General features: G+C 73.0%; 152 protein-coding genes, 1 tRNA gene and 1 pseudogene (1 of these 154 running past the window's edge). 81 read left to right on the forward strand and 73 right to left on the reverse strand.

Annotated elements, in window-relative coordinates; all coding sequences use genetic code 11:
• On the forward strand, positions 1-1,184 hold the 3' portion of the coding sequence (locus tag ABD976_RS26920) for an MFS transporter (RefSeq protein WP_345367882.1). The gene continues 1 nt to the left of window position 1, outside the view; the window shows 1,184 of its 1,185 coding nt (coding positions 2-1,185); the start codon is cut by the window's left edge — 2 of its three bases fall inside, at positions 1-2; it ends in the stop codon at positions 1,182-1,184.
• A 98-nt stretch (positions 1,185-1,282) separates the two neighbouring features.
• Here ABD976_RS26920 and ABD976_RS26925 read toward each other — a convergent pair whose 3' ends face one another.
• Complete coding sequence (locus ABD976_RS26925) at positions 1,283-2,146, reverse strand: SAM-dependent methyltransferase (protein WP_345367883.1); 864 nt, start codon at positions 2,144-2,146, stop codon at positions 1,283-1,285.
• 148 nt (positions 2,147-2,294) lie between these two features.
• On the opposite strand from ABD976_RS26925, the gene ABD976_RS26930 reads away from it, so the two are divergent.
• The 7 genes from ABD976_RS26930 (at position 2,295) to ABD976_RS26960 (ending at position 10,797) form a co-directional block, all read left to right on the forward strand.
• Positions 2,295-3,377, forward strand: coding sequence for an S-(hydroxymethyl)mycothiol dehydrogenase (locus tag ABD976_RS26930; protein WP_345367884.1), 1,083 nt, complete (start codon positions 2,295-2,297; stop codon positions 3,375-3,377).
• Entirely contained in the window at positions 3,377-4,006 is a 630-nt protein-coding gene (locus tag ABD976_RS26935; protein WP_345367885.1) for an MBL fold metallo-hydrolase, read from the forward strand. Before ABD976_RS26930 ends, ABD976_RS26935 begins: the two co-directional genes overlap by 1 nt.
• A gap of 174 nt (positions 4,007-4,180) precedes the next feature.
• The gene (locus ABD976_RS26940; RefSeq protein ID WP_345367886.1) at positions 4,181-5,386 is read left to right on the forward strand and encodes a sensor histidine kinase; all 1,206 of its coding nucleotides are present in this window, start codon (positions 4,181-4,183) and stop codon (positions 5,384-5,386) included.
• Positions 5,387-5,460: 74 nt separating this feature from the next.
• Positions 5,461-6,168 (forward strand): response regulator, encoded by a 708-nt coding sequence (locus ABD976_RS26945; protein WP_369774573.1) that lies wholly within the window; start codon positions 5,461-5,463, stop codon positions 6,166-6,168.
• 20 nt (positions 6,169-6,188) lie between these two features.
• Complete coding sequence (locus ABD976_RS26950) at positions 6,189-7,232, forward strand: Gfo/Idh/MocA family oxidoreductase (RefSeq protein WP_345367887.1); 1,044 nt, start codon at positions 6,189-6,191, stop codon at positions 7,230-7,232.
• A gap of 107 nt (positions 7,233-7,339) precedes the next feature.
• A complete protein-coding gene (locus ABD976_RS26955; RefSeq protein WP_345367888.1) occupies positions 7,340-9,712 on the forward strand; it encodes a phosphoketolase family protein in 2,373 nt (790 codons plus the stop codon).
• Entirely contained in the window at positions 9,700-10,797 is a 1,098-nt protein-coding gene (locus ABD976_RS26960) for an acetate/propionate family kinase (protein ID WP_345367889.1), read from the forward strand. Before ABD976_RS26955 ends, ABD976_RS26960 begins: the two co-directional genes overlap by 13 nt.
• Here ABD976_RS26960 and ABD976_RS26965 read toward each other — a convergent pair.
• The 7 genes from ABD976_RS26965 to ABD976_RS26995 all read right to left on the reverse strand — a co-directional run bounded on the left by ABD976_RS26965 (position 10,788) and on the right by ABD976_RS26995 (position 17,143).
• A complete protein-coding gene (locus ABD976_RS26965; RefSeq protein WP_345367890.1) occupies positions 10,788-11,504 on the reverse strand; it encodes a hypothetical protein in 717 nt (238 codons plus the stop codon). The genes ABD976_RS26960 and ABD976_RS26965 overlap by 10 nt on opposite strands.
• A 76-nt stretch (positions 11,505-11,580) precedes the next feature.
• A complete protein-coding gene (locus ABD976_RS26970; protein ID WP_345367891.1) occupies positions 11,581-13,203 on the reverse strand; it encodes an ABC-F family ATP-binding cassette domain-containing protein in 1,623 nt (540 codons plus the stop codon).
• Between the two features lie 43 nt (positions 13,204-13,246).
• Positions 13,247-14,233, reverse strand: coding sequence for an LLM class flavin-dependent oxidoreductase (locus tag ABD976_RS26975; protein WP_345367892.1), 987 nt, complete (start codon positions 14,231-14,233; stop codon positions 13,247-13,249).
• A gap of 46 nt (positions 14,234-14,279) precedes the next feature.
• The gene (locus ABD976_RS26980; RefSeq protein ID WP_345367893.1) at positions 14,280-14,852 is read right to left on the reverse strand and encodes a phosphatase PAP2 family protein; all 573 of its coding nucleotides are present in this window, start codon (positions 14,850-14,852) and stop codon (positions 14,280-14,282) included.
• The gene (locus ABD976_RS26985; protein ID WP_345367894.1) at positions 14,849-15,988 is read right to left on the reverse strand and encodes an MAB_1171c family putative transporter; all 1,140 of its coding nucleotides are present in this window, start codon (positions 15,986-15,988) and stop codon (positions 14,849-14,851) included. Before ABD976_RS26985 ends, ABD976_RS26980 begins: the two co-directional genes overlap by 4 nt.
• Before the next feature lie 98 nt (positions 15,989-16,086).
• The gene (locus ABD976_RS26990) at positions 16,087-16,689 is read right to left on the reverse strand and encodes a hypothetical protein (RefSeq protein ID WP_345367895.1); all 603 of its coding nucleotides are present in this window, start codon (positions 16,687-16,689) and stop codon (positions 16,087-16,089) included.
• 13 nt (positions 16,690-16,702) lie between these two features.
• A complete protein-coding gene (locus tag ABD976_RS26995) occupies positions 16,703-17,143 on the reverse strand; it encodes an XRE family transcriptional regulator (protein WP_345367896.1) in 441 nt (146 codons plus the stop codon).
• A 249-nt stretch (positions 17,144-17,392) separates the two neighbouring features.
• Here ABD976_RS26995 and ABD976_RS27000 point away from each other — a divergent pair, with 249 nt between their 5' ends.
• The 5 genes from ABD976_RS27000 (at position 17,393) to ABD976_RS27020 (ending at position 23,669) form a co-directional block, all read left to right on the forward strand.
• Positions 17,393-18,241, forward strand: coding sequence for a hypothetical protein (locus ABD976_RS27000; RefSeq protein ID WP_345367897.1), 849 nt, complete (start codon positions 17,393-17,395; stop codon positions 18,239-18,241).
• A gap of 163 nt (positions 18,242-18,404) precedes the next feature.
• Complete coding sequence (locus ABD976_RS27005; RefSeq protein ID WP_345367898.1) at positions 18,405-19,658, forward strand: MFS transporter; 1,254 nt, start codon at positions 18,405-18,407, stop codon at positions 19,656-19,658.
• A 176-nt stretch (positions 19,659-19,834) separates the two neighbouring features.
• Positions 19,835-21,277, forward strand: a complete 1,443-nt coding sequence (locus tag ABD976_RS27010; protein ID WP_345367899.1) for an Nramp family divalent metal transporter — start codon at positions 19,835-19,837, stop codon at positions 21,275-21,277.
• A 105-nt stretch (positions 21,278-21,382) separates the two neighbouring features.
• On the forward strand, positions 21,383-22,339 hold the full coding sequence (locus ABD976_RS27015; RefSeq protein WP_345367900.1) for a LysR family transcriptional regulator: 957 nt from the start codon (positions 21,383-21,385) through the stop codon (positions 22,337-22,339).
• Positions 22,340-22,433: 94 nt separating this feature from the next.
• The gene (locus tag ABD976_RS27020) at positions 22,434-23,669 is read left to right on the forward strand and encodes an FAD-binding protein (protein WP_345367901.1); all 1,236 of its coding nucleotides are present in this window, start codon (positions 22,434-22,436) and stop codon (positions 23,667-23,669) included.
• 65 nt (positions 23,670-23,734) lie between these two features.
• Here the strand turns inward: ABD976_RS27020 and ABD976_RS27025 are convergent, their stop codons facing one another.
• The 4 genes and pseudogenes from ABD976_RS27025 to ABD976_RS27040 all read right to left on the reverse strand — a co-directional run bounded on the left by ABD976_RS27025 (position 23,735) and on the right by ABD976_RS27040 (position 25,454).
• Entirely contained in the window at positions 23,735-23,911 is a 177-nt protein-coding gene (locus tag ABD976_RS27025) for a hypothetical protein (RefSeq protein ID WP_345368040.1), read from the reverse strand.
• Positions 23,912-23,928: 17 nt separating this feature from the next.
• A pseudogene (locus tag ABD976_RS27030) lies at positions 23,929-24,195 on the reverse strand (MFS transporter); the annotation flags it as partial.
• 232 nt (positions 24,196-24,427) lie between these two features.
• Entirely contained in the window at positions 24,428-24,700 is a 273-nt protein-coding gene (locus tag ABD976_RS27035) for a GlsB/YeaQ/YmgE family stress response membrane protein (protein WP_345367902.1), read from the reverse strand.
• Between the two features lie 124 nt (positions 24,701-24,824).
• Complete coding sequence (locus ABD976_RS27040) at positions 24,825-25,454, reverse strand: GntR family transcriptional regulator (protein WP_345367903.1); 630 nt, start codon at positions 25,452-25,454, stop codon at positions 24,825-24,827.
• 73 nt (positions 25,455-25,527) lie between these two features.
• On the opposite strand from ABD976_RS27040, the gene lhgO reads away from it, so the two are divergent.
• Positions 25,528-26,733 (forward strand): L-2-hydroxyglutarate oxidase, encoded by a 1,206-nt coding sequence (lhgO, locus tag ABD976_RS27045; RefSeq protein ID WP_345367904.1) that lies wholly within the window; start codon positions 25,528-25,530, stop codon positions 26,731-26,733.
• 64 nt (positions 26,734-26,797) lie between these two features.
• Positions 26,798-27,511, forward strand: a complete 714-nt coding sequence (locus tag ABD976_RS27050) for a polyamine aminopropyltransferase (RefSeq protein WP_345367905.1) — start codon at positions 26,798-26,800, stop codon at positions 27,509-27,511.
• Here ABD976_RS27050 and ABD976_RS27055 read toward each other — a convergent pair.
• Together ABD976_RS27055 and ABD976_RS27060 are read right to left on the reverse strand one after the other, a co-directional pair.
• Complete coding sequence (locus tag ABD976_RS27055) at positions 27,493-28,191, reverse strand: pentapeptide repeat-containing protein (protein WP_345367906.1); 699 nt, start codon at positions 28,189-28,191, stop codon at positions 27,493-27,495. The two genes, ABD976_RS27050 and ABD976_RS27055, sit on opposite strands and share 19 nt — an antisense overlap.
• A gap of 516 nt (positions 28,192-28,707) precedes the next feature.
• Positions 28,708-29,097: a hypothetical protein gene (locus tag ABD976_RS27060; RefSeq protein ID WP_345367907.1), complete on the reverse strand. Its 390-nt coding sequence runs from the start codon at positions 29,095-29,097 to the stop codon at positions 28,708-28,710.
• Between the two features lie 194 nt (positions 29,098-29,291).
• On the opposite strand from ABD976_RS27060, the gene ABD976_RS27065 reads away from it, so the two are divergent.
• Positions 29,292-29,723 (forward strand): hypothetical protein, encoded by a 432-nt coding sequence (locus ABD976_RS27065; protein ID WP_345367908.1) that lies wholly within the window; start codon positions 29,292-29,294, stop codon positions 29,721-29,723.
• Positions 29,724-29,796: 73 nt separating this feature from the next.
• Here ABD976_RS27065 and ABD976_RS27070 read toward each other — a convergent pair whose 3' ends face one another.
• The gene (locus ABD976_RS27070) at positions 29,797-30,558 is read right to left on the reverse strand and encodes a VOC family protein (protein WP_345367909.1); all 762 of its coding nucleotides are present in this window, start codon (positions 30,556-30,558) and stop codon (positions 29,797-29,799) included.
• Between the two features lie 645 nt (positions 30,559-31,203).
• Between ABD976_RS27070 and ABD976_RS27075 the strand changes: the two genes are divergently transcribed.
• Positions 31,204-32,331, forward strand: coding sequence for an NDMA-dependent alcohol dehydrogenase (locus tag ABD976_RS27075; RefSeq protein WP_345367910.1), 1,128 nt, complete (start codon positions 31,204-31,206; stop codon positions 32,329-32,331).
• Positions 32,332-32,966: 635 nt separating this feature from the next.
• Here the strand turns inward: ABD976_RS27075 and ABD976_RS27080 are convergent.
• From ABD976_RS27080 to ABD976_RS27105, 6 genes are all read right to left on the reverse strand, one after another.
• Entirely contained in the window at positions 32,967-34,085 is a 1,119-nt protein-coding gene (locus ABD976_RS27080) for a tetratricopeptide repeat protein (protein WP_345367911.1), read from the reverse strand.
• Positions 34,086-35,018: 933 nt separating this feature from the next.
• On the reverse strand, positions 35,019-35,660 hold the full coding sequence (locus ABD976_RS27085) for an NUDIX hydrolase (RefSeq protein WP_345367912.1): 642 nt from the start codon (positions 35,658-35,660) through the stop codon (positions 35,019-35,021).
• 285 nt (positions 35,661-35,945) lie between these two features.
• Positions 35,946-37,175, reverse strand: a complete 1,230-nt coding sequence (locus ABD976_RS27090; RefSeq protein ID WP_345367913.1) for a cytochrome P450 family protein — start codon at positions 37,173-37,175, stop codon at positions 35,946-35,948.
• 255 nt (positions 37,176-37,430) lie between these two features.
• A complete protein-coding gene (locus ABD976_RS27095) occupies positions 37,431-37,781 on the reverse strand; it encodes a DUF742 domain-containing protein (protein WP_345367914.1) in 351 nt (116 codons plus the stop codon).
• Positions 37,781-38,188: a roadblock/LC7 domain-containing protein gene (locus tag ABD976_RS27100; protein WP_345367915.1), complete on the reverse strand. Its 408-nt coding sequence runs from the start codon at positions 38,186-38,188 to the stop codon at positions 37,781-37,783. Before ABD976_RS27100 ends, ABD976_RS27095 begins: the two co-directional genes overlap by 1 nt.
• Before the next feature lie 52 nt (positions 38,189-38,240).
• Complete coding sequence (locus ABD976_RS27105) at positions 38,241-39,587, reverse strand: sensor histidine kinase (protein ID WP_345367916.1); 1,347 nt, start codon at positions 39,585-39,587, stop codon at positions 38,241-38,243.
• Positions 39,588-39,837: 250 nt separating this feature from the next.
• On the opposite strand from ABD976_RS27105, the gene ABD976_RS27110 reads away from it, so the two are divergent.
• The 4 genes from ABD976_RS27110 (at position 39,838) to ABD976_RS27125 (ending at position 44,383) form a co-directional block, all read left to right on the forward strand.
• Complete coding sequence (locus tag ABD976_RS27110) at positions 39,838-40,020, forward strand: hypothetical protein (RefSeq protein ID WP_345367917.1); 183 nt, start codon at positions 39,838-39,840, stop codon at positions 40,018-40,020.
• A gap of 155 nt (positions 40,021-40,175) precedes the next feature.
• Positions 40,176-41,324, forward strand: coding sequence for a cysteine desulfurase family protein (locus ABD976_RS27115; protein WP_345367918.1), 1,149 nt, complete (start codon positions 40,176-40,178; stop codon positions 41,322-41,324).
• 31 nt (positions 41,325-41,355) lie between these two features.
• Complete coding sequence (locus tag ABD976_RS27120; RefSeq protein WP_345367919.1) at positions 41,356-42,258, forward strand: SMP-30/gluconolactonase/LRE family protein; 903 nt, start codon at positions 41,356-41,358, stop codon at positions 42,256-42,258.
• Positions 42,259-42,694: 436 nt separating this feature from the next.
• Positions 42,695-44,383 (forward strand): AfsR/SARP family transcriptional regulator, encoded by a 1,689-nt coding sequence (locus tag ABD976_RS27125; protein ID WP_345367920.1) that lies wholly within the window; start codon positions 42,695-42,697, stop codon positions 44,381-44,383.
• A 4-nt stretch (positions 44,384-44,387) separates the two neighbouring features.
• On the opposite strand, the gene ABD976_RS27130 is transcribed toward ABD976_RS27125, so the two are convergent.
• From ABD976_RS27130 to ABD976_RS27165, 8 genes are all read right to left on the reverse strand, one after another.
• The gene (locus ABD976_RS27130) at positions 44,388-46,103 is read right to left on the reverse strand and encodes an ABC transporter ATP-binding protein (RefSeq protein WP_345367921.1); all 1,716 of its coding nucleotides are present in this window, start codon (positions 46,101-46,103) and stop codon (positions 44,388-44,390) included.
• A complete protein-coding gene (locus tag ABD976_RS27135; protein ID WP_345367922.1) occupies positions 46,103-46,531 on the reverse strand; it encodes a lasso peptide biosynthesis B2 protein in 429 nt (142 codons plus the stop codon). The genes ABD976_RS27130 and ABD976_RS27135 overlap by 1 nt, the downstream gene beginning before the upstream one ends.
• A 16-nt stretch (positions 46,532-46,547) precedes the next feature.
• Positions 46,548-46,796, reverse strand: coding sequence for a lasso peptide biosynthesis PqqD family chaperone (locus tag ABD976_RS27140; protein WP_345367923.1), 249 nt, complete (start codon positions 46,794-46,796; stop codon positions 46,548-46,550).
• Entirely contained in the window at positions 46,793-48,622 is a 1,830-nt protein-coding gene (locus tag ABD976_RS27145) for an asparagine synthase-related protein (protein WP_345367924.1), read from the reverse strand. Before ABD976_RS27145 ends, ABD976_RS27140 begins: the two co-directional genes overlap by 4 nt.
• Positions 48,623-48,686: 64 nt before the next feature.
• A complete protein-coding gene (locus ABD976_RS27150; protein WP_345367925.1) occupies positions 48,687-48,803 on the reverse strand; it encodes a keywimysin-related RiPP in 117 nt (38 codons plus the stop codon).
• Between the two features lie 50 nt (positions 48,804-48,853).
• The gene (locus ABD976_RS27155) at positions 48,854-49,657 is read right to left on the reverse strand and encodes an AfsR/SARP family transcriptional regulator (RefSeq protein WP_345367926.1); all 804 of its coding nucleotides are present in this window, start codon (positions 49,655-49,657) and stop codon (positions 48,854-48,856) included.
• 96 nt (positions 49,658-49,753) lie between these two features.
• Complete coding sequence (locus ABD976_RS27160; protein WP_345367927.1) at positions 49,754-50,206, reverse strand: DUF6508 domain-containing protein; 453 nt, start codon at positions 50,204-50,206, stop codon at positions 49,754-49,756.
• A gap of 194 nt (positions 50,207-50,400) precedes the next feature.
• Positions 50,401-50,474: transfer RNA gene (locus ABD976_RS27165), tRNA-Leu, on the reverse strand.
• Between the two features lie 131 nt (positions 50,475-50,605).
• Between ABD976_RS27165 and ABD976_RS27170 the strand changes: the two genes are divergently transcribed.
• Together ABD976_RS27170 and ABD976_RS27175 are read left to right on the forward strand one after the other, a co-directional pair.
• Positions 50,606-51,997 (forward strand): amino acid permease, encoded by a 1,392-nt coding sequence (locus ABD976_RS27170; RefSeq protein ID WP_345367928.1) that lies wholly within the window; start codon positions 50,606-50,608, stop codon positions 51,995-51,997.
• Positions 51,998-52,193: 196 nt separating this feature from the next.
• Entirely contained in the window at positions 52,194-52,799 is a 606-nt protein-coding gene (locus tag ABD976_RS27175; RefSeq protein WP_345367929.1) for an ANTAR domain-containing response regulator, read from the forward strand.
• A 49-nt stretch (positions 52,800-52,848) separates the two neighbouring features.
• On the opposite strand, the gene ABD976_RS27180 is transcribed toward ABD976_RS27175, so the two are convergent.
• Complete coding sequence (locus ABD976_RS27180) at positions 52,849-53,268, reverse strand: PaaI family thioesterase (RefSeq protein WP_345367930.1); 420 nt, start codon at positions 53,266-53,268, stop codon at positions 52,849-52,851.
• Between the two features lie 87 nt (positions 53,269-53,355).
• Here ABD976_RS27180 and polA point away from each other — a divergent pair, with 87 nt between their 5' ends.
• Positions 53,356-56,049 (forward strand): DNA polymerase I, encoded by a 2,694-nt coding sequence (gene polA / locus ABD976_RS27185; RefSeq protein ID WP_345367931.1) that lies wholly within the window; start codon positions 53,356-53,358, stop codon positions 56,047-56,049.
• Between the two features lie 192 nt (positions 56,050-56,241).
• The gene (locus tag ABD976_RS27190) at positions 56,242-56,640 is read left to right on the forward strand and encodes a VOC family protein (RefSeq protein ID WP_345367932.1); all 399 of its coding nucleotides are present in this window, start codon (positions 56,242-56,244) and stop codon (positions 56,638-56,640) included.
• 42 nt (positions 56,641-56,682) lie between these two features.
• Here ABD976_RS27190 and ABD976_RS27195 read toward each other — a convergent pair whose 3' ends face one another.
• From ABD976_RS27195 to ABD976_RS27210, 4 genes are read right to left on the reverse strand one after another with little or no spacing between them, the layout of a single operon-like run.
• A complete protein-coding gene (locus ABD976_RS27195) occupies positions 56,683-58,746 on the reverse strand; it encodes a YhgE/Pip family protein (protein ID WP_345367933.1) in 2,064 nt (687 codons plus the stop codon).
• Positions 58,743-59,390: a P-loop NTPase family protein gene (locus ABD976_RS27200; protein ID WP_345367934.1), complete on the reverse strand. Its 648-nt coding sequence runs from the start codon at positions 59,388-59,390 to the stop codon at positions 58,743-58,745. The genes ABD976_RS27195 and ABD976_RS27200 overlap by 4 nt, the downstream gene beginning before the upstream one ends.
• Positions 59,391-59,427: 37 nt before the next feature.
• Complete coding sequence (locus ABD976_RS27205) at positions 59,428-60,357, reverse strand: GNAT family N-acetyltransferase (RefSeq protein WP_345367935.1); 930 nt, start codon at positions 60,355-60,357, stop codon at positions 59,428-59,430.
• Between the two features lie 28 nt (positions 60,358-60,385).
• A complete protein-coding gene (locus ABD976_RS27210; protein ID WP_369774570.1) occupies positions 60,386-61,255 on the reverse strand; it encodes a class I SAM-dependent methyltransferase in 870 nt (289 codons plus the stop codon).
• A gap of 289 nt (positions 61,256-61,544) precedes the next feature.
• Between ABD976_RS27210 and rpsA the strand changes: the two genes are divergently transcribed.
• Complete coding sequence (gene rpsA, locus ABD976_RS27215; RefSeq protein WP_345367937.1) at positions 61,545-63,053, forward strand: 30S ribosomal protein S1; 1,509 nt, start codon at positions 61,545-61,547, stop codon at positions 63,051-63,053.
• A 113-nt stretch (positions 63,054-63,166) separates the two neighbouring features.
• The gene (coaE, locus tag ABD976_RS27220) at positions 63,167-64,258 is read left to right on the forward strand and encodes a dephospho-CoA kinase (RefSeq protein WP_345367938.1); all 1,092 of its coding nucleotides are present in this window, start codon (positions 63,167-63,169) and stop codon (positions 64,256-64,258) included.
• A 46-nt stretch (positions 64,259-64,304) separates the two neighbouring features.
• On the opposite strand, the gene ABD976_RS27225 is transcribed toward coaE, so the two are convergent.
• From ABD976_RS27225 to ABD976_RS27235, 3 genes are all read right to left on the reverse strand, one after another.
• The gene (locus ABD976_RS27225; RefSeq protein ID WP_345367939.1) at positions 64,305-64,811 is read right to left on the reverse strand and encodes a hypothetical protein; all 507 of its coding nucleotides are present in this window, start codon (positions 64,809-64,811) and stop codon (positions 64,305-64,307) included.
• A 197-nt stretch (positions 64,812-65,008) separates the two neighbouring features.
• Positions 65,009-65,521 (reverse strand): hypothetical protein, encoded by a 513-nt coding sequence (locus tag ABD976_RS27230; protein ID WP_345367940.1) that lies wholly within the window; start codon positions 65,519-65,521, stop codon positions 65,009-65,011.
• Positions 65,522-65,608: 87 nt separating this feature from the next.
• Complete coding sequence (locus tag ABD976_RS27235) at positions 65,609-66,172, reverse strand: DUF402 domain-containing protein (protein ID WP_345367941.1); 564 nt, start codon at positions 66,170-66,172, stop codon at positions 65,609-65,611.
• 274 nt (positions 66,173-66,446) lie between these two features.
• On the opposite strand from ABD976_RS27235, the gene uvrB reads away from it, so the two are divergent.
• Positions 66,447-68,603 (forward strand): excinuclease ABC subunit UvrB, encoded by a 2,157-nt coding sequence (uvrB, locus tag ABD976_RS27240; protein WP_345367942.1) that lies wholly within the window; start codon positions 66,447-66,449, stop codon positions 68,601-68,603.
• Positions 68,604-68,615: 12 nt separating this feature from the next.
• On the opposite strand, the gene ABD976_RS27245 is transcribed toward uvrB, so the two are convergent.
• A complete protein-coding gene (locus tag ABD976_RS27245; RefSeq protein ID WP_345367943.1) occupies positions 68,616-69,518 on the reverse strand; it encodes an ABC transporter permease in 903 nt (300 codons plus the stop codon).
• Positions 69,515-72,328, reverse strand: coding sequence for an alpha/beta fold hydrolase (locus ABD976_RS27250; RefSeq protein WP_345367945.1), 2,814 nt, complete (start codon positions 72,326-72,328; stop codon positions 69,515-69,517). The genes ABD976_RS27245 and ABD976_RS27250 overlap by 4 nt, the downstream gene beginning before the upstream one ends.
• A gap of 441 nt (positions 72,329-72,769) precedes the next feature.
• On the opposite strand from ABD976_RS27250, the gene ABD976_RS27255 reads away from it, so the two are divergent.
• The gene (locus ABD976_RS27255; protein WP_345367946.1) at positions 72,770-73,795 is read left to right on the forward strand and encodes a TerC family protein; all 1,026 of its coding nucleotides are present in this window, start codon (positions 72,770-72,772) and stop codon (positions 73,793-73,795) included.
• A gap of 141 nt (positions 73,796-73,936) precedes the next feature.
• Here ABD976_RS27255 and ABD976_RS27260 read toward each other — a convergent pair whose 3' ends face one another.
• Both ABD976_RS27260 and ABD976_RS27265 read right to left on the reverse strand, forming a co-directional pair.
• Positions 73,937-74,593, reverse strand: coding sequence for an RES family NAD+ phosphorylase (locus ABD976_RS27260; protein WP_345367947.1), 657 nt, complete (start codon positions 74,591-74,593; stop codon positions 73,937-73,939).
• Between the two features lie 40 nt (positions 74,594-74,633).
• Complete coding sequence (locus tag ABD976_RS27265) at positions 74,634-75,218, reverse strand: DNA-binding protein (RefSeq protein WP_345367948.1); 585 nt, start codon at positions 75,216-75,218, stop codon at positions 74,634-74,636.
• Positions 75,219-75,681: 463 nt separating this feature from the next.
• On the opposite strand from ABD976_RS27265, the gene ABD976_RS27270 reads away from it, so the two are divergent.
• The 5 genes from ABD976_RS27270 to ABD976_RS27290 all read left to right on the forward strand — a co-directional run bounded on the left by ABD976_RS27270 (position 75,682) and on the right by ABD976_RS27290 (position 81,308).
• Positions 75,682-77,367 (forward strand): class I adenylate-forming enzyme family protein, encoded by a 1,686-nt coding sequence (locus tag ABD976_RS27270; protein WP_345367949.1) that lies wholly within the window; start codon positions 75,682-75,684, stop codon positions 77,365-77,367.
• Positions 77,364-78,119 (forward strand): SDR family oxidoreductase, encoded by a 756-nt coding sequence (locus ABD976_RS27275; protein WP_345367950.1) that lies wholly within the window; start codon positions 77,364-77,366, stop codon positions 78,117-78,119. The genes ABD976_RS27270 and ABD976_RS27275 overlap by 4 nt, the downstream gene beginning before the upstream one ends.
• Positions 78,116-78,889: an SDR family oxidoreductase gene (locus ABD976_RS27280; RefSeq protein ID WP_345367951.1), complete on the forward strand. Its 774-nt coding sequence runs from the start codon at positions 78,116-78,118 to the stop codon at positions 78,887-78,889. Before ABD976_RS27275 ends, ABD976_RS27280 begins: the two co-directional genes overlap by 4 nt.
• Before the next feature lie 145 nt (positions 78,890-79,034).
• Complete coding sequence (locus ABD976_RS27285) at positions 79,035-79,637, forward strand: TetR/AcrR family transcriptional regulator (protein ID WP_345367952.1); 603 nt, start codon at positions 79,035-79,037, stop codon at positions 79,635-79,637.
• A 108-nt stretch (positions 79,638-79,745) separates the two neighbouring features.
• Complete coding sequence (locus ABD976_RS27290) at positions 79,746-81,308, forward strand: AbgT family transporter (RefSeq protein ID WP_345367953.1); 1,563 nt, start codon at positions 79,746-79,748, stop codon at positions 81,306-81,308.
• 58 nt (positions 81,309-81,366) lie between these two features.
• Here ABD976_RS27290 and ABD976_RS27295 read toward each other — a convergent pair whose 3' ends face one another.
• From ABD976_RS27295 to ABD976_RS27325, 7 genes are read right to left on the reverse strand one after another with little or no spacing between them, the layout of a single operon-like run.
• Positions 81,367-81,822, reverse strand: a complete 456-nt coding sequence (locus ABD976_RS27295) for a MaoC family dehydratase (RefSeq protein ID WP_345367954.1) — start codon at positions 81,820-81,822, stop codon at positions 81,367-81,369.
• 51 nt (positions 81,823-81,873) lie between these two features.
• The gene (locus tag ABD976_RS27300) at positions 81,874-82,992 is read right to left on the reverse strand and encodes an acyl-CoA dehydrogenase family protein (RefSeq protein WP_345367955.1); all 1,119 of its coding nucleotides are present in this window, start codon (positions 82,990-82,992) and stop codon (positions 81,874-81,876) included.
• Positions 82,989-84,179, reverse strand: coding sequence for an acyl-CoA dehydrogenase family protein (locus tag ABD976_RS27305; RefSeq protein ID WP_345367956.1), 1,191 nt, complete (start codon positions 84,177-84,179; stop codon positions 82,989-82,991). Before ABD976_RS27305 ends, ABD976_RS27300 begins: the two co-directional genes overlap by 4 nt.
• A complete protein-coding gene (gene fabG, locus ABD976_RS27310; protein ID WP_345367957.1) occupies positions 84,176-84,928 on the reverse strand; it encodes a 3-oxoacyl-ACP reductase FabG in 753 nt (250 codons plus the stop codon). The genes ABD976_RS27305 and fabG overlap by 4 nt, the downstream gene beginning before the upstream one ends.
• A gap of 26 nt (positions 84,929-84,954) precedes the next feature.
• Positions 84,955-86,169, reverse strand: a complete 1,215-nt coding sequence (locus ABD976_RS27315) for an acyl-CoA dehydrogenase family protein (RefSeq protein WP_345367958.1) — start codon at positions 86,167-86,169, stop codon at positions 84,955-84,957.
• Position 86,170: 1 nt separating this feature from the next.
• A complete protein-coding gene (locus ABD976_RS27320) occupies positions 86,171-87,208 on the reverse strand; it encodes a phosphotransferase family protein (protein ID WP_345367959.1) in 1,038 nt (345 codons plus the stop codon).
• Positions 87,205-87,879, reverse strand: coding sequence for an HAD family hydrolase (locus ABD976_RS27325; RefSeq protein WP_345367960.1), 675 nt, complete (start codon positions 87,877-87,879; stop codon positions 87,205-87,207). Before ABD976_RS27325 ends, ABD976_RS27320 begins: the two co-directional genes overlap by 4 nt.
• A 63-nt stretch (positions 87,880-87,942) precedes the next feature.
• Between ABD976_RS27325 and ABD976_RS27330 the strand changes: the two genes are divergently transcribed.
• Positions 87,943-88,464, forward strand: a complete 522-nt coding sequence (locus ABD976_RS27330; RefSeq protein ID WP_345367961.1) for a DinB family protein — start codon at positions 87,943-87,945, stop codon at positions 88,462-88,464.
• Positions 88,465-88,548: 84 nt separating this feature from the next.
• On the opposite strand, the gene ABD976_RS27335 is transcribed toward ABD976_RS27330, so the two are convergent.
• Complete coding sequence (locus tag ABD976_RS27335; protein ID WP_345367962.1) at positions 88,549-89,436, reverse strand: TIGR03619 family F420-dependent LLM class oxidoreductase; 888 nt, start codon at positions 89,434-89,436, stop codon at positions 88,549-88,551.
• A gap of 352 nt (positions 89,437-89,788) precedes the next feature.
• Here ABD976_RS27335 and ABD976_RS27340 point away from each other — a divergent pair, with 352 nt between their 5' ends.
• The 5 genes from ABD976_RS27340 to ABD976_RS27360 all read left to right on the forward strand — a co-directional run bounded on the left by ABD976_RS27340 (position 89,789) and on the right by ABD976_RS27360 (position 92,788).
• Positions 89,789-90,418: a cyclase gene (locus tag ABD976_RS27340; protein ID WP_345367963.1), complete on the forward strand. Its 630-nt coding sequence runs from the start codon at positions 89,789-89,791 to the stop codon at positions 90,416-90,418.
• Between the two features lie 278 nt (positions 90,419-90,696).
• A complete protein-coding gene (locus ABD976_RS27345) occupies positions 90,697-91,041 on the forward strand; it encodes a type VII secretion target (protein WP_345367964.1) in 345 nt (114 codons plus the stop codon).
• Complete coding sequence (locus tag ABD976_RS27350) at positions 91,038-91,877, forward strand: WXG100 family type VII secretion target (protein ID WP_345367965.1); 840 nt, start codon at positions 91,038-91,040, stop codon at positions 91,875-91,877. Before ABD976_RS27345 ends, ABD976_RS27350 begins: the two co-directional genes overlap by 4 nt.
• 33 nt (positions 91,878-91,910) lie before the next feature.
• The gene (locus ABD976_RS27355; protein ID WP_345367966.1) at positions 91,911-92,363 is read left to right on the forward strand and encodes a hypothetical protein; all 453 of its coding nucleotides are present in this window, start codon (positions 91,911-91,913) and stop codon (positions 92,361-92,363) included.
• Positions 92,360-92,788: a hypothetical protein gene (locus ABD976_RS27360; RefSeq protein ID WP_345367967.1), complete on the forward strand. Its 429-nt coding sequence runs from the start codon at positions 92,360-92,362 to the stop codon at positions 92,786-92,788. Before ABD976_RS27355 ends, ABD976_RS27360 begins: the two co-directional genes overlap by 4 nt.
• Positions 92,789-92,872: 84 nt before the next feature.
• Here ABD976_RS27360 and ABD976_RS27365 read toward each other — a convergent pair whose 3' ends face one another.
• The 3 genes from ABD976_RS27365 to ABD976_RS27375 form a co-directional block, all read right to left on the reverse strand.
• A complete protein-coding gene (locus tag ABD976_RS27365; protein WP_345367968.1) occupies positions 92,873-94,420 on the reverse strand; it encodes a GMC family oxidoreductase in 1,548 nt (515 codons plus the stop codon).
• Positions 94,421-94,482: 62 nt separating this feature from the next.
• Complete coding sequence (locus ABD976_RS27370; protein ID WP_345367969.1) at positions 94,483-96,024, reverse strand: APC family permease; 1,542 nt, start codon at positions 96,022-96,024, stop codon at positions 94,483-94,485.
• Positions 96,025-96,196: 172 nt separating this feature from the next.
• Positions 96,197-97,699: an aldehyde dehydrogenase family protein gene (locus ABD976_RS27375; protein WP_345367970.1), complete on the reverse strand. Its 1,503-nt coding sequence runs from the start codon at positions 97,697-97,699 to the stop codon at positions 96,197-96,199.
• Between the two features lie 312 nt (positions 97,700-98,011).
• On the opposite strand from ABD976_RS27375, the gene ABD976_RS27380 reads away from it, so the two are divergent.
• Positions 98,012-98,743: a TetR/AcrR family transcriptional regulator gene (locus ABD976_RS27380; protein ID WP_345367971.1), complete on the forward strand. Its 732-nt coding sequence runs from the start codon at positions 98,012-98,014 to the stop codon at positions 98,741-98,743.
• 412 nt (positions 98,744-99,155) lie between these two features.
• A complete protein-coding gene (locus ABD976_RS27385; protein WP_345367972.1) occupies positions 99,156-100,109 on the forward strand; it encodes a coiled-coil domain-containing protein in 954 nt (317 codons plus the stop codon).
• Positions 100,110-100,207: 98 nt separating this feature from the next.
• On the opposite strand, the gene ABD976_RS27390 is transcribed toward ABD976_RS27385, so the two are convergent.
• The 3 genes from ABD976_RS27390 to ABD976_RS27400 form a co-directional block, all read right to left on the reverse strand.
• On the reverse strand, positions 100,208-101,317 hold the full coding sequence (locus ABD976_RS27390) for an acyltransferase family protein (protein WP_345367973.1): 1,110 nt from the start codon (positions 101,315-101,317) through the stop codon (positions 100,208-100,210).
• Positions 101,318-101,414: 97 nt separating this feature from the next.
• On the reverse strand, positions 101,415-102,113 hold the full coding sequence (locus ABD976_RS27395) for a response regulator (protein ID WP_345367974.1): 699 nt from the start codon (positions 102,111-102,113) through the stop codon (positions 101,415-101,417).
• Positions 102,110-103,699, reverse strand: a complete 1,590-nt coding sequence (locus ABD976_RS27400) for a sensor histidine kinase (protein WP_345367975.1) — start codon at positions 103,697-103,699, stop codon at positions 102,110-102,112. The genes ABD976_RS27395 and ABD976_RS27400 overlap by 4 nt, the downstream gene beginning before the upstream one ends.
• Positions 103,700-103,901: 202 nt before the next feature.
• On the opposite strand from ABD976_RS27400, the gene ABD976_RS27405 reads away from it, so the two are divergent.
• From ABD976_RS27405 to ABD976_RS27415, 3 genes are read left to right on the forward strand one after another with little or no spacing between them, the layout of a single operon-like run.
• Positions 103,902-104,888 carry a Bug family tripartite tricarboxylate transporter substrate binding protein gene (locus ABD976_RS27405; protein WP_345368033.1) on the forward strand — a complete coding sequence of 329 codons (987 nt, stop codon included), beginning with the start codon at positions 103,902-103,904 and terminating at the stop codon, positions 104,886-104,888.
• The gene (locus ABD976_RS27410) at positions 104,885-105,421 is read left to right on the forward strand and encodes a tripartite tricarboxylate transporter TctB family protein (protein ID WP_345367976.1); all 537 of its coding nucleotides are present in this window, start codon (positions 104,885-104,887) and stop codon (positions 105,419-105,421) included. The genes ABD976_RS27405 and ABD976_RS27410 overlap by 4 nt, the downstream gene beginning before the upstream one ends.
• Positions 105,422-105,473: 52 nt before the next feature.
• Entirely contained in the window at positions 105,474-106,934 is a 1,461-nt protein-coding gene (locus tag ABD976_RS27415) for a tripartite tricarboxylate transporter permease (protein ID WP_345368034.1), read from the forward strand.
• A gap of 95 nt (positions 106,935-107,029) precedes the next feature.
• On the opposite strand, the gene ABD976_RS27420 is transcribed toward ABD976_RS27415, so the two are convergent.
• A complete protein-coding gene (locus tag ABD976_RS27420; protein WP_345367978.1) occupies positions 107,030-107,395 on the reverse strand; it encodes a VOC family protein in 366 nt (121 codons plus the stop codon).
• 92 nt (positions 107,396-107,487) lie between these two features.
• On the opposite strand from ABD976_RS27420, the gene ABD976_RS27425 reads away from it, so the two are divergent.
• Positions 107,488-108,429 (forward strand): helix-turn-helix transcriptional regulator, encoded by a 942-nt coding sequence (locus ABD976_RS27425; protein WP_345368035.1) that lies wholly within the window; start codon positions 107,488-107,490, stop codon positions 108,427-108,429.
• Here the strand turns inward: ABD976_RS27425 and ABD976_RS27430 are convergent.
• On the reverse strand, positions 108,426-109,238 hold the full coding sequence (locus tag ABD976_RS27430; RefSeq protein ID WP_345367979.1) for an SAM-dependent methyltransferase: 813 nt from the start codon (positions 109,236-109,238) through the stop codon (positions 108,426-108,428). The two genes, ABD976_RS27425 and ABD976_RS27430, sit on opposite strands and share 4 nt — an antisense overlap.
• A 200-nt stretch (positions 109,239-109,438) precedes the next feature.
• On the opposite strand from ABD976_RS27430, the gene ABD976_RS27435 reads away from it, so the two are divergent.
• The gene (locus tag ABD976_RS27435; protein ID WP_345367980.1) at positions 109,439-110,182 is read left to right on the forward strand and encodes a MerR family transcriptional regulator; all 744 of its coding nucleotides are present in this window, start codon (positions 109,439-109,441) and stop codon (positions 110,180-110,182) included.
• Between the two features lie 46 nt (positions 110,183-110,228).
• Here ABD976_RS27435 and ABD976_RS27440 read toward each other — a convergent pair whose 3' ends face one another.
• Positions 110,229-112,622: a Tex family protein gene (locus ABD976_RS27440; RefSeq protein ID WP_345367981.1), complete on the reverse strand. Its 2,394-nt coding sequence runs from the start codon at positions 112,620-112,622 to the stop codon at positions 110,229-110,231.
• 197 nt (positions 112,623-112,819) lie between these two features.
• Between ABD976_RS27440 and ABD976_RS27445 the strand changes: the two genes are divergently transcribed.
• The 5 genes from ABD976_RS27445 (at position 112,820) to ABD976_RS27465 (ending at position 117,753) form a co-directional block, all read left to right on the forward strand.
• A complete protein-coding gene (locus tag ABD976_RS27445) occupies positions 112,820-113,848 on the forward strand; it encodes a tripartite tricarboxylate transporter substrate binding protein (protein ID WP_345367982.1) in 1,029 nt (342 codons plus the stop codon).
• Positions 113,849-113,853: 5 nt separating this feature from the next.
• Complete coding sequence (locus ABD976_RS27450; RefSeq protein WP_345367983.1) at positions 113,854-114,321, forward strand: tripartite tricarboxylate transporter TctB family protein; 468 nt, start codon at positions 113,854-113,856, stop codon at positions 114,319-114,321.
• 19 nt (positions 114,322-114,340) lie between these two features.
• Positions 114,341-115,831, forward strand: coding sequence for a tripartite tricarboxylate transporter permease (locus ABD976_RS27455; protein ID WP_345367984.1), 1,491 nt, complete (start codon positions 114,341-114,343; stop codon positions 115,829-115,831).
• A 359-nt stretch (positions 115,832-116,190) separates the two neighbouring features.
• Positions 116,191-117,342: a lysozyme gene (locus tag ABD976_RS27460; RefSeq protein WP_345367985.1), complete on the forward strand. Its 1,152-nt coding sequence runs from the start codon at positions 116,191-116,193 to the stop codon at positions 117,340-117,342.
• A 171-nt stretch (positions 117,343-117,513) separates the two neighbouring features.
• Positions 117,514-117,753 (forward strand): hypothetical protein, encoded by a 240-nt coding sequence (locus ABD976_RS27465; protein ID WP_345367986.1) that lies wholly within the window; start codon positions 117,514-117,516, stop codon positions 117,751-117,753.
• Positions 117,754-118,092: 339 nt separating this feature from the next.
• Here the strand turns inward: ABD976_RS27465 and ABD976_RS27470 are convergent, their stop codons facing one another.
• Positions 118,093-118,941: an alpha/beta fold hydrolase gene (locus ABD976_RS27470; RefSeq protein ID WP_345367987.1), complete on the reverse strand. Its 849-nt coding sequence runs from the start codon at positions 118,939-118,941 to the stop codon at positions 118,093-118,095.
• Between the two features lie 111 nt (positions 118,942-119,052).
• Between ABD976_RS27470 and ABD976_RS27475 the strand changes: the two genes are divergently transcribed.
• The gene (locus ABD976_RS27475; RefSeq protein ID WP_345368036.1) at positions 119,053-120,087 is read left to right on the forward strand and encodes an FAD-dependent oxidoreductase; all 1,035 of its coding nucleotides are present in this window, start codon (positions 119,053-119,055) and stop codon (positions 120,085-120,087) included.
• On the opposite strand, the gene kstR is transcribed toward ABD976_RS27475, so the two are convergent.
• Positions 120,084-120,719, reverse strand: a complete 636-nt coding sequence (kstR, locus tag ABD976_RS27480) for a cholesterol catabolism transcriptional regulator KstR (RefSeq protein WP_345367988.1) — start codon at positions 120,717-120,719, stop codon at positions 120,084-120,086. The genes ABD976_RS27475 and kstR overlap by 4 nt on opposite strands.
• Before the next feature lie 142 nt (positions 120,720-120,861).
• Between kstR and ABD976_RS27485 the strand changes: the two genes are divergently transcribed.
• Genes ABD976_RS27485 through ABD976_RS27495 form a run of 3 tightly spaced genes read left to right on the forward strand, consistent with a single transcriptional unit; the run spans position 120,862 to position 123,903 of the window.
• A complete protein-coding gene (locus ABD976_RS27485; RefSeq protein ID WP_345367989.1) occupies positions 120,862-122,091 on the forward strand; it encodes a glycosyltransferase family 4 protein in 1,230 nt (409 codons plus the stop codon).
• Positions 122,085-122,816 (forward strand): methyltransferase domain-containing protein, encoded by a 732-nt coding sequence (locus tag ABD976_RS27490; RefSeq protein ID WP_345367990.1) that lies wholly within the window; start codon positions 122,085-122,087, stop codon positions 122,814-122,816. Before ABD976_RS27485 ends, ABD976_RS27490 begins: the two co-directional genes overlap by 7 nt.
• The gene (locus tag ABD976_RS27495) at positions 122,803-123,903 is read left to right on the forward strand and encodes a prenyltransferase (protein ID WP_345367991.1); all 1,101 of its coding nucleotides are present in this window, start codon (positions 122,803-122,805) and stop codon (positions 123,901-123,903) included. The genes ABD976_RS27490 and ABD976_RS27495 overlap by 14 nt, the downstream gene beginning before the upstream one ends.
• 52 nt (positions 123,904-123,955) lie before the next feature.
• Here the strand turns inward: ABD976_RS27495 and ABD976_RS27500 are convergent, their stop codons facing one another.
• Complete coding sequence (locus ABD976_RS27500; protein ID WP_345367992.1) at positions 123,956-124,618, reverse strand: class I SAM-dependent methyltransferase; 663 nt, start codon at positions 124,616-124,618, stop codon at positions 123,956-123,958.
• 258 nt (positions 124,619-124,876) lie between these two features.
• Between ABD976_RS27500 and ABD976_RS27505 the strand changes: the two genes are divergently transcribed.
• Positions 124,877-126,097, forward strand: a complete 1,221-nt coding sequence (locus ABD976_RS27505; protein WP_345367993.1) for a cytochrome P450 — start codon at positions 124,877-124,879, stop codon at positions 126,095-126,097.
• Positions 126,098-126,107: 10 nt separating this feature from the next.
• Here the strand turns inward: ABD976_RS27505 and thiI are convergent, their stop codons facing one another.
• From thiI to ABD976_RS27530, 5 genes are all read right to left on the reverse strand, one after another.
• On the reverse strand, positions 126,108-127,319 hold the full coding sequence (gene thiI / locus ABD976_RS27510; protein WP_345367994.1) for a tRNA uracil 4-sulfurtransferase ThiI: 1,212 nt from the start codon (positions 127,317-127,319) through the stop codon (positions 126,108-126,110).
• A gap of 115 nt (positions 127,320-127,434) precedes the next feature.
• Positions 127,435-128,433 (reverse strand): non-homologous end-joining DNA ligase, encoded by a 999-nt coding sequence (ligD, locus tag ABD976_RS27515; RefSeq protein ID WP_345367995.1) that lies wholly within the window; start codon positions 128,431-128,433, stop codon positions 127,435-127,437.
• On the reverse strand, positions 128,430-129,503 hold the full coding sequence (locus ABD976_RS27520; protein ID WP_345367996.1) for an ATP-dependent DNA ligase: 1,074 nt from the start codon (positions 129,501-129,503) through the stop codon (positions 128,430-128,432). Before ABD976_RS27520 ends, ligD begins: the two co-directional genes overlap by 4 nt.
• Positions 129,504-129,684: 181 nt before the next feature.
• Entirely contained in the window at positions 129,685-130,443 is a 759-nt protein-coding gene (locus tag ABD976_RS27525; protein ID WP_345367997.1) for an AfsR/SARP family transcriptional regulator, read from the reverse strand.
• Positions 130,444-130,756: 313 nt separating this feature from the next.
• Positions 130,757-131,434, reverse strand: a complete 678-nt coding sequence (locus ABD976_RS27530; RefSeq protein WP_345367998.1) for an MBL fold metallo-hydrolase — start codon at positions 131,432-131,434, stop codon at positions 130,757-130,759.
• A gap of 361 nt (positions 131,435-131,795) precedes the next feature.
• On the opposite strand from ABD976_RS27530, the gene uvrA reads away from it, so the two are divergent.
• From uvrA to ABD976_RS27560, 6 genes are all read left to right on the forward strand, one after another.
• Entirely contained in the window at positions 131,796-134,657 is a 2,862-nt protein-coding gene (uvrA, locus tag ABD976_RS27535; protein WP_345367999.1) for an excinuclease ABC subunit UvrA, read from the forward strand.
• A gap of 130 nt (positions 134,658-134,787) precedes the next feature.
• A complete protein-coding gene (locus tag ABD976_RS27540) occupies positions 134,788-136,308 on the forward strand; it encodes an ABC transporter substrate-binding protein (RefSeq protein ID WP_345368000.1) in 1,521 nt (506 codons plus the stop codon).
• On the forward strand, positions 136,305-136,982 hold the full coding sequence (locus tag ABD976_RS27545; RefSeq protein ID WP_345368001.1) for a class I SAM-dependent methyltransferase: 678 nt from the start codon (positions 136,305-136,307) through the stop codon (positions 136,980-136,982). The genes ABD976_RS27540 and ABD976_RS27545 overlap by 4 nt, the downstream gene beginning before the upstream one ends.
• On the forward strand, positions 136,979-137,920 hold the full coding sequence (locus tag ABD976_RS27550; protein WP_345368002.1) for an ABC transporter permease: 942 nt from the start codon (positions 136,979-136,981) through the stop codon (positions 137,918-137,920). Before ABD976_RS27545 ends, ABD976_RS27550 begins: the two co-directional genes overlap by 4 nt.
• Positions 137,917-138,684: an ABC transporter permease gene (locus ABD976_RS27555; protein WP_345368003.1), complete on the forward strand. Its 768-nt coding sequence runs from the start codon at positions 137,917-137,919 to the stop codon at positions 138,682-138,684. The genes ABD976_RS27550 and ABD976_RS27555 overlap by 4 nt, the downstream gene beginning before the upstream one ends.
• A 137-nt stretch (positions 138,685-138,821) precedes the next feature.
• Positions 138,822-140,276 carry an alanine/glycine:cation symporter family protein gene (locus ABD976_RS27560; protein WP_345368004.1) on the forward strand — a complete coding sequence of 485 codons (1,455 nt, stop codon included), beginning with the start codon at positions 138,822-138,824 and terminating at the stop codon, positions 140,274-140,276.
• A 187-nt stretch (positions 140,277-140,463) separates the two neighbouring features.
• Here ABD976_RS27560 and ABD976_RS27565 read toward each other — a convergent pair whose 3' ends face one another.
• Genes ABD976_RS27565 through ABD976_RS27585 form a run of 5 tightly spaced genes read right to left on the reverse strand, consistent with a single transcriptional unit; the run spans position 140,464 to position 146,121 of the window.
• Positions 140,464-141,960: a beta-N-acetylhexosaminidase gene (locus tag ABD976_RS27565; protein ID WP_345368005.1), complete on the reverse strand. Its 1,497-nt coding sequence runs from the start codon at positions 141,958-141,960 to the stop codon at positions 140,464-140,466.
• Positions 141,957-142,793: a carbohydrate ABC transporter permease gene (locus tag ABD976_RS27570; protein WP_345368006.1), complete on the reverse strand. Its 837-nt coding sequence runs from the start codon at positions 142,791-142,793 to the stop codon at positions 141,957-141,959. Before ABD976_RS27570 ends, ABD976_RS27565 begins: the two co-directional genes overlap by 4 nt.
• Positions 142,790-143,671: a carbohydrate ABC transporter permease gene (locus tag ABD976_RS27575; RefSeq protein ID WP_345368007.1), complete on the reverse strand. Its 882-nt coding sequence runs from the start codon at positions 143,669-143,671 to the stop codon at positions 142,790-142,792. The genes ABD976_RS27570 and ABD976_RS27575 overlap by 4 nt, the downstream gene beginning before the upstream one ends.
• Complete coding sequence (locus tag ABD976_RS27580; RefSeq protein ID WP_345368008.1) at positions 143,671-144,957, reverse strand: extracellular solute-binding protein; 1,287 nt, start codon at positions 144,955-144,957, stop codon at positions 143,671-143,673. Before ABD976_RS27580 ends, ABD976_RS27575 begins: the two co-directional genes overlap by 1 nt.
• 42 nt (positions 144,958-144,999) lie before the next feature.
• Positions 145,000-146,121 carry a lactonase family protein gene (locus ABD976_RS27585; RefSeq protein ID WP_345368009.1) on the reverse strand — a complete coding sequence of 374 codons (1,122 nt, stop codon included), beginning with the start codon at positions 146,119-146,121 and terminating at the stop codon, positions 145,000-145,002.
• A 121-nt stretch (positions 146,122-146,242) separates the two neighbouring features.
• On the opposite strand from ABD976_RS27585, the gene ABD976_RS27590 reads away from it, so the two are divergent.
• On the forward strand, positions 146,243-146,692 hold the full coding sequence (locus tag ABD976_RS27590; protein WP_345368010.1) for an SRPBCC family protein: 450 nt from the start codon (positions 146,243-146,245) through the stop codon (positions 146,690-146,692).
• A 248-nt stretch (positions 146,693-146,940) separates the two neighbouring features.
• On the opposite strand, the gene ABD976_RS27595 is transcribed toward ABD976_RS27590, so the two are convergent.
• Complete coding sequence (locus ABD976_RS27595; protein ID WP_345368037.1) at positions 146,941-147,291, reverse strand: DUF1844 domain-containing protein; 351 nt, start codon at positions 147,289-147,291, stop codon at positions 146,941-146,943.
• A gap of 322 nt (positions 147,292-147,613) precedes the next feature.
• Here ABD976_RS27595 and infC point away from each other — a divergent pair, with 322 nt between their 5' ends.
• The 7 genes from infC to ABD976_RS27630 all read left to right on the forward strand — a co-directional run bounded on the left by infC (position 147,614) and on the right by ABD976_RS27630 (position 155,348).
• Positions 147,614-148,153 carry a translation initiation factor IF-3 gene (gene infC / locus ABD976_RS27600; protein WP_345368038.1) on the forward strand — a complete coding sequence of 180 codons (540 nt, stop codon included), beginning with the start codon at positions 147,614-147,616 and terminating at the stop codon, positions 148,151-148,153.
• 110 nt (positions 148,154-148,263) lie between these two features.
• Positions 148,264-148,458: a 50S ribosomal protein L35 gene (gene rpmI / locus ABD976_RS27605; protein WP_150070635.1), complete on the forward strand. Its 195-nt coding sequence runs from the start codon at positions 148,264-148,266 to the stop codon at positions 148,456-148,458.
• An 87-nt stretch (positions 148,459-148,545) separates the two neighbouring features.
• Positions 148,546-148,914 carry a 50S ribosomal protein L20 gene (gene rplT, locus ABD976_RS27610; RefSeq protein ID WP_345368011.1) on the forward strand — a complete coding sequence of 123 codons (369 nt, stop codon included), beginning with the start codon at positions 148,546-148,548 and terminating at the stop codon, positions 148,912-148,914.
• Positions 148,914-149,753, forward strand: coding sequence for a TrmH family RNA methyltransferase (locus ABD976_RS27615; protein ID WP_425570128.1), 840 nt, complete (start codon positions 148,914-148,916; stop codon positions 149,751-149,753). The genes rplT and ABD976_RS27615 overlap by 1 nt, the downstream gene beginning before the upstream one ends.
• Positions 149,754-149,873: 120 nt before the next feature.
• Entirely contained in the window at positions 149,874-150,941 is a 1,068-nt protein-coding gene (pheS, locus tag ABD976_RS27620; protein ID WP_345368012.1) for a phenylalanine--tRNA ligase subunit alpha, read from the forward strand.
• A 48-nt stretch (positions 150,942-150,989) separates the two neighbouring features.
• Entirely contained in the window at positions 150,990-153,482 is a 2,493-nt protein-coding gene (gene pheT, locus ABD976_RS27625; protein WP_345368013.1) for a phenylalanine--tRNA ligase subunit beta, read from the forward strand.
• A gap of 99 nt (positions 153,483-153,581) precedes the next feature.
• Positions 153,582-155,348 carry an ATP-binding protein gene (locus tag ABD976_RS27630; RefSeq protein ID WP_345368014.1) on the forward strand — a complete coding sequence of 589 codons (1,767 nt, stop codon included), beginning with the start codon at positions 153,582-153,584 and terminating at the stop codon, positions 155,346-155,348.
• Positions 155,349-155,364: 16 nt separating this feature from the next.
• On the opposite strand, the gene ABD976_RS27635 is transcribed toward ABD976_RS27630, so the two are convergent.
• Positions 155,365-155,961, reverse strand: coding sequence for a GNAT family N-acetyltransferase (locus ABD976_RS27635; RefSeq protein ID WP_345368015.1), 597 nt, complete (start codon positions 155,959-155,961; stop codon positions 155,365-155,367).
• 190 nt (positions 155,962-156,151) lie between these two features.
• On the opposite strand from ABD976_RS27635, the gene argC reads away from it, so the two are divergent.
• The 10 genes from argC (at position 156,152) to tyrS (ending at position 166,657) form a co-directional block, all read left to right on the forward strand.
• Positions 156,152-157,180, forward strand: a complete 1,029-nt coding sequence (gene argC / locus ABD976_RS27640; RefSeq protein ID WP_345368016.1) for an N-acetyl-gamma-glutamyl-phosphate reductase — start codon at positions 156,152-156,154, stop codon at positions 157,178-157,180.
• 85 nt (positions 157,181-157,265) lie between these two features.
• Positions 157,266-158,441, forward strand: coding sequence for a bifunctional glutamate N-acetyltransferase/amino-acid acetyltransferase ArgJ (gene argJ / locus ABD976_RS27645; RefSeq protein WP_345368017.1), 1,176 nt, complete (start codon positions 157,266-157,268; stop codon positions 158,439-158,441).
• The gene (gene argB / locus ABD976_RS27650) at positions 158,438-159,355 is read left to right on the forward strand and encodes an acetylglutamate kinase (protein ID WP_345368018.1); all 918 of its coding nucleotides are present in this window, start codon (positions 158,438-158,440) and stop codon (positions 159,353-159,355) included. Before argJ ends, argB begins: the two co-directional genes overlap by 4 nt.
• The gene (locus ABD976_RS27655; RefSeq protein WP_345368019.1) at positions 159,352-160,542 is read left to right on the forward strand and encodes an acetylornithine transaminase; all 1,191 of its coding nucleotides are present in this window, start codon (positions 159,352-159,354) and stop codon (positions 160,540-160,542) included. Before argB ends, ABD976_RS27655 begins: the two co-directional genes overlap by 4 nt.
• A complete protein-coding gene (gene argF, locus ABD976_RS27660; protein WP_345368020.1) occupies positions 160,542-161,468 on the forward strand; it encodes an ornithine carbamoyltransferase in 927 nt (308 codons plus the stop codon). The genes ABD976_RS27655 and argF overlap by 1 nt, the downstream gene beginning before the upstream one ends.
• Positions 161,465-161,998: an arginine repressor gene (locus ABD976_RS27665; RefSeq protein ID WP_345368021.1), complete on the forward strand. Its 534-nt coding sequence runs from the start codon at positions 161,465-161,467 to the stop codon at positions 161,996-161,998. The genes argF and ABD976_RS27665 overlap by 4 nt, the downstream gene beginning before the upstream one ends.
• Positions 161,991-163,184 (forward strand): argininosuccinate synthase, encoded by a 1,194-nt coding sequence (locus tag ABD976_RS27670; RefSeq protein ID WP_345368022.1) that lies wholly within the window; start codon positions 161,991-161,993, stop codon positions 163,182-163,184. Before ABD976_RS27665 ends, ABD976_RS27670 begins: the two co-directional genes overlap by 8 nt.
• A gap of 73 nt (positions 163,185-163,257) precedes the next feature.
• Entirely contained in the window at positions 163,258-164,679 is a 1,422-nt protein-coding gene (gene argH, locus ABD976_RS27675) for an argininosuccinate lyase (RefSeq protein ID WP_345368023.1), read from the forward strand.
• 34 nt (positions 164,680-164,713) lie between these two features.
• Positions 164,714-165,337, forward strand: a complete 624-nt coding sequence (locus tag ABD976_RS27680) for a DNA-3-methyladenine glycosylase (protein ID WP_345368024.1) — start codon at positions 164,714-164,716, stop codon at positions 165,335-165,337.
• 45 nt (positions 165,338-165,382) lie between these two features.
• Positions 165,383-166,657 (forward strand): tyrosine--tRNA ligase, encoded by a 1,275-nt coding sequence (tyrS, locus tag ABD976_RS27685; RefSeq protein ID WP_345368025.1) that lies wholly within the window; start codon positions 165,383-165,385, stop codon positions 166,655-166,657.
• Positions 166,658-167,161: the final 504 nt, after the last annotated feature.

Here is a 167,161-nt window from a genome sequence, read left to right on the forward strand (position 1 = left end):
TGCCCGCAGCGGGGATCGCCGCTCCTCCGGCCGCCGTCGGCGTGCCCCGGGTGCTCGCCTCGGTCGCCGCCGTGGTCACGGTCGGCGTCTTCCCGGTCTTCCTGGTGGGCGGGCTCGGCGTGCAGCTCCAGCGCGACATGGGCTTCAGCGCGGCGCTGCTCGGGCTCGCCGCCGCCGGGTTCTTCGGCGTCGCCGCCATCGCCTCCCGGATGATGGGCTGGGTGGTCGAGCGCATCGGCGCCCGGCTCGGGATGCGGCTGGCCGCCTCCGGCAGCGCGCTCTGCCTGTTCGGCATGGCCGCGGCCGGGGACGCCGCCTGGCTGCTCGGCCTGCTGTGGCTGGCCGGACTGCCGAACTCGTTGGGGCAGCCCGCGTCGAACCTGCTCATCGCGCAGGGCGTTCCGGTGCACCGCCGGGGCATGGGCTTCGGGGTGAAGCAGTCCGCGATCCCGGTGGCCACGCTGCTGGCCGGGGTCGCCGTGCCCGCCGTCGCGCTGACCATCGGCTGGCGGTGGGTCTTCGTCTTCGCCGGGATCATCGGGCTGGGCGCCGCCTTCGCGGTCCCGCTGCTGCCCACCGCCGAGCGTTCCCGGCCGGGTGCGGCCGCCTCGGGCCGGGGCAGCGCGCCGCGCGGCGCGCTGCTGCTGCTGGCCATCTCCGGCGGGCTCGGGTCCGCCGCGGCCAACGCGCTGGGCGCGTTCGTCACCACCACGGCGGTGGAGGTCGGGTTCAGCCCGTCGGCGGCCGGGCTGGTGCTCTCGGTCGGGTCGGCCGCCGGGCTGCTGGTCCGGTTGTCGGCCGGCGTGCTGGCCGATCGACGGAACCCGAACCTCGTCCGCGTCATCACCGGGATGCTGCTCGTCGGGGCGGTGGGCTACGGGCTGATGGCGGTGCCCGCGCCCGCGGCCTTCCTGATCGGCGTGGCCGTCGCGTTCGGCGCCGGCTGGGCCTGGCCCGGGCTGCTCAACTTCGCCGTCGCCAAGATCGCCCCGGACCGGGTCGCCAGCGCCACGTCGTTCACCCAGACCGGGATCTACTTCGGCGGCAGCTCCGGGCCGCTGCTGTTCGGGCTGCTCGCCGAGCACGCCGGGCTGGCCGGGGCCTGGCTGGCCGCCGGGAGCGCCGCGGTCGTCGCCGGGGTGCTCCTGCTGTTCATCCGGAGCCCCCGCTCGGCCGACGCGTGAGGACCGCTCCCGCCGACGATCCGCGCGGCGGAGCCGGTCGCGTGCCACCGCGCTGCGGCCGGGGCCCCTGAGCGGATTCCGGCCCGGTGAGCCAGAGCTCACGGCTTGCGGGCCACCCCGCCGTGCATCAGGCGGTAGCGCCGGGCCAGCCCGACCTGCTCGGGGTCCGGTCGCCAGTCGGCCAGCGGTACCGCCCCCGGCGCCAGCACCTCGAAGTCGCCGAACAGCTCCTCGATCCAGCCGGTGCCGCGCGGGTGCAGCGGGTCCGCGGTGCCGGCGTACTCGCGCCGCAGCACCGCCGCGACCTCGGGCTGGACGTCGTCGGCCAGGTGGGCGAGCACCAGGTGGCTGCCGGGGGCGAGGGCGTCCCGGTACTCGGCGGCCAGCCCGCGCGGATCGTCGGCGTCGGGCACGAAGTGCAGCACCGAGGTCATCAGCAGGCCCAGCGGCCGGTCCAGGTCCAGCAGCTCCTCCGCCGCGGGGGAGCACAGGACCGACTTGGGGGCGCGGCAGTCGGCTTCGATGATCGCCGCGTGCGGCTCGTCGGCCAGCAGCGCGCTGCTGTGCGCGACGGTCAGCGGCTCGTTGTCGACGTAGAGCACCCGGAGGTCGGCGGTCCGCCGCCGGGCGACCTCGTGCACGTGGCCGATGGTCGGGATGCCCGAGCCCAGGTCCAGGAACTGGCGGATGCCCAGGGCCAGCAGGTGCTCCACGGCGCGGCGCAGGAAACCGCGGTCGACCTGGAACAGCTCGCCGATCCCGGGCAGGTCGCCCGCCAGCCGCTCGGCGAACTCCCGGTCGACGCCGAGGTTGTGGCTGCCGCCGAGGAAGGCGTCGTGGAGCCGGGCCGCGGCAGGCCGCTCGATGTCCATCGGCCGGGGCGGCGGGCCGTCGGCGGGGGCCGTCGCGGGTGCGCGCTCGGCGCACCACGGGCTGGTGGTCGGATCCTGCGCGTTGACCATGGCCCCTCCTCGTCCTGCGGAAATCGTACAGTAGTCGTCGGATGACTCTTCGTGTCCGATCCGCCCGATCGGGCCGCCCCTTGCTGATGCGGTGCCGCGCATACGACGATGGGGGAGGCTGATCCCCCGGAAGGCCTAGGAGGTGCTCGTGTCCGACGTTCGCGCGGTGGTCGCGACCGGTCGTGGTGAACCGGTCAAGGTGGTCACGATCCGGGTTCCGGATCCCGGTCCCGGTGAGGCCGTCGTCCGGGTGCAGGCGTGCGGTGTCTGCCACACCGACCTGCACTACCGGGAGGGCGGGATCAGCGACGACTACCCGTTCCTGCTCGGGCACGAGGCGGCGGGCGTGGTGGAGCAGGTCGGCGACGGGGTCGTCGACGTCGCGCCCGGCGATTTCGTGGTCCTCAACTGGCGCGCGGTGTGCGGGGTCTGCCGGGCCTGCAAGCGCGGCCGGCCGCAGTACTGCTTCGACACCCACAACGCGGCGCAGCCGATGACGCTCACCGACGGCACGCCGCTGTCGCCGGCGCTGGGCATCGGCGCCTTCGCGGAGAAGACCCTGGTGCACGCCGGGCAGTGCACCAAGGTCGACCCGGCCGCGCGCCCCGCGGTGGCCGGTCTGCTCGGCTGCGGGGTGATGGCCGGTATCGGCGCCGCGGTGAACACCGGTGGTGCCGGCCCGGGCGACACCGTGGCGGTGATCGGCTGCGGCGGGGTCGGCGACGGTGCGATCGCCGGGGCGGCCATGGCCGGGGCGCGCCGGATCATCGCGGTGGACACCGACCCGGTGAAGCTGGACTGGGCGCGCCGGTTCGGCGCCACCCACACCCTCAACGCCGCCGAGTCCGACACGGTGGAGGGGATCCGGGAGCTCACCGGCGGTGTCGGCGCCGACCTGGTGGTCGAGGCGGTCGGCCGACCGGAGACCTTCACCCAGGCCTTCTACGCCCGGGACCTGGCGGGCACCGTGGTGCTGGTCGGGGTGCCGACCCCGGAGATGGAGCTGGAGCTGCCGCTGCTCGACGTCTTCAGCCGGGGCGGGGCGATCAAGTCGAGCTGGTACGGCGACTGCCTGCCCGAGCGGGACTTCCCGATGCTGGTGGAGCTGTACCAGCAGGGCCGGTTGCCGCTGGAGGAGTTCGTCACCGAGGAGATCGCGCTGGACCAGGTCGAGGAGGCGTTCGCGAAGATGCACCGCGGCGAGGTGCTGCGTTCGGTGGTGGTGTTCTGATGACCGCGCGCATCGATCACACCACGACGTCCGGGACCTTCTCGCTCGACGGCCAGACCTTCGAGGTCGACAACAACGCCTGGGTCTTCGGCGACGACCAGGAGTGCGTCGTCATCGACGTGCCGCACGACGCCGAGGCGATCCGCGCGCTGGTCGGCAACCGCGCGGTCAAGGCGGTGCTGGCCACCCACGCCCACGACGACCACGTCCGGGCGGCGGTCGCGCTGGCCGACGCGGTCCACGCCCCGCTGCTGCTGCACCCCGACGACCGGGTGCTGTGGGACCTGGTGCACCCGGACCGCGCGCCGGACGGCGAGCTCGCCGACGGTCAGCTCGTGGTGGTGGGCGACGCCGAGCTGGAGATCCTGCACACCCCGGGCCACGCGCCGGGGGCGGTGTGCTTCTACTCGCCGCAGCGCGGCGTGGTGTTCACCGGCGACACCCTGTTCGCGGGCGGGCCCGGGGCCACCGGTCGGTCCTATTCGGACTTCTCCGTGCTGGTGGCGTCCATCCGGGACCGCCTGCTGCCGCTGCCCGACGCGACCACCGTCCACACCGGACACGGGGAGAGCACCACGATCGGCGCGGTGCGCCCGCAGTTCGACGAGTGGGTCGCCCGCGGCTACTGAACCGGCCGGGTGCGTCCCACTTTCGACTGATGCACCGGCGGCCGCGCGGGTCCAGGATCGTGCCGCCTCCGGTCGTCCGCGCCGACGGCGGCGGAGGTTCGAGTGCTGCGGGGAACGGTGATCCCCCCGAAGTCAGTCCACCGGGCCCCGCAGCACCCGGCACGGGAAGGGTCGATGGTCGATCGCGCGACGCCGTTTCGGTGGTTCCTAGCGCGCCGCGCCGTGCTCGGCGACGCGGCGTTCGTGCTGGCGTTCTCGGCGCTGCACGTGGTCGATCTGGCGCTGCTCGCCCCGCCCGGGCCGAGCAAGTGGTGGCCGCTGCTGGTCAGCGTGCCCGCCACCGGGCTGCTCCTGGTGCGCAGGCGGGCACCGTGGGTCCCGCTGTTCGGGCTGCTCGCCGTGGCGACCGCGCTGACCCTGCTGCGGTTGCCGATCGGGGCGCTGAACCTGGCGATCCTGGTCGCCGTCTACTCGGTCGCGGTGCGCGGTTCGCTGCGGCAGGCGGTCGCGGCCTCGGTCGTGGCGATGGTGTACCCGGTGGCCGAGGTGCCGGTCTACGCCGAATCCACCGGGATCGGGGCGCTGCGGATCGTGGGCGCGGTGGTCAACCTGGTGATGGTCGCCGGGTGGGGCCGCGCGATGCGGCTGGGGCGCAAGCGCACCGCCCAGCTCGAACGCACGATGGCGCTGCTGGACACCGCGCGGGACCGGCTCGCCGCGGACGCGGCGGTGGTCGAACGCGCCCGGATCGCCCGCGAGTTCCACGACATCGTCTCGCACAACCTGTCGGTGGTGGCGCTGCGCGCCGGGGTCGCCCGGGCGCTGGTGGACCGCGATCCCGAGCACGCGCGGGAGACGATGGCCGAGCTGGAACGCACCTCGCGAGCGGCGCTGACCGAGATGCGCACCCTGCTCACCGTGCTGCGCGGCGACGAGAACACCGGTGCGGAGGGGGCGGAGCTGCACCCCGCGCCCGGCTTGGCCGAGCTCGACGAGCTGGTCGACTCGGTGCGCGGCGGCGCGGTGAGCTGGCGGCTGGAACGGCGCGGCACGCCGCGGGAGTGCGGCACCGGCGTGGAGCTGACCGCCTACCGCGTGGTGCAGGAGGCGATCACCAACGTGCTCAAGCACGCCCGCGCCGGCCGGGCCAGGGTGCTGGTCGAGTACGGCGGCACCGCGCTGCGGATCGAGGTCAGCGACGAGGTCGACCCGTCCCGCCGTCCGGAGGCCCCCGCCGACGCCCCGCGCTCCGGGCACGGCCTCATCGGCCTGCGGGAACGGGTCGCGCTGCTCGGCGGTAGCTTCACGGCGCATCCGGTGGAGGGCGGATTCCGCTTGGAAGCCGTGCTACCGTGCGCGGAAAATCCAGACCTGGCCTGATCCGCACGCTCCCTCGGTTCGGGCCCCGGGACGGCGCCGCCGCGCGTCGGTCGGGTGCGGACGCCCGCACGGACATGAGGAGGCCGGTGTTGCACTCCGCGGAGACCACCGTCGTCGTCGCCGATGACCAGGCGACGATCCGCGCCGGACTGGTGGCGCTGCTGTCCGCCGAACCCGATCTGCGCGTGCTCGCCGAAGCCGACGACGGCGATGCCGCCGTGGCCGCGGTGCGCCGCCGCCCGCCGGACGTCGTGCTGATGGACGTGCGGATGCCGCGCAAGGACGGCATCGCCGCCGCCCGCGAGATCGTCGCCGAGACCGACGGCGCCACCGCCGTCGTCATGCTGACCGTGCACGACCTCGACGAGTACGTCTACGCCGGGCTGCGCGCCGGGGCCAGCGGCTTCCTGCTCAAGGACGCCGCCCCGGAGGAGCTGCTCAAGGCGGTGCGCACGGTCGCCGCCGGGGACGCGCTGCTGGCGCCCCGCATCACCAAGCGGTTGCTTCGGCGCTTCGCCTCGCTCGGGGTGCGCGACGCCCGCAGCGAACTCGCGGCGCTGACCGACCGCGAGCTCGACGTGCTGCTGGAGGTGGCCCGCGGCGGCTCCAACGCCGAGATCGCCCGCAACCTGGGGTTGGCCGAGCTGACCGTGAAATCGCACCTCTACCACGTGATGCAGAAGCTGCACCTGAACTCCCGGACCCAGTTGGTCGTGCTGGCCTACGAGACCGGACTGGTGTGCCCGGGGCAGGTCGACCGGCGGCCCCGCGCGTCGGCGTAGCCGGCTGCTGTAATGGACCGATGGAGCTTCGCGTCGGACTCATCGGCTACGGCGTGGCCGGTGCCCACTTCCACGCGCCGCTGATCGCGGCGGACCCCGACCTGCGGCTGGACGTCGTGGTGACCCGCGGTCGCCGCGAGCAGGCCCGGGCCGCGCACCCGGACGCCACCGTCGTCGACGACCTGGGCGGACTGCTGGAGCGGGCCGGGGACCTGGACCTCGCCGTGGTCGCCAGCCCCAACCGGATGCATCACGAGCACACCGCGGCGCTGCTCGACGCCGGGCTGCCGGTCGTGGTGGACAAGCCGTTCACGCCCACCGCCGCGGCGGGCCGGGCGCTGATCGACCGGGCGGCGGCGGCCGGGCTGATGCTCACCGTGTACCAGAACCGCCGCTGGGACAGCGATCTGCGCACCCTCGAAGCGCTGCTGCGCGACGGCGCGCTGGGCCGGGTGCACCGCTTCGAGTCGCGCTTCGAGCGGTGGGTGCCGAGCCCGAAGCCGGGCTGGCGGGAATCCGGCGGCCCGGAGGAGGCCGGTGGCGTCCTCTACGACCTCGGCAGCCACCTGGTCGACCAGGCGCTGCACCTGTTCGGCCCGGTCGCCGCCGTCTACGCCGAGATCGACTGCCTGCGGCCGGGAGCCGAGGTGGACGACGACGCGTTCCTGGCCCTGTCGCACCGCAGCGGGGTGCGCTCGCACCTGTGGATGGGCAAGTTCGCCGCCCAGCACGGTCCCCGGCTGCGGGTGCTGGGCGACCGCGCGGGTTTCACCAAGCACGGGTTCGACCCGCAGGAGGCCGCGCTGCGCGCCGGTGACGTGCCGGGCGGCCCGGAGTGGGGTGCGGAACCGGAGGAGCGCCGCGGCCTGCTCGGCACCCCGGACGACAGCCGACCGGTGCCGGGCCTGCCGGGCGACTACCCGGCCTTCTACCGCGGTGTGGTCGCCGCGCTGCGCGACGGGGCCGCACCGCCGGTCGATCCGGCCGACGCCGTCGCCGGGCTGGACGTGATCGAGGCGGCCCGCCGCTCGGCCGCCGGGAGCACCGTCGAACGACTCGACTGATCGAGTGATACCGGTCGGGTGAAGCAGGCCCCGGCGGCTGCCGAGTTGCGATCCGGCGGTCACCCACCACGCTGGAACGGGTGACGTCGAGCTGAGGAGCCAGCCGGATGGCCGAGACGACCGAGTACCTGGACGCGCAGGAGGCCGACGGGCTCGACCTCTGGTGGCGGGCCGCCAACTACCTGTCGGTCGGCCAGATCTACCTGATGGACAACCCGCTGCTGCGCGAACCGCTCCGGGCCGAGCACGTCAAGCCGAGGCTGCTCGGGCACTGGGGCACCACGCCGGGGATCAACTTCGTCTACGCCCACCTCAACCGGGCGATCCGGACCCGCGACCTGGACATGATGTACCTGATCGGGCCGGGGCACGGCGGCCCGGGCGTGGTCGCCGCGACCTGGCTGGAAGGCACCTACAGCGAGATCTACCCGGACGTGGCCCAGGACGAGGAGGGGCTGCGCAGGCTGTTCACCCAGTTCTCCTTCCCCGGCGGGATCCCCAGCCACGTCGCGCCCGAGACGCCCGGCTCGATCCACGAGGGCGGCGAGCTCGGCTACTCCCTGTCGCACGCCTTCGGCGCGGTCTTCGACAACCCGGACCTGGTCGTGCCGTGCGTGGTCGGCGACGGGGAGGCCGAGACGGGCCCGCTGGCGGCGAGCTGGCACTCCACCAAGTTCCTCGACCCGGTCACCGACGGCGCGGTGCTGCCGATCCTGCACCTCAACGGCTTCAAGATCGCCAGTCCCACGGTCTTCGACCGGATCCCGGAGGACGAGCTGCTGTCGATGCTGCGCGGTTTCGGCTACGAGCCGCACGTGGTCGCCGGTTCGGCGCCGGTGCCGATGCACCACCTGTTCGCCGCGACCCTGGATCGCTGCCTGGACGAGATCGCCTCGATCCAGCGCCGCGCCCGCCGGGACGGCCGCACCGATCGGCCGCGCTGGCCGATGATCGTGCTGCGGACCCCGAAGGGCTGGACCGGACCGGACACCGTGGACGGCAAGCGGGTGGCCGGTTCCTGGCGTTCGCACCAGGTGCCGATCAGCGATCCGCGCGGGGATCCCGGGCACCTCGCGGAGCTGGAGGAGTGGCTGCGCGGCTACGGACCGGAGGCGCTGTTCGAGTCCGGTGGTGCACCGGCGCAGCGCATCCGGGAGCAGAACCCGGTGGGGCAGCGGCGGATGGGCGCCAACCCGCACTCCAACGGCGGGACGCTGCTGCGCGGCCTGCGGCTGCCGGACTTCCGGGATTACGCGGTGCCGGTGCCGCAGCCGGCCACCACCCAGGGCGAGGCGACCAAGGTGCTCGGCGGCTACCTCCGCGACGTGATGCGGCGCAGCGCCGAGGAGCGCAACTTCCGGGTGTTCGCGCCGGACGAGAACAACTCCAACCGGCTCGGCGCGATCCTGGAGGCCACCGGGCGCACCTGGGTCGCCGAGACCGCCGAGGGCGACGACGCGGCGCTGGCACCCGACGGGCGGGTGATGGAGATCCTGTCCGAGCACACCTGCCAGGGCTGGCTGGAGGGCTACCTGCTCACCGGCAGGCACGGCTTCTTCTCCAGCTACGAGGCGTTCGCGCACCTGGTGGACTCGATGGTCAACCAGCACGTCAAGTGGCTGAAGGTGACCAACCGGCTGGACTGGCGACCGCCCATCGCGTCGCTGAACTACCTGCTGACCTCGCACGTGTGGCGCCAGGACCACAACGGCTTCTCGCACCAGGACCCGGGTTTCATCGACCACGTGGTGAACAAGAAGGCCGAGATGGTGCGCGTGTACCTGCCGCCGGACACCAACACGCTGCTCGCGGTGACCGACCACTGCCTGCGCAGCCGCCAGTACGTCAACGTCGTGGTGGCGGGCAAGAACCTCGCGCCGCAGTACCTCGACGTGGACGCCGCCGTCGTGCACTGCACCAAGGGGATCGGGATCTGGGACTGGGCCAGCAACGACCAGGACGGCGAGCCGGACGTGGTGATGGCCTGCGCGGGCGACGTGCCGACGATGGAGACGCTGGCGGCGGTGCAGCGGTTGCGCGCGGAGTTCCCGGACCTGCGGATCAGGGTCGTCAACGTGGTCGACCTGATGCGGTTGCAGGACGAGCGGGAGCACCCGCACGGGCTCTCCGACGCGGAGTTCGACAGCCTGTTCACCCTCGACCGGCCGGTGATCTTCGCCTACCACGGGTATCCGTGGCTGATCCACCGGTTGACCTACCGGCGGCGCAACCACGGCAACATCCACGTGCGCGGCTACAAGGAGGAGGGCACCACCACGACGCCGTTCGACATGTGCGTGCTCAACCAGCTCGACCGCTTCCACCTGGCCATCGACGTGATCGACCGGGTGCCCCGGCTGGGTTCGCGCGCCGCCTACGCCCGGGAGGCGCTGAAGTCGCGGCTGATCGAGCACCGGCACTACGTCACCACGCACGGCGAGGACCTGCCCGAGGTGCGCGACTGGGTGTGGCGGTCCTGATGCGGGTGCTCGCGGTCAACGCCGGGTCGAGCAGCCTCAAGCTCGCCCTGCTCGACGGTGACGACCTGGTCGCGGAGCGGACCGAGCAGCGGTGGGACGGCAGCGCGGCGCCGATCGGCCGGTTCCTCGACGAGCACGGCGCGGACGCGGTGGGCCACCGCGTCGTGCACGGCGGCCGGATCACCCGGGCGACCGTCGTCGACGACGACCTGGTGGACTACCTCTCCTCGCTGACCGACCTCGCCCCGCTGCACCAGCCGCGCGCGCTGGCCGGGTTGCGCGCGGTGCGGGAGGCGGTGCCGGAGCTGCCCTCGGTGGTGTGCGTGGACACCGCGTTCCACAGCGGACTCCCGCCGGCCGCCGCGACCTACGCGGTCCCGCGGGAGTGGAACGAGCGGTGGTCGCTGCGCCGCTACGGATTCCACGGCTTGTCGCACGGGCACGCGGTGGCGCGCGGCTGCGAGCTCACCGGCAGGCGCGCGGCGGAGTCCCGGGTGCTGAGCTGCCACCTCGGTGCCGGGGCGTCGATGGCCGCGGTGCGGGCGGGCGGGTGCGTGGACACCACGATGGGCTTCACGCCGGAGGAGGGCCTGGTGATGAACAGCCGCAGCGGTTCGGTCGACCCGGGCCTGCTCGGCTGGCTGATCACCTCGCGCGGCCAGAACCCGGGCGAGGTGTTCGAGGCGCTGGCCACCCGGGGCGGGCTGGCCGGGCTCTCCGGCACCTCCGGTGACCTGCGCGACGTGCTCGCCGCCCGCGGCGCCGGGGACGCCGACGCCGCGCTGGCCTACGGCGTCTACCTGCACGCCCTGATCCGGCACGCCGGGGCGATGGTCGCGGTGCTCGGCGGGCTGGACGTGCTGGTGCTCACCGGTGGCGTCGGCGAGCACACCCCGCAGGTCCGCGCGGCGGTCGCCGACGCCCTGGCGTTCCTCGACGTGCGGGTGGACCGCACCGCGAACGAGGACGCCGACGGCGACGCCGACCTCACCGGCGCGGGATCGGCGGTCGGCATCGCCGTGGTGCGGGCCCGCGAGGACCTGGAGATCGCCCGGCAGACCCGGGCCGCGCTGGCTCAGCGCTGACGGGCCGCCGAATCCCACAGCACGCACTCCGCGCACCAGCCGCCGCCTTCCCGCCGCCACCACTGGCAGCAGGTGCGGCGGCGCACCCACGGCTCCCGGTCCGCGTCGAGGTCGAGCAGCTCGGCCCGCCCGGTCGCCGCGCGCAGCGCGCGGGCGGTGGCCTGCGCATCGCCCGGCATCCCGGCCCGCTGCAACCGCCACAGCACGGTCCCCAGCCCGCCGACCGGGTTCCCCCAGTACTCGTGGCTGCCCGGTCGCGGTCCGCCGAGGGCGTGCAGCGCCCCGGCCAGCGGCCGGAACGCCGCCGCGACGCTCCGCCACCACGACGCCGGTTCCGGTGCCGCGACGTGTTCGTCGCCGGGCACCAGCGCCGAGAGCCGACCGTCGGGGCCGACCACGACCCGCAGCCCGCTCAGCGCGGGCACCGGCGCGCCCAAGTGGTACTCCGGGACCGTGGCGCAGCAGGCCAGCCAGCCGAACCGGAACGCGACGAGCACCAACCCGGCGCGGTGGTGCCGGAAGCCGCCGCGCCGCTGCCACTCCTCGGCGCAGCCGCGCAACCACGGGCCCGCCGGGTCGCAGAACTCCGCCCACGGCACGACGGGGCGGTCACCCGGCGGCACCGAGCCCGGACGCGGGAGCAGCCGGTCGCATTCGCGCAGCCGACCGCGCAACACCGCGGCGGACACCTCCGGCACCTCGTCCACCCCGATCTCCGCTCCGACCCCGTCCCGGCCACCAGATCACGCTCGCGAGGGCCGCGGCAACCGCCCGCGGCCGTGGTCAGCGGGCGCGCTGCACCCGCCGCTCGTCCCAGACCGGTTCGTCGGCCTCGACGACCGAGCCGTCCGAGCGGAAAACCAGGTAGCGGTCGAAGGACCGCGCGAACCAGCGGTCGTGGGTGACGGCCACGACCGTGCCGGTGAACTCGGCGAGCGCTTCCTGCAACGCCTCGGCGGAGGCGAGGTCGAGGTTGTCGGTCGGCTCGTCGAGCAGCAGCAGCGTCGCGCCGGAGAGCTCCAGCAGCAGCACCTGGAACCGGGCCTGCTGACCGCCGGAGAGGGTGTCGAAGCGCTGCTCGGCCGAGGCGGCCAGCCCGTAGCGGCTCAGCGCGCTCGTCGCCGCGCCGCGGTCCTTCCCCTCGCGGGTGCCCGAGCCGCGGCCCAGCACGTCGAGCAGGGTGCGCCCGGCGAACTCCGGGTGGTCGTGGGTCTGCGCGAACAGGCCGGGCACGATCCGGGCGCCGAGCTTGCAGCGACCGGTGTGGGCCACCGAGTCCGCGTCGTCGAGCAGCCGCAGGAAGTGGCTCTTGCCGGAGCCGTTGGAGCCCAGCGCGCAGACCCGGTCGCCGAAGAACACCTCCAGGTCGAACGGGCGCATCAGGCCGCTGAGCTCGAGGTCCTCGCAGGTGATGGCGCGGACCCCGGTCCGGCCGCCGCGCAGCCGGGGGGAGAGCCGCTGCTCCTTGGGCGGTGGCGGGGGAGCCCCGGCCTCCTCGAACTTGCGCAGCCGGGTCTGCGCCGCGCGGTACCGGGAGGCCATCTCGTCGCTCATCGTCGCGGCCCGCTGCAAGGACCGGACGAGCTCCTTGAGCTGCTGGTGCTTGTCGTCCCAGCGGCGCCGCAGTTCGGCCAGCCGCTCCCGACGGGCCTGCCGCGCCTCGTGCCAGGTGCCGAACCCGCCGCCGTGCACCCACGCGGTGCCGCCCTCCAACGTCACCAGGTGCGTCGCGGCGGTGGCCAGCAGCTCGCGGTCGTGGCTGATCAGCAGCACCGCCTTGCCGGTCTCGGCGAGCCGCTCCTCCAGCCACCGCTTGCCGGGCACGTCGAGGTAGTTGTCCGGCTCGTCCAGCAGCAGGACGCCCGCGGTGCCCCGGAACAGCGCTTCGAGCACCAGGCGCTTCTGCTCGCCCCCGGACAGGGTGGTGACGTCGCGGAACTTCGCCCGGTCGTAGGGCACGCCGAGCGCCTCGGTGGTCACCGCGTCCCACAGCACCTCGGCCTCGTAACCGCCGTGCTCGCCCCAGTCCGCCAGCGCCTGCGCGTAGCGGAGCTGGGTGGCCTCGTCGTCGGTGTCCATCAACCGCAGCTCGACGTCGTCGAGCTCGGCGGCCGTCCGGCGCAGCGCCGGCGACGCGGTGGTCAGCAGCAGGTCGCGCACCGTGCTGCCGTCCCGCACCGAGCCGATGAACTGCGGCATCACCGCGATCCCGCCCTGCCCGGTGGCCGCGCCGGATTCCGGGCGCAGCTCGCCTGCGGCGATCCGCAGCAGGGTCGTCTTCCCCGCGCCGTTGTCGCCGACCAGCGCCACGACGTGCCCCGCGCCGACGCGGAACGACACGTCGCGGAACAACTCCCGCCCGTCGCCGAGCCGGTACGACAGCGCTGATGCCTCGAGGAACCCCACGCGCTGATCCTGCCAGGCGGCCGCAACGGGTTTTTCCGGCGACTTACCCCACCAGCGCCGCCAGCCTGCGGTAGGAGTCGCGGCGCTGCCGCTGGTCGTACCCGCTGGTGGTGACCAGCACCTCGTCGGCCCCGGTGCGCTCCACCAGTTCCTCCAGCCCGAGGGCGACCTCGCGTTCGGTGCCGAACAGGTGGCCCCGCAGGGCCCGCTCGAACTGGTGCCGTTCGCGGTCGGTCATCGAGAGCGAACGGATCGCCTCCGGCGGCTCCAGCGGGGGGAACTCCCCGTGCCTGCGGGAGTGCACCCCGGCCCAGGCTTCGGGCACCAGCAGGTCCTCGGCGAGCTCGGCGGTGTCGGCCACCGCGATCGAGCGCGCCAGCACCACGTGCGGGGAATCCGCCCACGGCGACGGGCGGAACCGGGCGCGGTAGCGGCGGATCGTCTCCAGCAGGCGCTCCTCGCCGTGGGCCGCGACGACCACCACCGGCAGGCCGAGATCGGCGGCGTGATCCGCGCCCGAGCCGGTGGCCAGCAGGAACGGCTCCGGGCGCTGCCCCTGCGCCGCGACGGCGCGCACCCCGGGGTGCACCCGCTGCGCACCGGTGAAGTAGCCGAGCAGCTCGGCCACCTGCGCCGGGTAGTCCTCGGCGGCGTCGGTGCCCCGGCCGAGCGCGCGGCGGATACCGCTGGTGAAGCCGACCGAACGGCCCAGGCCCAGGTCGATCCGGCCCGGGAACAGCGAGCCGAGCACGCCGAACTGCTCGGCCACCACCAGCGGTGCGTGGTTGGGCAGCATCACCCCGCCGGTGCCCACCCGGATCCGCGAGGTCGCGCCCGCCACCGCGGTGGCCAGCACGGCGGGGGCCGCCCCGGCGATGCCGGGGACGCTGTGGTGCTCGGCCACCCAGAACCGGTGGTAACCGGCCTCCTCGGCCGCGCGGGCGAACTCCACGGTCTCCCGCAGCGCTTCCGGCGCCGGTACCCCGCGCCGGGTGTGCGAGCGGTCGAGCACCGACAGCCGGATCGTCATACCGGGAGCAACGCCGGTCCCCGGGACGGGATTCCGCGCGCGGCGTTCAGAACAGGGCGAAGACCCCGCCGCCGACCGCCGCTCCGGTCAGCGCCCCGACCGCCACCTGCGCCGGGGTGTGGTCGCCGAGCCGGACCCGGGACCAACCGATCGCCGCCACCAGCGGGGCGAGCCACCACAGGACCGGCCCCACGGCGATCGCCAGGATCACCACCGCACCGCCGGCGACGGCGGTGTGCATCGACACCTTCCAGCGGGTCGTGATCAGGCCGGTCACCACCAGGCAGGCGATCATCGCGACGTCCAGCGCGATCAGCGCGGCGGGCGCGCTCGCCAGCACCAGCACCGCCAACCCGGTGGTGCTGGAGACCAGCAGCACCAGGAACGGGATCAGCCTGCCCTCCCGGTTGCGCACGTGGTGGCCGTCCCACCGGCCCCGCCGGGCGCCCCGGACGATCACCGCCATCGGCAGCAGGCTGCTGGTCAGCGCCACCCACAGGCCCCAGCCGAGGGCGAGCGGCGCGGAGCGGGTCGCCTGCCAGGCCACCGCCGAGGGCAGCAGCAGCACGATCACCCAGGGCGCCAGCACCTCGCTGAGCACCCGCGCGGTGCGGATCATCGGGACTCCTCCACGGGTCGGTAGGGACGCACCACCGGTGAGGTCCGATAGGCGCGGGACACCCGGCGCAGCCACGCCATCTCGGCCGCCGCGCCGCCGTCCTGCCCGGTCGGCGGCAGCGGCGGGTCGGGACGCGGGTCGGCGCCGCCGGTCAGCGCCGCCAGCGCGGCGGCGATCCGGGCGGCCTCGCGCACCGCGGGGTCGGGGCAGTCCCGCAGCTCGGCGTCGAGGTCGGCGCGGTAGGGCGCGAGCAGCAGCAGGCCGTCCCGGACCTCCACCAGGCGCCGGGTCAGGCGCCACTCCAGCGGCCCGCCCTCGTCACCGCCGCCGAGCTGCGGCATCGCCGCGCGCAGCGCGCTCCACAACGGGGCCAGGTCGCGGTGGGCGCGGTAGCGGCCCGCCCAGCGCAGCGGTGCGGTCAGCGGGGGCAGCCAGGTCGGCAGGGTCACCCCGACGGCGATCAGCGCCACGCACCCGGCCGACAGCGCCGCCGAGACCGGTCCTTCCAGCACCAGCCGCGTCCCGGTCGCGAACACCACGACGGCCGCGGAGCTCTTCCACACCGCCCACGCCACCCCGACGCCGGTGCCGACCTGCGCGATCACCAGGCCCCACCGCAGCCGGGGCCGGTCGCTGAAGCGGCGGTAGTGCTGGATGAGCCGGAGGAAGTTCCCCAGGCTCCAGGCGATGTAGCCGCTGAACAGCAGCACGTAGCCGACCACCTGGGGTTCACCGGCGAACTCCGCGACGAAGTCGGGGCCGGACTCGATCGGCGCCGAGGCCAGCAGCGCGGTCATCGCGAGCAGCCACGCCACCAGCAGCAGGAGCTGGCGGCGCACCGCCCGCCGTGCCGCCGCGGGTTCGGCGACCAGGTTGACCAGCAGGCCGTGCACGCACCACGCCGAGGCCATCGCCAGGCCGTTGGCCAACAACCGGGCCGCGCCGGGGAACGGCTCGACGCGGATCGTGACGGCCAGCGCCGCCGGGGACGCCAAGGCCGCGGACAGGCCCACGAAGGCCACCGCGGCGCACAGGTACCGGGTGCCGGGCGTCAGGTGCGCGCGGGCGCGGTACCACCGCAGCGCCGCGAGCACGACGGCGAGGAACCCGGCGGTCAGCAGGAAGAGGCTGGCCATTCGTCCACCAGTTCGCAGAGCTCGATCGTCGGCTCCACTCTCGCGGGTGGCCCGGAGGTGCTCGCGCCCGGGTCGGCTCAGCGCCCGCGGGCCGGCGCTCAGGGCTCGTCGAAGGTGGACGTCAACCTGCCGAGCGCCGCCGCCGTGGGCGCGTCCGGCGGCGCCGGGCGGTGGTCCCGCCGGAGCTGGCGGCCGATCCGGGCGAGCAGCATGGTCGCGATCGTCTCGGCCTCGTGCTCCTCGGCTTCCAACGTGAGCCGGTCCAGCAGGTGCGCGAACGCGGCCGGGTGCAGGCTCGGGGCCCGGCGCTGCGCCTCCCGCAGCGAGAGCACGCAGCGCCCGGCGTGCTGGGAGACCAGGTGCCCGACCTCGTGCAGGATGATGTGGTCCTGGTGCAGCGAGGTGGTGTTGTCCGGGTAGACGATGATGTCGTGGTCGGCGCGCCGCTGCCACCCGCCGGTGCTCTCGCCGACGGTCCACGCCATCGCGCACAGGTCGATCTGCCTGCCGCGAGCCCGCTCCAGCCGGTCGAGGAACGCGTCGACGTCCCACGGGTCGGGCAGCCCGACGGTGCGCAGCAGCTCGTCCACCCGCGGTCGGCAGCGGGCCCGCAGCTCGGTCCACTCCACCGGTGCGCTCGCCTCCTGGTGCCGGGCCGGAACGGGGACCAGCCGGACGCACCACGGGGCCGGCGCGGTCACGGCCCCCATCCTCTCACCCCGCTCCGTCGGCCTTCCGCCGCCGTCGCTGGTCGCGGGGCTGCGCCTCGTACTCGGCGAGGTGGTCGATCATCGCCGAGACGGCGTTGCGGTGCGCCGGGCTCAGCGCGTTGAGCCGCTGCGCCAGGGCGCCCTCCTCGGTGTTGCGCCAGTCGATGATGCTGCTGATCTCGGCGTCGACCTCGCGGGCGATCCCGGCGTCGAAGAAGTACCCGACCGGCACGCCGAAGAACGCCGCGAGCGCCTCGATGTTGTGCTTGCGCGGGTTGGGCTGCTTGCCGGTGGCGAGCTGCTGGACGTGGGCGGCCGTCATCGCGCCCGGGTGGTCCTTGATGCCCGCCTCGATCTCGCGGTAGCTGTAGGGGCCGCGATCGGGCGGGTGCACCGAGTCGATGAGCCGTTTGAGCCGTTCCGCGAACGTTCCGGTGGTCGCCATGTCCTCTACCGCCCCCCGCGCGACTGTCAACGAATGCCGCCTCATAGTGATACCACGTGTAATCGCCCGTTGACAGTGCAGGTCACCGGCTGTTTAGATGAGAACCGCGCCCGAGAGGCACGACGAGGGGCGGGCGCCGGTTCGGTGCACCGGCACGTGGGGGTGTGCCGGATGCCCGGACCGTACGACGCACGCCCCAGGTGGCCGCACGACCGGGCGGGGGCGCTCGGGCCGTGGCACCGTGGCGCGGTGGAGTTGGGGGACGTGGCGCGCGACCTGTACCGCGCCGACCCGGGCGAGTTCGTCCGGCGCCGGGACGCCCGCGCCGCCGAGGCGAAGGAGCGCGGCGAGGACCGGTTGGCCCGGGCGATCCGCAAGCTGCGCAAGCCCACCACCGCGGCGTGGGCGGTCGACCTGCTCGCCACCGACCGGGACAGCCCGCTGGAGCGGCTCTCCGAGCTCGGCGACCGGATGCGCGGCGCGCAGCGCGAGCTGGACGCCGAGCGGCTGCGCGCCCTGACCGACGAGCGCTCCCGGCTGCTCGCCGAGCTCACCGAGGCCGCGGCCCGCCGTGCGGCCGACGCGGGACATCCGCTCGGCGACGCCGCCCGGGAGCAGGTCGAGAACACCTTCACCGCGGCGCTGTCGGATCCCGACTCGGCGCGCTCGGTGCTGGCGGGCACGCTCGACAAGCCGCTGGAGTACAGCGGTTTCGGGATCGACGAGCTCGCCGCGGAAGCGATCCGGCGCGGCGAGTCCGAGCGCTCCGAGCGCCCCGTGCGGCGCCGCGGGAAGCGGCGGGCCCGCGGCGGCACCGAGGCCACCGGCTCACCGCCCCGGCGATCGACGCCCGCGCCTTCCTCGACCGGGCGGGACGAGGCGGCGGGACGCCGGGACCGGGAGGCCGCCGACCGGCTGGAGGCCGCCGAGCAGGAGGTGCGGCGGATCGACGACGAGCGCGGCGAGGCGCGGCGGCGTCGCGACGAGCTGCGGGCGGAGCTGGCCGAGGTCGAGCAGCGGCTGGCCGAGCTCGACGAGGACGCCACCGCGGCCGAGCGGTTGCGGGATCGTGCCCGGCGGGCCGTCGACCGGGGCTGATCCGCGCGGCGGATGCCCGCCATGCGAAACCGGGGCTTCACCGGGGCGAAACCCGCTGCCTATCGTCGACGCCCGTGATCGACGGGGGCGCGGGGCCGCCGCTGGGCGGCGGAACCGCCCGTCCGCGAGGATCCGGCGACCACCGCCCCGGGCGGAGGACGAGATGACCAGACCGCCTCGCGGTGTCCGGCGGATGCGCACCACGCTGCTGGTCCTGCTGGTGCTCATCGGCATCGTCAACTACATCGACCGCAGCACGCTGGCCATCGCCAACAGCAGCGTGCAGGAGGAGTTCGGCATCGGGCCCGCCGAGATGGGGCTCCTGCTCTCGGTGTTCTCCTGGGCCTACGCGTTCGGCCAGCTCCCGGCGGGCGGGCTGCTGGACCGCTTCGGCCCGCGCCGGGTGCTCGGCGGGGGTCTGCTGCTGTGGTCGATCGCCCAGGCGGCGGCCGGTCTGGCCGCCAACGTCAAGCAGATGCTGGTGGCGCGGGTGTTCCTCGGCCTCGGCGAGGCGCCCGCGTTCCCGGGCGGTGCCAAGGTCGTCGCCACCTGGTACCCGAAGGAATCGCGCGGCACCCCGATCGGCATCTTCAACACCGCCTCCACGCTGGCCCCGGCGATCGGGCCGCCGCTGCTGACCTGGTTGATGCTGAGCTACGGCTGGCGCGCCATGTTCGTCATCGCCGGGGTGGCGGGCATCGTGCTGGCGCTGGTGTGGTTCGCCGTCTACCGCGATCGCCCCCGGTCCGACGAGGAGGGCGTCGATGCGGCCCCGGAGCCGGTGTCGCTGCGGGAGTGGGCCGGGCTGCTGCGGCACCGCTCCACCTGGGGCATGATCCTGGGCTTCTCCGGGGTGATCTACTCCGTCTACCTCTACCTCACCTGGTTGCCCGCCTACCTCGAGGGCGAGCGCGGGCTCAGCCTGGCGCAGACCGGTGTCGCGCTGATCGTGCCGTACCTGGCGGGCACCCTCGGGATGCTGGCCGGGGGCGGGGTGGGCGATCTGCTGATGCGCCGGGGAGTGCCGACGATGCTGGCCCGCAAGATCCCGATCTGCACCGGGCTGCTGGTCGGCGGCCTGTGCACGGTGCCGGTCGCGCTGGTCCCGAGCACGGCGCTGGCGCTGCTGTGCCTCTCGCTGGCCCAGTTCTTCATCAACTCCGCGAGCTCGGGCGCCTGGTCGCTGGCCAGCACGGTGGGCACCGAGCGGATCACCGCGTCGCTGGGCAGCCTGCAGAACTTCGGCGGCTACTTCGGCGGCGCGTTCGCCCCGCTGATCACCGGGATCATCGTGGAGCGCACGGGATCGTTCGTGCTGGCGCTGCTGAGCGCCGGTGCCATCGCGATCCTCGCCGCGCTCAGCTACGCCTTCCTGGTCCGCGATCCGATCGGTGCGGACGACGCTCCGGTCCATTAAGGACTGTTCAGCCAGCATGACGAGATGGTCACGTTTTCCGCCGCCACCGACCTCATGACTTACCTTGGCCGGACCGGTCCGCCGACCGGTCCACCAGCACGATCGAGCTGTGCCGGGCGCACGACGGCGGTCCCGCCGCCACCGGCCCCGCGCACCAGAGCAGAAGAGGCACGTGGATGGTCCCGAACAACCGCGATGGCGCGGACGTCGCCGACCCGTCGAAAGCGTTCCCCAGCAAGCACATCCCGAGCCCGCAGGTCTGCGACCTGCCCGCGCCGCCGGTCAAGCAGTGGCGCTACATCGGCCCGGGGATCGTCGCGGCCGGCGTCGGCATGGCCAGCGGCGAGTTCATCCTGTTCCCCTACATCACCTCGCAGGTGGGGCTGACCTTCGTGTGGGCCGCCCTCCTGGGGCTGGTCACGCAGTACTTCCTCAACATGGAGATCGAGCGGTACACGCTGGCCACCGGCGAGACCGCGGTCACCGGCTTCTCCCGGCTGTGGAAGCACTGGGGCCTGGTCTTCGCGATCATGGCCTACTTCGCCAACATCTGGCCGGCGTGGGCGACCAGTTCGGCCACCTTGATCACCTACGTGGTGGGCGGCAGCGCCGCGATCACCGCGGTGGTGATCCTGCTGCTCGTCGGGCTGATCCTCACCCTCGCGCCCGCGGTCTACACGGCGCTGGAGCGGGCCGAGATGCTCAAGGTGGCGGCGCTGCTGCTGCTGATCCTGATCGGCGCGTTGTTCGTGCTCGGCGCCCGGACCTGGGCGGCCGTGCCGACGATCGTGACCGACGCGGGGTTCCCGGCAGCCGAGCTGGGCTTCGCGGTGCTGCTGGGCGCGCTGGCCTTCGCCGGTGCCGGTGGCGGGCAGAACCTGGTGCAGAGCAACTGGATCCGGGACAAGGGCTTCGGCATGGGCAAGCACGTGCCCAAGATCGTCTCGCCGCTGACCGGTGAGCTGGAGTCCCGCGGCCAGGCCGGGTTCATCTTCCCGCCCACCGAGGAGAACCTGTCCCGCTGGAAGGGCTGGTGGCGCTTCGCCAACCGCGAGCAACTGCTGACCTTCGTCGGGATCTCGTTCCTGTCCATCATGTTCATGTCGCTGCTGGCCTACGCCACGGTGTACGGCACGCCCGGGCTCTCCGAGGACGTGTCGTTCCTCCGGGTCGAGGGCGAGCGGCTGATGGAGATGGCCGGCGGGTGGTTCGGCTACTTCTTCTGGATCATCGGGGCGGTGTCGCTGTTCGCCGCCGCGCTGGGCATCGTCGACTACACCAGCAGGCTCGCCGCCGACGTGCTCAAGACGACGTACTTCCCCGACGCCTCGGAAAGCAAGATCTACGCGGGCCTGGTGTGGGGCCTGGTGCTGATCGGTGCGGTGGTCATCCTCGTCGGGCTCGACCAGCCCATCGTGCTGGCCACCATCGCGGCCTGCACCGGCGGGGTGATGATGTTCATCTACTCCGGCCTGCTCATCGCGATCAACCGCAGGATGCTGCCCGCGCCGATCCGGATCCGCGGCGTCCGGCTGGTCGCGCTGATCTGGTCGATCGTGCTGTTCGGCACGCTGGCGGTGCTCACCGTCCAGCAGCAGATCGGCAACCTGTTCGGCTGATGCGCTCGGCCGTCGCCCCCTGGTGTCATCATCGTGCGCGATGCGGGAACCGACCGGGCGGGTGAGGCGGATGCGCTCAGGAACGTGCCGTTCGGGGTGGTGGCGGTGAGGGCCAACGACGCCTACCGCTACCGCCTCGACTGGTTCATCAGCTTCGTCTCGGTCGTCGAGCACGGCGGGTTCTCCGCCGCGGCGCAGGCGCTGTACCGGTCCCAGTCGCGGATCAGCACCCACGTCGCGGAGCTGGAACGGGCGCTGGGGGTGCGGTTGTTCGACCGCTCCCAGCACCCGGTGGCGCTCACCGCCGAGGGCCGGGCGCTGCTGCCGCACGCGCGCGGCATCCTGCGGCACCTGCGGGCGGCCACCGAGGAGGCCGGTCAGGCCAGCAGGCGGTTGCGCGGCCGGGTCCGGCTCGGCGCCTACCCGAGCGCCGCCGCGCACCTGCTCCCACTGCTGCTGCCGCGCATCGCCGAGCGGTTCCCCGGCGTGGAGGTCGTCCCGTGGGAGGGCAGCACGCTGGAGCTGGAGGCCGCGCTGATCGCGGGCGAGGTGGACTTCGCGGTCCGGCCGGTGCTGCCGGTGGCGCCCACCGGCGTGCTGACCTGCGATCCGCTGTGGCGGGAACCGCTGGTCGCGGTGGTCAGCGCCGAACGCGCGCCGCGGGTGCGCTCGATGAGCCTGGCGGAGCTGGCCGCCGAGCAGTTGATCACCATCGGCGACAACTCGGGCCGCCCCGGGCACTACGAGGCCCACCTGGTGTTCGAGCAGGCGGGCCTGGTCCCCGAGGTGGTGTTCCGGACCAACCAGCCGCAAACGCTGATCGCCCTGGTGCGCACCGGCATGGCCATCGGGGTCACCAACGCGCTGGCGATGACCACCGCGAACACCGGCGGGGTCCGGCTCATCCCGATCGACGACGTCCCCCGCGGCCGGGAGGTGGCGCTGTGGTGGCGCACCGACCGGACGCTCACCGCCGCCCAGCAGGCGGTGCGATCGCTGGTCGCGGACTGCCCGGACCCCGACTTCGGCCTGCTCGCGCACCCCGCGCCGCCGACGGCCTGAGCGCTGTCGCGCGGCGGTCCGTCCCGGGGATCTTGAAATCCGCTCGCCCGGGCGCCAGGCTGATCGGCGGAACCGCTCGCACCGGAGGTCGCCGATGTCGCGCAACTGGGCCGGGAACGTCACCTTCAAGGCCGAGGGCTCGGTGCGGCCCACCTCGGTGGAGCAGGTGCAGGAGCTCGTGTCGGCCGCCGGACGGGTCCGGGCGGTGGGCGGCGGGCACTCGTTCAACACCATCGCCGACACGCCCGGCCTGCACCTGTCGGTGGCCGACCTGCCGGACCGGATCCGGATCGACGGCACGACCGCCGCGGTGCCCGCCGGGATGCGCTACGGCGAGCTCGCCGAGGCGCTGCACGCCGAGGGGCTCGCCCTGCACAACCTCGCCTCGCTGCCGCACATCACCGTCGCGGGCGCCTGCGCCACCGGCACCCACGGCTCCGGGGACCGGAACCGGACGCTGGCCGGGGTGGTGGCCGGGGTCGACCTGGTGCGCGCCGACGGCGAATTCGTCGCGCTGCGGCGGGGCGATCCCGGTTTCGACGGGGCCGTGGTATCGCTCGGCGCGCTCGGCGTGGTGACCGCGCTGTTGCTGGACGTGGTCCCCGCCTTCGAGGTCCGCCAGCACGTCTACACCGGCTTCCCGCTGCGCCGCCTCGGCGAGGACTTCGACGCGGTCTTCGGCCTCGCCTACAGCGTCAGCGCCTTCACCGACTGGCGCGGTCCGGACGCGGCGATCTGGGTCAAGGCGCACGCCACCGACGATCCCGCCGCGCAGCGGGAATGGCTCGGCGCGACCCTGGCCGACGCGCCGCGGCACCCGGTGCCCGGCGGGCTCGCGGACGGCTGCACCGAGCAGCTCGGGGTGGTGGGCGCCTGGCACGCGCGGCTCCCGCACTTCCGCGGCGAGGCGGTCCCGAGCACCGGCGCCGAGCTGCAGTCCGAGTACTTCGTGCCGCGCGCGGCGGCCCCGGAGGCGTGCGCGCGGCTGCTCGCGCTGGGCGAGCGGATCGCCCCGGTGGTCCAGATCTCCGAGGTGCGCACGGTCGCCGCCGAGGAGCTCTGGTTGAGCCCGAGCCGCGGGCAGGACGTGGTGGGCCTGCACTTCACCTGGCATCCCGACCCGGCGGCGGTGCGGGCGGTGCTGCCGGAGATCGAGGCGGCGCTGCTGCCGCTGGGCGCCCGCCCGCACTGGGGCAAGGTCTCGTCGATCCCGCCCGACGTGGTGCGCGAGCGCTACCCGCGCTGGTCGGATTTCGCCGCGCTGGTCGCCGAGTTCGACCCGGAGGGCAAGTTCCGCAACGACCTGCTGGACGCCCACCTCGGGACCTGAGCACCGCCGACGGGAGCGGGCCGACCGGGCGCCGTCGCCCGACCGGCCCGCCGCACCTCGGCGGATCAGCCCTCGTCGTCCTGGCGCAGGCGCGTGACGAACGGCGCGCAGAGCACCGCGACGAGCGCCACGCAGCCGCCGAGGACGAACGCGTCCCGGGTGCCCGCGGTCTGCGCGAGCGCCGCCGCCCTCGGCCGCGCCCAGCGACATGGCCGCGACGAGCAGCGCGGTACCGGCGGCACCGGCGAGCTGCTGCAAGCGGCAGGCTGATCGCGGTGCCGCAGGCCTGGATCACCCGGGCCAGCAGCATGACGGCGAAGCCGGGCGCCACGGCGGCCTGCGCCGTGCCCGCGGCGAACAGGGCGCGGGTGGTGAACCGCTGCAGCAGGAAGCCGGTGGTCGGGATGACCACCGCCATGGTCAGCATGAATCCGGTGGTCAGCCACTGGGCCGTGGTGGCGGAGACGTCGAAGTCCGCCATCAGCCCGGGCAGGGCCACGCTGAGCACCGCCTCGTTGCGGATCATCAGCAGCGCGGAGACCGCGAGCACGGCGATCACCGGCGAAACCCCTGGGGAGAGGTCTCCCGACCAGGACCCGGGGATGCTGGTGGCGGAGGTGGCCGTGGCGGTCTGGCGCACCTGCTGGGACCGCTGGGGAGAGCTCGCGGCCGAGGGCGAGGCGGGGGCCCGGTGGAGTTCTACCGCCGCTGCCGGGAGGAGTTGCGCCGGGTCATCGCCTGACGCCCGCCGCGGTACCTCAGCGGCTGGCCCGCCCCTTGCGCCCGGTGAACTTGTTGTACGCCACGAGCACGATCACCGCGCCGATCACCGAGCCGATCCACCCCGCCGGTTCGAAGCCCCGCACGCCCACCGTGAGCAGGCCGAACAGCAGGCCGCCGACGACCGAGCCGAGCACCCCGAGCAGGATCGTCATGGGCAGTCCGATGTTGTCCTTGCCGGGGACCACCGCGCGGGCGATGAAGCCCGCGACCAGGCCGAACACCAACCAGCCGAGAATCGTCCAGAGCACCGCAGCCACCTCGTCCCACCCGGATCACCTGCTGGTCAGGCTACGCACCGCGGCCCCCGACCGCGACGACCCGGCCGGGGGATCGCCGCCGGTGTCCGGGTGAAGCGCCCCGCCGCGGATCCGCTCAGCCGTGCGCGGCGAGCACGTGGTCGCGGGCGCCCTCGACGTGCGCGACGATCGCCGCGCGCAGCGCCCCGGCGTCCCCGGCCGCCAGCGCCGCCACCATCGCGTCGTGCTCGGCGTCGATGCGGGCCAGGTCGTGCCCGGAGCGGACCCAGCGCCTGCTGTAGGGCTCGACGAGGTGCAGGAGCTGGTCGATGAACCGCAGCGAGAGCGGCTGCTCGGCGAGTTCGTAGATCCGGCGGTGGAACCGGTAGTTCTCGACGGCCCGCCCCTCGGCGTCGGCACCCTGCTCCCGCATCCGCTCGGCCGCCGCGCGCAGCGCCTCCACGTCGCGCGCCCGGCAGCCGCGCACCGCCTCCTCGGCCAGCGCCGGCTCCAGGCGCAGCCGCAGTTCGAACAGCTCCGCCAGTTCGGCGCGGCCCAGTTCGGCGACCACCATGCCCCGGTGCGGCTGCACCGCGATCAGCCCCTCGGCGGCCAGCCCGTGCAGCGCTTCCCGCAGCGGGATGCGGCTCACCCCCAGCTCACCGGCGAGTTCTTCCTGGACCAGGTGCTGCCCGGGGCGCAGCACTCCGCGCCGGATCCACTCCCGCAGGCGTTCGGCGATCGGTCCGGCGCTGGCTCGTGTCACGTCCGGAAGCGTATCCACTTCTCATCTCCGCTGCGTTTGTATACAGTCGCAGCGTCGAGCAGCGGGAGGGGCGATGGTGGACGCGGACGTCGTGGTGATCGGTGGCGGGATCGTCGGACTGGCCACCGCGCGGGCGGTGCTGCGCTCGGCGCCGGGCACGTCGGTGCTGGTCCTGGAGGCCGAACGGCGTTGGGGCGCGCACCAGTCCGGGCACAACAGCAACGTGATCCACAGCGGTCTGTACTACGCCCCGGGCAGCCACAAGGCCCGGATGGCGCGGGCCGGTGCGGAGGAGATGATCCGGTTCTGCGCCGAGCACGACGTACCGGTGCGGCGCACCGGCAAGCTGGTGGTCGCCACCCGCCCCGCCGAGGTGCCCCGGCTCGACGCCCTGGTCGAGCGCGGCACCGCCAACGGGGTCACGGTGCGCCGGATCAGCAAGGTCGAGCTCGCCGAACGGGAGCCGCACGTCGCCGCGGTGGCCGCCGCGCACGTCGCCGAGACCGCCGTGACGGACTTCTCCCAGGTGTGCGCCGCGATGGCGGCCGAGATCGCGGAACTGGGCGGTGAGCTCCGCACCGGCGCGCCGGTGGAGCGGATCCGCAGCCGCGGCGACGGCGTGGTGCTCACCGCCGGGGACGCGACGGTGCGGGCGCGGGCCCTGGTGAACTGCGCCGGTCTGCACAGCGATCGGGTGGCGCGGCTGAGCGGGATCACGCCGCCGGTGCGGATCGTCCCGTTCCGCGGCGAGTACTTCGCGCTGCGCCCGGAGCGGCAGCACCTCGTCGGCGGACCGGTCTACCCGGTCCCGGATCCGGCGCTGCCGTTCCTCGGCATCCACCTGACCCCGATGCTCGACGGCACGGTGCACATCGGTCCCAACGCCGTGCCCGCCTTCGCCCGACACGGCTACCGCTGGCGCGACGTGGACGGCCGGATGCTCGGCGATCTGCTGCGCGATCCGGCCAGCCGGGGACTGGCCCGCCGGTACTGGCGCTACGGCATCGGCGAGTTCGCGCGCTCCGCGCTCCGGCCGCTGTTCGTGCGCAGCGTCCGCGCGATGCTGCCCGAGGTGACCGCGCGGGACGTGCTGCGCCACGGCGCCGGGGTGCGGGCGCAGGCGGTGGACGACGACGGCAAGCTCGTCGACGACTTCGTGATCAGCCGCGCGCCCCGCGCGGTGCACGTGCTCAACGCGCCGTCACCGGCGGCGACCGCGAGCCTGCTGATCGGCGAGCGGGTGGCCGCCGACGTCCTCGACGAGCTCGTGGCGGAGTGACCCGGGTCGGCCCCGGCGCGGCGGTCGTCGACAATGGAGCGATCGCGGCGGAGGAGGTGTGGCGATGAGCGCCCGGTTCGAGGAGCTCGACTGGCAGGAGACGCCGATCGGTGCGATCAGCCTGCGCCGCAGGCGCGACCCGGTGCTGGACGTGGACGTCTACGAGGTCAAGCTCGACGACGAGTACCTGATGTCCAGCCTGTTCACCACCGCCGAGGTGGAGCTGGCCCGGCTCGGGCTCGCCGAGCTGACCGGGGGATCGGCGGACGTGCTGGTCGGCGGACTCGGTCTCGGCTGCACCGCGGCCGCCGCGCTGGACGACGACCGGGTCCGGTCGCTGACCGTCGTGGAAGGGCTGGCCGAGGTCGTGGACTGGCACCACCGGGGGCTGCTGCCGCTGTCCGGGCGGTTGACCGGCGACCCGAGGACGGCGCTGGTGCACGGCGACTTCTTCGCGCTGGCGGCCGCCGGTGACGGGCTCGACCCCGCGGCACCGGGCCGCCGGTTCGACGTGATCATGGTCGACATCGACCATTCGCCCCGGCACGTCCTGGCGCCGTCCCACGAGCCGTTCTACACCGTCGACGGGCTCCGCCGGCTCGCCGCCGAGCTGCGGCCGGGCGGGGTGTTCGCGCTGTGGTCCGACGACCCGCCGGACGAGGAGTTCCGCGCCGCGCTCGGCGCGGTCTTCACCCGCACCGAGGCCCACACCGTCGCCTTCGACAACCCCTACGGCGGTCCGCGCTCGGCCAACACCGTCTACGTCGCCGCGCTCTGACCTCGATCGGTGACCGCGATGCCCGCGGCGTCGAACAACGCGGTGGCCACGTCGAGCACCTGGTCGGGACCGATCACCGCACCTCGCAGCGCCTCAGCGCCGACGAGTCCGCGCAGCCCGGAACCGTGCAGCCGCAGGCCGGGCAGCGAGCCACCGGTGAAGTCGGCCCCGCCCAGTTCGCTGTCCTCGATCCGGCCGCCGCTCAACCGCGCCTCGTGGAAGTCGGCCTCGGGCAGCGCGCAGTCGGTGAACTCGACCCGCCGCCCCTCGACCATCCGCAGGTTGGCCAGATCGAGCTTGCACCCGCTGAACAGCACGTCGGTCAGCTTCGCCCCGGCCAGCACCACGCCGCTCATCCGGCAGTCCCGGAACTCCACGCGGTCGAGCGCACCGTCCTCCACGATCACCCCGGACAGGTCGCAGCCCTCGAAGACCACGTCCCGGCACCGCCACCGCCGCCACCGGAGCCCGGTCAGCCGCCCGCGCCGCCACCGGCTGCCGGACAGCACCACGTCCGGCACCGTCCCGGCGTCGCGCCCGGACACCAGCGGCTCGGGCACGTGCTCGGCGCCCAGCACCACCTCGTCCACGTGCTCCCCCGCGACCGGGGCGGCGAGCGCCTCGCCGAGTTCGCCGGAGATCCCCACCGGCCGCCGACGCGACCCACGAGCACGAGACATGCCCGGCAGGGTAGGCGCCACCTCCGACACCCACCGCCCCGTCCCCGAACCTCGACGCGGAGGGGAGGCATCCACGACCGGCTGGCGTCCCGACGCCTCGCGACGACGAAGGACGACCGCCCTCGCGGAGCACCCGCCGCCACGAGCGAGGTGACCTGCGGCGGCGGCAACGGCCGGGATCAGCACGACACGCGGCGAACCCCCGGTCCGCACGGCACCCACCCGGAAGGCCTCACGACCGGGGCACGGCCGGATCGCACACCTCCGACGGCGAGCACCCCATCCCCCGGGCCACGTCACCCGAACCGGTCTTCGTCGCCAGGTGAGGGGCACCTTCATCCGGCTAACCCCGGATGAAGGTGCCCCTCACTCACCACCCTTGCGAGTGATTCTCGGGCTGAGCGCGGTCCTCGGGCAGGACCACCGTCCTCTTCGGATCGCAGGCGTGGAAGGGGCCGGTCCCGCGCAGGGGAGACGGGACCGGCCCGGGACGGCGGCGGGAGCGCTCGCCGTCGGTCACGGTTCGTCGATCGGTCCGGCAGCCTTCTGCGTCTGCACCGCGATCTCCTCCTGGATGCGCTGCTGGCGCTGCTTCCGCCGGATGCGGGTGAGCACCAGGATGGTGATGCCGTGCGCGAGGGCGGTGACGAGCAGGACCACGCCGATGCGCAGGACCACGCTCTCCACGGTGTTGGCGGAGGAGGTCACCGAGATCATCGCCAGCAGTCCGAGCACCACCAGGTGGAAGAGCACCGCGACGAGCCGGTTGACGGAATCGGCTACCTTGGAATCGGAGTAGACCTCCTCCAAATAGGTGGCGCCGCTGCGCCAGATGAGGCGGCCATCGATGAAAACGACCGCCGCGCCTACCAGGACTACGACCAGAGACGCCATGTCGGCCTGCACCCCAAACCTCCTCCGTCGTTACGGATCTGGTAGTGGTGGTTACCCGACGTCGATCACCGTGAAACGGTCCGTCGTGCCGACTCGCGGGTGAACGTCGGTCTCGCCGACGTGCCGACGAGGGGGCTTTCTTGACAGCCGGTCGATGCGGGCGACACGCTGCGTTGATATCGCACGACGTAGCGTGAGGAGACGTGGTGGTCTGGTCCGCGGTGGTGTTGCTCGCTCTGGCCGCACCGGTGGCGTTCTGGTACGTGATCGGCGACCAGTCCAGCGTCTCGCCGGATCACGCCGATTACCTGGTGGAGCCGCTGCGCTTGCCGTCGTGGGTCAACGGGGCGGTGGTCGCGGTCACCGCGCTCATCGTCCTCGGCTGCGCGCTGGTGCTGCTGCGCGAATCCCGTCGGGGTCGGCTCGGCCGCCGTCACGGCGTGGTGCTCGGGCTGCTGCTCGTCGCCGGGCTGCTCGTCGGGGTGTCCGCGCGCATGATCACCGCCGGGGTGATCGGCGCGAACATCGGTGGCGGAATCATGCTGATGGTCGCGCTGCCGCTGGCCGGCGCCCTGGTCCTGGTGGCGCTCGGGTACGGCATCGTCTCGACGGTCCGCCGGCGTTCGTCGGAGGGGTGACGGGCCGCGCCGCCGGGGCAGGCGGCCGGCCCGTCGCGGTCGGCGCAGCGCTTCCCCTCGCGCGCCGACCCGTTCACCTTAGAACGAGTTTTCGAGTGATCGCCAGTCGGTTCCCGTCCTGATCAGCGGCTCCGGCCGAGATCGTGGGCGACGGCGAGGGCATCGCCGAGCCGTTCCCGGTCCGCCGCCGTGAGTCCGGTCGCCTCGATCCGGGCCAGCGCCGCGTCGACCCCGAGGTGTCGTCGAGCCGCACCGCGAGTTCGGCGCGGTAGGCGAGCGCCTCGACGAGCTCGACCGGTGACGCGGACTCCTGCTCGCGGCGCAACGCCCCGTCGAGGATCTTGGCCGCCTGCCGCTCGTCGCCCTTGGAGTCGCCGAGCACGATCGCGTTCTCCAAGGCGGTGCCGAGCCGGCCCGCCGGAGCCGTTCCGGTCGTCGTCCGCTGGCGCGTCGGGAAGAACCGGATGGTGTTCCCGGCCGGGTCGACCACGCTGAACCCCGTCCGGCCCCCGCTGTTCTTCCGCTTGCGCGGTCGCGTCATCCGGGGGATCCCCGTGACCAGGAGCTTGCCGTGCGCGGCGCGCATTCCGGCGGCGAAGGAGTCGAACAGCGCGACGATGTCGGGCACCGAGACCAGGCAACTGCCGTGGGAGCCCGCGGGGTCGAAGTCCGGCAGGCCGTAGAAGTGCAGGTCCACGTCCTCCAAGCGCACGACGAGGTACGGGTTCGGGCGCACCTGGCGGTAGGTCCGCGAGAAGCCGAGCATCGAGTAGAAGTCCTCGATCTCGTCGATCGAGCCGCACGGCAGCATCGGGGTGGTCACTTCTCCGGCCACGCCGCCTCCTGGTCCTCGAGCGCGCGTTGCGGCGCGCACCGCGTTCGGGTCATGAGCGGCGTCCGGTGCGCGGGAGTTCGGTGCCGATCCGGCCTGCCCCGCGCCACGTCGCGCGGGACGGTGCGGCTGATCCCGCAGCAGCGCGGAAAGCCGGTGCCGTGGTCGTCCTGGGGCGTCGCCCGACCGGTACGTCGTGCTGGTCGCTCTGCCACTTCGCCCGATGATGGCTGATGGTCACCCGGCCGATGGCCGTCGATCGAGCAGGTGGGCGCACCGCCCACCACCAGCAGCCAGGTGAGGCGGAGGGTCCCGACGGCGGCAGCCGGAGAACCGCGACCCCACGAGCGCGGATTCGTTGCCGAGCACCTGCCGACTATGGCAGGTCGGCACCGATGGTGGGAAGAAGAATGTCCACAGCGGACGCCAAGTGCGTCCGAGCGGTCCGCGCGGGTGCTCCGTTCGGGCGGCAGTCCGGTGGCCGTCGACGCCCCCGTGGCGCCCGTTCCGGCCGCGATGACGACGGCTTTTCGCGCCGTCGGTGCCATCGCCGGGTGAGGCGGGTGCGAAACCCGTCCTTGACGGGGTTCTGCGGGTTTTCCATGCTCGGGAAGGCGCGTGTCTGATCCCATTCGACGAGGAGTGGTCATGAAGACGAAGGCTGCGGTGCTGCGCGGACCCGGCAAGGACTGGGAAATCGAAGAGATCGACCTGGGTGATCCGATCGCCGGCGAAGTGCAGGTGAGGCTCGCGGCCTCCGGCCTCTGCCACTCCGACGAGCACGTGCGGACCGGTGCCAGTCCGGTCGCGTTCTACCCGGTCATCGGTGGTCACGAAGGCGCCGGAGTGGTGACCAAGGTGGGGCCCGAGGTCTCGGGACTCCAGGAGGGCGACCACGTGGTGCTCGCCTTCATCCCCGGCTGCGGGCGCTGCCGCCCGTGCTCGCGCGGGTTGCAGAACCTCTGCGATGAAGGTGCGCTGCTGCTCAGCGGGCAATCCATCTCCGACCGTTCGTACCGCGCCCAGCTCAACGGCGAACCGCTGGTGCCGATGTGCTTGCTCGGGACCTTCGCGCCGTACGTGACGGTCAACGAGGCGTCCGTGATCAAGATCGAGGACGACATCCCGCTGGACAAGGCGGCGCTGCTGGGCTGCGGGGTGTCCACCGGCTGGGGTTCGGCGACCGAGATCGGCGACACCCGGGTCGGGGACACGGTCGTCGTCGTGGGCGTCGGCGGGGTCGGGATCAACGCGGTCCAAGGGGCGGCCGCATCGGGCGCGCGCTACGTCGTCGCGGTCGATCCCGTGGAGTTCAAGCGGCAGAAGGCCATCGAACTCGGCGCGACCCACGCCTTCGCCTCGATGGAGGAGGCCACCGGGCCGGTCGCCGAGCTGACCTGGGGTCAGAACGCCAACACCACCATCCTCACCATGGGCGAGGTGCACGGCGACGAGCTCCAACCCGCGTTGGCCATGACCGCCAAGGGCGGGCAGGTCGTCGTCACCGGAATGGGAGACGCGACCCAGCTCGAGGCCTCCATCGGCCTGTTCGAGCTGACCTTGCTGCAGAAGCGGGTGCAAGGCGCGATCTTCGGCGGTGTCAGTCCCCGGACCCAGATCCCCCGCCTGCTGGAGCTCTACCGGCACGGCACGCTGAAGCTCGACGAGCTGGTCACCACGACTTACAAGCTGGAGGACATCAACATCGGGTACCGCGACATGCAGGAAGGGCGGAACCTGCGCGGCATGGTCGTGTACGGCGACGACGACTACTGAGTGCCGGGGGAAGCCGGTCGTAGTCGGTCGGCTTCCCGATCCGCCCGCGTCGACGGCACGCGTGCGCCCGCCGCAGCGCTCCCGTACCCGACGTGCACATCAGCCGCCTCGCACGGCTCATGCCCCGTTGTGCGGAGTCCGGCACGGCATCGCTTCGAGCGGTGGCGGCGGCGAGTCCCCGCGCATCCGGGATGCACCGGCACCGCGACCGCATGCTCGTCGCCCCGCCGCGCGCTCCCCGCTGCGGCGCATTTCCGGTCATGAGGGGGAATGGTGCCTTTCACTGCCCACGTACACGTGTCCAGGCACAACAGCCCCGCTGTGGAGACCGCGCTGTGAAGCGACTGCGCCGTCGAGGGACCGCGCCGTCGAGGGACCGCGCCGTCGAGCAGCTGCGCCGTCGGGCAACCGCGCGGTGGGCGGTTCCAGGCAGGCATCCACTTGCCCATTCGTGCGAAGCTCAGGCCCGAACGGCATCACGGCTCCGCTCTGCGGCGGAGGTGCGATGATCGCCAAGTCAGCCCTCCGATCGCCGTACTCGTCGACTCCTCTCTCCGCTCAAGGCGGCAACCCGAGCAATACCTGGAACCCCGCGGTCGGCCAAGGGCTGCGAGGCCGGCTCATGAGCTCCGTGATCATCCACAAAGGCCTCCGGACAAGGCCGTTTCCCGCGTTCCCGTCGTAGTGTCGTCAGGCGTCTGCGTACGAGCGGCTGTTGGGTCCGGTTCTTCGGCCAGCTCGGCGATCGCCTGCTCCACCATCCGTTCGGTCTGCCGCAATCCGTAGCCGGACAGCGACCGCAGGAGGGAACGCAGCTCCCGTTCCGTGCGCGAACGATCGGGCTGCAGCTTGTTCCGGCACTTGATCGAGCCGAGACTGGCCAGCGCGGTGCCACGGGGTTCGCCTATGGCGTCGAACTGCTCCCGTGCGTCCTGGTAGGTCTCCGCCGCGTCCGCATAGCGCCCCGCCCGGAAGAGCACGTTGCCGCGCATCTTGCGGTTGTAGGCCAACGCGCTGGCCAGGTCCATCTCCCGGCAGGTCCGCTCCGCCTCGGACAGCAGTTCCAAGGCAGCCTCGGGCCGTCCCCGCAGCGAGAGCACGTCGGCTTGTCCTCGCAGCGCCCATGCGTGACCGCGGTGGTCACCACCGTCGGAGGCCACCTGCGCCGCCTCCGCGAATCGCTCCCACGCCGAGCTGAGGTCGCCGGTGTTGCGGTCGAGCTGCGCGACGCCCTCGAGCGCCCAGACGATGTGCCGGCACTCGCCGCGCTCCCGCGCCTCGGCGAGGAGGTCGAGGTGCAGTTCCCGCGCTTCATGGTGGTCACCTCGGATGCGCAGCGTCTCGGCGATGCCCGCCGAGGCGTAGCCGTAGGGGAGGTGCTCGCCGGCGCGACGCCCGAGCTCACGTGCCCACCCGAGCCAGCGCAGCGCCAGGTCGAGGCGGCCGCGCTGCCTCGCGAGCGTTCCACCGCTCCACAGTGCCCACGACATCGCGGCGAGAGCGGCGCAGTCCTTCGCGGATCGGTAGCTGTCGCGCCAAGCGGATTCCGCCTCGTCGAGCCGACCCAGTCGGCGGCATGCTTCGGCGACCGCGAGCTTGGCCTGCGCCAGTTCGAGCTTCCGGCCGCTGCGCAGCGCAGATCCTTCCCGTTGTCGTGCGGCCAGCAGAACGTCCTCGTAGGAAGTGTTGACCGAAAGGCCGTTCAACGACCCTTGGTACTCCGGTGCGAAAGCCTTGCCGTGCACGTCGTCCATCCCTTCGTCGGTCTCCGGAGATCCGGAGAAGCCCTGCTTCGACCGCGCCGTTGTGCAGCCTCGGTGCGATCGTCCGCAATGGACCGGATCGCTGGCTCCGATGTGGTCCACGCTAGGAACGGGGAAGAACGTTGAGATCGGCCGAAGTGTCAGGCTGGATCGGCCGATCGGCCATTGCTCGGCAGAACCGTCTAGTCCTTTCGGTCAGCGGCTGGTCTGAACGGACCCGTGCCACCGCTCCACGGGGCGCGCTGAACAGCGACAACGCGCCCGAGGGGGAGTTCTGGCCGTTCGGCCGGTGCGCCGAGCACGGCGGGTGCGGCACCGTAGTGCTGTGCGATCGAGCCGGCCACCGGCCGATCCGCTTCCGCGGTCGGCGAGAGCCCGGCGGACACGGGTCGGGCTGCCGGAGGTCGACGCACCGGACTTCGCGTTGCGAGCGGAACGAGCAGTGCTACCCCATCGAGCCGGGTGCCGAAGCGTACGCGTTCGCCGCGGGAAAGCGGCGAACGCAGACCGACGAGCGGGAGGCTCCTCCGGGCGCCGTCCGGAGAAGACCAGGAGGAAGCGATGTGCCAGGACCGGACCCGTCAGCGGGCGGACCTCGTCGGTACGGGGGTCGCCCTGGGCACGCGGTGGTACCTGCACCCAGCGATCCGCCGGGCCGCGCGGTGGGTGCTGCGCGCGGTGCGCCGGTCCACCCGCGTGCGGTTTCCGCTCGTGGTCCCCGCCCGGTGGGCGACTCGGCGTGAACGTCCGTGCTCAGGGCTGGCCGGGGAGGCGTTCCCCGCGACCCGTCGGCAGCAGCACGGCCCCGCAGTGGACTGCCACCCGGCTCGAACCGGGGCGGTCGGTTCCGCGCCGGGGCGCCTGCCGCGACCGCAGGCGTTGAACCCGACGCGCGGCCGGCCCCGAGCGGTCGACCGAGCCGGTTCAGTCGAAGACGGCGGGGCGGGACGGGTCCCGGTGGGCATCGCGGAGCAGGTGCAGCTCCTCCTCGGTGATGCGGCTCGTCGACAGCTCGGGAAGCGCTTCCAAGGCGAACCACCCGACATCGAGCGTTTCCAGCGGCTCGGCGTTCCGGTCCGGGGCCCCGGTGCGCTCGCAGAGGAAGAACAACTTGTACACGTGCGCGGCCATCGGCGGCCAGTGACCACGGCTCTCGCGGTCGAGGACCGCGGCCAGCCTCGTGGCCCGGACCGCGACCCCGGCTTCCTCCAGCACTTCGCGGCACGCCGCCTGACCGGGGGACTCGCCGACATCGCACCATCCGCCGGGCAACGACCAGCGCTGGTCCGAACGCTCCTGCATCAGCAGAACGCGCTCGTCTTCGTCGAAGACGGCCGCCCGTACGTCCACCTTCGGAGTGGCGTAGCCGGCATCGGCGACCGTGGTGCGGTCGAGCTCGGCGGGCAGCGGTTCGGCGGTCACCAGTTCCATCAATGCGTCCGCAGCGGTCCGGATCGCGCGGTACCGCTCGTGGTCGGACTCGTCACCGCTGTAGGCGAGGCCGGTCTGCGCGATCGCCCGGAGGCTCGCCGCCTGCCGACGGATGACCTGCTCTGGTGGCTCCACGAATACCTCTTCGACGTCGCTGTGGGAATTCCATGGTCCGGTACCGCAACTCGAGGGCACAACCAGCCACGCCGCCTGAGGCGTGAGGCCCCGGTTCCGGTGTCGGTGCCCGAATGCACCGCCGGATCAGGGCGGGGCAGCAGACCTGCGGGCGTTGCCCCACCCGTTGACCGCCGGGGAGGCGACGTCCTCCGGTGGAGGCGGCGACGTGCACGCCGTCGGGACGCGAACAACCGCGGTCCTGCCGGGAGCGAGCGCGGCACGCCATGGGCGACCTCGGTGCGTTCAGCCGGGGATCGGCGTGAAGCGCACCGGGAGCGAACTCACGCTCCGGGTCCACACCGACGGTTCCCAGGTCAGCTCGTCCGCGGGTACCGCGAGGGTCAGGTCGGGAATCCGGTCGAGGAGGACTTCGACGGCGCTCCGCGCCATGCACCGTCCCAGCTCGACGGCGGCGTGCGGACAACCGTGCTCGCCGCGGCCGAAGGCCAGGTGGGCTTCGTTGCCGACCGCATCGGAGCACCGGCCCGGTCGCAGGCGCGGAGAGTTGTTCGCGGCCGCCACGCCGAGGACCAGCAGGTCGCCGGCCCGGATGCGCTGTCCGCCGAGGTCGGTGTCCCGGGTCGCGACGCGTCCGAGGACGTTCTGGATCGGGGCGTCCTCCCACAGCACCTCGGTCAGCACCCGGTCGACGCTGCGGGGACCACCGGTCGAGGTCGTCGCGAACCGCGGCTCGGTGAGGATCAGCCGGAGCGCGGTGCCGACCCAGTCCGCCACCGACCGGTGCGCCGTGGTGAACATCAGCAGCAGCTCGCTCGGCAACTCCTCCTCGCCGAGCGCGACCGGGTGCGCGAGCAGGCGCGATGGCAGATCCGGTCCCGGGTGTTCCCGCTTGCGCTCGGCCAGCTCCCGCATCCGGGTGAGGAGCCGCTCGTGCCCCTCGAACCCCTCGGCAAGTCCTTCCCGAAGCGCGGCGGTTTCGCCGTCGTCCATCCCGTAGAGGCGGGCCAGCACGCGCAGCGGCAGTTCGCGGGCGAACCGCGGGATCAGATCGGTGTGCCCGTCCCCGGCGAAGCCGTCCACCAACTCGTCGGCGATCTGCTCGCACCCGGTGCGCGTTTCGAAGGGGTCGATGCCGTCGAGCACCTCTTCGACGGCTTCGACGCGGCGCTGGTGTTCCGCTCCCTCGGTGAACAGCAGGTTGAGCGCATCGCCTGCGGACGGCGGGATCGGCGAGCCGCTCGGCACCTGCTCCCAGGAGCACCACCGTCGAAGATCGCGGGCGAACAGCGCCGGATTCGCGGTGACCTGGCAGATCTCCGGATACCCGAGCACGAACCACGCGGGCAGGCCACCGTCGAGCTCGATCGGGGCGACCGGGCCGTGCGCGACGCGGATCTGGCGGTACAGCTCGGCGGGACGGCGTTGGAACTCCGGGCCATGCAGCATGACCCGCGGTCGTTCGGGCGGAGGGGGGCCGGTGGTGGTCCTGGTGTCGTCGCGCAGGTCGTTCATGGCAGGAGCTCTCCCGGTGCTGGGTTCGGGGTGGTCGGCGCGCGGAACACCGCCGCGGGACTACGGGGCTGGGTCGAACGACGGCGGAACGCCGGTCCGGCCCGGCTCGCCGGGGTTCCGAAGGGCGTGCCGAGGTGCGGTGGTGGTGCCGGTCGGTGCGCCGGGCACCCAGCGCTCCTCCTCGGGCGCGGGAGCGCGTCGGCGGGTGCGCTGCCCGCGGTGTTCCGCTCCCGCGCGGAGTCCGGCACCGGGCGGTCAGAGCCTGCGGAGACCACTGAGCACCTTCCGGAGCAGTTCGGGGTCCGGGATCGCGTCGTCGGGCGGACCGGTGGTGGGGCGTCGTGCGGTGATCCGGTGCGCGTCGAGCAGGTCCGACAGCAGGATCTTCACCACGGCGACCGGCAGCCGGAGGCGTGCGGCGATCTCCGCGACGGCGAGCGGCCTCCGGCACAACCGGAGGATGTGCGCCCACTCCGACGGCATCCCGGGCGCGGGATCCGTCACCGACGTGATCATCGTGGCCAGGTCCAGCGCGTTCTCCCGCACCCGGCTGCGCCCGCCGGTGACGGTGTAGAAGCGACCGGGGTCGTGGTCGTGCCCGGGCATCACGTGCCGTCCGCGGTGCTGGAACACCGTGGTGGTGCGCTGAGGTGGCAACCCGCACGCTCGGCCCGAGCGGCCATGGCGCGGCCGCGTTGCCCCGGATCGACGTCGTCGTGGGCGCGCCGGGCGCCCTCACCGGCATCGACGACGACCAGCATCCCGCCGTCGAACTCGCTCCTCGACTGGTGGACCAGCCCGGGACCAATGCCCGGAGACGCCGAGGCGCTGGCGGACGGCGGCTGGAGCCCGCTCGCCACGGCGGCGAACACCTCGGCGCGGTCCCGGCCGAGACCACTCGTGCCGGGCAGCGCGAGACCATTCCGGGACGGCACCACGGCGCGGTGGGCGGCGGGCCGGCGGCCGTCGAGCAAGCAGCGGAGCAGCGAGCTGGGGTCGGTGTCTGCGGTCATGGTGCTGCGGGCGCCCGGAAGCACGCCTGCCTCCAATCTGGTGTCGTGCCCGTCAGCCGCGCTCGGTCGAGGGCCGGACGAGGGCGTCGAGGAACGCGTCGAACCGGGCCGGCGCGGGCTGCTCGGCGCCCCCGTCCGGGGCGGGATCGGTCGCGGGCTCGTCGCGGAGACGTCGGGGCAACTCGTCCGGCTCCCCCGACCGCGGTCGCTCCGCGGGGACCTCCCGCGACGGTGGTTCCGCCAGCAGGGCGCGCGGGACCAGCACCACCACACCGGTCCCACCGCGCGAGGACGGGCGGAACGACACCGTCAGGCCGAGCTCGCGGGCCACGCAGCCCACCACCGCGAGGCCCAGCCGGGTGCCCGCCGACGTCTCGGTGAGGTCCAACGGTTCCGGGCCGACCGCGCGGAGCGCCCGTTCCCGAGCCCGCCGCGGCATGCCGGGACCGCCGTCCTCGACGGTGATCACCACGCCCCGGTGGTTCTCCTCCGCGTAGACGTGCGCGGCCTCGTCGGGCGGCGAGAAGCGGGTGGCGTTGTCCATCAGCTCGGCCAGCGCACGCATCACGCCTTCCGCGGCATGGCTGGTGATCGCGATGTCGCAGGCCGAATGCAGGACGACCCGCCGGTAGGCATCGATCCGGCCCACGGCACCGCGCAGGATGCCTTCCATGGCGACCGGTCGCGGCCACGAGCGTCCCGTCCGCGCCCCGGACAGCACCGCTGCGGTATCGGCGACGCGGCTGATCTGCGAGGTGCGGTGGTCGAGTTCGAACAGATCGCCGAGCACCTCGTCGGATTCGCCGTGCCGGCGCTGCATGTCGCGCAGGTCGGCGAGCATCCCGGTCGCCAGCGCTTGCACCCGTCCGGCCGCGGTCGCGCAGGTGGCGAGCCGGGCGGCCCGGCCTCGCTCGCTGGTGCCGAGCTCGGTCACCACGGCTTCGAGCAGTTCCCCGTGGTGCGGATAACCGGTGAGGTCCGCTTTCCCGCGCACGGTTTCGGCCGATGCGCCACCGCGGAGCCGGCGTGCGAGATCCGGTACCGCTTTCGCGACGACCTCGTCGTACTCGGCGCGGACGGCATCGGCCTGGGTCCGGTGCTGCTGCGCGGCATTGTCGGCGGCGGCCCGGACCTGGACGCGGTAGTGCCGTTCGACGGCTTCGGCCCGCTGCTGGTGGCAGCGGGCGGCCGCTTTCCCGTGCACGGCCAGCGGTACGCACGTGCAGACGAGCGCGGCGCTGGTGGCCACGATCCAGGCCACCACCAGGCGCGCCTCCCCGGGTGCGCTCAGCAGCGCGGCAGCGGCGCCCCCGCTCGTCAGGAGCATCGTGATCAGGAAGGCGTTGCGGGCCGGCGCGCCGGAGGGACGGACCGCGGGAGCGGGAGCGTGGTCGGACATCGGCGAGCGGGATCCTCAGGTCGGTCGGTGGTGCTGGGTGGCGTGTCGCACCGCGTCCCCGGGGAGACCGCTCCGAGGTCGGCGACGCTGCGCGACGGTGCGAGCACCCTCGGCGACAGGATGCTACCGAATGTGAGTGCGGTGCTGACGCGGAGTACCGCAGCGCGGGGTTCGCCGCATCGTCCTCCGCCTGGCTGGAAAACCCGCGCGGTCCTGTGCCGGGACGCCGAACCGGCGGAGAATCGTTGCCATGACGTCGAAGGAGAACCCCTGGGAGATCGCCCTGCGCCAGCTCGAGGTCCTCGCGGCGAGCCAAGAGGAGTTGACCGCCGAGCAGTGCCTGCAGTTGGGCCAGCTCGCCGCGCAGATCGAGATCGCGGACCGGCTGCGGCGCATCGAGAGCTCGCTCGACCCGGGTGTCGCCAGGAGCTGAGGCCGACCGGCCGGGGCCCGCGCCGGGTCCCGCGTCTCGTGCCGAGACCGCCGCTGCCGCCCCGCCGAGGTGCGCTGCGAGAACCTCTGAGGCCGGGGCAGGCGGCGAGCGTTGCGCTACCGTGCGCACGTCCCCGACATCGCAGGAGGTCCGGCGTGGCCGAACTCCCAGCCGCTCTCGCGGCGGGGCCGATCTACCTGGATTACAACGCCACCACACCGGTCGACCCCCGGGTCGCGGAGGTGATGTGGCCGCACCTCGCGCACTGGTTCGGCAATCCCGGCAGCGCGCACCGCTACGCGGAGGAGCCGAAGCGGGCGCTGGCCGAGGCGCGGGGACAGGTGGCCGACTGGATCGGCGCGGCGCCGGACGAGGTGGTGTTCACCGGAACGGGTTCGGAAGCCGACCAGCTCGCGATCCGGGGTGCGGTGCTCGCGGCTCGCTCGCCACGTCCGCGCGTGATCACGCAGGCCACCGAGCACCCCGCGGTGCTCGCGACGTGCGAGGCGCTGCGGCGCTTGCACGGAGCGCGCGTCACCGTCCTGCCCGTGGACGGCGAGGGCGTGGTCGACCCCGACGCCTTGTCCGAGTGCTTGGACGACGACGTGGTGCTGGTGTCGGTGATGGCCGCCAACAACGAGACGGGGACCTTGCAGCCGGTCGGCGAACTCGCCCGCCGGTCCCGGGCGGCCGGAGCGCTGTTCCACTGCGACGCCGCTCAGGCGGCGGGCAAGATCCGGCTGGACGTCGGGGCGCTGGGCGTCGATCTGCTGACGCTGGTCGGGCACAAGGTGTACGCCCCCAAGGGCATCGCCGCGCTCTACGTCCGGGACGGCGTCGCGCTGGAGCCCGTCGGCTACGGCGGTGGTCAGGAACGCGGGCGGCGCGCGGGGACGGAGAACGTCGCGTCGGCCGTCGCGTTCGGTGCGGCCGCCGGGATCGCCGACCCCGAACGGGAACGCATCACCGCGCTGCGCGACGAACTGCACGAACGGCTGGTGGCCGCCTTGCCCGGACGGGTCCGGCTCAACGGACCGGTGGCGGAGCGGTTGCCCAACACCCTGAACGTCAGCATCGACGGCGTGGCGGGCCACGCACTGCTGGCCGCGGTCCCCGGCGTGGCCGCATCGACCGGTTCGGCCTGCCACAGCGGCCTGCGCACCCCGTCGCCGGTGCTGACGGCGATGGGCTTGTCCCGCGAGCGGGCGTTGGGCGCGCTGCGGTTGTCGCTGGGACGCTGGAGCACACCGCAAGACGTCCGGGCGGCGGCCGACCTGCTGGTCGAGGCCGTGACGACGCTCTGAATCCGGCGGAACGACGCGGAAGAGGTGGATCGTGGACACGATCAGGACCGAGTTCGAGGTGCTCGACGAGCGGTTCCGGAACTGCGGGGGCGACCAGTGGGTCGAACGGCTGCACACCGGGTGCCGCTGGACCGAAGGCCCCGCGTACTTCGCCGGCGGCCGGTACCTCGTCTTCAGCGACATCCCGAACGACCGGGTGTTGCGCTGGGACGAGACCACCGGGGCGGTCGGCGTCTTCCGGCAGCCCGCCGGGTACGCCAACGGGCACACCACCGATCGGTCGGGCAGGCTGCTGTCCTGCGAGCAGGGTGAGCGGCGGATCACCCGCACCGAGCACGACGGCACCACCACCGTGCTCGCCGAGCGCTACCGGGGGATGCGGCTGAACAGCCCCAACGATCTCGTCGAGCACTCGGACGGTTCGGTCTGGTTCACCGACCCCGCCTACGGCATCGACAGCGACTACGAAGGGCACCGCGCGGAGAGCGAGATCGGCGCATGCCACGTCTACCGGATCGACCCCGGCACCGGCGAGGTGCGCGTGGTGGCCGATGACTTCGTCCGGCCCAACGGCCTGGTGTTCACCCCGGACGAGACCACCTTGTACATCAGCGATACCGGTGCCGATCCCAGCGTCATCCGCCGGTTCTCGGTGACCCCGCAGGGCGGTCTCAGCGGGGGTGAGCTGTTCGCGACCAGCGACGCGGGCGGACTCGACGGGATCCGGATGGACGCCGAGGGACGGCTGTGGGCGGGCGCCCACGACGGGCTGCACTGCTTCGACCCGGACGGCACGCTGCTGGGCAAGCTGCGGCTGCCCGAGGTCACCTCGAACCTGTGCTTCGGCGGAGTGGAGCGCAACCACCTCTACATCACGGCGACGACCTCGCTGTACTCGCTGCGGGTCAACTTCAACGGCGCCCCGCGTCCCTGATCGACGGTCGTTGGCCGCTCGTGGGGCGTGCTGAGAACGTCGGGTGCACCCGGTTCGCGCTGTTGTGGGCGCCGGACCGATCGCCACCGGCTGCCTGGCCGGTCGCGGCTTCGGCCTGCGCGGCGTGGTGTCCTACGGGAAGTCCGCTGGCCCCACCATCGTGCCGCGGTGCGCTCGGACCCGGACCGACCACCGTCGCCCCGCTGCTGTCCCCGTTCTCCTGCAGCCCTCCTCGGCCGGGTACCGCGCCGCCTCGCTCGACCACGTCACACGGGCGTGTGGGGACGCGTCAGCGCGGCCGGTCGGCGCCGGGAACGCGCGTAATCTGCGAGATCGCGCAGGGAGTCCGCTCGGGGGATGGGGGCTGCACATTCAATCCACGCGCTACCGGATCCTGGGGATCTGCGAGGTGCGTTCGGGTGCTGGGTGGCGCGCGGTGACGGCGCCGAAAACCCGGGCGCTGCTGGGAGTGCTGCTGGCCGCGGCCGGCCGGGCGGTGACCCGGTCGGCGCTGTGCGAGGAGCTGTGGGGTGCGCGGCAACCGCCGTCGGCGGACAAGACCCTCCAGCTCTACATCAGCAGGTTGCGCCGGGTGCTGGGCGATCCGCGCGGTACGCGGCTGGTCACCGTGCCGTTCGGCTACCGGCTCGCGGTGCGCCCGGGTGAGCTCGACGCGCATCGCTTCGACGACCTCGCCGCCCGGGGGCACCGGGCGCTGGAGGCGGGGGAGCACGCGGCGGCCGTCCGGGCGCTGGAAGCCGCGCTGCGGCTGTGGCGCGGTCCGATGTGGGCCGGGCTGGAGCACGTTCCCGCGCTGGCCGCCGAGTCGATGCGCTGGGAGGAACGGCGGCTCGAGGTGCAGGACCGGTACTTCGACGCGGTGCTCGGCACCGGCGGTCACCGCGACGTGCTCCCCCGGATCCGCGCCGCGGTGCGGGACGACCCGCTGCGGGAGAGCACCTGGGCGCGATTGCTGCTGGCGCTGCACCGGGACGGGCGCTCGACCGAGGCGCTGCGGGCCTACGCGGCGGCCCGGCGCAGGTTCGCCGAGGAGCTCGGTGCCGAACCCGGCCCCGAGCTGCGCCGGATCCACCAGCGGTTGCTCGCCGAGAGCGCCGGTGCCGAGCCGGTGTGCCAGCTCCCGCCGCCGGTGGCCGACTTCGTCGGCCGCCGCGTCGAGCTCACCGAGCTGCGCCGCGGCGTCGGCGGAGCGGGCCCGCTGCTGGTGACGGGACCACCGGGTGCGGGCAAGACCGCGCTGGCCGTCCAGGTCGCGCACGCCGCACGCGCCGACTTCCCCGGTGCGCAGCTCCACGCGGACCTGCGCGGTTGCCGCGGCCGACCCGCCGATCCGGCGAAGGTCCTCGGCGGTTTCCTCCGTGCCCTCGGCGTGGCCGAGCCGCCGTCGTCCCTCGGTGAGCGGGCGGCGGAGTTCCGGGCCCGGCTGGCGGACCGCCGGGCGCTGGTGGTGCTCGACGACGCAGCCGACGAAGCCCAGGTCCGTCCGCTGCTGCCCGGCGCCGGGCCGTGCGCCGCGCTGATCACCAGCCGGTCCCGGCTCGGAGGACTGGAAGGGGTCCGGCGGTGGGAGCTGGACGTGCTGCCCGCCGACGACGCGGGCGAGCTGATCAACCGGGTGGCGGGCGGTGCGCGGCCCCGCGACGTCACCGCGCTCGTGCGCTGCTGCGGACGGCTCCCGCTCGCGCTGCGGATCGTCGGCGCCCGGCTGGCCACCGGCACCCGCAGCGCCGCCCGGCTGGCCGAGGACCTCGCCCCGGAGGAGCACCGGCTGGACGGGCTGGTGATCGGCGACCTCAACGTGCGCACCCGCCTGGCCTCGAGCTACCGGCGGCTCGGCCCGCAGGCCCGTCGCGCCTTCCGCTGCGTCGGAGCGCTGGGCGCCGAACCGGTCCCGGCCGGGCGGGTGGCCGCCGCGCTCGGCGTCGACGCGGCCCGGGCCCGCCAGTACCTCGACGAACTGGTCGCGGTGCACCTGGTCGAACCGGTGGGGACGCCGTCCGCTGTCCGGTTCCGGATGCACGAGCTGATCCGGTTCTACGCCCGCGAGGTGGCGCTCGCCGAGGTGGCCGCCGCGCGCGGCGGCCACCTCGCATCGGCCCGCTGAGCCGTCATGCCGCGCTGCCTCCGACCATCCGGCGGTAGAACGCGCTGGTCCGCAGCACCTCGTCGTGGTCCCCGGACGCCTCGATGCGCCCGTCGGCGAGCACCACCACCCGGTCGGCGGCCTGGATGGTGGAGAACCGGTGGGCGATGACCAGCACGGCCCGTTCGGCCGCGATCCGCCGCAGGGCGGCGGTGAACACCGCTTCGGTGCGGCCGTCGAGCGCGGAGGTCGGTTCGTCCAGCAGGAGCACGTCGGGATCGGTGACCAGCGCCCGGGCGATGGCGACCCGCTGGCGCTCCCCGCCCGAGAGCGTGCCGCCGCGTTCGCCGAGGACCGTTTCCAGGCCCTGCGGCAGCCGGGCCACCAGGCGCTCCAGCCGCACCGCGCGGATCACCTCACGAAGGGTGCGCTCGTCGACCCCTTGGTCGGCGTAGCAGAGGTTCTCCCGCAACGTGCCGTAGAGCACCGGCGAATCCTGGTCCACCAAGGCGATCCGCGCCCGGTAGTCGTCCAGCGCGATTTCTTCGGCGTCCACACCGGACAGCAGGATCCGGCCGCCGCGCGGCGGGTAGAAGCGCATCAGGAGTGCGAACACAGTGGACTTCCCGGCCCCGGATTCGCCCACCAGCGCGGTGCATCCGCGATGCGGCAGGTGCAGCGACATCCCGCGCAACACCGGTTCGGCGCCGTAGTCGAAGTGCACGTCCTCCAGCGCCAGTACCGCGGCGCCGCCGCGGCGCGCGGGGGGAGCGGCGCCGGCTGCGGGATCGTCCTCGACCGGCAACGTCAACGTCTCCTCGACTCGGCGCAGGGCCCCGCTGCCCTCGTGGATCGTGGCCAGCGCCTCGAACGCGGTCGCGGTCGGGGTCGTCAGGTACGTCATGTACAGCAGGAACGCCACCACGTCGGCCAGCGAGCTGGTTCCGGTCGCCACCCGGAGGCCACCGATCAGGAGCACCACCAGCATCGAGCCGTTGACCGCGAGCTCCATCGCCGGCACGGCCAGCGAGCGGTGCCAGGCCATGGTGACCCCGGCGTCGTGCGCTTCGGTCGCCCGGGCGCTGATCCGGGCGTGCTCCCGGGATGTCGCTCGGCTGGCCCGCACCGTCCGGATCGCCCCCAGCGCCCGTTCCAGGTCCGCGCTCAGCGCCCCGAGCGCCCGCTGCGCGTGCAGCGAGGCCGAGCGCAGCCCGGCGAAGGCGGTGCGCAGCGACAGGCCCGCGATCGTGATGGTCACCGCGACGACCAGGAAGAGCTGCCAGTCCAGCCACAGCATCAGCACCACCGAGGACACCAGGCCGAGCAGACCGGTGACCAGGTCGATGATCCCGTGCGCGAGCAGCGCCCGGATGGCCGCGCTGTCGGTGCCGGTGCGCGAGAGCAGATCGCCGAGCCGGTGCCGCTGGTAGACGTCCATGCGCAGGCCCAGCAACCGGTCGATCAACCGCCGCCGCACGCCGAGCACGACACCTTCCCCGGTGCGCTGCAGCACGTAGTGCGACGCGGCCCGGACCGCCGCCTGCGCCACGAACAACCCGGCCAGCAGCGCCACCAGCGCCCAGGCGATCCCGCCGTCGCGAGTGCGTTCGATCAGCTCGCGGACCACCAGCGGCTGCGCCATCGCCGCCGCCGAGGCGAGCAGCGCGAGCAGCAGCGCGCGCACCAGTTCGCGTCCCCGGCCGCGCAGCAGGTCCGCCAAGCGCCCCAGGTCGTCGCGCATCAGCGTGCTGCGGGCGGGACCGACAGCAGCGGCCGGAAGTAGTCGGCGGACACGTTCTCCCCGACCGGGACCCCCTCCGCCTCCACCCAGGCGTGCGCGGCCAGCGGCGGGACCTTGCGGACCCCGACGTGCCAGGTGGGCCAGCAGCCCCGCAGCCGGCACAGCAGCGCGACGGTGATCGACCGGCGCAGGCAGCCCTCCCGACCGGCGCAGGGCAGGCTGACCCGCTCCAGGGTCAGGCGCGCCCGCGCGGCCTCGGCGACGGTGGCCGGACGGGCTCCTCGGGACACCGCCGAGAGCACCCGGGCGACCCGCTGCGGGGACTGGGCGGCGAGTGCTCCGCCGCCCCAGGACAGGGCCCGGACCGACCAGCGCCGCAGCACCGGTACCCGGCCCGGGTCGTACGGGAGGGTCTCGGGTGTGGTCATCGGCGTCCTTCCCCGGTCAGCGCAGGATTCCGGTCGCGCGCAGCTCGGCCACCAGCGCGGTGACGTCCGCCGCGGCCGTGTCGAGGTCCACCTCGTACTCGCCGGCGAGGGCACGTGCCGCCACCGGTTCCGCACCGCCGTCCAGCAGGGTTCGCAGAATCAGCGCACCGGAGGGGTTGAGGTCCCAGTACGTTCCGCGCACCACGTCGAGCAGCACGATCCCGTAGTCGGTCTCGGTGAGCACCAGGTTTTCGGCCAGCGTCATCGCACCTGCTCCACGTCGGTCGGGGCGCCCGCGAGCCGCCGGAGCCACATCTCGCACGCCACGCTCGGGAACAGGTGCGCGGTGAAGTCCTGCGCGGTCGCCGATGTCGCTGACACGTGCTGGTGGAAGGCCCGGCGGTCCAGCAGACCGAGCTCGGCCAGCCGCGATTCCTCGAAGTACTCGAGGATCGCCCGTCGGTTGCGCACGATTCCCTGGTGTTCCACGGCAGATCCCTCCGCTTTCGTAGCGCGGTCGAGCGAGACGTCCGGGACGATGCCGCGCATCGCCTCGGCGAGCAGCGGCTTGTACCGCCACCGGGAGATCCGGTCCTGGGCGCGCACCGACAGGCCCGCCTCGATCACCCGGTCGTCGTAGAACGGGGCGTGCACGGTGACCCCATGCCGGGCCGCGACCGGTCCGAAGGCCCGCAGCATTCCGGAGCAGGCGACCATCATGGTGAGATCGCGGTGCAGGCCTCGAACCTCGGACAGCGGCCGGGCGGATCGGCTGGCCTCCCGAACGCGCTGCTGGGCCAGCCGCACCGCCTCGACCGGCGTCCACGGGCCGAAGGCGGCGACCGCGCCCCAGTCCAGAGCCGGGTGCCGCGTCCCGGGCGGCGGTCCGCCGAGCCGGTCGGCGAACCGGCGCATCCAGTTGCCGTAGGAGCGCGGGTCGAGCGCCTGGCGCGCCGTCTCGCCCCGCGGCCAGCGCCCGTTGGCCCGCGAGGCCCGCAGGTTGCGCAGCGCCAGCCCCGGATCGGTCCGCAGGTAGGAGGTGAACCACGCAGGCGAGCCGTGCAGCAGTTCGTCCCCGCCGTAGCCGCCGAAGTGGTCGGTGCACCCGGACTCGGCGACGAGCCGGAACAGCGCGTCCAGCCGGCCGTTCTCCACGCTGATCGGGCTCGGTTCGTCCAGCGCGGGAGGGGTCGCGGCGAAGTCCTGGTAGACGACCGGCATCACGTCGGTGCGGACCACTTCGTGCGCGACGCCCAGGGCCGCGACGGTCCGCCCGGCGAACACCAGGTCGTCGTCGTAGGGGTCGGGGCTGGCGACGGTGAACGCCCGGAGCTCCACGTCTTCGCGGGCGAGCAGCCCGCACACCGCCGTGGAGTCGACCCCGGCGAGGTCGCAGCTCGCCCGTGCGGGGCGGGCGGTGCGGACCCGGACCGCGTCGGTGAGCGCGTCCTGCAGCGCCGCCGCCCCGTCGGCCAGCGAGCGCGTCGGCTCCGGCGGTCGCCACCACCGCACCTGCCGGGCCGCTCCCCGAGGCGGGACGACGACGTAGTGGCCCACGTCCACGGCGTCCACCCCGGTGAACAGCGGGGCGATGCCCAGCGGGTGCGGGACGGCTTCGCCGAGCAGTCGCAGCCCCAGCAGCGCCGGGTCGACGTCGAGCCCGAGCAACCACGCCAGGACGTCCGCGCGATCGGAGACCAGGACGAGGCCGTCGGGCGTCGAGGCGTGCACCACCCGGCGACCGTGCAGCACCGGGCCCTGCACCCGCAGTTCACCGTCGACCGACGCGATGAGGTGGAACGATCCCGGCTCGGACCGGGCGAAGGAGTCCAGCGAGGCGTGCGAGCGCAACCGCGCCTCCAGCACGTCGTGGTCAACCCGGTGGACGCCGAGCGCAGCCGCGTGCCGCCCCCTGCCCACGGCGATGCACAGGTCCTCGTCGGGCCATCGGCCCAGCAACCACGGGCGCCCGCTCGGGTGGCGCAGCGACCGGGTGGCGTGCTGGCGAGCCCGGTCGTACCAGGGGAAGACGTCCGGGTGATCGGGCAGCACGAGGAACCACGGCACCTCGGGTTCCGGGAACGGGAGCACGGGGCCTCCAGCGGGTCGCGCCGGTGCGGGCGGTGGAACCGGGTCCACCGCCCGCACCGAATGATCAGTTGTGGGTCCGGCGGGCGCCGAAGCCGTCGCGGTGCGCGCCGAGGAAGTAGCCGGTGTCCTCGCTGAACGTGCCGGCCTTGCGCACGGTCGGACGCTCGTAGCTCTTGCGCATGGTGCTCTCCTCTCCACTGCGAGCGCGGTTCTCGCACTCCGGCAGGGAATCTAAGGACGAGTGCTTGCCGACGGCTTGTCGCGGGCTTGCCGCGCCGGACGGAGTTCCGGGTCGTTGCGGAGGATGCGTTCGTGCAGCCGGAGGAGTTCGGCGGCGGGTTCGATCCCGTGCTGCTCGGCCAGGCTCTGCCGCACCCGGCGGAACGTCGCCAGCGCTTCGTCGTCGCGCCCGCACCGGTGCAGCGCCAGCATCAGGTGCTCCACGCTCCGGCTGCGCCCCGGGTGGTCGGCCACCAAGGCGGTCAGCTCGGGGATCAGGCGGACCGGATCGCCGTGCGCCAGCACCAGCGCGTCGCGCGCTTCGACCACCCGCAGCCGCCGTTCTTCCCAGGGGCGGACGAGCCGGGCGCGGCAGGACTCGGGAACCAGGTCGACCAGCGCCTCACCGCGCCACAGCGCCAGCGCCTGCTCGTAGAGCCCGATCGCCTCGACACCGCCCACCGCGTCGGCGCGTTCGGCCAGGCCGCGGAACCGGAGCGCGTCGACCCACTCCGGATCGGCGCGCAGCAGGTAGCTGTGCCCAAGCGTGCGCACGCCCATGGCGGGCCCGGTCACGTCACCGAGTCGCGCCCGGATCCGCGAGATGTGCGACTGGATGCAGCCCGCGGCGGTCGGTGGTGGCTCGTCGCCCCACAGCACCTGCGCGAGCGCACCCACCCGCACCGGCCGGTTCGCGTTCAGCACCAGCGCGGCGAAGACCATCCGGCGCTGGTTCGGCCCCACGTCCACCTCGACGGCCCCGTCCCAGATCCGGAAGGGCCCGAGCACCTCCACCCGCATCCCGACCTCCCGCACGAACGTCCTGGGCGGATCATGGCCGGAGCAGGTAGCAGAACGGTGTCATCGCCGGGGGCGCCTCAGCTCGGCACGGCTGCCCGGATGCGCGCCGGGTCAGGACCGGACGAGCGGGAGCACCGCCTCCTTCAGCCGGGAGGCGGCCGCGACGAGCGAACCGTTCTCCAGGCACGAGGCGACGAGGCCGTCGGCGATGCGCTCCCCGTGCATGATGGTGACGAGGAAGGCCGCCACGTCGGGCAGGGCCGTGTTCCGGACGTCCGCGGCCGACCTGGGCAGGTCGCGGACCCGGTCGCTGTCGATCCCCGCGCTGTCGAGGAGTCGGGCGGCCTTGCCGAGGACGCCGAACGCGGTGTCCGAGTAGCGGAACCACCCGACCTGGACCACCCCGTTCGCCTGCCGCTCCAGCGGGACCCACTCGACGAGCGACGCCTCCTCCGCGACGGCCCGTTCCAGCTCCTCGGCGGCGGCGACGAACTGCGCCGCGAGGGAACGAGGGGCCCGCTCGAGCGCCGCGAGGAAATCCTGGGAGGAAAGGTCGGCGACCACGCCAGCACCCTAGCGCCGACCACCACCGCCCACGGGCGGATCGCGCGGATCGACGGGACTCCGATCTCGCGTGAGCGCCCGAGTCCGGCCCCGAGGGCCCGTTTCGCATGGGTTTCGCATGGGTTTCGCATGGACGAGTCGCGGCACCCGGCGCGGAACCACCGACGTGCGCACCGCTGACCTGCGGTTTTGAGTGCCCCCGGTGCGACTCGAACGCACACTGGACGGATTTTGAGTCCGCTGCCTCTGCCGATTGGGCTACGGGGGCTGGTCCGGTGCCAGCATACGGGATGGCTGATCATCCGGGTGCGGGTGGTCGGTCCGGCCGGTTCGCGGGCCCTGGTCCGGTGATCGACTGCGGGGTAGGTTCGCGGCACCGCGAGCGATCCGGAGGTTGCGATGGTCGGTGGTGCGGAGGCGGAGCTGCCGGAGCGCGACGGGCTGCGGCGGAGCCTGAAGAACCGGCACCTCCAGATGATCGCGCTCGGCGGCATCATCGGGGCGAGCCTGTTCATCGGCAGCGGCGCGGTGATCTCGACGGTGGGTCCGGCCGCCGTGCTGTCGTACGCGATCGGCGGGGCCATCGTCGTGCTGGTGATGCGGATGCTCGGCGAGATGGCCACCGCGGCTCCGACGCTCGGGTCCTTCATGGAGTACGCGCGGTCCTCGCTCGGCGACGGCGCGGGATTCACCATCGGGTGGTTGTACTGGTACTACTGGGTGGGCGTGGTCGCCTTCGAGGCGGTGGCCGGTGCGCAACTGCTGAACCCGCTGGTCCCGGTCTTCCCGCAATGGGTCCTGTCGCTGGTGCTGATGGTGGTGCTGACCGCCGCCAACCTGGTTTCGGTCCGCTCCTTCGGGGAGACGGAGTTCTGGCTGGCCTCGATCAAGGTGATCACGATCGTCGTCTTCCTGCTGTGCGGGACGATCTTCGTGCTCGGGCTGTGGCCGGGTTCGGAGTTCTCGGTCGGCAACATCGCCCTCGACGGGTTCGCCGCCCACGGCGGCTTCGCGGTGCTGCACGGGGTGGTGATCGTGATCTTCTCCTACTTCGGCACCGAGATCGTCACCATCGTCTCCGCCGAGTCCGACGAGCCGGAGAAGTCCGTCGCGAAGGCCACCCGGGCGGTGGTGTGGCGGGTGCTGCTGTTCTACGTCGGCTCCATCGCGCTGCTGGTGATGATCACGCCGTGGCGGCAGATCCCGGACGGCGACGTCAGCCCGTACGCGGCGGCCTTCGCCCGGTTCGGGCTGCCCGCCGCCGGGGCCGTGGTCAACGTCGTGGTGTTCACCGCGGTGGTTTCGGTGCTCAACTCGGGTCTGTACACCGCGTCCCGGATGCTGTTCGCGTTGCAGCGCAGGGGGTTCGCGCCGAGCTGGATCCGCGACCTCAACGGGCGCGGGGTGCCGTGGAAGGCCATCCTGCTGTCCACTGTGGCCGGATATGTCGCGGTGGTGGCGAGCTTCGTCGCGCCGGACACGATCTTCTACTTCATCATCAACTCGGCGGGCGCGGTGGCGTTGTTCATCTACGCGCTGATCGCCGTCTCGCAACTGCGGATGCGCCGCCGCCTGGAGCGGGAGGCACCGGAGCGGCTGACCCTGCGGATGTGGTGGTTCCCCTACCTCACCTGGGCGACGCTCGGGCTGATCGCGGTGGTCGTGGTGACCATGACGGCGCTCCCCGAAGTTCGCTCGCAACTGCTGTTGAGCCTGGTCAGCGCCGCTGTCATCGTCCTCGTCTACGTCGGGCTCGTCCGGCCCCGCCACCGGCGCGCAACGGGCCTGTGACGAGCTCGTCACGCGGCGCTGCGGCTCGCGCCGCCACCGACCGCCTATTCTCTGTGGTGGACGGGCATCGGAGTGTGATGCGCAAGATCCGTGGCCGTTCTCACCCAGCCGCACATACCGCCTCTGAACTGCGTAAGCTGCACTTTCCGGTGCGGAACCGCACCGGCGGACCCGAGGATTGACCAGGAGGAATCCGGTGACGACGCCGGCCGCCGAGGACAACGAGGCCAAGCCTGTCGAACGTCGCGTGCTCGTGGCCGAGGACGAGGCGTTGATCAGGCTCGACCTGGTGGAGATGCTCCGCGAAGAGGGATACCAGGTGGTCGGAGAGGCCGGGGACGGGCAGGAGGCCGTCCGGCTCGCGGACGAGCTGCGCCCCGATCTGGTGATCCTGGACATCAAGATGCCGAAGATGGACGGCATCGAGGCGGCGTCCAACATCGCCGGTGAGCGCATCGCCCCGGTGGTCATCCTCACCGCCTTCAGCCAGCGGGACCTGGTGGAGCGCGCCCGCGACGCGGGGGCGATGGCTTACCTGGTCAAGCCGTTCGCCAAGCGCGACCTGGTCCCGGCGATCGAGCTGGCGGTCTCCCGGTTCACCGAGGTGCAGGCGCTGGAAGCCGAGGTCAGCAACCTGACCGAGCGGCTGGAGGCGCGCAAGACGATCGAGCGGGCCAAGGGCCTGCTGATGAACAACCACAACCTCTCCGAGCCGGAGGCGTTCCGCTGGCTCCAGCGCACCGCGATGGACCGGCGCACCACCATGAAGGCCGTGGCGCAGGCGGTGCTGGACAACCTCTGAGCGGGGCCCCGCCGCCCGCACCGCCGCGCGATGCGGGCGCCGGGGGCGATCACGCCGGCGGCTGGTCGCGCAGCACGCAGGTCAGCCGGGCGGTGCAGGTCCGCCGCTCCTGCTCGTCGGTGATGGTGATCTCGTAGGTCGCGGTGGCCCGCCCCCGGTGGATCGGCGTCGCGACCCCGGTGACCACGCCCTCGGTGGCCGCCCGGTGGTGGGTGCAGGAGAGCTCCAGGCCCACCGCGATGCGGTCGTTGCCCGCGTGCAGGGCCGAGGCCACCGACCCCAGCGTTTCGGCCAGCACCGCGTTGGCGCCGCCGTGCAGCAGCCCGTAGGGCTGCCGGTTCCCCGCGACCGGCATGGTCCCCACCACACGTTCGGGGCTCCACGAGGTGAGCGTGATGCCCATGCGGTCGGTGAGCTGTTCCCGCGCGGTGGCCAGCACCGCGTTCAGCTCGTCGTCCCCGCTGGTCATGGCTTCATTGTCCGGTCGGTCCGACACCGCCTCGGCCTCCTTCGCCTCGCTGAACCGCTGTCGTGGTCGGAGCCTAGACTCCGGGCCGTGACGCACTCCGAGGACCGACGCCTGCTGCTCATCGACGGCCACTCGATGGCCTACCGCGCCTTCTACGCCCTGCCGAAGGAGAACTTCCAGACCGGCACCGGGCAGCACACCAACGCGGTCTACGGCTTCACCTCGATGCTGATCAACCTGCTCCGCGACGAGCAGCCCACCCACCTCGCGGTCGCCTTCGACGTCTCGCGCAAGACCTTCCGCGCCGAGACCTTCGCCGACTACAAGGCCAACCGCGGCGCCACCCCGGACGAGTTCCGCGGGCAGGTGAGCCTGATCCAGGACGTCCTCGGCGCGTTGAACATCCCGGTGCTGAGCAAGGAGGGCTTCGAGGCCGACGACGTCATCGCGACGCTGACCACCCAGGCCACCGGCTCGGACTTCACCGTCGCCATCTGCACCGGCGACCGGGACGCCCTGCAGCTCGTCACCGACGCCGTCACGGTGCTCTACCCGACCAAGGGCGTCTCGGAGCTGACCCGCTTCACCCCGGAGGCGGTGCACGACAAGTACGGGTTGAGCCCCGAGCAGTACCCGGACTTCGCCGCGCTGCGCGGCGACCCCTCGGACAACCTGCCCAAGATCCCGGGCGTGGGGGAGAAGACCGTCACCAAGTGGATCCAGCAGTTCGGCTCGCTGGCCGGGCTGGTCGACCGGGCGGACGAGGTCAAGGGCAAGGCCGGTGACGCCCTGCGCGAACACCTCTCCTCGGTGATGATGAACCGCCAGCTCACCGAACTGGTCAAGGACGTCCCGCTGGAGCTCGCCCCGGAAGGGCTGGAGCTGCGCCAGTGGGACCGCGACGCGGTGCACCGGCTGTTCGACGACCTGGAGTTCCGGGTGCTGCGCGACCGGCTGTTCGCGACGCTGTCCAGCGCCGAGCCGGAGGTCGAGGAAGGCTTCGCGATCACCGGCGGCACGCTCGAACCGGGTGCGCTGGCGGCGTGGCTGGACGCGCACGCCCGGACCGGGCAGCGGGTCGGTCTCGCCTTCGCCGGGCAGTGGGCGCGCGGCCACGGCGACCTGACCGGCATCGCGCTGGCCACCGCCGACGGCCACGGCGCCCACGTCGACGTCACCGCGCTGACCCCGGAGGACGAGGCGGCGCTGGCGGGTTGGCTGGCCGACCCGGCGCTGCCCAAGGCCGGGCACGACGTGAAGGGGCCGCTGCACGCCCTCGCCGACCGGGGGTGGTCGATGGCCGGGCTGACCAGCGACACGGCGCTGGCCGCCTACCTGGTGCGCCCGGGCCAGCGCTCGTTCGACCTGCCCGACCTGGTGGTGCGCTACCTGCAACGGGAGCTGCGCGCCGAGCAGGGCGCCGACGACGGTCAGCTCTCGCTGCTGGAGGACGAGTCCGAGGCCAAGGAGCGGGCCGCGGCGGTCGACCTGGTGCGGGCCCGCGCGGTCGCCGAGCTCGCCGCCGCCCTCGACGAGGAACTGGACCGGATCGACAGCCGGAGCCTGCTCACCGACCTGGAGCTGCCGCTGCTGGCGGTGCTGGGCGAGCTGGAGGCGGCGGGCATCGCGGTGGACGCCGACGGTCTCGAGGAGCTCGGCGAGCGCTTCGCCGTCCGGGTGCGGCAAGCCGCGCAGGAGGCGTACGGGGTGATCGGCAAGGAGATCAACCTCGGCTCGCCGAAGCAGCTCCAGGTGGTGCTGTTCGACGACCTGGAGATGCCCAAGACCAAGCGCACCAAGACCGGGTACACCACCGACGCCGAGGCGCTGCAGACGCTGTTCGAGAAGACCGAGCACCCGTTCCTGCAGCACCTGCTGGAGCACCGCGACGCGACCCGGCTCAAGACCACGGTGGAAGGTCTGGTGAAGTCCATCTCGGACGACGGCCGGATCCACACCACGCTGAACCAGACGATCGCGGCGACCGGCCGGCTGTCCTCGACGGACCCGAACCTGCAGAACATCCCGATCCGCACCGAGGAAGGCAGGCGGATCCGCGAGGTCTTCGTGGTCGGTGGCGGTTTCGCGGAGCTGATGACCGCCGACTACAGCCAGATCGAGATGCGGATCATGGCGCACCTGTCCGGTGACGAAGGGCTGATCGAGGCCTTCCGGACCGGGGAGGACCTGCACACCTTCGTGGCGGCGCGGGCGTTCTCGGTGCCGATCGCCGAGGTGGACCAGGAGCTGCGCCGCCGGGTCAAGGCGATGTCCTACGGCCTGGCCTACGGCCTGTCGGCCTACGGTCTCGCGCAGCAGCTCCGGATCGGCGCCGAGGAGGCACGCGACCAGATGGAGGCGTACTTCGCCCGGTTCGGCCGGGTTCGCGACTACCTGCACGAGGTGGTGGACCAGGCCCGCAAGGACGGCTACACCTCGACGATCCTCGGCCGCCGCCGCTACCTGCCCGACCTGGTCAGCGACAACCGGCAGCGCCGGGAGATGGCCGAGCGGATGGCGCTCAACGCGCCGATCCAGGGCAGCGCGGCCGACATCATCAAGGTGGCGATGCTGGGCGTGCACCGGGCGCTCACCGACGGCGGGCTGCGGTCGCGCATGTTGCTGCAGGTGCACGACGAGCTGATCATCGAAGTGGCCGACGGCGAGCGCGAGGAGGTCGAGAAGCTGGTGCGCGAGCAGATGGGCTCGGCGTTCCGGTTGGACGTTCCGCTGGAGGTCTCCGTCGGCGTCGGCCGGTCCTGGGATTCCGCCGCGCACTGACGGGTTTCGGGACAGTTACGAAACGTGCCTTCCCCGGCGGGGACCGGGGCGGATGCGGTGGAGTGTGCGCCATCCCCGGACGGCCCGGATGGCGCTGCGGCGCCGCGCTCCGGATAGCCTGCCAGGGCCGCCACTGGCTGTGGACGGGCAGCTCGACCTGCGGGCGCCGTTCGCGAAGAACCGAGGAGGAGCATGATCAGCATCGACAGAGTGGACCACTTGGTCCTCACCGTCGCCGATGTCGATCGGGCAATGGAGTTCTACGAGCAAGTCCTCGGCATGACGCCGGTGATCTTCCCCGACGACCGGCGGGCGGTCAGCTTCGGCCAGCAGACGATCAAGCTGCACGCGGCCAGCGAGCTGGTGGCGCCGACGGCGACGCACCCGGTGCCGGGCTCGGCGAACCTGTGCTTCATCACCGGGGGCGCGCTCAGCGACGTGCAGGAGCACCTGCGCGCCCACGACGTGCGGATCGAGGAGGGCCCGGTCAGCCGCACCGGCTCCACCGGCCCGATCACCTCGCTGTACTTCCGCGACCCGGACGGCAACCTGATCGAGATCGGGCGCTACGACGAGCCCGTCGAGGAGTGAGCGGGCGGCGGTCCGGCCCGCGGGTCCGGACCGCCGCGCCGGTCACAGCGCCAGTTCGGGGCGCAGGCGCGCCGGGGTCCACACCCGCTGCCGCCAGGCCGCGACGGTGCTCAGCACCAGTCCGGCCGCGAAGTAGCTCAGCAGCACCCCGACGGCGACCACCGATCCGGTGGCCGGCCCGCCGTAGATCAGGTGCCGCAGGCCGTCGACCACGTAGCTCAGCGGCAGCACCTGGTGCAGCGGGTGCAGCGGCTCCGGGATGGTCTGCCACGGGAACGTGCCGCCCGCGGTGACCAGTTGCAGGATCAGCACCACGAGCGCGATGAACTTGCCCTTCGGCCCGAAGGCCGCGTTCAGCGCGTGCACCACCGCGGTGAAGGCGAACGAGGTCAGCACCAGGAAACCCAGCGTCGCCCACGGCCGCGCGGGCTGGATGCCGACCGCGTGCACCACGACCACGTGCAGCAGCACGGCTTGGGCGAGGCCGAGCACGCCCGCGGGCAGCCACCCGCCGAGCGCCACCCGCCACGGCGCCACCCCGGCGGCCAGGGCCCGGGCCGACAGCGGGCGCATCAGCAGGAACAGGACGAACCCGCCGACCCACAGCGCGAGCCCGAGGAAGAACGGGGCCAGCCCGGCGCCGTAGGTGCCTGCCTCGACCTGCGCGTCGGTGTCGATCGCCACCGGGTCGCCGATGGTGTCCGCGGTGGCCCGGCGGGTCGGGTCGTCGGGGTTCGGGATGTCGCCCGCACCCCGGCCGAGTTCGGTGGCGAGGGTGCCCGCGCCGTCGGCGAGGTCGCGCGAGCCGTCCGCCAGCGCCGCGGTGCCGTCGTCGAGCCGCGCGGCGCCGTCGGCGAGCTCGCGGGTGCCCGCCAGGGCCTGCTGCTGGCCGTCGGCGAGTTCCCCGGCGCCCGCGTCGAGTTCCCCGCTGCCGCGTTCGAGCTCGCCCGCACCGGCGGTCAGCTGGTCCACCGCTCCGGCTAGCCGCGGTGTGGCCTCGGCCAGGGCGCGGTTGCCCTCGGCGACCCGCTGCGCGCCGTCGGCCAACGTCCGGAGCTGCCCGACCTGGGACTGCACCCGGTCGTTGGCATCGGTCAAGGGGCTGCCGAGCCGGTCGAGCCGTTCGGTGATCCCGCCGACCACCTCCTCGCCGACCCCGGCCTGCCGGAGCTGCCCGGCGATCCGCTCGGTGGTGGCGTCCAGGTCGTCGACGAGGTCCTGGGACGCCCCGCTGAGCACCTCCGCCCGGTCGGCCAGCCGGTCGTTGCCCGCGGCGACCTGCTCGGCGCCGTCGGCCAGCGCCGCGGTCCGCTCGGGCAGCGGGGCGGTGGCGTCCTGGAGCTGCTGGAGGCCGCCGTGCAGGGCGGTGCCGCCGTCGGCGAGCTCCCCGGTGCCCTCGGCGAGGCGGTCCGCCCCGGCGGCGAGCCGGGTCTGCCCGTCCAGCAGCGTCCCGGCCCCGTCGGCGAGCTCCCCGGCGCCTCGTCCGGCCTCATCGAGCCCGTCGCGCAGCCGGGTCGCGCCGTCGGCGAGCCGACCGGCCCCGTCGGCGGCCTCGACGGTCTTGTCGTGCACGGTGCTGAAGCCGAGCAGGAACCGCTCGGCGGCCTCGCTGCCCGCGTCGGCCGCGACGCCGGTGCGCACCTCGGCGGCGACCGTCTCGGCGATGGTGCCCACCAGGTAGTTGTTGGTGTCGTTGGTGATCAGCCGCAGCCGGGCCTGCTTCGGCTCGAAGTCGCCGGGGGACAGCAGCGCGGCGGAGAAGTCCGGCGGCACCACCAGCGCGAAGGTGTACTCGCCGGTGGCGACCCCGCGTTCGGCCTCGGCCTCGCCGGTGCGGTGCCAGTCGAACGACCCGGAGCCGACCAGCTCGTCGTGGACGTCCTGCCCGGCGTGCAGCCGGGAGCCGTCCTCGCGCTGGGCGCCCCGGTCGGCGATCACCACGGCCGCGGGGACGGAGTCGAGCCGGCCGTAGGGATCGGAGTTGGCGTAGAGGTACATCGCACCGTAGAGCAGCGGCACCAGGGTGACGGCCACCAGCGCGAGCTTCGGCAGCTTGCCCGAGGTCAGCCTGCGCAGTTCGGTGATGGCGAGGCGGATGCTGGTCATCGCGCACCTCCGGTAGCGGGGTCGTGGTCGTGGTCCGCGCCGATCCGGGCCGCGGGCACGCCCAGCGCGCGAGCGGAGTGCGGGGCGCACAGGACGGCCACCGCGAGACCGCTCGCGGCCCGCTGCCGGGCCGGCGAGTACCAGTCGAGGGGATGGCCGCCGTGGCGGTCCGGGGCGTCCAGCACCAGCGCGCGCACCCGGGGGTCGGCGCAGGCGAGATCGAGCAGCAGCCGGATCCGCAGGTGCGGTGGGAGGAGTTCGAAGCGGTCGTCGGCGTGGTGGGCCACGCCGCTGTCGTCGAGGCGGCGGCGGACCCGGCGCCGACCGGAGCGGCGTCCGGCGAGGCTGAGGCCTTCGGCCACGGCGGTGCGCACCGGGACCGAGTCGTCGGGCGCGGTGATGCCGGGCGAATCGACCAGCGCGGTCCGCCTGCGCAGGCCCCGCGGGTCCAGCGCGCCGTCGTGCCGCACGGTGCCTCGGTCGGGACGCAGCCGTCCGGTCAGCGCCAGGCCCAGCGCGGTGGGGCCCGCACCGGGCGGGCCGGTGATCAGCAGCAGCGCGCCGGCGCGCAGCCGCAGCGAGGTGGGGGCGAGCACCGGGCCGTGCGCTCCGGTTGCCTCGACCTCCGAGGCGACGATCTCCACTGGACTCCTCGACTCCCGCGGCCGGGGTCGCGGAGCGTCAGCGCAGCGCGGTGGCCGGCCGCAATTCCCACATCGTCCACAGCGGCCGGTACCCCTGGCGGGGCCAGAACACCGAGGACAGCGGGTTCGGCGGGTTGTAGAACAGGAAGCTGCCGACGGCCCCGGCGCGGGCGAACTCCGCGTGCACCACGGCCATCAACTGCCTGCCGACGCCGGAGCCGCGGGCCCGCTCGTGCACCGACAGGCAGTTCACGTAGCCCCAGGACCCCGGCCGCAGCCGGTCTCCGGTGGGGTGCCTGGTGGTGTCGATCAGACCGCACTCGGCGACCGCGATCGGCGTGCCCGCGCGCTCGGCCAGCCAGACCGGGTCGGCCGAGCGCAGCCGGAGCCGTGCGGTGGTCCGCTTGAGTTCCGGTGCGTCGGGGCGGCGCACCGACGCACCCACCAGGGCGGCGTAGTCGAGCTCGGCGAGCGCGAGTTCGACCACGGCGTCCAGGTCGGCCGGTCCGGCGCGACGCACCTTTACGGTACCAGACAGTTTCGTATCTTCGGGGGGTGCGGGTGACCGCACCGCGAGGCAGGACAGCGGGACGAACCCGTGGTCCAGCAGCGCCCGGGTGGCGCGGACGTCCCGGCTCGGCCAGGTCACCACGCAGGACGAGTCCGCCGGTGGTGCCGCCTCCCCGGCGAGCCGGTCCCGCCACGCCGCCAGCAGCGCGTCCATCCCGCCCGGCGGGTGCGCTCCGACCAGCGGGTACAGCTCGTGGACCGTCGCGGCCTGCCAGAGCCGCTGCGCCGAACCCGGGCGGTTCTCGACGACCCGCACGACCCCGGCGACCGCCTCGCCCCCGGGCGCGTGGGCCAGCACCGGATCGCCCGCGGGCAGCCGGTAGTCCGACGGGAGCTGCGGGTCCAGCTCGGCGAACCGGGCGCGCTGCCGGTCCATCAGGTCCTGCGCGGTGGGCACCACGGCTCCTCGGTCCGTCGAGCGGGGATCAGTCGAGCAGGCAGCAGAAGATCGCCGTCCCGGGGAACAGTCTGCCGCGCAGCGGGCTCCACTGCCCCCAGTTCCGGGTGTGCCCGGCCGGCCACTCCGGCTCGACGAGGTCGACCAGCCGCAGCCCGGCGGCCGCGAGCTGGCGGACGAAGTCGCCGAGGGTCCGGTGGTGCTCCACGTAGGTCGCCCGGCCCAGCTCGTCGACCTCCAGGTACGGCGTCCGGTCGAAGTAGGTGTGGGTGGCCGTCAGCCCGGCCGGGCCCGGGTCGTCCGGGAAGATCCACCGCATCGGGTGGTTCACCGAGAACACCCAGCGCCCGCCCGGCCGCAGCACCCGCGCGACCTCGCGGAACACCGCGCCGGCGTCGGCGACGAAGGGCACCCCGCCGAACGCCGAGCACGCGAGGTCGAAGGAGCCGTCGGCGAAGGGCAGGCAGTCCGCGCTGGCCTGCACCAGCGGGACGGCGGTGCCGCTGCGCCGCCCACCGTCGGCGGCGTGCCGCAGCATCCCCGCGGAGAGGTCCAGCGCCACCGGCCGGGCGCCCTGGTCGGCCAGCCAGCGCGAGCAGGACGCCGCGCCGCAGCCCACCTCCAGCACCCGGCGGCCCGCGACCTCGCCGAGCAGTCCGGCCTCGGCCTCGCGGAGGCCCTCGGGGCACCAGACGAAGTCGTCGGTGCCGAGGAAGTCGCCGTGCTCGGCCTGGTACTCGTCGGCGTCGGCGTCCCACCAGCGCCTGCTGGCGATGCGCGATTCGACGGGCCCGGAAGTGCGCTTCGTCACACCTACCGTGCCGAGGAGTCGTTCGGCGGGGCTAGGCTGGTGTTCGGCCGGCGTCTCGTCGTCTTCCGGACTACTGGGTCGCACCAAGGAGTTCTCCCGGCCGCTCGTGGGTACCGCTTCGACGTGGGGCATTCTGGCCGTCCGGGGAGCGCCCCGATCGGGCAGGGATGGCATTTGCCCAGCGATCGAGAAAGCGCGTACGATACCGGCCGCACCGTAGGTCTTTCATGTCCGTCCGCCCACCCGGGCGAATCGTCCGGGCGAGTCCGCCGGGCAGCGGATTCGGCGCCCTCCTGGGGCCGAACCGGCGGAGGATCGGGTGCAGCCACAACGTAGATCCAACGACCAAACTATCCGTACCGGAGCAACCCACCTGATGTCCACCGACACCACCACCGTCCCGACTGCAGCCGCCACCAAGCCGCAGGTCGCAGTGAACGACGTCGGGACGGAGGAGGACTTCCTCGCCGCCGTCGACCAGACCATCAAATACTTCAACGATGGGGACATCGTTGAGGGCACCATCGTCAAGGTCGATCGCGACGAGGTGCTGCTCGACATCGGTTACAAGACCGAGGGCGTCATCCCTTCCCGCGAGCTGTCGATCAAGCACGACGTCGACCCGGCCGAGGTCGTCACCGTCGGCGACTTCGTCGAGGCCCTGGTCCTCCAGAAGGAGGACAAGGAAGGCCGCCTGATCCTGTCCAAGAAGCGCGCCCAGTACGAGCGCGCCTGGGGCACCATCGAGGAGCTCAAGGAGAAGGACGAGCCCGTCAAGGGCACCGTCATCGAGGTCGTCAAGGGCGGCCTCATCCTCGACATCGGGCTGCGCGGCTTCCTGCCCGCCTCCCTGGTCGAGATGCGCCGGGTGCGCGACCTGCAGCCCTACGTCGGCCGCGAGCTCGAAGCAAAGATCATCGAGCTGGACAAGAACCGCAACAACGTGGTCCTGTCCCGCCGCGCCTGGCTGGAGCAGACGCAGTCCGAGGTCCGCAGCGAGTTCCTCAACCAGCTCCAGAAGGGGCAGGTCCGCAAGGGCGTCGTGTCCTCCATCGTCAACTTCGGTGCGTTCGTGGACCTCGGTGGGGTCGACGGCTTGGTGCACGTCTCGGAGCTGTCCTGGAAGCACATCGACCACCCGAGCGAGGTCGTCGAGGTCGGCCAGGAGGTCACCGTCGAGGTCCTCGACGTGGACATGGACCGCGAGCGCGTCTCGCTGTCGCTCAAGGCGACCCAGGAAGACCCGTGGCGCCAGTTCGCCCGGACCCACGCGATCGGCCAGATCGTGCCGGGCAAGGTCACCAAGCTGGTTCCGTTCGGTGCGTTCGTCCGCGTCGACGAGGGCATCGAGGGCCTGGTGCACATCTCCGAGCTGGCCGAGCGCCACGTGGAGATCCCGGAGCAGGTCGTCCAGGTGGGTGACGAGGTGATGATCAAGGTCATCGACATCGACCTCGAGCGTCGCCGCATCTCGCTGTCGCTGAAGCAGGCCAACGAGGGCTTCACCTCGGACTCGGAGTTCGACCCCACCCAGTACGGGATGGCCGCCGAGTACGACAACGAGGGCAACTACATCTACCCCGAGGGCTTCGACCCGGAGACCCAGGAGTGGCAGGAGGGCTACGAGGCCCAGCGCGAGGAGTGGGAGCGCCAGTACGGCGAGGCCCACTCGCGCTACGAGAAGCACATGGCCCAGGTCGCCAAGGCGGCCCAGGCCGACGCCGAGGCCGCTGCGGCCGCGGCGACCGGCGGCGGTGCTGCCGAGGAGCAGCAGAGCACCGGTGGCGGCAACTACTCGTCCTCCTCCGAGGAGCAGGACGCCGGTTCGCTGGCCAGCGATGCGCAGCTCGCCGCGCTGCGGGAGAAGCTCTCCGGCGGTGCGTGAGCACCAGGCCTGATGGCTCGCTGACGACGGCCCCGCACTTCACCGAGGTGCGGGGCCGTTGTCGTGCGCCCGAGCGTTCCCCGCGGGCGGTGGCGGCTGGCAGGATGAGCCGCGTGTTGCGCGTGGGCCTCAGCGGAGGCATCGGATCGGGGAAGTCCACCGTCGCCCGGCGCCTCGTCGAGCGCGGTGCGGTGCTCGTCGACGCCGACCAGCTCGCCCGCGAGGTGGTGCGGCCCGGGACCGACGGGCTCGCCGCGCTGGTCGAGCGGTTCGGCGCCGGGATCCTGGACGCCGACGGCGCGCTGGACCGCGCCGCGCTGGCGGCCCGGGCGTTCGCCGACGACGGGGCCCGCGCCGACCTCAACGCCATCACCCACCCCAGGATCGGGGCGCTGACCGCGCAGCGGATGGCCGAGGCCCCGGCGGACGCGATCGTCGTGCACGACATCCCGCTGCTGGTGGAAGCCGGTTACGCCGCGAACTACCACCTGGTCGTCATCGTCGACGCGCCCGTCCCGGCGCGGTTGCGGCGGCTCGCCGACCGCGGCGTGGCCGAGCCGGACGCGCTCGCCCGGATCCGCGCCCAGGCCACCGACGAGCAGCGGGCCGAGGCCGCCGACGTCCTGCTGGACAACAGCGGGCCGGTCGAGGAGCTGGCGGCGCGGGTCGACGAGCTGTGGAGCGATCGGCTGGTGCCCTTCGAGCGCGACGTCCGGGACCGGCGGCCCGCCGGGCAGCCGTCCCGCCCGGTCCCGCCCGACCCGACGTGGCCCCGGCAGGCGCGGCGGCTGGCCGCCCGGTTGTCCCGGGCCGCCGGGGAGCGCGCGGTCCGCGTCGACCACACCGGCCCCACCGCGGTCCCCGGGCTGGCGGCGGCCGACGTCCTCGACCTCCAGGTCGCGGTGCGGTCGGCGGACGACGTCGCGGCGCTGGCCGATCCGCTGGCCGAGGCCGGGTTCCCGGTGGTGCGGCCGGGTTCGGACGAGCACCGCAGCGCCGACCCCGGACGTCCGGCCACCGCGTGCGTCCGGGTGGTGGATTCGCCGGAGTGGTGGGCGGCCCTGCTGCTCCCGGCGTGGCTGAGCGCCGACGCGGCGGCCCGCGACGAGTTCCGCGCCGTCCGGCGGGACGAGCAGGAGCGGTGGTCCGCCGCGGCGCTGCCCCGGGCGCGGGAGTGGGCCGAGCGCACCGGCTGGCGGCCCTGAGGCGCCCATGAACGGTGGGGCGGGAGCGGCGCCCGCACCGGGCCGGTCACCACATGTCGAAGATTCCCCGGTGCGCGAGCCACTGGTTGATGTCGCGGTGCAGGCTGATCTCCTCCAGCGTGCGGTGCACCGTGCGGAGCGCGAAATCGGCTTCGCTGAGCCGGATCAGCCCGCTGGAGACCGCGGCGGCGAACTCCTCGTACTGGGCGATGCGGGCGGGGGCCCGGTCGTCGATCTCCAGGCCGAGCAGCAGGTCCGTGCTCATCCAGGAGCGGGTGTCGTGCTCGATCCGGGTGGCGGTGAGCCGCGTCGGGCCCGGCCGCGAGTGCCTGCGCCGGGGGCGGAGCTTGGTCAGCCGCAGGCCGAGGTCGGGCAGCAGCCAGGTCACCTCGGAGGCGGCGTCCTCGGTGTCGGCGGTCGGCCCCCGCAAGGCCAGTCCCCACCGCTCGACGTGGCACGCGTCGAGCTGGTGGACAGCGCCGGAGGGATGCCTGCGCTGCGAACTGAAGACGTCGATCACTTCAGCCAATTGAGTGGAGTACGCCGCGCTCACGGCGCAGACAGTAACGTGAAATGCCGCTGCGGCAGAATCCTCGGCACCTGCTTTTCACATAACTTTTTGACCACGTTGGGCCGTCTGAGTGAATGAAACCCGCAGGTCACGAGCTTGCCTACTCGCGTCATCGGGAATTCGCCACCGCGTCATCCCTACGCTTCCATAACGAATGCGGCAGCTCGCCGATCGGGTGATCAACCGTCGCAGGGCAGGGCGAAGGCCATGCCGTAGACGTGGCCGGACTCCGGCGGGGACAGGCCGCGGTCGGCGCCGAGCTCGTCGATCCGCCCGGGATCGCCGCCGGTGCCGCGCAGCGCGCAGCCGAACTCCCGCAACTCGGCGTCGGAACCCCGCACGCCGTAGCTGCGCGCCTGGTCGAAGTAGGCCTGCTCGGTGAACTCGGGCGGCGGGTTCTCGGCGTAGTGCGACGCGGCCTGGCTGAACACCACCGCGTACAGGATGCAGATCAGCAGCCCGACGAGCGAGGTGGCCAGGCCCGCGATCGGCAGTCCCTTGTCCGCCCGGCCCTTGCGCGCCCGGTTCAGCCCGAGCCCGCCGAAGATCAGCCCGAGGATCACCAGCGGCCAGGCGATGACGCCGATGATCGGGATGAACGAGAACAGCAGTCCGACCACGCCGAGGACCAGCGCGGTGATGCCGAAACCGTTCCGGCGCTCCTGGACCGGTGGCGGTGGTGGGGTGGACATGGTTCGGCGCTCCTCTCCGCGTGCCGCGCGTCACACGCTCCCCGCGGTGGGTGCGGCCGGGAAGGGGCGGAAGTCCCGGTTCGCGGCTCAGCCGAGGTCGGCGGGCGGTCCCTGCCAGGTGAGCTCGACGCCGCGGGCGGCCAGCCAGTCCGCGAAGCGGTAGCCGCGGGCGGCGAGCCCTTCGACGGCGGCGCAGGCGGTGCGCATCGCGCGGGCCGCGGTGGCCTCGTCGAGCAGTCCGGCGCCGACCGCGGTGACGAACTCGTCGACGTCGAGCAGGTCGGCGCGGCGCCCGTCGAGGACCTCGACGTCCAGGTACAGGTCGCGCGACGACCAGCGCTCGGGGCCGGTGTCGACGTCGACCACGTCGAGGTAGAAGTCCAGCTCCCGCTCCTTGCCGGGGTGGTGGTACCAGCGCGTGACGCGCAGGCCGACCTCGGGCAGCAACCAGGATTCCAGCGCGGCCAGGTCGGGGTGGCCGGGCATCCGCCGGGCGAGGTAGAGCCCGGTGCCGGTCAGCCGGTAGCGGTCCACCGCGCGGACGTGCTGCTTCGGGTCGGTGTTGGTGCCCGCGACGAGGTCGAACACCTCCACCTTCGGCGGGTGGACGGGCAGGCCGAGCCGGTCGGCGATGTCGCGCTGCGTGCTCATCGCGCCACTCTAAGGGGTCCTTTCGGAAAGCGGCGGAGCCGCTTTGCGGTGGGGCCGTCAACCGGCACCGCCACGCACACCATTCTGAAAGCAGTTCTGCGGTCAGGGCGGTGGCGCACCCGGGGGAGGCATCCGGACCGGGGTGGCGGCCGCCACCCGCGCCCCCGGCCGCGGGCGGGCGGGGTGTGATTCCCGCCATCCGGGAGCGGGGCGCGGAGCCCGGCGGTGGGCCGAGGGCGGCGCGCTGTCGGTGCGGGCTCGTACGCTGGTGGGCGTGGCATTCGCGACTGAGCACCCCGTGCTGGCCCGCTCCGAGTTCCGCCCGGTCAGCGACATCCCGCGCGCCGGCGGCGAGTTCCGCATGGTCAGCGACTACTCGCCGGCCGGCGACCAGCCGCAGGCGATCGAGGAGCTGGAGCGGCGGATCAACGCGGGCGAGAAGGACGTCGTGCTGCTCGGCGCCACCGGTACCGGCAAGTCGGCGAGCACCGCGTGGCTGATCGAGCGCGTGCAGCGGCCCACCCTCGTGCTGGAACCGAACAAGACGCTCGCCGCCCAGATGGCCAACGAGCTGCGCGGGTTCTTCCCGGAGAACGCGGTCGAGTACTTCGTCAGCTACTACGACTACTACCAGCCCGAGGCCTACGTCCCGCAGACCGACACCTACATCGAGAAGGACTCCTCGATCAACGAGGACGTCGAGCGGTTGCGCCACTCCGCGACGTCGAACCTGCTCAGCCGCCGGGACTGCGTGGTGGTGTCGTCGGTGTCGTGCATCTACGGCCTGGGCACCCCGCAGTCGTACCTGGACCGCTCGATCCAGCTCGAGGTCGGCGGTGAGATCGACCGCGACGTGTTCCTGCGGGCGCTGGTCGACGTGCAGTACTCCCGCAACGACATCTCCTTCGCCCGCGGCACCTTCCGGGTCCGGGGCGACACCGTGGAGATCATCCCGGCGTACGAGGAGCTCGCCGTGCGGGTGGAGTTCTTCGGCGACGAGATCGACCGCCTCCACTACCTGCACCCGCTCACCGGTGAGATCGTCCGGGAGGTCTCGGACCTGCGGATCTTCCCGGCCACGCACTACGTCGCGGGGCCGGAGCGGATGGAGAAGGCGATCCGCGCGATCGAGGGCGAGCTGGAGGAGCGGCTCGGCGAGCTGGAGAAGCAGAACCGCCTGCTGGAGGCGCAGCGGTTGCGGATGCGCACCCAGTACGACGTCGAGATGATGCGCCAGGTCGGGTTCTGCTCGGGCATCGAGAACTACTCGCGGCACATCGACGACCGCGCGGCCGGTTCGGCACCGGCCACGTTGCTGGACTACTTCCCGGACGATTTCCTGCTGATCATCGACGAGTCGCACGTGACGGTCCCGCAGATCGGCGGGATGTTCGAGGGCGACGCCTCGCGCAAGCGCACGCTGGTCGACCACGGGTTCCGGCTGCCCAGCGCGATGGACAACCGCCCGCTGACCTTCGAGGAGTTCAGCGACCGGATCGGGCAGAGCGTCTACCTGTCGGCGACGCCCGGGCCGTACGAGATCGGCCAGGCCGGCGGGGAGTTCGTCGAGCAGGTCATCCGGCCGACCGGCCTGGTCGACCCGGAGGTGGTCGTCAAGCCCACCGAGGGGCAGATCGACGACCTGGTGCACGAGGTGCGCCAGCGCGCCGAGCGCGACGAGCGGGTGCTGGTCACCACGCTGACCAAGAAGATGGCCGAGGACCTCACCGACTACCTGCTCGAACTGGGCATCCGGGTGCGCTACCTGCATTCGGAGGTGGACACCCTGCGCCGGGTCGAGCTGCTGCGCCAGCTCCGGCTCGGCGAGTACGACGTGCTCGTCGGGATCAACCTGCTGCGCGAGGGACTCGACCTGCCCGAGGTGTCGCTGGTGTCGATCCTCGACGCCGACAAGGAGGGCTTCCTGCGGTCGGGCACCAGCCTGGTGCAGACCATCGGCCGCGCGGCGCGCAACGTCTCCGGCCAGGTCCACATGTACGCCGACCGGGTCACCGACTCGATGCAGTACGCCATCGACGAGACCAACCGGCGCCGGGACAAGCAGATCGCCTACAACACCGAGCACGGCATCGACCCGCAGCCGCTGCGCAAGAAGATCGCCGACATCCTCGACCGGGTCTACGCCGAATCCGAGGACACCGAGGAGTCGGTGGCCGTGGGCGGTTCCGGGCGCAACACCTCGCGCGGCAAGAAGCCCAGCGGGGAAGCCGTGGCCGGGTCCGGTCTGCTGGAGGACCGGGACATCAAGTCGATGCCGCGCGCGGAGCTGGCCGACCTGGTGCAGCAGCTCGACGAGCAGATGATGAGCGCGGCCCGCGAGCTGCAGTTCGAGCTGGCCGCCCGGCTGCGCGACGAGATCCAGGACCTCAAGCGCGAGATCCGCGGCATGGACGCGGCCGGGATCGAGTGATCCCGGCCCGCGCTAGCTGATGATGTCCTTGCGGTGGAACCGCCGCGCCGCCAGCACGAGGAAGACGGCGGCGTAGACCAGCGCGGCGAAGGCGCCCCAGGTCATCGCCGACCAGTCCGGGTCCTCGGCGAGCACGTCGGAGTAGGCCCGGGCGTAGTGCGTGGGCAGGTAGGCGCGCGCGTCGCCGAGCGCGGGGATCTGGTCGAGGATCTGGGACAGGATCGACACCAGCACCGCGCCGCCGACCGCGCCCAGCGGTGCGTCGGTGCTGGCGCTGAGCCACAGGGCGAGCCCGGCGATCCAGGTCAGGTGCACCGCCAGGTACCCGGTGGCGATGCCCAGCGCCGCCAGCCCGGTGGGGAAGGGCAGCGCTTCGCCGGTCGGGGTCACCAGGTCGCCCGCGCCGTACCACAGCACCCCGGCCAGCAGCGCGGTCCCGGTCAGCAGCACGAGCCCGACCAGGGACAGCAGCGCCGCCACCACCGCCTTCTGCCGGAGCACCCGACCGCGCGGGACGGGTGCGGCCAGCAGGTACTTCAGGCTCGACCACGACGCCTCGCTGGCCACCGAGTCGCCGAAGAACAGCGCCACCACCACGGCCAGCAGGAACCCGGTCGAGGCGTACAGGGTGAACACGGCGAAGTTGAGCCCGCTGCCGGTCGCCATCTCGGCCAGCGTCGGCCCGCGCCCTCCGGAGTCCTGCTCGCCGATCTCGAACGCGGCCAGCAGGAGCACCGGCAGCAGCACCAGGAACGCCAGCGCCAGCCGGGTCCGCCGCCTGCTGAGCTGGCGGGCCAGTTCGACACGCAGCGGCAGGGTGTGCTGCGGCCGGTAGCCGACGACGCTGCCGTCGGGCTGCACCGGCTGGGTGTGCGGGGAGGGGACCAGCGCGGTCCCCTCGGAACGCTCGCTCACCGGGTCTCCTCACCGACCAGTTGCAGGAAGGCGTCCTCCAGGCGGCGCCGGGGTCCGGCCTGGTGGACCTCGACGCCCGCGGCGACCAGCAGGTTCACCGCCACCGGGATCGGGTTGCCGCCCAGGTCGACGTGCACCGCGTCGCCCTCGGTGATGACCTCGCCGATGCCCTCCACGCCTTGCAGGGCGATCTCGGCCACCTCCGGATCGTCCACCCGGAAGGTCGCCTCGCCGCCGGCCGCCATGATCTCCTCCACCGCGCCGCTGGCGACGACCTCGCCGTCGCGCACCACGACGACGTGGGAGCAGGTCTGCTCCACCTCGGCGAGCAGGTGGCTGGAGATCAGCACGGTGCGGCCGGTGGCGGCGTAGCGGCGCAGGATTTCGCGCATCCGGTGGATCTGCGGCGGGTCCAGGCCGTTCGTCGGTTCGTCGAGCACCAGCAGGTCCGGCATGCCGAGCATCGCCTGGGCGATCGCCAGCCGCTGCCGCATCCCCTGGCTGTAGCCGCGCACCCGGCGCTGCGCGGCGTCACCGAGCCCGGCGATCCGCAGCACCTCGTCGAACCGCGCCTGCAGCACCGGTCTGCCGGTCGAGGCCCAGTACGCGCGCAGGTTGTCGATGCCGGACAGGTGCGGCAGGAACCCGGGCGACTCCACCAGCGAGCCGATCCGGGACAGCACCGGTGCGCCGGGCACGACGCGGTGCCCGAACACCCGGATCTGCCCGGCGGTGGGGCGCAGCAGGCCGAGCAGCATCCGCAGGGTGGTCGTCTTGCCCGCCCCGTTGGGGCCGAGCAGGCCGACGATCCGGCCGCGCTCGGCGCGCATCGACAGGTCCCGCACCGCGGCGGGCTTGTCGGGGTAGGACTTCGCCAGGTCGCTGATCACCAGCGGGGTGTCCTGCAGCAGCGGGTCGACGTCGTGGCCGCTGCGCCGCCGGATCAGGTTGACCACCCACGCCGACAGGGCGATCAGCGCCAACGCGCCGATGCCGATCAGCGGTGCGGCGGGCACCGGGGCGGCGCTGGAGGTGGTGCCGCGCACCGACGGCACGGACAGCTCCTGCGCGCCGGCCAGGCCGATCCGGTGCACCGCAGGTTCCTTCGGCACCGCGTAGGCCTGGTCCGTCGTGGCGACGGCCAGTTCCAGGCGGTGTCCGCTCTCCAGCGGGTGCACCACGCCGGGCAGCGCCGCGGACACCTCGACGGGCGTCCCGTCCGGCGGCAGCCCGGTGACCCGCAGCGGCGAGACGGCGTTGCCGATCAGGGTCCGGCCGCCGTCGGGGGCGACGTCGTAGAGCTTGGTGAACAGCACCGCCTCACCGGTGCTGGGCTGACCGGGCACGGAGGCCACCGACAGCCGGGTGCGCGGCACCCCCGAGACCATGAGCTGCTCGGACACCGGCTCGGTGCGGAACACCGCGACCTGCCGCGGTAAGTCCCGGGCCAGCCGTTGACCGAGGCTGCCCGCGGCGTCCTGCACCGCCCCGGCCCCCGGCAGCGAACTGGTCGCGGCCGGGCTCCCGCCGGGCGGGTTGATCACCGGGGCCGGCCTGCCGTGCAGCTGCAGCCCGAAGCGCGGGGCGCGTCCGCCGTCGAGCCCCGGGTAGTCCTCGGCGACCACGGTGCGCACGGGGATCTCGCCGTCGCGCTGGGGCCTTCCGGCGACGTCGTACTCGAAGCCGGTGCCGGGGTCGGGAACCGGCGGCACGCCGCCGAGGTGGTGGGCGAACCAGTCGGCCACCTGGTCGCGCTGCCGGGGTCCGGGCGGGGCGCCGTCGTGGCCGCCCGCGTACCAGACGACCTTGACCTCGCCGCCCGCCGCGGTGATCTGCCGGGCGTTGGCGTCGGCCTGCTCCAAGCCGAACAGGGAGTCCCGCGCGCCCTGCACCAGCAGCGTCGGCACCGTGATGCGGGAGGTGACGCTGCGCGGGGAGACGTCTTCGAGCAGCGCCAGGGTCGCCGGCCCGGCCCGGCCGGTGCGGGCCACCTCGGTGTAGGCCGCGCACACCTCCTCGGTGAAATTCCCGCAGGTCAGCGGGGAATCGCCGGGGTCGCGCCGGAGGCCCGGACCGTCCGAGGGCAGCGACCCGGCGGCCGGGGGTGCGGCGGGCGGCCCGCCGGAGGCGAACAGCAGTCCGGCCCACGCCTCCTTGAACACCCCGCGCGGTGCCCCGGTGCCGCGCGCCGGGGTGCTCGCCCGCGGCGTCTGCGGAGTGGCGCCGTTGGGCAGCAGTGCCTGGTGCAGGTCGTTGTAGGTGTTCACCGGTGCGATGGCGTCGACGCGCGGATCGGCGCCCGCGAGCAGCAGGCTCAGCGCCCCGCCGTAGGAGTTGCCGGTCACCCCGACCCGCGGATCGCCGTCACCGTCGCGCAGCACCTCGGGCTGGCGGGCCAGCCAGTCGAGCAGCTGCCGGGCGTCGGCCACCTCGTACTCCGGCTGGTTCAGCGCGATCTCGCCCGTGCTGCGGCCGAAGCCCCGGGACGAGTAGGTGAGCACGCTGAAGCCCCGGGAGACCAGTTCCCGGGCCTGCGCGGCGGTGCTGCGCTTGTCACCGCCGAAGCCGTGCGCCAGCAGGATCGCCGGGGCCGGGGTGTCGGCGGGGGCGTGGAGGGTGACGTCGATCTGGGTCCGCTCGGTGCCGCCGGGTCCGTCCAGCACGTCCAGCAGCGCCTCGCGCGGCGGCGGGGGTCCGGCCTCGGGCTCCTGCTCGTCGGACCACAGGAACGCGCCGAGGACCACGGTGGCGATCAGCGCCAACGAGATCAGCAGCAGGCTCTTGCGACGACGGCGAGGAGGGGCGGACACGCCCACGACAGTAGGGGAATTCGGCGGCACCAGTTCTCTCCTGGGAGGAGCGAAGACAAGACGCTATGAACCAGAGACCAAACAGCAATCCGCGGTCTCGTGCCGCATCCCCGAGTGCGGTGCCGGCGCACCGGCGGCCCCGATCGTAGAGGTCGCCGGATCTCGGCGCGACGGTGATCCGCATCGTCCCCGGTCGCGGCGGGTGCGGACCGGACGGGGCCGGCGCCGCCGGTGCGACGTGATGTCGCGTACCCCTGCTCACCCCCGCTGGTGTTCGGCTGGGCGGATCGAGGACAATCTTGACGAGGTGGAGGGGAGTATTCCTTCGCGGCGGCATCGTCATCACGGAACTTGCCAGGTCAAGCCCGGTGCCGCCGGTCGACGCGCGTCGATGGAAGAGACCTCCGGTCCTCGGCGCATGCCCTGAACCGGAGGTGATGAATGGGTGCCGATGTGACGCTCCTCGCCCAGGGAGCGGTGGACCGGCTCGACGTTCCGTGGTGGGTGTGGGCCGCCACGCTCGGCGGACTGGCCGTCCTGCTCTTGCTGGACCTGGTGATCGTCGACCGCAAGCCGCACGAGGTGACCACCGGCGAAGCCGCCAAGTGGGTCACCTTCTACGTGGCGTGCGCGGTGCTGTTCGGCATCGGGGTGTGGATCTTCGGTGATGCGCACTTCGCGATCGAGTACTTCACCGGTTACATCACCGAGTACTCCCTGAGCGTGGACAACCTGTTCATCTTCATGGTGATCATGTCCAGCTTCGCGGTGCCGTCGATCCACCAGCACCGCGTGCTGCTGATCGGCATCCTGATCGCCCTGGCGATGCGCGCGGTGTTCATCTTCCTGGGCGCGGCGCTGATCGAGCGCTTCGTCTGGATCTTCTTCATCTTCGGTGCCTTCCTGCTCTGGACCGCGATCAGCATGGTCCGCAAGAAGGACGAGGACGAGGAGTACAAGGAGAACGCGGTCGTCCGCCAGGTGCGCAAGCTGTTCCCGGTGACCGACGACTACCACGAAGCCAAGATGTCGGTGAAGATCGACGGGAAGCGCTGGCTGACCCCGATGTTCATCGTGATCATCGCGATCGGCAGCGCGGACCTGCTGTTCGCGGTCGACTCGATCCCGGCGATCTTCGGCATCACCCAGGACCCGTTCCTGGTGTTCGCGGCCAACGCGTTCGCCCTGATGGGTCTGCGGCAGCTCTACTTCCTGCTCGGCGGCCTGGTCGACAAGCTCGTCTACCTGTCCGTGGGGCTGGCGGTCATCCTGGCCTTCATCGGCTTCAAGCTGATCCTCCACGCGTTCCACGAGTACCACCTGGTGCCGGAGTGGATGGAGATCACGAACTGGATGTCGCTGGGCTTCATCGTGGTGACGCTGGCGATCACCACGTGGGCGAGCCTGTCGAAGTCGAAGAAGGACGCCAAGCAGCAGTCGGCGGAGACCCGTCCCGAGAACTCCTGATCCGACCGCGACGGTGCCCGGGGTTCAGCCGAACCCCGGGCACCTCGTCGTTCCTGCGGGTCGTTCCTGCGGGTCGTTCCAGCGACCGACCCACCGAGCGGAGGTCCCGGCGCGCCCGGTGGCGGGTTCCGGGAGCGGTCCTCAGTCCAGCATGGTGTAGCTGAGCTCCTTGCACACCCGGCCCAGCGGCACGTCGAGCCCGGGGTGGCTCAGCGGGAGCAGCACGTCGGGCGAGTCCGGCAGCGCCGTCGCCGCGGGCGGGTCCCACAGGCACAGCGACGGGTTGCCCGCGTCCATCGAGGACCGGTACCACAACCCGTCGAGTTCCGGGTAGGCGGCGCGGATCGTCCGCGCCCACGCTTGGGTGCGCTCCTTCGGCCCGCTGCTGATCGCCTGCGAGGCCCCGGCCCTGGTCGGCCAGAGCCCGGACAGGTCGAGCAGCCGGAGCGTCCGACGAGGCCGGAACAGGACGAGCTGCGGGCTCCGGGTGCGCCGGTCCACTGTGGAGGTGGCCTGGAACACCTCGGCGATGCAGGTCCGCACGGACAGCGAGAAGTACAGCACGCCGTGCTCCCGGGTGACCGTGGGACCGCCCTGGTTGTTGGGCAGGTGCGGGTCGAACCGGGCGTGCGGTAACGGCCCCGCGTAGCGGAACGAGTCCCACTGCTGCGGGTGGTTGCCGCCGGAGGTGTAGACGCGCACCAGCCGGCTCCCGGCGGGCACCGCGATGACGTCCTCGGTGCGCCGGAGCATCGCTTGCAGCACTGCGGGCGCAGGCGGCTGGGGGAGCCGAGCCATGAAGGTCCAGGTGTTCGGGGTCCGGTCGGGCGGGGAGCGCTCAGGCGGGCGTGCCGATGGTCGAGGCGAGCTGCGCCGCGCGCCCGGGGTCGCCACCGGCCAGCAGCCACTCGCGCGGGCTGACCGGGTGGTCCTCGACCTCCAGGTCCTCCTGCGGGGTGGTCATGAAGTTGGCCAGCACGAGCGCGGGCTGGTCCAGCGGCATCGCGGCGAGCACCGCTTCGAGCCCGGGCAGGGCGTCGTGCTCGGTGAACTGCCACGCGGGCAGCCGCCAGCCACCCCGGTCCTTCCAGCCGATCAGCCTGCGCTCGCCGATCCGGTGCCGGATGCGGCTGCTGTCGACCCCGAGCCGTTCGGCCGCCTGGTTCACCGACAGCGCGGTGTCGCGCAGCACGGCCTGCTCGGCGACGGTGCGCGCCCGGGGATCGCCCTCGGACGGTCCCAGCGGCGCCAGGTCGAGCCCGACGTCGGCCAGTGCAGCCTGCTCGGAGTCGCTGAAGTGCGCGGCCGGGTCCGCCTGGGGCGAGGTGAGCTTCTTCGCGGCGTCCTCGACCAACGAGAGGAATTCGTTGGCGGTGACCCTTAATCCGGCTCGTGCCAGCACGGACTCCAACGCGGCTGTCATGCCGTCCAGAGTAACCCCTGGCGGCGGAAAAGTGTGCGCGAGCGTGCGGCCGAGTGTGGTGAATCACTTTGCGTAGCAAGAGATTAGCGCACCGTGACGACTTCTGTCGACCCCCTGAGGTGATGTTCCGGTTCATTCGGGGGGCGGAGACCCACTCCGGAGGCGCGGGTTGTCTGCGGTGCGGTAGGGGCGCTTGGTGCGTTCGGGGTGAGCGCGAGCGCCGCTTCCGCTCGGCGTGTCGGCGATGCCCCGAACGGCCCAGCCGTCGCTCCCGCGCAGGTCGTGCGGCTGCCGGTGGCCGATGCTGGGGGCTGCCCCCGGAAAGAGGTCCGGATTGTCCGTGTCGTGGTGCGGGTGACCGCGGTCGTCTCCTGTTCCCGGAACCGGAGGGTTGACGGGGGAGGTGGTCGAGCCGTTGACTTGGGTCGCGTACCGACTGGTCGGTTTTGATGGAGGTGGCGCCTTGGGCAGCGCGTACGACGAACGACCGTGGCTGGCGCTGTACGAGCAGGGCGTGCCGCACGAGATCGAGCCCGGGTTCGACTCCGTCCTGGCGATGTTCTCCGCGACCGTCCGGGCGCACCCGGACCGCACCGCGGTGACCTACTTCGACGGGCGGCTGACCTACCGCGAGCTCGACGAGCTCAGCGACGGACTGGCCGCCCACCTCGCCGCCAACGGCCTCCACCCCGGCGACCGGCTCGCGGTCTACCTGCAGAACGTCCCGCAGTTCGTGATCGCGCTGCTCGCCGGCTGGAAGGCCGGGGCGATCGTGGTGCCGCTCAACCCGATGTACCGCATCCGGGAGCTGACCAAGATCCTCGGTGACGCCCGGCCGACCGCGATCGTGTGCTCCGAGCAGGGCTGGCACGAGGTGGTCGGCGACTGCGCCCCCCGGGCAGGCGTCGGGCTGGCCGTCACCACCAGCGAGCTCGACCTGCAGACCCGCCACGACGCCCGCCTGTTCGGCACCCTGCGGCGGCGGCCCGCCGAGGGCTGCGCCGACCTGCTGGAGGTGGCCCGCGCGCACGCCGGGCAGCGCCCCGAGGTCCCCGAGCCGGCGCCGTCGGACACCGCGCTGCTCGTCTACACCTCCGGTACCAGCGGTGAGCCGAAGGGGGCCACCAACACCCACGGCAACCTGGTGTTCAACGCCGTCGGCTTCAAGACCCGCACCAGCGATCTCGACGGCGCCGGGATCTTCGCGCTGGCCCCGCTGTTCCACATCACCGGCATGGTCTGCCAGCTCTGCTCCGCGTTCGCCCTGGCCGGTCGGCTGGACCTGGCCTACCGGTTCGAACCGGGGGTGGTGCTCGACGCGCTCGCCGAGCACCGCCCGGCCTACCTGATCGGCCCCTCGACCGCCTACGTGGCGCTGACCAACCACCCGGACGTCAGCGCCGACCACTTCGCCTCGCTGGAGCTGGTCTACTCCGGCGGTGCCCCGCTGCCCTCGGCGGTCGTCGAGGACTTCCGCGCGCGGTACGGCCACTACATCCACAACGGCTACGGGCTCACCGAGACCACCGCCACCGCGACCTCCGTGCCCGCCCACCTGGAAGCGCCGGTCGACCAGGCATCCGGGACCCTCAGCGTCGGCCTGCCCACCTTCAACGCGGTGCTGCGGATCGTCGACGACACCGGCGCGGACCTGCCGGTGGGCGAGGTCGGTGAGATCGTCGTCGAGGGTCCGATGGTGGTGCCCGCCTACTGGAACAAGCCCGAGGAGACCGCCCGGGGCCTGCGCGGCGGGCGGCTGCACACCGGTGACGTCGGGTTCATGGACGAGCAGGGCTGGTTCTACGTCGTCGACCGGAAGAAGGACATGATCAGCGCCTCCGGCTTCAAGGTGTGGCCGCGCGAGGTGGAGGACGTGCTCTACGGGCACCCGGCGGTGCGCGAGGTCGCCGTGGTCGGGGTGCCCGACGCCTACCGGGGCGAGACCGTGCGCGCCTACGTCAGCCTGCGCGCCGGGCACGACTGCACGCCCGAGGAGCTGATCGGGTACTGCAAGGAGCAGCTCGCCGCGTACAAGTACCCGCGCGGCATCGAGGTCCTCGACGAGCTGCCCAAGACGGCGACCGGCAAGATCCTGCGCCGTCAGCTCCGCGACACCGCCCGCACCGGCCACCAGGAGGGAACCCGATGAGCAAGCGTTTCGAGGGCAAGGTCGCGATCGTGACCGGTGCCAGCAGGGGCATCGGACTGGCGATCGCCGAGCGGCTGGTGGCCGAGGGCGCGAAGGTCTGCGTGACCGCGCGCAAGCCCGAGGCCCTGGCCGAGGCGGTCAGCGGGCTCGGGGGCGCCGAGCACGCCATCGGCGTCGCGGGCAAGGGCGACGACGAGGAGCACCAGGCCGAGGCGGTGGCCACCACCCGCGAGGCGTTCGGCCGGGTCGACCTGCTGGTCAACAACACCGGCATCAACCCCGCCTACGGCCCGCTGATCGAACTCGACCACGGCATCGCCCGCAAGACCTTCGAGGTCAACGTGCTCAGCGCGCTGTCCTGGACGCAGCAGGTCCACCGGGCCGGGATGGCCGAGCACGGCGGTGCGGTGCTCAACGTGTCGTCGGTGGCCGGGCTGCGCCCCGCGCCGGGCATCGCCTACTACGGCGCGACGAAGGCGATGCTCGCCCACATCACCAAGGAGCTGGCGGTGGAGCTGGCCCCCGCGATCAGGGTGAACGCGGTCGCCCCCGCGGTGGTGAAGACCAAGTTCGCCACCGCGCTCTACGAGGACCGCGAGGACGAGGTCGCCGGCGCCTACCCGTTGCAGCGGCTCGGGGTGCCCTCCGACATCGGCGGCGCGGCGGCGTTCCTGCTCTCCGACGAGGCGTCCTGGATCACCGGGCAGGTGCTGGTGCTCGACGGCGGGGCGACCCTGCGCGGAGGTGTGTGACCATGCGGCTCGACGGGGCGGTCGTGGTGGTGACCGGCGCGGCCGGCGGGATCGGGGCCGCGATGGCGCGCCGGTTCGCCCGGGACGGTGCGCAGCTGGTGCTGGCCGATCTCGACGCCGACGCCGTGCGGCGGGTCGCCGACGAGGTCGGCGGGCTCGCGGTGCCCGGGGACGCGGCGAGCGAGGACGGGGTCGCCGCCCTGGTCGCGGCGGCGCTGGAGCGGCACGGGCGGATCGACCTGTTCTGCGCCAACGCCGGGGTGGCCCGCTCGGGCGGCCCGGAGGCGCCGGAGGCGGAGTGGGCGCTGTCCTGGGAGGTCAACGTGATGGCCCACGTGCGCGCGGCGCGGGCGGTGCTGCCGCACTGGCTGGAGCGCGGCGAGGGGCACTTCCTGGCCACCGTGTCCGCCGCCGGGTTGCTGACCATGCTCGGCTCGGCGCCCTACTCGGTGAGCAAGCACGCCGCGCTCGCCTTCGCCGAGTGGCTGGCCATCGAGTACGGCGACCGGGGTATCGCGGTGCAGGCGTTGTGCCCGCAGGGCGTGCGCACCGCGATGCTCGGCAGCAGCGGTTCGGCCGGGCAGAAGCTCCTCGGCGAGGGTGCGCTGGAACCGGAGCAGGTCGCCGAGGTGGTGGTCGAGGCGTTGCGGGACGGCCGGTTCCTGGTGCTGCCGCACGAGGAGGTGGCCGGGTACTACGCGCTGCGGGCGGCCGATCCGGGGCGCTGGCAGGGCGGGATGCGCAAGCTGCGGCGCCGGACCAGCACCTGACTCCGGACGACGGCGCGGCGGTGCGCGCGGCGGGCTGCTGACCGGCCGATACTGTGGTGCGGCGGCACCCGACCGGGCACCTGACGCGCGGGTGCGGAACCGGTGGGTCGCCGGGACCGCGAGGACGGACTGGGAGGTCGGTGTCATGGTGCGGGCTGCGAGCGGAGCGGATGCGGGAGCCGAGCCGGTTCCGCAGCGCCTGCTGGCCGTGGCGACCCGGCTGTTCGCCGATCAGGGCTTCGAGACGACCTCGGTGCAGCAGATCGTGGACGCCGCCGGGGTCACCAAGGGGGCGATGTACCACTACTTCGACTCCAAGGACGACCTGCTCTCGGAGATCTACTCCCGGTTGCTGCGGGAGCAGACCGCGCGGCTGGAGGTCGCCGCCGACCGCGACGCCCCGGTGCAGGAGCGGTTGCACGCGGTGGCCGCCGACGTGGTGGTGACCACCACCGCCAACCTCGACGACACGGTGATCTTCTTCCGCTCGATGCACCTGCTGCACCCCGACAAGCAGGCCGAGGTGCGGGCCGCGCGGCGCCGCTACCACGAGCGGGTGCGGGCGCTGGTGCAGGAGGGCCAGGCGTCCGGGGTGTTCCGCTCGGACAAGTCGGCCGACCTGGTGGTGGACTTCTTCTACGGCGCGGTGCACCACCTGGGCACCTGGTTCCGCCAGGGGGGCGAGCTGACCGGGGAGCAGGTGGGCGAGCACTTCGCCGACCTGCTGCTGGCGTCCTTGCGGCCGTAGCGGCGGTCGCCTGGCGCGCTCCGGTCATCGGCGGGTCTTGCGCGCGGCGGGTCCCGGGAGGTTCGCTACCGGATACCTCGAACGGGCACCGCACCACCTCGGAGACGCATGAGCAGCGAGACGAGCACCGCCGGGTCCAGCCGCCTCGACCGGGTCCTCAACCTGGTGGAACGAGCGGGCAACAAGCTCCCCGAACCCTTCATCCTCTTCGGCCTGCTGTTCCTGGTCGTCGCGATGGTCTCCACGGCGGTGGCCGCGTTCGGCGTCACGGTGCGGATCCCGGGGGACGACGAGCTGACGGTGATCCGGGGCGCCTTGACCGGTGCGGGACTGGAGTTCCTGTTCACCTCGATGGCCGAGAACTTCATCGGCTTCCCGCCGCTGGAGACCGTGGTCACCATCATGCTCGCGGTGGGGCTGGCGGAGCGCTCGGGCCTGCTCACGGCGCTGATCCGGGCCGCCTTCGGCGGTGCGCCGCGCTGGGTGCTGCCCTACGCGGTGGGGCTGGTCGGCATCGCGGGCAGCGTGATGGCCGACTCCTCGATGATCATCATCCCGCCGTTGGCCGCGCTGGTCTTCAAGGCCGCCGGGCGGCACCCGGTGGCCGGGCTGCTGGGCGGTTTCGCCGCCGCGGGCGCGGGCTACTCGACCGCTCCGGTGGTGACCAGCCTGGACGCGCTGTTCGCCGGGATCAGCAACAGCGTGGCCGCGACCTTGCCCGATCCCGGCACCGCGGTCACCCCGGTGTCGAACTACTACTTCAACGTGGTCTCGGCGGTCCTGCTGGGTCTGCTGGCGGGCCTGCTGATCGACAAGGTGATCGAGCCGCGGATGGTGCGCGCCGGGGTCCCGCGCGAGGAGGTGTCCGAATCGGACGCCGCGGACGGCGCGGTGCGGGTGGCGCTGGAACCGGCGGAGCGGCGCGGCCTGGTGCGGGCCGGGATCGCCTTCGTGGTGGCCGCCGCGGCGGTGCTGCTGCTGGTGCTGTGGCCGTCCTCGCCGCTGCGCAACGACGACGGCGGGTTCCTGCCGGAGTCACCGCTGCTGGACTCGGTCACCACGCTGATCTTCCTGGGCTTCGCGGTGCCCGCCATCGCCTTCGGCACGAGCGCGGGCACGGTGCGCCGGCCGTCCGACGTGCCCCGGCTGATGGCCCTCGCGCTGCGCGACCTGTCCGGGTTCCTGGTGCTGGCGTTCATGCTCGGGCAGTTCATCGCGCTGTTCAACTGGACCAACCTGGGGTCCTGGGTCGCGGTCGCGGGCGCGGACCTGCTGCGCGGCCTGAGCCTGGACGGCTACCCGGCGTTCCTCGGGTTCATGGCGCTGGCCTCCGCGCTGAACCTGTTCATCATCTCCGGGTCGAGCCTGTGGACGCTGATGGCCTCGGTGTTCGTGCCGATGTTCGCCCTGCTGGGCTTCGAGCCGGGATTCGCCCAGGCGGCGTTCCGGGTCGGCGACTCGGCGACGCAGGTCATGACCCCGCTCAACCCGTACATGATCGTGCTGCTGACCTACCTGCGGCGCTACGAACCGCAGGCGGGCATCGGCACGCTGGTGGCCAGGATGACGCCGTTCGTCGTCCCGTTCTGGTTGCTGTGGGCGCTGATCCTCACGGTGTTCTACTTCGCCGACCTGCCGCTGGGACCGGGGATGGACATCCGGGTCGAATGACGCGACGTGGGCTCCCCGGCGCACCGGGGAGCCCGTCGTGGCAGTCGTGCGGAGGTGCTCAGAGCACCACGCGGGAGAGCATCTCCGCCACGCACGCCGGTTTGTCGGCGCCCTCGATCTCGATGGTCGTCGCGATGGTGAGCTGCAGCCCGCCCTTGACCTCGCTGACGTCGGTCAGTTCGGTGTGCGAGCGCACCCGCGAGCCGACCGCCACCGGACTGGGGAAGCGGACCTTGTTCAGCCCGTAGTTGATGCCCATCTTGGCGCCGACGTCGAGCTTGTAGGTCTGCCCGTTGAGCTTGGGCAGCAGGCTCAGGGTGAGGAAGCCGTGCGCGATCGGGCCGCCGAACGGGCCGGCTTTGGCGCGCTCCACGTCGACGTGGATCCACTGGTGGTCGTGGGTGGCCTCGGCGAACTGGTCGACCTGGTCCTGGGTGATGGTCAGCCAGTCGCTGGTGCCGAGCTTCTCGCCCTGGGCGGCGACGAGTTCTTCGGTGCTGTGGAAAACCCGCACGGGTACCTCCGGTCGGTGGGGGACGCGTCGTCGTGTGCTGCGCCGCGGGCGCTACGGGGTCGGCAGGTCGACGAGCTCGGCGAGGCGCTGCCGGTGCCGTTCGGCCGTGCCGAAGGTGAGCTGGGAGCTCTTGGCCCGCGCCAGGTGCAGGTGGGCCGGGTGTTCCCAGGTCATGCCGATGCCGCCGTGCAGTTGCAGCGCTTCCTCGGCGGCCAGCACGACCAGGTCCGAGCAGTACGCCTGCGCCACCGCCACCGACAGCTCCACCTCGGCGTCCTCGCGGGCCAGCGCGTCGGCGGCGCCGCGTGCGGCGGCGCGGCCGGTGCTCACGCCGGTGAACAGGTCGGCGAGCCGGTGCTTGACCGCCTGGAACGAGCCGATCGGGCGACCGAACTGGGACCGGGTCAGCGCGTACTCCACGGTGGAATCCAAGCAGTGCTGGGCCAGTCCCACCTGCTCGGAGGCCAGCACGCCCGCCGCGGTGAGCAGCGCGCGGCGCAGCACGCGTTCGGCGTCGGCGCCCGAGGCGATCCGCTCGCCGACCGCCGAATCCAGCTCCAGGGCACCGAACCGGCGGGTCAGGTCCAGCGGTGTGGTCGGCCTCCGGGTCACCCCGGGCACCGAGGTGTCCACCAGGTACAGCGCCGGGCCGTCGGCGTCGGTGGCGGGTACCACCAGGTAGTCGACGAACGCCAGCTCCACCACCGCGCCGACCGATCCGGTCAGCGCGCCGCCGTCGGCCCGGACCGCGTCCGGGAACGCGGCGTAGGGCGAACGGCCGAGCCCGATCGCGGTGCTGCCGAGCTGGGTGCCGTCGGTGAGCTGCGGCAGGATCTCCCGGACCCGGGGCACCGCGGCGCACTCCACCAGCGCCGCGGTGGCCAGCAGGTTGCCCAGGAACGGCACCGGGGCCACCGACCGGCCGAGCTCCTCGGCCAGCACCGCGACCTCCCGGGCCCCGGCCCCGGCACCGCCGAGCTCCTCGGGCACCAGCAGCGCCGCGAGCCCGAGCTCACCGGCCAGCGTGCGCCACAGCGCCAGGTCGTAGGGTTCGTCGCTCTCGGTCCTGGCCAGCACCGACGGCCAGTCGCTGCGCTCCTGCAGCAGCCGGCGCACGTTGGTCCGCAGGTCCTCCTCGACCTCGCTGTAGAGCAGGTCCGGGGCGCTCATCGCGGGAGCTCCTTCCACGGCCGGTCCTTGTCGGTGCGGATCTCCGGCGGCAGGCCCAGCACCCGTTCGGCGACGACGTTGCGCAGGATCTCCGAGGTGCCGCCCTCGATCGAGTTGCCCTTGGCCCGCAGGTAGCGGAAGCCGGGGCCGCGCGCGGAGGTGAAGTCGGCCTGGTCCGGGCGCCGGAACGTCCAGTCGTCGTAGCCGAGCCCCTCTTCGCCGAGCAGTTCCAGCTCGAAGCCGGAGATCTCCTGGTTCAGCCGGGCGAAGGACAGCTTGACCGCCGACCCCTCCGGCCCGGGGCTGCCCGCGGCGAGCTGCTGGCGGAGCCGCTGGCCGGTCAACCGGGCGGCCTCGGCCTCCACCCACAGCGACAGCAGCCGGTCGTGCGCCCCGGAGGTGCGCAGCTCGGGGCGGTCGCGCCAGGTCCGCGCGGCCAGCCCGATCAGCCCGGCCTCCCGCTCGGTGTTGCTGCCGCCGATGGAGACCCGCTCGTTCATCAGGGTGCCCATCGCCACCTGCCAGCCCTGGCCGACCTCGCCGAGCCGGTGCGAGTCCGGGATGCGCACCCCGGTCAGGAACACCTCGTTGAACTCCGCCTCACCGGTGATCTGCCGCAGCGGGCGCACTTCCACGCCCGGGGCGGTCATGTCGCAGACGAAGTAGCTCAGCCCCTTGTGCTTGGGCTGGTCCGGATCGGACCGGGCGACCAGGATCGCCCAGCTCGCCCGGTGCGCCAGCGACGTCCAGACCTTCTGGCCGTCGAGGACCCACTCGTCGCCGTCGCGGACGGCCCGGGTGGACAGCGCGGCGAGGTCCGATCCCGCGCCCGGCTCGCTGAAGAGCTGGCACCAGATCTCCTCGCCGGTCCACAGCGGGCGGAGGAACCGCTGCTGCTGCTCCGGGGTGCCGAACCGCAGGATCGTCGGGGCCGCCATGCCCAGCCCGATGGAGTTCAGCCGCGGCGAGTTGTCCGGCGCCCCGGCCGCGGCGAACGCCTCGTCGACCACCGGTTGCAGCTCGCGCGGGGCGTCCAGCCCGCCCAGCCCGGCGGGGAAGTGCACCCACGCCAGCCCGGCGTCGAACCGCGCCCGCAGGAACTCCAGGCGGTCGGTGCGCTCCGGCGGGTGCTGCGCGAGGAACGCGCCGACCCGCTCGCGCAGCCCGTCGGCGTCGGTGGCGCTCATGCCTTCGGCCCGCCCGCCACGTAGATGACCTGGCCGGAGACGAAGCCGGAGCGCTCGTCGACGAAGAACGACACGGTGTTGGCGATGTCCTCCGGCGCCCCGGGGCGCCCCACCGGGATGCCGCCGACGGCGGCCTTGCTGAACTCGTCGAAGGACACCCCGACGCGCTCGGCGGTCGCCTTGGTCATGTCGGTGGCGATGAAGCCGGGCGCGATCGCGTTGGCGGTGATGCCGAACTTGCCCAGCTCGATGGCCAGCGTCTTGGTCAGGCCCTGCAACCCGGCCTTGGCCGTGGAGTAGTTCGCCTGCCCGCGGTTGCCCAGCGCCGAGGTGCTGGACAGGTTCACGATCCGGCCGAACTTCGCCTCGACCATGTGCTTCTGGACCTCGCGGGACATCAGGAACGAGCCGCGCAGGTGCACGTTCAGCACGGTGTCCCAGTCGTCGTCGGACATCTTGAACAGCAGGTTGTCCCGCAGCACGCCCGCGTTGTTGACCAGCACGGTGGGCGCGCCGAGCTCGGTGGCGACCCGGTCGACCGCGGCGCGGACCTGCTCGGCGTCGCTGACGTCGGCGCCCACGGCCAGCGCCTTGCCCCCGGCGCCCTCGATCGCCGAGACGGTCCCGGCGCACTGCCCCTCGTCCAGGTCGACGACGGCGACGGCGAAGCCGTCCTCGGCGAGCCGCTTGGCGGTGGCGGCGCCGATCCCGCGCGCGGCTCCGGTCACGATGGCGACACGACTGGTCATGGTGGTGTTCCTTTCGAAGTCTCGCGTCACTGCGTCTTGTACTTCTTCAGCTCGCGGCGGGCGAGCGACCGGCGGTGCACCTCGTCCGGACCGTCCACGATGTGCAGCGTGCGGGCGTGCGCGTAGAGGCTGGCCAGCGGGGAGTCCTGGCTGACCCCGGCCCCGCCGTGCGCCTGGATCGCCCGGTCGATGACCCAGGTGACCATCTCCGGCACCCCGACCTTGATCGCCTGGATCTCGGTGTGCGCGCCCCGGTTGCCGACCGTGTCCATCAGCCAGGCGGTCTTGAGCACCAGCAACCGGGCCTGCTCGATCTTCACCCGGGACTCGGCGATCCAGTGCTGCACGACGCCCTGGTCGGCCAGCGGCCCGCCGAAGGCGACGCGCTCGTTGGCCCGGCGGCACATCAGCTCCAGCGCCCGCTCGGCCATCCCGATCGCGCGCATGCAGTGGTGGATCCGGCCCGGACCGAGCCGCGCCTGGGCGATGGCGAAGCCCTCGCCCTCGCCGGAGATCACGTTGTCCACCGGCACCCGGACGTCCTCGAAGACGATCTCGGCGTGCCCGCCGTGGTCGGCGTCGTCGTAGCCGAAGACGTTCATGCTGCGCTCGATCCGGACGCCCGGGGTGTCCCGGGGAACCAGGACCTGGCTCTGCTGCCGGTGCCGCTCGGCGTCCGGGTCGGTCTTGCCCATCACGATGAAGATCGCGCAGCGCGGGTTCATCGCACCGGAGGAGAACCACTTGCGCCCGTTGATCACGTAGTGGTCGCCGTCGCGGGTGATGCGGGTGCCGATGTTCGTGGCGTCGGAGGAGGCCACGTCCGGCTCGGTCATGCAGAACGCGGAGCGGATCTCGCCCGCCAGCAGCGGTTCGAGCCACCGGCGGCGCTGCTCCGGGGTGCCGAACAGGCTCAGCACCTCCATGTTCCCGGTGTCCGGGGCGGAGCAGTTGGTGGCCTCGGAGCCCAGGCGCGAGCGCCCCATGATCTCGGCCAGCGGGGCGTACTGGAGGTTGGTGAGCCCGGCGCCGTGCTCACCGGGCAGGAAGAGGTTCCACAGACCCCGTCGGCGCGCTTCGGCCTTGAGCTCCTCCATCACCGGCGGGTGCGCCGCCCACCGGTCGTCGGCCTCGGCGAGCTGCGCGGCGTAGACCGGTTCGGCGGGGTGGACGTGGGAATCCATGAAGTCCTGGAGCTGCGCCCGCAGCTCCTCGGTGCGCGCGTCGAAGCCGAAATCCATCTCAAACCTCCTCGTCGAGGGTGGCCAGGCCTTGAGCGACCAGCGGGGCCACCAGCGCTCCGATGTGGTCGAAGCCGGCACCCACGGTCTGACCGTGGATGTAGCGGTAGTGGATGCCTTCCAGGATCACCGCGATCTTGAAGAAGCCGAACCCGATGTACCAGTCCAGTTCGGACAGCTCCGCGCCGCTGCGCTCGGCGTAGCGGCCCAGCATGTCGCGGAACGGCGGGAAGCCGAACTCCGGCCCGATGCCCTTGGCGATCGGGTTCTCGTCGAGCCCGCTGAAGCCCTCCCAGTACACCGCGAGCAGCCCCAGGTCGGTCAGCGGATCGCCGAGCGTGGCCATCTCCCAGTCCAGCACCGCGTCGATCCGCAGCTCGGGTCCGACGAGGACGTTGTCGAGCCGGTAGTCACCGTGCACGATCGCGGTGCGCCCGGTGCGCGGCACGCCCGCGGCGAGCCGGGCGGCCAGCTCGTCGATGCCCGGGATGTCCCGGCTGCGGGAGGCCGCGAGCTGCTTGCTCCACCGCCGGACCTGGCGGTCGAGGAACCCCTCGGGGCGGCCGAAGTCGCCGAGCCCCACCTGCTCCGGGTCGATGGCGTGCAGCTCGGCGAGCACGTCGACGAGCTGCCGGGTCAGGTCGTGGCGCTGGTCGGCGTCGAGCCGGCCGGTGAGCTCCGGGGTGCGGTAGACGGTGCCCTCGACGTGCTCCATCAGGTAGAACGGCGCTCCGATGACCGCGTCGTCCTGGCACAGCACGTGGGTGCGCGGGACCGGCACGGCGGTGCCGGCCAGCGCGCTCATCACCCGGTGCTCCCGGCCCATGTCGTGCGCGGTGGCCAGCACGTGACCCAGCGGGGGCCGGCGCAGCACCCAGCGGCTCGTGCCGTCGGTGAGCACGTAGGTCAGGTTCGACCGCCCGCCGTGGACCACCTCGCCGCGCAGCGGACCGGTCACCAGGCCCGGCCGCCGCGTGTCCAGGTAGGCGCGCACCCGGTCGAGGTCGAGGCCGGGCAGCTCGGTGGACGGGGCGTTCATCGGGCCTCCTGGTGGTGGCGGGTGGGCGGCAGGCCGGGGACGAGTTCGGCGAACCGGGCGAGGGTGTCGGCCGCCCCGGTGTGCAGCACGCAGCGGATGCCGAGGTGCTCGGCGGCCTCGACGTTCGGCGCGCCGTCGTCGACGAAGACCACCTGATCGGCGTCCAGCCCGAGCCGGTCCAGCGCCAGCCGGTAGATGCGCGGGTCGGGCTTGCGCAGGCCGACCTCGCCGGAGATCACCGCGTCCTCGAACAGCTCGTCGAGCAGTTCCCGCGGGTAGGCGTTGCCCCAGCTGTTGGACAGCAGCGCGGTGCGGACGCCGTGCGCGCGCAGCCGGCGGACCAGGTCGTGCATCACCGGCTCGGGGCGCATGTGCGCGAAGATCCGGCCGAGCAGGCCGTCCGGGGGGACCGGGCCGTCCTCGGTGGTGCGCAACCGGGCGGCCAGCAGGGCGTTGAACTCCGCGGCGCCGATCTCGCCGAGTTCGAGCCGGTGGATCGGCGTGCCCGGGGGAGCGGAGCGGGACAACCACTCCTTGAGCGCGGCGGAGTAGGTCTCGGGCCGGACGCCCTCCTGCCGGGTCCACGACCGGATCGCCGCCCGGCCGGAGGTGGTCAGCACTCCGCCGTAGTCGAAGATCACCGCCCGCACCGCGGCGTCGCTGGGGCTCATGGAGCCTGACCGTACCGACTAGACGGTATGTGCGCTAGACCCCGACCCGGGTACCGTGCGGGTGTGGACTGGCGCGAGGAGGCACTGGACCAGCTCGACTTCTACTGGGCGGGCTGGCGGCCCCGGCTGGACGGGCTCACCGACGAGGAGTACTTCTGGGAGCCCGTCGCCGGTTGCTGGTCGATCCGGCCGGTCGCCGACGGCTGGGCGATGGACTTCGCGTTCCCCGAACCGGACCCGCCGCCGGTGACCACCCTCGCCTGGCGGCTCAACCACATCGCCGGCCACGTCTTCGGCCTCCGGGTCAGCAACCACTTCGGCGACGGGTCCTACCGGATGGACCACCACGACCACCCCGCCACCGCCGCGGCGGCGCTGTCCTACCTGGACGAGCAGCACCGGTCGTGGCGGGACGGCATCGGTGCGCTGGACGCCGCGGGGTGGGCGCGGCCGGTGGGGCGGGCCGAAGGCCCGTTCGCCGACCGCAGCTACCTCGCGCTCGTGCTGCACCTCAACCGGGAGCTGTGCCACCACGGCGGCGAGGTCGCGCTGCTGCGGGACCTGTACCGCGCCGGGGCCCGCTGAGCTGGCCGGGCTCGCTGAGCTGGGCGGATCCGCTGAGCTGGGCGGATCCGCCGGGAAAGCGGCTCCGCCGCTGCGGAACCGCCGTCAGCCCAGCGCCGACCTGATGCGCCCGGCCAGCGCCAGCAGCTGCTCCGGGGTGTCGGTGGTGAACTGCAGGTCCAGGAAGACGTCGGCGACGCCGAGCCGCTCGACCGCGCGGAGGTAGTCCGCGAGCTGCTCGACCGGACCGGTCGCCGGATCGTCGGTCGGCGTCGGCTGGATCATCGGGTTGATCCGCAGGGCGGTCGGCACCGGCCCCCGCCCGGCCGCGGCGGCGTGCTCGTTGATCGTGCCCAGGACCCGGTGCAGCGGTTCGACCGGCAACGGCACCCCGAGCCAGCCGTCGCCGCGCCTGCCCGCCCGGCGCAGCGCGGCGGGGGAGGCCCCGCCGAGGTAGATCGGGATCAGGCCGGGCTTGGGCTGGAACTCCGCTTCGGGGAGGGTCCAGAACCGGCCTTCGTGGCGCACCGGGTCCGGTCCCCACAACGCGTTGAGCACGTCGAGCGCCTCGTCGAGCCGCGCTCCGCGCTCGTGCCACGGGACTCCGGCCGCTTCGTACTCGTCCTTCGACCAGCTCAGGCCGAACCCGGCGATCAGCCGGCCGCCGCTGAGCTGCTCCAGCCCGGCCAGCCTGCGCGCGAGGTGGACCGGTGCGTGCAGCGGCGCGCTCATCGTGCTGGTCCCCAGGATCGCGGAGCTGGTCGCGGTGGCGGCGACGGCGAGCACCAGCAGCGGGTCGACGGTGGCGCCCATCCGCTTCGGCGGGGTGCCGTCGCCGCCGGGGTAGGGGCTGCTCGGGCGGGTCGCGTAGTGCACCCGCTCGGAGGCCCAGAGGCTCTGGAAGCCCGCGCGCTCGGCTTCGGCGGCGAATCCGGGGATGAGGCGGGGGTCGGCGAACGGTCCGAGCTGGGGCAGGGCGAGTCCGAGGCGCATCGGGGCATCCTCGCCGCCGCGCGCGGGCGGGGCAAGCACCGGGGCCTCGCGAGCGGGTGTCCACAGCGGACTCGACGTGGTTGGTCCCGGGTGAGCGTGCAACTACTTCGTCCGGCGGTGCACCGGATACCGCGCGTCGTCGCCGCGGGTCCGCGCGGGTGAGCTCGGCCCCCGGTGCGGATCACCCGGGCGGCGGTGCGCCCGCCCGGCGCGCCAACACCCTCCGTCGAGCGCGGGAAAGCTGGCAAAGGTGGGAAACCGGGCTGCGTTGACGCCGACTTTACTCGTCAGTAAGTATCGGTCGCGCCGCGCGGCTCCACCTTTCCCTTCGAGTTCCGAGGTGAGGCCAACGATGTCCGCACGCATCAAGCGCACCGCAACCGCCGCCGCGATCGCCGCGGCCACCGCCCTCGCGTTCAGCCCGCAAGCGCTGGCCGCCGCCTTCGACATCAACTTCGACTGCTCCGGGGATTCCCCGCTCGGCGAGCAGTTGTTCAGCCTGCCGCAGACCGCGGAGGTGATCGCGCCCGCGTCGGTGGCCCCCGGTGCCGGGCTGGAGCTGGTGATCGACCCCGAGCCGAGCACCGTGCCGACCGAGGTCAACGGATACGCCGTGGAACGGGTCGAAGGGCTCGACCTGCGCATCCCGATCCCGGCGAACTCCACGTTCGTCTCCGCCGAGCTCTCCGGCGGTTCCGGTCTCGGCGACACCCCGCCGACCCTCACCGTCGACGGCGACCTCGCCACGCTGCACCTCGACGGCCCGATGGCCGGTGGGGCCGCCTACGAGCTGCCGACGGTGACCGCCCAGCTCACCGCGGCCGACTCGGGGACGATCGAGACCCGGTTGCACGGGACCGGGTACGACGACCCGGGGTTGACGTTCAACGCGGTGGTGTCGTCGATCCTCGGCGAGATCGACGTCCCGACCGCCTGCTACCCGAACCCGAACCCGGTGCTGACCACCACGACCATCGGCTGAGCGCCGGGCCGGTCAGCGGTGCCCCGCCCCCGGGCGGGGCACTCCCGGTGCCTTCCCGGGAACGCGGCCACGTCGGCGCTGCCCCGTTCGGTCGTGCCCTGCCCCGTTCGGGTGGGCGCTGCACCGGACGGCCGGGTCGCCGCGGCCGATCGGCCGGTGCCGGAATTGCGCTCGACGCCGGGAATCCGGCGGTTCGCGCCCCGGCTCGCCACGGCTGTGGGAATCTCCTCGGCCTGGGGAAGTCCGGCGGCAACGGTGCCGTGGCGGTGGGAGGTGGCATGGCCGAGAAGTTCAAGGTCGAACCGGAGGAATTGCGGGGCTACGCGGGGCTGCTGGAGCGCAACGCCCAGCACTTCCTCGCCATCCGGGAGCACGCCGAAACGGAAGGGTCGGACACCAGCGGCTTCACCGGTGTGCTCGCGATGTTGCGACCGGTGGTGACCGGGGTCGGCAAGCTCTTCGGGGAAACGCTGGAGTTCGGCAACGAGCGGCTCACCGGCGTGGCCGAAGCGCTCAAGGAATCCGCCGGCGTCTACGAGCAGGACGACCTGGCGAACTCGAAGCGCATCGAGCAGGTCCAGTCGATCATGGGCGATGCCACGGACCTGGGAGGACGCGGATGAGCGGGTACGCCGACACCCAGGACCCCGCGGCGGTGCTCGCCGCGGCGCCGAAGGACCGCCCCGGCAGGCAGACCACCGAGGAGCTGATGCAGGCCGCCGGGTGGAAGCTCCAGGGCGTCAACTGGGTCTACGAGAAGGTGACCGGCGATGACCTGATCGAATCGCTGATCAACCCGCTGCTCGGCGACTTCGAGAAGATCGACGAGAACGCCGCGGCGTGGGACAACATCGCCAAGTCGCTGGACGCGGTGCGCAACAACCTCAACGCCGGGCTCGGCGAGCTGGAACCCCACTGGGAGGGCGAGGCCGCGCAGAGCTTCGAGCGGCACATCAGCGTGGTGTGGACGGTCGCCATCGAGGCCGATTCGCAGATCGCCCGGCTGATCGGGCAGAAGTTCCAGAGCACCGCCGCCACCTGCCGCACGATGACCAAGGTGGCGCTGGTCCTGCTCGACCTGGTGGCCAGCAAGCTGCTGGAAGCGGCGATCACCGCCGCGCTGCCGGTGGCCTGGGCGCGGGTGGTGCTCATGGTCAAGGACGTCATCGACATCGTCGATGCGATCCGCAAGATCATCCTGGCGATCCAGTCGATCATCGAGGGCGTCAAGGCCATGATCGACGGCATCCAGCAGATGGGCACCGCACTGATGAAGATCAAGGACGTGAACAGCGTCAACGACGCGATGAACGTCCTCGACGACGTCCAGGACGCCAAGCAGACCTACGACGACGGGGCCAAGGCCGCGCAGGCTGGGGCGACTGCGGCCGCGTTCGGCGCCTACGGCGGGCTCCGGGGCGCCAACGCGCTGGGCAAGCACAACAGCATGGGCTCGTAGGGCAGCTGATCACCCACTCCGAAAGGACCGACGGTGTCGAACCCGTTGAACGATCCGCGGCTGAGCGAGCTGGTGGCGCAGCTCGACGACGCGCTGACCGCCGGTGAGCAGGTGGCCGAGGAGGCGGCTCGGGCCAGCACCGCCGCGCCTGGTCTCACCGAGGAGGACATCGCCGAGCTGGAGCGGCACGCCCGCGGCGGCGGCGCGACACCGGAGCTCGCCGAGCTCCAGCGGCGCATCGACGCGGGCGAGTTCTCCTGGCAGGACGTGCTGGCCGGGCGGATGTCGGACGACCCCGGGGTGCAGCGCGGGCTCGCGGCCGGGATGGCCGACGTCCAGGAGGCGAGCACGCTGCTGCACGAGGGCCACGACGTCGACGACATCATCGCGGCGAAGGGGGCGGAAGCGGGCCCGGTCGGCCGCCGCCCCGGTCCGTCCGAGGACGACTGGGACGACGACTGGGAGCAGGAGCCGGACCGGTGGTGACCGGCCGCCGGAGGCTGCTGCCCGGCTGCCTGCTCGTGCTGCTCAGCGCCGTGATCGGGCTCGCCGGGGTGGTGGCGGTGCTGGCCGCCTCGTTCGGCGGGACCTCGTTCGGGCGGGAGGAGCCGTACCGCTGGGACGACGGCGCGCTGGTCCTCGACTTCACCCGCCCCACCTCCTGCGCCGTCGTGCCCGAGGCGGGGCAGCGGCGGGAGGTCCGGCCGGTGCGGCAGCGCGAGCAGCTCGAGGTGGACCGCTGGTTCGCCGGCCCCGCCGAGATCACCTGCGGGACGACGGTGACCGCCTGGCAGGGTTCCGGTGCGTCGCTGCGGTCGTTCACCTCGTCCCCGCCGTTCGAGTACGGCTTGGCCGCCCTCGTCGTGCTCCCGCTCGCCGGAGCGGTGTTCGTGCTGGTGCGGCGGCGCTGAAGCGGGAGCGCCGAGGCCCCTCCGGGACGGGGGACCGGAGGGACCTCGGCGCGGGGTGGGGCGCCACCGGGGCGCCCCACCGGGTCAGCGGTTGTCCTCCTTGAGCATGTCGGAGCACTTCTCGCCGATCGCCATCGTGGTGATGTTCGGGTTCACCGCGACCAGGAACGGCATCGCCGAGCCGTCGGCGACGCGCAGGCCCTCGACGCCCTTGACCCGCAGCCGCGCGTCCAGCGGCTTGCTCGGGTCGTCGTCGGCGCCCATCGGGACCGAGGCCGCCGGGTGGTACACCGTGTTGTGGGTGCGCCGGATGTAGTCCGCGATCTCGTCGTCGGTGCGCACGTCCGGGCCCGGGTAGAGCTCCGCGCCGGCCCACTCCGCCAGCGCCGACTGGGACGCGATCCGGCGGGCCAGCTTGATGCCCTCGGTCATCACCCGGATGTCGTGCGGGTCGGTGAAGTAGCGCGGGTCGACCTTCGGCTTGTCCCGGAAGTCGCGGGTGCGCAGCCGCACCGTGCCGGTGGACCGGGCGCGGGTGACGTTCGGGGTCAGGCAGAAGCTGTTCTCCGAGGTGGGGTAGCCCTGCCGGACGGTGTGCATGTCGAACGGCACCGAACCGTAGTGGAACATCAGGTCCGGCCGGTCCAGGCCCTCCTCGGTCCGGGTGAAGATGCCGATCTCCCACCACTGCGTGGACTCCTGCACCATCGGCTGCGCGGCCTCCCAGGCGATCACGCCCTCCGGGTGGTCCTGCAGGCTGGAGCCGACGCCGGGGGAGTCGACCAGCACGTCGACGCCCACCTCGCGCAGGTGCTCGGCCGGTCCGATGCCGGAGAGCATGAGCAGTTTCGGGGTGTCGATCGCGCCCGCCGACAGCACCACCTCGCGCCGCGCGGTCACGGTGCGGGTGTGGATCTGGTCCGGGTCCAGGTACTGCACGCCGGTGGCCCGCTTGCCGTCGAAGGTGACCTGCCGGACCCGCGCCTCGGTCCGGATCTCCAGGTTCTCCCGGTCCAGGATCGGGTGCAGGTAGGACACCGAGGACGAGGAGCGGGTGCCGTCCTCGCGGGCGTTGATCTGGAACCAGTTCGCGCCGTGGGTGACGGTGGTCCCGGAGTTGAACTCGGTGGTGGGGATGCCCGCCTCGGCGCACGCCTCCAGCAGCGCCACGCCGCACGGGTCCTTCGGCGGCACGCTGCGGATCGTCACCGGCCCGCTGCGGCCGTGGTGGTCACCGGGGCCGTCGTTGGTCTCCAACCGCTTGTACAGCGGGAAGATGTCCGCGGCGCTCCAGCCGGTCGCGCCCATCGACGCCCACTCGTCGAGGTCCTCGGCGGGCGCCCAGAAGGCGATGCAGGAGTTGTGCGAGGAGCAGCCGCCCAGCACCCGGGCGCGGGCGTGGCGCATGAACGAGTTGCCCTGCTCCTGCGGCTCGACCTGGTAGTCCCAGTCGTAGCCGGACTCCAGCAGGGCCATCCAGCGGTCGAGCTCCAGGACCGCCTTGTCGCCCACGTCGGACGGCCCGGCCTCCAGCAGGCAGACGGTGACGTCCGGGTCCTCCGAGAGCCGGGCCGCGACGGCCGCTCCGGCGCTGCCGCCGCCGACCACGACGTAATCGAACTGGTCTGTCATCGGGAGCACTCTCCGTTTCTGCGGGGGGTGGGGCCGCGCGGGCGGCCCCGGCATCAGCGCGTTCAGCCGACGGGCTGTTCGTCGGCGGCGGTGGACTCGTCGGTCGTCGCGGCGTGGTCGGCCAGCACCCCGATCTTGTGGCGCTGCACGAACCAGTAGTAGGCGAAGCCGCCCAGCGCGGCGATGCCGACGAACAGCAGCGAGCTGTACTGCAGGTACCAGTGGTACGGCGGCTCGGCGTTGTAGACCTCGCGCCGCGGCCAGATCAGGTTCACCGTCATGGCCAGGCCCCACAGCACCGCGAGGATGTTGACGGGCAGGCCGAACTTGCCGAGGTTGAACCGGCCGGGCTGCTGGTCGGCCTGCCACCTGCCGCGCAGCCGCGCGATCAGCATCGGCACCGTGACCAGCAGGTACGAGACGTAGATGAGGATGATCGCCAGGCTGGTCACGGTGGTGAAGATCTGCGGCTGGCCGATGTTGACCAGCAGCAGCACGACCGCGAGCACCCCGATCAGCACCGCGGGGACCACGGGGATCTGGAACCGCGGGCTGACCTTGGCGAGCTTGGAGCCGCCGGGCAGCGCGTTGTCGCGGGCCATCGCGAAGGCCATCCGGATGGCGGCGGTGTGCACCGCCAGCACGCACACGGTGATCGCGATGAAGATCGCCACCAGGAACAACCGGCCGACCACCGGGCCCAGCGCGTCGCCGAGCACGAACTGCAGGCCGCTGTCGGCCAGCTCCGGCGCCGAGAGGTCGCGGATGGCCATCAGGCCGAGCAGGATGATGAGCCCGCCCAGCACGGCGGAGGCGATCAGCGCCTGCAGGATGGCCTTGGGGGCCTTGCGGTGGGGGTCGACGGACTCCTCGCCGAGCGAGGCGGCGGTGTCGAAGCCGTACATGACGTAGGACGAGGCGATGCCCGCGATGAGGAACGCGCTCAGGTAGCTGCCGCCGTGGGCGTTCTCGGTGCCGGAGGTCTCGAGGACCACCGTCGGCGGGTTCTGCACCACGAACAGCAGCGCGATGATGAGCAGCACCGCGGCGATCAGCTCCAGGAGCACCCCGGCGCTGTTGATCCGGGCCATCAGCTTGACGCCGAAGGCATTGACCAGCGTGGTGAACAGGATCAGCACCAGGGCCAGCAGGATGCCGTTGACGGCTTGCTCGGTGTCGGTGCTGCCGTCGCCGACGACCTGGAACCCTTCCCAGAGCTGCGGCAACGTGTTCTGGTAGGCCAGCGAGGTGGCCGCGATGGAGACGATGGAGGCCAGGAGCATCATCCAGCCGGCCAGCCAGCCGACGTGCTGGCCGCCCAGCTTCTTCGCCCAGTTGTAGACGGAACCGGCGATCGGGTACTTCGAAGCCAGCTCGGCGAAGCTCAACGCCACGAACAACTGCCCGATGAACACCATCGGCCAGGACCACCAGTAGGCGGGCCCGCCGTGGGAGAGACCCAGGTAGGACATTTGGAAGGTGCCGGTGAGCACCGAGATGTAGCTGATCCCGGCGGCGAAGGTGTGGAAACCTCCGAGACTTCTCTTCAATTTGTTGGTGTAGCCGAACTCCTCGAGCTCGGCATCGCCGGTGGGCGCGCTCATGCCCCGAAACTCCTTTCCCGATTCCCGGCCCGCGCCAGGGCGGGCCGGGAATTCGGGTGGTCTTTTTGTGGTCTTTGCGCGATGGGGAGATCGATCACCCGCGATCGTCGGCGGCGGGGACGATCAAGTGCCGCGTGGTGGCGGTGATCGCCACCTCAGGAAGAATTCCTCCTCATTCTCCGGAGAACCAGCGCTGCGGTCCGGGGCGCAGGTTCTGGTAGACGTGCTTCGTCTCCTGGTATTCGCCGAGCCCGGCGCGGCCGAGTTCGCGCCCGGTGCCGGACTGCTTGTACCCGCCCCACTCGGCCTGCGGCAGGTAGGGGTGGAAGTCGTTGATCCAGACGGTCCCGTGGCGCAGCCGGTTGGCGACCCGCTGGGCGCGCGCCGGATCGCCGGTGAAGACCCCGGCGGCCAGGCCGTAGTGCGTGTCGTTGGCGATCCGCACCGCGTCGTCCTCGTCGGTGAACCGCTCCACGGTGAGCACCGGCCCGAAGGACTCCTCGACGACCGCGTGCGAACCCTGCCGCACCTCGTCGAGCACGGTCGGCAGGTAGAAGTGCCCGTTGGCGTACCGCTCGCCCGCCGGGCGGCCCCCGCCGGTGCGCAGCACCGCGCCCTCGGCGACCGAGCGGGCCACGTAGTCCTCGACCTTGGCGAGGTGGGCGGCCGAGATCAGCGGACCGGTCTCGGCGTCGGCGTCGAACGGTCCGCCGATGCGGATCCGCTCGGCGCGCCGGACCACCTCGTCGACCAGCGCGTCGTGCAGCTCGTCCTGCACGATCAGCCGGGCACCCGCCGAGCACACCTGGCCGGAGTGCAGGAAGACCGCCGTGAGCGCGTAGTCGACGGCGGTCTCGAAATCGGCGTCGGCGAAGACCACGTTGGGGTTCTTGCCGCCCAGCTCCAGGGCCACCTTCTTGACGGTGCCCGCCGCGCTCGCGGAGATGGCGCGGCCGGTGTGCAGGCCACCGGTGAAGGAGACCAGGTCGATGTCGGGGTGCTCGGCGAGCACCGCGCCGACCTCCGCGCCGGCGCCCAGCACCAGGTTGCCGACCCCGGCGGGCAGCCCCGCCTCGGCCAGCGCCCGCATCAGCAGGATCGCGGTGCCGGGGGTCAGCTCGCTGGGCTTGAGCACGAAGGTGTTGCCCGCGGCCAGCGCCGGGGCGACCTTCCAGGCCACCTGCAGCAGCGGGAAGTTCCACGGCGTGATCAGGCCGCAGACCCCGACCGGCTCGTACTGCACGCGGCTGATGGCCTCCACCGAACCGGTGTCCACCAGGTGACCGGCGTCCTGACCGGCGAGCTTGCCGTAGTACCGGAAGCAGGCCGCGATGTCGTCCATGTCGAACTCGCTCTCCACCAGCCGCTTGCCGGTGTCGCGCGATTCGGCGCGGGCGAACTCGTCGCGGTCGCGCACCAGGATGTCGGAGACCCGGAGCAGCAGGTCACCGCGCTCCCAGGCGGAGGTGGTGGACCAGCCGGTGGTGTCGAACGCGCGGCGGGCGGCGGTGACGGCCCGCTCGGCGTCGGAGCGGTCGGCCTCGTCGACGACGGCGACCAGGCCGCCGTCGGCGGGGCTGCGGATCTCGCGGGTGCCCCCGCCGGCGGCGGCGACCCACTGCCCGTCGATGAACAGCGAATGGGGGGCGTCCGGACCGGATTTGCCCGCGTTCACCGAGGTTCCTTCAGCGTGCGACATGGAGCGTTTTCCCCGTTTGTCCTCGTCGGTGCATTCCTCCGCCATTCGGGGTGGCGGATCGATCGCGAAACGGCGCCGCGGCAGTCGCGGTGATCACCGAATTCGGCGTGCCGCCAGCGGTGCTGCTCCTTCACCTCCCGGACTGCATTCGGTGGCGGCGCTCATTCGCGATGGCGCGCGGTCGGCGATCTCGGCCGAATCCCTGCGCAGTGCCGGAAAGGACCCTAACACCGTTGTTGTACAGATGTACATCATCGGATGCACATTGTTCCGAATGGTGTTCGGATTTTGCGCTCTGAACTGCGCAAACGCGAGGCGGGTGACGTGCACCGCATCGTCGTGACCACCCGGCGTGGCAGGCTGTCCGGGGACCGGGATCCGAGCGCCGAACGGGAGGCACCGCAGCACATGTCGATCACGCCATCGGCCGCCCGCGAGGACAGCACCGGGTCCGGCCGCACCGCCGCCGCGGGAGCGGCCGGCAAGGCGCAGGGCAAGGGCCCGGCCCGGCGGGAGCGGATCGCCCGCGCCGCCATCGACGTGGTCGCCGAGCGCGGGCTCGACAAGCTGACGCACCGCGCGGTGGCCGCCCAGGCCGGCGTGCCGCTGGGCTCCACCACCTACTACTTCCGGACCCTCGACGACCTGCTCGCGATGGCGCTGCGGCAGGCCGCCGCCGACGACGTCGCGCACATCCGGCGCTGGGCCACCACCCTCGGTGGCGGCGACTTCGTCGGCGCGCTGGCCGACCTGGTGCTGCACTACCTCGGCCCGGCGCGGTCGCAGACCGCCGTGCAGCACGAGCTCTACCTCGCCGCGCTGCACCGCCCGGCGCTGCGCCACGTCAGCCAGGAGTGGGACGCCGAGCTCGCCGAGCTGTTCACCGCGCACACCGACGCGGTCACCGGCCGGGCGCTGTCCGCGGCGTTCTGCGGGCTGCTGCTGCAAGGCGTGGTGCGCGAATCGGTCCCCGCGCGCGAGGAGGTCGAGCAGGTCTTCCGCCGCGTGCTGGGTGCGTGACCGGATCCGGCGCGGTGGGGCCGGTGCTCTTGATCGCGGGCCGTTCGTGCGGGATGGTGTGATTGCGGCGTTCTTCCCGTTTCCCCGCGGCGTGACCCGGGGGCGGCGACCCGGGGACGGCGACCCGGGGGCGGCGACCCGGGACGGCGAGTCGTCCTGTTCGACCGGACCTGGTGTACGACCGGTCAACTTCCGATGTCCCCTCGATTGCGCGGCTTCCCGGACAGTTGATCTCCGAGGTGTGCGCGGTGGACAATGGCGCCAGCGATCCGTGCGCACCACGCGCCGGTGGCCGCCCGCCGGTCCGTCCCGGTGGAGCACCGCAGCGCGTTTCCCGGTGCGCGACGGACCTTGCCGCGTCGGGGCGTGGCTCGCTCCCAGCACTGAAGATCAACTCGAGCGGGGTGAGACCGTGGGCTACAACGAAGATCGTGAACTCGTGCCGCTGAAGGCGGATTTCGACGGCGTCTGGTGGGGATACCGCCGGTCGCAGGTGAAGTTCTACGTCCAGCAGACCGAGGCCGAGCTGCAACTGCTCGCCGAGGACCGCGATTCCGCGCTGAGCCAGGTCGCCGACCTGTCCGCTCAGCTCGACCAGGCCCGGGCCGAGGTCGAAGCGCTCAAGCAGCAGCTCGACGAGCAGGCCAGGACGCCGATCGAGGAGTCCGCGCTGTCCGACCGGTTGCGCCGGATGGTCCGGCTGGCCCAGGACGAGGCCTCCGACGTCGTCGCCGCGGCCAAGTCCGCCGCCGAGCACGAGTGGGCCCGCTCCCAGCAGTCGGCGGTGGAGCTGCGGACCCGCTACGAGAACCTGGTCGCCGAGGCCGACGAGTGGCGCCAGCGGACCGAGGAGCAGCGCACCGAGGTGCTCGCCCGGACCCGCGACGAGGTCCAGCAGATGGCCCGCGAGGCCGAGGAGCAGCGCAAGCGGCTCGACGTGGTCGCCGAGAGCCGCCGCACCCAGATCGAACAGGACTTCGAGATCTCCATCGCGGCGCGCCGGGAGGAGGCGCTGCGGGTGCAGGCCGAGCGCGAGCGCAACAGCCGCGCCCAGGCGCAGCGCCGCCTCGCCGAGGCCAACGCCGAGGCCGAGCGGCGGATCCGCCGGGCCGACGAGTACGCCGACACCATGCTGCGGATGCGCCGGGACCTCGCCGAGCGGGTCCGCCAGGCCCAGCAGGTGCTCACCGCGGCCGAACCGTTCCTCGCCGCCACCGAGGCGGGGCAGGCCGACGGCGCTTCCGACGAGTACGTCGAGGCGGTCGTGCACGGCGATGAGGTGCCGGTCGACGACGTCCCGGTCCCCCGGCAGCGGCACGAGGAACCGCTGCCGCAGGACTCGGGCGTGGCCGCGACCACGTCCTGAACCCGGGTCGGGGGCGGGCGCGATGGCGTCCGCCCCCACCGCGGCGCCGGTCCGTGCCGTGCGAGCCGCTCAGCGGCTCCTGAGGGCTTCCCCGCAGGTCAGGCCTGCTTGCGGGCCGCCAGCCGGTCGTAGCCGTGCATCAGGAACCGGTGCGTCGGACGTTCCACCACGCGGGTCAGCGCCCAGCCCAGCACCACGCCGGTGACCAGCATCGCGGCGGTCTGCAGCGTGGGCCCGACGCCGACGTCCTGGAGCTTGCGGGAGACGATGTAGCCGACGGTCTGGTGCATCAGGAACACGCCGTAGGAGATCCCCGCGAACCAGGTGATCCGCCCGGCCAGCCAGGTCGGCACCACCCGGTTCCAGTCCGGCCCGTAGGCGGTGATCGCCACCACGAGCATCCCGATGCAGACGCCGACGGTGGAGCCCCAGTCGGCGACCAGGCCTTCCGGCGTCTCGGCGTAGTTGTGCAGCGCTTGGCCGGTCATGCAGGCCGCCAGCAGCGCGCCGAAGTGCCCGAGGCCGATCCGGCGGGTGGACCACAGCCAGATGGCCACGCCCACCACGAACAGGTGCCAGCGGTGCATCCCGATGCCGTCGACGATCGTGCGGTACAGCTCCGGCGGGTCCGACACGCGCAGCGGCCACTGGGCGATCGGCAGCAGCACCGCCACCCACAGCACCGCCCGGATGCGGCGCCCGTGCCCCCAGGCGGACTTGAACAGCAGCGCCGCCACCGTGAAGCCCATGAGCTGCAGCGGCACCGTCCAGTGCGAGCCGTCGATGAAGTAGTGCTCGCCCGGGTTCCAGTTCCACAGCATGAGCAGGTTCGCGGCCAGCTCGCTGTAGGTGGGGTGGAACCAGCCGTCGATCGCCGCCCAGCGCATCACCGCGAAGATGACGACCACCGCGCCGATGAACGGCGGCAGGAGCCTGGCCATCCGCCCCCACCAGTAGCGCAGCATCGTGCCCCGCCCGATCGTCACGCAGGCGAAGTAGGCCGAGATGACCAGCAGCAGGCTGGCGCCGACCTGCCACGGGAAGACGAGGGTGCGCGGGGCGAGCTCCGGGTGCAGGTACGTGCTCAGGTACGTGGAGTGGTAGACCATGACCAGGATCACGCACAGGCTGCGGACCAGGTCCCAGCTGATCTTGCGGGTCCGCTTGCCCGAGGTGGTGGAGGCGCGCAGCGTCGATGTCTCGGGCACGTTCTCACGTTACCAGGGTGAATTGTCCAGATGCCGCAGCGGTTCCGGGCGCGGTGGCGGTCGCCACCGTGATCAGGTGAGACGGGCTCACCGGGGCTCAGGGCAGCCAGCGGTAGCGGCGTTCCGGACGGCCGGTGCCGCCGTAGCGCAGGCGGACCTCGGCCCGCCCGGTGTCGGCGAAGTGCTCCAGGTACTTGCGGGCGCTGACCCGGGACAGCTCGCTGGCGTCGGCGCACTCCGCCGCCGAGAGGTCGCCGCCCGCCTCGCCGGCCTGCCGCAGGATGCGCTCCACCACCTCGGCGGTCTCGGTCGCCAGGCCCTTCGGGGGCGCCGACGCCGCCCGGCTCCGCGAGCCGAACAGCTGGTCGACGTCCTGCTGCGCCGCGGGGGAGTCGCCGGGCAGCGCGCTGAGCCGCTGGTGCAGCGCGCGGAAGTGCTCGAGCTGGTCGCGCAGCGCCTCGTAGCTGAACGGTTTGATCAGGTAGTGCAGTGCGCCGCCGCGGACCGCGCCGCGCACCGTGTCCAGGTCCCGAGCGGCGCTGATCACCAGCACGTCGGGGTCGGCCGAGGGGCGCGCGGTGCTGCCCCGCAGCTCGCGCAGCACGGCCAGGCCGTCGAGGTCGGGCAGGTAGATGTCGAGCAGCACCAGCTCGGGGCGCAGCTCGTCGACCATCCGGAGCGCGTCGCCGCCGGTGTTCGCGATGCCGACCACCTCGAACCCCGGCACCCGCGCCACGTACCCGCTGTGGATCTTCGCCACCATGAAGTCGTCGTCGACCACCAGCACCTTGATCACCTCGTCGCCTCCCCGACCTCGTGCGCGCCGACCGGCAACCGCGCCGTGAACACCGCCCCGTGCGCGTTGTGCACGTGCACCGACCCGCCCCGCCGGTGGCAGGTCTGCCTGGTCAGCGCCAGCCCCAGCCCGCGCTGGCCGTCCCGGGCCGCCTTGGTGGTGAACCCGTGCGAGAAGACCTCCTCGACGATCTCCGCCGCGACCCCCGGCCCGGAGTCGCGCACCACCACCACGACCTCGTCGCGGTGGCGCACGTCCACCTCCACCCAGCGCTGCGCGCCGGTGGTGCCCTCCAGCGCGTCCAGCGCGTTGTCCACCAGGTTGCCCAGGACGGTCACCAGGTCGGCGGAGAGCTGCTCGTCGATGGTGGGCAGGTGGCTGCCCTCGTGCAGCCGCAGCCCGACGCCCTTCTCGGCGGCCAGGCTGGCCTTGGCCACCAGCAGCGCCGCCGTCGCCGGGTCGTGGACCCGGGCGCTGATCTCGGCCTGCCACTGCTGCCGGGTGTGGCTGACCCGGTCGACGTAGCGGGCCAGCTCCTCGTGCTCGCCGAGCTCGATCAGGCCGGCGATGGTGTGCAGCCGGTTGCTGAACTCGTGCGCCTGCGCCCGCAGCGTTTCGGTGGTGTCCCGGTGCGCCTCCAGCTCCCGCTGCAGGTCGGCGAGCTCGGTGCGGTCGCGCATGGTCACCACCGCCCCGACCGAGGAGATCGGCATCCGGTTGAGCACCACCACCCGGCCGCGCCGGAGCACGATCTGGTCCACCCCGTCGGTGCGCCCGGTGAGCACGTCGCGGGCCCGGTCGTTGAGGTCGAGCGAGTCGATGTCGCGCCCCAGGCAGTCCTCGGGCAGCGCGAGCAGCGTCCGCGCCTGGTCGTTGACCAGCGTGATCCGGTTCTGCTGGTCCACGCCGAGGACGCCTTCCCGGACGCCGTGCAGCAGCGCCTCGCGGTGCTCGACGAGCCGGGTGATCTCCTGCGGCTCCAGCCCGAGCGTCTGCCGCTTGACCCGGCGGGCCAGCAGCACCGACCCGGCGACCCCGAGCACGGTGGCGAAGGCCAGCAGCGCCATCGGGTTCTCCGGAGCCTCCCGCACGCCCTGCAGCAGGTCCGGGGTGGCCCGCCCGGCCGAGACGACGCCGATGATCCGGGCGTCGCGGGAGATCACCGGCACCTGGGCGACCAGCGAGTCGACGCCGTCCGCGGTGATCTCGCCGATCCAGGCCCGCCCGTCCAGCGCGGTGCTCTCCCCGAGGGGCAGCGGCCTGCCGCGCTGCGACGGATCGGGCGAGGTGAGCACGATGCCCCGGCCGTCGGCGATGACCACCTCGTCGGCGCCGGAGAGGCTGCGGGCGCTCTCGGCGAAGGTGGGCAGCGCGTCCCGCCCGTAGGGGTCGGCCAGCGCCACCCGGACGCCGTGGGTGGAGGCCACGTCCTCGGCCACCGACAGCAGCTTGCGGCCCTCGGTGGCGCGGAACGACGCGGCGCTCTGGGTCACCGAGAACACCGCGATCGAGGCCAGCAGCACGAAGATGATCACGAGCTGCCAGCGCAGGAGCTGGCGGGAGAGCGGACCGCGGCTGCCGAGCACTGCTGACCTCCCTCCGGCGCTGGTCGGGCACGCAGCACGGTAACCGCGCCGCCGGCCGGTGCCGCACCGGAGGTCGGCCGCGGCATTCCTTACGCAACGAACAAAAGGTTCGTTAGCTGCACAAGGGAGACAACGCGCACCACCGCTGTGCAGCATGACCCAGCTCACTGTTCCCACCATCAACGGAGAGGCGGGGTTGTCCGTGCGCCTGCGCAGCGCGCTCGCATCGGCCGCAGCGGTGCTGCTGGTCCTGCTGGTGCCACCCCTGATCAGCAGCGGTTCCGACGGGGCCGCCAGCGCCCAGCTCCGCGGCCTGCGGATGCTGGTGCCCAACTCGCCCGGCGGCGGGTACGACATCACGGCCCGGACCGCGGTCAAGGCCATGGAGGACAACGACCTCGCCGGCGGCGTCGAGGTGTTCAACCTGCCCGGGGCGGGCGGCACCGTGGGGCTCGGCCGGGTCGTCAACGAAGCGGGCAACGGCAAGCTCGCGATGTCCATGGGCCTCGGCGTGGTCGGCAGCGTCTACACCAACCACTCGCCGGTGTCGTTGCAGGACACCACGCCGATCGCGAAGCTCGTCGAGGAACCCGAGGTCGTCGTGGTGGGCAAGGACTCGCCCTACCGCAGCCTCGACCAGCTCCTCGCGGCGTGGAAGGAGCGGCCCGGGGAGGTCCCGGTCGGCGGCGGCTCCTCGCCCGGCGGCCCCGACCACCTGGCGCCGATGCTCATGGCCAAGGCGATCGGCCTGCCCCCGACCGAGGTCAGCTACGTGCCCTTCGACGGCGGCGGGGAACTGCTCGCCTCCGTGCTCGGCGGCAAGGTCGCCTTCGGCGTCTCCGGCATCGGCGAGTACCGGGACCAGATCGAGGCCGGGGAGTTGCGGGTGCTGGGCGTGACCGGCGCCAAGCGCATCCCGGGCGTGGACGCCCCGACGCTGACCGAGGCCGGGGTGGACGTCCAGTTCACCAACTGGCGCGGCGTCGTGGCGCCACCCGGGCTGTCCGAGGAGGAGCGGACCCGGCTCATCGAGCTGTTCACCGCGATGCACGACACGCCGGAGTGGCGGGAGGCGCTGGTCCGCAACGGCTGGGACGACGCGTTCCAGCCGGGCCCGGAGTTCGGCGAGTTCCTGCGCCAGGAGAACGACCGGGTCGCCTCGGTCCTGGAGGAGTTGGGGCTGGCATGAGCACGACCGAAACCCCGGCGGCCGAGGAGCCGCGCTCGGCGCGGCGGTGGCTGCGGGAGCACTCCGAGCTGGGCGTGTGCCTGCTGCTGGCGGTGCTGGGCGCGTTGGTGATCGCCGACGCCGCCACCATAAGCACCGATTTCACCCAGCGCGGCCCGATCGGGCCGAAGACGGTGCCCTACCTGGTCGGCGGGCTGCTGCTGGTGGTGGCGGCGCTGCTGGCCCGCGACGTGCTGCGCGGCGGTCGCGGCGAGTCGGAGAGCGGCGAGGACGTCGACCTGTCCGCGCCGAGCGACTGGCGCACCGTGCTGCTGCTCAGCGCGGCGTTCCTGGCCAACGCGGCGCTGATCGGCATCATCGGCTTCCCGCTGTCCGGGATGATCCTGTTCTGGGGCTGCGCGTACGCCCTGGGCAGCCGCAACCCGGTGCGCGATCCGCTGATCGCCGCCGCGCTGTCGCTGCTGACCTACGTGGCCTTCAACCACCTGCTCGGTGTTCCCCTGCCCGGTGGTCCGCTGATGGGGGTGCTCTGACGTGGAATCGTTGTCCCTGCTGATCGAGGGGTTCGGCACCGCGCTGAGCCCGATGAACCTGGTGTGGGCGGCGCTCGGCGTGCTGCTGGGCACCGCGATCGGGGTGCTGCCGGGCATCGGTCCGGCGATGGCGGTGGCGCTGCTGCTGCCGGTGACCTACGCCCTGGAACCGACGGCGGCGTTCATCATGTTCGCCGGGATCTACTTCGGCGGGATGTTCGGCGGCTCGACCACCTCGATCCTGCTGAACACGCCGGGGGAGAGCGCGGCCGTGGTGGCCGCCATCGACGGCAACCCGATGGCCCGCAAGGGACGGGGCGCGCAGGCGCTGGCGGCCGCGGCGATCGGGCACTTCGTCGGCGCGATCGTCGGCATCACGCTGCTGGCCCTGCTGGCCCCGACGGTGGCGTCGCTGGCGGTGAACATCGGTGCGCCGGACTACCTGGCGATCATGGTGCTGGCGTTCATCGCGGTGACCTCGGTGCTGGGCAAGTCGCGGGTGCGGGGTTTCGCCTCGTTGCTCATCGGCCTGACCATCGGTCTGATCGGGCTGGACGAGATGACCGGCCAGCAGCGGCTCACCTTCGGCGTCCTGCACCTGGCCGACGGGGTCGACGTGGTGATCGTCGCGGTCGGTCTGTTCGCCATCGGTGAGTCGCTGTGGGTGGCCGCGCACCTGCGCCGCACCTCCGGCCAGGCCATCCCGGTGGGCCGGCCGTGGCTGGGCGCCGCGGACGTCAAGCGGGCGTGGAAGCCGTGGCTGCGCGGTCCGGTGATCGGCTTCCCGTTCGGGGCGATCCCGGCGGGCGGGGCGGAGATCCCGACGTTCCTGTCCTACGTGGCGGAGCGGCGGCTGTCCCGGCACCGCGACGAGTTCGGCAAGGGCGCCATCGAAGGCGTGGCGGGCCCGGAGGCCACCGCGAGCGCCTCGGCGGCGGGCACCATGGTGTCGATGCTGACCCTGGGGCTGCCTACCACGGCGGTGGCCGCGGTGATGCTGGCGGCGTTCCAGCAGTACGGCATCCAGCCCGGTCCGCTGCTGTTCGAACGCGAATCGGACCTGGTGTGGGCGCTGATCGCGAGCATGTTCATCGGTTCGGTGCTGCTGCTGGTGCTCAACCTGCCGCTGGCGCCGGTGTGGGCGAAGTTGCTGCAGATCCCGCGGCCGTACCTGTACGCGGGCATCCTGTTCTTCGCCAGCGTCGGTGCCTACGCGGTCGGCGGTTCCGCGCTGGACCTGCTGCTGCTGTTCATCATCGGCCTGATCGGGTTCGCGATGCGCCGCTACGGGCTGCCGGTGCTGCCCGCGATCATCGCGGTGATCCTGGGGCCGACCGCCGAGCAGCAGATGCGCCGCGCGCTGCAGATCAGCAACGGTGAGCTGACCGGCCTGGTCAACACGCCGTTCGCGATCACCGTCTACTCGGTGGTGGCGTTGATCCTGCTCTGGCCGCTGCTCGCCCGGCTGCTGCCGCGGCGCGCCGCCGAGGACCGCGAGCGCGTCGACGCCTGATCGTCGCCCGGCGGGAAGTCCCCCGCTCGCCGGACGATCCCGGTGCCCCGTGCCGATTCGAGCCCCAGCGGCCGAACGGCGCGGGGCACCGGTGCTCAGTCGACCGGTGCCACGCGGATCAGGTTCCCGTCCGGGTCGGCGACGACGAAGGTGCGGCCGAACACCTCGTCGTGCGGCTCCACGACGACCTCCACGCCCATCGCGCACCAGGTCCGGAACTGCGCGTCGATCGCGCCGGGGCCGCCGGGCAGCGCCAGGCACACCTCGCCGGTCCGGCGGGAGCCCGGCAGCGGGACGTCGGCCGCGCCGCTCCAGAGGGCGAGTTGGACGCCGCCGCCGAGGTCGAACGCGATGAACCTCGGGGTCTCGAAGTCGGGCGCCATGTCGAACAGGTCCGCGTAGAAGCGGGCGGACGCGACGGCGTCGGACACGTGGACGATGAACATGGTGGGCTTGGGCACGGTTGCCTCCTCGGTCGGTGTGCCGCGGACGGGGCGAGCGTGGCCGCCAAGCCCGACAGGATCCGGCATGTTCGCGTGGAATCGTGGTGACCATGACTCCGGACCGCTTCTTCGCCCTGCTGCTGGCCTTGCGGAGCCGCGCGACCACGACCACCGCCGACCTGGCCGAACAGGTGGGTGTGTCGGTGCGGACCGTGCTCCGGGACCTGCGGTGGTTGCAGGAGGCGGGCTTGCCGGTGCTCGTCCGCCGGGGCAGGTGGGGCGGGGTGACGTTGCTGCCGGGTGGCTCGCTGGACACCTCCCGGCTCACCCCGGACGAGCGCGATCACCTCGCCCTCACCGGGCTCGACGCCGAACAGGCGGACCAACTCGGTGCCGCCTCCGGGAGCAGGCGAGCCCGGGGCAAGGTCGCGAATCGACGACCGGTGGCCGACGTGCTGCCGCTCAGCGCGGTCGTCACGACGGACAACCGGCCCTGGTTCGGGCCGGCGGCCGGCGGCGTCGCCCCCAGCGCGCTGATCGGCGAGGTCCGCCGGGGTGTCCGCCTGCGCCTCCACTACCGCCGGTCGCGGGAGGACGAACCGGTGTGGCAGCTCGTCGATCCCTACGGGCTGCTGGCCAAAGGCGGCAGGTGGTACCTGGTGGCCGACCGCGCCGGAGTTCCCCGGTTGTACTCGCTGGAACGGCTGGCCGACTGGCGCGCTACCCGAGCACCTCGGCGGCTACGACCGGGAGCGACGCTGGCCCGGGTCGCGGCGGAGCTCTCCGCTCGTTGGGAAGCGGCGGGCGAGCTGCGCGTCCACGCCGTGCTCGGTTCCCGCCAGGTCGACCGTGCCAAGCGCCTCCTCGGCACCCGGCTCATGATCCACCCGTCCGCGGGCGGCGACCAGGTGGACATCACGGTGGCCTGCCGCGAGCTGGAGGACGTGCGCCAGCTCCTGCAGTTCGCGGACGACATCGAGGTGACCGCTCCCGAGGAAGCGCGCGAGCGGCTCCGGGAGCTCGCCGCGCTGACCCTCCGGCAGTACCGCTAGGGCACCCGCGCCAGGCAGGCGTAGAGGCCGCTGGGTTCGGCCTCCTCGGTGCGGCCCTCCCGCCACCGGGCGACGTCGACGACCTCCGGCGGCAGCAGCTCGGTCCCGGCGTGCGCCAGCCAGTGCCGCAGTTCGTCGGGATGGCGCAGGTGGATCGGGTTCGCGCTGGCCCGGTAGGCGCGGGCGGCCTGCCGCGCGGAGTCGGGGAGGTGGACGTCGGTGGAGTGCGACAGCGCGATGAGGCTGCCCGGTGCGAGCCGGCGGCGGTACTCCCGCAGCAGCTCGGCCGGACCGTCCTCGTCGCGGACGAAGTGCAGCACCGCGATCGCCAGCAGGGCCACCGGGCGGGACAGGTCCAGCACCTCGCGCACGCCGGGCGCCCCGCAGACCTCGTCGACCTGCCGCAGGTCGGCGTGCGTGACGGTGGCGCCCACGACGTCGCGGAGCAGGTGCCGGGAGTGCGCCACCGCCACCGCTTCGTGGTCCACGTAGGCGACCCGGGCGCCCGGGTCGCGGCGCAGCGCGATCTCGTGCACGTTGCCGACCGTCGGGATTCCCGAACCGAGGTCGAGGAACTGGGTGATGCCGCGGGCCAGGGACAGGTGCACGATCCGGCGCAGGAACGAGCGGTTGGCCTGCGCCGCCGCCGGTAGTGAGGGGTACGCCCGGATCGCCTCGTCGGCCAGCGCCCGGTCGACCGCGAAGTTGTGCGCGCCGCCCAGGTAGTAGTCGTACATCCGGGCCGCGTTGGGGCGGTCCAGGTCGATGCCGTCGAGGTCCGGGGTGGGGAGAACCGGTTCGCGCGCCATGATCGTCCCTCCGCCGGGGGACCCCAGACTAGCGACCGGGGGGCGCTTTTGGCGACCCGGTGGGGCCGGGTGGACCGGTGGCGGCCGGGTCCGCAGTGGACCCGGGACCGGCGGTGCGCGGCCGGTGCGGTCCACAGCGGACCGGGTGCGCGGCGCTCGGTCGCGGGCGTTCACCGATCGGGCGAACTAGACTTCGCGGAGTGGCGGACTACCGGATCGACGACCTCGCCGGCGCGGCCGGTACCACGGCGCGCAACGTGCGCGTGTACCAGGACCGCGGGTTGCTGCCACCGCCGCGCCGGGAGGGCCGCGCGGCCGTGTACTCCGACGCCCACCTGGTCCGGCTCCGCGTCATCATCAACATGTTGGAACGCGGGTACGCCTTCGCCCAGATCAGGGAGATGATCACGGCGTGGGAGTCGGGCCGCAGCCTCGGCGACGTGCTGGGCCTGGAGGAGGTCGTCGGGGCGTCGTGGGCCGAGGAAGCGCCCCGCGCGGTGTCCGCCGCCGAGCTCGCCGCGCTGTTCGGCGACCAGCTCACCCCGGCGAACCTCACCCGCGCGGCCGGGCTCGGGCTCCTGGAACGGCGCGGGAACCGCTTCGTCGCGCCGAACCCGCAGCTCCTCGAAGCGGGGGCCGAACTCGTGGCGCTCGGCGTCCCGCTGCCCGAGGTGCTGGACCTGGCCGAGCACCTCCAGCACGACGTCGACCACGTCGCGGGCCTGCTGGTGCAGGTGTTCCGCAGGCACGTCCTGGAACCGGCGGCGACCGGGGCGGCGGAGCTCCCGTACTACACCGACGTGCTGCAGCGGCTCCGCCCGCTGGTGATGTCGGCGCTGCACGCGGCCGCCGCCCGCTCGGCCGAGCGGGTGATCCCCGAGGTCCTCGGCGATCGGCTGGTCGCCCTGCTCGACGACACCGGCGAATCCGGCCGGGCTTCCTGACGGCGCCGCGCTGCCCGCCCGGCGGGACCGGGCGGGCAGCGCCGGATCAGCCGCCGAACCCGGCGCGGCGCAGCGCGTCGGCGAGCGCGCCGGTGGGGGCCTGACCGCCACCGCGCTTCTGCTGCCCCCGGCCCTGGCCGCCCTTGCCTTGACCGCCCTTGCCTTGACCCCCGCGACCCTGGCCGCCGTTGCCCTGGCCGCCCTTGCCTTGGCGCTGGCCGTCCCGGCCCCGGCCGCGATCGCCTTCGCCGCCACCGGTCGGGACCTCGTCGTCCAGCCGCAGCGTCAGCGAGATGCGCTTGCGCTGGGTGTCCACGTCGAGGACCTTGACCTTGACCACGTCACCGGACTTGACCACGTCGTGCGGGTCGTTGACGAAGTTCTTCGACATCGCGGAGACGTGCACCAGGCCGTCCTGGTGCACCCCGACGTCGACGAACGCCCCGAAGGCCGCGACGTTGGTGACCACGCCCTCCAGCGTCATGCCGGGGGAGAGGTCGGCGATCTTCTCCACGCCCTCGGCGAAGGTCGCGGTCTGGAACGACGGACGCGGGTCGCGGCCGGGCTTGTCCAGCTCGCCCAGGATGTCGGTCACCGTCGGCAGCCCGAAGGTGTCGTCGACGAACTCCGCGGGGTCCAGGGACTTCAGCGCCCGGCTGTTGCCGATCAGCGAACCGATCCCGCTGCCGGTGCGCTCCAGGATGCGGTGCACCACCGGGTAGGCCTCCGGGTGCACCGCGGAGGAGTCCAGCGGGTCGTCCCCGTCGGGGATGCGCAGGAAGCCGGCGCACTGCTCGAAGGACTTGGGCCCGAGCCGGGAGACGTCCTTGAGGGCGGTGCGGTGGCGGAACGGGCCGTTGCTGTCGCGGTGCAGCACGATGTTGTCCGCCAGCCCCTCGCTGATCCCGGAGACGCGGGTCAGCAGCGGGGCCGACGCGGTGTTGACGTCGACGCCGACGGCGTTCACCGCGTCCTCGACCACCGCGTCCAGCGACCGGGACAGCTTCGCCTCGGACACGTCGTGCTGGTACTGGCCGACGCCGATCGACTTCGGGTCGATCTTGACCAGCTCGGCCAGCGGGTCCTGCAACCGCCGGGCGATGGACACCGCGCCGCGCAGCGACACGTCCAGGTCCGGCAGTTCGCGGGAGGCGTAGGCCGAGGCCGAGTACACCGAGGCCCCGGCTTCCGAGACCGAGATCTTGGTGAGCCCCAGGGCGGGGTTGCGCTTGATCAGCTCGGCCGCCAGCCGGTCGGTCTCGCGGGAGGCCGTGCCGTTGCCGATGGCGATGAGCTCGACGCCGTGCTGCTGGGCGAGCGCGGCCAGCGCGGTCAGCGCCTCGTCCCAGCGGGCCTGCGGCTTGTGCGGGTGGATCGTGTCGGTGGCCACCACCTTGCCGGTGCCGTCCACGACCGCGACCTTGACCCCGGTGCGGTAGCCGGGGTCGAGGCCCATCGTCGCGCGCGAGCCGGCGGGCGCGGCGAGCAGGATGTCGCGCAGGTTCGCGGCGAACACCCGGACGGCCTCGTCCTCGGCCTGCTGCCGCAACCGCAGCCGCAGGTCCACGCTCAGCCGGGTCAGCACCCTGGTCCGCCAGGTCCAGCGGACCACGTCCGACAGCCAGCGGTCCGCCGCCCGGCCCTGGTCGGCGATCCCGTTGCGCTGGGCGATGCGCTGCTCGTACTCGGTCGGTCCCGGGGGCTGCTCGGCGCCGTCGTCGGGCTCCAGGGAGAGTTCGAGGATCTCCTCGTTCTCGCCGCGCAGCAGCGCCAGCACGCGGTGCGACGGCAGCTCCGGGTAGGCCTCGGCGAACTCGAAGTAGTCCGCGAACTTGGCGCCCTCGTCCTCCTTGCCCGCGCGCACCGCGGAGACCAGCCGGCCGCGCGACCACATCCGCTCGCGCAGCTCGCCGATCAGGTCGGCGTCCTCGGAGAACCGCTCGACCAGGATCGAGCGCGCGCCCTCCAGCGCGGCGGTGGCGTCGGCCACCCCGGCGTCGGCGTCGACGAACTCCGCCGCGGTGGCCTGCGGGTCCTGGTCGGGATCGGCCAGCAGCCGGTCGGCCAGCGGTTGCAGCCCGGCCTCGATGGCGATCTGGGCCTTGGTGCGGCGCTTGGGCTTGTACGGGAGGTAGATGTCCTCCAGGCGGGCCTTGGAGTCCGCGGCGAGGATCTGCGCCTCCAGCGCCTCGTCGAGCTTGCCCTGGGAGCGGATCGACTCCAGCACCGTCGTGCGCCGCTCGTCGAGCTCGCGCAGGTAGCGCAGCCGCTCTTCGAGCGTGCGGAGCTGCGCGTCGTCGAGCGCCCCGGTCACCTCCTTGCGGTAGCGGGCGATGAACGGCACGGTCGCTCCGCCGTCGAGCAGTTCGACCGCGGCCTGCACCTGCCGCTCGCGGACGTCCAGCTCCTCGGCGATCTTCTGGTGAACGGATGTCGTCACGATGCTGATCGGCCTTCTCCCTGATCTTCGCCAGTCCGGGCTGCATTCTGCCGGAGCGCTCCGCGCCCGGTCCGGCCGGACGTGCGTCGGCGTGTCCGACCCGTGGCGCCCACGAGTTGTCCTGTGACCCTTGTCTCGTACTGCATATCGATGTATACAGCTGTGGCCAATGACGGTGCGGGTGAACGGGGAACCGGATGCAGCGACGAGGCCCGACGGCGGGGACGTTCGCCGCGCGCTGGCGCGGAGCCGTCCCGTGGCTGGTGGCGGTGCTGGCCACGGCGGCCGTGGTGGCCACCGCCCCGGCGGCGGACACCGGCGGCTCGACCGCGCGGCAGGTCCTCGGCGGTGAGCAGCTCCGGATCATGGCCCCGGCCTCGCCCGGTGGGGGCTGGGACCAGACCTCCCGCGAGATGCAGAGCGCGCTGCGCGACCTGATCGGCCGCTCCGAGGTCTACAACGTCAGCGGCGCGGGCGGCACCATCGGCCTGAGCCAGTTCCTGCGCCACCGCGGGGACCCGAGCCAGCTCATGGCCACCGGCCTGATCATGATCGGCGCGGTGGGCACCAACGGCACCCCGCACGACGTGTCCGAGACGACCCCGCTGCTGCGGCTGACCACCGACTTCCAGGTCGTCGTGGTGCCCGCGGACTCGCCGATCCGGGACCTCGACGGCCTGGTCGCCGCGATGCGCGCCGATCTGCCCGGGGTGTCCATCGCGGGCGGTTCGGCGGGCGGCGCCGAGCACATCCTCGCCGGGCTGATGGCCCAGGCGATCGGCGGTGACCCGGCGCGGATCAGCTACGTGGCCCACTCCGGGGGCGGCGAGATGCTGAGCACCGTGCTCTCCGGCCGCGCCACCGCGGGCATCTCCGGGTTCTCCGAGATCCTGCCGCAGATCGAGGCGGGCAGCGTGCGCGCGCTCGCGGTCTCCAGCGCGCGGCGGCTGCCGGGCCTGCCGGACGTGCCGACGCTGCGCGAGGGCGGCGTCGACGTGGAGCTGGAGAACTGGCGCGGGGTGGTGGCCCCGCCGGGCATCACCGCGCAGGAGGAGCGGGCCCTGGAGGAACTGCTGGTGGAGATGACCCGCACGCCCCGCTGGCAGGAGGCCCTGCGCCGCCGGGGCTGGGGCGACGCGACGTTGGCCGGCCCGGAGTTCGAGGAGTTCGTCCGCGCCGAGCAGGAGCGGGTGAACCGCATCCTCGACGAGATCGGATTGGGGTGAGCGGGGTGGCGGAGCCGGATCGGCGCACCGCGACGGCCTGCTTCGGCGGCCTGCTGCTGGTGGGCGCGGTGCTGCTGGTGGTGGACGGGATGCGGTTGCGGGGCGCGGCTCCCGGCGCGGTGCTGGGGCCCGAGGCCGTCCCGCTGGCCGTCGGCGTGCTGCTGGGCGTGGTCGGGGCGGCGCTGCTGGTGCGCGCGCTGCGGACCCCGCCCGGTGCGGCGGCGGAGACCTCCGGGCGGTCGTGGCTGCGGGTGTCGGCCCTGGTGGCCGTGCTGGTGGCCTTCGCCTTCCTGCTCGGCGTGCTCGGCTTCGTGGTCAGCGCGACCGGCCTGTTCGTCGCGGCGGCGCTGCTGCTCGGCGCGCCGCACCCGCTGCGGGTGGTCGGCTACGGCTGGGCGCTGGCCGCTCTCGTGTTCCTGGTCTTCGACCGGCTGATCGGGCTGTCGCTGCCCGCCGGCCCCTGGGGTTTCTGAGTCATGGGGGGTTGCTGACGTGAACGGGTGGGAACTGCTCCTCGACGGGTTCGCCGCCGCGCTGACGCCCGGGCACCTGCTCTGGGCGCTGGTCGGCGTCACCATCGGCACGGCCGTGGGCGTGCTGCCCGGCATCGGCCCGGCGCTGACCGTCGCGCTGCTGCTGCCGGTCACCTTCCGGCTCGACGCCTCCAGCGCGCTGATCCTGTTCGCCGGCATCTACTACGGCGGCATGTACGGCGGCTCGACCACCTCCATCCTGCTGAACACGCCGGGGGAGAGCGCCTCGATGGTCTCCGCGCTGGAGGGGCACCGGATGGCCCGCTCCGGGCGGGCGGCGGCGGCCCTGGCCACCGCCGCGCTGGGCAGCTTCGTGGCGGGCACGATCGGCACGATCGGGCTGACCTTCCTCGCCCCGGTGGTGGCCGACTTCGCCACCGGCTTCGGCCCGCCCGAGTACGTCGCGCTGATGGCCGTGGCGTTCGTGACGGTGAGCGCACTGCTCGGCCCGGACCTGCTCAAGGGCATCGCGAGCCTGGTCACCGGCCTGGCGGTGGGGTTGGTCGGCATCGACTCGCAGACCGGGGCGCCGCGCCTGGTGTTCGGGGTCGACCCGCTGCTGGACGGCATCGACGTGGTGATCGTGGTCATCGCGCTGTTCGCGCTCGCCGAGGCGTTCGGGCACGTGCTCGCGGGCACCGGCGGCAGCACCGTGGAGCCGGTGCGCGACCGGGTGGTGCTCTCCCGCGCGGACCTGCGCCGCTCCTGGCCCGCCTGGCTGCGCGGCACCGCGCTGGGCTTCCCCATCGGCAGCCTGCCCGCCGGGGGTGCCGAGGTCCCGACGTTCCTGAGCTACAGCGTCGAGAAGAAGCTGACCCGGCATCCCGAGGAGTTCGGGCACGGGGCCATCGAGGGCGTCGCCGGGCCGGAGGCGGCCAACAACGCGGCCTCGGCCGGGGTGCTGGTCCCGCTGCTGACCATCGGCCTGCCCACCTCGGCGACGGCGGCGGTCATGCTCACCGCGTTCCAGTCCTACGGGTTGCAGCCGGGGCCGCAGCTGTTCGAGGAGTCCGGACCGCTGGTGTGGACGCTCATCGCCAGCCTGTACGTGGGCAACGTGATGCTGCTGGTGCTGAACCTGCCGCTGGTGCGGTTGTGGGCGCGGCTGCTGACGATCCCGGCCTACGGCATCTACGCCGGGGTGCTGGTGTTCGCCGCGCTGGGCACCTGGGCCGCCGGGGGGACCACCGCCGACCTGCTGGTGCTGTGCGGGCTGGGGCTGCTCGGGCTGCTGATGCGGCAGGCGGGCGTCCCGGTGGCCCCGGCGGTGGTGGGCCTGATCCTCGGGCCGATCGCCGAGCAGCAGCTGCGCCGGGCCCTGACGTTGTCCGAGGGCGATCCGGCGATCCTGATCTCCAGCCCCGTGACCGGGGTGCTCTGGGCGGTCGCGGCGCTGGCCCTGGCCGCGGCGCTGCTCGCCCCGGTGCTGCGGCGCACGCGGCGGGAGTGACCGGCGGGGCCGGTGGGGCGCCACCGGCCGTCGCGCAGGGTGACGGCGACACGGACGGGTGGCCAGCCGGTCACGCGCTGTGCAGATGACCTCCACCGGCGTCGTTTCCGCCGGTGGAGGGGGGTGCGCCGGGCGCGGAGCGGAGGTTAGACTTTCGTTGCCCTCATCAAGGAACGGCCCGGATCCGGGCCGATTGCTACTCGTCGTGACGAGATGACTCTCCGACGTAGCCCGATGGGTCCAATCTCCGTCCAATCTAGGTATCCGGGTAGGTAGGAACCGCGATGCCGGTCAACGCTCCGTGCCGGAGTGTGGGTCCCGTGAGACCTGAGGACCCCGATCAGAAGAGATCCCCCGAAATGAACTCCGATCGACAGGACGAGATGCAGAACCGCAGGTGGGACACCGCCGACAACGCGATTCGCTCCGCGGTGGATCGTGTTCGTCCGGCGGCGGACCGGATCGGCGCGTGGCTGGCCCCGTTCATCCAGCGCGTGCTCCAGTTCCTGGCCCCGTTGATCAATCGCATCAAGGAAACCCCGGCCGCTCGGCGCCTCCGGGAGAGGGTCGCGCCGCGCGTGCAGGAAGCCCGGGAGAAGCTCCCCGAAGGCAACCGGACCCGCTCGATGCAGCTCGGTGCCGCGGTCGCGGCGGTCGGCGTCGTCGGCCTCGTGATCGGCTCGGCGACCTCCGGTCCGTCGCAGTACCAGGTGGACCAGGCCGCGCAGAGCGGTCGCATCCCGGCAGCCTCCCCGGTGACCCCCGAGCAGGTGGAGGCCGCCCGCGAGCAGGGCGTCGACGCCAAGCCGGAGCAGTTGGCCGCGGCTGCGGAGAAGAAGCAGCAGAACCAGCAGCCCGAGCCGCTGGCCCCGGTCGGCCCGCCCGTCGAGGGCATCGACGTGTCCAACCACAACGGCACGAACATCGACTGGAACAAGGTCGCCGCGGACGGCAAGAAGTTCACCTTCGTGCTCGCCACCGACGGCACCAGCTTCACCAACCCGCAGTACGACGCCCAGTACCACGGCGCGAAGGACGCCGGTCTGATCGCCGGTGCCTACCACTTCGCCCGTCCCGGTTCCTCCTCGGCGGAGGAGCAGGCCAACCGCTTCCTGGACACCATCGACTACCGCAACGACGGCAAGACCCTGCCGCCGGTGCTGGACCTCGAGGTGGACCCGAAGTCGGGCGGCTGCTACGGCAAGTCCGTGTCCGAGATGCAGCAGTGGACCCAGACCTTCAACGACGTGGTGAAGGACCGGACCGGCAAGGACCCGATCATCTACGCCAACCCGTCCTTCTGGAAGCAGTGCATGGGCAGCTCCGACTTCTCGGACCACGCCCTGTGGCTGGCCTCCTACGGCGTTGACGAGCCGACCGTCCCGACCGGCTTCGAGGACTGGGACTTCTGGCAGTACACCGACAAGGGCAAGGTTGCCGGGATCGACGGCAGCACTGACCTCAACCAGTTCCAGCACGGCATCGAGCGCCTGAAGCAGCTCGCGAGCTGACCGGAACGAACCCCCGGAGCGGGCCGCCTGCACGACGCGGGCGGCCCGCTTCGTCGTGCGCGGGTGCGATGGCGCTCACCGGCAGGTCAGGACCAAAGCCCTGGTAGCGGTGCGACGCCACCGGTGCACCCTGAATCCAGTTCCTGTTCCCGAGACCCCGAGGAGGCCACCGTGGACGACGAGACCTTGCTGCCGGTCCTGACCGCGCTCGAATCCGCGGAGGCGCTGCGCCGGGACCTCGACGTAGCCGAGGCCGAGGACGACCGCGGCCGGATCAGGCAGGAAGTGGAGCGGTTGCGGCACTGGCTGCGGGTCAGCGACCAGGGCCGCGAGGAGTACGCCGCGCTGCTCGACGGGCTGGGTGCCTACGCGGATGAGGTGGACAAGAACCTACAAAGCAGCGGCGCCTGAGGGGCGATGGTTTTGGACTCGCTTTGCGGGGCGGTGCGGGTGGCGGAACCTCAGCTGCCTTCTCGCTCCGGGCGCCCTTCTTGATGTATGCCAATACACGGCATCAGGGCGTCCTCGCGAGAAGACAGCTGAGAACCCGCGGCGGTGCAAGTTGCGAGGGTGGGGTAGTGCGGGAAGCGGCTCGCGCCGCTTGCCTGACGATGGTTCCGGGTCGCGCGTGCGTTCGCCGGAAGCGGCTGGCGCCGCTTGCCTGGCGGTGGTTGCTGGTGGCGCGTGCGTAGTGCGGAAGCGGCTTTGCCGCTTGCCTGATGGTGGTTCCGTTCGGCGCGTGCGTGGTGCTCATCGTTGTGCGGTGGTGGTGTTGAGCCAGGGGATGAGGATGGGCAGCACGGCTTCGGCCTGCATGGCGGCCATGTGGTCCGCGTCGGGGACGGTGGTGACGGTCCAGCCCCGGGCCTCCAGCTCCTCCCGGTGCCGGAGGAGGGCGTCGGCGATCACGACCCGGGCGTCGTCCCACCTCGGTCCGTAGCTGATGGTGTCGCGTTCCCCGGCGAAGACCAGCCGCGCCGCGGTGAGCCGGTCCAGGGCCGCGCGCTCGTCGAAGTCGCGGAGGGACTCGTAGAGCGTCACGTACTGCCGGGTCTGCTCCGGGCCGCGGGTGACCTCGACCGACTCCCAGTCACCGGGCCGGGCCTGCGCCCCGGGCGGTCGCGCGTCGTCGCCCAGCGCGATGCGGTGGGTGGCGCGGGTGACCGCGAGCATCGCCGGGTAGGGCCCGTCGAGCGGCGGGAAGCCGCCCATCGCGAGCGCGGTCAGGCGGTCGGTGCGCAGCGCGAGCTGCAGGCCCGCGAGGGCGAGCCAGGAGTAGCCGTAGTAGGCGAACCGGTCGGCTCCGGCGGCGTCGGCGATGGCCAGCAGGTCGGCGGCGACGGTCGTGGCGGTGAGGGTGTCCGGTTTGGGGTGGGCGGCCAGGTGGCCCTCGTAGTCGGCGGCCACGACGCGGAAACCGGCGTCGGCGAGCCCGGTGACGAGGGTGTGGCCGAGGTTCGGATCGGCGCCCCAGGCGCGCATCTGCTCGGCGGTCGGGCCGGTCACGACCTCGGTCCTGGCGGGGACGAGGACGGTGGGGCCCGCGCCGGTGGTGGTCACCTCGACGGTCGCGCCGTCGTGCAGTCGAGCTGGTGGCATGGCAGCACCTTACGCCGTAAGCAGATGTGTCCCGGGCCCGGTCCGCGAAATTCGGTCGCGTCGGCCGGGGGTGGCTTGCTTCGATGGTCGCGGGAGGAGGGACCGTTGCGGGTGCTGATCAACGGGGCGGGCATCGCCGGCCTCGCGCTGGCCTGGTGGCTGGAGCGGGATGGCCACGACGTCGTGCTCCTCGAACGCGCCGAGCCCGGGCGCGCGGCCGGGTACATGGTCGACTGCCAGGGCGACGGCTACGACGCGGTGGACCGGATGGGCCTGCTCCCGCGGCTGCGCCGCCACGCCTTCACCCTGTCCGCGCTGGTGTACCACGATCCCGGTGGTGCGGTGCGGGAAGTCTTGCCCAGCGACGAGGTCGCGACGGAACGGCTGATCTCGCTCATGCGCGGCGACCTCGAAGGCGCGCTGCGCGAGGACCTGCGCGGCGGCGACCTCCGGTTCGGCGTCGGGGTGGACCGGCTCGACGACGAGGGCGACCGCCTCGCCGCGGTGCTGACCGACGGCGGCGTCGAACGCGCGGACCTGCTCGTCGGCGCCGACGGCTTCCGCTCGCGGGTGCGCGGGCTCCTCTTCGGGCCCGCGCGGCACTGCGTGCGCGAACTCGGCTTCCACGCCGCCGCGTATTCGTTCACCGATGCCGGCCTCGCCCGGAGCCTGGACGGGGCGATGCACCTGGTGGACGCGCCCGGGCTGCAGGCAGGCGGCTACCCGGTGACCGGGGACGACGTGAGCACGCTGTTCATCCACCGGGCCCCGCCCGCGACGCCGCGCCCGGAGGACCCGCGGCGCGAGCTGCGCGCGCGCTACGGCCACCTCGGCTGGCTGGTGCCGGAGCTGCTCGACCGCTGCCCGCCGCCTGCGGCGGTGCACTACGACGCGGTGGCCCAGATCGAGCTTCCTGCCTGGCACCGGGGGCGTGCGGTGCTCGTCGGCGACGCCTGCCAGGCGATGTCGCTGCTGTCCGGGCAGGGCGCCGGGATGGCGCTGGCCGGAGCCGCCGCGCTCGCGGACGAACTGCGCCGGGACGTGCCGGTCGGCACCGCGCTGGCCCGCTACGAGCGGCGCCTGCGGCCCCGGGTGCGGGAGTTGCAGGCCGAGGCCCGGGCCACGGCCGAGGAGTTCGTGCCCTAACCCGGAGTTCCCCGCTCCGGGGGCGAGCGGACCAGCAGCAGGCGGGCGGTCAGCTCCAGCCGGTTCGCCACGTCCGAGGCCGAGGCGCGCCGGGTCACCCAGCCGACCAGGTTCGACAGCCACACGTCGCCGATGACCCGGGCGATCGACCGCTGCTCCTCGGTCGGTTCCGCCTCGGTCATCGCGCGGGTGAACAGCCGCTCGACCAGCCCGGCCACCGCGTCCACCTCCGGTGAGGCGGAGGTGTCGGCGAACATGAACGCGCGGGTCATCGCCTCGGTGAGCTGCGGGCTGCGCTGCAGCGCGCGGGTGGTGCGCCCGAGCACGTGCAGCACCCGCTCGTAGGCGTCCTCGCCGGGGATCCTGGTGCGGCCGAGCTTGTCGGCGGTGCGTTCCAGCTCCCGGGCCAGCCCGCTGACCAGCAGGTGCACCTTCGACGGGAAGTAGCGGTACAGCGTCCCCAGCGCCACGTCCGCGTTCTCGGCCACCGCGCGCATCTGCACCGCGTCGTAGCCGCCCTTGGCGGCCAGCGCCAGCGTGGCGTCGAGGATCCGCTCGCGGCGCCTGCTCTGCGCGGTCGACCCTTCGTCGGCGTGCAGCGTCCGCAGGGCGCCGCGCGTGGAGGCGTCCATCCGGCACCCCCTCCCTCTTCGCTCCTCGGTACTCGGCGCGTCCCGACTTCACCCCTACGGGTTAAGGTAATCGCCTAAGCCCGATCGAAACACGTTCCAGTCTGTCACGAGTACGCCGTGCTCCGGCGCTGCGAGGTGAACCGTGCGAATCGCGCTCCTGTCGTACCGGAGCAAGCCGCACTGCGGTGGGCAGGGCGTCTACGTCCGCCACCTCAGCCGCGGGCTGGCAGCGCTCGGGCACCACGTCGAGGTGCTCTCCGGGCAGCCCTACCCGGAGCTCGACGACGGCGTGGACCTGACGCCGCTGCCCAGCCTCGACCTCTACAACGACGCGGACCCGTTCCGCACCCCGAACTGGCGCGAGCTGCGCGACGGCACCGACCTGCTGGAGGTCGCGACCATGTGGTCGGCGGGCTTCCCGGAGCCGCTGACGTTCAGCCTGCGCGCGGCGAAGCTGCTGCGCGCCCGCAGGCACGAGTTCGACGTGGTGCACGACAACCAGTGCCTCGGCTACGGGCTGCTCTCCTTGCAGCGGCAGGGGATCCCGCTGGTCGCCACGGTGCACCACCCGATCACCCACGACCGCCGGGTGGAGCTGGCCGCGGCCTCGGGCATCCGGAAGCTGGGCGTGCACCGGTGGTACGGCTTCGTCGGGATGCAGGCCCGGGTGGCCCGGCGGATCCCCCGCCTGCTCACCGTCTCCGAGTCCTCGGCCGCCGACATCCGGCGCGACTTCGGGGTGGCCGCCGAGCGGTTGCGGGTGGTGCCGCTGGGCGTGGACGCCGAGACCTTCCGCCCCCCGGAGGCGCCCCGCGTGCCCGGCCGGATCGTCGCGATGGCCAGCGCGGACAGCCCGATGAAGGGCATCGGGACGTTGCTGGAGGCCGTCGCGAAGCTGCGCACCGAGCGCACCGTGGAACTGGTCCTGGTGGCCAGGCCGACGCCCGGCGGACCCACCGAGCAGCTCGTCGACGAGCTGGCCATCGGGGACGTGGTGCGCACCGTCAGCGACCTCACCGATCCCGAGCTCGCCGAGCTGCTCGGCTCCGCGGAGGTGGCCTGCGTCCCGTCGCTGTACGAGGGCTTCTCGCTGCCCACGGTGGAGATGATGGCGTGCGGGACCCCGCTGGTGGCCAGCCGTGCCGGGGCGATCCCCGAGGTCGCCGGGCCGTGCGCCGACCTGGTGCCGCCCGGCGACGCCGAAGCGCTCGCCCGCGCGCTGGCCGACCTGCTGGACGCGCCGGAGCGGCGCGCCCGCCTCGGCGCCGCGGGCCGGGAACGGGTGCTGGCCCGCTTCAGCTGGGAACAGGTGGCGGCGACCACGGTCGACTGCTACGCGGAAGCGATCGAGAGGAGCACTGCGCGGTGCTGACGGTGGACTTCGACAAGCTCGGCCTGCTGCCGGGGCAGCGGGTGCTGGACCTGGGCTGCGGCGCGGGTCGGCACGCCTTCGAGCTGTACCGGCGCGGTGCGGACGTGGTCGCCTTCGACCAGGACGCCGCGGAGCTGGAGAACGTGGCGACGATGTTCGCCGCGATGGAGGCCGAGGGCGAGGTCCCGGCCGGGGCGTCGGCCACCACCCTCGCCGGTGACGCGCTGGCGCTGCCGTTCCCCGACGAGCACTTCGACTGCGTGATCGCCTCGGAGATCATGGAGCACATCCCCGAGGACGAGAAGGCGATGCGCGAGCTGGTGCGGGTGGTCAAGCCCGGCGGCCGGGTCGTGGTCACCGTGCCGCGCTGGTTCCCGGAGCGGGTGTGCTGGGCGCTGTCCGACGAGTACCACCAGGTCGAGGGCGGGCACGTGCGGATCTACCGCGCCGAGGAGCTCGTCGGCAAGCTCACCGATGCCGGGCTGCGGCCGGCCTTCCAGCACCACGCGCACGCGCTGCACGCGCCCTACTGGTGGCTCAAGTGCGCGGTCGGCACCGACGACGACCAGCACCCGCTGGTGCGCCTCTACCACCGGTTCCTGGTCTGGGACCTGATGAGCGCGCCGCGGCTGACCCGCACCGCCGAGCGGCTGCTGGACCCGGTGCTGGGCAAGAGCCTCGTGGTGTACCTCGGCAAACCGGGAGCCGCCCGTGCCCGGGCATGAGGTGCCCGCCGTCCCCGGTGTGCTGACCGCCGAGGCGGTGCTGGCCACCGGCCGCGCGATCGCCGCGGTGCAGCAGGATTCCGGTGCGGTGCCGTGGTTCCCGGACGGGCACGTCGACCCGTGGGACCACGTCGAGTCGGCGATGGCGTTGTCGGCGACCGGTCTCCTGGCGCAGGCCGAGCACGCCTACGAGTGGCTGCGGCGCACCCAGCGGCGGGACGGCTCGTGGCCGCTCCAGGTCCGCGACGGGGTGGTGGAGGACGCGGCCGCCGACACGAACTTCTGCGCCTACCCGGCGGTCGGGGTGTGGCACCACCTGGTGATCACCGGCGACGACGGGTTCGCCGAGCGGATGTGGCCGGTGGTGCGGGCCGCCGTCGAATTCGTGCTCGGTGCCCAGCGGGAGCGCGGCGAGATCGACTGGGCCGTCGGTGCCGGTGGTGCGCCCGTCGGCGAGGCGCTGCTGTCCGGGTGCTCCAGCATCCACCACAGCCTGCGCTGCGCGCTCGCCCTCGCCGAGCACCTCGGCGAGCCGCAGCCCGGCTGGGAGGTGGCGCTCGGCCGCCTCGGGCACGTGCTGCGCCGGCACCCGGAGGCGTTCCTGGTCAAGGACCGGTACTCGATGGACTGGTACTACCCGGTGCTCGGTGGTGCGGTGCGCGGGGCGGCCGGGCGGCGGCGGCTGCAGGAGCGGTGGGACGACTTCGTGGTCGAGGGCCTCGGAGCGCGCTGCGTGGACGACCACCCGTGGGTCACCGGCGCCGAGACCTGCGAGCTGGTGCTGAGCCTGGACGCCGTCGACGAGCACGACCGCGCGCGGGAGCTGCTGGCCGCGATGCAACACCTGCGGGACCCGGACGGCTCCTACGGCACCGGTTTCGTCTACGCCGACGGCAAGCGCTGGCCGGAGGAGCGGACCACCTGGACCGGGGCCGCGGTGGTGCTGGCCGCCGATGCGCTGTCCCGCACCACGCCGGGCAACGGCGTGTTCCGGGGCGAGAAGCTCTCCGAGGGCCTGGCCGACGTGCACTGCTGCGCTCTGGAGGACGCCGAAGCCGGGCCGCCCGCACCGTCGTTGCCCGAGTGAGGGGCACCTTCATCCGACTATGCCGGATGAAGGTGCCCCTCACCCGCTCGCGTCAGGGCAGCGTGCCGGGGCGGCCGGTGGTGCGCTCCAGCACCCGCAGGGAGCCGACGGCGCGGGTCTCGCGGAAGGCGCCGGTCTCCAGCGCGCGGCGGTAGACCCGGTACGGCGCCTGGCCACCGTCGGCGGGGTCCGGGAACACGTCGTGGATGACCAGGGCGCCGCCCGGCGCGACCCACGGGGCCCAGCCCGCGAAGTCGGCGCTCGCGGCCTCGTCGGTGTGGCCGCCGTCGATGAACAGCAGCGCCAAGGGGGTCCGCCAGAACGCCGCCGTGGTGGCCGAGCGCCCGACGATCGCGGTGACCTCCTCCTCCAGCCCGGCCGCGGCGAGGGTGCGGCGGAACTCGCCGAGCGTGTCCAGCTTGCCCGTGCCCGGGTCGACCAGCTCCGGGTCGTGGTACTCCCAGCCCGGCTGGTGCTCCTCGGAACCGCGGTGGTGGTCCACGGTGACGATCCGGCCGCCGGTACCCCGCGCGGCGGCGCCCAGGTAGAGCGCCGACTTGCCGCAGTAGGTGCCGATCTCGACCCCGACCCCGGTGCCCAGGTGGGCCACCGCCGCTTCGTGCAGCGCGATCCCCTCGTCGGCGGGCATGAAGCCGGTCGCGCGCTCGGCGAGCGCGAGCAGTTCGGCCGGGAGGGTGGCCGGTCGCTGCGTCACGTGGTCCTCCTCGGGGTGCTGATCCGCTCCGCACCCTACCCGCTGAACGGGCCAGTTCCGGTAGAACCCGTTGCACCCGCTGCCGTCGGCCGCTCGGGCGCGGGTCCGGCGCGGCGGGTGCGATCCGCCCGGACCGCCCGCGCCGACGTCCGGGCGACCTCCCGGGTGAACAGGGTTTACCGACCGGGCCGCCTGTGGTTCGCTGCACCGGAAACGCCTCGTTCCGGTCATTCCCCGCATCCCGCGCAGGAGGTAGCCGTGGTCGCCCTCCCGGAAGGCTTCGACTTCACCGACCCGGACCTGTACGCCGAGCGGCTGCCGATGGCGGAGTTCGCCGAGCTGCGCCGCACCGCACCGGTGTGGTGGAACCGGCAGCCGCGCGGGCGGTCCGGCTACGACGACGAGGGCTACTGGGTGGTCACCCGGCACGCCGAGGTCAAGGAGGTCTCCCGGCGCAGCGACGTGTTCTCCAGCTGGGAGAACACCGCGATCATCCGGTACGGCGAGGACACGCCGCGCGAGCAGATCGAGGCCCAGCGCTTGATCATGCTCAACATCGACCCGCCGCAGCACACCGGGATGCGCAAGATCGTGCAGCGCGGCTTCACCCCGAGGGCCATCGCGGGGCTGGAGGAGGCGCTGCGGGAGCGGGCGCGCACCATCGTCACCGAGGCCCGGGAGCGCGGCGGTGGTGACTTCGTCACCGACGTCGCCCGCGAGCTCCCGCTGCAGGCCATCGCGGAGCTGATGGGCGTGCCGCAGGAGCACCGCGGCGAGATCTTCGACTGGTCCAACCAGATGATCGGCTACGACGACCCCGAGTACGACCTCGATCCCGGGCACGCCGCCGTGGAGATGCTCGGCTACTTCGGCGCGATGGCCGAGCAGCGGCGCGGCTGCCCGATGGACGACATCGTCACCCGGCTCGTGCACGCCGACGTCGACGGCAGCGCGCTGAGCACCGACGAGTTCGGCTTCTTCGTGATCCTGCTGGCGGTCGCGGGCAACGAGACCACCCGCAACGCCATCACCCACGGGATGCTGGCGTTCCTCGACCACCCCGAGCAGTGGGAGCACTACCGGCGGCACCGCCCGGCCACCACCGCCGACGAGATCGTCCGCTGGGCCACCCCGGTGGTCTCCTTCCAGCGCACCGCGCTGGTCGACACCGAGCTCGCCGGGGTGCCCATCGGAGCCGGTGAGCGCGTCGGGATGTTCTACAGCTCGGCCAACTTCGACCCGGAGGTCTTCGACGAACCGGAACGCTTCGACATCACCCGCGACCCGAACCCGCACGTCGGCTTCGGCGGCACCGGACCGCACTACTGCCTGGGCGCCAGCCTCGCCCGGCTGGAGATCGACCTGATCTTCAACGCCATCGCCGACCACATGCCCGGCATCAGCCAGGTGGGTCAGCCCCGGCGGCTGCGCTCCGGCTGGCTCAACGGGATCAAGGAACTCCAGGTCCGCTACGAGTAGTCCCGCCTGCTCAGCCGGTGGGCGCCGCGCACCCGGTCCGGACCTGCTCGCCGAGGTCCAGGAGCTGCACGCCGGAGAGCACCTGCTCCACCATGTCGTCGAACCCGGCGCGCTCCTCGACCTTGCTGAGCTGGGCGTCGGTGGTCCGGGTCGCCACGCTCGGCGGCAGGATCAGGCTGCAGCAGTCCTCGTCGGGGAGCTCGGAGACCTCGTAGGTGCCGATCCGCCGCGCCTCGGCCATGATCTCGTCCTTGTCCCACGCCAGCAGCGGGCGCAGCAGCGGCAGCTCGGTGGCCTGCTCGGTGGTGGCCATGTTGCTCAGCGTCTGGCTGGCGACCTGCCCCAGGCTGTCCCCGGTCACCAGGGCCTGCGCTCCGAGCCGCCGGGCGAGGGCATCGCCCACCCGCACGATCAGCCGGCGCTGCGCGACGATCTGCAACTGCCCGGCGCCGGAGGTGGCCAGCGTGCGCTGCGCCTTGCCGATCGGGATCACGTGCAGCCGCGAGCCGCCCTGGAACCGGTCCAGGCTGCGCATCAGGGCGTAGGCCTTGTAGGTGGAGGAGGGGCCGGTGAACGGCGCCCCGGTGAAGTGCACGAAGTCGCAGCGCAACCCGCGCCGCATCATCCGGTAGGCGGCCACCGGGGAGTCGTAGCCGCCGGAGAGCAGCACCAGCGCGCGCCCGCTGGCGCCCACCGGCAGGCCGCCCTGGCCGCGCAGCCGGTCCACCGACAGGAAGATCTCCCGCCAGTCGATCTCGGCGGTGATCTCGACCTCCGGCTGGTCCAGGTCCACCGTCCAGCCCAGCTCGTCGCGCACCCGCTGGCCGATGTGCGCGGCGAGCTCCAGCGCGGTCAGCCGGAAGTTCTTGTCCCGCCGCCGGGGCTTGACCCCGAACCGGCGGGGCCGGGTCGCGGCGTCCGGGTAGCGCTCGCGCAGCAGCCGCACCGCGCTGCTCGCGGCGTCCTCCGGGTCCTTGGACACCCGCAGCGCGGGCTGCACCAGGTTGAACCCGATGACCTCGCTCGCCCGCCGGACCAGCTCGTCGAGCGCGACGGTGCCGATGAGCACCGACACGCCCGCCCGGCGCTCGACCGCGGCCCCCGGATCGACCTCGGCGACGGCCCGCTCCAGGTTGCCCAGCAGCATCCGCTCGAAGGTGCCCCGGTTGCGGCCCTTGATCGCGATCTCACCGTGCTTGAGCAGCACGCACGGCTGCGCCATGGACCTCCACCCCTCACTGCACCGACCGCCGACGTTCGCGCGGCGGCGCACTGCAGGATACGGTCCCGTCCTCCGGACGGGAGAGGCAGTGGGTGCGGCGGTGCTGGGGGCGCGGTCAGTCCCGCCGGGCCCGGCTGGGCGAGACCCGGGGCGGTTCGCCGGGCTGCTTCGGGTAGACCGGCGGCCACGGGGCGTCCGCCAGCCCGCTGGCCAGGTCGCGCTCCGACCGCTCCAGCAGCGGCTCCAGCGACTGCGGCCGCCCCGGCGCGCCCGCCCAGGGGTCGCCGCGCTCGGCCAGCCGGGCCGGGACGGTGGCGATGGTGAGCGACTCCGGGGCGACCTCGGCCAGCTCGTCCCAGCCGATCGGGGTGGAGACCTGGGCGCCCGCCCGGGGCCGCGCGCACCAGGCCCCGAACACGGTCTTGTGCGGCGCGTTCTGGTTGAAGTCCACGAACACCCGGGCGCCGCGCTCCTCCTTCCACCACTGCGCGGTGATCAGCTCCGGGTGGCGGCGCTCCAGCTCCCGGGCCAGCGCCACCGCCGACGCCCGCACCTGGTAGCTGTCCCACCGCGGCTGCAGCGGTACGTAGACGTGCAGGCCGCGGGACCCCGAGGTCTTCAGGTGCGCTTCGACGCCCAGCTCGTCGAGCAGTTCCCCGGTGCGCACCGCCGCCTCCTGGACCTGCGGGAACCGCACCCCGGGTGAGGGGTCCAGGTCGATGCGCAGCTCGTCGGCCACCTCCGGGGTGTCGGCGTGGTAGGGCCACACGTGGAAGCCGAGGCAGCCCTGGTTCACCGCCCACAGCAGGTGCGCCAGGTCGGCGGCCACCAGCGCGTCGCTGGTCGTCCCGTTCGGGGTGCTGACCACGGTGGTGCGCAGCCACGGCGGCGCCGACTTGGGCACCCGCTTCTGGAAGAACGACTTCCCGCCCGCGCCCTCGGGGAACCGCTCCAGCAGCACCGGCCGACCGCGCAGCGTGGCCAGCAGCGGTTCGGCGACCGCCTGGTAGTACCGGACCAGGTCGAGCTTGGTCTCGCCGCGCTCGGTGAAGTACACCTTGTCCGGGTGCGAGATCGTCACCTCGGTGCCGTCCGCCTCGACCGTCGTGCTCATCGTCGCTCCTGTCCGAACAGGGCGGTCAGTTCCGCCGGGGGCACTTCGTCGAGCTGGCCGTAGGTGCACGACCGGGGATCGCGGTCCGGGCGGAACCGGACGAGCCGCCCGCCGTGCCGGAACCGCCCGGCCTGGACGTGCTCGTACCGGACCTCGGCGACCTGCTCCGGGCGCAGCGGCTCCCACGAGAGGTCCTTGCCCGCGCTCCACCGGCTCTGCGCGCCGGGCATCCGGCCCGTTCCCGGCTCGGCGGCGGCCCAGTCCCGCCACGGGTGGTCGGTCAGCGCGTCCTCCCGCCACGGCGCCAGCTCCTCGACGAGCTCGCGGCGGCGCCGGGCGGTGAAGCTGGCGGCGACCCCGACGTGGTGCAGCACGCCCGCGTCGTCGTAGAGCCCGAGCAGCAGCGACCCGACGCCTTCGCCGTCCTTGTGCCAGCGGAACCCGGCGACCACGCAGTCCGCGGTGCGTTCGTGCTTGACCTTCCACATCACCCGCCGGTCCTGGGCGTAGGGCTGGTCGAGCGGCTTGGCCACCACGCCGTCGAACCCGGCCCCCTCGAACCGGGTGAACCAGTCCTGCGCGACGTCGGCGTCGCTGCTCAGCGGGGTGAGGTGGACCCGGGCCAGCGCCGTGTCCAGCACCCCTTCGAGCAGTCGCCGCCGTTCGCCGAACGGTTCCCCGGTGAGGTCGCGGTCGTCCAGCGCCAGCAGGTCGAAGGCCACGAAGCTCGCCGGGGTCTCGGCCGCCAGCTTGCGCACCCGGGAGGCGGCCGGGTGCAGCCGGAGCTGCAGCAGGTCGAAGTCCAGCCCGTGCTCGGTGACGACCACGATCTCGCCGTCCACCACGCACCGCTGCGGCAGCGCGTCCTGCAGCAGCTCGACGAGCTCGGGGAAGTACCTGGTCAACGGGCGGTCGGTGCGCGAGCCGAGTTCCACCTCGGCGCCGTCGCGGAACACGACGCAGCGGAACCCGTCCCACTTCGGTTCGTAGGCGATCCCGGGTGCGCGCGGCACCTCGGAGACCGACTTCGCCAGCATCGGGCGGACGGGCGGCATCACGGGAAGCTCCACGCCGAGCAGCGTAGGACGGTCCACCGACGAACACCCGTCATCCGGCGGACGATCCCGGGTGTCGCGCGGGATCGGGAAGGCCACCCGGCGGGAATTCCGGTCCCCCGGTCCAGCGACCACGCCGGAGCCGGGAGGCATCACCCGCCGGGTGACCACGCCTCCGACCGGTCGCGGCGGGGCGTCACGGGCGCGGTCGGCCGCTGAGCGCACCGCGCAGCGCGTCGTTGAGCGCGGCCGACGGTTCCACGCCGAGTTCGTCGAGCACCCGGCGCCGCATCCGCCGGAAGACGTCGGCGGCCTCGGCGCGTCGTCCGGCCCGCCCCAGCGCGGTGATGAGCTGGCAGTGCAACCGCTCCCGCAGCGGGTGCGCGGCGGCGAGGGAGGTGAGGTCGCCGATGATCCGGTCGTGGCGCTCCAGCCGCAGGTCGAGTTCGACCAGGTCCTCGAGCGCGAGCAGCCGGTGCTCCTCCATCCGCGCGGCGGCGAGCCGGAGCCGGGGGCTGTGCTCGCGCACGTCGGCCAGCGCGGGACCGCGCCACAGCGCCAGGGCCCGGCGGAGCAGGTTCGCCGCCTCCAGCGGCCGCTGCCCGGACGCCTCCCCGGCGGCCTGGCGGAACCCGTTGAAGGTGCTCAGGTCGAGCTCCCCCGCGGGTACTTCGAGGAGGTAGCCGAGGTCGGCGTGCACGATGTGCGGTGCTTCGCCCCCGCGCGCCCGCAGGTCGCGGCGCAGCCGGGTGACGTGCGCCTGCAGGGCGTTGGCTCCGCTGGCCGGGCGCCCGAACGGCCAGAGCTGCTCCTCCAGCACCTCCACCGGCGTCGTCCGGCCCGCGTTGAGCAGCAGCATCGCCAGCAGGGCGCGCCGGCGCACGCCGGGCACCGGGGCGAAGCCGGATTCCGCGCCGCGGACCTGGACGGGTCCGAGCAACCGGAACCGGATCACGGCGCCTCCCCTCGGCGGCGGCGCGCTCGCCCGGCCGCGACGGTGGTGGCGGACCGCGCCGCGTCGGCCGACCGGCGGCGGCACGCGTCCTTGGACGAGGGCAATGCTAGGAGCGCCGGTTGCCCCAACGGGAGCCGCCAAATGCGCGACATGGCGCGGAATTCGGGTGTACGTGAGCCGGGTGGTGCGCGGAAAACGGCGGAATATTCCAGAAAACGTCATTCCACACCGGACGGAGAAGCTGTCGGACGCGAACGAGGGGCGCCTCCCGGCCGACCGGGAGGCGCCCCTCGTGCTGCGCGGTGGCGGTGCGTCACCAGCCGCGTTCGCGCCATTCGGCGAGCTTGGGGCGCTCGGCCCCGAGCGTCGAGTCGTCGCCGTGCCCCGGGTAGAACCAGGTGTCGTCCGGGAGCTCGGCGAAGACGCGCTGCTCGACGTCGTCGACCAGCGCGGCGAAGTCCTCGGGGGAGCCGGTCTTGCCGACCCCGCCGGGGAACAGCGAGTCCCCGGTGAACAGGTGCGGGTGGCCCGCCGGGTCGCGGTAGAGCAGGGCGATCGAACCCGGGGTGTGCCCGCGCAGGTGGATCACCGACAGCTCCGAGTCGCCGACGGCGATCGTGTCGCCGTGCTCGACCAGGTTGTCCGGCGGCACCGGGAGCGCGTCGGCGTCGGCCGGGTGGGCCACCGTGTAGCAGCCGGTCTGCCCCGCCACGGACCCGAGCGCCTGCCAGTGGTCGCCGTGCTGGTGGGTCGTGACGATGGTGCGCAGCCGGGGCCGCTCGGCGTCGTGCCCGAGCAGGTCGGTGAGCCGCTCGGAGTCGTTGGCGGCGTCGATCAGCAGCCCGTCGCCGGTGGTCTTGCACACCAGCAGGTAGGCGTTGTTGTCCATCGGGCCGACCGAGAGCTTGGTGATGGTCAGCGCGTCCAGCTCGCGCCGGGCCGCCGCGCCGCCCGGCTCGACATGACCGGTGTACTCGTCCGTGATCTCCACGCGGCCGAGCCTAACGCCCCGGGTGCTCGGCGAGGCCGAGGCCAGCGGGGTGGACGCGGCGTGTTGGCCGGGGTGACCAGGGCGGTGGGCCGCACGCCACAACCGCGGCGGCGCCGACCACGGGGCGGCGGTGGGTATCGTGGACGCGGGGTGGTCGCTCACCGTGAGTCACCCGTTCGAGCGGGTGAGCACCGTCGCGGTGCGTACCGCGCCGCACGCGCTCCGGAGCTGTCGGTGGGCCCGCCTAGCATGGTCCGCGGACTCGCGCTCGTGCCGACCCCCGGCCGCCGGTCCTGGAGACGAACCCGAACCGGGTCTGGCGCGTTCCTCATCAACGGCGAGAACTCTTGAAGGGATCACAGTGGCTGACCGCCTTGTCGTCCGCGGCGCCCGTGAGCACAACCTGCGCGGGGTCGACCTCGACCTGCCCCGGGACAGCCTGGTCGTGTTCACCGGCCTCTCCGGTTCGGGAAAGTCGAGCCTGGCGTTCGACACCATCTTCGCGGAGGGGCAGCGCCGCTACGTGGAGTCGCTGTCCGCCTACGCGCGGCAGTTCCTCGGCCAGATGGACAAGCCCGACGTCGACTTCATCGAGGGCCTGTCCCCGGCGGTCTCCATCGACCAGAAGTCCACCAGCCGGAACCCGCGGTCCACCGTGGGCACCATCACCGAGGTCTACGACTACCTGCGGTTGCTCTACGCCCGGGCGGGCACCCCGCACTGCCCGCAGTGCGGTGAGCGGATCAGCAGGCAGACCCCGCAGCAGATCGTCGACCAGGTGCTCGAGATGCCCGAGCGCACCAAGTTCCAGGTGCTCGCTCCCGTGGTCCGGGGGCGCAAGGGCGAGTACGTCGACCTGTTCGACACGCTCCGCTCGTCCGGGTTCGCCCGCGCGCGGGTCGACGGCGCGGTGCACCCGCTGGAGAGCCCGCCGAAGCTCAAGAAGCAGGAGAAGCACGACATCGCGGTGGTCGTCGACCGGCTCACCGTGAAGTCCGGCGCCAAGCAGCGCCTGACCGACTCGGTGGAGACCGCGCTGCGGCTCGCCGACGGGCTGGTGGTGATCGAGTACGTCGACCTCGACGAGGACGACCCGCAGCGCGAGCGCCGGTTCTCCGAGAACCTGGCCTGCCCGAACGGCCACCCGCTCGGCGTCGACGAGCTGGAGCCGCGGTCGTTCTCCTTCAACTCGCCCTACGGGGCCTGCCCGGCGTGCGCCGGTCTCGGCTTCCGCAAGGAGGTCGACCCGGAGCTGGTCGTGCCCGACGAGGACCTGTCGCTGGCCGACGGGGCGATCGCGCCGTGGGCGGGCGGCCACACCGCCGAGTACTTCACCCGGCTGCTCACCTCGCTGTCGGAGTCGATCGGGTTCCGGATGGACACCGCGTGGCGGCGGCTGCCCACCAAGGTCAAGAAGGCCGTGCTGCACGGCAGCACCGACCAGGTGCACGTGCGCTACAAGAACCGCTACGGGCGCACCCGCTCGTACTACGCCAACTACGAGGGCGTCATCCCGTTCCTGGAGCGCCGGCTGGAGCAGACCGAGTCCGACTACGCCCGGGAGAAGTACGAGGGGTACATGCGCGACGTGCCCTGCCCGGCGTGCGACGGGACCCGGCTCAAGCCGGAGATCCTGGCGGTCACCATGCCCGGCGCCGACCGCGGTGAGCTGTCCATCGCCGAGGTGAGCGCGCTGAGCGTGCAGGAGTGCGCGGCGTTCCTCGACGGCCTGGTGCTCGGCGAGCGGGAGCAGCTCATCGCCGGCCGGGTGCTCAAGGAGGTGCAGGCCCGCCTCGGGTTCCTGCTCGACGTCGGGCTGGACTACCTGTCGCTGGACCGCGCCGCGGGCACCCTCTCCGGTGGAGAGGCGCAGCGCATCCGGCTGGCCACCCAGATCGGTTCCGGGCTGGTCGGCGTGCTCTACGTGCTCGACGAGCCGTCCATCGGGCTGCACCAGCGGGACAACCACCGGCTGCTGGAGACGCTGGCCCGGCTCCGGGACCTGGGCAACACGCTGATCGTCGTGGAGCACGACGAGGACACCGTGCGCAGCGCCGACTGGGTGGTCGACATCGGCCCCGGCGCGGGGGAGCACGGCGGTCAGGTGGTGCACAGCGGCTCCTACAAGCAACTGCTGGACAACGAGGACTCGCTGACCGGTGCCTACCTGTCCCGGCGCCGGACGATCCCGACGCCCGAGCAGCGCCGCCCGCGGGACCCGAAGCGGCTGCTGACCGTGGTCGGCGCCCGCGAGCACAACCTGCGCAAGATCGACGTGTCGTTCCCGCTGGGCTGCGTGGTGGGGGTCACCGGGGTCTCCGGCTCGGGCAAGTCCACGCTGGTCAACGACATCCTCGCCACCACGCTGGCGAACAAGCTCAACGGGGCGCGGCAGGTCCCGGGCAGGCACACCCGGATCAAGGGCCTGGAGCACGTGGACAAGCTGGTGCAGGTCGACCAGTCGCCGATCGGGCGCACGCCGCGGTCGAACCCGGCCACCTACACCGGCGTGTTCGACCACATCCGCAAGCTGTTCGCGGCGACCACCGAGGCCAAGGTCCGCGGCTACCAGCCGGGCCGGTTCTCGTTCAACATCAAGGGCGGGCGCTGCGAGTCCTGCGCGGGTGAGGGCACCTTGAAGATCGAGATGAACTTCCTGCCCGACGTCTACGTGCCCTGCGAGGTGTGCCACGGGGCCCGGTACAACCGGGAGACCCTGGAGGTGCACTACAAGGGCAAGACGATCGCCGAGGTGCTCGACATGCCGATCGAGGAGGCGGCCGAGTTCTTCGAGCCCATCAAGGCGATCCACCGGCACCTCCGGACGCTGGTGGACGTCGGCCTCGGCTACGTCCGGCTGGGCCAGCCCGCCCCGACCCTGTCCGGCGGCGAGGCGCAGCGGGTCAAGCTGGCCAGCGAGCTGCAGAAGCGCTCCACCGGCCAGACCGTGTACGTGCTCGACGAGCCGACCACCGGACTGCACTTCGAGGACATCCGCAAGCTCCTCGGCGTGATCAACGGGCTGGCCGACAAGGGCAACACGGTGATCGTCATCGAGCACAACCTCGACGTGATCAAGTCGGCGGACTGGCTCGTCGACATGGGGCCGGAGGGCGGTTCCGGCGGCGGCGCGCTGGTCGCCGAGGGCACTCCGGAGCAGGTCGCCGACAACGAGGCCAGCTACACCGGGCGCTTCCTCGCCCCGGTGCTGGCCGAGGGCTGAGCCGGGCGGGCGGGACGTCCACTCCGGACTCCCGCCGGCGTGGCGCAGCGCACCCCTGATCGCCGTCGGCGACGACGGCACCACCACCTCGTGCGAGAATCCTTCAGGTCTTGTTGCGAGGAGGTGGCAGTTGCACACCCTGCGACGCGGGTGGGCGGCGATCGTGCTCACCGCGGTGGCCGCGCTGCTGGCCGGGTGCGGTTTCTCCGGGGCCGGTGCCGGTCCCGACGCGCTGCGCATCGCGATCGGCATCCCGCCCCGGTCCGGCTGGGACCCGGCGTCGGACGACGCGCTGATCCTGGTGCGGCTCGGGGTCACCGAGACGCTCACCGACGTGACCACCGACGGGCGGGCGCACCCGGGGCTCGCCGAGTCCTGGGCGCAGGAGTCGCCGCAGCGGTGGCGGTTCACCCTCGACGCGGGTGCGCGGTTCCACTCCGGAGCGCCGGTGACCGCGCAGGCCGCCGCCGAGTCGATCAACCGGGCGGCCGGGGACGTCGCCCCGCCGCGCGCCCTGCGCGGGGTCGTCGAGGGCGCCGAGGCGCTGGACGACCGCACCGTGGTGGTGCGCACCGCGCGACCGGACCCGATCCTGCCGCTGCGGATGAGCGCCGCCGGGACCGCCGTGCTCGACCCCGCCGCGATCCGGCCGGACGGGCGGGTGGACCTGACCGCGGGCGCCGGGACCGGGCCGTTCGAAGTCGTCGGCAGCGACGGCGAGCGCGGGCTGCAACTGCGCCGGTTCGACGGCTACCGGGGCGCCCGCGCGGGCGTGGCGCAGGTCGACGTGCGCTTCGTCGAGGACGCCGCGGCCCGGGTCAACGGATTGCGCGGCGGCGAGTTCGACCTGATCGACAACGTGCCCGCCGCGCGGCTCGACCCGGTGCGCGAGGACCCCGAGCTCGCGGTGGCCGAGGCGGAGCTCCCGCGCACCACCGCGCTGCACCTCAACACCGCGGGCGGGCCGTTCGCCGATCAGCGGGTGCGCGCGGCGGCGCGGCTGGCCCTCGACCGGGCCGGTCTGGTCGACGGGGTGCTGCGCGGGACCGCCACCCCCGCCGCCCGCTACTTCGGCCCGGCCGTGCCGTGGGGTTCCCGCACCCCGCCGCCGCCCGCCGACCCCGAGCAGGCCCGCCGCCTGCTCGCCGAGGCCACCGGTCCGGGAGCGGAACCGATCACCCTGGGCACCTACCCCGAGCGGCCGGACCTGCCCGCGGTGGCGACCGCCGTCGCCGACGAGCTCGGCGAGGCCGGGTTCGAGGTGCGCATCGTGCAGGAGCCGGCCGACCGGCTGGAGCCGAAGATCCTCTCCGGCGAGCTCGACGCGGTGGTGTACTCGCGCAGCTACCTGGTCGACATCCCGGACGCCGCCGGTTACCTGCAGAGCGACTTCACCTGCGGCGGCGGCTTCAACCTGGACCACTTCTGCGATCCGGAACTGGACGCGCTGGTGGAGCGGTTGCGGTCGGTCGACGACCCGGCCGCGCGCGCCGAGATCTTCCGCCGCGCCGACGAACTGCTCGCCGAGCGGGTCGCCGGCATCCCCCTGTTCCACGAGAAGCAGCACCTGGCGCACTCGGCGCGCGTGCGGGGCGTGCGCGCCGACCCGCTGGAGCGGTCGCTGCTGACCCCGGAGGTGACCCTGCGATGAGCTCCGCGCCGCACGCCGTCGTGTCCTACTGGAACGACCGCGCCCGCAACGGTTACGACGGGCAGCCCGGCCAGGACCCCGCCCGCGACCGGTGGGCGCGGCGCCTCGAACCGCTGCTGCTCGACACCGTCGGGGCCGGCGCCCGGGTGCTCGACATCGGCTGCGGCACCGGGTTCCTGGCCCGCATCCTGGCCGCCGCCGGGCACGCGGTGACCGGTCAGGACGTCTCCCCGGGGATGCTCGAGGTCGCCGCCGAACGCGGGCAGGACGAAGGGCTGGCGGTCGAGTGGCGCGTGGGGGAGGCGGGCGAACCCCCGGCGGGGCCCTTCGACGCGGTGGTCACCCGCAACGTGCTGTGGACGCTGCCGGATCCGGCGCAGGCCGTGGCGCGCTGGCGCCGGGCGCTGCGCCCCGGCGGTCTGCTGCTGATCAGCGACGGCCGGTGGGGCCGGGCCGCGATCGGTGACGACGCGGTCGAGCAGCGGTTCAGCGATTCCTACGCCGGGGCCTCCGCCGCGCTGCCCCTGTCGGCGGGGCTCGACTTCGGCGCGTGCGCCGCGCTGGCCGACGACGCCGGGTTCGTCGACGTCGCCGACCGCACGTCGCTGTTCGACCGCGCGCCGTACCCGAGCGCACCCGGCTTCTTCCTGCTCACCGCCCGCGCTCCCCGGTGACGAGCGGGACGCTGCTGCGGCTGGCGCTGACGCCGGTCGTGCTGGTGGGCGTCGTGCTGCTGGCGATGCTGCTGCCGGAGCTGACCGGGGTCGACTCGGCGCGCAGCGTCCTGGCCGTCCGCTACGCCGACGCCGACCCCGACCCGGCGGTGCTCGCCGCGATCCGCGCCGACCTCGGTCTGGACCGGCCGCTGCCGGAACGGGTGCTCGACCGGCTCGGCCGGTTGTGCACCGGGCAGCTCGGCACGTCGTGGCTGTCCGGTGAGCCGGTGGGGGAGCGGATCGGGCGCGCCTTCCAGGTCTCGATCGGCATCGTGGTCGCCGCGCTGGTGCTGTCGTTCGTCCTCGGCTGCGCCGCCGGGCTGCTCGCCGCGCGCCGCCCCGGATCGCTGGTGGACCGCGCGGTGGCCGGGTCGACCCGGCTGGCCGCGGCGCTGCCGGAGTTCGCGCTCGCCCCGCTGCTGGTCGCGGTGTTCGCGGTCGGCCTCGACCTGCTGCCCAGCTCGGGATGGCACGGGCCGCACAACGCCGTGCTGCCGGTCGCGGCACTGGTCCCGGTCCTCGCCGCGCCGATCGCCGCGACGATGCGCGCGCGGGCGGCGGCGATGGCGCGGGAGAACTTCGCCGTCGCCGCCGAGGCCCGCGGCATCGGGCGCTTCCGGCTGTGGACAAGGCACATCGCCAAGCCGGCGCTGCCCGCGGTGCTGTCCGTGCTGACCTACAACGCGGCGGGCATGATCGCCGGGACCGCGACCGTCGAGGTCGTCTTCGACCTGCCCGGACTGGGCCGCACGCTGGTCGACGCGGTCATCGCCCAGGACCTGCCGGTGGTGCAGGTGGGCCTGATCGTGGCCGTCGCGATGGCCCTGCTCGTCGGCGCCCTCGGCGACGCGCTGCAACTCGTGGTCGACCCGCGCACCCGGCGGGCCGCGGCATGAGGGCGGCGATCCTGCTGTGCCTGCTCGCGGTGCCGGTGGCGGTCGGGCTCCTCGGGGACCCGCTGGCCACCGACATGCGCGCGGTGCTGCTGCCCCCGTCGCCGGAGCACCCGCTGGGCACCGACGCGCTGGGTCGGGACGTGCTCGCCCGGGTGGCCGCCGGTGCGGTGACCTCGCTCGGCGCGGCGGGGCTGGCGCTGGTGGTCTCGGCGCTGATCGGGCTCGCCGTCGGTGCCGCGACGGGATGGTCCGGTGGGCGCGGGTCCGCCGTCGTCCGGGCGCTGGTCGACGTCGCCGCGGCGCTGCCGCCGCTGATCGTGGCGCTGGTCGCCGGGCTGGTCGCCGGTCCGGGGTGGACCACGCTGCTGCTGGCGCTGATCGCGGTCGGCTGGCTGCCGTTCGCGCGCCAGGCCGACGCGCTCACCGCCAGCCTGCGCACCCGGCAGTGGGTGCTGGCGCACCGGGCGATGGGCGCCGGGACGCTGCGCATCTGGTGGCGGAGCCTGCTGCCGGAACTGCTGCCCCCGGTCGGGGCGCTCGCCGTGGTGCGGCTGCCCGCGCTGATCAACACGGTCGCCGCGCTGGGCTTCCTCGGTCTCGGCCCGCCGCCCCCGGCGCCCGAGTGGGGCGCGATGCTGGCCGCCTCGGTCGACCACCTCGGCGTGGCCCCGTGGTTGCTGGCCGCTCCGCTCGCCGCGCTCGTGGTGGCCCAGTTCCTCATCGCCGCGTTGCCGTTCGGTCGCCGCACCGACCGCGGCGGATAACCATTGCGTCGCTTTCGGAGCCCGCGCGCCGCCCCGTCGGACACACTGTGCGGCACCGCGTGTGCAGGGGCGCCCGCCGGATCGGTGCGCGCCCCGGTCGCGCCGCCCGCAGCCCACCCGTCCGCGGAAGGTTGACCTTGGAAGCGATCCACGACGCGATCGTCGCGTTCAACGACACGTTCTGGCTGTACCTCATCATCCCGGTGCTGGCCCTGCTGAGCCTGTACTTCACGGTCCGCTTCGGACTGGTCCAGATCCGGATGTTCCCGGAGATGGTGCGGGCCATGTTCAGCAAGCCGGAGCCCGCCGAGGACGGCGGCAAGCAGGTCTCGTCGTTCCAGGCGTTCGCGATCTCGGCCGCGGCCCGCATCGGCACCGGCAACATCGCCGGCGTGGCCACCGCCATCGCCCTCGGCGGCCCCGGCGCGGTGTTCTGGATGTGGGTGATGGCGCTGCTGGTCGGCGCGGCGAGCTTCGTCGAATCGACGCTGGCGCAGGTCTACAAGGTGCGCGACCGCGGCGGTTTCCGGGGCGGCCCGGCCTACTACATGCAGCACGGCCTGCGCGCCCGCTGGATGGGCGTGGTGTTCGCGGTGGTCATCACCGTGACCTTCGGCCTGACGTTCAACGCGGTGCAGAGCAACACCATCGTCGGCGCCGTCGTGACCTCGGTGGAGGCCACCGGGGCCGGCGCGCCGGGCTGGCTGGAGCCGGTGCTGGGCCTGCTGCTGGTCGGCCTGACCGCGCTCATCGTCTTCGGCGGGGTGCGCCGCATCGCGCGGACCGCGCAGCTGCTCGTGCCGTTCATGGCCGCGATCTACCTGATCATGGGACTGGTCGTCGTCGCGCTCAACCTCGACGCGATCCCCGGCCTGGTCGCCCAGATCATCGGCCACGCCTTCGGGTTCCAGGAGATCGCCGCGGGCGGGGTCGGCGCCGCGATCGTGCAGGGCGTGCGGCGCGGGATGTTCTCCAACGAGGCCGGGCTGGGTTCCGCGCCCAACGCCGGGGCGACCGCCGCGGTGAGCCACCCGGTCAAGCAGGGGCTGGCGCAGACCCTCGGGGTGTACGTCGACACGCTGCTGGTGTGCTCGACCACCGCGTTCATCGTGCTGCTCTCGCACCCGGTGTACGGGGAGAACCGCGGTGCGACCATGACCCAGGAGGCGCTGGAGTTCCAGTTCGGCACCTGGTCGCTGCACCTGCTGACGCTGGTGATCCTGCTGGTGGCGTTCACCTCGGTGCTCGGCAACTACTTCTACGGCGAGTCCAACGTCGGGTTCCTCACCCGGAACCGGGCGGTGCTCGGCGGCTACAAGGCGGTGGCGCTGGTGGTCACCTTCCTCGGCGCGATCGGCTCCTCGGACCTGGTGTGGAGCCTCGCCGACACCACGATGGGCGTGATGGCGCTGGTGAACCTGGCGGCGATCGCCCCGCTGAGCGGAGTGGCGCTGAAGCTGCTCCGGGACTACCAGCAGCAGCGCGCGCAGGGGCTCGACCCGGTCTTCACCCGGGACCGCATTCCGGAGCTCACCGGCGTCCAGTGCTGGGAACCCACCACCGAGGACCGCGATCGGAACGCGGTCACCTGACCGACCGGGTGATCTTCGCCCAGGTGAGGGGCACCTTCATCCGACCAAGGGGTCTTTTCAGAATGCGGCGGAGCCGCATGCGGTGGGGCACGCAGCTTGCACCGCTGAGGTTCCGCCACCCGCACCGCCACGCAAGCCATTCTGAAAGCGGTCCTACAGTAAGCCGGATGAAGGTGCCCCTCGCTCATCACCCTTCCGAGGGGTTCCGGTGGCGGGGGCGGCCGGGGACGCCCGGGCGGGTCTGCCACGGGAGCGGCCCGGCGAGCGGGCGGTACTCGACGCCCAGCGCGTCCAGCCTCGGCAGGTGGTGCTCGGCCAGCCGCCGCTCGAACTCCGCGCCGTCGCGCCCGCCCCGGCACCAGGCGACCTCGGCGAACGCGCTGAGCCGGGGGAAGACCGCGTAGTCCACCCGGCGCGGCGAGTCGAGGTGTTCGGTCCACACCTGCGCCTGGACGCCGAGCAGGCGCGGCGGGGCCAGGGCGGGTTCGTAGGCGTGCACGTCGGCCAGCGTGGTGCGGAAGCCCACCGGGACCGGCTCGTCGGGGTGGTCGGACTGCCGGTGGTCCAGGTACAGCACCTGCTCCGGGCAGAGCACCACGTCGTGCCCCTGCTCGGCGGCGCGCACCCCGGCGTGCTCGTCGCGCCACGAGGCGATGATGGTGCCCCGGGGCAGCGGCGCGGCGTCGTCGAGGACCTCGTCCCAGCCCAGCGCCCGCCGCCCGGCCGCGTGCAGGTGCTCGACGAGGCCGCGCAGGAACCGGCCGTGCGCGGCGGTCACCCCCGGGACCTCGTCACCGCCCACGCAGATCACCGGGGAGGGGAAGACCTCCAGCACGTGGTCGAACACGTTCCGGAAGAACTCCGCGGTCCCGGGCGAGGGGTCCAGCACGTGGTCGCTGACGCCCCAGGCGTCCCAGACCTCGGCCGGGTGGGTGCCCAGTTCCGGGTAGGCCGCGATCGCCGCCGCGTTGTGCCCCGGGACGTCGACCTCGGGCACCACCCGCACGTGCTGCGCGGCGGCGTGCGCGACGATCTCGCGCAGGTCCTCGGTGGTGTAGAAGCCGCCGTGCGGGCGGTCGTCGTGCTCGGGCACCGGCCCCCGGCCCACCATCGAGCGCCGCCGCCAGGCGCCGACCTCGGTGAGCCGCGGGTAGCGCGGCACCTCCAGCCGCCAGCCCTGGTCGTCGGTCAGGTGCAGGTGCAGCACGTTGAGCTTGTGCGCGGCCAGCAGGTCGATGAACCGCAGCACCTCGCGGGTGGGCAGGAAGTGCCGCGCGACGTCGAGGTGGCAGCCGCGCCACCCGAAGCGCGGCCGGTCCCGCAGCACGCCGCAGGGCAACCGCCACGGTTCCGCGCCGACCGGGGCCGCGCGGTGGGCGGCGGGGCCGAGCAGTTGCCGCAGCGTCTGGGCGGCGTGGTGGGCGGCCTCGGCGTCGCGGGCGGTGACCGCGACGCCGTCCGGGCGGATCTCGATGCGGTGGCCGTCCTCGGCGGGGTCCAGCCGGAACTCCACGTCCGGTTCGGCCGCCGGGGCCAGCGGCAGGCCGGTGGCGGCACCGATGCGGGTCCGCCACCACCGCGCCGCGCCCGGCTCACCGCCGACCGTGGTCGTCGCGTCGAGGGTGAAGGTGCCCGGCGCGGGGTGGACCTCGGCCGGGCGGGGCAGCACCGAATCCCAGCTCATCCCTTCACCGCCCCGGCGAGTCCGCTGATCAGGTGCCGCTGCACCAGCACGAAGAAGATCAGCACCGGGATGGTCATCAGCGTCGAACCGGCCATGATCGCGCCCCAATCATTTCCCTCGGGGGTGAAGAACACCAGGATCGCCATCGGCAGCGTCTGGTTCTCGGTCGCGGAGATGATGAACGTCTTGGCGAACAGGAAGTCGTTCCAGGCGTGGATGAACGACAGCACGCTGACCGCGACCAGACCTGGCGCCACCAGCGGGAACAGCACCTGCCAGACGAAGCGGGCGCGCCCCGCGCCGTCCAGCGTGGCCGCTTCGGCGAGCTCCTCCGGCACGGCGGCGACGAACCCGCGCAGCATCCAGATCGCCAGCGGCAGGCTGAACGCCAGGTGCACCAGGACCAGCGAGCCGAGCTCGTTGAGGCCGAACGCCGGGGCCACCGAGCCGACCGAGCGCATCAGGAAGAACAGCGGGATGGTCAGCGCCTCGATCGGCACCATCTGCGCGATCAGCAGCATCACCAGCAGCACGGTGCGCCCCTTGAAGCGGAAGCGGGTCAGCGCCACCGCCGCCAGGAACGACAGCAGCATCGACAGCAGCACCACGGCGCCGGCGACCAGCAGGCTGTTCACGAAGTAGCCGCCGAGTCCGTCCACCGTGAACACGCGGCGGAAGTTGTCCAGGGTCGGGGCGAACGTCCACGGTCGCGGTTCGGTGGACTGGATCTCGGCTTCCGGCTTGATCGCCGACAACGCCATCCAGTACAGGGGGAAGGCCACCACCGCGGCGATGAGCAGGGCCGCGGTGTTGGCGATGGTGCGCCGCTTCATCGGATCGCCTCGCTGTCGCGCTGCACTCGGAGGTAGACCAGGGTGATGCCGATCAGCAGCAGCGTCATCACCACGCCGATCGCCGAGCCCATGCCGTAGTCGGAACCGGCGAACGCCTCCTGGTAGGCGAAGACGTTGAGCACCAGGTTCTGCCCGGCGATGCCGCCCCCGTTGGTCATCACGTAGATCTGGGTGAAGATCTTGAAGTCCCAGATGATGGACTGGATGGTGGCCACCACGAGGATCGGCCGCAGCATCGGCAGCAGCACGCTGCGGGTGGTCCGCCAGGCCGACGCCCCGTCCAGCGCCGCCGCCTCCAGCACCTCACCGGGCACGCCCTGGATGCCCGCGTAGGTGGTCACCAGCACGAACGGGAACGAGCACCAGATGACCTCGGCGGCGACCAGCCCGAAGGCCACGTACTTGTCGTAGGTCCAGGAGAAGCCCTCCATGCCGCCGAACCCGACCCCGGTGAGCACTTCGTTGACCAGGCCGAACTCGGCGTCGAACAGGAACAGCCACACCGTCGAGCCGGCCACCGCCGGAGTCGCCCACGCCCCGAGCGCGGCCAGGAACAGCAGCAGCCGGGGCAGCGGGCCGATCCGGGTGGCCAGCACCGCCAGCCCGATCCCGACGGCCAGGCTGCCGACGACGCAGACCGCGGCGAACGCGCAGGTCTGCACCAGGATCGTCCAGAACCGCTCGTCGCCGAGCAGCGCCGCGTAGTTGCCCAGGCCCAGGAACTCCAGCGGCGCGCCACCGGAGGCCTGGGCCTGCCCGTACTCGTAGAGCGAGATCTGCACGAGCTGGTACAGCGGGTAGGCCATCATCCCGACGAGCACCAGCGCGGCGGGTCCCAGGTAGAGCAGGACGGACATCAGCGGCCCTCGAACAGGCCGTTCATCCGCTCGGCGGCGGCGCGGGTGGCCTCCTCGACCGGGGTGCCGTTGATGATCTCCTGCACCATCGTGGGCAGCACGCCCTGCGCGTCGATCTCCGACCACGCCGGGGTGGCGGGCACGAACCGCGTCCCGGCGCGCAGGGTGTCGATGAACGGTGCCGCCGCCGGGTCGGTCGCGGCGATCTCCTGCTGGACGTCGGTGAAGGTCGGGAGGTTGCCCATCGCCTCGTACATCCGGCGCTGGTATTCCTTGCCCGCCAGCAGCTTGACGAATTCCCGGGCCAGGGTGGCGCGCTCGGAGGACTTCAGCACGCCGAGCAGGTTGCCGCCGGCGAAGGCCGGTGCGATGGACCCCTCGGTCTCGCCGGGGAGCGGGACCACGGCGTACTCGCCGCCCGCCGCACCGGCGTCCACCGCGGCCCGGTTGAAGTCGCCGCCGATGGTCATCGCCGCCGCGCCGGAGGCGAAGGCCTGCACGCTCTGGCTGCCGGTGAGGTCGGCGCACTGCTCGCGGGGGCAGGCCCCGCCGGCGATCAGGTCGGCGAAGGCGGCGATGCCGCGTCGGGCCTGCGGGGTGTCCACGGCCGCGCGCCAGGTGCCGCCCTCGCGGACCGCGATCTCACCGCCCGCCGCCCACAGGAACGGCAGCATCGCGTAGTGGTACTTGCCGCCCACCGAGATGCCGTGCAGGTCGGGCCGGGCGGCGCGGATCGCGCTGGCGGTGCCGGCGAGCTCGTCGAGGGTGCGCGGTGGCTCCAGGCCGAGTTCGGCGAACACGTCGGTGCGGTAGTACAGCGCGCGAACGCCGGTGTACCAAGGCATTCCGTAGACGGCGCCGTCGAGCTTCGCGGTCTCCAGCACGGCGGGGTCCAGGTCGGCGGCGGCCGGCCACTCCTGGAGCATGCCGCTGAGGTCGGCGAGCCCGCCCGCGGCGACGTAGCCCGCCAGGTCGGTGTTGCCGAACTCGGCGACGTCGGGTGCGCTGGCCGGATCGTTGAAGGCGCCGGTGAAGCGCTCGGCCCGGGTGTCCACCGGGATGTAGCGCACGTCGACTTCGACGTCGGCGTGCGCGGCCTCGAACTCCGCGACCGCGGCGTCGACCACGTCCTGCTTGGGCTCGCGGGTGGCTTCGTCGAACAGCCAGACCCGCAGCGTGCCGGTCATCTCGTCGGCGGCGGGCGCGTCCTGCTGCACCTGCGGCGGTCCGCAGGCGGCCAGCAGCGCGCACAGCGCGACGGCGGTGATCGCTGTCCACTTCGGCATGGGGCTCCGTTCTGTCGTCGGCTCCGGACCGGGCGGGGATCCTCAGCCGTGGAAGGTCAGCGCTGCCACCGAAGGGCAGTCGTATCGGTCCGATGTGGACGTCAGCGCGCCGGTCCCCGGGTCGCGCCGCAGCCGGGTGATGGTGCCGGAGCGCTGGTTGGCCACGTACAGCGAGGTCTGCTCCGGGTCGAAGGTGAAGTGCCGGGGCCAGGACCCGCCGGTGGGCGTGCCGCCCAGCGGTTCGAGGTGGTCGTCGCGCACCGCGAACGCCGCGAGGGTGTCGTCGCCCCGGTTGGAGGCGTAGACGAAGCGGGCGTCGCGGGAGATCGCGATCTCGGCGGGGAAGTTCTCGCCGGTGGCGTCCTCGTCGCGGGTGCTGAGCACCTCGCCCGGGGTGAACCGCCCGGTGTCGACGTCGAAGTGCAGCACGGTGATCGTCGAGGCCAGTTCGGCGAGCAGGTAGGCGCGGGTCGCGTCGGGGTGGAACACGAGGTGGCGCGGTCCGGTGCCGGTCGGCAGCGCGAGGTGCTGGTGGCGGGCGAGCCGTCCGGTGCCGGGGTCGAGGCGGTAGCAGAACACCGCGTCGGCGCCGAGGTCGACGGCGATCACCCACCGGCCGCTGGGGTCCACGACGACCTGGTGGGCGTGCGGCTGCGCGCCGGGGTGCTGGACCAGGTCGGTGGATTCGCCGAGGGTGCCGTCGGCGCGGCGCCGGTGCACGACCACGGTGCCGTCGGTGTAGTTCGCGGTGAGCAGGAAGTCCCCGTCGGGGTGGACGGTCAGGTGGGTGGGACCCGCGCCCCGGGTGGACACCGAGCCCAGCACGACGGGCCGGTGCGCCGAGACGTCCACGGCGGTGACCGTCCCCGCGGGCCGCTCGTTGGTGACGTAGACGAACCGGTGGTCCGGCGACCAGGCGAAGAACGAGGCGTCCGGGACCCCGTCGACCACGCCGCCGGGGTGCAGCGCTCCACCGGGGCCGCGGTGGGCGACCTCCAGGCCGCGCCCGGCCGGGTCCGCCGAGGTGTAGCTGCCGATGAGGGTGAGCAGGCCCGGGGAGCGGCCGGACCCGGCGGCGACGCCGGTCGGCTGCGCGGCGACCGACAGGCCGACGGCGCCGAGCGCCCCGAGGAAACCTCGCCGTCGCATCGCGTTGTCTCGCACGGTTTCTCCCGTCTGTGGACGAACGGCGAACAGTGTGCACCACGACACGCGCATTGGACTAGACCAAAATGGCGGCAGTTGGTAACGAGACGTGTTGGTTCCGGATGAGTAGGGTGGCCGCATGGTCGACACCAGCTACGCGGTCTCCGGCAGCGTCGTGGTCCAGGCGAGCCCCGCCGACGTCTTCGCCGTCCTCACCGACCCCCGGCTGCACCCGGTCATCGACGGTTCCGGCACGGTGCGGGGGCAGATCGTCGGACCGGAGCGGCTCCAGCGGGGCTCCCGCTTCGGGATGCGGATGAAGCTGGGCGTGGGATACCGGATCAGCAACTCCGTCGTGGAGTACGAGCAGGACCGGCTCGTCGCGTGGAAGCACTTCGCCCCGCACCGCTGGCGCTACGAGCTCGTCGAGCGCGACGGGGGCACCGAGGTCACCGAGACCTTCGACTACTCCCGCTTCCCGCTGCCCGGGGTCTTCGCCAGGACCGGCATCCCGGAGCGCAACCGGCGCAGCATCGACGCCACGCTGCGGCGGCTCAAGTCCTACGTCGAGAACGGTCCCGCCGACTGATCGGACGCGTCGCACCGCCACGCGAGTTCGGCGGTGGGTGCGGCAGGAGGTGCGCACCGGCTCGATCCGTCGTCCTCGGCGACCGCGCTGCGCGGGCGCTACCGGCGACTCCCCGCGGACTCCGGTCGGACCGCGGTGGACCCGGCGGCGGGCGCGCTCGTCACCGAGCGGTGCGCGCGACGTCCTCGCCGTGCTGGCGGCGGCGCCTCCTCCTTCGCCGACGTGTCCCGGCTCCGGCCGGGAGTGCGTCAGTAGACCGGGCCGGTGTACTTCTCGCCCGGGCCCTGCCCCGGCGCGTCCGGCACGGCGGAGGACTCCCGGAAGGCGCGCTGGAGGGACTGCAACCCCTCGCGCAGCGGGCCCGCGTGCGGTCCCAGGTACTCCACGGAGGAGGTGACCAGCCCGGCCAGCGCGGTGATCAGGCGCCGGGCCTCGTCCAGGTCGCGGTCCGCCGCCGAGTCGGGGTCGTCCTCGGCCAGCCCCAGCTTCTCCGCGGCGGCCGACATGAGCATCACCGCCGAGCGGCTGATCACCTCGACGGCGGGAACATCGGCGAGCTCGCGGACGTTGTGAGGTGCGTCCGCGTCGTGGGCTCGCACACCGGTCGGGTCGTTCGGCGGCGGGGTTGGTTGTGCTCCGGTCACGGCTGGTACCCTGTCATGAGCGACCAGCCCCCGCTCCGCCGGGGGCGGCAAAGTGGAGTCCCGCTCCCACCCGAGTGGCCGCCTCAGGCTTCCGGGTCCCGGTCCACCGACGGTGCAGCCGTCGTTGGCAACGAACGGTATCGCGCGATACCGGTTCGATCGGTTTGGAGTTAGGGCCCCGCGTTCCGGCACGGCCGGGAGCGGGGCCGCTGTGCTTCAGGGGCGAGCTCTACGCGCCGCGGTGCAGTAGTGCAAGCCATCGAACCGAGGAGGGCCCATCAGCTCCGAGACGCGCATCAATGACCGCATCCGGGTTCCGGAGGTCCGCTTGGTCGGACCCAACGGCGAGCAGGTCGGCATCGTCCGCATCGAGGACGCGCTGCGACTTGCCCAGGAAGCGGATCTGGACCTTGTCGAGGTCGCCCCGCAGGCGCGCCCGCCGGTCTGCAAGCTCATGGACTACGGCAAGTTCAAGTACGAGAGTGCGCAGAAGGCACGCGAATCGCGCCGCAACCAGCAGCAGACCGTCATCAAGGAGCAGAAGCTCCGGCCGAAGATCGACCCGCACGACTACGAGACGAAGAAGGGCCACGTGTCCCGCTTCCTCGGCCAGGGTCACAAGGTCAAGGTGACGATCATGTTCCGCGGTCGTGAGCAGTCGCGTCCCGAGTTGGGCTTCCGCCTGTTGCAGCGACTGGCCGATGACGTGGCCGAACTGGGCTTCATCGAAGCCAACCCCAAGCAGGACGGCCGAAACATGATCATGGTCCTTGCGCCGCACAAGACGAACAAGACGAAGCCCAAGGCGAACGCGTAAGCCGGCATCGGCGTCGCTACCGGCGGCAGCGCGCGAGGGCGCACGTGAAGCCGGGCGGGAACGCACCCGTGCACCCGCCCGGCATCTGTACGGAAACGAGGACGAGGAAGATGCCGAAGAACAAGACCCACAAGGGCACGTCCAAGCGGTTCCGGGTCACCGGCTCGGGCAAGCTGCGGCGCGAGCAGGCCGGTCGCCGGCACATCCTGGAGAAGAAGTCCAGCCGCGTCACCCGTCGGCTCGAGGGCACCGAAGAGGTCGCCAAGGCCGACGTCAAGCGGATCAACAAGCTGCTGGGTCGCTGATCCCGCGCCGCTGCGGCGGCGCACCGACTTCCAGCCTTCCAGCCAGGGCGGTCCTCCCGCCCCCGATGAGATACACAGGACGGACCAGTGGCACGCGTCAAGCGGGCGGTCAACGCCCAGAAGAAGCGCCGCGCAGTTCTCGAGTCGGCCCGCGGCTACCGCGGTCAGCGCTCGCGGCTGTACCGCAAGGCCAAGGAGCAGATGCTCCACTCGATGACCTACTCCTACCGCGACCGGCGCGCCCGCAAGGGTGACTTCCGGAAGCTGTGGATCACCCGCATCAACGCCGGCGCGCGGCAGCACGGCATGAGCTACAACCGGTTCATGAACGGCCTGAAGAACGCCGGTGTCGAGGTCGACCGCAAGATCCTGGCCGAGCTCGCGGTCAACGACCCCGCGGGCTTCGCCGGACTGGTCGAGGTCTCCAAGCAGAACCAGCAGGAAGGTGCCGCCTGATCACCGAGGGCACCTCGTCACGACCCGGGACGACACCGCTGACCGAGCGATCGTCCCGGGTCGTCGTCGCTCGCAAGCTGACCCGCCGCGCCGGCCGGGAGAAGGCCGGTGCCTTCCTGGTCGAGGGGGCGCAGGCGGTCGGTGAGGCGCTGGCGGCGCACGGCACCGGAGCGCTGCGGGTCCGCGAGCTGTTCCACACCGGTGCGGACCGCCAGGCCGAGTTCGCCGCGGCGGCCCGGTCCGGTGGGGTGCCGGTGCACCAGGTCACCGAGCGCGCCGCGGCATCGCTGTCCGAGACGGTGACGCCGCAGGGGCTGGTCGCGGTCTGCGACCTGCCCGCGACCTCGGTGGCCGACGCGCTGGCGGCGCGCCCGCGCCTGGTCGCGGTCCTGGTCGGGATCTCCGATCCGGGCAACGCGGGCACCGTGGTCCGGGTCTCCGACGCCGCCGGTGCCGGGGCGGTGCTGTTCGCCGGGGATGCCGTGGACGCCTACGGCGGCAAGGCGGTGCGCGCCTCCACCGGCAGCCTGTTCCACCTGCCGATCGCCCGGGACCGGTCCGCCGGTGCGGTGCTCGACGCCTGCCGGGAGGCCGGGCTGCGGCTGGTCGGCGCCGACGGCCGCGCCCCCGCCGACCTCGACGCCGCCGCCGATGACGGCAGCCTCGCCCGCCCGACGGCGTGGGTGTTCGGCAGCGAGGCCCACGGCCTGCCCGAGGAGGTCGCGTCCCGGCTGGACACGACGCTGCGGGTGCCGCTGCACGGGCGGGCGGAGAGCCTCAACCTGGCCACCGCCGCCGCCGTCTGCCTCTACGCCTCGGCCCGCGCCCAGCGCCGCTGAACACGCCGCCGCCGGAGGCAGGCGGAGAGGCACCCGAAATCGTTTCCGCCGGTCTCGTAGACTCGAAGGGCTAGCGGCGGATACGTCCGCATCGGATCACACGGGAGTCACGCACTAACGATGTCTGGAGCAAACGACCCGTACGACCCGAAAGAGGTCGCCGCGCTGTCGCAGGAAACGCTGGACCGCGCGGTGGTCGAGGCCCGGGAGTCCTTCGGGGGGGCGGTCGACCTCGACGCCCTGGCGGAGGTCAAGCCGGCGCACCTCGGGGACCGGTCCCCGCTGCTGACGGCTCGCCGCGAGATCGGCGCGCTGCCGCCGAAGGCGCGTTCCGAGGCGGGCAAGCGGGTCAACCAGGCCCGCGAGGCCATCCAGGGCGCGTTCGACGAGCGCCGCGCCGCGTTGCAGGCCGAGCGCGACGAGCGGGTGCTGCGCGAGGAGTCGGTCGACGTCACGCTGCCCTGGGACCGCGTGCCGGACGGGGCCCGCCACCCGCTGACCCAGGTCATCGAGCAGGTCGAGGACACCTTCGTGTCGATGGGCTGGGAGGTCGCCGAGGGCCCCGAGCTGGAGGCCGAGTGGTTCAACTTCGACGCGTTGAACTTCGGCAAGGACCACCCGGCGCGGACCATGCAGGACACCTTCTACGTGGCGCCCGAGGACTCCGGGCTGGTGCTGCGCACCCACACCTCGCCGTCGCAGGTCCGCGCGCTGCTGGAGCGCGAGCTGCCGGTGTACGTGGTGTGCCCCGGCCGGACCTTCCGCACCGACGAGCTGGACTCCACGCACACCCCGGTGTTCACCCAGGTCGAGGGCCTCGCGGTGGACGAGGGCCTGACGATGGCCCACCTCAAGGGCACCCTGGACGCCTTCGCCCGGGCGATGTTCGGCGCCGACTCCCGCACCCGGCTGCGGCCGTCGTTCTTCCCGTTCACCGAGCCCTCCGCCGAGATGGACGTGTGGTTCCCGGAGAAGAAGGGCGGGCCCGGCTGGGTCGAATGGGGCGGCTGCGGCATGGTCAACCCGAACGTGCTGCGCGCCTGCGGGGTGGACCCCGAGGTCCACACCGGTTTCGCCTTCGGCATGGGCCTGGAGCGCACCCTCCAGTTCCGCAACGGCATCCCGGACATGCGCGACATGGTGGAGGGCGACGTCCGGTTCACCAGGCCGTTCGGCAGCGCGTTCTAGCGCCGAGCTCCCACCCACCACCCACTGAACGAGAAAGGGCCTGACCAAGTGCGGATTCCGGTTTCCTGGCTGGCCGAGCACCTCGAGCTGCCGGAGGGGACGACCGCGGAAACGTTGGCCGACGCGTTCGTCCGGATCGGGCTGGAGGTCGAGGAGGTCGTCCCGCTGACGCAGGTGCGCGGCCCGCTCGTGGCCGGTCGCGTCGCCGAGATCGAGGAGCTCACCGAGTTCAAGAAGCCGATCCGGTACTGCCAGGTCGAGGTCGGCGAGGCCGAGGACGGCGGGCCCCGGACGCAGAGCGTCATCTGCGGGGCGCGCAACTTCCGCGAGGGCGACCTGGTCGTGGTGGCCCTGCCCGGGACCGTGCTCCCCGGTGATTTCGAGATCACCGCGCGCAAGACCTACGGCAAGCTCAGCGAGGGCATGATCTGCTCGGCCGCCGAGCTGGGCCTCGGCGAGGACCACGACGGCATCCTGGTGCTGCCGCCCGGATCCGCCTCGCCCGGGGACGACGTCGTCGAGCTCGTCGGGCTGGACGACACGGTCATCGAGCTGGCCATCACCCCGGACCGGGGCTACTGCTTCTCGGTGCGCGGACTGGCCCGCGAGCTGTCCAACGCGTTGGAGGTCCCGTTCGGCGATCCGGGCGTGCGCCCGGTGCCGCCGGAGGAGCGCGAGTGCAAGCCCGTCGAGGTGCGCGATCCGGCGCGGTGCTCGCGCTTCGTGCTGCGCCGGGTGACCGGGGTGGACCCGACCTCGCCGACCCCGTGGTGGATGCGCCGCCGCCTGGCGCTGGCCGGGATCCGGTCGCTGTCGCTGGCGGTGGACGTCACCAACTACGTGATGCTGGAGCTCGGGCAGCCGCTGCACGCCTTCGACGCGACCACGCTCTCCGGTGATCTCGTGGTCCGCAACGCCGAGCCCGGCGAGAAGCTGACCACGCTGGACGGCGTGGACCGCGCGCTGGACCCGGACGACATCGTGATCGCCGACGAGACCGGCCCGGTGTCCCTGGCGGGCGTGATGGGCGGTGCCAGCACCGAGATCGGCACCGAGACCCACGACGTCCTGCTGGAGGCGGCGAACTGGGACCCGGCGGCCATCGCCCGCGGCATCCGCAGGCACAAGCTGCCCAGCGAGGCGGGCAAGCGGTTCGAGCGCACCGTCGACCCGGCGGTCGCCGCGGTGGCCGCCGAGCTGGCCGCCCAGTTCCTGGTGCGCTACGGCGACGGCACCATCGCCCCGGGCCGCACCGACGTCGGCGAACCGGCGGCGCCCGCCCCGGTGACCATGCCGCTGGCGCTGCCGGACCGCATCGCCGGGGTGTCCTACGAGCGCGGGGTCACCGCCCGCCGGCTCACCCAGATCGGCTGCAAGCTGGAGGTCAGCACGTCCGACCAGGGCGTCGGCCTGGTCACCGCGACCCCGCCGACCTGGCGGCCGGACCTCGTCCAGCCCGCCGACCTCGTCGAGGAGGTGCTGCGGCTGGAGGGCTACCACACCATCCCGTCGGTGCTGCCGCCCGCGCCGGCCGGTCGCGGTCTCACCCCGGCGCAGCGCCGCAAGCGCTCGGTGTCGCGGGCGCTGGCCGGGGCCGGGTACGTCGAGGTGCTGCCCTTCCCGTTCACCGGTGCCGCCGAGCTCGACGCGCTCGGGCTGCCCGCCGACGACCCGCGGCGGCGGACCCGCTCCGTGCTCAACGCGCTGGAGAGCGACCGGTCGCTGCTGAGCACCACGCTGCTCACCGGCCTGCTGGACGCGGTGCAGCGCAACGTCTCCCGCGGCCAGCGGGACCTCGCCCTGTTCCACATCGGCCAGGTCGTGCGGCCCGCCGCCGAGCAGCCCGAGGTGCCCGCGGTGGGCGTCGCGCAGCGGCCGTCCGGCGAGCAGCTCGCCGCGCTGCACGCCGCGGTCCCCGCGCAGCCGCTGCACGTCGCGGCGGTGCTGGTGGGGCAGCGGGAGAACACCGGCTGGTGGGGCTCGGGCCGGGCGGCGAACTGGGCCGACGCGGTGCAGGGCGCGCGGACCGTCGCCGCGGCGTCGGGGGTCGAGCTGACCGCCTCCGCCGCGGACCGCGCGCCGTGGCACCCGGGCCGCTGCGCCGCGCTCGCCGTCGACGGCGTCGTGGTGGGCCACGCCGGTGAGCTGCACCCGAAGGTCGTCGAGGCGCTCGGGCTGCCCAAGCGCACCTGCGCGATGGAGCTCGACCTCGACGCGCTGCCGCTGACCGATGACCGCCCGGCACCGCGGCTGTCCGCCTACCCGCCGGTCCTGGTGGACGTGGCGCTGGTGGTCGACGAGCAGGTGCCCGCGGCCGAGCTCGTCGAGGCCGTCCGGGATGGCGGTGGTGCGCTGCTGGAGGACGTCCGGCTGTTCGACGTCTACGCCGGGGAGCAGCTCGGCGAGGGCAAGAAGTCGCTGGCCCTGGCGCTGCGCTTCCGCGCCGAGGACCGCACGCTCAAGCAGGAGGAGGCCACCGCGGCCCGCGACGCGGCGGTGGCCACCGCCGCCGAGCGCCTCGGCGCCGTGCTGCGCGGCTGAGGTCCGGCTCGCGGGCCCCGACCGGCAGTGCCGGCCGGGGCCCGCCGCCGTTGGGCCGAACGGCTCATCACGGCCGGGCGACGCTGGCACCATGATCGGGTGGTGCGCGGCGGAGGGGACCGGAGCCTGCAGGAGATCGTGCGGCGGCGGCAGGGCGGCGACTTCGTCGGTCGGGAGCGGCACTGCGCGGACTTCCGGGCCAACCTGGCCCGCCCGCCGCAGGATCCGAAGCGCGCGTTCGTGCTGGCGCTGCACGGCCAGGCGGGTGTCGGCAAGACGTTCCTGCTGCGCCGGTGGCGCCAGATCGCGGTGGACTCCGGCACGTTGGTGGCCGAGCTCGACGGTTCCGAGCCCAACCTGGTCTCGGCGCTCTCGACGATCGCGGTGCAGTTCGCCGGGCAGGGCGGGCGGACGCCGGCGTTCGCCCAGCGGCTCGCCGAGTACGAGCAGCGGCAGGACGAGGTGCTCGCGGACCCGGAGGCCCCGCAGGCGGCGCGCGAGTTCCTCGTCGCGTCGGCGGTCCGGATGGGGCTGAGCGCGGTGCGCGCCGCAGCCCCCGGCGCGGCGCTGCTGGTCGACGCGGTGGAGCCGGAACAGGTGCGCGGGTGGCTGGAGCGCTCCCGCGCCTTCTTCGCCGCCAAGTTCCGCGACCACGCCGACGTGCGGTTGTTGATGTCGCCGGTGGACGAGCTGACCCCGCACCTGGTGGCGGACCTGCGGCGGCTGGCGCAGCACCGGGATCTGGTGCTGCTCTTCGACGACTTCGAGCGCACCGCCCCACTGGTCGAACCGTGGCTGCTTCGGCTGCTGCGCGGCCACCACGGCGAGCTGCCGAGCGAGGTGGTGTTCGGCATCGCGGGCCAGCACCCGCTGGACGTCAACCGCTGGGGCGAGTACGCCTCGATCGCGGTGCAGTGGCGGGTGGACCGATTTTCGCCGGAGGAGGCGCGAGCCCTGCTCCGGCGCAAGGGCGTGGACGATCCGGCCTTCGCCGCGGGTGTGCTGGAGGTCTCCGGCGGCTTGCCGTTGCTGGTGGCGGCGATGGCCGACAGCGGTCCGGCCACCGCCGAGGAGCTCCAAGACCCGACCGGTACCGCGGTGGAGCGCTTCCTGAAGTGGGAGTCCGAACGGGGCCGGGACGACGCGCTGGTGGCAGCGCTGCCGCGGGTGGTGGACGAGGACGTGCTGGCCGCGCTGGTCGGCTCGCAGCGGGTGCCGGAGCTGTTCCCGTGGTTGCGGGACCGGCCGTTCGTCCGGCAGGACCGGGGTCGGCTGCACTACAGCGAGGTGGTGCGGGCGACCATGGTGCGCCACGAGCGCGGTCGGTCGCCGAGCCGGTTCGTCCGCTGCCACCGGGCGTTGGCCGGGCACTACGGGCACCGGCTCGCCGCGCTGGGCCTCGCCGGCGAGCTGGTCTGGGAGGACCCGGAGGCGCGCGGCCTGCTGGTCGAGGAGACCTACCACCGGCTGTGCGCCGACCCGCGCGGGGAACTGCCGACCGCACTCGCCCGCTGCGTCGAGATCGCCGAGCGGGTGCCGCGCGAGCTCGCCGCCTGGGCGAGGGCGTTCGCCGAGGCCGGTCGGGACGCGGGCGCCCCGCACCTGGCCGAGCGCGCCGAGGACCTGCGCGCGCGGGACCCCGCGAGGTTGCGCGAACACCTGGGAACCGCCGCGAGCGGTTCGCGCGCGGTCGCGGTGCCCTCGGTGTCGTCCTCCGTCGGGGATGTGATCGTCGGAGGTGGTCCGGTCCCGCGGCCCGATCGCGGCGCGGAGCCGGATGAGGTGGCCGCGCCGGACCGCTACCTCGTCGAGGCGGACGAGGAGCTCTGGCTCGGGGAATCGGCGCCGCGGGTGCTGGGCGAGTGACGTCCCCGGGCGCTCCTCAGCGGTCGGCCCACTCCGCGCGGGTGATGCCCATCAGCACCAGGTAGCGCGCCCGGACGTGCGGCTCGTGCTGCTCCTCGCGGAACCCGATCTTGCGGTGCAGGCGCAGCGAGGGGACGTTGTGGCCGTAGATGCCGACCTCGCACTTGAGGTAGCGGCGGTGCTCGAACATGTACCGCAGCAGGATGCCGATGGCGTCGCAGGCGTAGCCGTGGCGCTGGAACTCCGGGCCGACGCCGATGCCGTAGCTGAACCGCCCGGCTCCGGGTTCGGTCTGGGTGGTGCACATGGAGCCGACGAGCCGGCCGCCGGCGAGCGTCTCGATGCCGAGCTGGAAGTCGTCGGCGCAGCGCCGGTGGTTCGCCCGGTGCGCGGCCCAGTGGCGGTAGCCCTCGACCAGGCCGGGGTCGCCTTCGCGGTCGAAGCGCATCAGGGTGCGCCGGTCGTCCGATTCGATGACGCGGAGCCGGACCGCGCGGCCCACCCAGCACGGTTGCGGGCGCAGCGCGATCCGCGTTCCGTCCGGGTGATCTCGATCCGGGCCCGGCGGAGCACCCACGAAGGCCGACGTCGGGCGTTCCGGGATCATCGTCATCGACCATGATGATGCCCGTGTTGTTCTTGTCCGTCTGCATCGGGTGGGGTGTTGTTCGCCGCATCCGCGCGAGATGCTACGGATGCCGAATCCCGGTTGCTCCGTTCGGACCGACCGCGGCGGCCGGTTCCCCCGGGCGGTGGCTCATACCTCATTGATTGAACTTGCATGGCCATGCATAATTATCCGCATGACGGTGCGAGTGGCGGTTGCCGGAGCGAGCGGCTACGCGGGCGGGGAACTGCTCCGCCTGCTGCTGGCCCACCCGGAGGTCGAGATCGGTGCGCTGACGGCGGGCGGCAACGCCGGGACCCCGCTCGGGCAGCACCACCCGAACCTGCTGCCGCTGGCCGACCGGGTCCTGACCGACACCGGCCCCGCCGAACTGGCCGGGCACGACGTGGTCTTCCTCGCGCTGCCGCACGGCCACTCCGCCGCGATCGCGGCGGCCCTCGACGAGCGGACCGTCGTCGTCGACTGCGGCGCCGACCACCGGCTCAACGACCCGTCCGCCTGGACCCGCTGGTACGGCGGCGAGCACCCCGGCACCTGGCCCTACGGGATCCCCGAGCTGCCCGGCGCGCGGGAGCGGCTGCGCGGCAGCACCCGGATCGCCGTGCCCGGCTGCTTCCCCACGGTCTCCTCCCTGGCGCTGGCGCCCGCGCTGGCCGCCGGGCTGGTCGAACCGGACGCCGTCGTCGTCGCGGTCACCGGCACCTCCGGGGCGGGTCGCGCGCTCAAGCCGCACCTGCTGTCCGCCGAGGTGATGGGCTCGGCCGCGGTCTACGGCGTCGGCGGCGCGCACCGGCACACCCCGGAACTGGTGCAGAACCTCAGCGCCGCGGCGGGCACCCCGGTCAAGGTCTCGTTCACCCCGGTGCTCGCCCCGATGTCGCGCGGCATCCTCGCCACCTGCAGCGCCCCGCTCGCCGACGTCGTGGACACCGGTGCGGCGCGCCGGGCCTACCTCGACGCCTACGGCGACGAGCCGTTCGTTCGGGTGCTGCCGGAGGGGCAGTGGCCGCAGACCTCGGCGACCTTGGGCGCCAACACCGTCCACCTGCAGCTCGTGGTGGACCCCGACGCCGGGCGGCTGGTCGTGGTCGGCGCCGAGGACAACCTCACCAAGGGAACCGCGGGCGGTGCCGTGCAGTGCATGAACCTCGCCCTCGGCCTGCCCGAGACCACCGGTCTGCCCACCGCGGGAGTGGCGCCGTGACCGTTCGTCCGCAGCGGGAACGCCGCTGAGGTTCCGCCACCCGCACCGCGCGGGGTGGGTTCCAGACAGGTTCCGAGGAGCGCAGATGCCAGCAGGCAGCACAGGAGTGACCGGCCCGGCGGGCTTCCGGGCGGCGGGGGTCGCCGCCGGGATCAAGTCCAGCGGTGGCAAGGACCTCGCCTTGGTCGTCAACGACGGACCGGAGCAGGTGGCCGCCGGGGTGTTCACCACCAACAAGGTCAAGGCCGCGCCGGTGCTGTGGTCCCGGCAGGTGCTCGAGCAGCACCGGCTGCGCGCCGTGGTGCTCAACGCCGGCTGCGCCAACGCCTGCACCGGGCCGGAGGGCTTCCAGGACACCCACGCCACGGCCGAGCACGTGGCCGACGTGCTCGGCGTCGGCGCCATCGAGGTCGCGGTCTGCTCGACCGGCCTGATCGGCGAGCGGCTGCCGATGGACGCGGTGCGCGGCGGGGTGGACGCCGCCGCGGCGGCGCTGGACGTCGGGGAGCGGGCCGGGTTCGACGCCGCGACGGCGGTGCTGACCACCGACACGGTCGCCAAGCAGGCGCTGGTGCGCGATCCGGACGGCTACGCCGTCGGCGGGTTCGCCAAGGGCGCGGGCATGCTCGCGCCGAACCTGGCCACCATGCTCGCGGTGCTCACCACCGACGCGGTGCTCGGCGCCGAGGAGCTCGACGCGGCGCTGCGCGCGGCGACCCGGGTCACCTTCGACCGGCTGGACGTCGACGGCGGCACCTCGACCAACGACACCGTGCTGGTGCTGGCCTCGGGCGCTTCCGGCGTGCGGCCCGACCCGGCGGCGTTCACCGAGCGGCTCACCGAGGTCTGCTCCGACCTGGTCCGGCAGCTCCAGGGCGACGCCGAGGGCGTGACCAAGACGATCGACGTCGTGGTGCGCGGCGCGGCCGACGAGGACGACGCGGTGGCCGTCGGGCGCACCATCGCCGAGGACAACCTGGTGAAGACCGCGCTGTTCGGGTCGGACCCGAACTGGGGCCGGATCGCGATGGCGCTGGGCCGGGTCGACGCGCGGATCGACGTGGACGCGCTGGAGATCGCGGCCAACGGCGTGACGCTGTTCGCGGGCGGCACCCGCGCCGCCGACCGCAGCGCGGTCGACCTGTCCGGCCGCGAGATCGAGATCGTCGTGGACCTGCACGTCGGCCCGCACGAGGCGACGATCCTGACCACCGATCTCTCGCACGGCTACGTCGAAGAGAACAGCGCGTACTCGTCATGACCACCGAACCCGTCAGCGATCGGCTGACCACCGCCGCCGAGAAGGCCGCCGTCCTGGTGGAGGCGCTGCCCTGGCTGGAGCGCTTCCACGGCGCCACCGTCGTGGTCAAGTACGGCGGCAACGCGATGGTCGACGAGGAGCTCAAGCGCGCGTTCGCGCACGACATGGTGTTCCTGCGGCTGGCCGGGCTGCACCCGGTCGTCGTGCACGGCGGCGGCCCGCAGATCACCGCGATGCTCGACCGCCTCGGCCTGGCCGGGGAGTTCCGCGGCGGCCTCCGGGTGACCACCCCGGAGACGATGGACGTGGTCCGGATGGTGCTCGTCGGGCAGGTCGGGCGCGAGCTGGTCGGCCTGGTCAACCAGCACGGCCCGCTGGCCGTGGGCATGTCCGGCGAGGACGCCCGGCTGTTCACCGCGCAGCGCCGCTCGGCGCTGGTCGACGGCGAGCCGGTGGACGTCGGACTGGTCGGCGACGTGGTGTCGGTGAACCCGGACGCGGTGCTGGACCTGATCAAGGCCGGGCGCATCCCGGTGGTGTCCACGGTGGCGCCGGACGCCGACGGCGTGGTGCACAACGTCAACGCCGACACCGCCGCCGGTGCGCTCGCGGTGGCGTTGGGCGCCGAGAAGCTGGTGGTGCTCACCGACGTCGAGGGCCTCTACACCGACTGGCCGGACCGGGGTTCGCTGGTGTCGCGCATCGACGCCGACGAGCTCGAAGCGCTGCTGCCCCGGCTGTCCTCGGGAATGGTGCCCAAGATGGAGGCCTGCCTGCGGGCGGTGCGCGGCGGGGTCCCGCGCGCCCACGTCATCGACGGCCGCCTGGCCCACTCGGTGCTGCTCGAAGTCTTCACCAGCGCGGGAGTCGGAACGATGGTGCTGCCCCCGGCGGCAGCGGACGGAGGATCATGACCGGCAACGCGGCGGGGACCCAGCGCTGGCAGTCGTCCATGATGGACAACTACGGCACCCCGAAGCTGACCTTCACCCGGGGCTCGGGCTGCGAGCTGACCGATGCCGACGGCAGGACCTACCTGGACTTCGTCAGCGGCATCGCGGTCAACGCGCTCGGGCACGCCCACCCGGCGGTGGTCGAGGCGGTCCGCCACCAGATCGGCGAGCTCGGCCACGTCTCCAACCTCTACGCCCACCCGCGCGGTCTGGAACTGGCCGAGCGGCTGCTCGACCTGGCCGGAGCCGCCGGGCGCGGTCGGGTGCTGTTCTGCAACTCCGGTGCCGAGGCCAACGAGGCCGCGTTCAAGATCGCGCGGTTGACCGGAAGGCTGAAGGTGGTCGCCACCGAGGGCGGGTTCCACGGCCGCACGATGGGCGCGCTCGCCCTCACCGGGCAGCCGGCCAAGCAGAAGCCGTTCGAACCGCTGCCGCCCGGCGTGGTGCACGTGCCCTACGGGGACGCCGCCGCGCTGGAGTCCGCTGTGGACACCGAGACCGCCGCGATCTTCCTGGAACCGGTCCAGGGCGAGAACGGCGTCGTCGTCCCGCCGCCGGACTACCTGCGCGCGGCCCGGGAGCTCGCCGACCGCACCGGGGCGCTGCTGGTCGTCGACGAGGTGCAGACCGGCATCGGCCGCACCGGGACGTGGTTCGCCTTCCAGCGCGCGGGCATCGTGCCGGACGTCATCACGCTGGCCAAGGGGCTCGGCGGTGGCCTGCCGATCGGCGCCTGCATCGGCATCGGCGCGGTGGGCGACCTGCTCCACCCCGGCCAGCACGGCACCACCTTCGGCGGCAACCCCGTGGTCTGCGCCGCCGCGCTGGCGGTGCTCGACACCATCGCGGCCGACGGGCTGCTGGCGCACGTCGAGCAGGTCGGCGCCGAGCTCGCCGACGGCATCCGGGCGCTGGAGCACCCGCTGGTCGCCGAGGTCCGCGGCGCCGGACTGCTGCTCGGGGTCGGGCTCACCGCGCCGGTGTCGGCGAGCGTGGCCGCCGCCGCCCAGCGGGCCGGTTACCTGATCAACCCGATCCAGCCGGACGCGCTGCGGCTGTGCCCGCCGCTGGTGCTGCGCTCCGACCAGGCGCGCCGCCTGGTGACCGACCTGCCCGCGCTGCTCAGCTCGCACGAGGAGAAACCCTGATGCCCCGGCACTTCCTGCGCGACGACGACCTGACCCCGGCCGAGCAGGCCGAGGTGCTCGACCTCGCCGACCGGCTCAAGGCCGACCCGCTGGGGTCGACCGCCCTGGCCGGGCCGAAGTCGGTCGCCGTCATCTTCGAGAAGAACTCCACCCGCACCCGGCTGTCCTTCGAGGTGGGCATCGCCCAGCTCGGCGGCCACCCGGTGATGATGGACAGCCGCATGATGCAGCTCGGCCGCGAGGAGACCATCGAGGACACCTCGCGGGTGCTGTCCCGCTACGTCGACGCGGTGGTGTGGCGGACCTTCGCCCAGGCCCGGCTGGACTCGATGGCCTCGGCCTCCGGCATCCCGGTGGTCAACGCGCTGACCGACGAGTTCCACCCGTGCCAGGTGCTCGCGGACCTGCAGACCGTCCGGGAGCGGCACGGCGCGCTCCCCGGGCTGACCCTGACCTACCTCGGCGACGGCGCCAACAACATGGCGCACTCGCTGATGCTGGGCGGGGTGACCGCGGGGATGCACATCCGCATCGCCGCGCCGGAGGGCTTCGCCCCGCTGGACCACGTGCTCGACGACGCCCGCAAGCGCGGCGGCGAGACCGGCGGCACCGTTGAGCTGCTCACCGACCCGAGGGCGGCTGCGGACGGTGCCGACGTGCTGGTCACCGACTCCTGGACCTCGATGGGCCAGGAGAACGACGGCAAGGACCGGGTCAGCCCGTTCCGGCCGTACCAGATCAACGCGGAACTGCTGGCCGCCACCGGCAAGCCCACCACCTCGGTGCTGCACTGCCTGCCCGCCCACCGCGGCTGGGAGATCACCGACGAGGTGCTCGACGGACCGGCCAGCGCCGTGTTCGACGAGGCGGAGAACCGGCTGCACGCCCAGAAGGCGCTGCTGGCCTGGCTGGTGGAGCGGCGATGACCAGCCGGGCGGCACGGCAGGCGCGGATCGTCGAGCTGGTCACGACCTCGACGATCCGCAGCCAGACCGAACTGGTGAAGCTGCTCGCCGCCGACGGCGTCGAGGTCACCCAGGCCACGCTGTCCCGGGACCTCGACGAGCTCGGCGCGGTGAAGCTGCGCGGCGCGGACGGCGGAGCGGCGGTCTACGTCATCCCCGAGGACGGCAGTCCGGTCCGCGGCGTGCAGGGCGGGACCTCCCGGCTGAGCAGGCTGCTGGCCGAGCTGCTCGTCGGCGCCGACGGGGCGGGCAACCTCACCGTGCTGCGCACACCTCCGGGAGCGGCGCAGTTCCTGGCCAGCGCCATCGACCGCTCGGCGCTGGTCGAGGTGGTCGGCTCGATCGCGGGCGACGACACCGTGATGGTGATCGCCCGCGAGCCGCTGACCGGGCAGGACCTGGCGAACCGGTTCCGCGCGATGGCCGAGCGGCCGTCGGCGGAGGAGCCGGAGGACAACGACACGACATCGAAGGAGCAAGGCAATGAGTGACCGGGTAGTGCTGGCCTACTCCGGTGGCCTGGACACGTCCGTGGCCATCGGCTGGATCGCCGAGGAGACCGGAGCCGAGGTCGTGGCGGTCGCCGTCGACGTCGGCCAGGGCGGGGAGGACCTGGAGTCGGTCCGCAAGCGGGCGCTGGAGTGCGGTGCCGTCGAGGCCGTCGTGGCCGACGCCCGCGACGAGTTCGCCGAGCAGTACTGCCTGCCGGCGATGCAGGCCAACGCGCTCTACATGGACCGGTACCCGCTGGTCTCGGCGCTGTCCCGGCCGCTGATCGTCAAGCACCTCACCGACGCGGCCGCGAAGTTCGGCGCGAGCACCGTCTCGCACGGCTGCACCGGCAAGGGCAACGACCAGGTGCGCTTCGAGGTCGGCATCGGCGCCCTGGCGCCCGACCTCAAGGTCATCGCGCCGGTGCGCGACTTCGCCTGGACCCGGGAGAAGGCGATCGCGTGGGCCGAGGACCGCGACCTGCCGATCGACGTGTCGAAGAAGTCGCCGTACTCGATCGACCAGAACGTCTGGGGCCGGGCCGTGGAGACCGGTTTCCTGGAGGACATCTGGAACGCGCCGATCGAGGACGTCTACTCCTACACCCAGGACCCGTCCCAGCCGCGCGACGCCGACGAGCTGGTGATCACCTTCGACCAGGGCGTGCCGGTCGCCATCGACGGCGAGACCGTCACCGTCCTGCAGGCGATCCAGGAGCTCAACCGGCGGGCCGGTGCGCAGGGCATCGGGCGGCTGGACATGGTCGAGGACCGCCTCGTCGGGATCAAGAGCCGCGAGATCTACGAGGCCCCGGGCGCGATCGCGCTGATCACCGCGCACCAGGAGCTCGAGGACGTCACCCTGGAGCGCGACCTGGCCCGGTTCAAGCGGACCGTCGCCCAGCGCTGGGGCGAGCTGGTCTACGACGGCCTGTGGTTCTCGCCGCTGAAGGAGTCGCTGGACGCCTTCCTGGCCCAGTCCCAGCAGCACGTCTCCGGCGAGGTCCGGATGAAGCTGCACGGCGGCCGCGCCGTCGTCAACGGCCGGCGCAGCGAGGAGTCGCTGTACGACTTCAACCTGGCCACCTACGACGAGGGCGACTCGTTCGACCAGAGCCTGGCCAAGGGCTTCGTCCAGCTCTGGGGCCTGCCGAGCAAGATCGCCGCGAAGCGCGCCCAGCGCTGAGCCCACGTCGCCCGCGCGGTCGCGCGCCGCGCGGGCGACGCCCCTCGAACCGCCACCGACCAAGAGGAAGACCGTGACGCAGCAAGGTAGTGAGCCGACCAAGCTCTGGGGCGGCCGGTTCGCCTCCGGCCCGGCCGAGGCGATGGCGGCGCTGAGCCTGTCGACGCACTTCGACTGGTGCCTGGCCCCGCACGACATCGCGGGTTCGCGGGCGCACGCCCGGGTGCTGCACCAGGCGGGTCTGCTCGACGCCGACGAGCTCGAGCGGATGCTGGCCGGGCTGGACGTGCTCGCCGCCGACGTCGAGTCCGGGGCGTTCCAGCCGGTCTTCGACGACGAGGACGTGCACACCGCGCTGGAGCGCGGGCTGCTGGAGCGCGTCGGCACCGAGCTCGGCGGCAAGCTGCGCGCCGGGCGGTCCCGCAACGACCAGGTGGCCACCCTGTTCCGGCGGTGGCTGCGCGACGCCTGCCGCCAGGTCGCCTCCGGCGTCCTCGACGTGGTCGACGCGCTGGTCTCCCAGGCGGCGGCGCACCCGGAGGCGGTGCTGCCCGGGCGCACCCACCTCCAGCACGCCCAGCCGGTGCTGCTCGCGCACCACCTGCTCGCGCACTGCCAGGCGCTGCTGCGCGACGTGGCGCGCATCCGGGACTGGGACGCCCGGACCGCGTTCTCGCCCTACGGCTCCGGCGCGCTGGCCGGCTCCTCCCTCGGGCTGGACCCGGAGGCGGTCGCGGCCGAGCTCGGCTTCACCGGTGCGGTGGACAACTCGATCGACGGCACGGCCGCGCGCGACTTCGCCGCCGAGGCCGCGTTCTGCCTGGCGATGCTCGGCGTGAACCTCTCCCGGGTAGCCGAAGAGGTGATCATCTGGAACACCGCCGAGTTCGGCTACGTCGTCCTCGACGACGCCTGGGCGACCGGCAGCTCGATCATGCCGCAGAAGAAGAACCCGGACGTCGCCGAGCTGGCGCGGGGCAAGTCCGGTCGGTTGATCGGCAACCTCAGCGGCCTGCTGGCCACCCTCAAGGCGCAGCCGCTGGCCTACAACCGGGACCTGCAGGAGGACAAGGAGCCGGTCATCGACTCCGTCGAGCAGCTCGGGCTCCTGCTGCCCGCGATGGCGGGGATGCTCGGCACGCTCACCTTCCGCACCGAGCGGATGGCCGAGCTCGCCCCGGCGGGCTTCACCCTGGCCACCGACATCGCGGAGTGGCTGGTCCGGCAGGGCGTGCCGTTCCGCGTCGCGCACGAGGCCAGCGGCGCCTGCGTGCGCACGGCGGAGAACCGGGGTGTCGGGCTCGACGAGCTCACCGACGCCGAACTCGCCGAGGCCCACCCGGCGCTGACCCCGCAGGTCCGCGAGGTGCTCACCGTGCCCGGCTCGATCGCCTCCCGGGACGCGCGGGGCGGCACCGCGCCGCAGCGGGTCGCCGAACAGCGGGAACGGGTCGTCGCCGCGGTGGCCGAGCATCGCGGATGGCTGTCGGCGTGATCACGTTTCGGACACGACGGTAGTGTGCGGTGACGTGGAACAGGTGACGCGCGACGAACTCGCCCACGATCCGCTGTGGGTCGCCCGACGGCTGCTCGGCTGCGAGCTGAGGTCCGACACCGGGCAGGGCGAGGTCGGCGTCCGGCTGGTCGAGGTGGAGGCCTACCGGGGAGGCGACGACCCGGCCTCGCACTGCTACCGGGGGCGCACCGAGCGCAACGCGGTCATGTTCGGCCCCGCCGGGCACCTCTACGTCTACTTCGTCTACGGGCTGCACTTCTGCATGAACGTGGTGTGCCTCAGCGACGGGGTGCCCGGCGCGGTCCTGCTGCGGGCCGGCGAGATCACCACCGGTCACGACCTGGCCCGGCAGCGCCGCCCCGCGGTGCGCAAGCCCGACATGCTGGCCAGCGGCCCGGCCCGGCTGGCGGGCGCGCTGGGCATCACCCGCGAGCACAACGGCGTCGACCTCACCGACCCGGACTCGCCGGTGCGGCTGCACCACGGCGCGCCGGTGGCCGAGGACGACATGCGCAGCGGTCCCCGGGTCGGCGTCACCGCGGCGATGGACCTGCCGTGGCGGACCTGGCTGGACGGTTCCCCGGCGGTGAGCACTTACCGGCGCGGCGGCCGGAAGGGACCGCGCACCCGGGCTTGACAGGCCCCGCCGAACCCGGTTGCGGCGATGCGCGAAACTGGACGCGTGAGTGAGCACATCGTTGACGAACTGTCCTGGCGCGGCCTGATCGCGCAGTCCACCGACCTCGACTCGCTGCGGCGGGAGCTCGACGGCGGGCCGCTCACCCTCTACGCCGGCTTCGACCCGACCGGGCCCAGCCTGCACGCGGGGCACCTGATCCCGATCCTGACCTTGCGCCGCTTCCAGCGGGCCGGGCACCGCCCGGTCGTCCTCGCCGGCGGTGCCACCGGGCTGATCGGCGACCCGCGCGACGTCGGGGAGCGCAACCTGCACGACGAGACGACCGTGCTGGAGTGGACCGAGCGGATCCGCGCGCAGCTCGCCGCCTTCGTCGACTTCGACGACTCGCCGACCGGCGCGATCATGGAGAACAACGCGCACTGGACGGCGGAGCTGCCGGTCACCGCGTTCCTGCGCGACGTCGGCAAGCACTTCTCGGTCAACACGATGCTGGCCCGGGACACCGTGAAGCGCCGCCTGGAGACCGACGGCATGTCCTACACCGAGTTCAGCTACATGCTGCTGCAGGCCAACGACTACGTGCAGATCCACCGGCGGCACGGCGCGCGGCTCCAGCTCGGCGGGTCGGACCAGTGGGGCAACATCGTGGCGGGCGTCGACCTGGTGCGCAAGCAGGAGGGGGTCGCCGCGCACGCGCTGACCCTGCCGCTGGTCACCGACTCCGAGGGCCGCAAGTTCGGCAAGTCCACCGGTGGCGGGAACGTGTGGCTGGATCCCGCCATGACCTCGCCGTACGCCTGGTACCAGTACTTCGTCAACTCCGCCGACGCCGACGTGATCCGCTACCTGAAGCTGTTCACCTTCCTGGACCGCGAGGAGATCGACGAGCTGGAACGGCTCACCGCCGAACGTCCCCAGCAGCGCGCCGCGCAACGCAGGCTCGCCGAGGAGCTGACCACGCTGGTCCACGGCGAGCGGCAGACCGCCCAGGTGGTCGCGGCCAGCCAGGCGCTGTTCGGCCGCGGTGGGTTCGCCGAGCTCGACGAGCAGACCCTGGACGCCGCGCTGGCCGAGGTGCCCGTCGCCGAGGCCCGGTTGGCCGACGCCCCGACCATCGTCGACCTGCTCGTGGCGACGGGACTGGAGTCGGGCAAGGGCGCCGCGCGGCGCACCATCAAGGAGGGCGGCGTGTCCGTCAACAACACCAAGGTCGCAGGTGAGGACTGGTCGCCGAGCGAGGACGACCTGCTGCACGGCACTTGGCTGGTGCTGCGTCGTGGCAAGCGTCACACTGCGGGCGTGCGGGTCCTGCACTAACCTGGATTCAGCACCGGAACGGGGCGCTGACCTGCATGTTCGCTTCCTTCCGGTGCTGGACCGGGTCGATTTGACTTCGGCCCGGCGGATGCGTAAATTAGTTCAGGTCAGCGCGGAACGGGCCGGGAAACGGACCGGGCACTGGCGGGGATGGCGAACCAAGCTCCTGCTTTCGGGTGGTAGAGTGGGCTGTCCGTTGAGAACTCGATGCGGTGGCGTGAAGCGGCCGGGATGAACGGGGACCCCCCGGGAAAGCCGGTGTTTCGGGCCTGCTAGGGTGATCAGCACCGAAACGACATGGGAATTGCTCCCTACGACTGCATGCTTGGGTGTGTGGTTGTGGTGTGGGTGTGTTCTTTGAGAACTCAACAGCGAACTGTTTTTGGCTAGTGTTCATGATTTGAACAGCCCCTTTTTTGGGGTTTTTTTGAGTATGACGCTCACCGCCCCTCCTTTTTTGTGGGGGTGTGGTTGGAGTGTCTGCTGGGATTGTTTCAACAGTCA

The sequence above is a fragment of the Saccharopolyspora cebuensis genome, from assembly GCF_039542665.1.
Taxonomy (GTDB): Bacteria; Actinomycetota; Actinomycetes; order Mycobacteriales; family Pseudonocardiaceae; genus Saccharopolyspora; species Saccharopolyspora cebuensis.

Bases quoted from the DNA above. Each gene is read 5' to 3' on its own strand.
- ABD976_RS26925 (WP_345367883.1), bottom strand. From the start codon at position 2,146: ATGGTCAACGCGCAGGATCCGACCACCAGCCCGTGGTGCGCCGAGCGC.
- ABD976_RS26935 (WP_345367885.1), top strand. From the start codon at position 3,377: ATGACCGCGCGCATCGATCACACCACGACGTCCGGGACCTTCTCGCTC.
- ABD976_RS26940 (WP_345367886.1), top strand. From the start codon at position 4,181: ATGGTCGATCGCGCGACGCCGTTTCGGTGGTTCCTAGCGCGCCGCGCC.
- ABD976_RS26945 (WP_369774573.1), top strand. From the start codon at position 5,461: ATGAGGAGGCCGGTGTTGCACTCCGCGGAGACCACCGTCGTCGTCGCC.
- ABD976_RS26950 (WP_345367887.1), top strand. From the start codon at position 6,189: ATGGAGCTTCGCGTCGGACTCATCGGCTACGGCGTGGCCGGTGCCCAC.
- ABD976_RS26955 (WP_345367888.1), top strand. From the start codon at position 7,340: ATGGCCGAGACGACCGAGTACCTGGACGCGCAGGAGGCCGACGGGCTC.
- ABD976_RS26975 (WP_345367892.1), bottom strand. From the start codon at position 14,233: ATGACGATCCGGCTGTCGGTGCTCGACCGCTCGCACACCCGGCGCGGG.
- ABD976_RS26980 (WP_345367893.1), bottom strand. From the start codon at position 14,852: ATGATCCGCACCGCGCGGGTGCTCAGCGAGGTGCTGGCGCCCTGGGTG.
- ABD976_RS26985 (WP_345367894.1), bottom strand. From the start codon at position 15,988: ATGGCCAGCCTCTTCCTGCTGACCGCCGGGTTCCTCGCCGTCGTGCTC.
- ABD976_RS26995 (WP_345367896.1), bottom strand. From the start codon at position 17,143: ATGGCGACCACCGGAACGTTCGCGGAACGGCTCAAACGGCTCATCGAC.
- ABD976_RS27005 (WP_345367898.1), top strand. From the start codon at position 18,405: ATGACCAGACCGCCTCGCGGTGTCCGGCGGATGCGCACCACGCTGCTG.
- ABD976_RS27010 (WP_345367899.1), top strand. From the start codon at position 19,835: ATGGTCCCGAACAACCGCGATGGCGCGGACGTCGCCGACCCGTCGAAA.
- ABD976_RS27020 (WP_345367901.1), top strand. From the start codon at position 22,434: ATGTCGCGCAACTGGGCCGGGAACGTCACCTTCAAGGCCGAGGGCTCG.
- lhgO (WP_345367904.1), top strand. From the start codon at position 25,528: ATGGTGGACGCGGACGTCGTGGTGATCGGTGGCGGGATCGTCGGACTG.
- ABD976_RS27050 (WP_345367905.1), top strand. From the start codon at position 26,798: ATGAGCGCCCGGTTCGAGGAGCTCGACTGGCAGGAGACGCCGATCGGT.
- ABD976_RS27055 (WP_345367906.1), bottom strand. From the start codon at position 28,191: ATGTCTCGTGCTCGTGGGTCGCGTCGGCGGCCGGTGGGGATCTCCGGC.
- ABD976_RS27075 (WP_345367910.1), top strand. From the start codon at position 31,204: ATGAAGACGAAGGCTGCGGTGCTGCGCGGACCCGGCAAGGACTGGGAA.
- ABD976_RS27080 (WP_345367911.1), bottom strand. From the start codon at position 34,085: ATGGACGACGTGCACGGCAAGGCTTTCGCACCGGAGTACCAAGGGTCG.
- ABD976_RS27090 (WP_345367913.1), bottom strand. From the start codon at position 37,175: ATGAACGACCTGCGCGACGACACCAGGACCACCACCGGCCCCCCTCCG.
- ABD976_RS27095 (WP_345367914.1), bottom strand. From the start codon at position 37,781: ATGCCCGGGCACGACCACGACCCCGGTCGCTTCTACACCGTCACCGGC.
- ABD976_RS27100 (WP_345367915.1), bottom strand. From the start codon at position 38,188: ATGACCGCAGACACCGACCCCAGCTCGCTGCTCCGCTGCTTGCTCGAC.
- ABD976_RS27105 (WP_345367916.1), bottom strand. From the start codon at position 39,587: ATGTCCGACCACGCTCCCGCTCCCGCGGTCCGTCCCTCCGGCGCGCCG.
- ABD976_RS27110 (WP_345367917.1), top strand. From the start codon at position 39,838: ATGACGTCGAAGGAGAACCCCTGGGAGATCGCCCTGCGCCAGCTCGAG.
- ABD976_RS27130 (WP_345367921.1), bottom strand. From the start codon at position 46,103: ATGCGCGACGACCTGGGGCGCTTGGCGGACCTGCTGCGCGGCCGGGGA.
- ABD976_RS27135 (WP_345367922.1), bottom strand. From the start codon at position 46,531: ATGACCACACCCGAGACCCTCCCGTACGACCCGGGCCGGGTACCGGTG.
- ABD976_RS27140 (WP_345367923.1), bottom strand. From the start codon at position 46,796: ATGACGCTGGCCGAAAACCTGGTGCTCACCGAGACCGACTACGGGATC.
- ABD976_RS27150 (WP_345367925.1), bottom strand. From the start codon at position 48,803: ATGCGCAAGAGCTACGAGCGTCCGACCGTGCGCAAGGCCGGCACGTTC.
- ABD976_RS27170 (WP_345367928.1), top strand. From the start codon at position 50,606: ATGGTCGGTGGTGCGGAGGCGGAGCTGCCGGAGCGCGACGGGCTGCGG.
- ABD976_RS27180 (WP_345367930.1), bottom strand. From the start codon at position 53,268: ATGACCAGCGGGGACGACGAGCTGAACGCGGTGCTGGCCACCGCGCGG.
- ABD976_RS27190 (WP_345367932.1), top strand. From the start codon at position 56,242: ATGATCAGCATCGACAGAGTGGACCACTTGGTCCTCACCGTCGCCGAT.
- ABD976_RS27195 (WP_345367933.1), bottom strand. From the start codon at position 58,746: ATGACCAGCATCCGCCTCGCCATCACCGAACTGCGCAGGCTGACCTCG.
- rpsA (WP_345367937.1), top strand. From the start codon at position 61,545: ATGTCCACCGACACCACCACCGTCCCGACTGCAGCCGCCACCAAGCCG.
- ABD976_RS27230 (WP_345367940.1), bottom strand. From the start codon at position 65,521: ATGTCCACCCCACCACCGCCACCGGTCCAGGAGCGCCGGAACGGTTTC.
- ABD976_RS27235 (WP_345367941.1), bottom strand. From the start codon at position 66,172: ATGAGCACGCAGCGCGACATCGCCGACCGGCTCGGCCTGCCCGTCCAC.
- ABD976_RS27255 (WP_345367946.1), top strand. From the start codon at position 72,770: ATGGGTGCCGATGTGACGCTCCTCGCCCAGGGAGCGGTGGACCGGCTC.
- ABD976_RS27260 (WP_345367947.1), bottom strand. From the start codon at position 74,593: ATGGCTCGGCTCCCCCAGCCGCCTGCGCCCGCAGTGCTGCAAGCGATG.
- ABD976_RS27265 (WP_345367948.1), bottom strand. From the start codon at position 75,218: ATGACAGCCGCGTTGGAGTCCGTGCTGGCACGAGCCGGATTAAGGGTC.
- ABD976_RS27275 (WP_345367950.1), top strand. From the start codon at position 77,364: ATGAGCAAGCGTTTCGAGGGCAAGGTCGCGATCGTGACCGGTGCCAGC.
- ABD976_RS27285 (WP_345367952.1), top strand. From the start codon at position 79,035: ATGGTGCGGGCTGCGAGCGGAGCGGATGCGGGAGCCGAGCCGGTTCCG.
- ABD976_RS27290 (WP_345367953.1), top strand. From the start codon at position 79,746: ATGAGCAGCGAGACGAGCACCGCCGGGTCCAGCCGCCTCGACCGGGTC.
- ABD976_RS27300 (WP_345367955.1), bottom strand. From the start codon at position 82,992: ATGAGCGCCCCGGACCTGCTCTACAGCGAGGTCGAGGAGGACCTGCGG.
- ABD976_RS27305 (WP_345367956.1), bottom strand. From the start codon at position 84,179: ATGAGCGCCACCGACGCCGACGGGCTGCGCGAGCGGGTCGGCGCGTTC.
- fabG (WP_345367957.1), bottom strand. From the start codon at position 84,928: ATGACCAGTCGTGTCGCCATCGTGACCGGAGCCGCGCGCGGGATCGGC.
- ABD976_RS27315 (WP_345367958.1), bottom strand. From the start codon at position 86,169: ATGGATTTCGGCTTCGACGCGCGCACCGAGGAGCTGCGGGCGCAGCTC.
- ABD976_RS27320 (WP_345367959.1), bottom strand. From the start codon at position 87,208: ATGAACGCCCCGTCCACCGAGCTGCCCGGCCTCGACCTCGACCGGGTG.
- ABD976_RS27325 (WP_345367960.1), bottom strand. From the start codon at position 87,879: ATGAGCCCCAGCGACGCCGCGGTGCGGGCGGTGATCTTCGACTACGGC.
- ABD976_RS27335 (WP_345367962.1), bottom strand. From the start codon at position 89,436: ATGCGCCTCGGACTCGCCCTGCCCCAGCTCGGACCGTTCGCCGACCCC.
- ABD976_RS27340 (WP_345367963.1), top strand. From the start codon at position 89,789: ATGTCCGCACGCATCAAGCGCACCGCAACCGCCGCCGCGATCGCCGCG.
- ABD976_RS27345 (WP_345367964.1), top strand. From the start codon at position 90,697: ATGGCCGAGAAGTTCAAGGTCGAACCGGAGGAATTGCGGGGCTACGCG.
- ABD976_RS27350 (WP_345367965.1), top strand. From the start codon at position 91,038: ATGAGCGGGTACGCCGACACCCAGGACCCCGCGGCGGTGCTCGCCGCG.
- ABD976_RS27365 (WP_345367968.1), bottom strand. From the start codon at position 94,420: ATGACAGACCAGTTCGATTACGTCGTGGTCGGCGGCGGCAGCGCCGGA.
- ABD976_RS27370 (WP_345367969.1), bottom strand. From the start codon at position 96,024: ATGAGCGCGCCCACCGGCGATGCCGAGCTCGAGGAGTTCGGCTACACC.
- ABD976_RS27410 (WP_345367976.1), top strand. From the start codon at position 104,885: ATGAGCACGACCGAAACCCCGGCGGCCGAGGAGCCGCGCTCGGCGCGG.
- ABD976_RS27415 (WP_345368034.1), top strand. From the start codon at position 105,474: ATGAACCTGGTGTGGGCGGCGCTCGGCGTGCTGCTGGGCACCGCGATC.
- ABD976_RS27425 (WP_345368035.1), top strand. From the start codon at position 107,488: ATGACTCCGGACCGCTTCTTCGCCCTGCTGCTGGCCTTGCGGAGCCGC.
- ABD976_RS27430 (WP_345367979.1), bottom strand. From the start codon at position 109,238: ATGGCGCGCGAACCGGTTCTCCCCACCCCGGACCTCGACGGCATCGAC.
- ABD976_RS27445 (WP_345367982.1), top strand. From the start codon at position 112,820: ATGCAGCGACGAGGCCCGACGGCGGGGACGTTCGCCGCGCGCTGGCGC.
- ABD976_RS27460 (WP_345367985.1), top strand. From the start codon at position 116,191: ATGAACTCCGATCGACAGGACGAGATGCAGAACCGCAGGTGGGACACC.
- ABD976_RS27470 (WP_345367987.1), bottom strand. From the start codon at position 118,941: ATGCCACCAGCTCGACTGCACGACGGCGCGACCGTCGAGGTGACCACC.
- kstR (WP_345367988.1), bottom strand. From the start codon at position 120,719: ATGGACGCCTCCACGCGCGGCGCCCTGCGGACGCTGCACGCCGACGAA.
- thiI (WP_345367994.1), bottom strand. From the start codon at position 127,319: ATGGCGCAGCCGTGCGTGCTGCTCAAGCACGGTGAGATCGCGATCAAG.
- ligD (WP_345367995.1), bottom strand. From the start codon at position 128,433: ATGAGCACGACGGTCGAGGCGGACGGCACCGAGGTGACGATCTCGCAC.
- ABD976_RS27545 (WP_345368001.1), top strand. From the start codon at position 136,305: ATGAGCTCCGCGCCGCACGCCGTCGTGTCCTACTGGAACGACCGCGCC.
- ABD976_RS27555 (WP_345368003.1), top strand. From the start codon at position 137,917: ATGAGGGCGGCGATCCTGCTGTGCCTGCTCGCGGTGCCGGTGGCGGTC.
- ABD976_RS27565 (WP_345368005.1), bottom strand. From the start codon at position 141,960: ATGAGCTGGGATTCGGTGCTGCCCCGCCCGGCCGAGGTCCACCCCGCG.
- ABD976_RS27570 (WP_345368006.1), bottom strand. From the start codon at position 142,793: ATGAAGCGGCGCACCATCGCCAACACCGCGGCCCTGCTCATCGCCGCG.
- ABD976_RS27575 (WP_345368007.1), bottom strand. From the start codon at position 143,671: ATGTCCGTCCTGCTCTACCTGGGACCCGCCGCGCTGGTGCTCGTCGGG.
- ABD976_RS27580 (WP_345368008.1), bottom strand. From the start codon at position 144,957: ATGCCGAAGTGGACAGCGATCACCGCCGTCGCGCTGTGCGCGCTGCTG.
- ABD976_RS27590 (WP_345368010.1), top strand. From the start codon at position 146,243: ATGGTCGACACCAGCTACGCGGTCTCCGGCAGCGTCGTGGTCCAGGCG.
- rpmI (WP_150070635.1), top strand. From the start codon at position 148,264: ATGCCGAAGAACAAGACCCACAAGGGCACGTCCAAGCGGTTCCGGGTC.
- pheS (WP_345368012.1), top strand. From the start codon at position 149,874: ATGTCTGGAGCAAACGACCCGTACGACCCGAAAGAGGTCGCCGCGCTG.
- ABD976_RS27635 (WP_345368015.1), bottom strand. From the start codon at position 155,961: ATGACGATGATCCCGGAACGCCCGACGTCGGCCTTCGTGGGTGCTCCG.
- argC (WP_345368016.1), top strand. From the start codon at position 156,152: ATGACGGTGCGAGTGGCGGTTGCCGGAGCGAGCGGCTACGCGGGCGGG.
- argJ (WP_345368017.1), top strand. From the start codon at position 157,266: ATGCCAGCAGGCAGCACAGGAGTGACCGGCCCGGCGGGCTTCCGGGCG.
- argB (WP_345368018.1), top strand. From the start codon at position 158,438: ATGACCACCGAACCCGTCAGCGATCGGCTGACCACCGCCGCCGAGAAG.
- ABD976_RS27655 (WP_345368019.1), top strand. From the start codon at position 159,352: ATGACCGGCAACGCGGCGGGGACCCAGCGCTGGCAGTCGTCCATGATG.
- argF (WP_345368020.1), top strand. From the start codon at position 160,542: ATGCCCCGGCACTTCCTGCGCGACGACGACCTGACCCCGGCCGAGCAG.
- ABD976_RS27665 (WP_345368021.1), top strand. From the start codon at position 161,465: ATGACCAGCCGGGCGGCACGGCAGGCGCGGATCGTCGAGCTGGTCACG.
- ABD976_RS27670 (WP_345368022.1), top strand. From the start codon at position 161,991: ATGAGTGACCGGGTAGTGCTGGCCTACTCCGGTGGCCTGGACACGTCC.